The 228,746-nt window shown below is 73.1% G+C and carries 200 protein-coding genes and 5 pseudogenes (1 of these 205 running past the window's edge); 99 read left to right on the forward strand and 106 right to left on the reverse strand.

Going from position 1 to position 228,746, the window contains the following annotated elements:
- Positions 1-241 precede the first annotated feature (241 nt).
- Both QSK20_RS17770 and QSK20_RS17775 read left to right on the forward strand, forming a co-directional pair.
- Positions 242-1,441 carry a low temperature requirement protein A gene (locus QSK20_RS17770; protein WP_285789708.1) on the forward strand — a complete coding sequence of 400 codons (1,200 nt, stop codon included), beginning with the start codon at positions 242-244 and terminating at the stop codon, positions 1,439-1,441.
- A gap of 170 nt (positions 1,442-1,611) precedes the next feature.
- Positions 1,612-1,989, forward strand: a complete 378-nt coding sequence (locus QSK20_RS17775; protein WP_285789709.1) for an Mth938-like domain-containing protein — start codon at positions 1,612-1,614, stop codon at positions 1,987-1,989.
- A 26-nt stretch (positions 1,990-2,015) separates the two neighbouring features.
- Here QSK20_RS17775 and QSK20_RS17780 read toward each other — a convergent pair whose 3' ends face one another.
- From QSK20_RS17780 to QSK20_RS17795, 4 genes are all read right to left on the reverse strand, one after another.
- A complete protein-coding gene (locus QSK20_RS17780; protein ID WP_285789710.1) occupies positions 2,016-2,588 on the reverse strand; it encodes a GNAT family N-acetyltransferase in 573 nt (190 codons plus the stop codon).
- Between the two features lie 358 nt (positions 2,589-2,946).
- Positions 2,947-3,891, reverse strand: coding sequence for a hypothetical protein (locus QSK20_RS17785; protein ID WP_285789711.1), 945 nt, complete (start codon positions 3,889-3,891; stop codon positions 2,947-2,949).
- Positions 3,892-4,125: 234 nt separating this feature from the next.
- Positions 4,126-4,308: a hypothetical protein gene (locus QSK20_RS17790; protein WP_285789712.1), complete on the reverse strand. Its 183-nt coding sequence runs from the start codon at positions 4,306-4,308 to the stop codon at positions 4,126-4,128.
- Positions 4,309-4,601: 293 nt separating this feature from the next.
- Positions 4,602-4,829, reverse strand: a complete 228-nt coding sequence (locus QSK20_RS17795) for a winged helix-turn-helix domain-containing protein (RefSeq protein ID WP_285789713.1) — start codon at positions 4,827-4,829, stop codon at positions 4,602-4,604.
- 197 nt (positions 4,830-5,026) lie between these two features.
- On the opposite strand from QSK20_RS17795, the gene QSK20_RS17800 reads away from it, so the two are divergent.
- The 3 genes from QSK20_RS17800 to QSK20_RS17810 are packed head-to-tail and all read left to right on the forward strand — an operon-like array spanning position 5,027 to position 6,630.
- Positions 5,027-5,224 (forward strand): hypothetical protein, encoded by a 198-nt coding sequence (locus tag QSK20_RS17800; protein WP_285789714.1) that lies wholly within the window; start codon positions 5,027-5,029, stop codon positions 5,222-5,224.
- Between the two features lie 16 nt (positions 5,225-5,240).
- The gene (locus QSK20_RS17805; protein ID WP_285789715.1) at positions 5,241-6,401 is read left to right on the forward strand and encodes a helix-turn-helix domain-containing protein; all 1,161 of its coding nucleotides are present in this window, start codon (positions 5,241-5,243) and stop codon (positions 6,399-6,401) included.
- 55 nt (positions 6,402-6,456) lie between these two features.
- The gene (locus tag QSK20_RS17810; RefSeq protein WP_285789716.1) at positions 6,457-6,630 is read left to right on the forward strand and encodes a hypothetical protein; all 174 of its coding nucleotides are present in this window, start codon (positions 6,457-6,459) and stop codon (positions 6,628-6,630) included.
- Positions 6,631-6,636: 6 nt separating this feature from the next.
- On the opposite strand, the gene glgA is transcribed toward QSK20_RS17810, so the two are convergent.
- Positions 6,637-7,869: a glycogen synthase gene (gene glgA / locus QSK20_RS17815; protein WP_285789717.1), complete on the reverse strand. Its 1,233-nt coding sequence runs from the start codon at positions 7,867-7,869 to the stop codon at positions 6,637-6,639.
- 127 nt (positions 7,870-7,996) lie between these two features.
- Here glgA and glgC point away from each other — a divergent pair, with 127 nt between their 5' ends.
- The 3 genes from glgC (at position 7,997) to wecB (ending at position 12,147) form a co-directional block, all read left to right on the forward strand.
- Positions 7,997-9,229, forward strand: a complete 1,233-nt coding sequence (gene glgC, locus QSK20_RS17820) for a glucose-1-phosphate adenylyltransferase (RefSeq protein WP_285789718.1) — start codon at positions 7,997-7,999, stop codon at positions 9,227-9,229.
- A gap of 59 nt (positions 9,230-9,288) precedes the next feature.
- Complete coding sequence (gene pgm / locus QSK20_RS17825; protein WP_285789719.1) at positions 9,289-10,932, forward strand: phosphoglucomutase (alpha-D-glucose-1,6-bisphosphate-dependent); 1,644 nt, start codon at positions 9,289-9,291, stop codon at positions 10,930-10,932.
- A gap of 90 nt (positions 10,933-11,022) precedes the next feature.
- The gene (gene wecB, locus QSK20_RS17830) at positions 11,023-12,147 is read left to right on the forward strand and encodes a non-hydrolyzing UDP-N-acetylglucosamine 2-epimerase (protein WP_285789720.1); all 1,125 of its coding nucleotides are present in this window, start codon (positions 11,023-11,025) and stop codon (positions 12,145-12,147) included.
- A gap of 250 nt (positions 12,148-12,397) precedes the next feature.
- On the opposite strand, the gene QSK20_RS17835 is transcribed toward wecB, so the two are convergent.
- Positions 12,398-15,508 carry a M14 family metallopeptidase gene (locus tag QSK20_RS17835; protein ID WP_285789721.1) on the reverse strand — a complete coding sequence of 1,037 codons (3,111 nt, stop codon included), beginning with the start codon at positions 15,506-15,508 and terminating at the stop codon, positions 12,398-12,400.
- 141 nt (positions 15,509-15,649) lie between these two features.
- Between QSK20_RS17835 and QSK20_RS17840 the strand changes: the two genes are divergently transcribed.
- From QSK20_RS17840 to QSK20_RS17855, 4 genes are read left to right on the forward strand one after another with little or no spacing between them, the layout of a single operon-like run.
- Positions 15,650-17,071, forward strand: a complete 1,422-nt coding sequence (locus tag QSK20_RS17840) for a hypothetical protein (protein ID WP_285789722.1) — start codon at positions 15,650-15,652, stop codon at positions 17,069-17,071.
- Positions 17,072-17,121: 50 nt separating this feature from the next.
- Positions 17,122-18,489, forward strand: coding sequence for an O-antigen ligase family protein (locus tag QSK20_RS17845; protein WP_285789723.1), 1,368 nt, complete (start codon positions 17,122-17,124; stop codon positions 18,487-18,489).
- The gene (locus QSK20_RS17850; RefSeq protein WP_285789724.1) at positions 18,486-19,877 is read left to right on the forward strand and encodes a lipopolysaccharide biosynthesis protein; all 1,392 of its coding nucleotides are present in this window, start codon (positions 18,486-18,488) and stop codon (positions 19,875-19,877) included. Before QSK20_RS17845 ends, QSK20_RS17850 begins: the two co-directional genes overlap by 4 nt.
- 51 nt (positions 19,878-19,928) lie before the next feature.
- Entirely contained in the window at positions 19,929-21,197 is a 1,269-nt protein-coding gene (locus tag QSK20_RS17855) for a glycosyltransferase (protein WP_285789725.1), read from the forward strand.
- A gap of 33 nt (positions 21,198-21,230) precedes the next feature.
- On the opposite strand, the gene QSK20_RS17860 is transcribed toward QSK20_RS17855, so the two are convergent.
- Positions 21,231-22,619, reverse strand: a complete 1,389-nt coding sequence (locus QSK20_RS17860) for a hypothetical protein (RefSeq protein WP_285789726.1) — start codon at positions 22,617-22,619, stop codon at positions 21,231-21,233.
- Between the two features lie 169 nt (positions 22,620-22,788).
- On the opposite strand from QSK20_RS17860, the gene QSK20_RS17865 reads away from it, so the two are divergent.
- Together QSK20_RS17865 and QSK20_RS17870 are read left to right on the forward strand one after the other, a co-directional pair.
- A complete protein-coding gene (locus QSK20_RS17865; RefSeq protein ID WP_285789727.1) occupies positions 22,789-23,859 on the forward strand; it encodes a polysaccharide biosynthesis protein in 1,071 nt (356 codons plus the stop codon).
- On the forward strand, positions 23,853-24,983 hold the full coding sequence (locus QSK20_RS17870; protein WP_285789728.1) for a polysaccharide biosynthesis C-terminal domain-containing protein: 1,131 nt from the start codon (positions 23,853-23,855) through the stop codon (positions 24,981-24,983). The genes QSK20_RS17865 and QSK20_RS17870 overlap by 7 nt, the downstream gene beginning before the upstream one ends.
- A gap of 174 nt (positions 24,984-25,157) precedes the next feature.
- Here QSK20_RS17870 and QSK20_RS17875 read toward each other — a convergent pair whose 3' ends face one another.
- Together QSK20_RS17875 and QSK20_RS17880 are read right to left on the reverse strand one after the other, a co-directional pair.
- The gene (locus QSK20_RS17875) at positions 25,158-25,745 is read right to left on the reverse strand and encodes a sugar transferase (RefSeq protein WP_285789729.1); all 588 of its coding nucleotides are present in this window, start codon (positions 25,743-25,745) and stop codon (positions 25,158-25,160) included.
- Positions 25,742-26,896, reverse strand: coding sequence for a DegT/DnrJ/EryC1/StrS family aminotransferase (locus tag QSK20_RS17880; protein ID WP_285789730.1), 1,155 nt, complete (start codon positions 26,894-26,896; stop codon positions 25,742-25,744). The genes QSK20_RS17875 and QSK20_RS17880 overlap by 4 nt, the downstream gene beginning before the upstream one ends.
- A gap of 117 nt (positions 26,897-27,013) precedes the next feature.
- Between QSK20_RS17880 and QSK20_RS17885 the strand changes: the two genes are divergently transcribed.
- The 3 genes from QSK20_RS17885 to QSK20_RS17895 are packed head-to-tail and all read left to right on the forward strand — an operon-like array spanning position 27,014 to position 29,928.
- Positions 27,014-28,258: a glycosyltransferase family 4 protein gene (locus QSK20_RS17885; RefSeq protein WP_285789731.1), complete on the forward strand. Its 1,245-nt coding sequence runs from the start codon at positions 27,014-27,016 to the stop codon at positions 28,256-28,258.
- Positions 28,255-28,899 carry a GNAT family N-acetyltransferase gene (locus tag QSK20_RS17890; protein WP_285789732.1) on the forward strand — a complete coding sequence of 215 codons (645 nt, stop codon included), beginning with the start codon at positions 28,255-28,257 and terminating at the stop codon, positions 28,897-28,899. Before QSK20_RS17885 ends, QSK20_RS17890 begins: the two co-directional genes overlap by 4 nt.
- A 57-nt stretch (positions 28,900-28,956) precedes the next feature.
- Positions 28,957-29,928 carry a DUF389 domain-containing protein gene (locus tag QSK20_RS17895; RefSeq protein WP_285789733.1) on the forward strand — a complete coding sequence of 324 codons (972 nt, stop codon included), beginning with the start codon at positions 28,957-28,959 and terminating at the stop codon, positions 29,926-29,928.
- On the opposite strand, the gene QSK20_RS17900 is transcribed toward QSK20_RS17895, so the two are convergent.
- Together QSK20_RS17900 and QSK20_RS17905 are read right to left on the reverse strand one after the other, a co-directional pair.
- Positions 29,891-30,325: a hypothetical protein gene (locus tag QSK20_RS17900; RefSeq protein ID WP_285789734.1), complete on the reverse strand. Its 435-nt coding sequence runs from the start codon at positions 30,323-30,325 to the stop codon at positions 29,891-29,893. The genes QSK20_RS17895 and QSK20_RS17900 overlap by 38 nt on opposite strands.
- A gap of 834 nt (positions 30,326-31,159) precedes the next feature.
- Positions 31,160-33,598: a Tex family protein gene (locus QSK20_RS17905; protein WP_285789735.1), complete on the reverse strand. Its 2,439-nt coding sequence runs from the start codon at positions 33,596-33,598 to the stop codon at positions 31,160-31,162.
- Between the two features lie 115 nt (positions 33,599-33,713).
- On the opposite strand from QSK20_RS17905, the gene QSK20_RS17910 reads away from it, so the two are divergent.
- Positions 33,714-35,225: a deoxyguanosinetriphosphate triphosphohydrolase family protein gene (locus QSK20_RS17910; protein ID WP_285789736.1), complete on the forward strand. Its 1,512-nt coding sequence runs from the start codon at positions 33,714-33,716 to the stop codon at positions 35,223-35,225.
- Between the two features lie 10 nt (positions 35,226-35,235).
- On the opposite strand, the gene QSK20_RS17915 is transcribed toward QSK20_RS17910, so the two are convergent.
- From QSK20_RS17915 to QSK20_RS17935, 5 genes are all read right to left on the reverse strand, one after another.
- Positions 35,236-36,369, reverse strand: coding sequence for an MBL fold metallo-hydrolase (locus QSK20_RS17915; RefSeq protein WP_285789737.1), 1,134 nt, complete (start codon positions 36,367-36,369; stop codon positions 35,236-35,238).
- 56 nt (positions 36,370-36,425) lie between these two features.
- On the reverse strand, positions 36,426-37,427 hold the full coding sequence (locus QSK20_RS17920) for a serine hydrolase (RefSeq protein WP_285789738.1): 1,002 nt from the start codon (positions 37,425-37,427) through the stop codon (positions 36,426-36,428).
- A 113-nt stretch (positions 37,428-37,540) separates the two neighbouring features.
- Positions 37,541-38,725, reverse strand: coding sequence for a zinc-dependent alcohol dehydrogenase (locus tag QSK20_RS17925; protein WP_285789739.1), 1,185 nt, complete (start codon positions 38,723-38,725; stop codon positions 37,541-37,543).
- 76 nt (positions 38,726-38,801) lie between these two features.
- Positions 38,802-39,980, reverse strand: coding sequence for a sensor histidine kinase (locus QSK20_RS17930; RefSeq protein WP_285789740.1), 1,179 nt, complete (start codon positions 39,978-39,980; stop codon positions 38,802-38,804).
- A complete protein-coding gene (locus tag QSK20_RS17935) occupies positions 39,977-40,633 on the reverse strand; it encodes a response regulator transcription factor (protein WP_285789741.1) in 657 nt (218 codons plus the stop codon). Before QSK20_RS17935 ends, QSK20_RS17930 begins: the two co-directional genes overlap by 4 nt.
- Before the next feature lie 140 nt (positions 40,634-40,773).
- On the opposite strand from QSK20_RS17935, the gene QSK20_RS17940 reads away from it, so the two are divergent.
- The 4 genes from QSK20_RS17940 to QSK20_RS17955 are packed head-to-tail and all read left to right on the forward strand — an operon-like array spanning position 40,774 to position 44,408.
- Positions 40,774-41,316 carry a hypothetical protein gene (locus QSK20_RS17940; RefSeq protein ID WP_285789742.1) on the forward strand — a complete coding sequence of 181 codons (543 nt, stop codon included), beginning with the start codon at positions 40,774-40,776 and terminating at the stop codon, positions 41,314-41,316.
- Complete coding sequence (locus QSK20_RS17945; RefSeq protein WP_285789743.1) at positions 41,313-42,467, forward strand: peptidoglycan-binding protein; 1,155 nt, start codon at positions 41,313-41,315, stop codon at positions 42,465-42,467. Before QSK20_RS17940 ends, QSK20_RS17945 begins: the two co-directional genes overlap by 4 nt.
- A gap of 25 nt (positions 42,468-42,492) precedes the next feature.
- Positions 42,493-43,179 carry an ABC transporter ATP-binding protein gene (locus QSK20_RS17950; RefSeq protein WP_285789890.1) on the forward strand — a complete coding sequence of 229 codons (687 nt, stop codon included), beginning with the start codon at positions 42,493-42,495 and terminating at the stop codon, positions 43,177-43,179.
- A gap of 53 nt (positions 43,180-43,232) precedes the next feature.
- Positions 43,233-44,408, forward strand: a complete 1,176-nt coding sequence (locus QSK20_RS17955; protein ID WP_285789891.1) for an ABC transporter permease — start codon at positions 43,233-43,235, stop codon at positions 44,406-44,408.
- Positions 44,409-44,498: 90 nt separating this feature from the next.
- Here the strand turns inward: QSK20_RS17955 and QSK20_RS17960 are convergent, their stop codons facing one another.
- From QSK20_RS17960 to QSK20_RS17975, 4 genes are all read right to left on the reverse strand, one after another.
- Positions 44,499-46,205, reverse strand: a complete 1,707-nt coding sequence (locus QSK20_RS17960; protein ID WP_285789744.1) for a hypothetical protein — start codon at positions 46,203-46,205, stop codon at positions 44,499-44,501.
- A gap of 540 nt (positions 46,206-46,745) precedes the next feature.
- Complete coding sequence (locus tag QSK20_RS17965) at positions 46,746-47,507, reverse strand: succinate dehydrogenase/fumarate reductase iron-sulfur subunit (RefSeq protein ID WP_285789745.1); 762 nt, start codon at positions 47,505-47,507, stop codon at positions 46,746-46,748.
- Entirely contained in the window at positions 47,504-49,441 is a 1,938-nt protein-coding gene (locus tag QSK20_RS17970; protein ID WP_285789746.1) for a fumarate reductase/succinate dehydrogenase flavoprotein subunit, read from the reverse strand. Before QSK20_RS17970 ends, QSK20_RS17965 begins: the two co-directional genes overlap by 4 nt.
- A gap of 2 nt (positions 49,442-49,443) precedes the next feature.
- Positions 49,444-50,133 carry a succinate dehydrogenase cytochrome b subunit gene (locus QSK20_RS17975; protein ID WP_285789747.1) on the reverse strand — a complete coding sequence of 230 codons (690 nt, stop codon included), beginning with the start codon at positions 50,131-50,133 and terminating at the stop codon, positions 49,444-49,446.
- A 78-nt stretch (positions 50,134-50,211) separates the two neighbouring features.
- On the opposite strand from QSK20_RS17975, the gene QSK20_RS17980 reads away from it, so the two are divergent.
- Positions 50,212-51,138, forward strand: a complete 927-nt coding sequence (locus QSK20_RS17980) for a LysR family transcriptional regulator (protein WP_285789748.1) — start codon at positions 50,212-50,214, stop codon at positions 51,136-51,138.
- A 12-nt stretch (positions 51,139-51,150) separates the two neighbouring features.
- On the opposite strand, the gene hrpA is transcribed toward QSK20_RS17980, so the two are convergent.
- Positions 51,151-55,248: an ATP-dependent RNA helicase HrpA gene (hrpA, locus tag QSK20_RS17985; RefSeq protein ID WP_285789749.1), complete on the reverse strand. Its 4,098-nt coding sequence runs from the start codon at positions 55,246-55,248 to the stop codon at positions 51,151-51,153.
- Between the two features lie 169 nt (positions 55,249-55,417).
- Here hrpA and QSK20_RS17990 point away from each other — a divergent pair, with 169 nt between their 5' ends.
- A complete protein-coding gene (locus tag QSK20_RS17990; protein ID WP_285789750.1) occupies positions 55,418-55,801 on the forward strand; it encodes a cytidine/deoxycytidylate deaminase family protein in 384 nt (127 codons plus the stop codon).
- Between the two features lie 51 nt (positions 55,802-55,852).
- On the opposite strand, the gene QSK20_RS17995 is transcribed toward QSK20_RS17990, so the two are convergent.
- A complete protein-coding gene (locus QSK20_RS17995; protein WP_285789751.1) occupies positions 55,853-56,275 on the reverse strand; it encodes a hypothetical protein in 423 nt (140 codons plus the stop codon).
- A gap of 134 nt (positions 56,276-56,409) precedes the next feature.
- On the reverse strand, positions 56,410-56,853 hold the full coding sequence (locus QSK20_RS18000) for a DoxX family protein (RefSeq protein WP_285789752.1): 444 nt from the start codon (positions 56,851-56,853) through the stop codon (positions 56,410-56,412).
- A 360-nt stretch (positions 56,854-57,213) separates the two neighbouring features.
- Here QSK20_RS18000 and QSK20_RS18005 point away from each other — a divergent pair, with 360 nt between their 5' ends.
- Entirely contained in the window at positions 57,214-58,110 is an 897-nt protein-coding gene (locus QSK20_RS18005; RefSeq protein WP_285789753.1) for an MmyB family transcriptional regulator, read from the forward strand.
- A 1-nt stretch (position 58,111) separates the two neighbouring features.
- Here QSK20_RS18005 and QSK20_RS18010 read toward each other — a convergent pair whose 3' ends face one another.
- Positions 58,112-58,546, reverse strand: coding sequence for a hypothetical protein (locus tag QSK20_RS18010; protein WP_285789754.1), 435 nt, complete (start codon positions 58,544-58,546; stop codon positions 58,112-58,114).
- A gap of 587 nt (positions 58,547-59,133) precedes the next feature.
- Here QSK20_RS18010 and QSK20_RS18015 point away from each other — a divergent pair.
- On the forward strand, positions 59,134-59,802 hold the full coding sequence (locus QSK20_RS18015) for a C39 family peptidase (RefSeq protein WP_285789755.1): 669 nt from the start codon (positions 59,134-59,136) through the stop codon (positions 59,800-59,802).
- 104 nt (positions 59,803-59,906) lie between these two features.
- Here the strand turns inward: QSK20_RS18015 and QSK20_RS18020 are convergent, their stop codons facing one another.
- Positions 59,907-60,551 (reverse strand): hypothetical protein, encoded by a 645-nt coding sequence (locus QSK20_RS18020; protein WP_285789756.1) that lies wholly within the window; start codon positions 60,549-60,551, stop codon positions 59,907-59,909.
- A gap of 165 nt (positions 60,552-60,716) precedes the next feature.
- On the opposite strand from QSK20_RS18020, the gene QSK20_RS18025 reads away from it, so the two are divergent.
- On the forward strand, positions 60,717-61,760 hold the full coding sequence (locus QSK20_RS18025; RefSeq protein ID WP_285789757.1) for a P1 family peptidase: 1,044 nt from the start codon (positions 60,717-60,719) through the stop codon (positions 61,758-61,760).
- A gap of 33 nt (positions 61,761-61,793) precedes the next feature.
- On the opposite strand, the gene QSK20_RS18030 is transcribed toward QSK20_RS18025, so the two are convergent.
- Both QSK20_RS18030 and trmB read right to left on the reverse strand, forming a co-directional pair.
- Positions 61,794-64,301 carry a DEAD/DEAH box helicase gene (locus tag QSK20_RS18030; RefSeq protein ID WP_285789758.1) on the reverse strand — a complete coding sequence of 836 codons (2,508 nt, stop codon included), beginning with the start codon at positions 64,299-64,301 and terminating at the stop codon, positions 61,794-61,796.
- Positions 64,302-64,406: 105 nt separating this feature from the next.
- On the reverse strand, positions 64,407-65,129 hold the full coding sequence (trmB, locus tag QSK20_RS18035) for a tRNA (guanosine(46)-N7)-methyltransferase TrmB (protein WP_502888926.1): 723 nt from the start codon (positions 65,127-65,129) through the stop codon (positions 64,407-64,409).
- Between the two features lie 128 nt (positions 65,130-65,257).
- Between trmB and QSK20_RS18040 the strand changes: the two genes are divergently transcribed.
- Both QSK20_RS18040 and QSK20_RS18045 read left to right on the forward strand, forming a co-directional pair.
- On the forward strand, positions 65,258-65,803 hold the full coding sequence (locus tag QSK20_RS18040) for a hypothetical protein (RefSeq protein ID WP_285789759.1): 546 nt from the start codon (positions 65,258-65,260) through the stop codon (positions 65,801-65,803).
- A gap of 9 nt (positions 65,804-65,812) precedes the next feature.
- Positions 65,813-66,490, forward strand: a complete 678-nt coding sequence (locus QSK20_RS18045; RefSeq protein WP_502888927.1) for a class F sortase — start codon at positions 65,813-65,815, stop codon at positions 66,488-66,490.
- A gap of 9 nt (positions 66,491-66,499) precedes the next feature.
- On the opposite strand, the gene QSK20_RS18050 is transcribed toward QSK20_RS18045, so the two are convergent.
- Positions 66,500-67,267, reverse strand: coding sequence for a DUF8817 family protein (locus tag QSK20_RS18050; RefSeq protein WP_285789760.1), 768 nt, complete (start codon positions 67,265-67,267; stop codon positions 66,500-66,502).
- A gap of 487 nt (positions 67,268-67,754) precedes the next feature.
- Here QSK20_RS18050 and QSK20_RS18055 point away from each other — a divergent pair, with 487 nt between their 5' ends.
- Positions 67,755-68,336 carry a hypothetical protein gene (locus QSK20_RS18055; protein WP_285789761.1) on the forward strand — a complete coding sequence of 194 codons (582 nt, stop codon included), beginning with the start codon at positions 67,755-67,757 and terminating at the stop codon, positions 68,334-68,336.
- 285 nt (positions 68,337-68,621) lie between these two features.
- Here QSK20_RS18055 and QSK20_RS18060 read toward each other — a convergent pair whose 3' ends face one another.
- Positions 68,622-68,873: a flavin reductase gene (locus QSK20_RS18060; RefSeq protein WP_285789762.1), complete on the reverse strand. Its 252-nt coding sequence runs from the start codon at positions 68,871-68,873 to the stop codon at positions 68,622-68,624.
- A gap of 514 nt (positions 68,874-69,387) precedes the next feature.
- Here QSK20_RS18060 and QSK20_RS18065 point away from each other — a divergent pair.
- From QSK20_RS18065 to QSK20_RS18080, 4 genes are all read left to right on the forward strand, one after another.
- Complete coding sequence (locus tag QSK20_RS18065; RefSeq protein ID WP_502888931.1) at positions 69,388-70,131, forward strand: DUF5753 domain-containing protein; 744 nt, start codon at positions 69,388-69,390, stop codon at positions 70,129-70,131.
- Positions 70,128-70,313: a DUF397 domain-containing protein gene (locus QSK20_RS18070; RefSeq protein ID WP_285789894.1), complete on the forward strand. Its 186-nt coding sequence runs from the start codon at positions 70,128-70,130 to the stop codon at positions 70,311-70,313. Before QSK20_RS18065 ends, QSK20_RS18070 begins: the two co-directional genes overlap by 4 nt.
- 132 nt (positions 70,314-70,445) lie before the next feature.
- A complete protein-coding gene (locus QSK20_RS18075) occupies positions 70,446-70,898 on the forward strand; it encodes a hypothetical protein (protein ID WP_285789764.1) in 453 nt (150 codons plus the stop codon).
- Positions 70,895-73,783 (forward strand): tetratricopeptide repeat protein, encoded by a 2,889-nt coding sequence (locus QSK20_RS18080; RefSeq protein ID WP_285789765.1) that lies wholly within the window; start codon positions 70,895-70,897, stop codon positions 73,781-73,783. Before QSK20_RS18075 ends, QSK20_RS18080 begins: the two co-directional genes overlap by 4 nt.
- Before the next feature lie 28 nt (positions 73,784-73,811).
- On the opposite strand, the gene QSK20_RS18085 is transcribed toward QSK20_RS18080, so the two are convergent.
- The 3 genes from QSK20_RS18085 to QSK20_RS18095 form a co-directional block, all read right to left on the reverse strand.
- Positions 73,812-74,132 carry an antibiotic biosynthesis monooxygenase family protein gene (locus tag QSK20_RS18085; RefSeq protein WP_285789766.1) on the reverse strand — a complete coding sequence of 107 codons (321 nt, stop codon included), beginning with the start codon at positions 74,130-74,132 and terminating at the stop codon, positions 73,812-73,814.
- A 26-nt stretch (positions 74,133-74,158) separates the two neighbouring features.
- Positions 74,159-74,956 (reverse strand): exodeoxyribonuclease III, encoded by a 798-nt coding sequence (locus QSK20_RS18090; RefSeq protein WP_285789767.1) that lies wholly within the window; start codon positions 74,954-74,956, stop codon positions 74,159-74,161.
- 82 nt (positions 74,957-75,038) lie between these two features.
- Positions 75,039-75,959, reverse strand: coding sequence for a proteasome assembly chaperone family protein (locus QSK20_RS18095; protein ID WP_285789768.1), 921 nt, complete (start codon positions 75,957-75,959; stop codon positions 75,039-75,041).
- Between the two features lie 515 nt (positions 75,960-76,474).
- On the opposite strand from QSK20_RS18095, the gene QSK20_RS18100 reads away from it, so the two are divergent.
- The 3 genes from QSK20_RS18100 (at position 76,475) to QSK20_RS18110 (ending at position 78,287) form a co-directional block, all read left to right on the forward strand.
- Positions 76,475-77,272 carry a peptidase M23 gene (locus QSK20_RS18100; RefSeq protein WP_285789769.1) on the forward strand — a complete coding sequence of 266 codons (798 nt, stop codon included), beginning with the start codon at positions 76,475-76,477 and terminating at the stop codon, positions 77,270-77,272.
- 63 nt (positions 77,273-77,335) lie between these two features.
- Complete coding sequence (locus QSK20_RS18105; protein WP_170107945.1) at positions 77,336-77,482, forward strand: hypothetical protein; 147 nt, start codon at positions 77,336-77,338, stop codon at positions 77,480-77,482.
- A gap of 43 nt (positions 77,483-77,525) precedes the next feature.
- A complete protein-coding gene (locus QSK20_RS18110) occupies positions 77,526-78,287 on the forward strand; it encodes an EcsC family protein (RefSeq protein ID WP_502888928.1) in 762 nt (253 codons plus the stop codon).
- Positions 78,288-78,313: 26 nt separating this feature from the next.
- On the opposite strand, the gene QSK20_RS18115 is transcribed toward QSK20_RS18110, so the two are convergent.
- Entirely contained in the window at positions 78,314-79,180 is an 867-nt protein-coding gene (locus QSK20_RS18115; protein ID WP_285789770.1) for a GDSL-type esterase/lipase family protein, read from the reverse strand.
- A gap of 181 nt (positions 79,181-79,361) precedes the next feature.
- On the opposite strand from QSK20_RS18115, the gene QSK20_RS18120 reads away from it, so the two are divergent.
- From QSK20_RS18120 to QSK20_RS18135, 4 genes are all read left to right on the forward strand, one after another.
- A complete protein-coding gene (locus QSK20_RS18120) occupies positions 79,362-79,625 on the forward strand; it encodes a DUF6343 family protein (protein WP_285789771.1) in 264 nt (87 codons plus the stop codon).
- A 12-nt stretch (positions 79,626-79,637) separates the two neighbouring features.
- Positions 79,638-81,050 carry an NADP-dependent succinic semialdehyde dehydrogenase gene (locus tag QSK20_RS18125; protein ID WP_285789772.1) on the forward strand — a complete coding sequence of 471 codons (1,413 nt, stop codon included), beginning with the start codon at positions 79,638-79,640 and terminating at the stop codon, positions 81,048-81,050.
- Positions 81,051-81,223: 173 nt separating this feature from the next.
- Positions 81,224-82,186 (forward strand): TIGR03885 family FMN-dependent LLM class oxidoreductase, encoded by a 963-nt coding sequence (locus QSK20_RS18130; protein ID WP_285789773.1) that lies wholly within the window; start codon positions 81,224-81,226, stop codon positions 82,184-82,186.
- A 258-nt stretch (positions 82,187-82,444) separates the two neighbouring features.
- Positions 82,445-83,650, forward strand: a complete 1,206-nt coding sequence (locus tag QSK20_RS18135; RefSeq protein WP_285789774.1) for a snapalysin family zinc-dependent metalloprotease — start codon at positions 82,445-82,447, stop codon at positions 83,648-83,650.
- Between the two features lie 143 nt (positions 83,651-83,793).
- Here the strand turns inward: QSK20_RS18135 and QSK20_RS18140 are convergent, their stop codons facing one another.
- From QSK20_RS18140 to QSK20_RS18155, 4 genes and pseudogenes are all read right to left on the reverse strand, one after another.
- Positions 83,794-84,579: a bleomycin resistance protein gene (locus QSK20_RS18140; protein WP_285789775.1), complete on the reverse strand. Its 786-nt coding sequence runs from the start codon at positions 84,577-84,579 to the stop codon at positions 83,794-83,796.
- Between the two features lie 110 nt (positions 84,580-84,689).
- The gene (locus QSK20_RS18145; RefSeq protein ID WP_285789776.1) at positions 84,690-84,884 is read right to left on the reverse strand and encodes a DUF397 domain-containing protein; all 195 of its coding nucleotides are present in this window, start codon (positions 84,882-84,884) and stop codon (positions 84,690-84,692) included.
- Positions 84,872-85,621, reverse strand: a pseudogene (locus tag QSK20_RS18150) (helix-turn-helix domain-containing protein). Before QSK20_RS18150 ends, QSK20_RS18145 begins: the two are co-directional and overlap by 13 nt.
- A gap of 128 nt (positions 85,622-85,749) precedes the next feature.
- A complete protein-coding gene (locus QSK20_RS18155) occupies positions 85,750-88,365 on the reverse strand; it encodes a glycoside hydrolase family 9 protein (RefSeq protein ID WP_285789777.1) in 2,616 nt (871 codons plus the stop codon).
- A gap of 209 nt (positions 88,366-88,574) precedes the next feature.
- Here QSK20_RS18155 and QSK20_RS18160 point away from each other — a divergent pair, with 209 nt between their 5' ends.
- Positions 88,575-89,303: a PP2C family protein-serine/threonine phosphatase gene (locus tag QSK20_RS18160; RefSeq protein ID WP_285789778.1), complete on the forward strand. Its 729-nt coding sequence runs from the start codon at positions 88,575-88,577 to the stop codon at positions 89,301-89,303.
- Positions 89,304-89,397: 94 nt separating this feature from the next.
- Here QSK20_RS18160 and QSK20_RS18165 read toward each other — a convergent pair whose 3' ends face one another.
- From QSK20_RS18165 to QSK20_RS18175, 3 genes are all read right to left on the reverse strand, one after another.
- Positions 89,398-92,013: an ATP-dependent RNA helicase gene (locus QSK20_RS18165; RefSeq protein ID WP_285789779.1), complete on the reverse strand. Its 2,616-nt coding sequence runs from the start codon at positions 92,011-92,013 to the stop codon at positions 89,398-89,400.
- Between the two features lie 160 nt (positions 92,014-92,173).
- Positions 92,174-92,368 carry a DUF397 domain-containing protein gene (locus QSK20_RS18170; protein ID WP_285789780.1) on the reverse strand — a complete coding sequence of 65 codons (195 nt, stop codon included), beginning with the start codon at positions 92,366-92,368 and terminating at the stop codon, positions 92,174-92,176.
- Between the two features lie 38 nt (positions 92,369-92,406).
- Positions 92,407-93,249 carry a helix-turn-helix domain-containing protein gene (locus QSK20_RS18175; protein WP_285789781.1) on the reverse strand — a complete coding sequence of 281 codons (843 nt, stop codon included), beginning with the start codon at positions 93,247-93,249 and terminating at the stop codon, positions 92,407-92,409.
- A 141-nt stretch (positions 93,250-93,390) separates the two neighbouring features.
- Here QSK20_RS18175 and QSK20_RS18180 point away from each other — a divergent pair, with 141 nt between their 5' ends.
- Together QSK20_RS18180 and QSK20_RS18185 are read left to right on the forward strand one after the other, a co-directional pair.
- Positions 93,391-94,011 (forward strand): GOLPH3/VPS74 family protein, encoded by a 621-nt coding sequence (locus tag QSK20_RS18180; protein WP_285789782.1) that lies wholly within the window; start codon positions 93,391-93,393, stop codon positions 94,009-94,011.
- 49 nt (positions 94,012-94,060) lie between these two features.
- Positions 94,061-95,545 carry an APC family permease gene (locus QSK20_RS18185; RefSeq protein ID WP_285789783.1) on the forward strand — a complete coding sequence of 495 codons (1,485 nt, stop codon included), beginning with the start codon at positions 94,061-94,063 and terminating at the stop codon, positions 95,543-95,545.
- Between the two features lie 180 nt (positions 95,546-95,725).
- Here QSK20_RS18185 and QSK20_RS18190 read toward each other — a convergent pair whose 3' ends face one another.
- Together QSK20_RS18190 and QSK20_RS18195 are read right to left on the reverse strand one after the other, a co-directional pair.
- Positions 95,726-96,553 (reverse strand): SigB/SigF/SigG family RNA polymerase sigma factor, encoded by an 828-nt coding sequence (locus QSK20_RS18190; RefSeq protein WP_088979787.1) that lies wholly within the window; start codon positions 96,551-96,553, stop codon positions 95,726-95,728.
- 340 nt (positions 96,554-96,893) lie between these two features.
- Positions 96,894-98,483 carry a phospholipase D family protein gene (locus QSK20_RS18195; protein ID WP_285789784.1) on the reverse strand — a complete coding sequence of 530 codons (1,590 nt, stop codon included), beginning with the start codon at positions 98,481-98,483 and terminating at the stop codon, positions 96,894-96,896.
- A 129-nt stretch (positions 98,484-98,612) separates the two neighbouring features.
- Between QSK20_RS18195 and QSK20_RS18200 the strand changes: the two genes are divergently transcribed.
- Positions 98,613-98,741: a hypothetical protein gene (locus QSK20_RS18200; RefSeq protein ID WP_269148463.1), complete on the forward strand. Its 129-nt coding sequence runs from the start codon at positions 98,613-98,615 to the stop codon at positions 98,739-98,741.
- A gap of 60 nt (positions 98,742-98,801) precedes the next feature.
- Here QSK20_RS18200 and QSK20_RS18205 read toward each other — a convergent pair whose 3' ends face one another.
- Positions 98,802-99,791 (reverse strand): pirin family protein, encoded by a 990-nt coding sequence (locus tag QSK20_RS18205; RefSeq protein WP_285789785.1) that lies wholly within the window; start codon positions 99,789-99,791, stop codon positions 98,802-98,804.
- Positions 99,792-100,013: 222 nt separating this feature from the next.
- Between QSK20_RS18205 and QSK20_RS18210 the strand changes: the two genes are divergently transcribed.
- The gene (locus tag QSK20_RS18210; RefSeq protein ID WP_285789786.1) at positions 100,014-101,612 is read left to right on the forward strand and encodes an FAD-binding oxidoreductase; all 1,599 of its coding nucleotides are present in this window, start codon (positions 100,014-100,016) and stop codon (positions 101,610-101,612) included.
- Between the two features lie 195 nt (positions 101,613-101,807).
- Here the strand turns inward: QSK20_RS18210 and QSK20_RS18215 are convergent, their stop codons facing one another.
- Positions 101,808-103,367 (reverse strand): multicopper oxidase family protein, encoded by a 1,560-nt coding sequence (locus tag QSK20_RS18215; RefSeq protein ID WP_285789787.1) that lies wholly within the window; start codon positions 103,365-103,367, stop codon positions 101,808-101,810.
- A 380-nt stretch (positions 103,368-103,747) separates the two neighbouring features.
- Between QSK20_RS18215 and QSK20_RS18220 the strand changes: the two genes are divergently transcribed.
- The 3 genes and pseudogenes from QSK20_RS18220 to QSK20_RS18230 all read left to right on the forward strand — a co-directional run bounded on the left by QSK20_RS18220 (position 103,748) and on the right by QSK20_RS18230 (position 108,760).
- Positions 103,748-105,931 carry an MMPL family transporter gene (locus QSK20_RS18220; protein WP_285789788.1) on the forward strand — a complete coding sequence of 728 codons (2,184 nt, stop codon included), beginning with the start codon at positions 103,748-103,750 and terminating at the stop codon, positions 105,929-105,931.
- Positions 105,932-106,176: 245 nt separating this feature from the next.
- Positions 106,177-106,464, forward strand: a pseudogene (locus QSK20_RS18225) (transposase); the annotation flags it as partial.
- A 1,471-nt stretch (positions 106,465-107,935) separates the two neighbouring features.
- Entirely contained in the window at positions 107,936-108,760 is an 825-nt protein-coding gene (locus QSK20_RS18230; protein ID WP_285789896.1) for an AfsR/SARP family transcriptional regulator, read from the forward strand.
- 391 nt (positions 108,761-109,151) lie between these two features.
- Here the strand turns inward: QSK20_RS18230 and QSK20_RS18235 are convergent, their stop codons facing one another.
- From QSK20_RS18235 to asnB, 21 genes are all read right to left on the reverse strand, one after another.
- Entirely contained in the window at positions 109,152-109,343 is a 192-nt protein-coding gene (locus QSK20_RS18235) for a hypothetical protein (protein ID WP_285789789.1), read from the reverse strand.
- Positions 109,340-118,690, reverse strand: coding sequence for a type I polyketide synthase (locus QSK20_RS18240; RefSeq protein ID WP_285789790.1), 9,351 nt, complete (start codon positions 118,688-118,690; stop codon positions 109,340-109,342). Before QSK20_RS18240 ends, QSK20_RS18235 begins: the two co-directional genes overlap by 4 nt.
- Positions 118,691-118,926: 236 nt before the next feature.
- Positions 118,927-120,555 (reverse strand): FAD-dependent monooxygenase, encoded by a 1,629-nt coding sequence (locus QSK20_RS18245; protein WP_285789791.1) that lies wholly within the window; start codon positions 120,553-120,555, stop codon positions 118,927-118,929.
- A 157-nt stretch (positions 120,556-120,712) separates the two neighbouring features.
- Positions 120,713-120,916, reverse strand: coding sequence for a DUF5957 family protein (locus QSK20_RS18250; protein ID WP_285789792.1), 204 nt, complete (start codon positions 120,914-120,916; stop codon positions 120,713-120,715).
- Positions 120,917-121,000: 84 nt separating this feature from the next.
- A complete protein-coding gene (locus QSK20_RS18255) occupies positions 121,001-121,249 on the reverse strand; it encodes a DUF5988 family protein (RefSeq protein WP_285789793.1) in 249 nt (82 codons plus the stop codon).
- Between the two features lie 13 nt (positions 121,250-121,262).
- Positions 121,263-122,789, reverse strand: a complete 1,527-nt coding sequence (locus tag QSK20_RS18260; RefSeq protein WP_285789794.1) for a peptide MFS transporter — start codon at positions 122,787-122,789, stop codon at positions 121,263-121,265.
- A gap of 6 nt (positions 122,790-122,795) precedes the next feature.
- Complete coding sequence (locus QSK20_RS18265; protein WP_285789795.1) at positions 122,796-123,872, reverse strand: ketoacyl-ACP synthase III family protein; 1,077 nt, start codon at positions 123,870-123,872, stop codon at positions 122,796-122,798.
- Positions 123,873-124,123: 251 nt separating this feature from the next.
- Positions 124,124-124,438: an antibiotic biosynthesis monooxygenase family protein gene (locus QSK20_RS18270; protein ID WP_285789796.1), complete on the reverse strand. Its 315-nt coding sequence runs from the start codon at positions 124,436-124,438 to the stop codon at positions 124,124-124,126.
- Positions 124,435-124,767, reverse strand: a complete 333-nt coding sequence (locus QSK20_RS18275; protein WP_285789797.1) for an antibiotic biosynthesis monooxygenase family protein — start codon at positions 124,765-124,767, stop codon at positions 124,435-124,437. The genes QSK20_RS18270 and QSK20_RS18275 overlap by 4 nt, the downstream gene beginning before the upstream one ends.
- Positions 124,768-124,769: 2 nt before the next feature.
- Positions 124,770-125,519, reverse strand: coding sequence for an SDR family NAD(P)-dependent oxidoreductase (locus tag QSK20_RS18280; RefSeq protein WP_285789798.1), 750 nt, complete (start codon positions 125,517-125,519; stop codon positions 124,770-124,772).
- A 30-nt stretch (positions 125,520-125,549) separates the two neighbouring features.
- A complete protein-coding gene (locus tag QSK20_RS18285) occupies positions 125,550-126,008 on the reverse strand; it encodes an SRPBCC family protein (protein WP_285789799.1) in 459 nt (152 codons plus the stop codon).
- 2 nt (positions 126,009-126,010) lie between these two features.
- Entirely contained in the window at positions 126,011-126,268 is a 258-nt protein-coding gene (locus tag QSK20_RS18290; protein ID WP_285789800.1) for an acyl carrier protein, read from the reverse strand.
- Between the two features lie 34 nt (positions 126,269-126,302).
- Positions 126,303-127,520 carry a ketosynthase chain-length factor gene (locus tag QSK20_RS18295; protein WP_285789801.1) on the reverse strand — a complete coding sequence of 406 codons (1,218 nt, stop codon included), beginning with the start codon at positions 127,518-127,520 and terminating at the stop codon, positions 126,303-126,305.
- On the reverse strand, positions 127,517-128,749 hold the full coding sequence (locus tag QSK20_RS18300; RefSeq protein WP_377660363.1) for a beta-ketoacyl-[acyl-carrier-protein] synthase family protein: 1,233 nt from the start codon (positions 128,747-128,749) through the stop codon (positions 127,517-127,519). The genes QSK20_RS18295 and QSK20_RS18300 overlap by 4 nt, the downstream gene beginning before the upstream one ends.
- Before the next feature lie 35 nt (positions 128,750-128,784).
- The gene (locus QSK20_RS18305) at positions 128,785-129,219 is read right to left on the reverse strand and encodes a cupin domain-containing protein (RefSeq protein WP_285789803.1); all 435 of its coding nucleotides are present in this window, start codon (positions 129,217-129,219) and stop codon (positions 128,785-128,787) included.
- A gap of 41 nt (positions 129,220-129,260) precedes the next feature.
- Positions 129,261-129,584 (reverse strand): TcmI family type II polyketide cyclase, encoded by a 324-nt coding sequence (locus QSK20_RS18310; protein ID WP_275028338.1) that lies wholly within the window; start codon positions 129,582-129,584, stop codon positions 129,261-129,263.
- Between the two features lie 159 nt (positions 129,585-129,743).
- Positions 129,744-130,619, reverse strand: coding sequence for an NAD(P)-dependent oxidoreductase (locus QSK20_RS18315; protein WP_285789804.1), 876 nt, complete (start codon positions 130,617-130,619; stop codon positions 129,744-129,746).
- On the reverse strand, positions 130,619-131,356 hold the full coding sequence (locus QSK20_RS18320) for an SDR family NAD(P)-dependent oxidoreductase (protein WP_285789805.1): 738 nt from the start codon (positions 131,354-131,356) through the stop codon (positions 130,619-130,621). The genes QSK20_RS18315 and QSK20_RS18320 overlap by 1 nt, the downstream gene beginning before the upstream one ends.
- A gap of 73 nt (positions 131,357-131,429) precedes the next feature.
- Complete coding sequence (locus tag QSK20_RS18325) at positions 131,430-132,347, reverse strand: NADH dehydrogenase [ubiquinone] iron-sulfur protein 5 (protein WP_285789806.1); 918 nt, start codon at positions 132,345-132,347, stop codon at positions 131,430-131,432.
- Between the two features lie 48 nt (positions 132,348-132,395).
- A complete protein-coding gene (locus QSK20_RS18330) occupies positions 132,396-133,400 on the reverse strand; it encodes a methyltransferase (protein ID WP_285789807.1) in 1,005 nt (334 codons plus the stop codon).
- A gap of 109 nt (positions 133,401-133,509) precedes the next feature.
- Complete coding sequence (gene asnB / locus QSK20_RS18335) at positions 133,510-135,372, reverse strand: asparagine synthase (glutamine-hydrolyzing) (protein WP_285789808.1); 1,863 nt, start codon at positions 135,370-135,372, stop codon at positions 133,510-133,512.
- Between the two features lie 281 nt (positions 135,373-135,653).
- On the opposite strand from asnB, the gene QSK20_RS18340 reads away from it, so the two are divergent.
- The gene (locus tag QSK20_RS18340; protein ID WP_285789809.1) at positions 135,654-136,121 is read left to right on the forward strand and encodes an anthrone oxygenase family protein; all 468 of its coding nucleotides are present in this window, start codon (positions 135,654-135,656) and stop codon (positions 136,119-136,121) included.
- On the forward strand, positions 136,118-137,617 hold the full coding sequence (locus tag QSK20_RS18345; protein WP_285789810.1) for an MFS transporter: 1,500 nt from the start codon (positions 136,118-136,120) through the stop codon (positions 137,615-137,617). The genes QSK20_RS18340 and QSK20_RS18345 overlap by 4 nt, the downstream gene beginning before the upstream one ends.
- A 463-nt stretch (positions 137,618-138,080) precedes the next feature.
- Here QSK20_RS18345 and QSK20_RS18350 read toward each other — a convergent pair whose 3' ends face one another.
- Together QSK20_RS18350 and QSK20_RS18355 are read right to left on the reverse strand one after the other, a co-directional pair.
- Positions 138,081-139,019, reverse strand: a complete 939-nt coding sequence (locus tag QSK20_RS18350; protein ID WP_285789811.1) for a DUF6410 domain-containing protein — start codon at positions 139,017-139,019, stop codon at positions 138,081-138,083.
- A gap of 134 nt (positions 139,020-139,153) precedes the next feature.
- The gene (locus QSK20_RS18355; RefSeq protein WP_285789812.1) at positions 139,154-139,621 is read right to left on the reverse strand and encodes an anthrone oxygenase family protein; all 468 of its coding nucleotides are present in this window, start codon (positions 139,619-139,621) and stop codon (positions 139,154-139,156) included.
- Positions 139,622-139,885: 264 nt separating this feature from the next.
- Here QSK20_RS18355 and QSK20_RS18360 point away from each other — a divergent pair, with 264 nt between their 5' ends.
- The 3 genes from QSK20_RS18360 (at position 139,886) to QSK20_RS18370 (ending at position 145,294) form a co-directional block, all read left to right on the forward strand.
- Positions 139,886-141,772 carry an acyltransferase domain-containing protein gene (locus tag QSK20_RS18360; RefSeq protein ID WP_285789813.1) on the forward strand — a complete coding sequence of 629 codons (1,887 nt, stop codon included), beginning with the start codon at positions 139,886-139,888 and terminating at the stop codon, positions 141,770-141,772.
- Positions 141,773-141,814: 42 nt separating this feature from the next.
- On the forward strand, positions 141,815-143,890 hold the full coding sequence (locus QSK20_RS18365) for a multicopper oxidase family protein (RefSeq protein WP_285789814.1): 2,076 nt from the start codon (positions 141,815-141,817) through the stop codon (positions 143,888-143,890).
- Between the two features lie 171 nt (positions 143,891-144,061).
- Positions 144,062-145,294 carry an RCC1 domain-containing protein gene (locus tag QSK20_RS18370; RefSeq protein ID WP_285789815.1) on the forward strand — a complete coding sequence of 411 codons (1,233 nt, stop codon included), beginning with the start codon at positions 144,062-144,064 and terminating at the stop codon, positions 145,292-145,294.
- Positions 145,295-145,426: 132 nt separating this feature from the next.
- On the opposite strand, the gene QSK20_RS18375 is transcribed toward QSK20_RS18370, so the two are convergent.
- On the reverse strand, positions 145,427-147,349 hold the full coding sequence (locus QSK20_RS18375) for an RNA polymerase sigma factor (RefSeq protein WP_285789816.1): 1,923 nt from the start codon (positions 147,347-147,349) through the stop codon (positions 145,427-145,429).
- A gap of 131 nt (positions 147,350-147,480) precedes the next feature.
- Here QSK20_RS18375 and QSK20_RS18380 point away from each other — a divergent pair, with 131 nt between their 5' ends.
- Positions 147,481-149,985, forward strand: a complete 2,505-nt coding sequence (locus QSK20_RS18380; RefSeq protein ID WP_285789817.1) for a S8 family peptidase — start codon at positions 147,481-147,483, stop codon at positions 149,983-149,985.
- Positions 149,986-150,054: 69 nt separating this feature from the next.
- Here the strand turns inward: QSK20_RS18380 and QSK20_RS18385 are convergent, their stop codons facing one another.
- Entirely contained in the window at positions 150,055-150,729 is a 675-nt protein-coding gene (locus QSK20_RS18385; RefSeq protein ID WP_285789818.1) for a hypothetical protein, read from the reverse strand.
- Between the two features lie 281 nt (positions 150,730-151,010).
- Here QSK20_RS18385 and QSK20_RS18390 point away from each other — a divergent pair, with 281 nt between their 5' ends.
- The 3 genes from QSK20_RS18390 (at position 151,011) to QSK20_RS18400 (ending at position 151,973) form a co-directional block, all read left to right on the forward strand.
- A complete protein-coding gene (locus tag QSK20_RS18390) occupies positions 151,011-151,469 on the forward strand; it encodes a DUF2975 domain-containing protein (protein WP_285789819.1) in 459 nt (152 codons plus the stop codon).
- Entirely contained in the window at positions 151,469-151,675 is a 207-nt protein-coding gene (locus QSK20_RS18395) for a helix-turn-helix domain-containing protein (RefSeq protein ID WP_088985077.1), read from the forward strand. Before QSK20_RS18390 ends, QSK20_RS18395 begins: the two co-directional genes overlap by 1 nt.
- Positions 151,676-151,808: 133 nt before the next feature.
- Positions 151,809-151,973, forward strand: coding sequence for a hypothetical protein (locus QSK20_RS18400; protein WP_285789820.1), 165 nt, complete (start codon positions 151,809-151,811; stop codon positions 151,971-151,973).
- Between the two features lie 26 nt (positions 151,974-151,999).
- Here QSK20_RS18400 and QSK20_RS18405 read toward each other — a convergent pair whose 3' ends face one another.
- The 6 genes from QSK20_RS18405 to QSK20_RS18430 form a co-directional block, all read right to left on the reverse strand.
- Positions 152,000-152,428 carry a hypothetical protein gene (locus tag QSK20_RS18405; protein ID WP_285789821.1) on the reverse strand — a complete coding sequence of 143 codons (429 nt, stop codon included), beginning with the start codon at positions 152,426-152,428 and terminating at the stop codon, positions 152,000-152,002.
- Between the two features lie 187 nt (positions 152,429-152,615).
- A complete protein-coding gene (locus QSK20_RS18410) occupies positions 152,616-153,812 on the reverse strand; it encodes a M24 family metallopeptidase (protein ID WP_285789822.1) in 1,197 nt (398 codons plus the stop codon).
- 10 nt (positions 153,813-153,822) lie between these two features.
- Positions 153,823-154,872 carry a PLP-dependent cysteine synthase family protein gene (locus QSK20_RS18415; RefSeq protein ID WP_285789823.1) on the reverse strand — a complete coding sequence of 350 codons (1,050 nt, stop codon included), beginning with the start codon at positions 154,870-154,872 and terminating at the stop codon, positions 153,823-153,825.
- A gap of 93 nt (positions 154,873-154,965) precedes the next feature.
- Positions 154,966-156,801, reverse strand: a complete 1,836-nt coding sequence (locus QSK20_RS18420) for an asparagine synthetase B family protein (protein ID WP_285789824.1) — start codon at positions 156,799-156,801, stop codon at positions 154,966-154,968.
- 87 nt (positions 156,802-156,888) lie between these two features.
- Positions 156,889-157,290, reverse strand: a complete 402-nt coding sequence (locus QSK20_RS18425) for a SchA/CurD-like domain-containing protein (protein ID WP_285789825.1) — start codon at positions 157,288-157,290, stop codon at positions 156,889-156,891.
- A gap of 279 nt (positions 157,291-157,569) precedes the next feature.
- Positions 157,570-159,153 (reverse strand): multicopper oxidase family protein, encoded by a 1,584-nt coding sequence (locus QSK20_RS18430; protein ID WP_285789826.1) that lies wholly within the window; start codon positions 159,151-159,153, stop codon positions 157,570-157,572.
- Between the two features lie 161 nt (positions 159,154-159,314).
- Between QSK20_RS18430 and QSK20_RS18435 the strand changes: the two genes are divergently transcribed.
- Both QSK20_RS18435 and QSK20_RS18440 read left to right on the forward strand, forming a co-directional pair.
- Positions 159,315-160,049 carry a maleate cis-trans isomerase family protein gene (locus tag QSK20_RS18435; RefSeq protein WP_285789827.1) on the forward strand — a complete coding sequence of 245 codons (735 nt, stop codon included), beginning with the start codon at positions 159,315-159,317 and terminating at the stop codon, positions 160,047-160,049.
- A gap of 125 nt (positions 160,050-160,174) precedes the next feature.
- Positions 160,175-161,275, forward strand: a complete 1,101-nt coding sequence (locus QSK20_RS18440) for a threonine synthase (protein ID WP_285789828.1) — start codon at positions 160,175-160,177, stop codon at positions 161,273-161,275.
- 93 nt (positions 161,276-161,368) lie between these two features.
- Here the strand turns inward: QSK20_RS18440 and QSK20_RS18445 are convergent, their stop codons facing one another.
- Entirely contained in the window at positions 161,369-161,779 is a 411-nt protein-coding gene (locus tag QSK20_RS18445; RefSeq protein ID WP_285789829.1) for a DUF6059 family protein, read from the reverse strand.
- A gap of 238 nt (positions 161,780-162,017) precedes the next feature.
- Here QSK20_RS18445 and QSK20_RS18450 point away from each other — a divergent pair, with 238 nt between their 5' ends.
- Positions 162,018-162,356 carry a PadR family transcriptional regulator gene (locus tag QSK20_RS18450; RefSeq protein ID WP_285789830.1) on the forward strand — a complete coding sequence of 113 codons (339 nt, stop codon included), beginning with the start codon at positions 162,018-162,020 and terminating at the stop codon, positions 162,354-162,356.
- A 120-nt stretch (positions 162,357-162,476) separates the two neighbouring features.
- On the opposite strand, the gene QSK20_RS18455 is transcribed toward QSK20_RS18450, so the two are convergent.
- Positions 162,477-163,136: a permease prefix domain 1-containing protein gene (locus QSK20_RS18455; RefSeq protein ID WP_285789831.1), complete on the reverse strand. Its 660-nt coding sequence runs from the start codon at positions 163,134-163,136 to the stop codon at positions 162,477-162,479.
- A gap of 210 nt (positions 163,137-163,346) precedes the next feature.
- Between QSK20_RS18455 and QSK20_RS18460 the strand changes: the two genes are divergently transcribed.
- Entirely contained in the window at positions 163,347-163,877 is a 531-nt protein-coding gene (locus QSK20_RS18460; protein WP_285789832.1) for a GNAT family N-acetyltransferase, read from the forward strand.
- 73 nt (positions 163,878-163,950) lie between these two features.
- On the opposite strand, the gene QSK20_RS18465 is transcribed toward QSK20_RS18460, so the two are convergent.
- Positions 163,951-164,535, reverse strand: coding sequence for a general stress protein (locus QSK20_RS18465; RefSeq protein ID WP_285789833.1), 585 nt, complete (start codon positions 164,533-164,535; stop codon positions 163,951-163,953).
- Positions 164,536-164,669: 134 nt separating this feature from the next.
- Between QSK20_RS18465 and QSK20_RS18470 the strand changes: the two genes are divergently transcribed.
- Both QSK20_RS18470 and QSK20_RS18475 read left to right on the forward strand, forming a co-directional pair.
- Positions 164,670-166,508 carry a glycoside hydrolase family 15 protein gene (locus QSK20_RS18470; RefSeq protein ID WP_285789834.1) on the forward strand — a complete coding sequence of 613 codons (1,839 nt, stop codon included), beginning with the start codon at positions 164,670-164,672 and terminating at the stop codon, positions 166,506-166,508.
- Entirely contained in the window at positions 166,505-167,284 is a 780-nt protein-coding gene (locus tag QSK20_RS18475; protein ID WP_285789835.1) for a glucose 1-dehydrogenase, read from the forward strand. The genes QSK20_RS18470 and QSK20_RS18475 overlap by 4 nt, the downstream gene beginning before the upstream one ends.
- 55 nt (positions 167,285-167,339) lie before the next feature.
- Here QSK20_RS18475 and QSK20_RS18480 read toward each other — a convergent pair whose 3' ends face one another.
- Entirely contained in the window at positions 167,340-168,719 is a 1,380-nt protein-coding gene (locus tag QSK20_RS18480) for a glycoside hydrolase family 6 protein (protein WP_285789836.1), read from the reverse strand.
- 207 nt (positions 168,720-168,926) lie between these two features.
- Between QSK20_RS18480 and QSK20_RS18485 the strand changes: the two genes are divergently transcribed.
- Entirely contained in the window at positions 168,927-169,436 is a 510-nt protein-coding gene (locus QSK20_RS18485) for a metallophosphoesterase family protein (protein ID WP_285789837.1), read from the forward strand.
- Here the strand turns inward: QSK20_RS18485 and QSK20_RS18490 are convergent.
- Positions 169,430-169,645 (reverse strand): DUF3072 domain-containing protein, encoded by a 216-nt coding sequence (locus QSK20_RS18490; RefSeq protein ID WP_285789838.1) that lies wholly within the window; start codon positions 169,643-169,645, stop codon positions 169,430-169,432. The two genes, QSK20_RS18485 and QSK20_RS18490, sit on opposite strands and share 7 nt — an antisense overlap.
- A 111-nt stretch (positions 169,646-169,756) precedes the next feature.
- Here QSK20_RS18490 and QSK20_RS18495 point away from each other — a divergent pair, with 111 nt between their 5' ends.
- Entirely contained in the window at positions 169,757-170,716 is a 960-nt protein-coding gene (locus QSK20_RS18495) for an NAD(P)/FAD-dependent oxidoreductase (protein ID WP_285789839.1), read from the forward strand.
- 129 nt (positions 170,717-170,845) lie between these two features.
- Here QSK20_RS18495 and QSK20_RS18500 read toward each other — a convergent pair whose 3' ends face one another.
- From QSK20_RS18500 to QSK20_RS18510, 3 genes are all read right to left on the reverse strand, one after another.
- Positions 170,846-172,117, reverse strand: coding sequence for a cation:proton antiporter (locus QSK20_RS18500; protein ID WP_285789840.1), 1,272 nt, complete (start codon positions 172,115-172,117; stop codon positions 170,846-170,848).
- Positions 172,118-172,187: 70 nt separating this feature from the next.
- Positions 172,188-172,898, reverse strand: coding sequence for an HAD family hydrolase (locus QSK20_RS18505; RefSeq protein WP_285789841.1), 711 nt, complete (start codon positions 172,896-172,898; stop codon positions 172,188-172,190).
- A 57-nt stretch (positions 172,899-172,955) separates the two neighbouring features.
- A complete protein-coding gene (locus QSK20_RS18510) occupies positions 172,956-175,079 on the reverse strand; it encodes an ATP-binding SpoIIE family protein phosphatase (RefSeq protein ID WP_285789842.1) in 2,124 nt (707 codons plus the stop codon).
- Between the two features lie 186 nt (positions 175,080-175,265).
- On the opposite strand from QSK20_RS18510, the gene QSK20_RS18515 reads away from it, so the two are divergent.
- Positions 175,266-176,114 carry a mechanosensitive ion channel family protein gene (locus QSK20_RS18515; RefSeq protein ID WP_285789897.1) on the forward strand — a complete coding sequence of 283 codons (849 nt, stop codon included), beginning with the start codon at positions 175,266-175,268 and terminating at the stop codon, positions 176,112-176,114.
- A 74-nt stretch (positions 176,115-176,188) separates the two neighbouring features.
- Here QSK20_RS18515 and QSK20_RS18520 read toward each other — a convergent pair whose 3' ends face one another.
- Entirely contained in the window at positions 176,189-176,548 is a 360-nt protein-coding gene (locus tag QSK20_RS18520; protein ID WP_285789843.1) for a DUF6401 family natural product biosynthesis protein, read from the reverse strand.
- 152 nt (positions 176,549-176,700) lie between these two features.
- Between QSK20_RS18520 and QSK20_RS18525 the strand changes: the two genes are divergently transcribed.
- Positions 176,701-177,150, forward strand: a complete 450-nt coding sequence (locus tag QSK20_RS18525) for a hypothetical protein (RefSeq protein ID WP_285789844.1) — start codon at positions 176,701-176,703, stop codon at positions 177,148-177,150.
- A 1-nt stretch (position 177,151) separates the two neighbouring features.
- On the opposite strand, the gene QSK20_RS18530 is transcribed toward QSK20_RS18525, so the two are convergent.
- Positions 177,152-177,370: a hypothetical protein gene (locus tag QSK20_RS18530; RefSeq protein ID WP_285789845.1), complete on the reverse strand. Its 219-nt coding sequence runs from the start codon at positions 177,368-177,370 to the stop codon at positions 177,152-177,154.
- A 157-nt stretch (positions 177,371-177,527) separates the two neighbouring features.
- On the opposite strand from QSK20_RS18530, the gene QSK20_RS18535 reads away from it, so the two are divergent.
- Entirely contained in the window at positions 177,528-178,697 is a 1,170-nt protein-coding gene (locus QSK20_RS18535) for an MFS transporter (RefSeq protein WP_285789846.1), read from the forward strand.
- A 102-nt stretch (positions 178,698-178,799) separates the two neighbouring features.
- On the opposite strand, the gene QSK20_RS18540 is transcribed toward QSK20_RS18535, so the two are convergent.
- The 4 genes from QSK20_RS18540 to QSK20_RS18555 all read right to left on the reverse strand — a co-directional run bounded on the left by QSK20_RS18540 (position 178,800) and on the right by QSK20_RS18555 (position 181,195).
- Positions 178,800-179,063, reverse strand: a complete 264-nt coding sequence (locus QSK20_RS18540; RefSeq protein ID WP_285789847.1) for a hypothetical protein — start codon at positions 179,061-179,063, stop codon at positions 178,800-178,802.
- 114 nt (positions 179,064-179,177) lie between these two features.
- On the reverse strand, positions 179,178-179,639 hold the full coding sequence (locus tag QSK20_RS18545) for an SRPBCC family protein (RefSeq protein WP_285789848.1): 462 nt from the start codon (positions 179,637-179,639) through the stop codon (positions 179,178-179,180).
- A 52-nt stretch (positions 179,640-179,691) separates the two neighbouring features.
- Positions 179,692-180,108: a DUF2795 domain-containing protein gene (locus QSK20_RS18550; RefSeq protein WP_285789849.1), complete on the reverse strand. Its 417-nt coding sequence runs from the start codon at positions 180,106-180,108 to the stop codon at positions 179,692-179,694.
- Positions 180,109-180,208: 100 nt separating this feature from the next.
- Positions 180,209-181,195 carry a YihY/virulence factor BrkB family protein gene (locus QSK20_RS18555; protein WP_285789850.1) on the reverse strand — a complete coding sequence of 329 codons (987 nt, stop codon included), beginning with the start codon at positions 181,193-181,195 and terminating at the stop codon, positions 180,209-180,211.
- 193 nt (positions 181,196-181,388) lie between these two features.
- On the opposite strand from QSK20_RS18555, the gene QSK20_RS18560 reads away from it, so the two are divergent.
- Complete coding sequence (locus tag QSK20_RS18560; RefSeq protein ID WP_285789851.1) at positions 181,389-181,790, forward strand: ChaB family protein; 402 nt, start codon at positions 181,389-181,391, stop codon at positions 181,788-181,790.
- Between the two features lie 24 nt (positions 181,791-181,814).
- On the opposite strand, the gene QSK20_RS18565 is transcribed toward QSK20_RS18560, so the two are convergent.
- Positions 181,815-183,248, reverse strand: a complete 1,434-nt coding sequence (locus QSK20_RS18565; RefSeq protein ID WP_285789852.1) for an aldehyde dehydrogenase family protein — start codon at positions 183,246-183,248, stop codon at positions 181,815-181,817.
- 83 nt (positions 183,249-183,331) lie between these two features.
- Here QSK20_RS18565 and QSK20_RS18570 point away from each other — a divergent pair, with 83 nt between their 5' ends.
- On the forward strand, positions 183,332-184,957 hold the full coding sequence (locus tag QSK20_RS18570; RefSeq protein ID WP_285789853.1) for a phytoene desaturase family protein: 1,626 nt from the start codon (positions 183,332-183,334) through the stop codon (positions 184,955-184,957).
- Between the two features lie 190 nt (positions 184,958-185,147).
- Here the strand turns inward: QSK20_RS18570 and QSK20_RS18575 are convergent.
- The 3 genes and pseudogenes from QSK20_RS18575 to QSK20_RS18585 all read right to left on the reverse strand — a co-directional run.
- A pseudogene (locus QSK20_RS18575) lies at positions 185,148-185,906 on the reverse strand (polyprenol monophosphomannose synthase); the annotation flags it as partial.
- Between the two features lie 140 nt (positions 185,907-186,046).
- Entirely contained in the window at positions 186,047-187,048 is a 1,002-nt protein-coding gene (locus QSK20_RS18580; protein ID WP_285789854.1) for an SDR family oxidoreductase, read from the reverse strand.
- A 3-nt stretch (positions 187,049-187,051) separates the two neighbouring features.
- Entirely contained in the window at positions 187,052-187,474 is a 423-nt protein-coding gene (locus tag QSK20_RS18585) for an SRPBCC family protein (RefSeq protein WP_352232299.1), read from the reverse strand.
- Positions 187,475-187,794: 320 nt separating this feature from the next.
- Here QSK20_RS18585 and QSK20_RS18590 point away from each other — a divergent pair.
- The 8 genes and pseudogenes from QSK20_RS18590 to QSK20_RS18625 all read left to right on the forward strand — a co-directional run.
- Positions 187,795-189,474 (forward strand): annotated as a pseudogene (locus QSK20_RS18590) (HAD-IIIA family hydrolase); the annotation flags it as partial.
- Positions 189,475-189,560: 86 nt separating this feature from the next.
- A complete protein-coding gene (locus QSK20_RS18595) occupies positions 189,561-190,535 on the forward strand; it encodes a glycosyltransferase family protein (protein WP_285789857.1) in 975 nt (324 codons plus the stop codon).
- The gene (locus QSK20_RS18600) at positions 190,520-191,737 is read left to right on the forward strand and encodes a glycosyltransferase (RefSeq protein WP_285789858.1); all 1,218 of its coding nucleotides are present in this window, start codon (positions 190,520-190,522) and stop codon (positions 191,735-191,737) included. Before QSK20_RS18595 ends, QSK20_RS18600 begins: the two co-directional genes overlap by 16 nt.
- Entirely contained in the window at positions 191,737-192,438 is a 702-nt protein-coding gene (locus tag QSK20_RS18605; protein ID WP_502888929.1) for a D-sedoheptulose-7-phosphate isomerase, read from the forward strand. Before QSK20_RS18600 ends, QSK20_RS18605 begins: the two co-directional genes overlap by 1 nt.
- A gap of 11 nt (positions 192,439-192,449) precedes the next feature.
- Positions 192,450-193,961: a PfkB family carbohydrate kinase gene (locus QSK20_RS18610; RefSeq protein ID WP_502888932.1), complete on the forward strand. Its 1,512-nt coding sequence runs from the start codon at positions 192,450-192,452 to the stop codon at positions 193,959-193,961.
- Complete coding sequence (locus QSK20_RS18615; protein WP_285789860.1) at positions 193,958-194,659, forward strand: SDR family oxidoreductase; 702 nt, start codon at positions 193,958-193,960, stop codon at positions 194,657-194,659. Before QSK20_RS18610 ends, QSK20_RS18615 begins: the two co-directional genes overlap by 4 nt.
- Positions 194,656-195,612 carry a glycosyltransferase family 9 protein gene (locus tag QSK20_RS18620; protein ID WP_285789861.1) on the forward strand — a complete coding sequence of 319 codons (957 nt, stop codon included), beginning with the start codon at positions 194,656-194,658 and terminating at the stop codon, positions 195,610-195,612. The genes QSK20_RS18615 and QSK20_RS18620 overlap by 4 nt, the downstream gene beginning before the upstream one ends.
- Positions 195,593-196,576: a DNA topoisomerase IB gene (locus QSK20_RS18625; RefSeq protein WP_285789862.1), complete on the forward strand. Its 984-nt coding sequence runs from the start codon at positions 195,593-195,595 to the stop codon at positions 196,574-196,576. The genes QSK20_RS18620 and QSK20_RS18625 overlap by 20 nt, the downstream gene beginning before the upstream one ends.
- 204 nt (positions 196,577-196,780) lie before the next feature.
- On the opposite strand, the gene QSK20_RS18630 is transcribed toward QSK20_RS18625, so the two are convergent.
- From QSK20_RS18630 to QSK20_RS18650, 5 genes are all read right to left on the reverse strand, one after another.
- Complete coding sequence (locus tag QSK20_RS18630) at positions 196,781-197,824, reverse strand: AraC-like ligand-binding domain-containing protein (RefSeq protein WP_285789863.1); 1,044 nt, start codon at positions 197,822-197,824, stop codon at positions 196,781-196,783.
- 236 nt (positions 197,825-198,060) lie between these two features.
- Positions 198,061-198,564, reverse strand: a complete 504-nt coding sequence (locus QSK20_RS18635; RefSeq protein WP_285789864.1) for a hypothetical protein — start codon at positions 198,562-198,564, stop codon at positions 198,061-198,063.
- A gap of 68 nt (positions 198,565-198,632) precedes the next feature.
- The gene (locus QSK20_RS18640) at positions 198,633-200,270 is read right to left on the reverse strand and encodes a RecQ family ATP-dependent DNA helicase (RefSeq protein WP_285789865.1); all 1,638 of its coding nucleotides are present in this window, start codon (positions 200,268-200,270) and stop codon (positions 198,633-198,635) included.
- A gap of 105 nt (positions 200,271-200,375) precedes the next feature.
- Positions 200,376-201,326 carry a TIGR03557 family F420-dependent LLM class oxidoreductase gene (locus QSK20_RS18645; RefSeq protein ID WP_285789866.1) on the reverse strand — a complete coding sequence of 317 codons (951 nt, stop codon included), beginning with the start codon at positions 201,324-201,326 and terminating at the stop codon, positions 200,376-200,378.
- Between the two features lie 154 nt (positions 201,327-201,480).
- Entirely contained in the window at positions 201,481-201,606 is a 126-nt protein-coding gene (locus QSK20_RS18650) for a hypothetical protein (protein WP_269148516.1), read from the reverse strand.
- Between the two features lie 173 nt (positions 201,607-201,779).
- Here QSK20_RS18650 and QSK20_RS18655 point away from each other — a divergent pair, with 173 nt between their 5' ends.
- Positions 201,780-203,264 (forward strand): glycoside hydrolase family 3 protein, encoded by a 1,485-nt coding sequence (locus QSK20_RS18655; RefSeq protein WP_285789867.1) that lies wholly within the window; start codon positions 201,780-201,782, stop codon positions 203,262-203,264.
- A gap of 20 nt (positions 203,265-203,284) precedes the next feature.
- Here the strand turns inward: QSK20_RS18655 and QSK20_RS18660 are convergent, their stop codons facing one another.
- The 3 genes from QSK20_RS18660 to QSK20_RS18670 are packed head-to-tail and all read right to left on the reverse strand — an operon-like array spanning position 203,285 to position 205,770.
- A complete protein-coding gene (locus QSK20_RS18660; RefSeq protein WP_285789868.1) occupies positions 203,285-204,229 on the reverse strand; it encodes an acyltransferase domain-containing protein in 945 nt (314 codons plus the stop codon).
- Between the two features lie 21 nt (positions 204,230-204,250).
- Positions 204,251-204,547, reverse strand: coding sequence for a GNAT family N-acetyltransferase (locus QSK20_RS18665; RefSeq protein WP_285789869.1), 297 nt, complete (start codon positions 204,545-204,547; stop codon positions 204,251-204,253).
- Positions 204,544-205,770, reverse strand: coding sequence for a cysteine desulfurase-like protein (locus QSK20_RS18670; protein ID WP_285789870.1), 1,227 nt, complete (start codon positions 205,768-205,770; stop codon positions 204,544-204,546). The genes QSK20_RS18665 and QSK20_RS18670 overlap by 4 nt, the downstream gene beginning before the upstream one ends.
- Before the next feature lie 98 nt (positions 205,771-205,868).
- On the opposite strand from QSK20_RS18670, the gene QSK20_RS18675 reads away from it, so the two are divergent.
- From QSK20_RS18675 to QSK20_RS18705, 7 genes and pseudogenes are all read left to right on the forward strand, one after another.
- Positions 205,869-206,234, forward strand: a complete 366-nt coding sequence (locus QSK20_RS18675; protein ID WP_088985037.1) for a hypothetical protein — start codon at positions 205,869-205,871, stop codon at positions 206,232-206,234.
- A gap of 81 nt (positions 206,235-206,315) precedes the next feature.
- On the forward strand, positions 206,316-207,137 hold the full coding sequence (locus tag QSK20_RS18680; protein ID WP_285789871.1) for a DUF1206 domain-containing protein: 822 nt from the start codon (positions 206,316-206,318) through the stop codon (positions 207,135-207,137).
- 81 nt (positions 207,138-207,218) lie between these two features.
- Positions 207,219-208,412, forward strand: a pseudogene (locus tag QSK20_RS18685) (mechanosensitive ion channel family protein); the annotation flags it as partial.
- A gap of 393 nt (positions 208,413-208,805) precedes the next feature.
- Positions 208,806-209,240, forward strand: a complete 435-nt coding sequence (locus QSK20_RS18690; protein WP_285789872.1) for a phage holin family protein — start codon at positions 208,806-208,808, stop codon at positions 209,238-209,240.
- On the forward strand, positions 209,237-209,632 hold the full coding sequence (locus tag QSK20_RS18695) for a DUF3618 domain-containing protein (protein WP_285789873.1): 396 nt from the start codon (positions 209,237-209,239) through the stop codon (positions 209,630-209,632). Before QSK20_RS18690 ends, QSK20_RS18695 begins: the two co-directional genes overlap by 4 nt.
- Positions 209,629-209,901, forward strand: a complete 273-nt coding sequence (locus QSK20_RS18700) for a DUF4235 domain-containing protein (protein WP_285789874.1) — start codon at positions 209,629-209,631, stop codon at positions 209,899-209,901. The genes QSK20_RS18695 and QSK20_RS18700 overlap by 4 nt, the downstream gene beginning before the upstream one ends.
- A gap of 273 nt (positions 209,902-210,174) precedes the next feature.
- The gene (locus QSK20_RS18705; RefSeq protein ID WP_007075740.1) at positions 210,175-210,378 is read left to right on the forward strand and encodes a cold-shock protein; all 204 of its coding nucleotides are present in this window, start codon (positions 210,175-210,177) and stop codon (positions 210,376-210,378) included.
- Positions 210,379-210,744: 366 nt separating this feature from the next.
- On the opposite strand, the gene QSK20_RS18710 is transcribed toward QSK20_RS18705, so the two are convergent.
- Entirely contained in the window at positions 210,745-210,942 is a 198-nt protein-coding gene (locus tag QSK20_RS18710; RefSeq protein ID WP_285789875.1) for a hypothetical protein, read from the reverse strand.
- Between the two features lie 211 nt (positions 210,943-211,153).
- Here QSK20_RS18710 and QSK20_RS18715 point away from each other — a divergent pair, with 211 nt between their 5' ends.
- Both QSK20_RS18715 and QSK20_RS18720 read left to right on the forward strand, forming a co-directional pair.
- Positions 211,154-211,948, forward strand: coding sequence for a trans-aconitate 2-methyltransferase (locus QSK20_RS18715; RefSeq protein ID WP_285789876.1), 795 nt, complete (start codon positions 211,154-211,156; stop codon positions 211,946-211,948).
- Positions 211,945-212,970 (forward strand): adenosine deaminase, encoded by a 1,026-nt coding sequence (locus tag QSK20_RS18720; protein WP_285789877.1) that lies wholly within the window; start codon positions 211,945-211,947, stop codon positions 212,968-212,970. The genes QSK20_RS18715 and QSK20_RS18720 overlap by 4 nt, the downstream gene beginning before the upstream one ends.
- A 249-nt stretch (positions 212,971-213,219) precedes the next feature.
- On the opposite strand, the gene QSK20_RS18725 is transcribed toward QSK20_RS18720, so the two are convergent.
- Both QSK20_RS18725 and QSK20_RS18730 read right to left on the reverse strand, forming a co-directional pair.
- Positions 213,220-214,614 carry a HAMP domain-containing sensor histidine kinase gene (locus QSK20_RS18725; RefSeq protein ID WP_285789899.1) on the reverse strand — a complete coding sequence of 465 codons (1,395 nt, stop codon included), beginning with the start codon at positions 214,612-214,614 and terminating at the stop codon, positions 213,220-213,222.
- A 29-nt stretch (positions 214,615-214,643) separates the two neighbouring features.
- On the reverse strand, positions 214,644-215,333 hold the full coding sequence (locus QSK20_RS18730; RefSeq protein WP_088985028.1) for a response regulator transcription factor: 690 nt from the start codon (positions 215,331-215,333) through the stop codon (positions 214,644-214,646).
- Positions 215,334-215,406: 73 nt separating this feature from the next.
- Between QSK20_RS18730 and QSK20_RS18735 the strand changes: the two genes are divergently transcribed.
- Positions 215,407-216,327, forward strand: a complete 921-nt coding sequence (locus QSK20_RS18735; protein ID WP_285789878.1) for an ADP-ribosylglycohydrolase family protein — start codon at positions 215,407-215,409, stop codon at positions 216,325-216,327.
- A 328-nt stretch (positions 216,328-216,655) separates the two neighbouring features.
- The gene (gene thrS / locus QSK20_RS18740) at positions 216,656-218,656 is read left to right on the forward strand and encodes a threonine--tRNA ligase (protein ID WP_285789879.1); all 2,001 of its coding nucleotides are present in this window, start codon (positions 216,656-216,658) and stop codon (positions 218,654-218,656) included.
- 61 nt (positions 218,657-218,717) lie between these two features.
- Here thrS and QSK20_RS18745 read toward each other — a convergent pair whose 3' ends face one another.
- Entirely contained in the window at positions 218,718-219,470 is a 753-nt protein-coding gene (locus QSK20_RS18745; protein WP_285789880.1) for a D-Ala-D-Ala carboxypeptidase family metallohydrolase, read from the reverse strand.
- Positions 219,471-219,711: 241 nt separating this feature from the next.
- Between QSK20_RS18745 and QSK20_RS18750 the strand changes: the two genes are divergently transcribed.
- Both QSK20_RS18750 and QSK20_RS18755 read left to right on the forward strand, forming a co-directional pair.
- Positions 219,712-220,227, forward strand: a complete 516-nt coding sequence (locus QSK20_RS18750) for an HIT family protein (protein WP_285789900.1) — start codon at positions 219,712-219,714, stop codon at positions 220,225-220,227.
- 87 nt (positions 220,228-220,314) lie between these two features.
- Positions 220,315-221,373 (forward strand): aldo/keto reductase, encoded by a 1,059-nt coding sequence (locus QSK20_RS18755; RefSeq protein ID WP_285789881.1) that lies wholly within the window; start codon positions 220,315-220,317, stop codon positions 221,371-221,373.
- Positions 221,374-221,496: 123 nt separating this feature from the next.
- Here QSK20_RS18755 and QSK20_RS18760 read toward each other — a convergent pair whose 3' ends face one another.
- Entirely contained in the window at positions 221,497-223,653 is a 2,157-nt protein-coding gene (locus tag QSK20_RS18760; RefSeq protein ID WP_285789882.1) for an elongation factor G-like protein EF-G2, read from the reverse strand.
- A gap of 246 nt (positions 223,654-223,899) precedes the next feature.
- Here QSK20_RS18760 and pgsA point away from each other — a divergent pair, with 246 nt between their 5' ends.
- From pgsA to pdxT, 6 genes are all read left to right on the forward strand, one after another.
- Complete coding sequence (gene pgsA, locus QSK20_RS18765) at positions 223,900-224,529, forward strand: phosphatidylinositol phosphate synthase (RefSeq protein WP_285789883.1); 630 nt, start codon at positions 223,900-223,902, stop codon at positions 224,527-224,529.
- Between the two features lie 31 nt (positions 224,530-224,560).
- Positions 224,561-225,514, forward strand: coding sequence for a phosphatidylinositol mannoside acyltransferase (locus tag QSK20_RS18770; protein ID WP_285789884.1), 954 nt, complete (start codon positions 224,561-224,563; stop codon positions 225,512-225,514).
- Between the two features lie 103 nt (positions 225,515-225,617).
- The gene (locus QSK20_RS18775; RefSeq protein ID WP_285789885.1) at positions 225,618-226,778 is read left to right on the forward strand and encodes a glycosyltransferase family 4 protein; all 1,161 of its coding nucleotides are present in this window, start codon (positions 225,618-225,620) and stop codon (positions 226,776-226,778) included.
- An 82-nt stretch (positions 226,779-226,860) separates the two neighbouring features.
- Positions 226,861-227,364, forward strand: a complete 504-nt coding sequence (locus QSK20_RS18780) for a hypothetical protein (RefSeq protein ID WP_285789886.1) — start codon at positions 226,861-226,863, stop codon at positions 227,362-227,364.
- Between the two features lie 149 nt (positions 227,365-227,513).
- Positions 227,514-228,431, forward strand: a complete 918-nt coding sequence (pdxS, locus tag QSK20_RS18785; protein WP_285789887.1) for a pyridoxal 5'-phosphate synthase lyase subunit PdxS — start codon at positions 227,514-227,516, stop codon at positions 228,429-228,431.
- 45 nt (positions 228,432-228,476) lie between these two features.
- Positions 228,477-228,746 carry the beginning of a pyridoxal 5'-phosphate synthase glutaminase subunit PdxT gene (gene pdxT, locus QSK20_RS18790; protein ID WP_285789888.1) on the forward strand. It continues 336 nt past the right edge of the window, so the window shows 270 of its 606 coding nt (coding positions 1-270); the start codon lies at positions 228,477-228,479; its stop codon lies beyond the right edge, outside the window.

Consider the following 228,746-nt stretch of genomic DNA (forward strand, 5'->3'; position numbering starts at 1 on the left):
ATACCCTCCGACCGCCGCAGCCGCCGGATCTCCGCCCAGTCCTCCACGCTCAGCACCTCCCGATGCTTCAGGAGGTGGTCCCGATTCAGCCGGAACCACGTGGTCAGTTTTCAGGCGGAACCGACAGGGTCTACGGCCGGCTGCTGCGGCAGGGCTCGGGTGCGCGGTTCCACCGACCTGACGCTCCCTGCGCGATTGTGTGGAATACTCCCTGAAAGCCGGATAATTAGGGCAGATTCACATGGTCGTGCGGGATGGAGCGCCTGAGTTCCCGGGGAGTCGGGAGCCCCCGCAGCGGGCCGGTTTCGTGGAACTGCTCTTCGACGTGGTGCTCGTCTTCGCCTTCAACCGCCTTGCTGACCGGCTGGCCGCGCAGCTGGACTGGCACGGCTTCTACTCGGCCCTGGTGCTGTTGATGGCCCTCTGGTGGCTCTGGTACCGCATGGCCTGGACCGCGAACCGGTACGACCCCGCCCGGCCGATGATCCAGGTCATGGTCATCGTGACCATGCTCGGTGCCCTGCTGATGGCCGCCGCGTTGCCGGCGGCCTTCGAGGACCGCGCGGTCGTCTTCGCGGGGGTCTTCGTCGCCGTCGACGTGCTTCGACATCTCTGGCTCGTGCTGTTCGGCGGGAAGGGGCACGAGCAACTCGTCAGTGCCCGGATCGTCTTCTGGGCATGCCTCGCCGCAGTGCCGTGGATCGCCGGGATCCACACCGACGAGGACACCCGGCTGGTCTGGTGGAGCGTGGCGGTCCTCGTCTCCTACGCCGGCGGGCTACTCGACTTCCCGACCCCGTGGTTGGGCCGGGCGGGTCTGCGGGGCCAGCCGATCGCGGAGGAGCACCTGACCGAGCGCTACCGACAGGTGCTCATCATTGCCTTCGGTGAATCCATCCTGACCTCGGGCATGGAGTTCAGCCCATACGGCTTCGAACGCGAGCGGACAGCCGCACTGGTGGTGGCGTTCCTGATCACGGTGCTGCTGTGGCAGATCTACTACTACCGGGCAGGAGAGTTGCTCTCCCACGCCATCGCCTCGTCCCGGGCTCCGGCCTACGTCGGTAACCTGGCGGCGGGTGCGCACCTGGTCATGGTCATCGGCATCGCGGTCACCGGCGTGGCGGACAAGCTGATCATCGCGCATCCCTTCGGCGAGACCGAGGGGGCCTGGGTCGTGACCATCTTCGGCGGGCCGGCGTTGTTCCTGGCCGGCCGGGCGATGCTGGACTACGTCGCGTTCAGCCGGGTCTCCTGGTCGCGGCCGATCGGGATAGCGCTGCTCGCGCTCCTGGCCCCGCTGACCCTCGCGCTGCCGCCGTTGCTGGTGGCGCTCAGCGCCGCCGTGGTGCTGGCCGGCATCACCACCGCCAACGTGATCTCCTGGCGGCTGTATCCGAGGGAGACGGCTCCGCCGCCCGGCGTACCGCCCGGGAGGTGAGTCGGCCACCACCGTCCGCGCCGAGCTGCGCGCGTCCACGCCAAGGCCGACGGCCATCACGCCTACTGCGCCACCGGCTCCCAACGCCGGGAAAACTGACCTTCTCCACCTGCATGGAGTGAGGCCGTAGTGTCACCCGTACTGTCGCGTCGTCTGGAACGGAGGCTGCCGTGGCCGAAGCCGTGGAACGCTCCCCGAGAGTGCTCGCAATCTCCTGGGGGCGGATGGAGGTTGAAGGTCTGGGCACGGGCAAGGACTTCAAGCTCTATCCCGGCGGCGGCAGGCCGTGGGACTGGTCCGAGACCGGAACCCGCCACAGTCCCGGGATCCAGCCCGAAGACGTCGAGGAACTCCTCCTCCATGGTGCGACGGCGATCGTTCTGTCGCGCGGCATGCAGCTCCAGCTCCAGGTCGACCCGCGGACACTCAAGCTCCTTGAGGAGCGCGGCATAACTCCGCACATCGCCGAGACAACGCAAGCCGTACAGCGGTACAACGAACTGGCGACGACGCAGCCGGTCGGCGGGCTGTTCCACTCGACCTGCTGATTTCGGGCCCGGCTCGATCAACAAGATCAGCGGGCGGGAACCGGCTCGGACGACGGCGGCCAATCCCGTCTGATCAGCCCGTAGACCCACGAGTCGGAGACCTCGCCGTTCACGATGCAGTCTTCCCGCAACGTCCCTTCACGCACGAATCCGAGCTTCTCCAGGACGCGGGCAGACGCCGCGTTGCGCGTATCGGCCTCGGCCTGGACTCGATTGAGGTCCAGCGTGTCGAACGCCCATCGCAACAGGGCGCGCGCGGCCTCCGTCGCGTAGCCGTGGCCCCATGCCGCATCGTCGAAGCAGTAGCCCAGCGAAGCGCTACGGTAGCCCGGATTCCACCGGTTCAGACTGCACCAGCCGATGAAGGCCCCGTCGGAAATGCGGTCCACGGCCAGCCGCGCCCCGGTGCCTTCCTCTGCCATCTGCCGGCAGGCCGTGATGAACCGCTCGGCGCGCACGCGTTCCGTCCAGGGCGGCGCGTCCCAGTAGCGCAGCACGTAGGCGTTGCTGTGCAGCGCGAAGAGCGCGTCGGCGTCCGTGTCGTCGAAGGGACGCAGTCGCAGGCGGGCGGTGGGCAGCGTGGGGGTGTGCAGGGACATGAGTGCCATGTTGCCTCTCTCGGTGGGCGGACAGAAAGACGTGCCCCCCATCGGCATCAGCGCAGCGCTCTCCGGGGACATCGCGCCAAGGTCGATCTTCGTTCCGGTCTCGGCGTGCAGGAGGTCGGTCGACGATCGCCAGCCTGGGCGCTGAGGCCAGGTCCTGGAGCGTCCGCCGCCCCTGACCACTGACCGTCGTGGGCTGAACAATCCGGTGTCCGTTCTGGTCCGTCCGCGTTACCAGCGGCCGGCCCGTGGCGCTCCAACGCTCAGTGGTAGGCCCCGAGCCCGCAGACGGGCTTGGAACTCGTTGTGGCCCAACCGCTGAGCCACAACGAGTGCACCCGGTCGGGTGTGGCTAGGCCGCGACGTAGCCGTTGAACACGTGGACCCCGTCGTACGCGCCGCTTGAGTTCGCCCGGTTGGTGTTGAAGTACAGCTTGCCTCCGCTGATTCCCACGCCTTCGATCTCGAACTTGGACGAGTATGCCGAGGACGTGATGCGGAAAGAGAGGTCAGTGGCAGCAGGCGCGGTCCCTGTCGTCGTCGGCGACACATTCCGGTAGACAAGCACGATGCTGCGGTTGTCCTTGGTCAGCGGGTAGTAGAGAGCCTTCTTGGGCACGTCGTAGAAGAAGCCCTGGTTGACGAAGGTGTTCAGATCGGGCACGGTGGCGCCGTTGACGAGGGCCCCCTCGACCTGCAAGGTGAACGCCTTCGTCAGATCGATGGTCCCGGAGTTGGCGCGCAGCGGGAGACTGCCGTTGTAGATCGTCCTGCCACTCTTGAACATGAACGTGATCGCGCTGCTGCCGACCGAGACCCGATTGATCCCGGACGGCGTCGCCACGGCCCCGTTAAGACGCACCTGGTACGACCCGGCGTGGTAGTAGGTGGTGCCGTCGTAGCGGAGCTTGACGAGCTGCGCGCCGCTCGACCTCATGGTGACCACGAACAGGTGATGCTGTCCGTCGATGTCGACGATCGTCATGTCGTTCGCGTGCCCGAGCCAGGTGTTGGTCGACGTGTTGTTGGTGCCGTTCGTCATCACCACTCGTGCGCCGGTGTCCTTGTGGACACGGTAGATGACGGAAACGTCGTCGTAGTTGGTGCGTGTCTTGACCGAGTAGAGGTAGGTGGCCCCGGCGGCGAAGCCCTGCACACCAGTGCAGCATCCCGTGTCCGGTGTGCTGGCAATGTCGCTGTACGTGTTGTAGTAGGCGGCCTGGGCCGGCTGCCCAGACAGGACCAGAAGACTGAGCACCATCGCGACCGAAAGCGTCAGTCGTCTAGCGAACCGCATGTCGTCCTCCCCGGACTCCCGACGACCGGAGGCCGGGTGCCTCAGAGATCGCCAAGTGCAGGGTCATTTTGCGGCATCGACGGTCTTGAGATCGACATTTGTCAGGTTGTGCCTGGTGGGTGAGGGTGGCGTGGGCAGCGTGGCCGAGGTCACCGGCTGCGGCGCGGGTCAGGACTCCGGCCTGGCGGGCATCGTCGACATCGGTCGTGCCGAGAGACAGCGCGGTCTTCAACATCAGAGCGTCGGTCTACGCGTGTCCGGCGACGCGCCCTCAAGCTGCTCGCGCGGCAGGTCATCCCGGAGCGCCCCCGCGTGCGCGAGGAACAGGGCGTCCTCAGGTCCGTCAGTGTGGACGGGGGGGATCACCTCCGCACGCGGGGAACAGAAGCCCTTGCCGGCCACGTCGAAGGTGAACACGGGATCACCCCAGCGTGCGCGGGGAACAGCACGGCCGACGCGGTAATGGTGCCCGACTCGCCGGATCACCCCAGCGTGCGCGGGGAACAGCTGATCATGGACGGCGAGATGGACGCCATCGACGGATCACCCCCGCGTGCGCGGGGAACAGATTTCTTGACCTGCGGCTCTAAAGATCAACTACTGCGCTTTCATTCACTTTGGCGATTAAGATCGATCCCCGGCGTGGTGGTGGGTGGGCGCTTGGCTTTTCCAAGACGATCGATCGTACGTTGTTGATGATCAAGCCTGATCTATGCGGGCGGCTCGGCTGCGACAAATGAGCCTTTGCCCTGGTGTACCTCGATCCAGCCGCGCTCATCGAGGAGCCGTAGAGCCAGTCGGATGGGCGTCGGGCTGGCCTTGTACTGTTCGCACAGCTCCGAGATCGACGGCAGTTTGTCGCCCGGTTGGAGCGCGCCGGATTTGATCGACGCGATCACGTCGGCGATGACCTGCTCGTACAAAGGTTGTCTGGGCATGGCAGGGCCACCTCTCGTCAGCCCTTTGAGCATGCCAGCCAGCACTACATTCTGTGCATGGTGTGTTGACTCTGTACTCACTGCACTCTAAGTTGCGAGTGAGGTCCTCTCGTCAGCAGCGGAGTGCCTCGGATCCGGGCGGGGTGGTTCCTCCCCGTGCCACCCCGCCCTCCCTCACCGACCCCGAGGAGGCATGGATGCGTGAGCGTCCGCATGACGGGCCGTTGCCGGCAGCGCGCCCGGTGCCGGGTGCCCGGCCGCCGCACCCCGACGGTGACCGGGTGCCGGCCCCGGCCGGCCCGCTCCGCGCGCCGCTGAGCCGCCGGCAGTACGCCTACGGCGTGACGGTCGCGCTGCTCGTACTGGTGCTGCTCGTGGTCGGGATCCTCCGGTGAGCGGGACAGGCCGGCGGTGAACGAGCTGCCGGTGGGCCGCCGGGTCGCCCAGTGGCGGGTCCGGCGCAACATGACCCAGCAGCAGTTCGCCGACCGCCTCGGCAGGTCGAAGAGCTGGGTGGACAAGGTCGAACGCGGGGTGCGCCGGCTGGAACGGGTGTCCAGTCTGCGCGAGGTCGCCGACGCGCTCCGGATCGACCTGGGCGTGCTGCTGGCCGACCAGCCCGGCCGACCGGACCCCGCCGCCGCAGGCGTGGAGGGGGTACGCACCGCCCTGTCCCGGTACCACGTCGAGCCGCCGGCCGGGCCGGTCGGCCTGACGGAGTTACGGGCCCGGCTGGACCACGCGGAGCAGACCTACCGGCACGCCCGCTACCCGCAACTGCTCGCCCTGCTGCCCGGCCTGCTCGACGCCGCCCGTGTCGCGCGGGCCGTCCGCCCCGACCGGACGACCGCCGCGCTGCTGGTGTCCGGGTACGCCCTCACCGCCCTGGCGCTGGTCAAGGTCGACCAGGGGGAGTTGGCCTGGCTGGCCGCCGACAGGGGAATGGCGCTCGCCCTGGCCACAGGTGATCCGCAGGTCGCCGCCGTGGCCACGGTGTCCCTGGTGCAGGCCCTGCGCCTCGGTGACCGGCGACGGTCGGCGATGGAGGCGGCCGTCGTCGCCGTCCACCGGCTGCGGTCGATGCAGTCCGGTGCCCCGGACCCGTCCCTGCTCGGGACACTGCTGCTCCAGGCCGCGCTTGCTGCCGCCGGCCGGGGCCTGGACCGGGACGCGGGACAGTTGCTCGACCAGGCGGCGGAGGCCGACCGGGAGGCCGGGGCCGGTGACGGCAGGTTCGGTCGGGCGGCGGTCGAGGCCGCGCGGGTGGTGGCGGAGACGGCCCTCGGGGACGCCCCGGCGGCGACGGCCCGGCACGAGCGGCTGACGGCCGGCGGCGGGTGGCGGTGGCTGCCGACCGAGCACCGGGCCGCGTACCTGCTCGACGTGGCCCGCGCGTACGTGCTGGCCGGTGACCTGCGGCGGGCGGGCCGGGCGCTGCTCGACGCGGAGCGCACCGCCCGCGGCGAGGTGCACGACCGCCCGGCGGTCCGCGACCTGGTCGCCGTAGTGGCCCGGTCCGCCGCCGCCCCCGCCGACCTGGCCCGCCTCGCCGCCGCCCTGCACGTCACCTGACCTGCTGGCCGCGTTGTGCGGCCGGCACAATCTGCCCGAGCACGAGGAGGTCGATGTGACTGAAGAAGCAGGCGCATCCAAGGCCAACGCCGCCGAGACCCCTGGGCGACGCCTGGTCCGGCACATGAGCGGACGGGGCAGCGCCCGCGAGACCGAGGGCATGACGACGGACGAACTGATGGACACGCTCCGTGGCCGTGATCCTGACGCCGACCGTCCCGTGGACTGACCCGCGTCAGGTGGTGGCGCCGACCGAGCGGTACACCTCCACGGTGCGTTCGGCGATGGCGTCCCAGGAGAAGTGTTCGACGGCCCGGCGGCGGCCGGCGTGGCCGAACTTCTCCACCCGTTCCGGGTCGGCGAGCAGCGTGTTGATTGCCGCCGCCAGGTCGGCCACGAAGCGCTCCGGGTCCAGCGGGGTGCCGCTGCCGTCGGTCGCCTGCTCGATCGGCACCAGCAGCCCGGTCTCGCCGTCGGCGACCACCTCGGGGATGCCGCCGGTGGCGGTCGCCACCACCGCCGTCTCGCAGGCCATCGCCTCCAGGTTGACGATGCCCATCGGCTCGTAGACGGACGGGCAGACGAAGACGGTGGCGTGGGTGAGCACCTGGATCACCTCGTGCTTGGGCAGCATCTCGGCCACCCAGACCACGCCGGACCGCGTCGCCCGCAGCTCGTCGACGAGCCCCTCCACCTCGGCGGCGATCTCCGGCGTGTCCGGCGCGCCGGCCAACAGCACCAACTGCGCGTCCGCCGGCAGTTCCCGGGCCGCCCGGAGCAGGTACGGCAGGCCCTTCTGCCGGGTGATCCGCCCGACGTAGACGACGCTGGGGCGGGACGGGTCGACGCCGAGCCGGGCCAGCACGTCGGTGCCGTGGTCCGGGGCGTACTGGTCGGTGTCGATGCCGTTGTGCACCACCCGGACCCTTGCCGGGTCGACCGTCGGGTACGCGGCCAGCACGTCCCGCATCATCCCGGCGCTGACCGCGATCACCGCGTCGGCGGCCTCGATCGCGGTCCGCTCGCACCAGGAGGACAGCGCGTACCCGCCGCCGAGCTGTTCGGCCTTCCACGGGCGCAGCGGCTCCAGGCTGTGCACGGTCACCACGTGCGGCACCCCGTGCAACAGCTTCGCGGTGTGCCCGGCCAGGTTGGCGTACCAGGTGTGGCTGTGCACCACGTCCGCCCCGGCGCAGCCGGCGGCCATCGCCAGGTCGACGCCCATGGTGCGCAGCGCGGCGTTCGCCCCGGCCAGCTCGACCGGCTCGGGGTACGCGGTGACACCCGGCTCGGTGCGGGGCGCGCCGAAGCAGTGCACCCGTACGTCGGCCAGTCGGCGCAGCTCACGGGCCAGGTACTCGACGTGCACGCCGGCCCCGCCGTACACCTCCGGCGGGTACTCCCGGGTGAGCAGGTCGACGCGGAGCGGGGTGGTGCCGGCGGCGCGCGGCGACGCGGAGTCGGTCATGCCCGCAATGTAGTGCACGCCGGGCCGCGCCACCCGGTGTGGAAGCAGCCGTGAAGTGTGCCCGTACGAGTGGTGGGATCGCACGCGGGTGGTTAGCGTCTGAACATGGCTGAGAAGGTGCTCGTTCATGGCTGAGAAGGTGCTCGCGATCGTCCTGGCCGGTGGGGAGGGCAAGCGCCTGATGCCGCTCACCGCCGACCGGGCCAAGCCCGCCGTGCCGTTCGGTGGGATGTACCGGATGGTGGATTTCGTCCTGTCCAACCTGGCGAACGCCGGGTATCTGAAGATCGTCGTGCTGACCCAGTACAAGTCCCACTCGCTGGACCGGCACATCACCAAGACCTGGCGGATGTCGACCCTGCTCGGCAACTACGTCACCCCGGTCCCGGCGCAGCAGCGGCGCGGCCCGTGGTGGTTCGCCGGCTCGGCCGACGCGATCTACCAGAGCTTCAACCTCATCCACGACGAGCAGCCCGACTACGTGATCGTCTTCGGCGCGGACCACATCTACCGGATGGACCCCCGGCAGATGGTGGAGGAGCACATCGCCTCCGGGGCCGCGGTGACCGTCGCCGGCATCCGGCAGCCGCTGTCGATGGCCGACCAGTTCGGCGTGATCGAGGTGGCCGAGGACGGCCGGCGCATCCGGGCGTTCCGGGAGAAGCCCACCGACGCGGTCGGGCTGCCGGACGCCCCGGACCAGATCTACGCCTCGATGGGCAACTACGTCTTCACCACGAAGGCGCTCTGCGAGGCCGTCGAGCGGGACGCCGAGGACAAGACCAGCAAGCACGACATGGGTGGCAGCATCATCCCGATGCTGGTCGAGCGGGGCGAGGCGAACGTCTACGACTTCCGCGACAACGAGGTGCCCGGCAGCACCGACCGGGACCGGGGCTACTGGCGTGACGTGGGGACGCTCGACTCGTTCTACGACGCGCACATGGACCTGATCAACGTCCACCCGGTCTTCAACCTCTACAACTTCGACTGGCCGATCTACACCGGGCAGCAGACGTACCCGCCGGCGAAGTTCGTGCACCAGTGGGGCGAGCGGGTCGGCCGGGCGGTCGCCTCGATGGTCTCGCCGGGCGCGGTGATCTCCGGGTCGCTGGTGGAGAACTCGGTCGTCTCGCCGAAGGTCAAGGTGCACTCCTGGGCGCACGTCGACGGCGCGGTGCTGATGGAGGGTGTCGAGATCGGCCGGCACGCGGTCGTCCGCCGGGCCATCCTGGACAAGAACGTGTACGTCCCGGAGGGCGCCGAGATCGGCGTCGACCTGGAGAAGGACCGGCAGCGCTACACCGTCTCGGACAACGGCATCGTCGTGATCGGCAAGGGTCAACGCGTCGAGGTCTGAGGCCGCCGTCCCCGACCCGTCCCTGTCCTGTCCTGTCCTGTCAGCTGGAGGTTGCAGAAGTGGTCCACGCCCGTGCCGGACAGCCCGCCGAGCCCGCCGACCTGGTCGACGTGCCCCGGCTGGTCACCGCCTACTACGCCGCGCACCCCGATCCGGCCGACCCGGCGCAGCAGGTCTCCTTCGGCACGTCCGGGCACCGGGGGTCGAGTCTGCGCAACGCCTTCAACGAGCACCACATCCTCGCCGTCACCCAGGCGCTCTGCGACTACCGGCGGGCCAACGGGGTCGACGGTCCGCTCTTCCTCGCCCGGGACACCCACGCGCTCTCCGCCCCGGCGGCGGTGACCGCGCTGGAGGTGCTCGCCGCCAACGACGTGACGGTGCTGGTCGACAGCCGGGACGGCTACACCCCGACCCCGGCGCTGTCGCACGCGGTGCTCACCCACAACCGGGGTCGCACCGCGGGGCTCGCCGACGGCATCGTCATCACCCCGTCGCACAACCCGCCGGACGACGGCGGGTTCAAGTACAACCCCACCAACGGCGGCCCGGCCGACACCGACGCCACCCGGTGGATCCAGGACCGGGCGAACGCGATCCTCGCCGCCGGGCTCACCGAGGTGAGACGCATCCCGTACGCGCGGGCGCGCGCCGCCGACACCACCGGTGAGTACGACTTCCTCGCCGGCTACGTCGACGACCTGCCCGCCGCGCTGGACATCGCGGCGATCCGGGACGCCGGGGTGCGCATCGGCGCGGACCCGCTCGGCGGGGCGAGCGTGGCGTACTGGGGCGAGATCGCCGAGCGGCACAAGCTCGACCTGACCGTGGTGAACCCGACGGTCGACCCGACCTGGCGGTTCATGACCCTGGACGGGGACGGCAAGATCCGGATGGACTGCTCCTCGCCGAACGCGATGGCCTCGCTGATCGCCGCCCGCGCCGACTACCAGGTCTCCACGGGCAACGACGCGGACGCCGACCGGCACGGCATCGTCACGCCGGACGGCGGTCTGCTCAATCCCAACCACTACCTCGCGGTGGCGATCGCCCACCTGTTCCGTACCCGTACCGAATGGGGGCCGGACGCGGCGGTCGGCAAGACCCTGGTCTCCTCCTCGATGATCGACCGGGTCGCGGCCGACCTCGGGCGACCGCTGCTGGAGGTGCCGGTCGGCTTCAAGTGGTTCGTGCCGGGCCTGCTCGACGGCACGGTCGGCTTCGGCGGCGAGGAGAGCGCCGGAGCGTCGTTCCTGCGCCGGGACGGCAGCACCTGGACCACCGACAAGGACGGCATCCTGCTCTGCCTGCTGGCCGCCGAGATCATCGCCACCACCGGCCGGACACCGAGCCAGCATTACGCGGACCTGACCGAGCGGTTCGGCGCGCCCGCGTACGCCCGGATCGACGCCCCGGCCAACCGGGAGCAGAAGGCGGTGCTCGGGAAGCTCTCCCCGGAGCAGGTCACCGCGACCGAGCTGGCCGGTGAGCCGATCACCGCGACGCTCACCACCGCCCCGGGCAACGGGGCGTCGATCGGCGGCCTGAAGGTGACCACCGCGTCGGGTTGGTTCGCCGCCCGGCCGTCCGGCACCGAGGACGTCTACAAGATCTACGCCGAGTCGTTCCAGGGTCCGGAGCACCTCACCCGGATCCAGGAGGAGGCGCGGGAACTGGTCTCGACGGTGCTCGGGCAGGGCTGACGCCCGGGTCGGTTCCGTCGTCGGCCGGCGTCACCGCACGGGCCGTCCCCTCGTTGGCCCCTCCGTGGCGTCGACGAGGGGAGCACGACCGTGACCAGGGTGATGACCGTGGTCGGCACCCGGCCGGAGATCATCCGGCTGGCCCGGGTGATGGACCGGCTGGACCGGACCGTGGACCACGTCCTGGTGCACACCGGGCAGAACTGGGACCACTCGCTCTCCGAGGTGTTCTTCAGCGAGCTGCGGCTGCGCCGGCCGGACCGGTTCCTCGACGTGGACACGTCGTCGCTGGGGCGCACCCTCGGCGGCGTGCTGGTCGGCATGGAGCAGGTGATCGCCGAGGTGCGCCCGGACGCCCTGCTGGTGCTCGGCGACACGAACAGCTGCATCGCCGCGCTGATGGCCCGCCGGATGCGGGTGCCGGTCTACCACATGGAGGCGGGCAACCGCTGCTACGACCTGAACGTGCCGGAGGAGACCAACCGCCGCCTCGTCGACCACGTCGCCGACTTCAACCTGGTCTACACCGCGCACGCCCGCCGGAACCTGCTCGCCGAGGGGCTGCACCCGCGCCGGATCCTGCACACCGGCTCACCCATGCGGGAGGTGCTGGAGCACTACCGTCCGGACATCGAACGGTCGACCATCCTGGACCAGCTCGGCCTGGCCCCGGGCGGGTACTTCCTGGTCAGCGCGCACCGGGAGGAGAACGTCGACGCGCCCGCCCGGCTCGTCCGGCTGCTCGACTGCCTGCGGGCGGTCCGGGACGAGTGGGGACTGCCGGTGCTGGTCTCCACCCACCCCCGGACCCGCAAGCGGCTGGAGGCGCTCGCCCCGGACGACAGCACCCTGGACGGGATCACGTTCCACGAGCCGTTCGGCCTCTTCGACTACGTCCGGCTCCAGCTCGGGGCCGGGTGCACCCTCTCGGACAGCGGGACGATCAGCGAGGAGGCGGCGATCCTCGGGTTCCCGGCGGTGACGCTGCGCGAGTCGATCGAACGCCCCGAGGCGCTGGACGCCGGGGGCATCATCATGACCGGACTGGACCCGGCCGGCGTGGTCGAGGCGGTCCGGGTGACCGTCGACCAGGTGACCGTCGACGGGGTGCCCTGCCCGGACGACTACCGGGTGCCGGACACCTCCCGTCGGGTGGTCGACTTCGTCCTCTCCACGGTCCGCCGGCACCACGCCTGGGCCGGCGTCCGCCGCTGACACCCCCGCCCCCCGCCGTCCCGCCCGCCGTCAGTCCCGCCCCCCCCGGGTCCCGACCGTCCCGCCTCGCCTCGCCCCCGCCTCGCCTCGATGATCGACTCGTTGTGCGGCATGTCGGGGTGTCCGAGACCTCCGACACCCCGATATGCCGCAAGTTGTGTCGATCATCGACCCGAGGCGCGACGAGGCGCGACGAGGCGCGACGGGGTGGGGCGGGGCGCGGCGCGGGTGGGGCGGGGACCGCGCCGGGTCAGGGGCGGGGGCGGGTGAGCAGGTGGGTGAGGGAGCGGGCGATGAGGTCGTTCCGGGCGGCCGGGGCCAGTCCCTCCAGCCCGAACCCGAGGTAGACGGTGTCGGCGGTGACCACCGCCGCGCCCTCCTCGAAGGCCCGCTGGCTGCGGGACCAGTCGTTCGAGCCGGGCAGCGAACCGGGGGGCGGCCCGGAGACCGTCCAGCCGCCCAGGTCGGCGGTCTCGAACGAGGTCTCCGCGACGGTGGCCCCGTCGACGATCACCCGGGCGTCGTCCAGGAAGACGCCGAGCCCCTGGGTGCCCCAGTCCGAGACGTACGAGATCGACACCTCGACCTGCTTGCCGGCGTACGCCGTCAGGTCGACCGAGAACTCCTTCCACCCGTTGGAGGCGCCGGTGGCGGCGTGCCACTGCCCGGTGGTGCCGGTCGGCGAGCAGTCCGTGCCCTGGTAGTGCAGGAGGAACGGGTGCAGCTCGGTGGCCAGGCCGCTCTCGCAGCTGTCCCCGGTGTCGGTGCCGGTGTGGCCGTTGCGGTCCGGCAGCGTGGTCCAGTTGTCGGTGCCCACCTCGTGCGCCTCGACGATCATGAAGTCCCAGTTCGGCTCGATGTCGTACGAGGCGAAGAAGCGCAGCTCACCGCTGGTGGCCGAGGTCAGGTCGACGGTCCGGCTGAGCCGCTTGTACGCCTCGTCGGCCCGCCCGCTGTAGACGTACCAGTCGCCGGTGCGGGGGTCGAAGGGCGCGCCGCCGGGGCGGACCCAGTCCACCGTCGTGGCGGCGGCGAACTGCGGGAACTGGTCCGGCGGCAGGAAGCTCGACGTGCTGAGCAGGGACGCCGTGTGGTCCTGGTTGCCGGCCGAACCGGGGGCGTTGAGGGTGCCCTGGAAGCCGGCGAACGGTCCCTCGGAGCCCCGCACCGGGTACGGGGTGCCGTCCGCGCTGCCGCCGTCGCTGACGTAGTTGTACGCGCCCAGCCAGTACTGCGGGAAGTCGTTGGAGAGCGGCAGGCAGGTGGGGTCGTCCGGGTCGGTGCACTCGGCGGGCCCGGTCGGCTGGTAGACGTACGCCCCGTCGCCTGCCTGCGCGTACAGCGCGTACTTCCCGCTGACCAGCAGCTTGCCGCCCTCGTTGAGGTAGTCCCGGACGGCCAGTTCGGTCTCGGCCGCGGCGCGGGCCGCCGTGCCGGGCACCTGGCCGGGGGAGCGGGGGATGATGTCGTCGCCGGTCTCCCAGACCACCGCCCGGTAGTGCGAGAGCACGCCCAGGTGGTGCGGGGCCGTCCGGCCCATCCGGTCGATGTCGTAGACGTCGCTGGTGCGGCCGGCGGCGGTCAGGGACGCGGCCACCTCGTCGGCGTACTTCGCGCCGGTGCCGTCCTGCCCGGGGCTGAGGCCGGTGACGTCCTCGGCGGCCAGCACCAGCACCTCGCCGCCGATGTCGGTGTGCACCCGGTAGGCGAAGTGCTCGCTGGCGACCACGCCCCGGCCGCGCTTGGCGCCGGTGAACCAGACCTCCACCCGGTCGCCGGGCCGGGTGCCGGTGACGGTGCCGCGCAGCTCGGCGTAGTAGTCGTCGTGGGTGTCGCCGTACCGTTCGCCGCCGCGCCACTCACGGGCCGCGACGGTCTTCGGCCGGCCGCCGTTGACCGTGTAGTGCATCCGGACGTTTACCAGGGCCCGCCGGGTGATCGCGGCGACCGGCTGGGTGCGGCCGTACGAGGTGTCGAAGGCGTCGACCACGAAGTCCGGGGTGCTCCGGCCGACCACCGAGACCGGGTCGTCCGGGTCGTGGGTGGACTTGGCGACCGCGAGCGCGAACGGCAGGTTCTTGGCGACCTCGGCGGCGATCAGCTTCTCGTCGTCGGGGAAGACGAAACCGCTCACGCAGTCCTCGGGATGCCACTGGTCGTCCGGGTCGGACGCGGCGACCGACTGGCAGGTGGACATCTCCGGGGTGAAGCCGAGCGTGCCGTACCGCACGACGGCGTGGCTGTCGGTGTCGCCGTTGGTGGTGTACAGCTCGGCGGAGAGGTCCGGGTCGTAACCGGGAACGGCCGAGTGGTCGTCGTCGCCGACCATCGCCTGGTAGATCAGGTCGTCCGGGGTGGGCGTGGCGACCTGCCAGCCGAGGCCGTAGAGCAGCAGGTTCGCCGCCGAGTGGTAGTTGACGAAGAACTCGAAGCCGACCCGGCGGAAGAGCCGGTCCAGGGCCTGGGTCTCCGGCTCCGAGTCGGGGCCGGGACCACGGTAGGTGTCGCTGGCCGGGTCGGGGGAGGAGCCCTCGTTGTCGTAGCCCCACCGGAACGCGAAGTTGCGGTTCAGGTCGACCCCGTCGGCGGAGGTGATCTTCCCGTCGCGGTCGTTGTCGCGCAGGTTCTTGCGCCACAACCGGTTGCCGGGGGTGAAGGTGTGGTCGTACCCGTCGGGGTTGGCCACCGGCAGGAACCACAGCTCGGTGGTGTCCACCAGCCGGGTGATCTCCCGGTCGCGGCCGTAGTTGTCCAGCACGTGGTGCATCAGCCGTCGGGTCATCTCCGGGGTGATCCACTCCCGGGCGTGCTGGGTGCTGGCGTAGAGCACCGCCGGCCGTCGGCCGTCCGGCACGGTCCGGGCGTTCTTGGTGACCTTGACGGCGAGGATCGGCTTGCCCTGGTGGGTACGGCCGATGGTCTCCACCTTGGTCAGCTTCGGGTGGCGTGCGGCGGTGGCGGTGATCTCGTCCCGGATACCACCGGGGGCGGAGTAGGGGCGGAACGCCGTCCAGCCCTCGGCGGCCTGTTCGCGCAGCGCCCGGGAGGCGTCCCGGCCGTCGACCCGCTTCACCCGTAGCGGGACGCCGCTGCTGGTCAGCCGGTCGGCCTGCCGCCGGGTCAGCACGGTCTCGACCGTGGTGGCGCCGCCGGGGCCGGTGTCCCGGTGGTCGTGGCCGAGGTCGACGCCGGCCGCCCGCAACTGTTCGCGCTGCTGCGGGTTCACCGTGCCGACGTACACCTCCAGGCCGTCGTCGCGGCCGGCCGCCTCGGACGCGGGCCGCGCGCTCGCCGGAGCGGTCAGCGTCAATGCGCCGACCAGGGTGAACACGCCGACGACCGCCAGTCGTGTACGCCGCATCGCGCGCTCCCTTCGGTGGGGAAGGACCTCTGCTGGCGAGCCTTCCGGAAGCTCTCGACGCATGTCAATGAGTCGATCGGGTCGTCACCCGGCCCGGCCCGGTTCGTTGGCCGAAGCGGAGACATAGGAGCTGATCACGGCATGCGCGCGATCGAGACGTACCACCCGTCACCCCGGCCGAGGTCGCCGGTCGGCCGGGGTGGTGAGCTGGCCCGCCGCCCGCAGCCCGGACGCCGGTGGTCGATCTTCGTCCTGCTGGCCGGCTACGTCGTCCTGCTGCACCACGTGTACCAGCACGAGGTCGCGCCCCTGTTCGAGTACCTGAACCTGGTGTACCGCGCGCCCGACCCGTGGAACTACGGCCTGGTGCTCGGCATGCTCGGACTGGTCGCCCTGGCGATGCCGCAGCGGATCCGCCAGCCGTCGGACTTCGTCCTCTGGATCCTGTTCGTGACGGTGGTGACGCCGAGCCTCGTGGTTCCGCAGTACGCCGACATCCTGTCGGCCGCCGCGTCGCTGGAACTCGCGGCGGTGGTCGCGGCGGTCTTCCTGCTGGTGATCTGGGGCGCGCGGATCGGCCCGTCGTGGACGCTGCGGGTCCGGGGGGTGCACGTTCTCGACGTCTGGTCGATCGTGGTGGTCCTCTCCCTGCTCACCTACGTCTACATGGCGGCGACCGCCGGGCTGAGCTTCCGGCTGGTGGGCCTCGGCGACGTGTGGGAGATCCGGTCGGCGTACCGGGACCAGGTATCCGCCAGCGGCCCCGTGCTGGGTTACCTGGTCCGGCTCCAGGGCAACGTGCTCAATCCGCTGCTCATGGCCCGGGGACTCTACGCGCGGCGCTGGACGATGGTGCTGCTGGGCGGTGTCGGCCAGATCCCGATCTTCGCGGCCACCGGGTTCAAGCTGACCCTGCTCTCGATTCCCGCGATCCTCCTCCTCGCCCTGCTCTTCCGCTGGCGGGCCCGACCCCGGGCGTGGACGATCCTGGCCGGCGTCGTCGCGGTCATCGTGGCCGCGCTGGTGGCCGACGCGCTGCTGGACTCCCTGCTCTACACCCAGGTCTTCGTCAACCGGATGTTCCTCGCGCCGGGGGTGGCCACCGCCGCGCACGTCATGGTCTTCGAGGATCTGCCCAAGGCGCGGTGGGGGTACAGCTTCCTCCGGCCGTTCGTCGACTACCCGTACGACCAGGTGCCCGACCACATGGTCGGCGCGGTGATGTTCGGACGGCCCGAGACCTCGGCGAACGCCAGCCTCTTCGGCGACGGCTACAGCAACCTGGGGTACGGGGGCGTGCTCGTCGAGGCGGTCGTCCTCGTGCTGCTGCTCTGGGCGATCGACGGCGCGGCCCGGCACCTGCCGCTGCGGGTGAGCGCCGCGATCCTGCTGGTGCCCAGCATCGCGCTGGCCAACGTGAGTGTCTTCACCAGCATCCTGTCGAACGGCTTCGCCTACGCGATCGTGCTGATGGCCTGTCTGCCCGCCGTCGGATGGACCCGGGGCGAGTCCGGGTGGGGCAGGCACGCCGCGTCGACTCCTGTCCGATCCGTACCTTATTGAGGCGCTTTGTCGTTGTGGGGGAGTGCGCGCCGGACAGGAGGGGAGGCGCGATGAGCGTCGGGCACGAGAGTTCGCCGCCGTTCGTGCCCGACCGCGCCGGCCGTCGGCCGTCCGTGCGACCGGCCGCCGCCGGGACGCCCGCGCCGCCCGGCGTGCGCGTCGGGGTGCGCGACGTCGCGATGGTGCTGCCGGTCGTCGCCTTCCCCGCCGCCACCGCGTTGGACGCCTCGGGCGTGCTGACCGATCCGGCGGGGCCCCTGGTCGGCGGGGCCGGTCCGCTGCGGCACCTGTTCCTCTACGCCGACCTCGCCGCCGTCGCGGTGCTGATCGTGGTGACCTGGGCGGCCCGGGGCTTCCGGGCGCCGGCGGGAGCGTTGCCGTTCCTCGTGCTGTTCCTGTCCTTCCTGCCCGGCTTCGCGTTGACGTCGATCGGGGGGTACCAGTCCGGCAAGACGGTGCAGATGCTGACCACCACCCCGGCGTTCGTCGTCGCCGCGCTCCTCGTGGTCGACCGGCCGGCCCGGCGGATGGCGCTGCTCTGGGCCAGCGCGGGCATCGGGGTGCTCGTCGCGCTGCTGGCGCTGTTCCGGCCGGATCCGGCCTACCAGGCCCTCGACACGGTCGTTCTGGCCGGCACCGTCTCGATCACCACGGCCCGGCTCATCGGGTACGGCGTGGTCGGCCTGCTCTGTCTGGGTGTCCTGGTGCGCCGGCTGCGGCTGGTGGCGCTGCTCGGTGCGGTGGCGCTCGCCGTGCCGCTGCTGCTGACGGGCTCCCGGGGGCCGCTCGTCGCGTTGGCCCTCGCCGGCCTGGTCCTCGCCGTCACGGTCAGTGGCACCCGGCGCTGGCAGCTGCTGCCGCCGGTGGCCGGTCTGGTCGGCGTCACCGCCCTGACCGTCGCGACGGCCCTGCCGGAGGCGTTGACGTCCCGTTTCGCGGTGCTCTGGGGCGGGCCGCTGGACGCCTCCGCGGAGACCCGGGTGATGCTCTCCCGGCTGGCCGCCGAGGTCTTCCTGGACCGCCCACTCGGACTGGGCTGGGGCGGCTTCGGCTCGGTGGTGCCGGGTGGTTCGCTGATCGTCCTGCCCGGCCTCGAGGACGCCATCTACCCGCACAACCTGCCGCTCGAAGTGGCGGTGGAGGGTGGCCTCGTCGCGCTGGCCGGTCTGGTGCTGCTGCTGGTGTCCGCCGGCCGGGTGCTGTGGCGGTGCCGGACGGATCCCTCCGTGGTCGCCGCCGCCGCCCTGCTGACCTTCGCCTTCGTCAACTCGCTGTTCAGCGCGGACCTCAACGGCAACTACCTGGTGTGGGTGTTCGCCGCCGCCGTACTGGCCGGGGGACGGGCGTCACGGCCGCAACCGCCGGAGGGGGCGCGCCGGCCGGCGGTGGTGGTACCTCCGCAGGTCCGGGCACGATGAGGCATCGCGCCGTGGCGCTGCCCGTGCCGAGCCGGGACCGGGTGCAGACGGCCGCGCTCATGATGGCGGCGCAGGCGGTGAACCTGGCCGGAATCCTGCTGGTCACCCGTCTCTACACCCCCGCCGCGTTCGGTCGTTACGCGGCGGTGGCGGCGGTGGCGGCGGTGGTCGGCGGAGCTGGCGCGCTGCGACTCGACGTGGCCGCCACCACCGCCGCCGAGCGGGACGCCACGCTGCTCCTGCGGATCGCCGCCCGGCTCAACGGCGTCGTCGGCGTCGTCGTGGCGCTCCTCGCGGTGGCCTGGGCGGCGGTCGTCGGTGACCTCGACCGGCCCGCCTTCGCCGAGGCGGTCGCGCTCGGTGCGCTGACCACGGCCCTGGGTCTGTCCGGCACGATGGTCTACGCCCGGGTCCGGGACCGCCGCTACCGTCTGGTCGCGGTGGCGAAGCTGGTCACCACCCTGGTGCAGAGCGTCGCGATGGTGGCCTTCGCGCTGCTCGGTGACCGTTCGGCGACCGTGCTGCTGGCCGCCATGGCCCTGGGCTACGCGACCGGCGCGCTGCTGCTGTTCCGCCCGCGTCCACCGGCCGCCGGGGTCGGCGTCCGGGACGTGCTGCGGCGGCACCGGCCGTTCGTGACCGCCTCCGCCCCGGCGAGTCTGATCAACGGCCTGACCCTCAACGTCCCCCTGTTCTTCGCCGCCGCCGTGAGCAGTGTCGCCGCGGCGGACCTGGCCCTGGCCCTGCGGGTCGGCGCGCTGCCGTCCGCGCTTCTCGGCCAGGCCCTGATGCCCATCCTGTTCGGTGAGATCGCCCACCAGTTGCGCTCCTCTCCCCGCCGTGCCCGCACCAGCTACGACCGGGCGCTGGTCGGACTCTCGGTCGCCGGTGTCGTGCTGTTGACGCTGCTCGCGGTCGGCACGCACGTCGCCGCGCCGCTCGTGTTCGGCGCGGAGTGGGCCGGCGCGGCGACGGTGCTGCTGCTCCTGCTGCCGTTCCTGGTCGGGCAGTTCGCCGTCGTCCCGCTCAGCCAGACGCTCGCCGGCACCGGCGGCAACCGGCAGCAACTGCTCTGGGACGTCGGACGACTGCTGACGACGGGGCTGGTCTTCCTGCCGGCCCTGGCCGGCTGGATCAGCTGGCCGGCGTCCCTGCTGGCGTTCTCCCTCGCGATGGTCGGCTGGTACGGCGGGCACGTCCTGTTGACCCGCGCGGCCCTGGCCCGCACCCGTCCCGTGGAGAACGGGCCGACGGACGGGGAGCGCCTCGCCGAGCGCCCACCGGTCGGGGACCGCGTCGCGGGCCGTCCGGAGGGGGCCGCCCGGCGGGGCGCGGCGGATCCGCTGGCGCCGGTCGGGAGCAACCCGACCGGCGGCGAGCAGGCGTGACGAAACGACGCGGTGTCCCGCACCACCCCGACCAACCCACACGGAGGAGACATGATCGTTGACGCAGACGTGATCACTACCGAGCACTGGCGGCTGCGCGCGCCGACGGTGGCGTCGGCGGGCCGGACGGTGTGCGTGCCCACCGTCCACCCGGTCGGCGACCGGCGCGTGCTCCGGTGCGCGCAGGCGGTGCTGGACGCCGGTTTCGACGTCCACCTGATCTGGCTCGGGGGAGAGCCGGGCGAGTCCCGTCCCCACCCTCGGGTGCGGGAGACCCGGCTGCCCGAACCGACCTCGGCGCGGCAGCGGCTGCGGCTGGTGCCGGCGGTCGCGGCGGTGGCCCGACGGACCCACGCCGACCTGTGGCACATCCACGACTACTACCTGCTGCCGCACGCCCGGCGCTGGTCCCGCCGCACCGGGCGACCGGTGCTGTACGACGTCCACGAGTACTACCCCGAGTACTACTCGCAGCGGTTCGCCGCCCCCGCGCCGGTGCAGCACGCCGCGCGCCGGCTGGTGGCCGGGGCGGAGCGGTGGTACGCCGGCCGGCTCGGGGCCGCCAACGCGGTCAGCGAGCAGTTGGCCGACCGGTTCCGGGCGCTGGGCCTGCCCGCCGTGGCCACGCCGAACTACCCGTCGGCCGACGCCTTCGCCCGACCGGCCCGGCCCCTCACCCCGGACCTGCTGCGCCGGGTCGTCCACACCGGCAGCCTGACCACCGACTACGGGGCGGACGTGCTCGTCGGCCTGGCCGTGGAGTTGGCGCAGCGGGCGCCCGACGTGGAGGTGCTGGCCGTCTCCCGGTTCCCCAGCGAGGCGGCCCGGCGGCGGTTCACCGAGGCGGTGGCGCGGGCGGGCCACCCGCCGAACCTGAGGATGCTGGATCCGGTGCCGGCACACGAGGTGGCCGACCTGCTGGCCACCTGCGGCATCGGCCTGTCCCTGATGCAGGACGTGGGGGAGGCCCGGCTCTCGGTCAACTCCAAGTTCTACGAGTACGCGATCATGGGGCTGGCGGTGGTCACCTCGGACCTGCCCGCGGCCCGTCACTTCGTCGAGGAACACGCGGTGGGGCGCTGCGTGCCACCGGCCCGCCCCGACCGCTTCGCCCAGGCGATCACCGACCTCGTCGCCGACGCCGAGGCGACCTGCGCCGCCGTGGACCGGGCCGCCGCGCGGGCCCGCGACGAGTTGTCCTGGGAACGGACCTGTGCGCCGCGACTGCGGGCGATCGTCCGGCACCTGCTGGACGTGGGCGGTGGGCTGCCCGGTCACGCCGTTCCCCGGCCCGCCCCGGTCGGCGTCGAGCGGGCGTAGCGACCCGGGGCACGGTCGTGGCGGTCGGGGAACTCAGAGGCGTGGCGTGGCGCCGGGGGTGGGACTCACCGCGTACACCAGGTTGTTCCCGGTGTTGCTCCCGACCCCGTCCGCTCCGGCCGCGACGTAGCAGTCGTGCAGGCTGTTGCCGGGAGCCTCCAGGATCCATCCGAAGCGGACCCGGAAGGCGACCCCCGTGATCTCGTTGCCCCGGCAGGGGGCCACCGAGCCGTCGGCGGTGGTGCCCTGTGACCCGTTGGCGAACGAGACGCCGTACCCGGGGCTGGAGATCGTGCCGGTGACGAACCGGTTGTGGCTCCCGCCGACCACCGCCAGGGCGGGAGCCCGGGAGTCGGTGATCCGGACGGTGAAGTCGGTGACCAGGTTGTCGTCGTTCGGGCCGTCCCAGCCCTCCTCGGCCGTCGTGGTCCGGTCGTCCAGGTAGACGGCCGTCCAGGTCGGTCCGGTGACGCAGACGCCACGGACCCGGTTGCGCCGGCAGCCCTGGTACAACCACAGCGCGCTGCCCTTGACCGTCTCCGGGGTGCCGCACGCGTGCAGGTGCAGGTCCACCAGGGTGCAGTCGCTGGCACCCCGGATGAGCGCGAAGCCGTTCTCGGCGTTGCGGACGGTCACGTTCTCCACCCGTCCCCACCGGACCTGGCGCCAGGTGACCGCGAAGAGGGAACGGACCGCGCCGCCCCAGACCTTGTTCCCGTCGACGGTGAGACCGTCGATGGCGGGTCGTACACAGCCGACCGAGACGGCCACCCCGGTGGCGCCGGTCAGGGCGGGTGTGTCGATGGTGACCGTCGTGCCGGTCACCGCGACCACGAGGGCGTACAACCGGCGGGCAACCCCGATGGACGTGGTGCTGGTGTGCGCGGCGGCGGTCGTGCCGTACGCGCCGCGGGTGACGCCGGTCAACGTGGCGCCGTCGAGTCCGGTGTACCTGACGAGTTCGCTGTCCACCTGGAGGGTGCCGGCCACCGGGAACCCGGTGGCGGAGGCCAGCGTGAGGCCGGTGGTCTGCGTCGCGGTGACCGGCTGGACCAGGCGGGTGAACTGGGTGTCCAGGATGCCGCCGACCGCCTGCACGGCGACCACCGCGTCCACCTGGATGCCGGCGGCGGAGACGACGATGAGTTGACGGCCGCCGGCCGCGATCGAGCCGGTGGTGGTGAGGACCCGGGTGGTGAGCACCTCGGGCAACTGTCCGTCCGGGCTGCGCATCGTCACCCCGGGCAGGACGAACCCCACGCCACCGTCCTGGACGACCCCCTTCACCTGGTAGGTGCCCGGCGGTGCGGTGACCTGGCCGCCCCCGGCCTTCCGGGCCGCGTCGTTGGCGGCCTGGAAGGCGTCCCGGTTCACCGTCCAGGTCGCGTCGGGGCTGGCTCCGAAGTCGGCGGCGTCGTACAACGGTCCTCCTCGGGGAAGCGGCGGATGCCCGCCGGTGCCGGGTCCACGCAGGCTATGGAGCGCCGCCCGTCCCCTGAGTCAGCTTTTTGACTTTGTAGTCCGGGTAGAGATGATTTGCCTGGTATGCGTTTCTTCGCGTCTTCGGTGGTCGTTGTTCCGGCGTCATGACATGTGTGAACGACGAAACGGGGGCCTCCGCGTGACCGTGTTGCCTGCCGGATGCCGAGTGTTGATCACCGGTGGTACCGGCTCCTTCGGACAGACGATGGTGCGACGCCTGCTCGACCACGACGTCGCCGAGATCCGGGTGTTCAGCCGCGACGAGGCCAAACAGGACGCCATGCGCCGGGTGCTCGCCGACGACCGGATCCGCTACCACGTCGGCGACGTCCGGGACCTCGACTCGGTCCGGGCCGCCAGCCGGGACGTCGACCACGTCTTCCACGCCGCCGCGCTCAAACAGGTGCCGTCCTGCGAGTTCTTCCCGCTGGAGGCGGTCCGGACCAACGTCCAGGGCAGCGCCAACGTGATCGAGGCGGCGGAACGCCACGGCGTCGGGTCGGTCGTGCTGCTCAGCACGGACAAGGCGGTCCACCCGGTCAACGCCATGGGCATCAGCAAGGCGCTGATGGAGAAGGTCGCCCAGGCGTACGCCCGGAACAACCCGCGCAGCCGGACCACCGTCTCCTGCGTCCGGTACGGCAACGTCATGTACTCCCGGGGCTCGGTGATCCCGCTCTTCGTCGAGCAGATCCGGGCCGGGCGCGCGCCGACGGTCACCGACCCGGCGATGACCCGGTTCCTGATGTCGCTGGACGACTCGGTCGAACTGGTCGAGCACGCCTTCACCCACGCCCGTCCCGGCGACGTCTTCGTCCGCAAGGCGGTGGCCTGCACTATCGGCGACCTCGCCGAGGCCGTCTGCCAGCTCTTCGACGTGCCCGCCAAGATCGAGACGATCGGCGTACGGCACGGCGAGAAGCAGGACGAGACGCTGGCCAGCCGGGAGGAACTCGCCCGCGCCGACGACTTCGGCGACTTCTTCCGGGTGCCGCTGGACGCCCGCGACCTGAACTACGCGCTCTACGTCACCGAGGGCGACCTCGGCGGCTCCCCGGCCGAGGACTTCACCTCGGCCAACGCGCCCCGGCTGGACGTACCCCGGATCGTGGACCTGCTCCGGACGCTGCCCGAGATCCGCGCGGAGCTGGCGCTGCGCGATCCGGTGCTGGCGTGTTGAGGGTCGCGGTCACCGGCGCGGGCGGCTTCCTCGGCTGGCACGTCCGGGTGCTCGCCCGCGCGCTCGGCTGGCCGGAGCCGGTGGTGCTCACCCGCGCCGACCTGACCGACCCGGCGACCGTGGCCGCCCGGATCGCCGGCGTCGACCGGTTGCTGCACCTGGCCGGCGTCAACCGGGGCGACCCGACCGAGGTCGCCGCCGGCAACGTCCGGCTGGCCGCCGCCCTGGCCCGGGGACTGGAACGCTGCCCGCAGCCGCCGGGCGCCGTGGTCTACGCCAACTCGACGCAGGCCGGCAACGGCACCCCGTACGGCGACGCGAAGGCCGTCGCCGCGGCCTCCCTCGCCGCCGTCCGCCCCGACCTGGTCGACCTGCGGCTACCCAACCTGTACGGCGAGCACGGCCTGCCGTACTACAACTCGGTGGTGGCCACCTTCTGCCGGCTGCTCGCCGAGGGCGGCCGACCCGAGGTGCACCACGACCGTGAACTGACCCTGGTGCACGTCACCGACGCGGCGGCCCGGCTGCTCGGCGCGCCCGACGGCCACCCCTGGGACGCCACCATGCCGGGGCTGCGCATCGGCGTGCGGGACCTGGCCACGCTGCTCAGCGGCTTCGCGGCCGGCTACCGCACCGGGGAGATCCCCGACCTGCCGGACCGGCACGCGGTACGGCTGTTCAACACCTACCGGTCGCACTGCTTCCCGGGGCACTACCCGGTGCCGCTGGTCCGTCGCTCCGACGCCCGGGGCGACCTGGTCGAGGCGGTGAAGGCGCACGGCGGCGGCGGACAGACCTTCTGTTCCACCACCCGCCCCGGCGCGGTGCGGGGGGAGCACTTCCACCTGGCCAAGCTGGAGCGGTTCTGCGTGCTCCAGGGCACGGCGGAGATCCGGCTGCGCCGGATCGGCGACGACCGGGTGGTCCGGTTCCCGGTCGGCGGCGACGAGCCGGTGGTGGTGGACATGCCGACGATGTGGACGCACCACATCGTCAACACCGGGCGGGACGACCTGCTCACCCTCTTCTGGACCAACGAGGTCTTCGACCCGGCCCGCCCGGACACCTGGCCCGAGCCGGTCGGGCAGCCCGCCCCCGAGCCGGCCGCCGCCCTGGCCGGCTGACCGCCCACCCGGCCGAACGCCCGGAGCCCCGCCGACCGTCACGGTCGGCGGGGCTCCCGCCTTGCCCTGTGCGCGGGGGGATCAACTCCAGTTGCGGCATGTCGGGGCCTCGGCTCGGCCGGAGACCCCGACCTGCCGCAACTCGCGTGGAACACCGGGTGCGGCCGGGTTGGGTCAGCGGCCGAGGACGGCCTGCACGGTGCGGGCCAGGATCAGCAGGTCGCCGAGGAAGCTGCGGGTCTCGACGTACCGCACGTACAGCTCCACCTTGCGCGGCAGCACCACCGAGACGTAGTAGTCCTCGGGGCGGTCCGCGCGGGCCAGCTCCGCCGACTCGTTGCGGTACGCGATCGACGCCGGGTCGGTGATGCCCGGCCGGACGGACAGGATGCGCCAGCGGGCCACCGACGGCCAGTGGTCGACGTAGCACCGGACCTCGGGACGGGGGCCGACCAGGCTCATCCGGCCGAGCAGCACGTCGTAGAGCTGGGGCAGCTCGTCGAGCTTGCTGGCCCGCAGCAGGCGGCCGACGCGGGTGATCCGGTCGTCGCCGTCCGAGGTGACCTCCGGCCCGGGCGCGGGGCGCATGCTGCGGAACTTGTGGATGTGGAAGGGACGGCCGCGTCGGCCGGTGCGTTCCTGCCGGAACAGCACCGGCCCGCCGTCCTCCCAGCGGATCGCCACGGCGATCACGAGCAGCAGCGGAGCGCAGAGCACCAGCCCCACCGCCGCGCAGACGATGTCGAACAGTCTTTTGATCATTGCAGGACCTTGCTGACGGTACGGATGACGAGATCCACCTGCTCGTCGTCCATGGCCGAGAAGAGCGGCAGGCTGACCACCCGCGCGAACTCCCGGCTGGCGACGGGGAACATGTCGTCGGTCAACGCGAGCCAACGACGCCAGTGGGTGTGCTGGTGCAGTGGGATGAAGTGGACGCTGCACCCGACGCCGAGCCGGGACATCTCCACGATGAACCGGTCCCGGTCGACCGGGGCGTCCGGCCGGAGCCGGACCACGAAGAGGTGCCACGCGTACACGTCCGCCTCCGGCGCGGGGGCCGGCAGGTCCAGCGGCAGACCGGCGAACGCCGCCCGGTACCGGGCGGCGATCTGCTCGCGGCGTCGCCGCATCGACTCGGCGCGGGCGAGCTGCACCAGCCCCATCGCCGCCGCCGGGTCGGTCAGGTTGTGCTTGAACCCGGCGTCGACCACGTCGTACCGCCAGGCGGGCCGGTCGCTGCGGTAGCGGTCGAAGCCGTCCCGGTCGAAGCCGTGCAGCCGCATCACCCGGACCCGGCGGGCGAGGTCGGGATCCCGGGTGACCAGCATGCCCCCCTCGCCGGTGGTGATGGTCTTGGTGGCGTAGAAGCTGAAGACCGTGGCGGCGGTCGGGCCGGCGCCGACCGGCACGCCGCCGCTGGCCGCGGGGAAGGCGTGCGCGGCGTCCTCCACGACGGCCACGCCGTGGCGGCGGGCGAACTCGTGCAGCCGGGTCCCGTCGACCGGCTGACCGGCGAAGTGCACCGGCAGGACGGCGACGGTGCGCCCGGTGACCTTGCGGGCCGCGTCGTCGAGGTCGATGGTGAGGGTCACCGGGTCGACGTCCACCAGCACCGGGACCGCGCCGACGTGCACGACCACCTCGGCGGTGGCGGTGAAGGTCCAGGTCGGGACGAGGACCTCCGTGCCCGGCCCCACCCCCAGCGCCTCCAGCGCGAGGTGCAGGCCGGCGGTTGCCGAACTCAGCGCGACGGCGGTGAGACCCGGCCCGCAGTACGTGGCGAACCGCTCCTCGAACTCGCGCACGAGGGGGCCGCTGGAGAGCCAGCCGGACCGGATCGCCGACGTGACGGCGGCGATCTCCGCCTCCCCGACGTCGGGTAGCGCGAAGGGAAGAGTGCGGTCATCCATGCCGGTCCTCCTGCATATGTGTTTTACGCACCAATTGATGCGGCTGAGGATAAACTGCCGATGTCCGTTAGATGCCTGATTTCACGTATTGCAGTTGTTTGGGAATGAGGTGAGGGTGTGCGGCTCGGCCTGCTCAGCCAGTGGTTCGACCCGGAGCCCGGTCCGGCCGCGCTGCCCGGCGTCCTCGCCCGTGGCCTGGCCGCCCGTGGCCACGACGTACAGGTGCTCACCGGCTTTCCGAACTGGCCCACCGGGCGGCTCGCCCCCGGTTACCGGATGACCCGCCGCGTCGACGAGGTCGCCGACGGCGTCCACGTCCGACGGGTGGCCCTCTATCCCAGTCACGACCGCTCGGCGGCGCGCCGGCTGGCCACGTACGGCTCGTTCGCCGCGTCCGCGCTGGTCTCCGGCACACCCGCGTTGCGCGGCCTCGACGCGCTCTGGGTGAGCAACTCACCGATCACCGTCGCGCTGCCGATGTGGTTCGTCCGGTACGCCCACCGGGTGCCGGTCGTGCTGCACGTGCTGGACCTGTGGCCGGACAGCGTCCGGGCCAGCGGCTTCCTCGACGCCGGACGCGCCGGCCGTCCACTCGCCGAACGGGCGATGCACACCTGGTGCGCGGCGATGTACCGCGCCGCCGCCCGGGTCGCCTACATCTCGCCCGGCGTCGGCGACCTGCTCGCGCGACGGGGTGTGCCGGAGGAGAAACTCGTGCACATTCCGATGTGGGCGGACGAGACCCCGACGCCCCCGCCTTCCGACCTGCGCGCCGAACTCGGCATCACCGCCGACCGGGTCGTGCTGGTCTACGCCGGCACGCTCGGCGAGGCCCAGGGCCTCGACACCCTGGTCGACGCCGCCGCCCAGGTCGACGATCCCCGGCTGCTCTGCCTGGTCGCCGGTTCCGGTACCGCCGAACGGCGACTGCGGGACCGGGCCAGGTCGGTCGGCCTGACCAACCTCCGGTTCCTCGGGCGACTGCCCCGGGAACGGATGCCCGCCCTGATGGCGGCGGGCGACGTCCACTACGTCGGGCTCCGGGCGGGGGGTATGTCGGCGTACACCATGCCGAGCAAGGTGCAGGCCACCCTCGCCGCCGGTCGCGCGCTGCTGGTCGCCGCCGAAGGGGACGCCGCCACGGTCGCGCGGGACAGCGGAGCGGGGATCACCGCCCGACCCGGCGTCCCGGAGTCGGTCGCCGCCGCGATCCGCGAGGCCTGCCAGCTCGGCCGGGAGAAGCTGCACCTGCTCGGCGCGGCCGGTCGGGAGTACTACCGGCGCACCTTCTCCGTCGCCGCCGGGGTCACCCGGATCGAGGCGGCGCTGCGGGAGGCCACGGCGACCGGAGGGCGACGGTGACCGCCGTCGACCTCGCCCCGCTGACCGGCCACGACGTGCCCGCCGCCGCCGACCTGCACCTGCGGGCCTTTCCCCGGTTCTTCCTGTCCCGCTTGGGCGCGCCGTTCCTGCGCGAGTTCTACGCCGGGTTCGTCGACGACCCGGACGCGGTCACCGTCGTGTCGCGGGGCGGGGACGGCCGGCTGCTCGGGGTCGTGGTCGGCACCGTCACGCCGGACGGCTTCTTCGGTCGGCTGCTGCGCCGACGCGGTCACCGGATGGCCGTGGCCGCCGTCCGCCCCGCCCTGCGCGACCCCCGCGCCGTCGGGCGTCTGGTACGCGGCATCGCGTACCGGGGGGACGTCCCGGTCGCGGCGCGCGGGGCGCTGCTCAGCTCGATCTGCGTCGACCCGGCGGCGGCCGGCGGCGGTTACGGCCGGCAGCTGATCGACACGTGGTGGCGGCGGGTGCGGGAACGCGGGGTGTACGACGCCTACCTGAGCACCGACGCCGACGACAACGACCGGGTCAACGCCTTCTACCGGCGGGCCGGGTGGACGCTGGTCGGCGACTACGCCACCCGGGAGGGACGGCGGATGAACTGCTACGCCGTCTCGGTCGGTTCGACCGTCGGATCGGGGACGCGTCGGAACGATCTCTGACGGGTAGAGTGCTGCGGCCGGCGGCAGGTACGCCGCCCGACCGCAGGGAGCCCGTCCGTGCTGCACTTGAGGATCATCACGCCGGCCGACCGGTCCGAGGCGGTGGCCGACCTGCTCGCCGCCGATCCGGGAGTGGCCCACCTGGCCGTCCTCCCGGGCGCCGCCCGCCAGCCGGTCGGTGACCTGATCCTCTGCGACGTGGTCCGGGAGAGCGCCGACCACGTGCTGCACCGCCTCCAGGAACTCGGCGTGGAGGCCCGGGGCGGGGTCAGCGCGGACGACGTCGAGCTGACCCTCTCCTCGGCCGCCGAGCGGGCCGCCCGGGAGGCCCCCGGGCACGCCGACGACGCCGTCGTCTGGGACGAGATCGCCGCCAAGACCGGCGAGCAGACCGAACTGTCCGGCACCTACCTCGTGCTGATCGTCGTCGCCACCATGCTCTCCGGCATCGCGGTGCTGCTGGACCAGCCGATCCTCATCGTCGGCGCGATGGTGGTCGGCCCCGAGTTCGGACCGCTCGCCGCACTCTGCGTCGCCCTGCTGCGCCGCAAGCCCCGGATCATCGTCCGGTCGGTGCAGGCCCTGGTGGTCGGCTTCCTGGCGGCGATCGTGGCCACCATCCTGAGCACCTGGGCGCTGACCGCTGCCGGCCTGGTCGACCGGGGGATGCTGCTCGCCGAACGGCCGGTGACCGACTTCATCTGGCGCCCGGACGCGCTCTCCTGGGTGGTCGGCCTGCTCGCCGGGATCGCCGGCATGCTCTCGCTCACCTCGAAGAAGTCCGGCAGCCTGGTCGGCGTGCTGATCTCGGTGACCACCGTGCCGGCCGCCGCGAACGCGGCGGTCGCCCTGGCCTACGGGGTGTGGCACGAGGCGGGCGGCTCGATGCTCCAACTCCTGATCAACATCTGCGCGATCGTGGTCTCCGGGCTGCTCACCCTGGCCGTGCAGCAACTCTGGTGGTGGCGCGTGGCCCGGCGCACCGGCCCGGTCACGGCCAGTCGTCCCCCGCGTCGAGCCGCCGGGTGAGCAGCTCCCGCAGCGGGACGGAGTCGCCGTCCCGGCCACCCTCCCCGACGATCAGCGGCGCGGGGTGGGGCTGCGGCGTCGCCCCGAACAGCCGGGACCGCAGGCCACCCGGAACGGTCAGCAGGTAGAAGCGCCCCTCGACGTCCACCGCCCGGGTCCCGGCGCGGTCGACGTACCAGCCGGTCAGGCCGGTGCGGTACCGCCCGCTGCCGGAGTAGGAACCGGCCACCAGCGGAGTCGTCCGCAGCCCGCGCCGGGTCGCCTCGTCGACGAACCCGGCGACCAGCTGGGCGGCCTCGGCCTGCTCGACGGCGCGTCGCCGCTCGTCCGCGGCGGCGTGCGCCCGCACCGCGCGCTGCCGCTGATCCCGCCACTCCCGGCCGTCGCCCTCACCCACGCCCCCGACGGTACGCCGCCGCGCGTCCGCCGGCGGCGCGGGCTCCCGGGCCGGTCCCGCCCGGCGGCGTCCTCACCGGCCCGAGCGGGTGATGCGATTCCGCCCCGGTCCAACGTCGGTACGGTCCTCCGGGCCCGCTGTGGTGCTCCCGGCTCCGCCTGAGCCAGCCGTCAGGCGAGGGGCGGGGGAGCAGGGTGGGGGGTAGCGTCCTTTAGAGCTGCCCCGTTCGTGCGCCCGATGTTCGTGCGCCCGATGTTCGTGCGCCTGCTGTTTCTGCGCCTGCTGTTCGTGCGTCCGCTGTTCGTGCGCCACTCCGTGTGCGCCCGCCGTCAGTTGGCTCTGCCGGCCGGGGTGCACTTCCGGCGGCGAGAGGCAGAGGACAGCCTGCCCACCGGCCTGTGCTCTCCCGCCTGTGCCCGTCCGGGTGCAGGACGATGCCCTGATCGGACCACGGGGACCGGCGGGGCCACGGTAGGGGCCGCCCACGGCGCCGTGGTGGTGCGCGAGGTGCCAGACCCTCTGCCCCGTCTGTGCGGGCAGCTCCAAAGGACGTGGTGTGCCACCTCGCCGCCCCCGCCGAGGCAGCCCACGCGGCTCCGCGCCGAGGCAGCCCACGCGGCCCCGCGCGCCGAGGCAGCCCGAGGGTCGCCCTGACCGGCTGGACGGGGCTCCAGCCCCGGCCCGAACGCCGGCTGATCTCCGCTGGCCCAGGGCTGACGCCGGCTGACCCTGGCCCGCCCGCTCAGGTGGCTGCCCCGGCCGAGTTGGACGGGACCCGGTCGTCGGATCCGGATCCGACGACCGGGGTCAGCTCCGAGTTGGTCGGCCGCAGGCTCAGGCCAGGCCGGCGCGGCGGAGGGCGTCAGCCATCGCCCCGGACGGCGGCGGGGTCGAGCTGCCCCGCCCCTGGCGCTGTGGCGCGCCGCCGCTCCGCGAACCCCGGGCGCCACCCCGGTCCGCCGTCGAGGCGTCCCGGTCGCCGCGTCCGCCCTGGTCCCCTCGGGCACCGCGTCCACCCTGGTCGCCCCGGGGGCCGCCGCGTTCCCGCCGGCCACCGTCGGCCGGCCCGCGACCGCCGGGCGTGCCCGGCTCGTCGTCCAGCCGCAGGGTCAGCGAGATCCGCTTGCGCGGCACGTCCACGTCGAGGACCTTGACCCGGACCACGTCACCGGACTTCACCACGTCCCGGGGGTCCTTGACGAAGGTGTGCGACATCGCCGAGACGTGCACCAGGCCGTCCTGGTGTACGCCGACGTCGACGAACGCGCCGAAGGCGGCCACGTTGGTGACCACGCCCTCCAGGACCATGCCCGGGGTGAGGTCGCCGATCTTCTCCACGCCCTCGACGAAGGTGGCCGTCTTGAACTCCGGTCGCGGGTCGCGGCCCGGCTTCTCCAGCTCGGCCAGGATGTCGGTGACCGTGGGCAGGCCGAAGGTGTCGTCGACGAACTCGGTCGCCTTCAGTCCACGCAGGATCGTGCTCTTCCCGATCAGCGAGCGCAGGTCCTGCCCGGTCGAGGCGAGGATGCGCCGCACCACCGGGTACGCCTCCGGGTGCACGCTGGAGGAGTCGAGCGGGTCGTCGCCGCCGGGGATGCGCAGGAAGCCGGCGCACTGCTCGAACGCCTTCGGTCCGAGCCGGGCCACCTTCTTCAGCTCCGCCCGGGTCCGGAACGGCCCGTTGGCGTCCCGGTGCAGGACGATGTTCTCGGCCAGCCCGGCGCCGATGCCGGAGACCCGGGTCAGCAGCGGGGCGGAGGCGGTGTTGACGTCCACGCCGACGGCGTTCACACAGTCCTCGACCACCGCGTCCAGCGAGCGGGAGAGCTTCACCTCGGACAGGTCGTGCTGGTACTGCCCGACCCCGATCGAGCGCGGGTCGATCTTGACCAGTTCGGCGAGCGGGTCCTGGAGCCGGCGGGCGATCGAGACCGCCCCGCGCAGCGAGACGTCCAGGCCGGGCAGCTCCTGCGAGGCGTACGCGGACGCGGAGTAGACCGACGCGCCGGCCTCGGAGACCACCACCTTGGTCAGCTTCAGCTCCGGGTGCCGCTTGATCAGGTCGGCGGCGAGCTTGTCGGTCTCCCGGCTGGCCGTGCCGTTGCCGATGGCGACCAGTTCGACGCCGTGCGCGGCGGCCAGCGTGGCCAGCGTGGCGATCGAGGCGTCCCACTGCCGGCGCGGCTCGTGCGGGTAGATCGTGTCGGTGGCGACCACCTTGCCGGTGGCGTCCACCACGGCCACCTTGACCCCGGTCCGCAGCCCCGGGTCCAGGCCCATCGTCGGGCGGGTGCCGGCCGGCGCGGCGAGCAGCAGGTCCCGCAGGTTGGTGGCGAAGACCCGCACCGCCTCGTCCTCGGCCGCCTGCCACAGCCTCATCCGCAGGTCCGCGCCGAGATGGATGAGGATCCGGGTCCGCCAGGCCCAGCGCACCGTGTCGGCCAGCCAGCGGTCCGCCGGTCGCCCCTGGTCGCTGACACCGAAGCGTCCCGCGATGGCCGCCTCGTAGCGGGTCGGGCCGGTGACCGGGGCGTCGGCGTCGCCGTCGGACTCCGGGTCCATGGTCAGGTCGAGGATCCCCTCCTTCTCGCCCCGCAGCATCGCCAGGATCCGGTGCGAGGGGAGCTTCGGGTACGGCTCGGCGAAGTCGAAGTAGTCGGCGAACTTCGCGCCGGCCGTCTCCTGCCCCTCGCGTACCCGGGCGACCAGCCGGCCCCGCGACCACATCTGCTCGCGGAGCGTACCGATCAGGTCGGCGTCCTCGGCGAACCGCTCGATGAGAATGGCCCGCGCGCCCTCCAACGCGGCGGCCTGGTCGGCGACGCCCTTCTCGGCGTCGACGTAGCCGGCGGCGACGCTCTTCGGGTCCTGCGTCGGATCGCCCAGCAGCGCGTCGGCGAGCGGCTCCAGGCCCGCCTCCCGGGCGATCTGTGCCCGGGTCCGCCGCTTCGGCTTGTACGGCAGGTAGATGTCCTCCAGCCGGGCCTTCGAGTCGGCGGCCATGATCTGTGCTTCCAGGGCCTCGTCGAGCTTGCCCTGGCTGCGGATCGACTCCAGGATGGCGGCGCGCCGCTCGTCCAGCTCGCGCAGGTAGCGCAGCCGCTCCTCGAGGGTGCGCAGCTGCGCGTCGTCGAGCAGGCCGGTGGCCTCCTTGCGGTACCGGGCGATGAACGGCACGGTCGCGCCGCCGTCGAGCAGCTCCACGGCTGCGCGTACCTGACGTTCGGTGACGCCGAGTTCCTCGGCGATCCGCTGATGAACGGACTGGGTCACGATCTGATCCGCCTTCTCGGGTGGGGTACGCCCTGCATTGTGCCGTCCTGCCCCGACAGCACCGTCGTCCGGTACGTGGGCGCGCCGGCGGGACCGCCGCGCTAGCCTTGTGATCATGGAACAACCTGCGGACCCCCGGGCCCGGCGGCTCTTCGGCGGGAGCGCCCGTGCCCTGGGTGACCTCGCGGCGAGTCCGTTCCGCGCCGACCGGGACCGGATCGTGGGCTCACCCTTCTTCACCCGCCTCGGCGGCGTGACCCAGGTGGTCAGCCCCGGCGGCTCCGGGCTGCTGGTGCACAACCGCCTCACCCACAGCCTGAAGGTCGCCCAGGTGGCCCGGGCCATCGCCGAGCGGCTCACCGCCGACGACCGGTACCGGGACCTGCTGGCCGCCCTCGGCGGCTGCGACCCGGACGTGGTGGAGGCCGCCGCGCTCGCCCACGACCTCGGACACCCGCCCTTCGGGCACCTGGGGGAGCGGGTGCTGGACCGGCTGGCCCGCCAGCGCCTCGGCCTGCCCGACGGATTCGAGGGCAACGCGCAGTCGTACCGGATCGTCACCTCGACCGAGATCGGCGGCGCGGCCACCATCGGCCTCGACCTGACCGCGGCGGTCCGGGCCGCGATGCTGAAGTATCCGTGGACGCGGCTGGACCACCCCGACCCGCACCCCCGGCACCTGGACCCGCCGCCCCGGGGGGCCGCCGCCCCGCCCGACGATCCGGCCAGCGGCTCGGCCAAGTTCGGCGCCTACCGCACAGAGCTGGACGACCTGCGCCAGGCCCGGGAGCCGTTCGCGGGTCGGATCGCCGACTGGCAGCAGACCGTCGAGGCATCGGTGATGGACACCGCCGACGACATCGCGTACGCCATCCACGACGTGGAGGACTTCCACCGGGTCGGCGTGCTCCAACAGGGCGCGGTGGCCGCCGAGCTGATCGCCTGGCAGCGGGAGCACGGGCACTACCGGTCGGTCACCGACGCGGCGCTGGCCAGCCCCGCCCGGCGCCCCGGCGCGGCGATCGAGCGGCTGCGCCGGCAGCTGCACCGCAAGGACGACTGGATCGCCGACGACGAGGCGTTCGCCGCCGCCGTCGAGCACGTCCGCCGGGAAGTGGTGGAGGGGCTGCTGGCGCTACCGTTCGACGGCTCGATCGAGGCGGAGCAGTACGTGGCCCGGTTCTCCGCCCGCTGGACGGCCCGGTTCGTCGACGCGATCCGGGTGGTCGAGAAGCCGTCGGTGCGCTCCGGACACGTGCAGCTCGCCGCGCCGCAGTGGCACGAGGTGCAGGTGCTCAAGTTCGTGCACCACCGGTTCGTGCTGGCCCGCCCGGACCTCGCGCTGCACCAACGCGGCCAGGCCCGGCTGCTCGGCTCGCTGGTCGAGGCGCTCTGGGAGTGGCTGCTCGACCCGGAGGAGGAGTCCCGCCTGCCGCGCCGCCTGCACGACCTGGTGGAGTTGGCCGAGGCGGAACTGCACCCGCGTACCCCGGACCGGTCGGCGCGGGCCCGGGGGCGGGCCATCGTCGACTTCGTCGCGCTGCTCACCGACTCGCAGGCGGTGGCGATGCTGGACACGCTCTCCGGTCGCTCCGGCGCGCTCTGGACCGACGCCTTCGTGCTCTGAGCGGCACCGCTCAGGCGACCTGGTCCCACCAGGCGTCCACCGGTGGCGGGGCGTCCACGGTCACCCGCTCGCCGGGGCGCGGCACGGCGAGCCGGACACCCCGGGCCTTCGCCTCCCGCCAGAGCCGGTTCACCGGCTCGGCCCAGTCGTGCAGGGCCAGGTTGAAGGTGCACCAGTGCACCGGCACCAGCAGCCCGCCGCGTACGTCGAGGTGGGCGGCGACCGCCTCCTCCGGGAACATGTGGATGTTCGGCCAGGCCCGGTCGTACGCGCCGATCTGGGTCAGCGTCACGTCGAACGGCCCGTACCTCTCGCCGATCTCGGCGTATCCGGGGAAGTAGCCGGAGTCGCCGGTGTAGAAGACCCGGCGGTGCTCCCCGGCCACCACCCACGAACCCCAGAGCGTGCCGTCGCGGCGTAGGCCCCGGCCGGAGAAGTGCTGGGCGGCGGTGGCGGTGACGGTCAGCCCGGCCACCCGGTGGCTCTCCGCCCAGTCCAGCTCGACGATCCGGTCCGCCGGCACCCCCCACCGGTCCAGGTGCGCGCCGATGCCGAGCGGCACCAGGAACGGGGCGGACTGGGTGTCCCGCAGGCGCATCACCGTCGCCATGTCGAGGTGGTCGTAGTGGTCGTGGGAGATCAGGACCGCGTCCACCGGGGGCAGTTCGTCGAGGCGTACCGGCGGGGCGTGCAGCCGGCGCGGGCCGACCACCTGCGACGGGGAGCAGCGGTCGCTCCACACCGGGTCGACGAGCACCCGCCGTCCCTCGATCTCGACCAGCGCCGACGCGTGGCCGTACCAGACGACGGCGAGTTCCCGTTCGTCACCGCTGCCGGGGCTCGGACGTCTCAGCGGCACCGGCCGCGCGGGCCGGCGGCGCTGCTGCCCGAAGAGCAGTTCCCACACCAGGTTCCGGCCGGGGTCGGCGATCGTGGTGCGGACGTCGGCGGGATTGTGGAACGCGCCGTCGTGGAACTGCGGTGAGCGGCGGACGCGTTCGGCACGGGCACCGGCCAGCCGGCCACCCAGGGCGGCCGGCACGTCCCGGGCGGCCCAGGCCAGGGCGGCCAGCGCGGCCAGTCCCAGCACCCCGGCGACCCCGCCGCCCCGGCCCCGCCGTGTCCGCTGCGCGCGTCCCCCCATGATCGTTTTCCCCTCCGCCCGGTGGATTCCGGGTGCCCACGGTAGCCCCCGGCGCGTCAGCCGCCGTTGCTCGGGCGCTGCCGGGTGACCCGGTGGGCCGTCCCGGTGCCGGTCAGCCCGTCCACCGCGTCGAGGAAGCTCCGTCCCATCTTCGCCCGTGCCGTGACCGCCGGGTGGGTTCCGCCGAAGTTGCCCGGGTCGGCCTGCCCGGCGGCGAAGAGGGCGTACGTCAGCACCGGCGCGCCGGCCCGGTCGAAGATCATGCCGGCCTCGCAGCGGGCGCTGGCGTACCAGCCGCCCTTGCTGGCGATCCGGGCGCGCTCGTCGGAGGACATGGTGCGGCGGACGCCGTCGGTGTGCGCGATCGGGGAGCGCAGCTGCCGCAGCAGGAACGCCGTGGAGGCGGGCGAGAGCAGGGTGCCGGCGACCAGGGCCCGGAGCAGGTCGTGGGTCTCCCGGGGCGTGCTGGTGCCGAGGTAGAACCGGTAGGGGTTGGCCACCGGCTGCACCTGCGTGTTCGGGAAGCCCTTGGCGACCAGGATCGCGTTCAGCTCGGCGGCCGGGCAGACCGAGCCGCAGAGCCGTACCGCGGTGTCGTCGGAGACGGTGAGCAGCGCGGCGAGAGCGTGGCCGAGCGTGACCGAGCTGGGGTACGCCCCGTCCAGGCTGAAGATCCCGTCCCCGCCGGGGACGACGATCGCCTCGGTGACGTCGACCCGCTGGGTGAGGGTGAGCAGTCCCCGGTCGACCTTGTCCAGCACCGCCGTGGCCACGGCGATCTTGTTGACGCTGTACGCCTCCAGCCGCAGGTTCGGCTCGTCGCTGACGGCCGGCAGGGGCGCGCCCGCCGCGTCGGCCACGCTGACGTACGCCTGCCAGCTGCCGCCCGCCTCGGCGATGCGCTGCTGGTACGCGGCGGCGACCAGCGCCGCGGCCTGGGCGGGGGTGCTCGCGGTCGGTGTCACGCCACGCTCCTCGGCCGACGCCGGTGACCCGTTGCCGAACACCGCGCCGGCGGTCGCCGCGGTGCCCAGCCCGAGAGCGGTCCTTCGGTTCATCCTGGCAGTCAAGCGCGTCTCCTCGTCGTGCGGCCGGGTGTCCCCGGTCACCCTAGGCGATGAGACGGTTCCGGTGGGTGCCCTGCCCGGCGGTGGGTGGGGCACCACCGGACTCACGGGGCGAGCACGACCTTGACGCAGCCGTCCTCCTTCTTCTGGAACATCTCGTACGCCTTCGGCGCGTCGCCGAGCGGCAGCCGGTGGGTGCGCAGGTCCTCCACGCCCAGCGGGTCGTCGTCGCCGGCCAGCAGCGGCAGGATCTCGTCGGTCCAGCGGCGGACGTGGCACTGTCCCATCCGCAGCTGCACGCCCCGGTCGAACATCTCCATCAGCGGCAGCGGGTCCACCTCGCCGCCGTACACCCCGGAGACGGAGACGGTGCCGCCCCGACGGACGGCCTTGAGCGCGGCCTTGAGCACCGTGAGCCGGTCCACACCCACCTTGTCGATCATCGGTTGGGCCAGTTTGTCCGGCAGCAGTCCGGCGGCGGCCTGGGCGAGCCGGCCGGCGGTGGAGCCGTGCGACTCCATCCCGACCGCGTCGATGACCGCGTCCGGGCCGCGCCCGTCCACCAGGTCGATCAGCGCGCCCGGGACGTCGTCCAGTTGGGCCACGTCGAGCACCTCGATGCCGTGCCGGCGGGCCATCTCCAGCCGCTCCGGCACCAGGTCCAGCCCGATCACCCGGCCCGCGCCGAGGTGCCGACCGATCCGGGCGCAGAACTGTCCGACCGGACCGAGCCCGAAGACGGCGAGCGTGCCGCCGGGCGGGGTGTCGGCGTACTTCACCGCCTGCCAGGCGGTGGGCAGGATGTCGGAGAGGTAGAGGTAGCGTTCGTCCGCGCCCGTCTCGGGCACCTTGACCGGCCCGAACTGGGCGTGCGGCACCCGCAGGTACTCGGCCTGCCCGCCGGGCACCGAGCCGTAGAGCGAGGTGTAGCCGAACAGGGCCGCGCCCTTGCCCTCGGCGGTGACCTGGGTGGTCTCGCACTGCGCGTAGAGCTGCCGCTGACACATCCAGCAGGACCCGCAGGAGATGTTGAACGGCACCACCACCCGGTCGCCCGGCTTCAGCCGGGTCACCCCGGGGCCGACCTCCTCGACGATCCCCATCGGCTCGTGCCCGAGGACGTCCCCCGGCTTCAGGTACGGCCCGAGCACCTCGTAGAGGTGCAGGTCGGAGCCGCAGATGGCGGTCGAGGTGATCCGGACGATCGCGTCGGTCGGTTCCTCGATCCTCGGGTCGGGCACCTCCTCGACCCGTACGTCCCGCTTCCCGTGCCAGGTCAGTGCGCGCATACCGGTTCCTCCGCCGTGTCGGGTCGTCCTGTCCAGGACTGCTACCCGGGAAGCGACCGGTGAACCGTCCCGCCGTTCATCCCGCCCCGGGGGTGGGCAGCGAGACGGTGACGACCAGGCCGCCGCCCGGCCGGGGCGACGCGTGCACGGTGCCGCCGTGCGCCCGGGTCACCGCCCGGACGATGGACAGGCCCAGCCCGAAGCCCCGGTTGCCGGCTACCCGCTCCCGGTTCAACCGCCGGAACGGCAGGAAGATCGACTCGACCTCGTATCCGGGCACGACCGGCCCGCTGTTGCTGACGGTCAGCACGGCCCGGCCGTCGGCCGTCGTGGTGGTCACGGTCAGCCACCCGTCCTCGCCGACGTTGTGCCGTACCGCGTTCTCCAGCAGGTTCTGGGTCAGCCGTTCCAGCAGCACCGGGTCACCGACCGTCCGGGCCGGGGCCAGCGTCCGGGAGACCGCCAGTGTCGTCCGGGCGGCGGTCTGGTCGGTCAGGTGGGCGGCCACCTCGGCGAGGTCCACCTCGGTGCGCTCGGTCAGCGTGTTCTCCGACTCGGCGAGGGTGAGCAGCCCGTCGATCAGTCGTTCGTGCCGCTCGTTCACCGTGAGCAGCGTCTCCCCGAGCTGGCGCAGCTCCGCCGGGGCGTCCGGCCGGGTGACGGCCAGTTCGACCAGGGACCGGTTGATCGCCAGTGGGGTGCGCAGCTCGTGGGAGGCGTTGGCGACGAACCGCCGCTGGCCGTCGAAGGACCGGTCGAGCTTCTCCAGCATCAGGTCGAAGGTGTCGGCGAGTTCCTTCACCTCGTCGGTCGGACCGTCCAGGGCGATCCGCTCGTGCAGGCCCCGCCCGGCGCCGTCCGCGCCGGCGATCCGGCGGGCGGTCCCGGTGATCTGGTTGAGCGGCTGCAACGCGCGCCCGGCGACCAGCCAGCCGAACGCGACGGCGGCGACCGTCACCACGGCCAGCGCCACCCCGCCCTGGGTCAGCAGGGAGTCCAGCGCGTCCTGCCGGGCGTCCTCCTGTACCTGCCGCACCAGCCCGCGCAGAGTGTCCGCCTGTTCGGCGGTGATCTTCGTGCCGGACTGCGGCAGCGACGCGTTGCCGCTCTCCCGGCTGCGTAGGTCGAACCCGAGACCGCGGGTGAGGCGCTGGTCGACCAGCACGTAGGTCACGGCGAGCAGCACCGTTCCGGCGAACAGGAACAGCCCGCCGTAGACCAGCGTGAGCCGGGCCCGGATGGTCAGCTTCTTCACCGGATCCGGTACCCCGCGCCGGGCACCGTCTCGATGACCGGCGGCTCGCCGAGCTTGCGGCGCAGCTTCATCACGGTCACCCGCAGCACGTTGGTCAGCGGGTCGATGTGCTCGTCCCAGGCCCGTTCCAGGAGTTCCTCGGCGGAGACCACCGCCCCGTCGGCGCGCAGCAGCTCGGCCAGCACCCCGAACTCCTTGCGGGACAGCGGCACGTGCCGCCCGTCCCGGGTCACCTCCAGCCGCGCCGGGTCCAGCACGATGCCGGCCCGGGCGAGCCGGGGCGGCGCGGCCGGCCGGGTGCGCCGGGTCAGGGCGTGCACCCGCGCGCTCAGCTCGATGAACGCGAACGGCTTGGTCAGGTAGTCGTCGGCCCCGATGGCCAGTCCGGCGACCCGTTCCCGCACCGCGGCGGCGGCGGTCAGCATCAGCACCCGGGTGTCCCGCTCGGAGTCGACCACGGCCCGGCACACGTCGTCGCCGTGCACCACCGGCAGGTCCCGGTCGAGCACCACCACGTCGTACCCGTTGACCCCGAGCCGTTCCAGCGCGGCGTCCCCGTCGTACACGACGTCCACCGCGAATGCCTCCCGGCGCAGCCATTCGGCGATCGCGTCCGCCAGGAGTCGTTCGTCCTCGACCACCAGTACCCGCACCGTTCCATCCTCGCCCACCTCGGCATAACCACGCCGTTAACGGCACTCCGACGTTTACGCCCCGGCTACGCCCCGTGACGTTGACTCGACGGTGGACGCCGGCTCTCCCGCCGGCCACGAAAGATGAGGAGCACGAGACGATGCGGAGACGGCTGACGGGCGTACTGCTCGCCCTGCCCCTCGCGGCGGCCATCGGTCTGGCCGGCTGCGGTGGGGCCGACCAGACCGACGACGGGGTGGCCACGGCCGGTGGCGGCGGTGCGAAGCCGACGGTCGACGCCGCCGCGTTGAGCGACGAGGAGCGCCGGATCAAGTTCACGAGTTGCCTGCGCGACCAGGGGCTGGACGTGGCGGATCCGGAGCCGGGCCAGAACGGGCCGCGCTTCCGGCAGGGCTCCGACGTGGACCGCACGAAGGTCCAGGCGGCCCTCCAGGCGTGCCGCGAGTTCGCCCCGAACGGCGGACAGCCTCGGGAGCTCAACGCCGAGCAGGTCGACCAGGTCCGCAAGCTCGCCCGCTGCATGCGGGAGAACGGCGTGCCGAACTTCCCCGACCCGGACGCCGACGGCCGGATCCAGCCCGGAAAGGCCGACATCGACCGGAAGGACCCGGTGGTCCGGGCGGCCTTCGACAAGTGCCGCGAGGTGATGCCCAACCTCGACGAGCGCCTGGGGACGTCGTGAGCGCGCCCGTGGGGGCCGCCGCCGGGGCCGCCCCGGCGGGCGACGGGGACGGCGCGACGGAGACACCGACCCGGCGACGCCGGTGGCGGCCGGTCACCGTACTGGCCGCCGGGGCGGTCGTCGTGCTGGCCGGCGGAGCGGTCGCGGTCGGCGTGGCCTCCGACGGCAGCGCCGGGGAGTCGGCCGGGGCCGACCCGCTTCCGCCGACCAGCACCACCGTCGCCCGGCAGACCCTCGTCGACCGCGAGACCAAGACCGGCGAGCTGGGGTACGGCACCCCGCGCGCCCTGGACACCCGGTACACCGGCACGCTGACCTGGCTGCCCGCCACCGGGAGCACGGTCGCCCGGGGCAAGGCCCTGTACCGGGTCGACGACGACCCGGTGGTGCTGCTGCACGGCAGCCTGCCGGCGTACCGGACGCTCCGGTCCGGGGTCAGCGGCCGGGACGTCAAGCAGTTCGAGCAGAACCTCACCGACCTGGGCTACACCGGGTTCACCGTCGACAACGACTACACCTCCTCCACCGCCGACGCGGTCCGCCGCTGGCAGGAGGACCTGGGGGTGGCCGAGACCGGACAGGTCGAGCCGGGCCGGGTCGTCTACGCCGCCGGCACCGTCCGGGTGGCGAGCCAGGGCGCCGAGGTGGGGGACACCGTCGCCCCGGGGCGGACGCTGCTCTCGATCACCGGCACCACCCGTCTGGTCACCTGCACCCTGGACGTCGACGACCAGCGGCTGGCCCGCAAGGGCGCGGAGGTGACCCTCACGCTGCCGGACGGAAAACGGACCACCGGCCGGGTCGGCGCCGTCGAGACGGTCGTCCAGACGTCGGCCGGCTCGGCCGGACAGGACCCGGTCAGCGAGACGAAGATCGAGGTCTCGGTGACCGGGGACGACCCGGCCGCCCTCACCGGCTTCGACCAGGCGGCGGTCGACGTCGGGTTCGTGGCGGCGGAGCGGGCCGACGTGCTCACCGTGCCGGTGGCCGCGCTGCTCGCCCTCGCCGAGGGCGGGTACGGCCTCCAGGTGGTGGACGACGCCGGCACCCGGATCGTCGCGGTGAAGACCGGCCTCTTCGCCGCCGGCCGGGTGGAGGTCTCCGGCGACGGGGTCGTCGAGGGGCTGACGGTGGGGATGCCCGGTGACTGACCAGATCCGCGCCGGGACCGACCACGTGGTGCGGTTGCGGGACGTGACCCGGCGGTACGGCGACACCGTCGCCGCCCTCGACCGGGTCGACCTGACCATCGGCCGGGGCGAACTGGTCGCCATCGTCGGTCCCTCCGGCTCCGGCAAGTCCACCATGCTCAACGTCATCGGCACCCTGGACCGGCCCACCTCGGGCACCGTGTCCGTCGACGGGTACGACACGTCACGCCTGACCGACCGGGAGCTGTCCGCCCTGCGGGCCAGCCGGATCGGCTTCGTGTTCCAGCAGTTCCACCTCGCGGTGGGCGTACCGCTGGTGGAGAACGTCGCCGACGGGCTGCTCTACGCGGGCGTACCCCGGCGGGAACGGCACCGGCGCGCGGAGGTCGCGTTGCGCCGGGTCGGGCTGGGGCACCGCCTCGACCACCGTCCGCACCAGCTCTCCGGCGGCGAACGGCAGCGGGCGGCGATCGCCCGGGCCGTGGTCGGCGAGCCGCCGCTGCTGCTGGCCGACGAGCCCACCGGCAACCTGGACTCCACCTCGGGGGCCGGGGTGATGGAGCTGCTGCACGGGCTGCACACGGCCGGCACCACGGTCGTCGTGATCACTCACGACCGGGAGATCGCGGCGAGCCTGCCCCGCCAGGTGCGGATGCGGGACGGGCGGATCGTGACCGAGGACGTCCCGCTGGTCGAGGGGGTGTCCCGGTGACCGCGACGACGACCCGGGCCGCCACGCGCCCGGAACGGCTGCGGCCGGCCCGGATGCACCCGCGCGACGTGCTGCGGGTCGGCGGGGTGGGGCTGCGGACCCGTCCGCTGCGGGCCTTCCTCTCCGCGCTGGGCATCGCCATCGGCATCGCGGCGATGATCAGTGTCGTCGGGATCTCCTCGTCGTCCCGGGCCGACCTGGACCGGACCCTGGCGGCGCTCGGCACCAACCTGCTCACCGTCGCGCCGGGCAGCACCCTCTTCGGGGCCGATGCCCAACTGCCGGTCGAGTCGGTGGAGATGATCTCCAGGATCGGGCCGGTGCAGCAGGTGGCGGCGGTCGCCCAGCTCGCCGACACGCCGGTCTACCGGTCGGACCGGATCCCGACGGCGCAGACCGGTGGCCTGGGCACCCAGGCGGTCACCCTGGACGTCCTGGACACCGTCGGCGGCACGGTCGCCCACGGCACCTGGCTCAACGACGCCACCGCCCGGTACCCGGCCACCGTGCTCGGCGCGGTCGCCGCCGAACGGCTCGGGCTCGGCGCGGCCGGACCGGACATCCAGGTCTACATCGACGGCCGGTGGTTCACCGTGATCGGGATCCTCCGGCCGGTGCCGCTCGCCCCGGAGATCGACTCGGCGGCGCTGGTCGGCTGGCCGGCGGCCACCACCTACCTCGGGCTGGACGGGCACCCGACCCGGATCTACACCCGGTCCGCCGAGCAGCACGTCGAGGCGGTACGGGGCGTGCTGGCGGCGACCGCCAACCCGGAGCAGGCCAACGAGATCCAGGTGTCGCGGCCCTCGGACGCGCTGGCCGCCCGGCAGGCCACCGACGAGGCGTTCACCGGTCTGCTGCTGGGCCTGGGCGCGGTGGCCCTGCTGGTGGGCGGCGTCGGGGTGGCCAACACCATGGTCATCTCGGTGCTGGAGCGGCGGGCGGAGGTCGGGTTGCGTCGGGCGCTCGGCGCCACCCGGGGCCAGATCCGGACCCAGTTCCTCGCCGAGTCCCTGCTGCTGTCCGCCCTCGGCGGGCTGGGCGGGGTGCTGCTCGGGGTGCTCGTCACCACCGGTTACGCCTTCTCCCAGGGCTGGCCGACGGTGGTGCCGGCGTGGGTGATGGCGGGTGGCATCGGCGCGACGGTCGTCATCGGCGCGGTGGCCGGGCTGTACCCGGCGATCCGGGCCAGCCGGCTGTCACCCACCGAGGCCCTGGCCACGCCCTGAGGTGATGGACGCCGTCCCCGGCCCGGGGGACGGGTGCGGCGCCCGACGGCCGGTGGGGACACCGGTCGTCGGGCGCCGCGTGGCGTCGGGTCAGCGTCGGGTCACCTTGACGAGTTCCCAACCGCCCAGGTGCGAGTTCGGGTCGGTCCGCAGGTTCATCGGGTTCGCCATGCCGACGTAGAGCGTGGATCCCTCCGCGACCATGGTCCGGACACCCTGGTTGAGCGGGTTACCGAAGCCGGTCTTGTCGACCGCGCGGGCCGGCCGCCCGGGAACGTCGAACGACCACAGGTCGGAGCCGAAGGTGGGCGGGTCGTATCCGGGCTCGGGCTCGGCCGGCATCTCGCCCTCCAGGGCGATGTAGGCGAAGTCCATGGTGCCGACGTAGAGCCGGCCGGCGGCCACGGTCATCTTCCAGGCGTAGAGGTTGTACGGGTCACCGAAACCGGACCTTCCGTGCGCCGGGGTCACCCCGGTCGGGGTGGTCTCCCAGGCGCCGACCCCGTTGTTCGCCGTCGGGTCGAACGCCGGCAGCTCCGACTCGCCGTAGAGCGTCTCGACCGTCTCCTCGGCACCGCCGAAGTCCCGGCCCCGCAGGACGACGAAGGCCCGCTGGGTGTTCTCCACGGTGGCCTGGAGCTGCTGCTGGTTCTTGGGCGGGTAGACCCGGACGTGCAGCGCGGTGGCCTGGAGCGGGACGTGCATGGTGCCCCAGTAGAGGTACCCGCCGTAGGAGGCGAGGCCGCCGAGCGCGTACGTCCGCCGGACCACCGGGTCCGGCTCGTACTCGGCGGGCGACCAGACCTGGGTCCAGCCGGTGGCGTCCGGCGGGGTGAGGCCCGGCTCCCCGTCGGCCAGCGGCGGGCTCATCCAGAGGCTGCCCAGGTCGGCGGTGTTGTCGGCGGTGGCCGCGGCGCCCTCCACGATGGCCTTCGGCCAGGTGGTGACGTAGAGGCGGCCCTTGTGCGCGGCGATGTCGGCGGCCTGGGTCGGCAGGTCGCCGACCACGGCGAAGGCGAACGGGTTGGTCCGGTCACCGGTCCAGCGCAGGACCCGGCCGGCGTCACCGCCGTTGGTGCCCATTCCGACGCCCGCGTAGAGCACCCCGTCGGCGACGGCGAAGTGCCGGATGTTCTCGTAGTCGGCGAGGTTGGTCGAGCCGAGGTAGTTGCCGGTGAGGGTGTCGAAGGCGAACAGGTTGATGCCGGCGACGAGGCTGGGGCCGGCGAGCAGGACCACGCCCCGGTGGGCGGCGCCGCTGCGCAGCCCGGCCGTCGAGCGCAGCAGGGCGGCGTCCGCCGGCGACGCGTCGGTGACGTCCGCGGTCCGTTCGGTGAGCTGCTCGTCCGTCAGGTCGTAGGTGTAGACCTCCGGCGGCCGGTGGTCGCCGAGGTTGGCCGGCAGGGCGGGGTTCTGCCGGGCCGGCTGGCTGTTGGCGAACTCGCAGGCGTAGTCGTCGTTCAGGATCGGTTCCCGGACGTTGTAGCCCTCCGGCTTGAGGCAGAGGACGTTCGCCCCGGTGCCGAACCAGAGCTTGCGCCCGGCCTTGGCCAGACCCCAGACGTACGACTGGTTGACCTTCGCCTGGCCCACCGCGCAGGGCGGCCCGGCCGGGTAGTCGACGCCGACGCCGGCGAAGCACTCGTCGGCGGCGGCCTTGGCCAGCAGCCGTACGCTCTCCGGAGGCCGGGTGCCCCCGGCCTCGACCTCGGCGGCGGCCGGGGCGGCCGAGGTGGTCACGAGACCCAGTGCGACGAGGACGGTCAGTAGTCGACCTGGTGGTTGGAGCCGACGCATCTGTCTTCCTTCCGACACCGTGCGGGAGCGGCGCGGAGCCCGTGACGGGCCACCGGATTCGCCGCCGAGTGGAGGGGTTGCCACACGACTCGCCGGCTGTGCCCGTGCGTCGGGTTACTGCATTCCGGGAGCGTGCGGGAGAGACGTTAACACGCTCATCAATGGCACTCTATCGATTCTCCCCATTAAATAATTTGGAACGACGGGTGGCCCGTCGATCGATCGACGCACCCGTGCGGAACGTGTGCCGGGAGGCGGTCGCGCGCATTGTCGATCAACCGCGAAAGCCGGCCAAAGGTGCACAAGGTGCCGGTCGCCCCAGAGTAGGTGCAGCCAGGGCGGGCGCGCGTGTCCACAGTGCCTCGGCGTGGCGGCGGGTCGGGTTCGCGCGATTGTCGCCGGGGATTCTGGTGCGGCTATTTCCGGCCTGCGTGAAAAGGACCGTTGTTTACTCGGCATAAACCCGCGCCGTGACCGTTGACCGAGTTCACCACAAGTTCTCGATCGTCCGTGGAATTTCCACCGTCATCCGGTGCAATCTCAGGCGCCGGAGGCGTCGCCCCGCTTCGTCGTCGCCTTCAGGTAGTCGCGGTTCAGTCGGCCGATGGTGTTCAGCGGGATGCCCTTCGGGCAGACCACCGTGCACTCGCCGGCGTTGGTGCAGCCGCCGAAGCCGGCCTCGTCGTGCGCGTCGACCATGCCGAGCACCCGGGTGTACCGCTCGGGCTGGCCCTGCGGCAGCAGCGAGAGCTGGGTGACCTTGGCGGCGGTGAAGAGCATCCCGGAGCCGTTCGGGCAGGCGGCCACGCACGCGCCGCAGCCGATGCAGGCCGCCGACTCGAAGGCGGCGTCGGCGTCGGCCTTCGGGACCGGCGTGGCGTGTGCCTCCGGCGCGCTGCCGGTGGGCGCGGTGACGTACCCGCCGGCCGCGATGATCCGGTCGAAGGCGCTCCGGTCGACCACCAGGTCCTTGATCACCGGGAAGGCGCGGGCCCGCCACGGCTCGACGTCGATGGTGTCGCCGTCGGAGAACTGCCGCATGTGCAGCTGGCAGGCGGTGGTGCCGCGCTGCGGCCCGTGCGCGTTGCCGTTGATCATCAGGCCGCACATGCCGCAGATGCCCTCGCGGCAGTCGTGGTCGAAGGCGACCGGCTCCTCACCGGCGAGGATCAGCCGCTCGTTGAGCACGTCGAGCATCTCCAGGAAGGACATGTCCGGGGAGACGTCCTCGACCCGGTAGGTCACCATCCGGCCCTTGTCCCGGGTGCCCTTCTGGCGCCAGATGCGCAGGGTCAGGTTCACTTGTAGCTCCGCTGCGTCGGGTGGACGTATTCGAAGGTCAGGTCTTCCTTGTGCAGCACCGGGGGCTGGTCGCCGTCGGCGAACTCCCACGCCGCGACGTACGCGAACCGCTCGTCGTCGCGCTGCGCCTCGCCGTCCGGGGTCTGGTGCTCGGCCCGGAAGTGGCCGCCGCAGGACTCCTCCCGGTGCAGGGCGTCGACGCACATCAGCTCGGCCAGCTCGAAGAAGTCGGCCACCCGGCCGGCCTTCTCCAGCGACTGGTTGAGCCCCTCGCCGTCGCCGGGCACCCGGACCCGCTGCCAGAACTGCTCGCGCAGCGCGCGGATCTCGTCGATCGCCTTGCGCAGCCCGGCCTCGGAGCGCTCCATGCCGCAGTGCTCCCACATGATCTGGCCCAGTTCGCGGTGGAACGAGTCGACGGTCCGGTCGCCGTCCACCGCCAGCAGGCGCTGGAGCCGGTCCTCCACGCCACGTCGTGCCTCGACCGCCGCCGGGTGGCTCGCCGTCACCGGCGCGAACGGGCCGGCGGCCAGGTAGTTGGCGATGGTGTTCGGCAGCACGAAGTACCCGTCGGCGAGGCCCTGCATCAGCGCGGACGCCCCGAGCCGGTTCGCCCCGTGGTCGGAGAAGTTCGCCTCACCGATGACGAACAGGCCGGGGACGGTGGACTGGAGGTCGTAGTCGACCCAGAGCCCGCCCATCGTGTAGTGCACCGCCGGGTAGATCCGCATCGGCACCTGGTACGGGTCCTCGCCGGTGATCCGCTCGTACATCTCGAAGAGGTTGCCGTACTTCGCCTCGATGGCGTTGCGGCCGAGCCGGCCGATCGCGTCGGCGAAGTCCAGGTAGACGCCGAGCCCGGTCGGCCCGACCCCCCGACCCTCGTCGCAGACGTACTTCGCGGCCCGGGAGGCGATGTCCCGGGGGACCAGGTTGCCGAAGGAGGGGTAGATCCGCTCGAGGTAGTAGTCCCGCTCGTCCTCGGGGATGTCCTTCGGGCCACGTTGGTCGCCCTTGGTCTTCGGCACCCAGACGCGGCCGTCGTTGCGCAGCGACTCGCTCATCAGGGTCAGCTTCGACTGGTGGTCGCCGGAGACCGGGATGCAGGTCGGGTGGATCTGCGTGTAGCAGGGGTTGGCGAAGTACGCGCCCTTGCGGTGGGCCCGCCAGGTGGCGGTGACGTTGCAGCCCTTGGCGTTGGTGGAGAGGTAGAAGACGTTGCCGTACCCGCCGGTGGCGAGCACCACCGCGTCGGCGAACTCGGAGGTGATCTCGCCGGTCACCAGGTCCCGGACCACGATGCCCCGGGCCCGGCCGTCGACCACGATCAGCTCCAGCATCTCGTGCCGGGCGTTCATCTCCACCGTGCCCAGCCCGATCTGCCGTTCCAGAGCCTGGTACGCCCCGAGCAGCAACTGCTGGCCCGTCTGCCCCCGGGCGTAGAAGGTGCGCTGCACCTGCGCGCCGCCGAAGGAGCGGGTGTCGAGCAGGCCGCCGTACTCGCGGGCGAACGGCACGCCCTGCGCCACGCACTGGTCGATGATGTTCACCGACACCTCGGCCAGCCGGTGCACGTTCGACTCCCGGGAGCGGAAGTCGCCGCCCTTGACGGTGTCGTAGAAGAGCCGGTGTACCGAGTCGCCGTCGTTGCGGTAGTTCTTCGCCGCGTTGATGCCACCCTGCGCGGCGATCGAGTGCGCCCGGCGCGGGCTGTCCTGGTAGCAGTAGGTCCGGACCTGGTAGCCCTGCTCGGCGAGGGTGGCGGCGGCCGAACCGCCGGCCAGCCCGGTGCCGACCACGATCACCGTCATCTTGCGGCGGTTGGCCGGGTTGACCAGCTTGGCCTCGAAGCGGCGGCGGTCCCAGCGGGTCTCGATCGGACCGTCGGGTGCCGTGGCGTCGGCGACCGGGTCGCCTTCGACGTAGAGATCCATGATCAGTCCACCAATCCGGTGAGTACGGCGAACGGGACCGCCAGGTAGCCGGCGCAGAGCGCGACGGAGAAGAGCAGGGCGACGAGCCGGGCCCGGCGCTCGCCACGCGGGGTCTGCTGGCCGAGGCTGCGCAGCGCGCTGAAGAGGCCGTGTCGCAGGTGGAATCCGACGGTGACGATTGCCAGGGTGTAGAAGAGCGTGACGTACCACCGCGCGGGGGCGAAGTCGGCGACCACGTTGGCGTACGGGCGGCCCGGGTCGCCGACCGGGTTCAGCGTCCCGGTGGTCAGGTCGAGCAGGTGGTAGACCACGAAGAGCAGGATGATCACGCCGCCCCAGCGCATGGTCCGGGCGGCGTAGCTGCCCTGCACCTTCTTGCGGTGGGCGTAGCGGACCGGGCGGGCGGCGCGGGCCCGCCGGGCGAGCGCGGTCGCCGCCGCGATGTGCCCCAGCACCGCCACGAGCAGGCCGACACGCATGATCCAGAGGAACCAGACACCGGGCAGGATCGGCGCGCCGATCTCCCGGAGCCAGTGGGCGTAGTGGTCGAACGAGGTCTGCCCGGCGAACATCTTCAGGTTGCCGAGCATGTGCGCGACGAGGAACAGCACCAGGACGATGCCCGTCACCGCCATGACGGCCTTGAGGCCGACGCTGGAACGGACGGGCGACCGGGACGACGTGACTACCACGCGATCGACGCTAGGAGGAACTGCAATCAGTCGTCCAATGCATCAAACTCGCAGCTTGTATAGCTATAAGCTATGTAGATGCAGTTCCATCAGCTCCGGTACTTCGTGGCAGTGGCCGAACTACGACATTTCACGCAAGCCGCCGATCTCGTGGGGATCACCCAGCCATCGTTGAGTAAGCAAGTTCACGCCCTGGAGACGTCACTCGGCACCCCGCTCTTCGAACGTGTCCGAGGCAACATCGCCCTCACCGCCGCCGGTGAGGTGCTGCTCCCGTCCGCCAAGCGGATCCTCGCCGACGTGGAGACCGCGCAGCGCGAGGTGCAGGAACTGGTCGGCCTGCGCCGGGGACGCGTCCGCCTCGGCGCCACCCCCAGCCTGGTCACCTCGCTCGCCCCGCCGGTGCTGGCCCGGTTCCGCGAGGCGTACCCGACCGTGGACCTGCGGGTGGAGGAGGGCGGCTCCCAGGACCTCGTCCGGGACCTGCTCCGCGGCGACCTCGACCTGGCGCTGATCATCATGCCGGGCCAGGGCACCGACCCGGGGCTGCGCGTCGACCCGATCCTGCGGGAGAGCCTGGTGGTCGCCTCACTGGACCCGATCCCGGCCGCCGGCGGCGGCGAGCTGCGCATCGCCGACCTGCGGGACCAGCCCCTGGTGATGTTCCGGCAGGGCTACGACATCCGCGACGCCACCCTGGAGGCCTGCCGGGCCGCCGGCTTCGAGCCCTCCTTCGCGGTGGAGGGCGGCGAGATGGACGCCGTGCTCAGCTTCGTCGAGGCCGGGCTCGGGGTGGCCCTGGTGCCGGGCATCGTGGTCGCCCGCCGCCCCCGCATCCGGGTCACCCCGCTCGCCCCGCCCGGGGTGCGCCGGACCATCGCGGTGGCCCGCCGGCGGGACGCCGTACCCACCCACGCCGGCCGGGAGCTGCGCCGGATCCTGCTCGACCACATCCGGGACTCCTCCGCCCGGGGAAACCTGCCGCCCGGCGTCGCACCGCTCTGACCGCCGGCCGGCTCAGCGTCCCTCGGCCACGTCCATCGCCCGGTAGATCCGCTGCTCGGAGACCGGGTACGGGGTGCCGAGCGCCTGGGCGAAGACGTTCACCCGCAGCTCCTCGATCATCCAGCGGATCTGCCGGACCGCCTCGGCGTTCCGCCGGGTCGGCGGCAGGGCGGCCAGCATGTCCTGGTACTCCTTCTGCACCACCGCGATCCGGTCCTGCTGCTGGCGGTCCCGCTGCGGGTTGCCGGGCAGCCGGTCCAGCCGCCGTTCGATCGCCGCGAGGTAGCGCAGCAGGTCGGGCAGGCGGGCGTACCCGGTCTCGGTGACGAAGCCGGCGTGCACCAGCCCGGCGAGCTGGCCCTTGAGGTCGGCCAGCGCGGCCACCAGGGTCAGGTCGGTGGTCCGGGTCAGTCGCTGCTGCACCGCGTGCGCGGCGGCGAGCACCTTCCGGACCCGGTCCATCACCTCGACCACGGTGTCCACCAGATCGGCGCGGACCTTCTCGCGCAGCGCGGCGAAGCCCTCGGCGTCCCAGGCCGGGCCGCCCGCGTCGGCGACCAGCCGGTCGATCGCCGCCCCGGTCGCGTCGGCGATGAGCTGCTGCACCCCGCCGTGCGGGTTGCGGCTCAGCGCCAGCTTCGCCTCGTTGGAGAGCCGCCCCTGGAGGAACTTCGCCGGGTTCGCCACGGTCAGCCGCAGCAGCCGCCGGGTGCCCGCCCACATCGCCGCCGCCTGCTCGGCCTCCGAGTCGAAGACCCGCACCCCGACCGTCTCGCCCTCGTCGACCAGGGCCGGGTACGCGGTCACCCGGTAACCGGCCCGGACCTGCTCGATGGTGCGCGGCAGCGTCCCGATGCCCCACTCGCGCAGCCCGGTACGCGCCACGTCCGGCGCGGCGGCGGCCACCACCTGGCGTACCTCGGCCTTGAGCTGGCGTTGCAGGGCCGGCAGGTCCTTGCCCTCGGCGACCGGCTTGTTCTCGTCGTCGAGCACCCGGAAGGTGACCCGCAGGTGCGCCGGCAGCTTGTCCGGGTCCCAGGCGTCGCGGGGCACGGTCACCCCGGTCATCCGGCGCAGCACCCGGGTCAGCGCGTCCAGCAGCGGCTCCTCGCCGGGGGTGATCGCGGCCAGGGCGGCGCGGGCGAAGTCCGGCACCGGCACGAAGTTGCGCCGCACCGCCTTGGGCAGCGAACGGATCAGCGCGACCACCAGTTCCTCGCGCAGCCCCGGCACCTGCCAGTCGAAGCTCTCCGCCGGCACCTGGTTCAGCAGCGGCAGTGGGATGTCCACGGTCACCCCGTCGGTCGGGGTGCCCGGCTCGAACCGGTACGTCAGCGGCAGCGTGACCCCGTCGGAACGCCACTCGTCCGGGTAGTCCGCCTCGTCCACCCCGCCCCGGCCGGCGTTGACCAGCAGGTCCCGGGTGAAGGTGAGCAGGTCGGGCTGCTCCCGGCGGGTCTTCTTCCACCACGCGTCGAAGTGCCGGCCGGAGACCACGTCGGCGGGGATCCGCTGGTCGTAGAAGGCGAAGATGGTCTCGTCGTCGACCAGGATGTCCCGGCGGCGGGCCCGGTGCTCCAGCTCCTCGATCTCGGTGAGCAGCTTCTGGTTGTCCCGCCAGAACTGGTGGTGGGTGGACCAGTCGCCCTCGACCAGGGCGTGCCGGATGAACAGCTCCCGGCTCAGGCCCGGGTCGATCCGCCCGAAGTTCACCTTCCGGCCGGTGACCAGCGGGACGCCGTAGAGCGTCACCTTCTCGTAGGCGAGGACCGCCGCCTGCTTCTTCTCCCAGTGCGGCTCGCTGTAGCTGCGCTTGACCAGGTGCTGCGCGAGCGGCTCGACCCACTCCGGCTCGACCCGCCCGGCCACCCGCCCCCACAGTCGGGAGGTCTCCACCAGCTCGGCCGCCATCACCCAGCGCGGCGGCTTCCGGAACAGCGCCGACCCGGGGAAGACCGCGAACTTGGCGCCCCGCGCGCCGAGGTACTCGTGTTTCTGCGGGTCGTTCAGCCCGATGTGCGAGAGCAGCCCGACCAGCAGCGACTGGTGCACCTTCGGGGTGTCGATCTCCTCCGGCAGGTCCGCGCCCCGCTCGCGCCGGCCGCCACCGGACTCCGCCGGGTCGCGTCGCCCGCCGTCCGCCGGTCCGCGCCGGCCCCGTCCCCCCTCACCCGGTTCCGGGGTACGCAGCACCTGGCGTACCTGGCTGACGATGTCCTGCCATTCGCGTACCCGCAGGTAGTTGAGGTACTCCGCCTTGCACATCCGCCGGAACGCGCTGGAGGAGAGCGCGCGCTGCTGCTCGCGCAGGTACCGCCAGAGGTTGAGGAACGTGACGAAGTCGGATTCCTTGTCGGTGAACCGCGCGTGTGCCTGGTCGGCCTGGGCCTGCTTCTCCGCCGGCCGTTCGCGTGGGTCCTGGATGGAGAGCGCGGCGGCGATCACGACGACCTCGGTGGCACAGCCGTTACGTTCGCCCTCCACCACCATCCGGGCCAGCCGGGGGTCGACCGGGAGCTGGGCCAGCCGTCGACCCAGCGGGGTGAGCCGCTTCGCCGGGTCGGTCTGGGTCAGGTCGAGCGCGCCCAGCTCGTGCAGCAGGTTCACGCCGTCGGTGATGTTGCGCCGGTCCGGCGGGTCGATGAACGGGAACGCGGCGATGTCCCCGAGCCCGATCGAGGTCATCTGGAGGATGACCGAGGCCAGGTTGGTACGGAGGATCTCCGGGTCGGTGAACTCCGGCCGGGAGAGGAAGTCCTGCTCGTCGTAGAGGCGGATGCAGATGCCGTCCGAGGTACGCCCACAGCGGCCCTTGCGCTGGTTGGCCGAGGCCTGGGAGACCGGCTCGATCGGCAGCCGCTGCACCTTGAGCCGGCTGGAGTAGCGGGAGATGCGGGCGGTTCCCGGGTCGACCACGTACTTGATGCCGGGGACGGTCAGCGAGGTCTCCGCGACGTTGGTGGCGAGTACCACCCGGCGTCCGCTGTGCGGGGCGAAGACCCGGTGCTGTTCGGCAGTGGAGAGTCGGGCGTACAGCGGCAGGATCTCGGTGCCGAGCAGCGACCGTTTCTTCTCCACCAGCTTGCCCAGCGCATCGGCGGTGTCCCGGATCTCCCGCTCGCCGCTGAGGAAGACCAGGATGTCGCCCGGCCCCTCGGCGGCCAGTTCCTCGACCGCGTCGCCGATCGCCTGGATCTGGTCCCGGACGTTCTCCTCGTCGTCGCCCTCGTCGTCCTCGGCCCCGGACACCTCCACCAGCGGCCGGTACCGCACCTCCACCGGATACGTCCGCCCGGAGACCTCCACCACCGGCGCGGGTTTCCCCTCGGCCGCGCCGTCGGCCGGCGGCGCGGCGAAGTGCCGGGCGAACCGGTCGGTCTCGATGGTCGCCGAGGTGATGATCACTTTCAGGTCGGGCCGGCGCGGGAGGAGCTGCCTCAGGTACCCGAGGATGAAGTCGATGTTCAGGCTGCGCTCGTGCGCCTCGTCGATGATCAACGTGTCGTACTGGCGCAGCATGCGGTCGTTCTGGAGTTCGGCCAGCAGGATGCCGTCGGTCATCAGCTTGACCAGGGACCGGTCGCTGACCTGGTCGGTGAAGCGCACCTTGTAACCGACCACGTCACCGAGTTCGGTGCCCAGTTCCTCGGCGATCCGGTCGGCGACCGTACGGGCGGCCAGCCGGCGGGGCTGGGTGTGCCCGATCAGCCCGTGCACGCCCCGCCCCAGCTCAAGGCAGATCTTCGGCAACTGGGTGGTCTTGCCGGAGCCGGTCTCGCCGGCCACGATCACCACCTGGTGGTCACGGATCGCGGCGGCGATGTCGTCCTTGCGCTCGCTGACCGGCAGACCCACCGGATAGGTCACCGTCGGTACGGCGGCCCGACGGGTGGCCAGCCGCGCCTCCGCGCCGGCCACGTCGGCGGCGATCTCGGCCAGCGCGGCGTCCCGCCGTGCGGGGTCGCGCAGCCGGCGTACCCCGTCCAACCGGCGTTGGACGCGGCGCTGGTCGCGGAACATCAGCGCGGCCACCCGGCGGTGCAGCTCACCGAGGGAGACGGAGGGCTCGCGGACGCTGTCGGGCGTGGCGGAGGCGGAAGGAGTCTGCATGTCGTCGCCAAGGATAGGCAGCCCGCCGCCGGACCGCTCCCGGGTTACCGCCGGTCCCGCCTCCGTCGTCCACCCGGAGGGGCCGACCGGTGGGTGCGGGGAGGGTCACCCCCGGGGACGCGGAGGGTCTACAGTTGGTCGCCGATCGAGCGCGGGGGATGCGATGACGATGCGCGACACCGACCGGGCGTTGGTGCAGGCCGCCGGTGCGGTCGCCCGGCTCCGCTGCCGCGGCGCCCGGCACACCGTGGCCGCCGCCGCCCGGACCCCGGAGGGCCGGGTCCTCACCGGGGTCAACGTCCACCACGCCGAGGGCGACACCTGCGCCGAGGTGGTGACCATCGGCACGGCCGCCACCCAGGCCGCCGGTGAGCTGGAGACGATCGTCGCGGTGGGGGAGCGGGGGCGGGAGATCCTGACGCCCTGCCACCGGTGCCGGCGGTTGCTCCTCGACCACTTCCCGGCCATCCGGGTGATCGTCGGCCCGATGGACGAACCCCACGTGCTGCCCCTGGCCGACCTGCCGACGCCCAGCGCGACGCCGCAACGCTGACCGGGGCGGCCGGGCTTACCGCTGCGGCTCCGGGAAACCCGGGCCGGTCTCCTACCGGTGCTGCGCCGACCGGCCGGCGTCGGAGCCCTCGTCGGTCGTGCTGATTCCAGCCGGCTGGTCGCCGTCGTCCGTGCCCGTGCGGGCGGCGACCGCGCCCACGCCGGTGGTGTGCTCCGGGTCGGTGGCGTGGTCAGGGTCGGCGTGGTCGGCGCGTCGGCGTCGCGCCCAGAGCAGGGCCGCGCCGCCCGCGACGACGGCCAGTGCGATCTTGAAGCCGACCTTGCCGAAGGCGAGGTTGCCGAGGCCGATGACGATCACCCCGGCCCACCAGGAGGGATCGAGGTACCGGTCCCGGTCGGTGGAGAACTCCCAGTCGCGGAGCCACCAGCCCAGAGCCACCAGGCCCAGGGCGAGCACCCCGACGAGGACGGCCGCCACGATCAGTCGGGCTGTGCTGTTACGTGCCGCAGGCATGGCCCGAGACTATGCGCCACCCGCCACCACCCCTGTCAGCCGTCCACCACCCGGTGGGGCGGAGGGCGGACGGCTGGCAGTGCCGGTGCAGGTCGGGCAGTGGCGGGTGGCGCGGGTCGGGCGGTGGCGCCGGGTCAGACGCCGGCGGTGACCGGGGTGGCGGCGCGGCGACGGCCGAACAGCACGTGGTCCAGGCTGAACCGGCCGGCGCCGACGGCGGCGAGCAGCAGCGCCGCCGCGCCGAGAGCGAGGACGAGTTCGTAGCCACCCTGGTCCACGAAGATGCCGTTGCCGGCGTGCACGAAGACGTAGGCGCCGAGCATGTTCAGCGCGAGCAGCACCCCGGCGACCGGGACCGCCAGGCCGAGGACCAGCGCCGCGCCGCCGAGCAGCTCCACGGCGGTGGCGAACCAGGCGGCGAGCGTCGGCAGGGGGACGCCGGACTGGTCGAAGAAGGCGGCGGTGCCGTCGACGCCGTTGGTGACCAGCTTCTGCCAGCCGTGGGCGAAGAACACGACGCCGACGCCGATCCGGGCGAGCAGCATCGCGACGTCACGAACGGAAGCAGGCAGGGACATGGGTGTTCTCCTCGGTTGGGCGACGGTGGGACGCCGGCCGTTCGGGGCCGGCGGAGGCGACGGCCCGCGGTGTCACCGCCGGCCGGAGGAGGGCCGAGCGGCGTGAAAACCAGCGGCGTCGGCAGCTGGACCGCCGGTTCGGGCGGTCCTGCCTCGTCGACCACCGTACCGGGAGATTGTTGAAAGCTCAATGATTGAAACCAGAAGCTTCTTTCTGTCCTGCCTCGTCCGGGACCGGATCCGCGTCCCCGAGGACTTCTGACGTCGGCACCGGGGCTCCTTCCCGCCCGCCGTTGGGAAGGAGCCGCAGCGCCGGACCGTAGGTCGGAAAGGTCCAGGCGGCCGGGTATCGTCGGGGAGGTGACGACTGTCGCGCAGCGGGCCGATCAGGGCCCGACCGTGGGGACCCTGCTCAGGGGCTGGCGTGGGCGACGCAGGATCACCCAGCTCGAACTGGCTCTCAGCATCGACACGTCGGCACGCCACGTCAGCTTCATCGAGACCGGCCGCGCCAAGCCCAGCCAGGCCATGGTCCTGCGTCTCGCCGAAGGTCTCGACGTTCCCGTGCGGGAGCGGAACGCGCTGCTGGTGGCGGCCGGCTATGCGCCGGTCTATCCCGAGACCCCGTTGGCCGCCCCGGAGATGAGGGCCCTGCGCTCCGGTCTCGACAGCCTGCTGGCCGCGTACGAGCCGAACCCCGCCCTGGTGATAAACGGCACCTACGATGTCCTGGCCGCCAACCGTGGAGTGCGGGCCCTGCTGCACGGCCTGCCGTCGTTCCTGCTGGCTCCACCGCTGAACGCGATGCGGCTCATCCTGCACCCGCAGGGACTCGCGTCCCGCATCCGCAATCTCGACGAGTGGCGGGCGCATCTCCTGGAGCGGATCGAACGGCAGATCGCGTTACGCGGCTCGGACGAGCTGCGGGAACTGCACGGGGAACTCGTCTCCTATCCGGCACTGCAGCGGCGGGGCGCCGATGCCGATCGCGTCAGCGGCGGCCACCTCCGTGAGAGCCACGTCTTCGCGCTGCCGCTCCAGGTGGAGGTCGACGGCCAGGTGCTCTCGTTCATCTCGACGGCCACGACGTTCAACACACCCATGGACGTGACCGTCTCCGAGTTGGCGGTGGAGGCATTCCTCCCCACCGACCCGGAGACGGCCAAGGCCCTTCAACGGCTCGTCGACGCGGCGGAGTTCCCGGTGTCCGGATCGACCGCTGACGTCGTCGATTCCGCCCGTCCGCGCAGAGCGTGAGTCAACGGCTGGTTCCGGCGCGTACCTGGCGCAGGGCCAGGTACTGCAGGAGGGCGAATCCGCCGACCACGACCGCCTGCATCGGGATCCAGACCGCGCCCGCGACGTGGAGGTCGCCGAGCCAGACGGCCAGCGCGACGACACTGATCACCACCCACAGGGCATTGGTCGCGATCACGGCCTGGACCGCCGGCGCCGCCGGGCGAGAGTGGCCGGCCAGATAGCCCACCCCGGCGCCGTACAGCGTCAGGAAGACGCCGACGCCCAACAGGAGTGTCCCGTCGACGCCGAGCAGCTGCCCCACCGGCCCGGAGGCCAGGAGGTAGGCGAGCCCGTTGACGCCCGTGACAGCGGCATCCAGCGCGAGAAATCGACGCAGCCACACCACGGAGTTCGTTTCTGCCATCGGTGCCACGCGCAGTCCGTTCGTCGACACGACGCCGACTCCCTTCGAGGTGATGTCCGGTTGCCTTTCGGCATCCCTTGCGCCACTGACGATGCCGCGCGGACCAGGAGGTGTCGATTACCGCCGAGGTAATGCGCGGGCCGGGGCTGGGGCTTCCGGCACTTCGTTCCTTCAGCTTCTCGCCGGGCGCGGCCTCCGCGCAGGAGACCGCGGACCGGTCCGGTATGCGCCCCGCTGGGTCCGATCGGGGGGAGGGCGAATGCCGGGTTTGGGGTGTTTGCTGAGGTCGTGGTGAAGGCAGGGTCTCCGCGTCCCGTTCAGCGACCTGGCACGGGGCCCGCCGTCCGGGAATCGGTCCGGGGGTGGAGGCGTTGTGCATGGTTCGCCTCCGGGCCCGTCGAGCCGAGCCCCTCCAGCCGGATGCCCCGCACCCGGAATGCCGGCCGGCCGGATGGCGTTGTACCAGGCTGGCGCACCCGAGTGGGCCGATGCCCCGGAACCCGCGCCCCCCTGAACTTCCCGCGTGGCGCCCCCGCGCCCGCGACCCCCGTTCTTTTCGCGTGTGACGCCCCCGCGCCCACGCATCCCCCGCAAGCAACGGAAAGGCAGGCACCCCCATGACCACGCTGATCCGTAAGGCCACCCTGACCGCCGCCGGCGCCGCCCTCACCGCAGGCGCCCTCGCCGGCCCCGCCACCGCCTTCGCCGCCCCCACCCACACCCCCACGTCGTCGGTCACCACCGACCGCGGCCACGACCGCACCGACAAGCCCGGCAAGGGCCAGCGGGAACTGAACGTGCGTTACGAGGCGCAGCCGAACTTCTACTACTGCGGCCCCGCCGCCGCCCGTAACGCCCTCACCACCCTGAACAAGGACGTCTCCCAGGACGACCTCGCCCGGGAGATGGGCACCACCGAGAACGGCACCGACAGCGCCCACCTCATCACCAAGGCCCTCAACACCAAGAGCGGCAAGAACGACTGGCGCACCATCGAAATCACCACCCCCAACGCCGACGACAAGCAGACCGACACCCTCCGCCACGACGTCCGCACCGCCGTCGACAACGGACGCGCCGTCGTCGCCAACATCGCCGGCACCGCCACCGACACCAACGGCACCACCCACTCCTTCGAAGGCGGCCACTACATCAGCGTCGTCGGCTACCGCGACAACGCCGACACCGTCAAAATCGCCGACTCCGCCAACCCCAACCAGGCCAGCTACTGGATCACCACCGACGCCCTCGCCGACTGGATCGCCACCCGCGGCTACTCCGCCTGACACACACATAGACACACCCACACCGACACACCCGAACGGGCCGGCCCCCACCACAGGGGGCCGGCCCGTTCGGCGTGCAGCGACCGGGACGGTCGCCGGTGTGGTCAGGCGGCGGTGGACCAGATGGCCCGGAAGGCAGCGGCCTCACCGGCGAGCCACTGCTCGATCTGCTCCGGCTTGACTCCCTCGGGCATCCGGTGCGCCTCGCCCCGGCGGACGTCCACCAGGACCGGCTCGGCGTGCGGCAGCACGGCGTCGGAGTGCCGGCGCATCAGGTGCAGGGTGGCGAGAGTGGCCTCCGTGCTCGGCGCGGCCTCGTCGAAGTGCAGCCGGACCACCTCGGCGCGGCCGTCGGCGTACCGTACGCCGAAGTGGGGGTTGATCTTGACGGGCAGGTCGCCGAGCATGGCGAGCGCGTCCCGGGTCTGGGCCAGGTCGACCTGCCCCGGCTCGCCGAGGGAGTGCAGCCAGCGCGTCGCGCCCGGCGTGAGGGCCTCGTAGAGCGGGCGCCAGCGCGGCTTGACCAGGTCGGCCACGCCGGCCAGGTGGGTGCCCCCGGTGTGGAAGGCGATGTCGGCCTTGAGCGCCTTGACGAACTGACCGTGCGGGTTGAAGCCGGAACGGCTCGCCCGCTGCCTGCGCAGCCCGCCGACGAAGGTCGCCTTGGTCGGGCCGGTGCGGTCGACGTAGCGGGTGAAACCGAGCAGGGTGGCGTACGGCGGAAGGGCGGTGGCGAGAGGTGCGGACACGGGGCGTCCTCCCAGGTCAGTGCCGAGATTAGTACATACATTCTAATCGACGGGTACGACATCGAACAGGGTTGGCGGGCACGGAACGTGTCCGCCTCGGAACCGCTGTGACACACTGACCGCCCGGCCGGGACAGGGCAGGTCGGCCCCGACGACAGGAGCACCATGAACGAGCTGGGCCGGCGCGCCCGTGACCTCGGGATCCTGGTCGGGGCGCTGCCCACCGGGCGGCACAACGCGATCACCGACGTGCCCGGGGTCCTGGTCGGGCACACCACCGTCGACGACGGCGCCGACATCCGTACCGGCGTCACCGCGGTCGTGCCGAGCCAGCTCGGCCCCGGGCGCTGGGCCCTGCCGGCCGCCGTCCACTGCGGCAACGGCTACGGCAAGCTCGTCGGCTCGACGCAGGTCGACGAACTCGGCGTCCTTGAGTCACCGATCGTCCTGACCGCCACGCTGTCGGTGTTCCGGGTCGCGGACGCGCTGCTGGGACACCTCATGGGCCAGCGGCCGGACGACGTCTCGTTCAATCCCCTGGTCGGTGAGACCAACGACGGTCATCTCTCGGACATCCGTCGTCGCCCGATCACCGAGGCCCACGTCCTGGCCGCCCTTGCCGGGGCGTCCGCCGATCCGCCGGCGGAGGGCTGCGTCGGGGCGGGCACCGGCACCACGGCCCTGGGCTACAAGGCCGGCATCGGCACCTCGTCGCGGACGGTCCGGGCGGCCGACCGCCCGGCGACGGTCGGCGTCCTCGTCCAGTCGAACTTCGGCGGAGCGCTGACCGTGCTTGGCGTGCCACTACCGGTCGACGAGCTGGTGCCGGAGGCCGACCACGCCACCCCACCGGGCAACTCGTGCATGATCGTGGTGGCCACCGACCTGCCTCTGGACGCCCGGCAGCTCGGCCGGGTGGCCCGGCGGGCGGTCTTCGCGATGGGCCGGGTCGGGGCGTCCTACAGTCACGGCAGCGGCGACTACGCGATCGCGTTCAGCACGGCGGCAGCGTCCGAGCCGCCGATCCGCGACGGGGACATCGACCCGCTCTTCGCCGCCGTCCTGGACGCGGTCGAGGAGGCGTTGCTCAACTCGCTGCTGACCGCCGTGACCACGACCGGCGTGGGCGGCCGTACCAGTCACGCCGTCCCGCACGACGCGGTGGTCCGGCGGTTGTCGGCGGCCGGCCGACTGGCGTCCCGACCCTGACCGGTCGGTGCCGCGCGGCCGGCCGCCTCCCGTTCAGAGCTGGCCGACGTCGGTGATGCGGACGACGGCCGCGCCGACCTCGTCCGAGGCGGCCAGGTCGATCTCGGCGCTGATCCCCCAGTCGTGGTCGCCCTCCGGGTCGTCCAGGATCTGCCGGACCGTCCACCGCTGCGCCGACGTCTGGTCGATCATCAGCAGCGCCGGCCCACGGGCGTCCGGCCCGGTGCCGATCTCCGGGTACGCCTCGAAGTAGGGCTCCAGCGCGTCGGCCCAGGCGTCGGCGTTCCAGCCGTCCGCCGCGTCGAGTTCGCCGAGCAGGTCCCAGCGGCGCAGGGCGGCCAGCTCCACCCGACGGAACAGCGCGTTGCGCACCAGCACCCGGAACGCGCGGGCGTTACGGGTCACCGCCGGCACCCGGTCGTCCAGCGCCTCGGCGGCCTCGGCCGCGTCCGACGGGTTGCGCAGCCGCTCCCACTCGTCGATCAGGCTGGAGTCGACCTGGCGGACCAGCTCGCCCAGCCACTCGATCAGGTCGACCAGCTCCTCGGTCTTGGCGTCCTCGGGGACGGTCTGCCGCAGCGTCTTGTACGCGTCGGCCAGGTAGCGCAGCACCAGCCCCTCCGAGCGGGACAGGCCGTAGAACTGCACGTACTCGGTGAAGGTCATCGCCCGCTCGTACATGTCCCGGACGACGGACTTGGGGGAGAGCTGGTGGTCGGCGACCCACGGATGCCCGCGCCGGTACATCTCGTACGCGGCCTCCAGCAGCTCGGCGAGGGGCTTCGGCCAGGTCACCTCGTCGAGCAGTTCGAGGCGGGCCTCGTACTCGATGCCCTCGGCCTTCATCGCGGCGACCGCCTCGCCGCGCGCCTTGAACTGCTGCGCGGAGAGCACCTGACGCGGGTCGTCCAGGATGGACTCGACGACGCTCAGCACGTCCAGGGCGTACGACGGGGACTCGGCGTCGAGCAGCTCGACGGTGGCCAGGGCGAGCGGTGAGAGCGGCTGGTTGAGCGCGAAGTCGAGCTGGAGGTCGACGGTGAGCCGGACCCGCCGGCCGGTCTCGTCGGGCTCGTCGAGCTGCTCGACCACGCCCCCGGCGAGCAGCGCGCGGTAGATCGCGATGGCCCGGCGGATGTGCCGGCGCTGGGCGGGGCGGTCCTCGTGGTTGTCGGTGAGCAGGTGCCGCATCGCGGCGAACGCGTCCCCGGGGCGGCCGATGACGTTGAGCAGCATCGAGTGGCTGACCTGGAAGCTGGACGTCAACGGCTCCGGCTCGGAGTCGACCAGCCGCTGGAAGGTCGGCTCGCCCCAGCCGATCGAGCCCTCCGGTGGCTTCTTCTTGACCACCTTGCGGCGCTTCTTCGGGTCGTCGCCGGCCTTGGCGAGGGCCTTCTCGTTCTCGATGACGTGCTCGGGGGCCTGCACCACCACCCGGCCGATGGTGTCGAACCCGGCCCGCCCGGCCCGGCCGGCGATCTGGTGGAACTCGCGGGCCTTGAGCAGCCGGGTACGGGTGCCGTCGTACTTGCTCAGGCCGGTGAAGAGCACGGTGCGGATCGGCACGTTGATGCCGACGCCGAGCGTGTCGGTGCCGCAGATGACCTTGAGTAGACCGGCCTGCGCGAGGGTCTCCACCAGCCGGCGGTACTTGGGCAGCATGCCCGCGTGGTGGACGCCGATGCCGTGCCGGACCAGCCTCGACAGGGTCTTGCCGAACCCGGAGGTGAACCGGAACCGGCCGATGGCCTGGGCGATCATGTCCTTCTCGGCGCGGCTGGACACGTTCACGCTCATCAGCGCCTGGGCCCGCTCCAGCGCGGCGGCCTGGGTGAAGTGCACCACGTAGACCGGGGCCTGCTTCGTGGTGAGCAGTTCCTCCAGCGTCTCGTGCAACGGCGTGGTCACGTACGAGAAGAGCAGCGGGACCGGCCGCTCGGCCGAGCGCACGACGGCGGTGGGTCGCCCGGTGCGCCGGGTCAGGTCGTCGACGAAGCGGGTGGTGTCGCCGAGGGTGGCGGACATCAGCACGAACTGTGCCTGCGGCAGCTCGATCAGCGGCACCTGCCAGGCCCAGCCCCGGTCCGGTTCGGCGTAGAAGTGGAACTCGTCCATGATCACCTGGCCGACGTCGGCCTTCGTGCCCTCACGCAGGGCGAGGTTGGCCAGGATCTCGGCGGTGCAGCAGATGATCGGGGCGTCCGCGTTGACGCTCGCGTCGCCGGTCAGCATGCCGACGTTGTCCGCCCCGAAGACCTCGCAGAGCGCGAAGAACTTCTCCGACACCAGGGCCTTGATCGGGGCGGTGTAGAAGGTCGTCCGGTCGTCGGCCAGGGCGGCGAAGTGCGCCGCGATCGCGACCAGGCTCTTGCCCGAGCCGGTCGGGGTGTTCATGATCACGTTGGCCCCGGAGACGATCTCGATGACCGCCTCCTCCTGGTGGGGGTAGAGGTCGAGGCCGCGCTCCTTCGCCCAACCGGCGAACGCGTCGTACAGGGCATCGGGGTCGGCGCTGTCCGGCAGCGCGGCGGTGAGCGTCATAGCCGTTCCATCCTGCCCGCCGTAACGGCTTTGGTGGTAGCAGGGGCCCCCTGCACGGCAGAAACAGGTAACAGGGGTCCCCTGCTACCACCTCGGCGGGGCGGCTCAGCGGGGGCGGCGGTGGTAGAGCAGGTCGGTGACCGGGCGGCCGGCGAGCAGGGCACGGCGCTCGAACTTGGTGACCGGCCGGTGTGCCGGGCGGGAGGTGTCACCCGGCCGGGTGTCGACCAGATCCGGATCGGCGTCCAGCGTCTCGCGCATCGCGGCGGCGTACTCGGCCCAGTCGGTCGCACAGTGCAGCGTGCCCCCCGGCGTCAGCCGGGAGCGCAGCAGCGCCACGTGGGCGGGCTGGATCAGCCGGCGCTTGTGGTGCCGTGCCTTCGGCCAGGGGTCGGGGAAGAAGACGTGCACCGCGTCCAGCGACCCCTCCGGCAGCCGCCGGAGCAGCTCCAACGCGTCCCCGTCGGCGATCCGGACGTTGCCCAGCCCGTGCCGCTCCACCAACGCGAGGAGGTTGGCGATTCCCGGGGTGTGCACCTCGACCGCGAGATAGTCTCGTTCCGGGTCGGCGGCGGCCATCGCGGCGGTCGCGTCGCCCATCCCGGAACCGATCTCCAGCACCACCGGGGCCCGGCGGCCGAACAGGTCGGCGAGGTCGACCGGGGGTCCGGCCCCGTCCGGCACCGCGAGCCCGTACACCGGCCGGAGACGGTCCAACGCGTCGAGGTGGCGGCTGCTGAGTCGGCCCCGACGCGGATGGAAGGTGCGGACGGTGGCGCGTACCCGGGACGGTGCCGGGGCAGCCGGTTCGTGGTCGATGGGGGTCACAGCGACCCGAGCCTACGCGAGGGCCCCCGACGGGCCGGACGCGGCGTACACCGTCCGCAGGACAGCTCATCTCATACGGCAGGCCGGGTGCTCCCTGCCCGGTCCGGGCCGACGGGCCGGGAGGGGTCATGGTGTCAGTCACGCGCGGGGGCGCGGTGGTGCTGATGGGGCTGCTCCTCGCCGCCGTGGCGGTGCTGTCCGTCGCCGGGCCGGCCCGCGCCGCCGACGTCTACGTGCAGGTCACGCCGAGCCGGGCAGGTCCCGGCGAACTGGTCGGCATCCGGGCGAGCTGCCGTTCCACCCGGGAGGCGGCCAGCGTCGAGTCGGAGGCGTTCGGCATCGTCACCGTCCACCCGCAGCACGGGTACCTCTCCGGCACGGCGACCATCCCCACGCACACCAGGCCGGGCACGTACCGGGTCAAGCTGCTCTGCGTGGAGGGCCCGAACGCCTCGACGATGCTGACCGTGACCGCCGGCGGTCACCAACCGCCCCGGCCGGACGGGCCGCCGCAACCGCACCCCAGCCGGGGGCCGGCGACCGGGTTCGGCGGCGCGGACGGCGGCCCCGACCTCGGTGCGCTGGTCGTGCCCGGCGGGCTGGGCATCACCGTCGCCGGGCTGGTCCTGGCGATGCTGGCCGCCCGCCGCCGGGGACCACGGACCCCCCACTGATCCGCCGCCATGTCCCGCCGCCGCACACCGCGCCGACCCGCCGTCGACATCCGGAGGCTGCCCCGTCAGCCGGACGGCCGTCGCTGGCGGATGCCGCTGGCGGTGGTGCTCGTCCTGCTCGGCGTCTTCGTCACCGGGGTCGGGTTCGGCCGGTCGGCGGGTGGACCGTGGGCCGTTCTGGCCGCGGGCGCCGGGGCGGGGCGGGCCGCGACCGATGCGTTGCCGGCGAGCCGCCCGGTGAGCCTGAGTGTGCCGGCGATCCGGGTGACCGCCCCGGTTGCCCCGGTCGGGCTCGCCCCGGACGGGACCATCGCGGTGCCCCCGCTGGAACGGCACCGGGAGACCGGCTGGTACGACGGCGGTCCCACGCCGGGGGAGAACGGGCCGGCGGTCATCGTCGGGCACGCGGACACCACGGCGGGCCCGTCGGTCTTCTACGACCTGCGCCGGCTCCGCCCCGGGGACCGGATCGAGGTGACCCGCCAGGACCGGTCGGTGGCCGTCTTCGAGGTCACCTCGGTGGAGCGGTTCGACAAGAACGCCCTGCCCGGTGAGCGGGTGTACGGCGACCACCGGGGCTCCGGGCTGCGTCTGATCACCTGCGGTGGCCGGTTCGTCGGCGGAAGCATCGGCTACGCCGACAACGTGATCGCCTTCGCCACCCTGGTCGGCTCCCGCGACTCCTGAGCCGCCCCGTTACCTGTTTGATCGTCCCCAGCCGGGGACTCCTCGGTCGCCCGGCCCGGCGGCGAGCGCTGCCGCAAGGTCGGTAGCGGCCTCGTACGCAGCAGCAGCCCGGGTAGCTTCGTCCGCGCTCAGAACGACACGGTCGACACGGGCCAGCATCTCGCCCGCCGTGGCCGGATCGTTCAGGACCATCGCAACCTCAGCGCGGTAGACGAGCACCTCCACCAACGCGACCGGGTCGTCGTCTGCCGCAGGGTTGGCCAACGCACTGTCGAGGATCCGAGCCGCCTGCCGGGCGTCCCCTCTGGAGTCGGACTGCACGACGGCGTTCGCCATCGCCTTACCCAGTCGCCCAGTCGGTGCCGGCGCCGGCGCGGGGGAGGCCGGGGCGTTCTGGAAGACGCGGATCCAGTTGCCGCCTGGATCGATGACGCTGAAGCCGCTCAGCCCGTCGGCGTTCTTCCGCGCCCGTGGCCGGGTCATCCGCGGCGTCCCGGAGACCAGCACCTTGCCGTACGCGGCGCGCATTCCCGCCGCGAAAGCCCGGTACAGCTGCCCCGTGTCCGAGGTCAGCACGAGACACGAACCGTAGGACTGCGCCGGATCGAACCCCGCGATCTCGAAGAACTGCAGATGTAGATCTTCACGTCGCAACCCTGCGGCCGGGTTGGGCTTGCGCTGCTTGTAGGTGGTGTGGAAACCGAGCACCTCGTAGAAGGCGACGATGTCGTCGATGGACGCGCAGGGCAGCAGGGGAACGGTTACCTCGTTGGTCACCCGTACTTCGTAGCCGTCGTGAATGAGCACACGCACATGGAAATGGCCGATCGTCGGCCACGGACGACTGAACGGCCGATACATCCCTGGTTCGCCAGCGGGCCCTGTCGTCGGCTGTCGCCCAGGTCGACAGCCGGGGGCGCGGGGTGGGGTGGTGGCCGGAGGTTGGCCGGTGGGGAATGGCTGGTGGGGGCGGGTGGGTTGTGCCCTGGTGCGGCCTTAGCTCTCCCCGATGGGTGGGCTGGTGGTCGGTTGGCCTCGGGGAATGAGGTCGGCCCGTCGGTCGTTACACCATGTCGACGCCGTTGGAGCAGCCCGTAGCGCGGGCCTGGTAGATCCCCCGATCCCCTTCTCCGGCGCGGTGACGTTCCCCCTGGATCTTTCTCAGAGCGCCCGTACGCGAGGTGCTTGCACACAAATCCCCGTGCCTGCCCACATGGGTGGTGTGTCCGGGTGTGTGCGTCAACCCCCGAATGGAGCTTTGATCATGAACAAGCTTATTCAGCGTGGTGTGCTGTCCATCGCCGGTCTGATCGCCGCAGCCGGAATGGCCGCTGGCCCGGGTCTGTCGCAGGGCATGACCCCCGCGGTGGCGAGCAAGCCGGTGGCGGCGACCCAGCAGGTGTCGGTGGACAAGCTGCTGCCCTATGGTGTGCCGGCCGGGCAGTCGACGGTCCCGCTGTCGGGTGAGCAGAAGGACAACGCCAAGGCCATCATCGAGGCCACCAAGAAGGCCGGCATGGACGAGCGGGCCGCCGTGGTCGCGATCGCCACCAGCCTCCAGGAGTCCAAGCTGGAGAACCTGGGCCACCTCGGTGACCGCAACGACCACGACTCGCAGGGCCTGTTCCAACAGCGCCCGTCCAGCGGATGGGGCACGGTCGAGCAGATCACCGACCCCGCCTACTCCACCACCGCGTTCCTGAAGGGCCTCAAGCAGGTCGACGGCTGGCAGGACATGCCGCTGACCCAGGCCGCCCAGACCGTGCAGGTCTCGGCCTACCCCGACCACTACGCCCAGTGGGAGAAGCAGGCCGCCGACCTGGTCGCCGAGCACTGGAACAGCTGACACACAGAACAGGCTGAGGGCCCCTTCCCGTTCGGGAAGGGGCCCTCACCCCTTTCCACGCCGCCCGCCTTGGCCGACCGGCGGGGGTGTGGCGGTGAGCAGCTGCTCGTGTCGGTCGGTGGCGGCTGAGGCCGGGAGCTGCCGGGGTGGCGTGAGTTCGGGGAGGGCCTTGTAGAGGGTGGAGCCGGAGACGCCGAGGAGTGTGGCGGTGGAGGACCGGGACCGGTCGGGTTCGGCGAGCAGATGGAGTGCGTGGGCGACCTTCTCGGGACGTCCCGGCGTGGCTCAGCCGGTGGGACGGCGCGGCGGGCGGGCCCACCGGACGAAGCGTTCGATGACGTCGGTGCCGTCGTCGGGCAGATCGCGTACCGCCTCGGCCATCGTGACGCCGAGCCGCGCCATCAGGGCGAGCCGGTCGTCCGCGTACGCGCGGAGCAGGCGCAGCTTCGCCGGCTGGCACGGCCACGGCGCGCCGCACGCCCGGCAGCGCCAGGACGGCCGGGCGGCGACGTGGTCACGACCGGTGCGGCGGGGCATCCGGCCCTGCCTCGGGCATGACGGACCGGACGGCCCGGCAGGTGCCCCTCGCCGACCGCGCGCCCGCCGACCGCACGCCGGCTGGCCGGACGATCCGGGTCGTGCCGGCCGCCGGCCGGTGGCGGGCGCACGGCAGCGAGAACGGCCCGATCGGGTACGGCGGGACCGGTGGGCGCGGTTCGGGGTCCGGCTCGGGCCGGCGTGGTGGCTCCGGCTTCCGCTCGGGCTCCCGGCCCGGCCGGTCGGCGGAGCGGGCGAGCGGTCCGGCGGGGGTGGGGGTACGGCGGTCGGGGCAGCGCCGCCAGGACGCCAGTCCACACGAGCAGGCGATCTGCCAGGCGCGTAGGACGGGACGGTGTCGGGGAGCGAACGGAACTGGCTGGTTGCGTCGGGTTCGTGACATGATCCGAGCTTGCCGAGAGTTGTCGGACGATCACACTACGTAGGTGTATGGTGTGCGAACGCCCGGGACGTCCTGAAAGGACGAAGTGTGAATCGTGTGTTCGTGACGGCGATGACCGAGGCCGGGATCACCGCCGAGACCCTCGCGGCCCAGACCGGGGTCGATCCGAAGACGGCGGCCCGCTGGGCGAACCCGGGGCGGATTCCCCAGACCCGCCACCGTGCCCAGGTGGCCGCCCTCCTCGGCAAGGAGATCACCGAGCTGTGGCCGGACGTCGTGCGACGACGCGAGCCGGTCTGGTTCCGGCCGTGGACCGAGATCGAACGCGAGGCGGTCTCCCTGCGTAGCTTCGAACTCGCCTGGGTGCCGGGGTTGCTCCAGACCGAGGCGTACGCGCGGGCCACCCTCGCCGGTGAGGCGCTGACCCCGGCCGAGGTGGACGACCTGGTCGCCGCCCGCCTCGCCCGGCAGGCCATCCTGCACCGGGCCCGCCCGCCCCTGCTCGTCGCGGTCGTCGACGAGATGGTCCTGCGCCGGACGGCTGGCGGGGACCGGGCGATGATGCGCGAGCAGTGCGAGCACCTGGTCCGGTGCGCCGCGCTGCCTGCCGTGCAGATCCATGTGGTGCCGGCCGACGTCGGCATCCATCCCGGTCACGGCGGGCCCTTCACCATCGCCGAACTGCCCGACGGCGGGCGGGTGGCGCATGTGGACGGGCAGATCCGCGCGCAGATCGTCGAGCACCGGCTGGACGTCGCTACCCTCGACCGCCGGTGGGCGCGTATAAATGGGGAGGCACTTCCGCGAGCCCTGTCACTCTCCCTGATCACGGAAGCGGCGAAGACATGGACCTGACCGGCGCGCAGTGGCGTACCAGCACCCGTAGCGGCAACAATGGCGGCAACTGCGTCGAGGTGGCCGACAACCTGCCCGGCGTCGTCCTGGTGCGGGACACCAAGAACCGCGACGGCGGGACGCTCGCCTTCCCGCCGACGGCCTGGCGGGCGTTCGTCGCCACCGTGGCCCGCCACGCCTGACGCGCTCGCCGGGCCTGACGTGCCCGCCAAGACTGACTCGCTCGCCGGACACGAACAGCGTCGGATAGCCGACGGCCCGGCAGGTCGAGCCCGTCGGAAGCGGCAACCGTCCATCATGGAGTGATGTCGGGCGTGCGGAGGACCGTGGTGTGGGCCGGGCTGCTGGCCGTCGGCGTCGGGATGGTCGGGCTGGGCGTGTTCCTGGGCGTGACCCGGCTCGACGACGCGGACAAGTGGGGCAGCGTCGTCGCCGCGACGGTCGCCGTGCTCGGATTACCGCTCACCGCGTACGGGGTGCTGCTGGCCCGCCGGCAGAGCAGCGGCACGGGCGGGCAGTCCGTGAGCGGCTCCGTCGTCGGGGGCGGTGTCGCCCAGGTGCGGGGCGTACGCGGGAACGTGCGGATCGGCACCTCCGCATCGCCGGCACCCGCCGCTGCCGACCCGCCAGCGGCGGCCGCCGGACCGCCCACGTCGGGGGCGACCGACCAGGGCGGGTCCGGGGGCCAGTCGGTCACCGGGTCGTGGACGGCCGGCGGGGTGCGGCAGGTCGACGACGTCGGCGGAGACGTGGACGTGGACCGGTGAGCTGGCGATCCCCGGCGCGGGACGCGCAGACGGTCACGGCCAGCATGGTGTTCGGCCCGGTGATCCAGATTCGTGACGTCGCCGGCAACGTCACCGTCGTGGCGGACCGGCCGCCGTACCAGATCGGTGACTTCCGGCCGGGGGCCGTGCCGTTACCGGTGGGCACGGCGCGGCGGCAGCCGAGCCGACTGTTGCTGGCCCGGCACCAGGTGGTGCCGTTCACCGGCCGCGACGCCGAACTCGACGCGCTGAACGCATGGATGGGCGGCGCGGAGCCGGTCTCGGTGCGGTTGGTCCATGCCGCTGGTGGGCAGGGCAAGACCCGGCTGGCCCGGCACGTCGCCGCCCAGGCCCACGCGACGGGCTGGCTGACGTGGCGGGTACTGCACACTCCGGAACAACAGTCCGCCGGCAGCCTGTGGGAGGCTCCCGGTGGCGGTGGGGCGCTGGCCGTGGTCGACTACGCCGACCGGTGGCCCGCGTCGGACCTGAACCGGCTGATCACCGACCTGAACGCGGTGTCCCTGCGAACGGGCCTGGTGCTGCGGGTGCTGCTGCTGGCCCGCTCGGCCGGCTTCTGGTGGGCCGCGCTGCGCGACCGTCTCGACAGCGAGCACGCCATCATCGCCGAGGCGCACCTCCTGCCACCGCTCGACGAACACACCGACCGGACGGTGCTGTTCGACCAGGCCCGCGAACGGTTCAGCGCCGCGCTCGACGTGCCCGACACCGCCGGCATCGCCGTGCCGGAGCTGACCGGAGCGGCGTTCCGGCAGATCCTCGCGGTGCACATGGCCGCCCTGGTCGCCGTCGACGCCCACCACCACGGGCAGGCCCCGCCGACGCAGCCGCACGCCCTGTCGGCGTACCTGCTGCACCGGGAACGGGCACACTGGCACCACCTGCACGCCCGCGCCGAGGACCGTCGACCCACCAGCCCGGAGGTCATGGGCCGCGCCGTCTACCTGGCCACCCTCACCGGCCCCGTCACCCGCGACGACGCCACCACCATCCTGACCCGCACCCGGGTGACCGAACCCGGCGTCGCCACGATCATCGACGACCACCGGTTCTGCTATCCCCCCGACGACCCGGGCACCGTCCTGCACGGGCTACGGCCCGACCGGCTCGGCGAGGACCTCATCGCCCTCTCCACGCCCGGACACCCGCACACCGGGGCCGACGACTGGCAACCCGACGACTGGGCCGCCACCGCCGCGCACACCCTGCTCACCGGAGAGCCCGCCACCTGGGCCCCCGGCGCGGTCACCGTCCTGGTCGAAACCGCCCACCGCTGGCCCCACGTCGCCGACACCGTGCTGTACCCGCTGGTCCGGCGACACCCCCAGTTGGCCCTGGCCGCGGGCGGCGCCACCATCACCCGCCTCGCCGAGCTCCCCCACGCCGACATCACCGTGCTGCAAGCCGTCGACGCACTGCTGCCCAAGAACCGGCACATCGATCTCGACACCGCAGCCGCAGCCATCAGCACCGCGCTCGTCCACCGTCGCCTCGGTGTCGCCACCGACCCGGCCGAGCAAGCCCGACTGCTCGGAAACCACGCAGCTCGTCTGGCCAACGCCGGCCGCAGCGATGAGGCCGTAACCTCGGCCGAAGAAGCCACCGACAGGTGGCGGCGGTTTGCTGAGGGGAAGCCCGCACATCGGTCCGGCCTCGCCCTGTCGTTGAGCAATCTCGGCGTGTTCCTGTCCAGGGTGGGGCGTCGGGACGAGGCTGTGACCGTGGCTGAGGAAGCGGTCGGCATCCGCCGGCGGTTGGTCGAAGCGGATCCGGCGTATCTGCCCGGTCTCGCGATGTCGCTGGGCAATCTCGGCATTTTCCTGTCGGGGGTGGGGCGTCGTGACGAGGCCTTGTTGGTGGCGGAGGAGGGGGCGGGTGTCTACCGGCGGTTGGTCGAGGTGAATCCGGCCGCGTACCTGCCCGACTTCGCCGCGGCGCTGGACAATCTCGGCATTTTCCTGTCGGGGGTGGGGCGTCGTGACGAGGCCTTGTTGGTGGCGGAGGAGGGGGCGGGCGTCTACCGGCGGTTGGTCGAGGCGGATCCGGCCGCGTACCTGCCCGACCTCGCCGTGTCGTTGAACAACCTCGCCAACTTCCTGTCCGAGTTGGGGCGTCGTGATCAGGCTGTGGCCGTGGCTGAGGAGGCGATCGGTATCCGTCGGCGGTTGGTCGAGGCGAATCCCGCCGCGTACCTGCCTGAACTCGCCCTGTTGTTGAGCAACTTCGGCGCGTTTCTGTCCGGGGTCGGTCGTCGCGACGAGGCGCTGTTAGCCGGGGAGGAGGCGGTGGGCGTCTACCGGCGGTTGGTCGCCGCGAATCCGGCAGCGCATCTACCCGATCTCGCTCGGGCGTTGACAAATCTCGGTTTGTTGCTGTCCCGGGCAGGGCGTCGTGACGAGGCTTTGTTCGTGGCCGAGGAGTCGGCGGGTGTCTACCGGCGGTTGGTCGAGGCGAATCCGATCGCGTATCTACCCGGTCTTGCGGGATCGTTGAGCAATCTCGGCACGCTTCTGTCCGAGTTGGGGCGTCGTCGTGAGGCTCTGTCCGCAGCCGGGGAAGCCGCTGGCATCTATCGGCGGTTGGCTGAGGCGAACCCCGCTGCCCACCTGCCCGATCTCGCCAGGTCGCTGTGGGCGTACTCCGTGGTGTGCGTCAACCTGAAAGCCAACCTGCCGCAGGCATTGGAGACCGTCACCGAATCCATCGGCCTCTACCGGTTACTGGCCGCGCAGCTCCCGCAGATGTTCGGGAGTCACCTGGTCTCGGCATACCGAGCTCTTGCCGAGGTGCTCGAAGCGCTCGGTCGTAGGGACGAAGCAGACGCCCTCCGTCAGCAGGTGGAGGAGGCCGTGGGCGGGACGTGAGCACGAGCTGACGCCGGCGGGCCGGGAGTCACTGCGCTCCCGAGACCTCCTGCACCACCTCGAACTCCAGCAGGTTCGCCCCGCTGGCGACCGGCTTGCGCTGCTCGCCGCCCTCGCCGCCGCCGTGCGCGGCCCGTGCCGGCCCGGACGCCCACGCCTGGTACGCCTCCTCCGACTCCCACTTCGTGTAGACGAAGTAGCGGGTCTCGCCGGCCACCGGGCGGAGCAGCTCGAAGCCGAGGAAGCCGGGGGAGCCCTCCACCGCGCCGGCGCGTGCGGCGAACCGCCGCTCCAGCTCCTCGCCGGCACCGGGTGGGACGTCGATCGCGTTGATCTTCACGACTGCCATGGCACCCACCTTACGGCCGTCACCGGTCAGAGGGGTTCGACGACGGGCTCCAGGTCGACGTCGACCACGATCGGGGCGTGGTCCGACGGGCCCTTGCCCTTGCGGGCCTCCCGGTCGACGTACGCGGCGCGGACGTTCCGGGCGACCTGCGCGGAGGCGTACACCAGGTCGATCCGCATGCCCTTGTTCTGGTGGAACATCCCGGCCCGGTAGTCCCAGTAGGTGAACGGATGCGGACCCTTCATCGGGGTGGGCACCACGTCGGTCAGCCCGAGGTCACGCAGGGCGGCCAGGGCCTCCCGCTCGGCCGGCGTCACGTGGGTCGAGTTCACGAAGAGGGCCGGGTCCCAGACGTCGTCGTCGGTGGGGGCGACGTTGAAGTCGCCGCAGACCGCCACCGGCGAGCCGCTGCTCAGCTCCGTGTCGAGCGCGTCGCGCAGGGCGGCGAACCAGGCCAGCTTGTACGCGTAGTGCGGGTCGTCGGGGGTGCGCCCGTTCGGCACGTAGACCGACCAGACCCGCAGCCCGTCGCAGGTGGCCGAGACGGCGCGCGCCTCCGGCTCGGGAAATCCCGGCTGGCCGGGGAAGCCGACCGTGACGTCGGCCAGGCCCACCCGGGAGAGGATGGCCACCCCGTTCCACCGCCCGTCACTGTGGCTCGCCACGGTGTAGCCCAGCTCGCCCACCTCCGCCACCGGGAACGCGCCGTCGGGGCACTTGGTCTCCTGGAGGCAGACCACGTCCGGCGCGGTGCCGGCGAGCCAGTCGAGCAGCCGGGGCAGCCGGGCCTTCACCGAGTTCACGTTCCAGGTCGCCAGGCGCATGCCCCCAGCCTGCCTGATCCGGGAGCCGCACGCCCCCCGGCCCGCCGTCACCGCCCCGGCCGCCCCCTGACGGGGACCGGGGTCAGCTGCCCGGCTGGTCGCCTGGCCGGCTCTGCTCGGCCAGGAAGCGCTCCAGCTCGGCGCCGAGTTCGTCGGCGGTGGGCAGCGGACCGCTCTCCGCGGCGAGGAGGTTCTTCCCACCCCGTCCCCGGGCGAACGCGTCGTACTGCTCCTCCAGGGCCTGGACCAGGGTGGCGGCGTCCTCGGTCTGGGCGACCTGCCGGTCGATCTCCACCCGGACCACCTCGGCGGCGGAACGGAGCCCGTCGCTGGGCAGCAGCAGCCCGGTGCTGCGGGACACCGAGGCGAGCAGCACCTCGGCGGCGGCCGGGTACTCGGTCTGCGCGACGTAGTGCGGCACGTGGGCGGCGAAGCCGAGGGCGTCCCGTCCCTGCTGGCCGAGCCGGTACTCCAGCAGGTATCCCACGCTGCCGGGCACCTGCACCCGCTGCAACCACGGCTCGTAGCCGGCGATCAGCTCACGCCGGGTGGCGTGCGCGGTCACCCCGGTCGGCCGGGTGTGCGGTACGGCCATCGGGATCGCGTTGATCCCCACGGTGAGCCGGACGTCCAGCCGGGCGGCGAGGTCGCCGACGGCGGCCACGAAGCGTTCCCACTGGAGGTCCGGTTCGGGACCGGTGAGCAACAGGAACGGGGTCTCGTCGTCGTCGTGGAGCAGGTGCAGCTCCAGCTTGGGCTCGTCGTACTGCTCCCAGTGGTCCTCGACGAAGGTCATCACCGGGCGCCGCGAGCGGTAGTCGAAGACCTGGTCGACGTCGAAGGTGGCGACCGTCCGGGCCTCGAGGCTGGAGAGCAGCTGTTCGCGGGCCAGCCGGGTGGCGTTGCCGGCGTCGACGAAGCCGGTCAGCGCCTGGATGAGCACCGGTTGGCCGAGTTCGGGCAGGTCGTCGGTGAGCTGGTACAGCTCCTGTGGGTCGAGCACCGGTCTGGACCTCCCTGAGTGGTGCGGACGGGCGGCCGTGGGGCAACGGCACCCGGTACGGGAAACGCATTCGCCATCTTCGTGCATTCCGTCCTGACGCGGTGGCGGGGGCGGCGCCCTCCCATTCCCGCTCGACCGGTCGCCTTCCGGGGTGCCGTCGGGGAGACTGCGCCCCGCGCCCGTCCCTTCGGCTGGCATGACCTCCACCGGACGGTGGAACCGCTGTCCGCGCCGCCGGACGGCCGGCGGGCGGGGGGTTTCCCACCCGTCGGAGAACGGTCCGGATCGTCCGAGGGAAATGACCATATCGCCGGCTTTGGCAATATAGGAGGCAAGGCATGGTGGTCTAGCTGGTTTGATGGTGAAAAATGTGGGCAGCGCCATAGATCACCATGGGTGGTGAACCCGCCTTCTCTGCCTAGCCTCGGCGGATGCGTGACGATGACAAGATCCACTATCGACCCGCTTCCACCAGCGCAGATGACCGAAAGGCTGATGGTTCATCATCTGACCAGATGATCACCGAGGGTGAACGTCCCGGGCGCCGCCGGAAGCTGCGGCACACCCTCACCCGCCGGCCCGGCCGGGCGACGATCGCCCTCGCCTCTGCCGCCGCCTGCTGCCTCGGCCTGGTCACCGTCGTCGAACTCCGGTCGGCGGACGAGGGATCCCCCACCGGCAGCCCCGCCGCCAACGCCGAACTCCTCCGGCGGGCCGAGCAGGAAAGCGCCTCGCGCGGACTGGCCCGGACGCCGTCCGCCCCGCCCGCGACCCCCACGCCCAGCGCGTCGACCGCCCCCGACCCCACGCCCACCCCCGAGAAGACCACCCCGACGAAGAAGCCCACCCCGCGCAAGCCGGTCGACCCCGCCCCGGTGGCCGGCCTGACCGTCGCCCAGATGAACAACGCCAAGAAGATCGTCCGGACCGGCCACGCCATGGGCGTACCCCGGCGCGCGCTGGTCATCGCGGTGGCCACCGCGATGCAGGAGAGCAACCTCTACAACCTCGCCAGCGGCGTGCTCCCCGAGTCGCAGAACCTCTCGAACCAGGGCCTCGGCTGGGACCACGACTCCGTCGGCCTGTTCCAGCAGCGCGCCAGCATGGGCTGGGGGAGCGTCGAGCAGCTGATGGACCCGGCGTACGCGACCCGCAAGTTCCTCAGCACGCTGCTGACCGTGCCCGGCTGGCAGCAGATGCGGCTGACCGAGGCGGCCCAGGCCGTGCAGGTGTCGGGCTTCCCCGAGGCGTACGCGCAGCACGAGTCCCGGGCGACGGTGATCGTCAACGCGATCGTGGCTCCCGCGACGTAGTCGGGCGTGCCGGTTGCTCCTTCGGGGTACACATGAGTGGTACGGCCACGACAGGAGGACACCATGTCACCGCTCATGCAGAAGATCAGCCGTTTCCTTCGTTCCCCGCAGGGACAGCAGTTGGTCGACCGTGGTCGCCGGGAACTGGCCAAGCCGGCCACCCAGCAGAAGCTGCGGGGCCTGGCGGCCAAGTTCGGCAAGCGGCGCTGACCCCTCCCGTCGTACCTGTCCCGCTGACCCCCGGAGCCATCCCGTGACCGACTCGACCCCCGTCGACGGCCAGCCCGTGCCCGCACCCCGTCCCCCGGCGACCCCCGCCGAGCCCGCCGAGCCGCTGGACGCCCCCGAGGCGCCCCCGGCCCGACTCTGGGACCGGATGCGGGACGACCCGCAGTACGCACCGGAACACCTCGCCCTGGAGGCGGTCCGCCGGCTCGGGCCCGAGGCGGCCCGCTGGGCCGAGCGGGCCCGGGCCGAGCAGCCCGGCATCTCCGCCGAGGCCCTCGCCGACCAGGCGGTACGCCGCTTCGTCAACCGGGCCCGGCTCTCCGGAGCGGTCTCCGGCGCCGCCGGCCTGCCCGGCGCGGTGATCGACGTGGGGGTGCTCGCCTGGACCCAGGCCCGGATGGTGCTGCACATCGCCGCGGCCTACGGGGTCGAGCCGCAGCACACCGACCGGGCGACCGACCTGCTGGTCCTCCAGAAGGTGCACAAGGTGGCCGAGACGGCCCGGCTCGCCCTCGGCGTCGCCGCCGGCCGGGAGCGGGCCGGGGCGCTCTTCGGCGGCGGTTCCCAGCCCGCCCTCGGACGGGTGATGCTCAAGCTCGGGGTGCGGCTGGCCCAGATGGCCGGGGTGCGCGCGGCGAAGCGGATGTTCGCCAAGGTGGTGCCGGGCGCGGCGATCATCCTCGGCACCTGGGCCAACTCCTCGGCCACCAAGGACCTCGCCAACCGGTCCCGGGCGCTCTACGCCCAGCACCGCGCCGGCGTGGTCCCGCCCCCGCGCCACCCCTGACCGGTCGCCGCCGGTCGGGGCCGACCTCAGTCGGCGAAGCCGGCGGCGGACCAGGTCACCTTGGCGAGCCGCTCCTGGCCGGCGTTGTTCGGGTGGAAGTGGTCGATGGTGTTGACGTCGTCGAGGGTGAACCGCACCCGGTGCGCGGCCCCCCGGTCGTGCCGGCAGCGCGACCCGTACGCCCGGCACGCGGCGGCCAACTGGTCGTTGTAGTCGTCGATCCGCTCCTGGAACGTCCGGCGGCGCTCCCGGTCGGCCGCCGCCGTCGAGGTCGGGTTGGCGAGCAGGGCCGGACAGACACCACGCTGCCAGGCCCGCACGGCATCCTTGTCGGTGTGCCCGACCTCCCAGAGCCGGTACAGGTCCGGGATGCTCACCATGAGCACCCGGGCCTTGGGGCGCCCCTCGCGCAGCGTCCGCAGCGCCCGGTCGACCTGCTGGCGGAAGGTCTTGACCGGCGTCATCTGGTCGATGTCGGCGCGGCAGGCGTCGTTCGCGCCGATCAGCACGGTGACGTAGTCCGCCTTGTCGCGTACCGCCCGGGTGGCCTGGTCGGGCAGGGCCGACGCGCGGGCCCCCGCCTTCGCGTGGTTGTAGGCCCGGCCCCGGATCGCCGGATCGCGGTCGAGCAGCCGCCGGTAGTGGCTCTCCACCCGTCGGCCGTCCCCGGTCGACCAGGAGTTGCGCTCGCAGGACGCGAGCACCAGACAGGTGCCGAAGCCGGTGCTGATGGAGTCGCCGAGGGCAGCCATCGCCACCGGAGTGCCGGGGCGCGGGGTGTCCCGGGGCGGACGGGGGGTGCCGTCGTCGCCGCCTCCTCCGCTCCCGCTCTCGCAGGCCAGCGCCACCAGCGCCGACAGGCTGGCCACGGCGGCGACCCAACGTCGAGGCATGACCATCCCGTTCCGGAGCGCGGTGCGACAGCGGGGTCACCTTACGCGTCCGCCGTCCATTCGGGGTCACCCGATGTCGGGCATCCGGCACAACCGTCCGGTACCGGGCATCCATGTGGTATGTAGCGGTCCGCGACCGGTGCGGCAGGTTAAACCGCAGAGCACCGGGTAGTTCGCCGGAATGACGCGATCGCAGCCCCGAGGTGCCCGGGGCACCGTCGGCCACGCCTACAGCGCGTTGAACCTGCGACTGGTCCTGGCCAGCTTCGGGCTCGTCACCATGGTGGTCTTCGCCGTACTGGCCGCCCGCGCCGACCTGCCCTGGCTGGCCGTCATCTGCGGGGTCCTCGCCGCGGTGGCGGTGGTCGACCTGGTCGTCATCCAGCGCCGTCGGGCCGCCCGCCGCCGGGAGGAGCCGGGCGCGCGCCACTCGCTCTTCGAGTGACAGGAGTACGACATGCCCATCGCCACCACCGATCCCGCCACCGGCGAGGTGCTCCGGACGTACGACGAAATGCCGCCCGACCGGATCGACGCCGCCATCGCCGCCGCGCACCGGGCCTTCACGGAGCTGCGCGGCACCTCGGTCGCGCAGCGGGCCCGGTGGCTGACCGCGGCGGCCGACCTGCTCGACGCCGAGCGCGACGACATCGCCCGGGTGATGACCACGGAGATGGGCAAGACGTACGCGGCGGCGAAGGCCGAGGCGGCGAAGTGCGCCGCCGCCTGCCGGTTCTACGCCGACAACGCGGAGCGCTTCCTCGCCGACGAGCCGGCCGACGCTGCGGCGGTGGGAGCGAGACGGGCCGTCGTCCGGTACCAGCCGATCGGGCCGGTGCTCGCGGTGATGCCGTGGAACTTCCCGCTCTGGCAGGTGATCCGGTTCGCCGCGCCGGCCCTGACGGCCGGCAACACCGGGCTGCTCAAGCACGCCTCGAACGTGCCGCAGACCGCGCTCTGGCTGGGGGAGCTGTTCGGCCGGGCCGGGTTCCCGGAGGGGGCCTTCACCGCGTTGCTGGTCGGCTCGTCCGCCGTCGAGCGGGTCCTCACCGACCCCCGGGTCCGCGCGGCGACCCTGACCGGCAGCGAGCCGGCCGGCCGGTCGATCGCCGCGATCGCCGGACGTGAGCTGAAGAAGACCGTGCTCGAACTCGGCGGCAGCGACCCGTTCGTGGTGATGCCCTCGGCCGACCTGGACCGGGCCGCCGAGGTCGCCACCACCGCGCGCTGCCAGAACAACGGCCAGTCCTGCATCGCCGCGAAACGGTTCATCGTGCACACCGACGTCTTCGACGCGTTCACCGAGCGGTTCGTCGAGCGGATGGCGGCGTTGCGCGTCGGCGACCCGATGGACGAGCGGACCGACGTCGGGCCGCTGGCCAGCGAGCGGGGCCGGGACGAGGTGGCCGCCCAGGTCCGCGACGCGGCCGAGCGGGGCGCCCGGGTGCTCTGCGGCGGCGAGGTGCCCGACCGGCCCGGCTGGTGGTACCCGCCGACCGTGGTCACCGACCTGACGCCGCAGATGCGGATGTGGGGCGAGGAGGTCTTCGGTCCGGTCGCCGGGCTCTACCGGGTGTCGTCGTACGACGAGGCGGTCGAGGTGGCCAACGGCACCAGCTTCGGTCTCGGCGCGAACGCCTGGACCCGGGACCCCGAGGAGCAGGAGCGCTTCGCCACCGACCTGGACGCCGGCAGCGTCTTCGTCAACGGGATGACCACGTCCTACCCGCAGTTGCCCTTCGGCGGCGTACGGAACTCCGGCTACGGACGGGAGCTGTCGGCGCTGGGCATGCGCGAGTTCTGCAACGTCAAGACGGTCTGGGTCGGCGAGGGCGGCCCCTCGGCGGGAGCCGGCGCCCACGCCGAGTGAGGGCGACCGGGGCGGTGCCCGGCCGAGGCGGCTGGGGTGGCTGAGGTGGTAGCAGGGGGCTGAGGTGGTAGCAGGGGCCCCTTGCAGGGCGTTTTTGCACTGCAGGGGACCCCTGCTACCACCCGGGGCGGGCGCCGATTGCCGGGCGGCCGTTCTGGGTAGGGGTGCGTGGCATGACGGTGTTCGGCGTGCACGCCTCCCACGAGCAGATCCACCCCACCGCGCTGCTGGAAGCGGTGGTCCACGCGGAACGGGCCGGGTTCGACGCGGCCATGTGCTCGGACCACTTCGCACCGTGGAGCGAGCGTCAGGGGCAGTCCGCGTTCGCCTGGTCCTGGCTCGGTGCCGCCCTCCAGGCCACGAGCCTGCCGTTGGGTGTGGTCAACGCTCCCGGCCAGCGTTACCACCCGGCGATCATCGCGCAGGCGATCGGCACCCTCGGCGCGATGTACCCGGGTCGGTTCTGGGCCGCGCTCGGCACCGGCGAGGCGGCCAACGAGCACATCACCGGTGATCCCTGGCCGCGTAAGGACGTCCGTAACGCGCGGCTGCGGGAGTGCGTGGACGTGATCCGTGCGTTGCTGGCCGGTGAGGAGGTCAGCCACGACGGTCTGGTCCGGGTGGACCGGGCGAAACTGTGGACCCGGCCGGAGCAGCCCCCGGCCCTGGTCGGCGCGGCGGTCAGCGTGGCCACCGCCCGCTGGTGCGCCGAGTGGGCCGACGGCCTGATCACCGTCAACGCTCCGGTGCCGCACCTGCGCGCCATGATCGACGCCTACCGGGACGCCGGTGGCCGGGGGCCGTTGAGTCTCCAGGTGCACCTCAGCTGGGCGGCGGACGAGACGGAGGCCGAGCGGATCGCGTACGACCAGTGGCGTAGCAACGTCTTCGCCCCGCCGGTCTGCTGGGACCTGGAGACGGTGGAGCACTTCGACGTGATCTCCGAGCAGGTGCCGATGGAGCGGCTGCGCCGGGTGGTCAACATCTCCGCCGACCTCGGCCGGCACACCGGATGGCTGGAGGAGTACCTCGACCTCGGCTTCGACCGGATCTTCCTGCACCACGTCGGGCAGGAGTTGAGCCCGTTCGTCGACGCGTTCGGCACCGAGGTGCTGCCGAAGCTGCGGGCCCACTGACTCCCCGGGCCGTCGACCCGTCGAGCCGGGTCGACGGCCTGAGGCGGTGTGGAACCGGTCGAGGCGGGCGTCCGCGCTTCGTGGTCTCCGAGCCGGACACCTACGCCGGGCGCAGCCGCGCCGGGATGGCGACGGACCACATCGGAGTGGTCCGGAACGTATGACCCAACCACTATTCGTGCCGGGCGCGCGACTCCCCGTAAGATTGATTGACTTCGATTGCGGTGGTGACGCCACCGCGGACCAGGGGAGTGGTTGATGTTCCGACGGAAACTGTCCCGCGCGGCTGGTGCCGCGCTCGCACTCGCGCTGTCCCTCGCCGGTGTCCAGGCCGTCGGCGGTGCGCCGGCCTCCGCCGACCCCGGGACCGCGGTGCGCACCGTCCTCTACGACGCCAGCCGGGCCGGTGAGTTCCGCACCAACTTCGACCAGGCTGCCGCGATCTGGAACAGCAGCGTCAGCAACGTCCGGCTCCAGGCCGGCTCGCCGGCCGCCGTCACCATCCGGGTGGACAGCGGCTGGCCCCGCGCCTACGTCACCGGCCTCGGCCGGGGCACCATCTACATGGGATGGCAGGCGGTCGACCAGGGCTACAACCGGACCCGGATCGCCACCCACGAGTTCGGTCACATCCTCGGCCTGCCGGACCGGCGCACCGGCCTCTGCTCGGACCTGATGTCCGGTAGCAGCGCGCCGGTCTCCTGCACCAACGCCTACCCGAACGCCACCGAGGCCGCCCAGGTGAACTCGCTCTTCGCCGGCAGCCGCACCACCGCCGGCGTGGCCGGCACCTACACCTGGCCCGAGGAGGCCCAGGACGAGATCTCGCCGCTGGTCGTCAACGGCCGACCGGCGACCGAGAACTACCCCTGGATGGTCTACACCTCCGGCTGCACCGGCACCCTGATCAAGGCGAACTGGGTGGTCACCGCCAAGCACTGCCCGACGCCGTCCTCGGTGCGGGTGGGCAGCATCAACCGCACCAGCGGCGGGACCGTGGTCGGCGTGAGCCGGGCGGTCAACAACCCGACCATCGACGTGAAGCTGTTCCAGCTCTCCAGCTCGGTCAGCTACGCCCCGGCGGTCATCCCCACCACCTCCGGCGCGGTCGGCACCGCCACCCGGATCATCGGCTGGGGCCAGACCTGCCCGACCCGGGGTTGCGGCTCGGCCCCGACCGTCGCGCACGAGCTGGACACCTCGATCGTCGCGGACACCCGGTGCAGCGGCATCAACGCGGCCTACGAGATCTGCACCAACAACACCAACGGCAACGCGGGCGCCTGCTACGGCGACTCGGGCGGCCCGCAGGTGCGTCAGATCAACGGCGTGTGGAACCTGATCGGCGCGACCAGCCGTGCCGGCAACAACAACCCGACCTGCGCCACCGGTCCGTCCATCTACGGCGACCTGACCGCGATCCGCAGCTGGATCAACACCCAGGTCGGCGGCCTGCCGGTCTGAGGTGGTAGCAGGGGTCCCCTGCTACCGCTTTCTGTCGAACAGGGGGCCCCTGCAACCACACCACCGCCCAGCGCGCACACCGCGCTGGGCGGTGCGGCTGTGGACGGTGTGGGCTGCAGGCGGTGCGACGTGGTGAGCTCGGGCTACGCGGGCGGTAGGCCGGCGTCCAGGTCGGCGGCGTGCCGGAGGGTGTCGGCCGCCCGGCCGTGATGCAGGTCGGACAGGGGAACGCGCCGGGCCCGGTCCAGTGCCGTACGGGCCGTGTCGGGGTCGTCGAGCACGATCGCGATCTCGGCCCGGTAGACCAGCGTCTCCACCGCCAGGACCGGGTCGTCGGCGGCCTCCGGCCGGGCCAACGCGCCGTCGAGGATCTTCGCTGCCTGTCGGTGGTCACTCCGGGAGTCGGCCTGCACGACGGCGTTGCGCAGGGCTTCTGCCAGCCGGCTCCGTGGGGTCGCCGGCTCGGCCGCCAGGGTGTCTGCCAGCTGGCCGTGTGGGGTCGCCGGCTCGGCCGACCGCTCTGCCGACCGCTCGGTGGTCGCCCCCGCCGAAATGCGGATCCAGTTGCCGCCGGGGTCGACCACGCTGAACCCGGTCAGCCCGTCGGCGTTCTTCCGGGGCCGGGGTCGCGTCATCCGGGGAATGCCGGCCACCGGCACCCGGCCGTACGCGGCCCGCATGCCCTCGGCGAAGGCCGCGTGCAGGGCCGCGACGTCGGGGACGAGCACCAGGCAGCTGCCGTACGAGGTCGCCGGGTCGAAGTCCGGCAGGCCGAAGAAGTGCAGGTGCAGGTCCTCCCGCTGAAGGGCGACGTAGGGGTTGGGTCGGCTCTGCCGGTGGGTGACCTGGAATCCGAGGACCTGGTAGAAGTCGGCAACGGTGTCGATGGAGCCGCAGGGCAGCAGCGGCACGGTGAGTTCGTCGGCCATGCGGTCTTTCCAGCCCCGGCGCACGTCCATGCGCACATGACAATGACCGATCGGTGACCACGTTCCGGCCGGTCGGGCGACCGTCCGTATCGGACGGTGGTGGGTGCGGGTCAGCGGTGTGCGCGCAGCGCGCCGACGAAGGCACGCCAGGCGGTGGGGGCGAAGAGGAGCGTCCCGGCGTCGCGGTGCTTGCTGTCCCGGACGGCGACCACGCCGGGCAGGTTGTCGGCGACCTCGACGCAGTTGCCGCCGTTGGAGCTGCTGCGGGTGCTGGTGCGCCAGCGGGCGCCGGTCAGCTCAGCCATTCTCGCGCCTCCAACAGCTCGATCGACTGGTCACGGGGGAGCGCCACCGCCCGCACAGTGTCCCAGGTGCGCAGCAGCGGGGCAACGTCCTCGGTGACCCGCCCGGCGGCCTGGTCGTCGATGTATCCGACGTCGTCCCGGCCGTCGAGACTGGCGATGACGAACGCCCCGGCGAGCCCGGGATGGAACCCGGCCCGGATCGGGACGATGTGGACGATGACCGTGGCGCGGGCCGCCATCGTGACCAGGTGGTCGAGCTGCGGGTGCATGATCTCCGGGTCGCCCCGGCGCAGCGCCGCCTCGTCCATCACGAAGATGGTCAGCGGCGGCCGGGGCCGGTCGAAGACGACCGCCTGCCGGGCCAGCCGGGCCGCCACGTGCCCCTCCACCTCGTCGTCCACCAGCGGGCCGCTGGCGAGCACCGCGTGCGCGTACGCCTCGGTCTGGAGCAGGCCGGGCAGCACCAGCGGCTCGAACGACCGCAGCGCGGTGGCCTCCGTCTCGATCTCGGCCCACGGCCGGAACCAGAGCGGCTGGCGGGGGCGTACCGCGTCCGGCCAGAGGTCGGCGATCTCCCGGCCCAGGGTCTGCGCGACGGCGGCCCGGTGGCGGGGTTAGGGCGTCGCACCCCGGTTGAGCCAGCGGCCGGTGGTCTTCGGATCCACCCCGACCCGGCGGGCCAGCGACTCCATGGTCTCGCCGCGTTCCCGCATCGCCGTCCGCAGCACGTCGTTCATGCCCACCTCCCGGATTGTCGGACCTGAGGTGGAAAACCCTAGTGTGGCGGACGGTGGTGGGGTGGTGACGCGCCGAACAGGGGCCTCCCCTGCGCGAGGAGGCCCCTGCCGGACCGGGGATCGACGGGTCAGGAGAGCGCGCAGGCCACTCCGTTGACCGCGACCAGACCCGGTGCGGGGTTGGCGTCCCCGCCGGTGACCGCGTTGAACCCGAAGGTCACCGTGCCACCCGGCGCGATCCTGGCGTTGTACGACTCGTTCTTCGCGGTGACGGTGGCCCCGGACTGGGTCACCTTGGCCAGCCACCCCTCGCGCACCTTCTGGTCACCGGTGAACGCGAAGCGGGCCGTCCAGCCCTCGATCGGCTTCGGGCTGGTGTTGCGGATCGTCACCTGGGCGGTGAAGCCACCGGACCAGGAGCCGTGGTTGACGTACTGGACCGCGCAGCCCGACGGCGGGATCGCGCCGGCCTCGCCCTGGTCGGCGAGGAAGGACGAGATCCAGGCCAACGCCGAGTTCCAGTTGATGGCCACCTCGTTGGTGGAGTACGACTGGATGTCGTCGACGTAGCAGAACATCGGCTTGCAGCCGGCGAGCAGCTGCTCGACGAACGGGTCCTGGAGGGCGGCGTTCGGTCCGCCCGCGATCGAGCCGGCGGGTGGCTTCGGCAGGGCCGGGTTCAACTGGTTGCCGAAGATCCGGCTGTGCTGGTTCTCCGCCGCGTGGTCACCCCACCCGGTCACGTACGAGATGTTCAGCGCGTTGCGGCCGAGGATGTAGTCCATCGTCTGCACCGCCCCGTCCCGGTACTTCACGTCGCCGGTCAGGTCGAAGGCGGTGGCCAGCACGACCGCGTTGTTGATCAGGTTGCCGTTGCCGCCCCAGAAGTAGCTGTCCGGGTCGCCGGGCATCGGCAGCCCGTACGCCTGCCGGGCGATCTCGGCCAGGTAGCGGTCGGCGGCGGCGGTCACCGAGGCGCGGATCCGGGTGCGCTCGGCGGCCGGCAGCCCGCTCGGCACGGTGGCCAGGTCGAGGCGACCCAGCGCGGCCACCCCCTGCCAGCTGAAGCCGCGCGGCTCGAACACGTCGGCGGTGTGGTGCGGCGAGGCGGTCACGTCGGTCAGGTACGCCTGCTCGCCGGTGGTCAGGTACAGCTCCGCCGCCGCCCAGTAGAACTCGTCGGTGACCCGGGTGTCGTCGTACGCGCCGCCGCCGGTGGCGTCGGTCGGGCTGGCGTACCGCGTGGGGTTGGCCTTGGCCGCCGTGTAGGCGGTCTTCGCGGCGGTGCCGCAGCGGGCGGCGAAGGCCGCGTCGTACGGCGCGAACAGCCGCGCGCACTGGGCGGCGGTGGCGGCCAGGTTCAGCGTGGCCGCGGTGGACGGCGGGTGCAGCTCGCGCTGTTCCGGGTCCTCGTGCGGCAGCAGCGGCAGCCCGGTCCAGTTCCGGTCGTGGATCTTGTGGTGGGCCATGCCGGCGAGCGGCTTGCCGGCCGGCACCTGCATGCGCAGCAGGAACTCCAGCTCCCAGCGGGCCTCGTCGAGGACGTCGGGCACGCCGTTGCCCCGCTCGGGCACCCGCAGCGTGTTGTCGCCCAGTGCCGCGCCGCCGTCGGCGGTGGCCGCGGTCTTGGTCCGCTCGAACGTGTTCAGCAGCTGGTAGGTGGCGAGGCCGCCGTTGACCACGTACTTGCCGTGGTCGCCCGCGTCGTACCACCCGCCGCGTACGTCGAGCGAGTAGTCGCAGACGCCGGGCTGGCAGGGCACGTTCGTGTCGCCCTTGTTCGGCGCCACGTCGAGGTGACCGGCGGGGCGGGCGTACTCGTCGCCGATCAGGTCGCCGTCGATGGCGATGCCGCTGCGCTGGGCGTAGAAGAACTGCAACGAGTCCGACCGGAGCTGGTCGTAGAGGTCGCCGGAGATGCTGAACGGGTGGCTGGTCTCCCCGTCCGCGACCAGGGTCAGTCCGGTGCCCGGCGTACGGTACGACGAGAAGGCGATGGTGTGCGTGTTCTGCCCGGACGCCTCGTCGACGCCGCGCGGGGTGCTGGTGCCGCTGGCCACCACCGTGCCGTCGGCGGACCGCAGTTGCCAGGGCAGCGGCTCGGTGGCGGTGGTGACCACTGTGGCGTTCTTCGGCCCGGCGGGCAGGTAGCCGACCTGGTTGACCCGGACTCGCGGGCCGGTGTCCGGCTCGTACGGCGGGACCGGTTCGCCGCCGCGCAACGATACGTTGTCGAGGCAGAACGTCTGGTCGGCCGCGCTGCCTCCCACCTGGAAGATGATCTGCGACCGGGAGTCGTCGGCCGGTGCGGTGAAGGTGTACTCGGTGCGCTGCGGTGTTCCGCCCGCCGTCGCGTCCACGCTGGCGTACGTGGTGTACGGCGCGCTGCCGAGCTGGAGCACCGCCTTCAGGTTCGCGCCGGGGGTGGCGGTGGCGTCGAAGGCGAGCGTGTACGAGGACCCGGCGATCAGCGGGACGCCGTCCTGCCCGATGCCGGCGTCCCACGGGTTGGCCAGTCCGCCGGCGACGGTGGTGCAGAGCCGCCCGTCGGGGTTGGTGAGGTCCCCGGTGCCGAAGGAGAACCAGGGGGAGGTGCCGGCGCTGAAGTCGCCGTTGCGGATCTGCTCCGGGGGCTCCTCGTCGTCGGCGGCGTGCGCGGCCGGGGACAGGGTGCCGGTCAGGGCGAGGGTGGTCGCCGCGGCGAGCAGCGCGAGGCGGCGTCGACGGCGTGGGGGTGACGTCACGACGGTTCCTTCCGGGGACGGGCGGACCTGGGAGCGCTCCCAAGTATCGCTCGATGTTTCCAGGGTGTGACCGGCCTGTCAATCGACCAAACTGGATGGCCAGGTTCCCGGGTCCCGATCCGGGTGCGGAGAGTGAGATTCGCCGCGCCACGCCCCGCCGACGGTGATCTACTAGAGACAACCCGCCCTCCTCCTGGCAGGCTGCGTCCATGACCCTGAAGCTGCGTTCCACGGGGGCGACCGACCGTGGCCTGATCCGGAGCGGCAATCAGGACGCCTTCCACGCCGGCACCTGGCTCGTCGCCGTCGCCGACGGCATGGGCGGGATGGCGGCCGGCGACCTCGCCAGCTCCATCGCCATGCAGACCGTCGCGCCACTGGACCTGGAGACACCGGAAGACGCGTTGGTGGCGGCGCTGCGCGGCGGCATCGAGCTGGCCAGCGGGCGGATCCGCCAGGCCGTCGAGGAGGACCCGGAGCGGCAGGGCATGGGCACCACACTGACCGCGCTGCTCTTCGCGCGGACCGGAAGCTGCCTGGCCCTGGCCCACGTCGGCGACTCCCGCGCGTACCTGCTCCGCGAGGGGGTGCTCAAGCAGATCACCCGCGACGACACCTTCGTGCAGATGCTCATCGACCAGGGGCTCATCACACCGGAGCAGGCCAGCAGCCACCCGCGCCGGGCGGTGGTGACCCAGGCTCTCCAGGGCGGCGAGGTCTCGCCGGCCTACGCCACCATGGTGCCCTGGGCCGGGGACCGCTGGCTGCTGTGCAGCGACGGGCTCTCCAACGTGGTCCGCGCGGACACCCTCGCCGAGGTGCTCGCCGGACATGCCGACCGGGAGGAGTGCGCCCGACGGCTGATCGACCTGGCCATGCGCGCGGGCGGCCCGGACAACGTCACCGTGGTGGTCGCCGACGTGGTCGCCGAGGACTGACCGCCGCTGCCGCTGCGTGACGAACTCCGGGGCGCGCGTCCTCCGCCCGACGGAGCCCCTCCGTCGGGCGGAGTGTCACCGGCGGCGGGGAGTGTCACCGGCGGCGCGGGGCGGTGTGCCGGGTCGGCGGCGCGGTGGTGGGATCCTCCGGCCAGGGGTGGCGCGGGTAGCGTCCCCGCAGCTCCGCCCGCACCTGCGGGTAACCGACCTGCCAGAACGAGGTCAGGTCCGCGGTGACCGCCACCGGCCGGCCGGCGGGGGAGAGCAGGTGCAGCAGCACCGGCACCCGACCGTCGGCGACCCGGGGCGCACGCTGCCAGCCGAAGGTCTCCTGGAGCTTCACCGCGAGCACCGGGGCGGCCGGGTCGGCGTAGTCGACGCGGGCCCGGGTGCCGCTCGGCACGGTGATCCGTTCGGGAGCCAGCTCGTCCAGGCGGGCCGCCTGTGGCCAGGGGAGCAGCCGACGCAGCGCCCCGGTCACGTCGATCCGGGTCAGGTCGGTGCGGCGTCTCGCCCGGACCAGCTCCGGCCCGAGCCACTCCGGCGCGGCGGTGAGCAGGGCCTCGTCGTCGACCGCCGGCCAGTCCGCGCCGAGCGCGTGCCGGCAGAACGCCAGCCGGTCCCGCAGCGACCGGGCCGCCGGGGTCCAGTCGAGCAGGGCGAGCCCGTCCCGGCGCAGGCCGACCAGGAGCGCCGCGACCACCGCCTCCGGGTCGGGTCGGGGCAGCGGCCGCTCGACCAGCTCGATCGCGCCGAGCCGGGTCACCTCCCGGGCCAGCACGTCCCCGCCGGTCCAGACGACCTGACGTTCCTCGCGCAGCAGCGCCGCGCCGACCTCGCGGGCGGTCGCCTCGTCGAGCGCGGCGGCAGAGCGGATCCGGGCGGTCGGGGCGCCGGGGGAGCGGTCGGCCACCGCCACCGCGAGCCAGTCGCAGCCGGCCAGCGCCGACCCGGGCGCCAGCTCCGCGGCGGTCCCACCGGTCATCAGGTACGCCGGGCCGCCCGGCCGTCGGACCCGGGCCAGCCGCTCGGGGTGGGCCAGTCCGACCAGCAGCCCGACGGCTAGGTCGTCCGGGACCGGCGGCGCGCCGGCCAGGTCGTCCGGGACCGGCAGCCCGATGCCCAGGTCGTCCGGGACCGGCGGCGCGCCGGCCAGATCGCCCCGGACCGGCGGCGCGCCGTGGCGCGTCCCCCGCCGCCCCGGGTGCCGGTCCGGCGGCAGGGCGGTGCGCAGCCGGCGTACCTCGGTCCGCCAGCGCGCGGTGGCGGCGGGGTCGGTGCCGGCGCGCAGTCGCCGCCAGCTCGCCACCAGGTCGTCCCCCGGGCCGGTCTCCTCGCTGAGCAGGGCCACCACCTCGGCGGCGCGGTCCTTTCCGACGCGGGCTGCCCCGTCGAGCAGCGCCCGGCCCAGCCGGGGATGGACGCCGGTCGCCGTGATCGCCCGCCCCCGTCCGGTGATCCGGCCCTCGGCGTCGACGGCGCCGAGGGTGCGGAGGGTCTGCCGGGCCACCGCCATCGCCGCCGCCGGGGGTGGATCGGGCAGCGCGAGGCCGGTGCCGTCCGGCTGCCCCCACGCCGCCAGCTCCAGCGCGAACCCGGTCAGGTCGGCGGTGGCGATCTCCGGTTCCGGCTGGGCGGCGAGCCGTTCGTGGGTGGCCGGGGACCAGCAGCGGTAGACCTGCCCCGGAGCCTCCCGACCGGCCCGGCCGGCCCGCTGGGTCGCGGCGGCGCGGGAGACCGGCACGGTGACCAGCGCGCCCAGCCCTCGGGCCAGGTCGGTCCGGGCGACCCGACTCAGCCCGGCGTCGACCACCGTCCGGACGCCGGGCACGGTGAGGCTGCTCTCCGCGACGGCGGTGGCCAGCACCACCCGCCGACGGTCGGCCGGGCGCAGCGCGGCGTCCTGCTCGGTGCCCCGCTGCCGGCCGTGCAGCGGCACCAGGGCCACCCGGTCGCGCAGGTCCGCCAGCCGGGCGGTGACCCCGGCGATCTCCCCGACGCCGGGCAGGAAGACCAGGACGTCGCCGTCCTGTTCGGACACCGCCCGGCGGACCGTCGCGGCCACGTGGTCCAGCAGCGCCGGGTCGACCCGGTTGCCCCGGTAGCCGGCGACCGGGCGGGGCGGGGGCGCCCAGATCCGGGCGACCGGGTGCAGTGCCGCCTCGGCCCGGACCACCGGCGCGGAGGCGTCCCCACCGAGCAGGTCGGCGAACCGGTCCGCCTCGGCGGTGGCCGACATGGCCACGAGCCACAGGTCGGGGCGGAGCGCGGTCCGGGCCTCCACGGTGAAGGCGAGCGCCAGATCGGCGTCGAGGTGCCGCTCGTGGCACTCGTCGAGCAGCACCGCCGAGACGCCGGGCAGTTCCGGGTCGTGGTGCAGCCGCCGGACCAGCAGCCCGGTGGTGACCACCTCGATCCGGGTGGCCGGGCCGGTGCGCCGGTCGCCCCGCACGGCGTACCCGACGCGGTCGCCCACCCGCTCGCCGAGCAGCGCCGCCATCCGCTGCGCCGCGGCCCGGGCGGCCACCCGGCGCGGCTGGGCGATCAGCACCCGGCCGTCGACCTCGTCGGCGACCGCCAGCGGCGTCAGGGTGGTCTTCCCGGTGCCCGGCGGCGCGACCAGCACGGCGGCGCCCGCAGTGCGCAGGGCCGTGGTCAGCGCGGCCAGGACCGGCCGGACCGGCAGTTCGAGGGGTACGTCGCGGAGCACGCCCCAGTCTCGCACCGGCGGCCGGCGGCACCGGTCGGCGTGTGGTCGGCCCGGCTGGCGTCGCCTGTGCTGCGGTCGGCGGTACCTGTTCTGCGGCCGGTGGCACCGGCGGGCGTCGCCCGGGCTGCGGTCGGCGGCGCCGGGCGGCGTGCCGGGCCGGTCAGGCCAGCGCGTCGATGCCGGCGACGAAGTGCCGCCACGACGTGCGCGGGAAGACCAGCGCCGGGCCGGGCCGGTCCTTGCTGTCCCGGACGGCCACCCGGCCGTCGACGTCGGCGACCTCCACGCAGTTGCCGTTGCCGCTGCTGCGCGTGCTGGTCCGCCACTCCGCACGGGTCAGGTCGAGAACGGTCATGGTGGTGTACCCCTCGTCTGCGCAGGAGCAGGTGGTGATCACTCAAAGTAACGAGAAGCGTCCTCAAGTCGGGTCAGGGAGTCCGCTGGAGTGAGCGCCATCTGGCACAGCCTCTCGTGTACCAGGGTATACCCCCGGACGTGTTCGGTGCCCTCCAGCGCCAGCCCCATCGTGAGATTGTCCAGGTAAACAACGGCGTTGTCGGCGGCGTCGGCGAAGTGCAGCACGACGTACGGCGTGCTCATGGCGGGGTGTCCACCAGCCATGAATGGAAGTATCTGGATGGTTACGTTGGGTAGTTGGGCCACTCGGCTGACGTGGGTCAACTGGTCGGCCATCACGGCCGGGGTGCCGACCGGGCGCAGCAGCACCGCCTCGTTGAGCACCACCGACATCTGCACCGGCGACTCCCGGCGCAGGACGCTCTGCCGGTGCAGCCGGGCGGCGACCTTCCGTTCCAGTCCCTCCTCGCCGGCGGTCAGCCGGTAGATCTCCCGGGCGTACGCCTCGGTCTGGAGCAGGCCGGGCACGGCCTCGGCCTCGTACGTCCGCAGCGTCGCCGCCTCCGCCTCCAGCCCGACGTAGAACTCGAACCACTCCGGCAGCACGTCGCTGTAGTTCTGCCACCACCCGCGCTGCTGCGCCCCACGGGCGATCTCCACCAGCGCCTCGGCGTCCGTCCCGGTCACCTGGTACAGCGCCAGGGCGGCGCGTACGTCGCGGGGCTTGATGCCGATCTGGGCGTTCTCGATCCGGGAGAGGTTGCTCTTGGACATGTCGAGATGCCGCGCGGCGACGTCGAGGGTCATCCCGGCGCGCTCCCGCAGGTGTCGGAGTTCCCGGGCGATGCGACGGCGGCGGACGGTGGGGCTGGCGGTCACGCGGCCGAGTCTGCCACGGGCACTATCCGCAGGTGGTGGGGCCCGCGCGTGCAACAACGTGGATCCGGGAGTTGCATCGGAGCGATCATGAGGGCATCCTTTGTCCCGGTTACGAGCACAGTGGACGACCGGGAGGGTTCGTTGCTCATCGCGGACGAGTTCTTCCTCATCGCCCACGGCGACAGCCGTGGCCGGGCTCGGCTGAACCCGACAGCCACCGGCCTCGGCCTCGCCGCCGCTCTCCTCGGCGAGCTGGTCCTGGGTGGACGGATCACGGTGGCCGACGCCCGGGTGTCCGTCCTGGACGGTCCCCCTCCGGCCGACGCGCTGGCCGGCGGTGTCCTGGCCCACCTGCTCGGCCAGCGGCAGCACCGGTCCGTCCGTACCTGGCTGGGCCTGCTCGCCGGGACCGCTGCGGACGCGGTGGGGGAGCGGCTGAGCCGCTCGGGTGTGGTACGTCGGCAGGAGAAGCGTCGGTTGCTGCGCACCACGGTCGACTACGTGGCCACCGACCTCAACGCGCTGGCCTGGCCGGCCACCCGGCTGCTGGCCCTGCTGGACCGCCCCCACCCGCCGGCCGTCCCGGACGCCCTGCTGTGCGGGCTGGTCTCGGCCACCGGGCTCACCCGCGACGTGCTCTGGCACGCCGACCCCCGCGCCCAGCACCGCTTCGGTGTGCTCCTGCCGGCGCTGCCACTGCCACTGCGGGAACTGGTCGCCCACACCGAGGCCGCGGTCGGCGCGGCCGTGCTCCGCGGCTGACCCGCCTCCGCCTCCCCTCCGACCGGAAGTGGCCATGCCCGTTGCGCCGATGCCCCCGCCCGTGACCCTGGACCGTCCCGGCGGCGTTCCCGTGACGCTGACCCGGGGCGGACGGGGAGTCCCCGGGGTGCTGCTCTTCACGCTCTCCGCGGCAGCCCCGCTGACCGTGGTGGCCGCCGTGGTCCCGACCGCGTACGCGGTGACCGGGGCGGGCCCGCTCGGCGCGGCCGTCCTCGTGGTCGCGGTGGTGCTCGGCCTCTTCTCGGTGGGTTACCTGGCGATGTCCCGGCGGATGACCCACGTCGGCGCGTTCCACGCGTACGTCGCCCGGGGTCTCGGCCGTCCGGCCGGGGTCGGCGCGGCCTGGGTGGCCCTGATCGCGCAGAACGCCGTCCAGGTCGGGCTCTACGGCGTGGTCGGCGCGGCCACCGCCCCCCTGGTCGCCCGCTGGTTCGGCGGCACGCCGACCTGGTGGCTGATGGCGCTGGCCGCGTGGGCGCTGGTCGCCGTGCTGGGCGTGGCCGGGGTGACCGTCGACCGGACGGTCCTGGCCGTCCTGCTGCTGGCCGAGGTCGCGGTGCTGGTCGTGTTCGACCTCGCCCACCTGCGGCACGCCGCCGACGGCGCGGTCGACGTGACCGCCCTCTCCCCGGCCCACCTGCTCACCCCCGGGGCCGGGGCGCTGCTCGTCGTGGCCGCCGTCGGCTTCGTCGGCTTCGAGTCCGCCGTGCTGCTACGGGAGGAGAGTCGCCATCCACGGGCGGTGTCCGTCGCCACGTACCTCGCGGTGGGGCTCGTCGGCGCGGTCCTGGCGTTCTCCGCCTGGACACTGACCGTGGCCACCGGGCCGGAGCGGGTCGCGGCGGCCGCCGGGGAACGGGGGACCGACCTGCTGTTCGCCCTGGCCGGTGACCAGCTCGGGGCGGGCGCGGTCAGCATCGGCCGGGCCTTGCTGGTGACCTCCGTGCTGGCCGCCCTGGTCTCGCTGCACCACACCACCGCCCGGTACGCCTTCGCGCTGGGACGGGAACGGTTGCTTCCCGCGCCGTTCGGTGAGGCCTCGCCGCGCACCGGAGCCCCCCGGCCGGCGTCGGTCGCGCAGAGCGTCCTCGGCCTCCTGGTGATCGTGGCGTGCGCGTCGGCGGGGCTTGAGCCGGTGCGCCACCTCTTCTACGGGGCCACCGTGACCGGCGCGCTGGGGATGCTGCTGCTGATCGCGGCGACCTCGTTCGCGGTGCTCGCCTTCTTCGCCCGCGAGACCACCGGCGAGAACCTCTGGCGGCGGGCGGTCGCCCCCGGCCTGGCCGCCGTCGCCCTGGTGGCGGTGGTCGTGCTGGCGCTGGCCGACGTCGCCGTGCTGCTCGGGGTCGGACCGGACTCGCCGTTGCGCTGGGCGGTCCCGGCGGTCTTCCCGCTGACCGCGTTGGCGGGCACGCTCTGGGCGGTGCTGCTGCGGTCCCGTCGTCCCCGGGCGTACGCGCGGATCGGCCTCGGCCCGGAGAGCGCCGCCGCCGACCTGCCGGGCCGGTGGTAGGAGGGGCCCCTTGTTACCGCTTTTTGATGAGGAGGGGACCCCTGCTACCACCCGGGCCCGGTGGACAGGGCTCGGGCGGGCGGACCGGACCGGGCAGCCGGTGGGGGCGGCGTACACGCGGCGGAGGCCGGACCCCACGGGTCCGGCCTCCGCCGCGTGTACGTGCTGGTGCGGTGTGACTCAGTAGGTGCCGTCGAGCTGGCCGCGCAGCTTGGTCAACGCCCGGGCCAGCAGCCGGGAGACGTGCATCTGCGAGACACCGATCTGCTCGGCGATCTGCGACTGGGTGAGGTTGCCGTAGAACCGGAGGGTGAGGATCTTCTGCTCCCGCTCGTCGAGCGTGGCCAGGGCCGGACCGAGGGCCACCCGCAGCTCGGCCAGCTCGAACTCGTTGTCCTCGCCGCCGAGCATGTCACCCAGCTCGGTGGCGCGGTCGCCGTCGCCGGTCGGCGTGGACAGCGACACCGCGTTGTACGCGCGGGCGCCCTCCAGGCCCTCCAGCACCTCTTCCTCGGTGAGCTTGAGGTGGGCGGCGATGTCCGCGACCGTCGGCGAGCGGCCCAGCGTCTGCAGCAGCGAGCTGTTGGCGTCGGAGATGGCCAGCCGCAGCTCCTGGAGGCGACGCGGTACCCGGATGTCCCAGGTGCGGTCGCGGAAGTGCCGCTTCAGCTCGCCGATGATGGTGGGGATGGCGTAACCGGCGAAGTCGACCCCACGACTGGGGTCGAACTTGTCGATCGCCTTGATCAGGCCGACGGCGGCGGTCTGGGCCAGGTCGTCGGTGGGCTCACCGCGACCGCTGTAGCGGTGGGCGAGGTGGTTGGCGAGCGGGAGCCAGGCCTCGATGGCCCGGTCGCGCAGGGCGGCCCGCGACGGGTGGTCGGCGGGCAACGCGGCCATGGCGTTGAGCAACTCGGCGGCACTGTCGGTGAGGGCGCGCGGGTCGAGCTTCTCGGTGGCGGCGGGCGTGCTGGTGGTCGCCGGCTTCGTGATCGTTGGCGCGGTCATGGGTGGTCCTCCCTGCACCTCGTCCGCAGATAAAGACGTAAGGCTTTTGGTTTAGCTTGAGATAGGCCGTTCGAGAGCTACCTTAACCCGATCGTGCCGGCAAAAGCTAGCCGAAAGTACGATGTACTTAAGCCTCATGTTCACATTAAGAGGTGCAAAACGGTCGGAAGGGTGGCGGCTGTCGGGCGAAGGTGTTATGTCTGTCACGATCTTGTCGCCGTGCGCCGCGCCGAATCCCGCCCTCGGCTACCGAGAGGTCGACGACGGCGACGCTCCGCCACCGCCGGGGACGGTCGGAGGTCGTCCCGAGGGCACCGTGTCCCACGCTGGCGGGCCGGGTTCACCAGGTGCCGGCGAGCCGGGCCCGCAACGGGCGCCCGTCCGGGTCGTAGACCAGCCGGTACGCCGGCAATGCCCAGAGCCGGGTGTACCAGGGCAGCCGCTCCGGCCGGTGCGGGCGGAGGCGGCCCGGTGGCCGGGGGCCGACCCGTCCCGAGTCGTACCACCGCTGGAGCGCGTCGGCGGTGGCGGTGACCGCGGCCACCGCGTCCGCCGGGTCGAGCAGGTCGGCGTCCCCGTTGCCGTCCCCGGGCCGGTCCAGGTGCTCGCGCAACAGGCGCAGCCGCAACTCGCGGGCGAAGTGGCGGGCGCCGTCACCGAGACCGGCCGGGTCGGTCGGGGCGCGTTCGTCCCGGGTCGCGTCCAGCACGGCGCAGGAGAGTTCACTGTCGTGGGTCCAGGAACGGCGGTTGAAGTTGTCGCTGCCCACGCTGGCCCACACGTCGTCGACCACGCACACCTTGGCGTGCACGTACACCGGGTCGCCGTCGTGGTTCTCCACGTCGAAGACGTGCACCCGGTCGGCGGCGGCCTCCTGGCAGAGGGACAGCGCCTGTTCCCGGCCGACCGTGTTGGGCGGCAGCGCGAGCCGTCCGTCCACGTCCGGGAAGCGGGGAACCACCGCGATCAGGTGAAGGTCGGGGTTGTTCCGCAGCGCGTCCGCGAACAGTTCGGCGATCTCCCGCGACCAGAGGTACTGGTCCTCCAGGTAGATCAGCCGCCGGGCCCGGCGTACCGCCTTGGTGTAGCCGCGGGCCACGGTGCGTTCCCCGTCCGGGGCGAAGGAGTAGCGGGGGCGCACCGCCGGATACGTCCGCAGCACCTGCACGTGGTGCGGGCCGCATGGCGCCGGGTCCGGCGGCTGGACGGGCAGCGGATCCGGGCGCAGGTCGGCCCGGCGCAGCCGGTCCCGCAGGTAGGCCAGCGGGTTCTCCGAGTCCAGCGGCATCGGGTCGGTCCAGCGCTCGCGGAAGACGGTGTCCAGCGCGCCGACCACCGGCCCGCGTACCGCGAGCTGCACGTCGTGCCAGGGCGGACGCGGACCGTAGCGGGGGGACATCGCGACCGCCTGCGGATCGCCGTGGTGCGCCGCGTCGTCCCGGCGGCTGTGGCACAGGTCGATCCCGCCGACGAACGCCACGTCCCGCTCGGGTCGGCCCGGGTGGCGCAGCACGACAAGTTTCTGGTGGTGCGATCCGCCCCGGCGGACCCGCTGGTCGAGCAGCACCTCACCGCCGGCGGCGGAGATCGTCTCGCTGAGGCTGCGGTTCTCCTCCTCGCTGTAGGCGAGCACGTCGAGGTGGGAACGCCAGACGAGGCCCTTCACCACCACGCCCCGCTGCGCCGCCTGGGCGAAGAGCTGCGCCACCGTGGGGCCGTCCGGACGCATCCGCTCGTCCGGGTCGCCCCGCCAGTCCGTGAAGAAGAGGTGGTCGCCCTCCTCGAGCGCCTCCACCTCGTCGACAAGCCGATCGAAGTACGTCGCGCCGTGAATCAACGGCTCGGCAAGGTTTCCGCCGGCCCAGACGGGTAACTCTGAGACCTGGTTGGCGCGTTCCCCCGTGGTCAGGAACCACTCCCGCACGGTCACGTTCCAGCCTCCCGAGGTCGACGATGCCCTCACGGTAGGACGAGCACCGTTGGCCCGCACGGCGTGGGCGATCCTCGCCCGCCGCCAGACACGCCCGCGAGCAAACGGACACCGAGGAGGACACGCACCATGCCGGTCGAGACACCGAACGCCCAGCCCGAGCAGAACCCCCAGGCGGTGGAGAGCGAGCGGGGCGCACTGGTCGCGGTGCTGCTCATGGTGATCCTCGGGGTCGCCGGGATCTTCGCCGTCTCCTGACGGCGGACGGGGAGACGACACGGGCGCCACCGGTCACGACCGGTGGCGCCCGTCGTCGGATCAGGGACGGTCCGCCGCCGGGTCGGTGTGCGGCACCCGCTCGGTCGGGATCACCCCGAGACGACCGGCCTGGTAGTCCTCGAACGCCTGGATGAGCTCGTCGCGGCTGTTCATCACGAACGGGCCGTACTGCGCCACCGGCTCCCGGATCGGCTGCCCGCCCATGATGTACAGGTCCATCGCCGGGGTTCGGCTCTCCTGGTGCGGGTCCGCCGCGAACCGCAACGCGTCCCCCGGCCCGTGCACCGCGAGCTGGCCGGTCTGGATCGGCCGACGGTCGGTGCCGACCGTGCCGCGCCCACCGAGCACGTAGACGAGGGCGTTGAAGTCCGGCCGCCACGGCAGGTCCACCTCCGCGCCCGGCTGCACCGTCACGTGGGTGATGGTGATCGGGGTGTGGGTCGAACCGGGGCCCTGGTGCCCGGCGATCTCACCGGCGATGACCCGCAGCAGCGCGCCGCCGTCGGGCGTGGTCAGCAGCGCCGACTCCCGACCCCGGATGTCCTGGTAGCGCGGCGGGCTCATCTTCGCCACCCGGGGCAGGTTTACCCAGAGCTGGAGGCCGTGGAAGAGGCCACCGCTGACCACGAGGTGCTCCGGCGGGGCCTCGATGTGCAACAGCCCGCTGCCGGCGGTCATCCACTGGGTGTCACCGTTGGTGATGGTGCCCCCGCCGCCGTGGGAGTCCTGGTGGTCGAAGACACCGTCGATGATGTAGGTGACCGTCTCGAAGCCGCGGTGGGGATGCCAGGCCGTGCCCTTCGGCTCGCCGGGCGCGTACTCCACCTCGCCCATCTGGTCCAGGTGGAGGAAGGGGTCGAGTTCCGGCACGGGAACTCCGGCGAAGGCCCGGCGGACCGGGAAACCCTCGCCCTCGAAGCCACTGGGAGCAGTGATCATGCGACGGACCGGACGGAACGTGGTCGTCGACTCGTCCAACCGGGGAAGTCGGGGCAGGACGAGCACGTCCTCGACGGAGATGGCGGGCATGGCACCAAATGTAGCCACCGCCGGTGCGGGTCGCCCCTTTCACCGATGTGAGGTGCAGATCATCCGCTCGGTGGAGGCGCGGGATGGCGACGGCAACGGGGTCGCGGTACCTCCTTGTGGTGGTTGTCCACACATCCTCCAGTGACTCGCGATTCCGATCTCTTTCACCTTCTGTCATGATCTGGTGACGCAAGGTGCGGTACACGACGAGGGGTGCGTTCCATGAAGCGACGCAGGACCGGCCGAGTGGGGACGGAACTCGCGTTTCCCTGCGCCCGCGCCATGCGCTCCGGAGCCGGGCGGCGTCCGGTGCTCCCGGAGGACACCGTGCTGTACGACGGCTACCTCCCCGTCCCGATCGTCCCCCGGGGCGAACCCCACCGCCCCCCGACCGGGACCGACCGGTTGCCCGACGCTGCGCCGGACGGCTGTCCCGGGCCGCGCAGCGCGGAGGCCGTGGCCCGACGGCTGCGGCAGCACTTCGACGGCCGTCTCCACCTGCCCGGCGCGATCGGCTACGACGTCGGCCGGTCGGCCTGGCGGCGTGACCTCGACCAGCAGCCCCTCCTGGTCGCCGAGGTGGCCGACGCCGCCGACGTGGCGCGGGCCGTCCTCACCGCGCGCGAGTTCGACGTACCGGTCGGGGTGCAGGCGACCGGACACGGCACCATCCGTCCCACCGACGACGGCGTGCTGCTCAACCTCTCCCGGATGGCGTACGTCGATGTCGACCCGGTCCGGGCGACCGCGCGGGTCGGTGGCGGCGCCCGCTGGGGCGACGTGGTCGCCGCGGCGGCCCGGTTCGGGCTGGCGCCCATCTCCGGCACCTCCTCCGCGCTGGGGGTCGCCGGCTACACCCTGGGCGGCGGGGTGGGCTGGCTGTCCCGCCGGCACGGCTTCGCCGCCGACAGCCTGCTCCGCGCCGAGGTGGTGACCGCCGCCGGCAACCGTCTGGTCGCCGGCCCCGACGACGACGCCGACCTGTGGTGGGCGCTGCGCGGCGGTGGTGGGAACTTCGGCGTCGTCACCGAACTCCTGCTCCGCCTCTACCCGGTCCGGGAGGTCTACGGCGGGGTGGCGTACTTCCCGGGCGAACGGGCCGGCGAGATCCTCGCCTGCCACCGCGACCACGCCGCCGGCCTGCCCGACGAGCTGACCACCGCGCTGACGCTGCTGCGGCTGCCGGACGCGCCGGGCGTCCCGGAACCGCTGCGGGACCGGGCGGTCGTGGCGGTGCGCGTCTGCCACACCGGCCCGACGGCACGCGGCCGGCGGGCGCTGGCCCCCCTGCTGGCCGTCGCCGGGCCGCCCCTGGTCGGCGGGTACGCGCCGATGACCTGGCCGGAGACCGCCGGGCTGGAGGACCCGCAGCCCGGTCCGCAGCTCGTCCGGGAACACACCGACCTGTTCCGGGGGCTGAGCGACGAGTTGATCGAGGTGCTGCTCGCCGAGGTCGGAGGTTCCGGGACGGCCCGTTCGCCGATCTCGGTCGTCGAACTGCGGCACGTGGGCGGAGCGCTGGGCCGGCCGTTGGCCGACGGCGGACCGTCCGGCCACCGGGACGCGACGTACGCGCTGATCGCGGTCGCCCCGCACCTGCGCGCTGCCGACCTCGCCGTCGCGCGGGGGCACATGGCGGCCTTCGCCCGGCGGCTGCGTCCGTACGCGACCGGTGGGGTGCTGCTCAACTTCCTCAGCGACCCGAGCCGGACCATGGCGGCCTACCGCCCGGCGGACCTGGGTCGGCTGGCCGCCCTCAAGCGGGTCTACGACCCGGAGAACATCTTCCACCGCAACCACAACATCCCGCCGGGGCCGTGAGGCCGGTAGCGGCCGACCCACGCGGGCGCGGACCGGCCGACGCGGGGCCGGACCGGCGGCCGACGCGGGGCCGCGACACCCCGGCGGACCTTCCGCGCGACGACCGACGCCCCGGCGACCGTCCGTACGACGGCCGACGCCGACCCTCCGACGGGGGAGGGCCGGCGTCCGGTTCACCTGCCGGCAGCGGGGCGGTCAGCCGTGTCCCTGGTGCCCGCCGCCACCGTGCCCGCCGCCACCGTGCCCGCCGTCGTCGTGGCCGCTGCTCGGCGGCGTGCCGGCCTTCTGCCCCGGCTCGACCACCACGAACTGGCCCATCATCCCCTCGTCCTCGTGGAACAGGATGTGGCAGTGGTACATGTACGGCATGTCCGGATCGGCGTGGTCGGCGAACCGGGCGATGATCCGGTACGTGGTGTTCGGATGCAGGAAGATCGTGTCCTTCCAGCCGCTGAGGTGCGGCGGTGGCGCGGCCCCGCCCACGTCGATCACCTGGAACTGGACGTCGTGGATGTGGAAGTTGTGCTGGAGGGCCTCCCGGCTGGTCACCTCCCACACCTCCGTCGTGCCCTTGGTGACCGTGAGGTCGATCCGGTCCATGTCCATGGCGTCGCCGTTGATCCGGGTGCCGCTCAACGTGAACTCCCGGGTGCGGGCGGCCTCCTCGGGGTTGAGCCGAGGCGTGTCGACCAGCCGGGACGGCAGCTCGGGGCTTTCGTCGAGCCGTTCGGCGGCGCGCAGCTGGAGGACGTCGAAGGTGTCCTCACCGCCGTTGAACCGCTCGCTCCAGGCGTCCGCCCCGAGGTCCGGCGGAAAGCTCCGCAGGACCGGACGCTCACCCGGCCGGACGTCCACCACGATCTCCGCGCGCTCGCCCGGCGAGAGCATGATCCGCTTCATCCGGTACGGCTGGTCGAGCAGGCCGCCGTCCGTGCCGACCAGGGCGAAGTCGCGGTCGTCGGTGAAGCCGAAGTCGAAGACCCGCGCGTTGGAGGCGTTGAGCACCCGGAGCCGCACCCGTTCGGTGGTGACGTCCAGGTACGGCGCGGTCGCGCCGTTGACCACGATCGTGTCGCCGATCAGGCCGACGCCGCTGAACAGCGGCGCGTTCTCGTTCAGGTTCCCGTTCCGGGAGAACCGCTTGTCCTGCACGATGACCGGCACGTCGTCCACCCCGTACCGGTCGGGCAGTCCGCCGACCGAACTCGTCGGGTCGTCCAGGATGAACATCCCGGCGAGCCCCCGGTAGACGTGTCGGGCGGTCTCCCCGTGCGGGTGCGGGTGGTACCAGAGCGTGGCGGCCGGCTGGTCCACCGTCCAGGTGGGATGCCAGCTCGTCCCGGCCGGCACCATCTGGTGCGGTCCACCGTCCATCCGGGCCGGCAGGTGCATGCCGTGCCAGTGCACGGTCGTCTCCTCGTCCAGCCCGTTGTGCACGTTCACCAGCACCTGCTCACCACGGGCGGCCCGCAGGGTCGGCCCCAGGTACGCCCCGTTGAAGCCCCAGGTCTCGGCGGTACGGTCGCCGAAGTCGTGCCGTCCGGTCTGTGCCCGCAGCTCGAAGACCCGCCGTCCCTCACCGTTCACGGTGGAGGGTGCCAGCGGCGGCACCGGCAGCGCGTGGACGAACTCGATCGTGCCAGCAGTGGAGACGGTCCTGGAGTTGAACGTCCAGACCACTCCCGCCACACCGGCCGCGCAGAGGAGCACGACGGCGAGTGTGGCGGCGATCAGCACTCGCCGGAGCGGGCGCATGGGCAATCACCTCTGGGTCTCAAGGGGTCGGTACACACGTAGCCTGGCTGCGCATCCGCGACAGCGTCCACCTGTCGCCGACAACTCCAGGGGAAACGCAGGGTTCACCCTGAGTCGGGGCGGGGAGCGCCGGGCCCGTCAGGTCGGGGCCGGGTGCCGGAACGGATGATTCGGCCCAGGTCAGCGGCGTGAAACGGCGACCCTGAGGGTGGTTCCGAGCCGGTGGCCGGTGACCCCGGGTTCCGGCGCCCGCGACGGCCGGAACGCGGCCCCAGCGCGACCGGAGCTGTAGTCCGGCTACGGATCTCCCTGTTAAGGTGGCGTATCTACAAGTAGACAAGCTATCTATCTGAGCGTGAGTCTCAGGAGGTCGAGCACTGATGACCAGAACAACCGCCGCAGCCCCGCCGACGCGGCGCCCGAGTGTCTTCGAACGGCTGGGCGGCTGGGCGTACCGGCGCCGCTGGATCGCCGTCGTGCTCTGGGTGCTCGTGCTGGCCGGCGTCACCGTCGCGGCCCAGGCCGTGGGCAGTGACTACCGCAACGACTTCTCCCTGCCGGGCACCGACTCGCAGAAGTCGCTGGACCTGCTCGAGGAGCGGGCGCCGGTGCAGTCCGGCGAGTCGATCCAGGTCGTCTTCGAGCGCGAGGCCGGTCTGCGTGACCCCGGCACCCAGGTCCGGGTCGAGTCGATGCTCGCCAAGGTCAAGGAGCTGCCCCACGTCGCCGGCGTGCAGAGCCCGTACGAGGGCTTCGGCATCTCGGAGCAGGGCACCATCGGGTACGCCACCGTCGCGCTCGACGGTCAGTCCGCCGACGTGCCGGCCGACGACGTCCGCAAGATCATGGACACCGCCGACGCGGCCGAGGGCGAGGGACTCCGGGTCGAACTCGGCGGCGCCCCGATCCGCGCGGCGCAGGAGGGCGGTGGCGGCGGCGCCGAGTTCGCCGGCATGCTCGCCGCGCTCGTCATCATGGTGATCCTGTTCGGCTCGATCGTGGCGGCCAGCCTGCCGCTGGTGATCGCCATCTTCGCCGTGGGCTCGGCGATCGGCCTGATCGGGCTGGCCTCGCACGTGGCGACCATCGCCGACTTCACCGCGCCGCTGATGATGCTCGTCGGTCTCGGCGTCGGCATCGACTACGCCCTGTTGATCTTCTCGCGGTACCGCTCCGAGCTGCTCAAGGGCGTCGAACGGCGGCAGGCCGCGATCAACGCGCAGGACACCGCCGGTCGGACGGTCTTCTTCGCCGGCTGCACCGTCATCCTGGCGCTGATCGGCCTGGTCGTGCTGGGTCTCGGCTCCCTCCAGGGGGTCGCGGTGGCCGTCGCGATGACCGTCCTGGTCACCATGCTCTCCTCGCTCACCCTGCTCCCGGCGCTGCTGTCCCTCGTCGGTGGCCGGATCGAGAAGGGCGTGCAGAAGCGGCTCGCCAAGGGCAAGGCCGCCGAGGGGACGCAGTGGCGGCGCTGGGTGACCTGGGTGCAGAAGTACCGCTGGGTGAACGCGCTTGTGCCGCTGGGCGTCCTGGTGGCGCTCATGGTGCCGGTGGTCAACATGAACCTGGGCTTCGCCGACGCCGGCAACGATCCGGAGTCCACCCACAGCCGCCAGGCGTACGACCTGCTGGCCGAGGGCTTCGGCCCGGGCTTCAACGGGCCGCTGATCGTGCTCGCCGACGGCACCCCGGAGGACGCGACCCGCGCCCAGAGCGCCATCGCCGCGACCGAGGGTGTGGCCACCGCCGTACCGCCGAACACGATCGGTGAGAACCTCTCCCTGATCATCGTGCTGCCCGAGTCGAAGCCGCAGGACCAGGCGACCATGGACCTGGTCGACCGGCTCCGGGAGAACGTGCTGCCGCCGGTGGCCGAGGAGACCGGCGCGCGGTACCTGATCGGTGGCAGCACGGCCGCCACGGTCGACTTCTCCGAGGCGGTGGCCGCGAAGATGCCGATCTTCGTGCTCGTCGTGGTCGGTCTCTCCACGCTCCTGCTCATCCTGGTCTTCCGGTCGCTGCTGATCCCGCTCATCGCCTCGGTGCTCAACGTGCTCAGCGTGGGCGTGGCGCTGGGCATCATGACGCTGGTCTTCCAGGACGGACGCCTCGGCGTCGAGCCGGGGCCGATCGAGGCGTACGTACCGGTCATGATCTTCGCGGTGGCCTTCGGTCTCTCCATGGACTACCAGGTCTTCCTCCTCTCCCGGATGCACGAGGAGTGGGAGCGGAGCAAGGACCCGACGGAGGCGGTTCGCGAGGGGATCGCGACGACCGGGAAGGTGGTCACCGCGGCCGGTGCGATCATGGTGGTGGTCTTCGCCGCCTTCATGCTCAGCCCCACCCGCATGCTCCAGCAGTTCGGGCTCGGGCTCGCGGTCGCCATCCTCGCCGACGCCCTGCTCATCGGCTGCCTGATCCTGCCCGCCGTGATGCAGATCTTCGGCAAGAAGGCCTGGTGGCTGCCCCGTTTCCTGCAGCGGGCGTTGCCCAGGGTCGCCCTTGAGCACAGCGGTGCCGTCGAGGAGGCCCGCGAGGAGGAGCGGCAGCCCGTCGGGGTCTGACGACGACGGCCGCCGTGGGCCCGGCCGGGCCCACGGCGGAGCCGGTGGCGGTCGTCGCCGGACCGGTCGGGCCTCCGGGGCACGGCCGGAGTACTCGTACACAGCACATGGTCAGTCAGTCGCACGCGGCTCACCCCGATGATCCGCGTCGCAGGCGGTCCAACCGATGCCGGTTGGACCGCTCACGGGGATCTGCAGGCGGGCGCGGTGCGGAGCCGCGGGAAGCACGAGAGGGAGGGACGCTCATGGCGCCGCCCAAGAAGTATCCGGACGAGCTGCGGATCCGCGCGGTCGAGCAGTGGCGGGGATCCGATCCACGGCCCCCGATCGTGCAGCTCGCCCGGGACCTCGACGTTCACCCGGAGGCGCTGCGGACCTGGATCCGGCAGGACGAGATCGAGCGTGGCGAGCGACCAGACCCCCGCGCCGAGCGCCTGTCGGAGACCGAGGCGGAGGAGTTGCATCGGCTCCGGGCCGAGAACGCCGAACTCCGCCGGGTGAACGAGATACTGACGGCGGCCAGTGCCTTCTTCGCCTCACAACTGGACCAGCAGCGTCGACTCCTGTGATCAACGCGTTGTCGATCCGCGCCACGACCATCCCGTTAGTACCATCCATTTTGGACTATGGTCCGGTGTGGTGGCCCGGATGGTCGTGGCCGCCTGCGCTGTTCGGCGTGTTCGTCGGTTCTATGTTGGACGGCCGGTGTGGAGCCGGCCGTTCTGCTTTTCCCGGCGTCCGTACGGATCCGTGTTCGACCGCTGACGTTCCGCTCACCGTTGCACGTCCAGAAAGTGTCCAGAGGTTTTCCAGGAATGCCCATTCATGGGTTGGGTGCCTGGCCATGCCTGTGCCGGGTGCGGTGCGGCAGAGGGTGCCCCGGTCGGCTGAGTCGGGCCGGTGCCGACGGTGTGTCACTTCGAGCCGGTGGGTCTCCGGTGTCATCCGTCCGGCGGGGTGACTCCGCGGGCGGGAGCGAGGAGGCTGGGGCGGCACTCCGGATCGGTCCCACCTGCTCCGCCTCGTATGTAGTTCGATGTACTTTTTGGACGCTCAGATCCTGCTATCACCAGGTGCTCCCGGGTTTCCGACGTGCCGCGGCCGAGGCTACCGGGCGGTATGTCGTGCCGGGTGGGCAGTGTTCCGATGGGTGGCGACCGCTCCAGTGTCAGCCAGCTGACAGCTTTATCTTCCCGATACATGACCTAAGGGCCCTGACCGTCAGGATCGAACACTACCGATCGTATACGCCCAGGATCGGACCGGTTGCTCGTCGCCGGTGGAGCCGACGGCCCGACCGGGGGTGCCGGGCGCCTCCGGTGCAACTCCCGGCGTGCCCTCATGATCAGCGCAAACGCTCCCTCGGTGACTGATTTCTGATGGTGGCGCCGCCCCGCCGACAGGTGTAATTGAGGTTGCTCCGGCCCGGAGTCGCCGCGCACAATTTCACTACATCCTGTGAAGCCTGACCCAACAATGCACGGTTGCCTCGAAGCCCGCTCGAAAGCTTCTTGGTTTCTGTGCATGCTTGTGCGGCAACCAGCAATGGGGCATAGTGATGAACAGAGGCATGCATCGATTAGTTGATCAGGGTGGGCCGGTGTTGCCGCACCGGGAAATATTTGATTCGACAATCGATGATTCAGTCAATGGTTGACCGTCGGAGCTGGGGGGCTGCTAGTGTCACCTTGAGTTACCTCCATGTCTCACTGAGTAACGATGGCAAGACGCGGCAGCTGGGGGGCGCCCCGTCGCTGCGAATTCCACTGTGCGTATCGGTGCCCAGCGTTACGTGTGGTAACGCACGGCTCACGTATTGTCGCGCCCATAAGCCGTCAGGCGGGTTTGTGTGAGGGGGATTGCCTGACGATGATGTGGTCCTGAATGCGTTCAGGAATTGCGCTGGCACTATTCGGGTCGGGGCCCAAGGGCGTAGAGAAGGATGTGACAGCATTGCAGATCAACGTGCTCGGTCCCTTGTCGGTTCATGTCGGCCAAATGGATATGACGCCAACGGCGCCAAAACCGCGTCGGGTGCTTGCGCTTCTCGCAATTTGTGCCAATCGCGTCGTCCGCAACGAACAGATCATCGAAGAACTGTGGGAGAACAGTCCGCCCACCAGTGTCACCACCACCCTGCAGACCTACGTCTACCAACTCCGTAAACACCTGCAACGGGCGCTCGTCCCGCAGTCGGTCGGCGCGGGTTCCGTGTCCGGGTCGGATCTGCGGACGTTCGCCGGCGGGTACATGCTCTCGCTCGCTCCCGAGGCGCTCGACTCGCTGCGCTTCGAGCAACTCGTCGCCCAGGGCCGCGCCGCGCTCGAGTCCGGCCGGACGGAGACCGCGGCCCGGATCCTCCGGGAGGCGTTGGCGCTCTGGCGGGGGCCGGCGTTGGTGGACGTCACGCCGGGGCCGATCCTCCAGGTGGAGGTGCTGCGGCTGGAGGAGATGAGCAAGAGCGCCCTGGAACTGCGCATCGAGGCGGATCTGCTGCTGGGGCGGCACCACGAACTCCTCAGCGAGCTGGTCGGGCTCTCCGCCCGGCAGCCCACCCACGAGGGGTTCCAGGCCAAGCTGATGCTCGCGCTCTACCGGGCGGGGCGCCGCTCCGAGGCGCTCGGCGTCTACCAGGGGGCACGCAAGGCCCTGGTGGCCGAGCTGGGGGTGGACCCCTCGGGCGACCTGCAACGGTTGCACCGGGCCATCCTCGAGGGCGACCCGAGTCTCAGCGAGGCCGGTCCGCCGCCGATCGGCCTGGAGTCCCTGGCCATGTCCATCCCCCGGCAGCGACGTCTGGAACACCGGCAGGTCGGGGCGGTGCAGTAGTGCAGTAGGACGCTCGGCAGCGGCCGCGCCCCGCCCCGGGTCGCGGCCGCTGCCGGGACCGGACGGTGGGCGGTGACCCACCCCGGGATCCGCAGGCGCCCGGCCGGACCCCCGGTCCGGGCCGCGAACGTCGGACCGTCCGAGTGACCGGTGCCGCGCAGAGCGCGCGGCCAGCCGGCACCCGGGCGGTCCCTTCGTGTCGGTGGCGCGCGGGCGCCAGCCGCACCGGCCGTAGGTCGAGCCGGACGGTCGCGCGGGCGCGGGCCGCCGGTGGCCGCCACCGGACCGGTGTGCCGGGCGGGCCCGGCCGGAGCCGGGCGGGCCGAACCCGACGGCGGGGTCGGCCCGAGACGAACCCAGGGTGCGGAGCCGGCCGGGCGCGGATCGGGGCTCACAACCATCCGTGCCGGGCGGCGTCGGCGCGCCGGCCACCGGGCGTCAGACCGGCGGGCGGGCCACCGGGCACCGGGTCGGCGGGGGCGGGCGGACCTGGAACGGGGCCGCCGGTGACGGTGGCACCACGGGCCGGCGGGACGTACCGGCCCGACGCGGTGCCGCCGCCACCGGCGGCCCCGAGGGTCACGCCTTCCCCGCCTCCAGCACCTGGTCGAGCAGGACCTCCGCCAGCTCGCCCACCCGGGGGTACTCGAAGACCACCCCGGCGGGCAACCTGAGCCCGGTGGCGGTCCGGAGCCGGTTACGCAGCTCCACCGAGGCGAGCGAGTCGAAACCGAGGTCGCGGAACGTCTGGCCGTGGTCGATCCCGCCGCTGCGGCCCAGGACCGACGCGACCTCGGTGCTCAAGAGCCGGACCAGGGCGTCGTGCCGGCGCTCCTCGGGCAGCTGGGCGAGCTGGTCGGCCCAGGAGGAGGACGACGCCGCGCCACGCGTGACCCGCTCGACGACCCGCCGTCCGGGCGGCGGGACGAGGTCACGGAACATCCCGGGGACGGTGTCCCGGTCCGTCCGGCCCCGCAGCGCGGCCCGGTCCAGTCGAACCGGCACCAGGTGGGCCTGGTCGCGGGTGACGGCCAGGTCGAAGAGGGTAAGGCCCTCCTCGTTGGACAGTCCGGCGACTCCGGCCCGGCTCATCCGGGCCAGGTCGGCCTCGGCGAGGTGCCCGGTCATCCCGCTGGACTCGGCCCACAGGCCCCAGGCCAGCGAGGTGGCGGTGCGGCCGGCGGACCGGCGCAGCGCGGCCAGCCCGTCGAGGAACGCGTTCGCGGCGGCGTAGTTGCCCTGACCGGCCAGCCCGATCGTCCCGGCGACCGAGGAGAAGAGCACGAAGGCGTCCAGCGGCAGGTCCCGGGTCAGGTCGTGCAGGTGCCAGGCGCCGTCCACCTTGGGCCGCAGGACCCGCGTCACCTGTTCCGGGGTGAGCGCCTCGACCGTGGCGTCGTCGAGCAGGCCGGCGGTGTGCACGACCGCGGTGAGCGGGTGCGCCACCGGTACCTCGTCGAGCACCTGCGCCAGCGCGTCCCGGTCGGCCACGTCGCAGGCCGCCACGGTCACCTCCGCGCCCAGCCCGGCGAGTTCCTTCTCCAGCTCGGCCACCCCGTCGGCGTCCCGGCCGCGCCGGCCGGTCAGCAGCAGGTGCCGGACGGCGTGCCGGGTGACCAGGTGCCGGGCCAACAGCCGCCCCAGCGTGCCGGTGCCGCCGGTGATCAGGACGGTGCCCTCCGGGTCGAGGCCGCCGGGCAGGGTCAGCACGAGCTTGCCCACGTGCCGGGCCTGCTGGAGGTGGCGGAAGGCCGCCGGGGCCCGGTCGATCGGCCAGGTGGTGACCGGGCTCGGCTCCAGCACGCCGGAGCCGAAGAGGTCCATCAGGGCGGCGAACATCGCCCGGATCCGGTCCGGGTCCACGGTCAGCAGGTCGAAGAACCGGTACGTGACCCCCGGGTGGTCGGTGGCGACCCGCTCGGCCGGACGGATGTCGGTCTTGCCCATCTCGACGAACCGGCCACCCCGGGGCAACAGCCGCAGCGAGGCGTCGGTGAACTCGCCGGCCAGCGAGTTGAGCACCACGTCCACGCCCTCCTGCCCGGTCGCGTCGGCGAACCACTGCTCGAAGTCCAGCGTGCGGGAGTTGGCGATGTGCGCGTCGTCGAAGCCGGCCTCCACCAGCGTGTCCCACTTGGCCGGGCTGGCCGTGGCGAAGACCTCGGCGCCCAGGTGCCGGGCGACCTGCACCGCCGCCATGCCGACCCCACCGGTGGCAGCGTGGATCAGCACCCGCTCGCCAGCCCGCAGGCCGGCCAGGTCGACCAGCCCGTACCAGGCGGTGAGGAAGACCGTCGGCACGCTGGCGGCGAGCGCGAAGGTCCAGCCCGCCGGGATGCGGGTGAGCAGCCGGTGGTCGGCCACCGCGACCGGACCGAAGGCCCCGTCGGGGAAGAGGCCCGTCACCCGGTCGCCGGGGGCCAGGTCGGTCACGCCCGCGCCGACCTCGACGACCACCCCGGCCGCCTCGCAGCCCATCGTCGCCGCGCCCGGATACATGTCGAGGGTGATCAGTACGTCGCGGAAGTTCAGGCCGGCGGCCCGGACCGCGATCCGGACCTCCCTCTCGCCCAGTGGACGGTCCGTCCCGGCGGGTCCGACCAGGGCCAGGTTGTCGATGGTGCCGCGCGGTTCGGCCAGCAGCCGCCAGTCCGACGTCTCCGGCACGACCAGGTCCTGTTCGGTGCCGGCGCGGGCCAGCCGGGGTACCCGCAGCGCGTCCCCCCGGACCGCCACCTGCGGCTCGGCGGTGGCGACCGCGGCGGGAACCCGCAGGTGCGACGGGGTGTCCAGGTCGACCAGCACGAACCGGCCGGGGTGCTCGGTCTGCGCGGAGCGCACGAGCCCCCACACCGCCGTGGTCGTCGGGTCCCGGACCGGCTCGCCCGGATCGGCGGCGACCGCCCGGAACGTGGTCAGCACCAGGCGGGAGGCGTCCAGCCGGTCACTGGCCAGCCACTGCTGGAGCAGGTCCAGCGTGGCGGTGACCGCCGAGTGGGTCGCCGGCACCATCTCCGGCTCCGGGGCCCCGGCGGTCGCCACCACCACGTCCGGCACCGGTGCCCCGGCCTCCACCGAGGCGAGCAGCGCGGCCAGGTCGGGGTGGACCGTCGCGCCGACCGCGTCCAGGTCGCTCTCGCCGAGCGCCGCCAGCCGCGTGGCTACGGCGGCCGGTGGTGCGGTCACCTCGGTCCAGGCCAGCTCCAGCAGCGAGTCCCGGTGCGCCGCCGTGGCGGTGAGCTGACCGGGGGCGGCGGGTTGCAGGGTCAGCGACTCCACCTCGGCGACCGGCGAGCCGGACTCGTCGGTCAGGGTCAGCGCCGCGCTCCGCTCCCCGGTGCGCCGGACGTGCACCCGCAGCGCGGTCGCCTCCACGGCGTGCACCCGCACCCCGCTCCACGCGAACGGCAGGGCGATCCCGGCCCGGGTGTCCCCGTCGAGCAGGACCGACACGAGGGGGTGCAGTGCCGCGTCGAGCAGTGCCGGGTGCACGTGGAAGCCGGTGACCGGCTGGTCGTCGGCGAGCCGTACCTCGGCGTAGAGGTCGTCGCCGTCCCGCCAGGCCCGGTGCAGGCCCCGGAACGTCGGCCCGTACCGGTAGCCGGCGTCGGCCAGCCGGGGGTAGGCGTCCGTCAGGTCCCACGGGGTGGCTCCCGCCGGAGGCCACTCGTCCAGGCGTGGCCCCTCGCCCGATCCGGCCTCGATGAGGGTTCCGGAGGCGTGCCGGACCCAGGTCCGGTCGGTGTCCGCCTCCCCGGTCGCCGGCCGGGAGTGGATGGTCACGGCCCGCCGCTCCGGCTCGTCGCCGGGGGAGACGCTGACCTGGATCTCCACCCCACCGGTGGCCGGCAGCACCAGCGGCGCCTCCAGGACCAGGTCGTCGACCGCGCCGCAGCCGGCCCGGTCGGCGGCGTACGAGGCCAGGTCGACCAGGGCGGTGCCGGGCAGCAGGACGGTGTCGCGTACCGCGTGGTCGGCGAGCCAGGGATGCGCGCGCCGGGACAGCCGGCCGGAGAGCAGCACCCCCGCGTCGCCGGCCAGGTCGATCTCGGCGTCCAGGAACCGGTGCCCCCCGGTCCGGTCCGGTGCCGGCCCGGCGGGCGCGGCGAGCCAGTGCCGGTGCGGTTGGAACGGGTACGTGGGCAGGGCGACCGTGCCGCGCGGCCCGGACGTCGGGTCGGCGACCAGCCGGGGCCGGTGCCCGGTGTGGGTGTGCACGTGGGCCAGGGAGAGCAGCAGTCGGGCGGCGGTGCCCTCGCCGCGCTTCAACGTCCCGGTGGTGGTGCCCGGGTGGTCGGCGGCGTCCAGGGTGTCCTGGACGCCGATGGTGAGCACCGGGTGCGGGCTGGCCTCGACGAAGTGGGTGTGCCCGGCGGCGGCCAGCGCCCGGACGGTCTCGGCGAACCGGACGGTGTTACGCAGGTTCTGGAACCAGTACCCGGTGCCCAACTCGGTGGTGTCGAGCAGCCCGCCGGTGTACGTGGACCAGAACGGGATCCGCGCGGCCCGGGGCCGGATCTCGCCGAGCAGTTCGTGCACCTGCTCGCGGATCGGCTCCACGAACGGGGTGTGCGAGGCGTAGTCGACGTCGATCCGGCGGGCGTTGACGTCCCGGCCCTGGAAGCTCGCGACCAGGTCCTCCAGGGCGGCGGCCTCGCCGGCCACCACCGTGGAGTACGGCCCGTTGATCGCCGCGACGTGGATCCGCCCCGTCCAGGGGGACAGGTCGACCTCCTCCACCGGCAGCGGCACGGAGACCATGCCCCCGGTGCCGGCCAACGCGGTGATCGCCTGCGACCGACGAGCCACGACCCGTGCCGAGTCGTCGAGGGTGAGCGCCCCGGCGACGTACGCGGCGGCGATCTCGCCCTGGCTGTGGCCGATCACCGCGTCCGGTTCGACGCCGTGCGCCCGCCAGGTCTCGGCGAGGGAGATCATCATGGCCCAGAGGACGGGTTGGATGACGTCCACCCGGTCCAGCGGCGGGGTGCCCGGTTCGCCGCGCAGCACGTCGAGGAGGTTCCAGTCGGTGTACGGGGCGAGCGCCTCGGCGCAGCCACGCAACTGCGCGGTGAAGACCGGGTGGGTGTCGAGCAGTCCCAGCGCCATGCCGACCCACTGGGAGCCCTGCCCGGGGAAGACGAAGACGGTCCTGCCCTCGGTCGGGGCGCCGGTGACCAGGTTCGGCGCGGACCGGCCCTCGGCGAGGGCGGCGAGCGCCTCGCGGGTCGCCTCCCGGCCGGCGGCGACCACGACCGCCCGGTGGTCGAACCGGGCCCGGGTGGTGGCCAGGGTGTGCGCGACCGCCGCCGGGTCGAGGTCGGGATGGGCGTCGAGGTGTCGGGCCAGGTTGGCGGCCTGCTCGCGCAGGGCGGCCGGGCCGCGTGCCGACAGCGGTAGGGCGACCACCGCGTCGACCGGGGCGGCCGGGTCGGCGTCGCCGCCCGTCGGGCCGGTGTCGAGGTCGGCCGGGGCCTCCTCCAGGATCACGTGCGCGTTGGTGCCGCTGATGCCGAACGAGGAGACCGCGCCCCGGCGGGGACGCCCGCCGCGCGGCCACGGCACCGCCTCGGTGAGCACGCTGACCGCGCCGGAGGACCAGTCCACGTGCGGCGAGGGCTCGGCCGCGTGCAGGGTGGGCGGGAGCAGGTCGTGCCGGAGCGCCTCGATCATCTTGATCACGCCGCCCACCCCGGCCGCCGCCTGGCTGTGCCCGATGTTCGACTTCAGCGAGCCAAGCCGGACCGGCCGGTCCGCCGGTCGGTCCTGCCCGTACGTGGCGAGCAGCGCGCCGGCCTCGATCGGGTCGCCGAGCTGGGTGCCGGTGCCGTGCGCCTCGACGGCGTCCACCTCGGCGGGGGAGAGGCCGGCGTCGGCCAGCGCGTCCCGGATCAGCCGTTCCTGGGACGGGCCGTTCGGGGCGGTGAGCCCGTTGCTGGCCCCGTCGGAGTTGATCGCGCTGCCCCGGATCACCGCGAGCACCCGGTGGCCGTTGCGGCGGGCGTCGGAAAGCCGCTCCAGCAGCAGCACCCCGGCGCCCTCGGCCCAGCCGGTGCCGTCCGCCCCGGCCCCGAAGGCCTTGCAGCGGCCGTCCGGCGCGAGCCCGCGCTGCCGGCTGAACTCGACGAAGATGCCCGGCGAGGACATCACGCACGCCCCGCCGGCCACCGCCAGGGTGCTCTCGCCCCGGCGCAGCGACTGCACCGCGAGGTGGATCGCCACCAGCGACGACGAGCAGGCGGTGTCCACCGTGAACGTCGGGCCCTCGAAGCCGAACACGTACGAGATCCGCCCGGAGGCGACGCTGGCGGTGCTGCCGGTGAGCCGGTACCCGTCGGAGCCGGCCGACGTCTCGTAGAGCCGTGGCCCGTACTCCTGGGACATCAGCCCCACGAAGACGCCGGTGCGGCTGCCGCGCAGCGTGGTCGGGTCGATGCCGGCCCGCTCGAACGCCTCCCACGAGGTCTCCAGCAGCAACCGCTGCTGCGGGTCCATCGCGGCGGCCTCGCGCGGGCTGATCCCGAAGAACTCCTCGTCGAACTCGTCGGCCCGGTGCAGGAAGCCACCGTGCCGGGCGTACGACTTCCCGGGCGCGCCGGGCTCCGGGTCGAACAGTCCCTCCAGGTCCCAGCCCCGGTTGGCGGGGAACTCGCCGATCGCGTCGACGCCCCCGGCGACCAGCCGCCACAGGTCCTCCGACGACCGGACGTCGCCGGGATAGCGGCAGCCGACGGCGACCACGGCGATCGGCTCGTCCGGGTCCGCGCCCGCCCGGCCGGCCGCCGCGTCGTCGCCCGCGCCGACCAGTTCGTCACGCAGGTGCCCGGCGAGAGCGGTCGGGGTCGGGTGGTTGAACAGCAGCCCGGAGGCGAGCCGCAGCCCGGTGGCCGCCGCGAGCCGGTTGCGCAGCTCCAGCGAGAGCACCGAGTCGAAGCCCAGGTCCCGGAAGGTCACGTCGACGCCGATCGCGGTGTCGGAGGCGTGTCCGAGCACCGCCGCGGCGTTCTTGCGGACCAGGTCGAGCGTCAGCCGGGACCGCTCGGGTCCGGGCAGCAGGACGAGTCGTTCGGCCAGGGTGCCGGTCAGGCCGGGCCGCGCGGCCCGGACGGGCTCCGCGTCCCGGACCGGGTGCGCCGCGCCGGCCGGCGCGGGCCCGGTCCGCGCCGGTCCGGTGGCGATCCAGTACGGCTCCCGCTGGAACGGGTACGTGGGCAGGTCGACCGTGCCGTGCGGAACGGATCCCGGGTCGACGGTGAGGGCCTGCGCCCGCCCGGTGCGGGTGTGCACGGTGGACAGCGAGAGCAGCAGCCGGCGCGGGCCGCCGTCGCCGCGCCGGAGGGTGCCGGTGGTGGTGCCGACGACGTCGGTCGAGTCCAGGCTGTCCTGGATGCCGACGGTCAGCACCGGGTGCGGGCTGGGCTCCACGAAGTGGGTGTGCCCGGTGGCGGCCAGCGCCCGGACGGTCTCGTCGAGGCGGACCGGGTTGCGCAGGTTCCCGTACCAGTAGGCGGCGGTCAGGGCGGTGCCGTCGACCGGGCCGGCGGTCACCGTGGACCAGAACGGGATCCGGGCGACGGTCGGCCGCAGCTCACCGAGCATCTCGTCCCACCGCTCGCGCAGCGGCTCGACATGGTGGGTGTGCGAGGCGTAGTCGATGTTGACGCGGCGGCAGGTGATCCCCCGCTCGGCGTGCGCGGCGGTGATCTCGTCGAGGGCGTCCAGGTCGCCGGAGACCACCGTGGAGTACGGCCCGTTCAGTGCGCCGACGTGCAGCCGTCCCGCCCACGGGGTCAGGTCGACCTGGTCGGGCGGCAGCGGCACGGAGACCATGCCCCCGGTGCCGGAGATCGCGGTGATCGCCTGGGCGCGACGGGCCACGATCCGCGCCGACTCGTCGAGGGTGAGCGCCCCGGCGACGTACGCGGCGGCGATCTCGCCCTGGCTGTGGCCGATCACCGCGTCCGGTTCGACGCCGTGTCCCCGCCACGTCTCCGCCAACGAGATGATCATCGCCCAGAGTGCCGGCTGGAGCACGTCCACGCGGTCCAGCGGCGGGGCGTCCGGTGCGCCGCGCAGCACGTCGAGGAGGTTCCAGTCGGTGTACGGGGCGAGCGCCTCGGCGCAGCCACGCAACTGCGCGGTGAAGACGGGGTGGGTGTCGAGCAGTCCCAGCGCCATGCCGACCCACTGGGAGCCCTGCCCGGGAAACGCGAAGACCACCTTTCCGCCAGTGGCGGCGCCGGCTACCAGCCCACCGTCGGGATGCCCCTCGGCCAGCGCGGTCAGCGCCGTCCGCGCCTCGGCGACGTCCCCGGCGACCACCACGGCGCGGTGGTCGAACCGGGTCCGCGTGGTGGCCAGGCTGTGCGCCACCGCGACCGGATCGAGGTCGGGGTGGGCGTCCAGGTGCCGGACCAGGTTGGCGGCCTGCTCGCGCAGGGCGCCCTCGCTCCGTGCCGAGAGCGGCCAGGCGATCACCTCGGCCGTCGACCCGGTTACCTCCGGGGCGGTCGTCGGTGGTGGAGAGGTGGTTGCAGGGGACCCCTCCTCATCACCAGACGGTAGGAAGGGCCCCCTGCAACCACCGGCCACGCCGCTCGCCGACTCCGCGCCGACCGGCTGGCCCGGGGCGGCGGCGAGCACCAGGTGGCAGTTGGTGCCGCCGATGCCGAACGAGGAGACCCCGGCGAGCAGGGGCGCATCCGGTCGCGGCCAGTCGCCCGCCCGCTGCTGCACCCGTAGCCGCAGCTCGTCCAGCGGGATGGCCGGGTTGGGGGTGGTGAAGTTCAGGCTGGCCGGGAGGAACCGGTGACGCAGGGCGAGCACCGCCTTGAGCAGCCCGACGACGCCGGCCGCTCCCTCCAGGTGACCGACGTTGGTTTTGGCCGAGCCGACCAGCAACGGCGCGTCGGCCGGGCGGCCCGCACCGAGCACGCGGCCCAGCGCGCCCGCCTCGACCGGGTCGCCGACCCGGGTGCCGGTGCCGTGCAACTCGACGTACTGCACGTCGAGCGGGTCGACGCCGGCGTCGGCGTACGCCAGCCGCAGCACCTCCTCCTGCGCCGCGCGGCTGGGTACGGTCAGCCCCTCGGCCACCCCGTCGTTGTTGACCGCGCCCCCGAGGATGACCGCGTGCACCCGGTCGCCGTCGGCCAGTGCCCGAGCCAGGGGCTTGAGCAGCACGGCCGCGCCGCCCTCGCCCCGGACGTAGCCGTTGGCGCGGGCGTCGAAGGTGTGACAGCGGCCGTCGGGCGAGAGCGCCCCGGCCCGCGCCATGCCGGTGGTGCTCTCCGGAGCCATGATCAGGTTCACGCCGGCCGCGATGGCCAGGGTGGACTCGCCCCGGCGCAGGCTCTCGCAGGCCAACTGCACCGACACCAGCGACGACGACTGTCCGGTGTCGACGGTCATGCTCGGCCCGGTCAGGCCGAGGTGGTGGGAGACCCGGTTGGCGAGGATGCTGCGGTGCACCCCGGTCACGGTGTGCGGGGAGACCGCCTCCGGACCGCCCCGGTAGGACAACGTCGCGTAGTCGTCCCAGATCGCGCCGACGAAGACCCCGGTGCGGCTGTCCCGCACCGACGCGGGGACGATCCGGGCCTCCTCCAGCACCTCCCAGCTCAGCTCCAGCATCAGCCGTTGCTGCGGGTCCATCGCCGCGGCCTCGCGGGGACTGACACCGAAGAAGGCCGCGTCGAAGGTGTCGACCCGGTCCAGGAAACCGGCCCGACGTACCTCCACCGGCGGTTCGCCCACGTCCCGCCACCGGTCCGCCGGCGGCTCGCCGACCGCCTCGACCCCGTCACGCAGCAACTCCCAGAAGGCGCCCGGGCCGGGTGCCTTGGGGAGCCGGCAGGCGAGCCCGACGATCGCTATGGGTTCGGTACGCCCCACGGGTGCCTCACCCACGGTGGTCTGCGGTTCGCTCACGGTTCCCTCCCGGGCGCGGTGGTTCTGACAGGCGCGGCGGTGTCGTCTGGGCGGCGCTCCGCGCGGGTGCGCGACGGGCGCCGACGCTGCGCACGCCCGACGCCACGAAGCTCTGCCGGACGGCTGGCTGGCTGGCCGGGCTGAGGTGGTTGCAGGGGACCCTTGCTCATCAAAAAGCGGTAACAAGGGGCCCCTGCTACCACCCCAGCCCGGCTGGGGCGGTGCGGTGCGGTGGGTCAGCGGTGCAGGAGGGCGGTCAGCACGCGTTCGACGGTGGACTCGGTGGGCTCCGCGTCGGCCGGGGAACGCCAGCAGACGAAGCCGTCCGGTCGGACGAGCACCGCACCCTGCGCGGCGACGCCGTACGTGTCGTGCCAGGGGCGGTCGTCCTCGACCAGGTCCGCGCCGATCCGGTGGACGTCGAGGTCGACACCGAGCCGCTTGGCGGCGGCCGTCGCGGCGGCCCGCCACGGTTCGCCGGCCGAGCCGAGCAGCAGCGCCGGCCGGCGGCCGAACAGGTCCAGCGTGGAGATCCGCTGCCCGTCCCGGCGCAGCCAGACGTGCGGCGCGCGGGTGCCGGGCCGGCCGCCGAGCTGGCGTGGGTCGACCAGGGCGGCGGTGCGGACCCCGCCCGGCCCGGGCGGGGCGGCGGGGACGGCGTCGCCCGGCTCGGCGACCACGGCGGACGAGTCGTAGACGTAGCCGAAGGTCACCATCAGGGTGTCCCGGACGGCGGCCTTCTGCTCCGGGGTGGCGAACCCGCCCCGGGTGGCCAGCCGGAGTCCGGCCTGGGTCATCACGGTCACCCCGACCGGGTGGCGCTCGGCGTCGTAGGTGGCCAGCAGCGTGGGGGAGGCCGACCCGGTCAGCACGGCGTGCAGCTTCCAGGCCAGGTTGTGCGCGTCGTGGATGCCGGTGTTCGCGCCGTATCCGCCGACCGGCGGCACCACGTGCGCGGCGTCGCCGACGAGGAGGATCCGTCCGTCGGTGAACCGTTCGGCGACCAGCGCGCCCATCTCCCACGGCATGACGCTGCGCAGCCCGACCTCCAGGTCCGGTACGCCCACCGCCGCCCGGACCAGCTCGACGCAGCGCTCGTCGGTGAAGTCCTCCGGGCGCTCGCCCTTCTCCGGGTGGTAGGTGACGATCAGGGTGCCCTGGCCGAGCGAGTCGTCGTGTCCGAGGATGCCCTCGACCCGGTCGTTCTCCACCTGGCAGATGGCGAACCGGCGACCGGCGAGCGGTCCGGTGAGGTCGGCGCGGAACAGGATGCTCATCTGGTGGCGGACCACGCCGCGGCCGTGCCGCCGGATGCCGAGCCGTTCCCGGATCGGGCTGTGCGTGCCGTCCGCGGCGACCAGGTACTCCGCCCGGACGGTCCGCCGGGTCCCGGTCTTCCGGTCCTGCACGGTGGCGGTGACGCCCTCGTCGTCCTGGACGAGATCGACCAGCTCCACGCCGAAGCGGATGTCGGCGCCCAGCTCGTGGGCCCGGTCCAGGACCAACGGTTCGATCCGGTCCTGCGGGAGCGAGACCAGCCGCTCGATCGGGCTGATGTCGCTGACGTCCTCCTCGTCGGGGATCCGCGACATGTGGATCTCCCGGCCGGTCAGCGACTCGACCTTGCCGTTGAGGACGTGCCCGGCGAAGCCGGCGCTCTCGGCGTAGATCGCGTCGGTGAGCCCGACCGAGCGGTACAGCTCCAGGGTGCGCGGGTACCAGCCCCAGGCGCGGGGGTGGATGGCGGTGCCCGGGTGGCGTTCGACGAGGACCGACCGGACGCCGTGCGCGGACAGGAACAGGGAGGTGGAGAGCCCCACCACCCCACCCCCGACGATCAGTACTGGTGTTGTCTCGTCGTACACGAGTGACTCCTCCCGGATGACGGCCGGCCCAGCCTGGCAGCCCCGCTTGGAGGACGGCTCGAAGCGCGCTTGGAGATCAACGGGGTCGTTTCCGGTACGACGACGGGCGCCTCCCGTCGGTGACGGGAGGCGCCCGAGGCGGGTGTGCCGGTGCGGCTCAGCGGTGGGGTGGGGTGGTCCGCCGCCGGGCGACGAGGACCGCGACGATCGCGCCGAGGACGGCCAGGACGACCGGCAGGAACCGGAAGCCGCCCGGGTCGCCGGAGGTGAGCAGGCCGACGACGCCGATGATCTGGTCGATCACCAGGCCGGCGAAGAACCCGGCCACGAGGCCGATCAGAACTGCCACCAGCGTCCTCATGAGCTGCCTCCCACCCTCGGCGTGTCGGTACCTATAGCGATTCTACCTATGGGTTCCCCGGGGTGGGCCGGGGAAACCCGTCGGTCACTCCGCCACGTAGGTGCGGTGGCTCCAGGTGAACAGCCGCAGGCTGCGCCCCTGCCCGTCGACGATCCGGTCGGGCGCGACCCGGAAGTGGTCGTAGCAGTTGCCGTTGCGGAGCTTCACCGTCGAGGCGGCCTCGTCGGCGCGGCAGTACCGGTCGGCGACCTCGCCGGCGCGGCCCGGTCCGCCCCGTAGCAGGGCGTTGGGTTGGCTCCCGTTCAGGATGCTGGTCGGTTGATCCGTCGGCATGGCGTCACTCCGTTCAGCTCAGGGATGTCACACCCTCGGCCGGCGACGGCGTCGTCGCCGGCTGGTCCGGTACGGGCTCGTCGGCGAGGCGTCGCGTCAGCGAACGGACGGAGAGCGCCAGGGCCGCCGCCACGGCGAGCCCGATGCCGCCGAGCACCAGGTAGAAGGTGGCGTCGGAGACCACCGCGGTGATCCCGGCGAGCTGCCCGCCGGTGGCCGCGCCGACCGCCGCGAAGAGCCAGAACAGGCCGATCATCTGGCTGGAGAAGCCCGGCGGGGCGACCTGGGCGGCCAGGCTGAGCCCGACCGGCGCCACCACCAGCTCACCGCAGACGATGATCAGGTAGACGGTCAGCAGCCAGAGCGGCGAGACCGGTCCGCTCTCGGCGAGCGAGGCGGCGAAAGCCATGATCACGAACGAGACGCCGCCGAGGAGCATGCCGACGACGAACTTCGGCGGCACCGCCACCCGGGAGCCCATCCGCACCCAGAGCGCGGCGAACGCGGGAGCGAGCAGCAGCAGGAACAGCGGCTGCGCCGACTGGAACCAGCTCGCCGGCACCTCGAAGCCGAACACGTCCCGGTCGACCGAGTCCTTGGCGAAGATGTTCATCAGGGCGGGGCCCTGGGCGTAGAGCATCCAGAAGAACGCCGAGGCGATCAGCATCCAGAGGAACGCCCGTAGCCGTACCCGGTACGGCTGGATCTCCGGGCGGCGGTTCAGCCGGACCCAGTAGACCACCGGCACGCCGAGCACCATCAGGCCGAGGAGCATCAGCACCTGCTGGAGGGCGATCACCCCGCTGGCCACGCCGAGCACGGCCAGCAGCGCCGGGACGCCACCGAAGATCGCCGAGCGCCGCCAGACGCGGGACCGTACCTCGGGGGGCGCGGGGTTCGACGGGCGGGAGCCGACGTCGCCGAGGCCGCGCATCCCGACGACGTACTGGATCAGGCCGACGACCATGCCGAACGCGGCGATGCCGAAACCCAGGTGCCAGTTGATCTTCTCGGCGGCGAAGCCGGTGATCAGCGGGGCGAGCAGCGCGCTGACCTGGACGCTCATGTAGAACAGCGAGAAGGCCGCCTCCCGCCGTTCCGGCTGGCCCTGGTACATGTCGCCGACCATCGCCGCCATGCTCGGCTTGACCAGGCCGGTGCCGATGATGATGCAGCCCAGCCCCAGGTAGAGGGTGGGTTCCGCGGGCACCGAGAGGAAGATGTGTCCGGCGGTGATGAAGACGCCGCCCCAGAGGGTGGCGCGTCGGGCGCCGAGGATCCGGTCGGCGAGCCAGCCGCCCGGCAGGGCGGCCATGAACACCAGGGACATGTACATGCCGAAGAGCGCGGCGGCGTCCACCTCGGACATCCCCATGCCGCCGTCCTCCGGGGAGGCGACCAGGAACAGCGCCAGGATGGCGAGCATCCCGTAGAAGCTGAACCGCTCCCACATGTCGACGACGAAGAGGGTGCCGAACCAGCGGGGCTGGCCGAGGAAGGTCTTTTCGGTGGGCGGGAGCGGTGTCGCTGTCGAGGTCATGGCCTCTCATCCCCTTCTGACGGTGCGGGTGAGACCGGCCGTCGTGGCCGGGCGGCTGGCGGTGGGTGGCCGGCGGAGCATCTCGACCACCGCGCACGACCAGGTGAACCCCGCGCCGACACCGGCGAGGAAGCAGCGCTGACCGGGTTGCAGGACGCCCGAGTCGACGATCTGCCCCAGCCCGGCGATCTGGTCGCCGGCGCCGAGGTGGCCGACCTGGCGTCCCCAGGACCAGGTGGTCCGGTCGGGGTCGATGGCGAACTTGTTCAGGAAGTGGGCGTTGAGCCGCCCGCGCCCGAGGTTGGGCAGGACGAACCAGTCGATGTCCGCCAGCTTCACCTCGGCGTCGGCCAGGGCCCGCTCGATCGCCTCGGACTGGCCCCGGTCGATCCGGTCGAGGATGCCGTCGAGCCCGCTGGACCGGACGAAGTCCTGCCGCACCTTCTCCACGTCCACGCATGCCCGGGCGCTGAACGGGACCGGGCCGAACGGGTCCACCCCGCGCTGCATCTGCTCCAGCCCGGCGTCGGCGACCGTGACGATGCTGCGCAGCCGGGCGAACCCGGGTCGGCGGGAGACGACGACGGCGGTGCCGGCGTCGCCGAAGACGGTGCCCGGATCGCTGCGCCACCGGTCGAACCCGGGAGCGCAGAACCGGTCCCCGGTGGTGACCAACGCGCTGGTCCGCGCCGGGTCGCCGAGCAGGTAGCTCACCGCCAGCTCCAGCGCGCAGAGGCCGCCGTTGGACATCTGCCGCACCTCGATGGCCGGGCAGGAGTTCCCCAGCACCTCGCGCTGCACGTACGAGGCCGGGGCCCACATGTCGTGCCCCTGGTACCAGGTGTTGGCGTGCAGGACCAGGTCGATCTCCGCCGGCCGCGCCCCGGCCTGCCGGAGCGCGGTCCGCGCCGCGTGCGCGGCCATCTCCGGGCCGGACTCGCCCTCGCTCACGCAGACCGACTGCACCTCGGTACGCCAGACCTGCCGGCGCTCACAGTGCCCGGCCCGCTCGGCCTCCTCCAGCGTCATCACCGGGGGCAGGCGACGCCCGGTGCCGACGACGTAGAGGTTCTCGACCCTCATGCCGACGGTCCCGTGGTGCTGCCGGCGAGCCGCCGCCGGTGGTGGCGCTCGGTCATGGTGCGGCCTCCAAACTCCGTCGCTGCCCAGTCCTGGGCCGTGTCGTGCGTCCCCGGGTCGCGGGGGCCGGATGCGGGCGGGCGGTGGCCGGAGAGCCCCCGGTCAGGGGTCCTCCGGCCACCGGTGGACCGCCGGGCGTCCCGCCCGGCCCTCGTCCCGGACGGCCCGCCGGCCGCCCGGTGGTACGGCGACGCTCAGAACGCCGCGGACACCTCGAAGACCTCGAAGAAGTTCTCCTGCTCGCGGTCCTGGTACTGGCGCAGCGGAGAGGTGGAGGGGCGGTGCGAGACGCCCTCCTCCCAGACCCGGAAGGCCGCCAGGCTCTCCCACTCGCTGAGCACCACCAGCCGGTGCGGGTCCGTGGTGGACCGCAGCAGCTCGTTGCCGATGAGGCCGGGGGTGCCCTCCAGGTGCCGGCTGATCTGGTCGTACGCCTTCGCGACCGCGTCCGCGTCGTCGGCCGGCGCGCGGTGCCACACCATCACCCGGGCGCGACCGGCGGCGCTCACCGCAGGGCCTTCGCGGCCTCACCGGCCGGCAGCGCGAAGACGACGTTCATGGTGAACATCGCCCCGCCGTGCCGGTACGGGTGCAGCTTCTTGCGGTGCTCCACGTGCTCGTCGCTGTGCTCGAACTCCCGGAACCGCGGCTCGTCCACCCAGTCGCTGATGACGTAGTAGGTCGAGTCCTGCGTGGAGTCCTTCAGCAGCCACTGGCCGAGGTTGGCCGGGTGATCGGTGATGACGCTGCCGATGGAGAGCCAGGTCTGCTCGAAGCCGTCCTCCATCCCCGGGTTGATGTCGAACCGCAGCATGACCCGGAACACGGGGTTGCTCATGATCAGATACCTCCGTCGACGGGGATTTGCGCGCCACTGACGTAGCGGGACTTGTCACTGGCCAGGAAGAGCACGACCTCGGCCACCTCGTCCACGTGGCCGAGCCGGCCGAGCGAGGTGAGCTGCGCGTACCGGGCCTCCATGGCGGCCCGCTGCTCCGGGGTGAGCCGCGCCATCTCCTCGGTGGCGATGACGCCCGGCTCGACCAGGTTCACCCGGATGCCCCGACGGCCCAGCTCCTTGCAGAGCGAACGGGTCAGCCCGACCAGGCCGGCCTTGGCCGCGGTGTAGTGCGCCCGCATCGGGATGCCCACCTTGGCCACCCGGGAGCCGATGTTGACCACCGACGCGCCCTCGCCCATCAGCGGCAGGGCCTTCTGGACGACCAGGAAGGTGCCGGTCAGGTTGGTGTCGACAACCGCGTGCCAGTCGGCCAGCGACAGGTCGTCGTAGCCGATGTGGCTGATCACGCCGGCGTTGTTGACCACCACGTCCAGGCCGCCCAGCCGGACCTTGCACTCGGCCAGCAGCTGGTCGATCTGCTCCGCGTCACCGACGTCGGCGCGGACCAGGTGGTGCTGCCCCGGGGTGTCCTTCAGCTCCCGGGCCAGGCTCTCCACGGCCTCGCCCTCGGAGCGGTAGCAGGTCACCACGTTCGCGCCGGCCTTCGCCAGGGTCAGCACGATCGCCCGGCCGATGCCGCGCGTACCGCCGGTGACCAGGGCGTTCTTGCCGGCAAGTAGCTGTTCCATCAGTCCTCCAGGTAAGGGGTGGCGCCGGCTTCAGGAGCGGGCGACAGCGGCCTTCTCGATCCGTTCCTTGATGGCCGCCATCTGGATGGCCGAGTTCTTGAGCAGGTGCGCGGCCATGGCCGCGTCGTCGAAGGGCATCTCGTCCTTGACGTGGAACTCCTGCTCCCAGCGCATCTCCACGCCGCCGTCGACCTCGCGGTACGCCCAGAAGATGTTCATGAAGTCGAACGGGCCGGTCTCGATCCGGTGCGCCCGGACGGTCCGGGTCGCCGGGTCGGAGGTCCGCTCGGAGACCCAGGTGTTGACCCGGCCGTTCTCGTCCGGGTGCATGGTCAGCCGGAACCGGATGGTGTTCCCGTCCCGCTCCAGCACCTCCGCCGAGGCGTACTCGGTGAAGAGGTCCGGCCAGTTCGGGACGTCGTTGGTCATCTCCCAGACCAGGTCCATCGGCGCGTCGATGACGACGGCGCACTCCGTCTTCTCGGCCATCGTCACGCCGCCGCGGTGAGCTGGGCGTTGACGAACTCGATCAGCTCGCGCGGGGTGCGCAGGTCGCTGATCTTCTCCTCGGGGACCGAGGCCGGGAACTCCTTCTCCAGCCGGCTGACCACCTCGAGCAGGGCCAGCGAGTCGTAGCCGAGGTCGGTGAAGAGGGTGTCGCGGATGTCGGCGCTCAGGTCGACCGAGTCGTCCACGCCCACCGTCGCGCGGATCACGCGCGTCAGGTCGTCCAGGGTCATCTCACGCATGGCAGGAGCCTCCAGTCGGTTGTGTGGTGGATCGTCACGAGGTGGCACGGACGACGACGGCGGAGTTGAACCCGCCGTGCCCGCGGCCGAGCACCAGCGCGGTGCGCACCGGCGCGGTACGGGGACGCTCCCGGACGAGGTCGATGTCGCAGCCGGGGGCGAGGGTGTCGACGTTGATCGTCGGCGGGATGACGCCGTCGCGGATGGAGAGCAGGGCGCTGACCGTGTCGAGGGCGCCCGCGCCGGCGTAGATCCGGCCGGTCATCGTCTTCGGCGCGGTCACCGGCACCCGGTTCGGGCCGAAGATCGCGCTGATCGCCGCCGCCTCGACCCGGTCCAGCTCCGGCACGCCGTACGCGTCGGCGAAGACCACGTCCACGTCGGCGGGCTCGACGCCCGCGTCGGCGAGCGCCAGTCGGGCGGCCTGTTCCAGGGTCGGCTTACGGTCCCCGCCGGGGCGGGGGTCGAAGGTGGCCGCGTACCCGGCGATCTCCCCGTAGACGCGCGGCGCGCCGCGCCGACGGGCGGTCTCGGCGTCCTCGACCACCAGGATCGCGCCGCCCTCACCCGGGACGTAGCCGTTCGCCCGCGTGTCGAACGGGAGGAACGCCGCGTCCGGGTTGTCGCTGTGGCTCAGGTTGCCGGTGGGCATCTGAGCCACCACACCGGCCGGCGACATCGCCGACTCGGTGCCGCCGACCAGGACCAGCTGGTGGTCCTGCCGCAGCACCCGGCGGCCGTGGCCGATCGCGTCCAGGCCGCCGGCCTGCTCGGAGACCACCACCCCGCAGTGCCCGCGCAGCTTGTGCCGGATGGAGAGCTGCCCGGTGGTGGCCGCGTAGAACCAGGCGATCGACATGTACGCGCTGACGTGCTCCGGGCCCTGCGTCCAGAGCTTCTCCAGCTCCCGCTGGCCGACCTCGACGCCGCCGGTGGCGTTCGCCGTGATCACGCCGATCTCGTACTCGGGGAGCTGGGTCAGGTCGACCTCGGCATCCTTGATCGCCATCTCGGCGGCCACGAACGCCAGGTGGCTCATGGCCGAGGTCTCCACCAGCAGGCGGCTCGGCACGTGCTCGCTCGGGTCGAAGGTGGCCAGCTCACCGGCGAGCTTCACCGGGTAGCGCGGGGCGTCGAACCGCTGGATGCGGTTGATGCCGCTCTTCCCGTCCAGGATGGACGACCAGTAGGTCTCGGTGTCCATGCCGTTGGGCGCCATGACGCCCAGGCCGGTCACCACCGCTGTCTTCATGCCGGCACCGCCTCGGGGTCGACGACCAGGATCGCGCTCTGGAAGCCGCCGAAACCGCTGCCCACGCTGAGCGCGGCGTCGGTGCGGTGCTCACGCGCGATCATCGGTACGTAGTCCAGGTCGCACTCGGGGTCCCTGGTGGTCAGGTTGGCCGTGGGGGGCACCACGTTGTGCTTGACGGCCAGCGCGCAGGCGGCCACCTCGATCGAGCCGATCGCGCCCAGCGAGTGACCCACCATCGACTTGATGGAGCTCATCGGGGTGGCGTACGCGTGCTGGCCGAGGCTGGCCTTGACCGCCGCCGTCTCGTGCCGGTCGTTCTGCTTGGTGCCCGACCCGTGCGCGTTGACGTAGTGGATGTCCTCGGGGTTCAGCCGCGCCTGATCCATGCTCAGCCGGATCGCCTCGGCCATCTCCCGTCCGTCCGGCTTGAGGCCGGTCATGTGGAAGCCGTTGGCCCGGGTGGCGTACCCGGCGATCTCGCAGTAGATCGGCGCGCCCCGGCGGCGGGCCGACTCGGCGCTCTCCAGCACGAACATCGCCGCGCCCTCGCCGAGGATCAGCCCGCGCCGGTTGCCGTCGAACGGCCGGCAGGCCGACTCCGGGGTGTCGTTGAAGGTCGACGTGGCCCGGATCGCGTCGAAGCAGGCCACCGTGATCGGCGAGATCGGCGCGTCGGTCGACCCGGCGATCACGATGTCCGCCGTGCCCTCGCGGATCAGGTTGGCCGCGTAGCCGAGCGCGTCGATGCCGGAGGTGCAGCCGGAGGAGACCACCGAGGCGGGACCCTCGGCACCGGTCGCCCAGGCCACCTCGCGCGCCAGCGAGCTGGGCGCGAAGTAGTCGTACATCTCGGGGACCGCGTACTCGTGGTCGACGATCCACTTGCGACCGCCGTCGCTGACCACGGTGTACTCGGTCTCCAGCCCCATCGTGCAGCCGACCGCGTTGCCGACGGTGACCGCCGTACGGGTCGGGTTCAGGTCGGCCAGGGCCAGGCCGCTGTCCTGCACCGCCTCGCGGGTGGCGAGGACGGCCAGCTGGGCGGCCCGGTCCATCCGCCGGACCTCCTGCGGGGTCAGGCCCATCTTCGCCGGGTCGAAGTCGATCTCGGCGGCGACCTGGCAGCGGAAGTCCGACGGGTCGAAGAAGGTGATGCGTCGGGTGGCGGTCCGGCCGGCGGTCAGCATGTCCCAGAACGCCTGGCGACCGACGCCGCCCGGCGCCATCACGCCGATGCCGGTGACCGCGACGCGCGGTGCGCTCACTGGTGCCCTCCGACCTGGGGCGCCGGCTCGTTCTCCCGGCCGGGCAGGAACTCGGTGTCGATGTGACCCAGTTCCGGCCGGGGCGCGAGCGGGCAGAGGTGGAAGATCACCTGGGCCGGCTCCTGGCCGCGGTTCTCCACCCGGTGCTTGACGTTGATCGGCACCAGGCACGCCTCACCCGGGCCGAGGTCGACGTACTCGGTGTCGATCCGCATGGTGATCTGACCGCTCACCACGTAGATGGACTCCTCCGAATACGGGTGGATGTGCTCGCACACGAATTCGCCCGGCTCCAGGGTGAGCATTCCGCCGAATCCGGTGGTGGACTTCACCGTCTTCGGGCTCAGCAGGATACGGACATCACCGCCGCGCCGACGGTTCGGCTGAACGTCGCTCCACGAAACCTTCGTGGCTGCTGACGTGGTGGTCACGGTTTTCTCCTCTCGGCCTGCGGTGCCGGTTCCGATGACGGTCACTTGTCCGGCGTCCAGGTGTAGAACGGCTCGGCCATGGCGTCCTTCGGTTCGGCCCAGGCCGGGTCGTACGGGCTGATGAACTGCGCCAGCTTGTCGTGGATGTCCTGGTAGAGCGGGTGGCTGCGGGCCTTGTACAGGTCGCGGTTGATGGACTGGTCCGCCTCCACGAGGTGGAAGTAGAGGTCGTGGAAACGGAACAGCGTCCGCCGGTCCACCCCGATCATGTGCGGCAGTTCGGTGGCGTCCGATTCGGCGAAAATGTTGGCGACCGACGCGGCATCCGCCGGGTTCATACGGGCCACAATGAGCGTCCGGTGCACAGTCCTCTCCTTTCGGCTGATGCAGGGTTGATCGCCAGGAGTGCCGATCAGGGTCGGCCAGGCATCCCGGTCTCTACTGCGAAATGATTTCGTCGGCGCCTCGAAGGCGCTTAAAGCCCGGATGGAGCATTCGCGAATCCACCGGGGTGGGAACCGCCGTCAGGCGTCGTGCCGGCCGATCATCTCGTGCACCGCGGCGGCGTCCTGGTCGCCGTAGCCCGCGTCGATCGCCTCGGTGAAGGTGACCGCGGACCGCTCGATGACCGGCATGTCCACGCCCACCTTGGCCGCCTCCGCGAGGGCGAGGCGGAGGTCCTTGTTCATCAGCCGGGTCCGGAAGGCCGCCGGCTCGTACCTGCGCTCGCGCATCAGCGCGGCCCGGAACGACATCACCTTGGAGCTGAAGCCGCTGCGCTCCACCGCCATCAGCAGCATGTCCCGGTCCAGGCCGGAGCGTTCGCCGTAGGCGACCGCCTCGGCCATCGAGGCGACCTGCGCGCCGAGCATGGCGTTGAAGACCAGCTTCATGGTGGCGGCCATCCCGGGCGGGCCCAGGTAGACCACCTGCGGACCGAGCAGGGCGAGAATGTCCTCCACCTCGGCCAGGTCGGCCTGCGTGCCGGCGGTCAGCACCCGCAGTTCGCCGTTACGGGCCTGGTGCGGGTTGCCGACCACGCACGCCTCGATCCGCTTCACCCCCGCCCGTGCCGCCCGCTCGCCCGCCTCCCGGGCGTACGTGGGGGAGACCGTGGAGGTGTCGACGATCGGTGTGCCCGGCCGGGCCGCCGCGCACACCGCGCCGAAGAGGACCTGCTCGACGGCCTCCTCGTCGGCGAGGCTGACCAGCACCACGTCCGCCCCGGCGACCGCCTCGGCCGGCGAGTCCGCCTGCCGTGCCCCGGCCGCCACCAGCCCGGCGGCCTTCGCCGCGGTCCGGTTCCACACGGTCAGCTCCACGCCGCTGTCCAACAGCCGGTGGGCCATCCCGCCGCCCATGCCGCCCAGGCCGAGGACGGCCACCTTCCGGCCGGCCATCAGATCCCGCCGTCCACGTGCAGGGTCGCCCCGGTCACGTACGCCGAAAGCGGGCTGGCCAGCAGGAGGACCGCGTTCGCCACGTCCTCGGAGGTGCCGAGGCGGCGCAGCGCGGCGTTGGACTTGATCCGCTCGTACATCTCCGGCGGCAGGCCGGCGCCCGGCTCGGTCTCGATGATGCCGGGGGAGACCTCGTTGATCCGGACGCCGCGCGGGCCGACCTCCTTGCACACCGAGCGCATCCAGCCGTTGATGGCGGCCTTGCTGGCGGTGTAGTGGGCCTTGCCGGCGAGGCCCCGGGTGCTCACCGAGGCGCCCACGACGACGATCGACGCGCCCGCGCCGAGCAGCGGCAGAGCGGCGTGGGTGACCAGGTGGAACGCGGTCAGGTTGGTGTCCAGCACCCGCCGCCACTCGTCGAGGGTCACCTCGGCGGCCGGCGCGTGGCTGTCCACCCCGGCGCTGTTGACCACGATGTCCAGCCCGCCCAGCTCGTTCTTCGCGGACTCGACGAGCCGGGTGACGTCCTCCGGCTTCCGCAGGTCGGCCTGGACGACGTGGTGGTTGCCGTCGGTCGCCTTCAGGTCCCGGGTGAGGCTCTCCGCCGCCTCGTGGTCGTGCCGGTAGCAGGTGACGACCGAGGCGCCGGCCCCGGCCAGGGCGGTGACGATCGCCCGTCCGATGCCGCGGGTGCCACCCGTGACCAGGGCGCGCTTGCCGGCCAGTTGAAGATCCACGATTCCTCCGGTTTCGGGCGGCGCCGCCGGCAGGGCCGACGGCGCCGCGCACTCGATGGTTCTCAGAACTCGGTCAGACGAGCGTGATCAGGCGGTACAGGCCCTCGACGGCACGCGGGTGGCCGGTGGTGGCGTTGGTCGCGTACGAGTAGAGGAGGTACGCGCCCGGCGTCAGCTCGGTGCGGACGATGGCCTGCTTGCCGGCCGAGAGCGGGGCGAGGCCGATCGGCATGGTGGTCACCGGGGACTCGCTCGGCCACTGGCCGTTCTTGATCGCCTCGAAGTACGCCGCCACGTCCTCGGCCGTCGCGCCCGGCGCGAGCCGGGACAGGACCGCCTCGTTGTTGTGCCGGGTGGTGTTGACGACCAGGTGCTCACCGGTGGCCTTCAGCTTCCGGCTCGGCACCAGGAACGACACGGAGTCGTTGCGCTCCCGGTGCAGGACGTAGTCGTCGACGTCCGGGAACCGGGGGACGCCCAGCCCGGTCACCGTCAGCGGCTTCACCTGCGGCACCGCCGTGGCGCTGGTGTAGTCGAAGTTGACCAGGTGGTAGGTGCCCGGCAGCAGGAACTGCGTGAACGACACCCGCGAGTCCGGCGTCACGACCGCGCCGCCGAGGTTCTCGGCGCAGGCCACCAGCTCCCGCTCGGCGGCGGCCCGCTCGGCCGGGTCGTAGGCCGAGGTGGCGGCCAACGCGGTGAGGTACCGGTCCACCGACACCCCCGACCGCAGCCGGATCAGCAGCAGCGACCGGCCACCCGGCTCCGGGGTGCTGACCCGGAAGGTGACCGAGCCGCCGCGCAGCTGGCCCGGCGCGGTGAAGCTGTCGGGGTGGATGACGATGTCCACCGGAGCCGGACCGGTGGCGGGGGCCGGCGCGGCCTTCGCGGGCGCGGCCACGGCCAGGCCCGCCAGGGCGGCCCCGGCGGCACCGCCCAGCAGCAGGCGACGACGCGAGACGGCGCGTCCGGTATCGGGTTTCGCTGTCACAGGAACTTTCTCCTTTGTGGAGGGTTCGGATGGATCCCGGCCGGTGGGTCAGGCGGTCTTGCGCCCGATCACGGCCGAGTCTGCGTCGGTCAACGGCAGGACCGAGGTCTCGGTGAAGCCGGCCTCGCGCATCCAACCCTGGCAGTCCGCCCCGGTGTACTCGCCGCCGCCCGGGGTGACCAGCTGCATGTTGAGGCTGAGCAGCAGGTTCGCCGGCTCACGCCGGTCGTCGTCGATCAGGGCGTCGTACACCATGACCCGGCCGCCGACCGGCAGCGCCTCGTACGCCTTGCGCAGCAGGGCGATCCGCTGCTCGTCGTTCCAGTCGTGCAGCACGTGCCCGAAGATCAGGACGTCGGCGGTGGGGAGGCTGTCGTCGAAGAAGTCACCGGCGTGGAAGGTGACCCGGTCGGTCATGCCCAGCCGGTCCATGTGCTCGTCGAAGAACGGCTTCACCGGCGGCAGGTCGAAGGTGCCGGCGTCCAGCTGCGGGTGGGCCTTGGCGATGACCGCGGCGATGTTGCCCCGGGCCCCACCGACGTCCACGAAGGACGACACCTCGGTCCAGTCGAACTTCTCGGCCAGGGCCGGGCCGACCGCCGAGTTGGCACCGTCCATGGCGGACATGAAGTTCCGCACCGACTCCGGACGCGAGTAGAACTTGTTGAAGTCACGGTCGGTGTGCGCCTGCATGTCGCCGGTCTTCAGCAGGTCGGTCAGCTTGCCCCAGACGCCGTACTGCCAGGCGTGCATGCGGAGGAAGCCGCCCTGGTACGACGGGTGCTTCGGGTCGAGCTGGTTGGCGGCGGCGGCGCTGATCGCGTAACGCCCCTCGGCGTCCCGGTCGAGCACCTTCAGCGCGACCAGCGAGTCGAGGAAGTCGCGGCTGGCCCGGGGGTGCAGCCCGAGCGTCTCGCGGATCTCCGGCTCGGTCCGGCCGCCGTCGGCGAGGACGCCGAACAGGCCCAGCTCGACCGCGCTGAGGAAGGTCTTGGCCGACCAGTAGCCCGCCGCGAGGTCGAGGATCGACAGGTCAGAGTTCTTGGTTCCCATTGCGAAGGCTCCTTCGGAGTGTGGTGCGGGCCGTGGTGGTCGCCACGATGCTCGAAACGCTGGCAGCCGTTCCTCGACGAGGGATCGAAGACGACTGGGACGGTGCCGGTCAGAGGTCGACCCGCACCCGGTACTGGTCGAGCCACATGTTGAGCTGGAACAGCATCTCCACGTGGGTACGCGCCACCCAGGCGCGCGGACCGGAGATCAGGCTCTCCGGGTCGGCGGCGAACGCCTTCGCGGCGGTGGTGTCCACCAGCCCGGCGATCGGGGCGTCGCGGTCGGCGGTCAGCGCCAGGAGCTGGTCGCAGAGCGCCCTGGCGTACGCGGCGTCCTGGGTCACCGGGTACGGCGACTTCTTCCGGTCGACGATGGCCGGCGGCAGCACGTCCTTGACGGCCGCGCGCAGCAGGCTCTTTTCCCGCCCGTCGAAGCTCTTCTGCGCCCACGGCGCGGAGTAGACGTACTGCACCAGGCGGTGGTCGCAGTACGGCAGGCGCAGCGCCAGCCCGACCGAACCGGCGATCGACTCCGAGTGCGGGATCAGCGTCTCCAACCAGTTGGTGACGTTCAGGTACCACATCTCCCGCATGCGCTTCTCCTGGCCGGTCTCGCCCGGCAGCAACGGCACCCGGTCCATCGCCTCCCGGTACCGGCCGCTGGTGTAGCCGCGCATGTCGAGCCGCTCCAGCAGGCCCGCGTCGACCAGGTCGGTGCCCATGCCGTGCCTGCCGCCACCCCAGTGGGCCATCGCGATCCACGGGAAGGTCTGCGCCTCGATCAGCGGCGGCATCGACATCCACATGGTGCCGCCGAAGACACCGTCGGCGGCGTCGCCGAGCAGGGCCAGCGGGGTGTGCTCCTGCACCGCGCGGCAGAGCACGTACAGCGAGGTGTTCATGTTGCCCAGTGGGCTCGGCACGTCCTTGGCCCGCAGGGCATTCGCCGCCACGATCGGGTCGAGCAGGTCGGCGGTGTCCAGCACGATGTCGGTGTGCTCGGCGCCGATCGCGTCGACCAGTTCCTTGACGTACGGCGCGTCCGAGGAGCCCCAGACCTCGTCGGGGGTGAACTCCTCGGCCGAGCCGAACGAGACGGTGAAGGTGTGCAGCGGCCCCTCGCCGCGCTCCTTGAGCGCCCGCGCGGCCAGCGCGGTCACCCCGGAGGAGTCCAGGCCGCCGGAGAGCATCATCCCCAGCGGTACGTCCGCGGTGAGCTGCCCGCCCACCGACTGCTCCAGCAGCTCCCGGACGGTGGCCACGGTGGTGTCCAGGTCGTCGGTGTGCGGCTGCGCCTCCAGCGCCCAGTAGCGCTCCTCCCGGTGCCCGGAACGGGTGACCCGTACGACGTGGCCGGCGCGCACCTGGTGCATGCCCTTGAACACGCCGTGGCCGGGGGTGCCGGCGTAGGAGAGGATCTCGCGCAGGCCGTCGAGGTCCACCACGGCCTCGGCCTGCGGGTGGTCCAGGATCGCCTTGCGCTCGGAGGCGAAGAGCACGCCGTGCGGGGTCGGGTAGTAGAACATCGGCTTGTTGCCGAGCCGGTCCCGGACCAGCAGCAGCTCCTCGCGGCGGACGTCCCAGACCGTGAAGGCGTAGCCGCCCTCCAGCCTCTCGGCCAGCCCGGCGCCCCACTGGAGGTACGCGTACGCCACCACCTCGGCGTCGCCCCGGCTGCGGAACCGGTGCCCGTGCGACTCCAGTTCGGCGCGGAGCGCGGGCGCGTTGTAGACGTCGCCGTCGACGGCGACCACGGCGAGGACCTGGCCGTCCGCCTCGACGACGTACGGCTGCCGACCGCCGTCCAGCTCGACCAGGGCGAGCCGGCGGTGACCGATGGCGGCGCGCGGGGACGTCCAGACGCCCTCCGCGTCCGGCCCCCGGTTGGCCATCGTGGCGCTCATGGCACGGACGGTCGCCTGCGCGCGGGACAGGTCCCGCTCGTAGTCAACCCAGCCAGCGATACCCGACATGGCTCGTCTCCTCACGTTCGCGTCGTTAGGCGTGCAGCGCGGCCCCGGACCGGGGCGATGCGTCACGCCGCCCGGTCGCCTGCTCGCGGTCGATGCTCAGCGGCCCGTCTCGGGTCTGCCTCGGGACTCGGTCGAAGGTCGCGCACGTCGGTGTCGGCCGCCCGCCACCGCCCCGGCCGGGGCGGTGGCCGCGTCGAGCTTTCCTCCACGTCGGCTTGAGGCGACGCCGTGAGCATCGCTGGCGGAGTTCGTTGCCGGACGCGACGGAAGATGGCGAGCCGATGAGAGAGACAATTGCCCAGGCGCTGGCGGTGGTCGCCGTCGGCGGCAGCGGGATCGTGGCGGGGGTGTTCTTCGCCGTGGCGGTGAGCGTGCTGCCGACCCTTTACACCATGCCGGCGGGCAGCTACATCACCCTGCACCGCAAGCTCGGCCAGGGGTACCACCCGTCGATGCCGCTGATCGTCAACTCGACGATGTTCGCCGACATCGCGCTGATCTTCCTGGTCGAGGAGCCGACGACCCGGTGGCTGTTCGTCCTGGCCTCGGTGCTGGCGCTGGGCGTGCAGGGGGTGTCCCACCTCGGCAACGTCCCGATCAACAAGCGGGTGCTGGGGGTCGACCCGGACGCCGTACCGGACGACTGGGACGACCCCCGACCGCAGTGGCGTCGCCTGCACCAGCTGCGTACCGCGCTGGCGCTGGCGGCCCTGACGGTGACCGCGGCGGGCGTGGCGGTGCTGCCGTGACCGCGACCACGCCCGGCCGCGACGTGGCGACCCCGCCCCCGGCCGCACCGCCCGCCGCCCCGCCGCACGACGCCGCCCCGCCGGCCGCGCGGCGGCTCGGTGCCGCGCTCACCGTGGTCCTGCTGGCCACCTTCATGACCAGCTTCGACACCACCGGCGTCAACATCGCGGTGCCGTCCATCCAGGACGGCCTGGGAGCGAGCTACGGCTCGATGCAGTGGGTCCTCGCCGGCTACACCCTGCCGTTCGCCCTGCTGCTGGTCACCGGCGGTCGGATCGGGGACGCCTTCGGCCGCAGGCGGGCGTTCCTGCTCGGCCTCGCCGGCTTCACCGTCGCCTCGGTGCTCGCCGGCGTCGCCGGGGACGTCGGCTGGCTCGTCGCCGCGCGGGTGGTGCAGGGCGTGGCCGCCGCGATCATGGGTCCGCAGGTCCTCGCGGTCTTCCAGGTGCTGGTGCCGCCGGCCCGCCGGGCCCCGCTGCTGGCCGTCTACGGCCTGGTCATCGGCCTGGCCACGGTCTCCGGTCCGATGCTCGGCGGCATCCTGATGGGCGCGGACCTGTTCGGTTGGGGCTGGCGGACCATCTTCCTGATCAACCTGCCGATCGGCCTGGTCGCCTTCCTGGGCGGGCTCGTCTGGCTGCCGGAGTCCCGCGACGAACGGGGGCGCGGCTTCGACCTCGGCGGCGTCTTCCTGGCCGCCGCCGCCCTGCTGCTCCTGCTGCACCCCCTCATGTACGGCCGCGAGCTGGGCTGGCCGTGGTGGTCCTGGGTGTGCCTGGCCGCCGCCGGCCCGGCGTTCGTGGTGCTCGTCCGGTTCGAGCGGCGCAAGGAGCAGGCCGGCGAGTCACCGCTGGTGGCGTTGCACCTGTTCGGGCAGCGGACGTTCACCGCCGGGGTGCTCGCGAACATCATCGTCGCGGCGCTGATGTCCGGCTTCTTCCTGACCTTCGTGGTGTTCCTCCAGAACGGTCTGGGTTTCACCGCCGAGCGCACCGGCTGGACGGTCGCGCCCTGGGCGGTCGGCACCGCGCTCGCCTCGATGGTGGCGATCCCGCTGGCCCGGACCGCCGGGCGGACCGCCCTGGTCGTCGGCGCGGTCCTGATGACACTCGGCATGGCCGGGCTGAACGCGATCGTGGTCGTCTCCGGCGACCGGCTCACCTCGCTGCCGATCGTGGTCAGCCTCTGCGTCGTCGGCGTCGGCATGGGCCTGGTCAGCGCGCCGATCCTCAACGTCACCCTGGCCGGCATCCCGCACGTCGACGCCGGGTCCGCCGCCGGCATCTTCTCCACCGGCAAGCAGACCGGCGGGGTGCTCGGGGTGGCGGTGACCGGCGCGGTCTTCTTCGGCCTCCTCGCCGACCAGGACACCGCCAGCCGGGCCCGCTTCGTCGACGCGATGGGCTGGACCCTCGGCGTGCAGGTGCTCCTCTGCCTCCTGGTCGTCGCCCTGGTCTACGTCCTGCCCCGCAAGGTCGACGCCGCCGCCCGCTGAGCCGCCCGCTCCTGCCACGGCACCGACGGACGCGTCCCGCACCTGTGGACGCGTCCGTCGGTGCGGCAGCGTGGTGCCGACCCGCGACAGACACGTCGCCCTAGCCGTCACGTTCTGACGCTGACGCTGACCCCTGGCTCTGGCGCTGGCCCGGCGAGCCGACCTCCTGGCATGCGCCGTCACCCTGAGTGTTCGGGGCTCCGCCGACGCTGGTTCTCGCTCAGAGTGGCTCTTCGCCCGGCAGCGCCGACCGCCCGTTCCCCTCTGCTCCGCACCCGCATGGGCGTCAGGGCATGGAACAGGGATGTCGGGTGTCCGCGGACGTCGGCGCAGGGGACCCTCCGCTCACGATGAGTGCCTGGTGCGGACAGGGGCGCAGAGCAGAGGACGCGCAGAGATCACGACAGCGAGCGGCCGGGCACCTCGGGGAGGGTGCCCGGCCGACGGGGGACGCGGGGGCGGGTCAGCGCGACGCGGCGACCTCCGGCGCGCGGCGGCCGGTGCCGGCGGACCGGCGGAACGGCAGCCGGACCAGGGTGACCAGGCCGACGACGAGACCGACGAACATGATGATGCCCCACAGCGAGTCCGGCACCTGGCGGCTGCCGAGCATCGGCATCAGCAGCAGCAGGGTCAGCGCGGCCAGCCCCGGCCAGCGCTGGTCGAACGGCACCGACCGCCACCGGTCCCGCCCGCGGGCGGCGAGGACGGCGAACCAGGCCGCCGGCACGACGAGCAGCAGCGCCCAGAAGCCGGGCAGCCGGATGCCCTCGCCGAGCAGGTCCTTCGCCGGCGGGATGCTCAGCGTCAGACCCACCCACCAGTACTCGATGACCACGAAGACGGTCAGCGCGAGCGCGGTCGCCCACAGGACGCCCCGTGACCGTTCCCGGCGGAACGCCTGCTCGACGATGTCGATCGCGTTGAACGGGCTGAACAGCCGGGACCGCCGCCGCAGCAGCAGCATGGGCAGGGCGGCGACCTCGAGGCCGCCGTACCGCATCACACCACAGAGCAACACGCCGATGGTGGTGTAGACGGCGAGCGCCTGGTGCATCGGCGCCGAGCCGATGCCCATCGGGTAGAGCATCATCGGTAGTTGCAGCAGCGCCGACGGGATCCACGGGTTGACCCCCCGGAACCGCTCGATCCGGCCGAAGAACCAGATGACCGCGGTGTAGACGGCGGCCACCACCACGAACCAGACCGCCATCATGGCCAGGCCGGAGGCGTCGAGGGCCTTGTCGATCCGGTACCAGAGGCTGCCGACCGCGATCAGCGCGTACAGGATGCGGAACCAGCTCGCGACCGTGCCGACGTCGCGGCCGATCACGAAGCGGGATTCCCCGGGTGTCTCCGCCCGGTCCACCGCGGCGGCGGTGGCTCGTGTGTCAGGGGTCATCAACAGAATCCTTCCGTGGACACCCCGGCTCGGCCGGGGAGGGAACGGGCCTCGTGCGGGGCCGGACCGGGGGCAGCCGGTCCGCTGCCGGACGGATCGGTGGCCGGCCGGGCGGGACGGGGCCGGCGGGGGGCTTACAACAGTGGGCCGACGGCGATCGCGCTGAGCCCCAGGGCGACGACGACGAAGACCGTCCGGACCGAGTTCCACCTGCCCCAGCGCACCCGCGGGTTGATCTCTTCGAAGTTCTCCGGCAACCGGTCCGGGTCGAGGGTCTTGAGCCACCGGTTGATCGGGACGTTCTTCGTCAGCGAGATGACCATCGCGCCGAGGAGCAGGACGGCGGACATCCCGAAGCCGATCCGGGACACCGGTTCGTCCACCAGGACGGCCAGGAGCAGGTCGGCGACCAGCGACGTGATCATGCAGATCGGCATGAACGGATCGAAGCGGGTCACCAGGAACTGGTGGATCGGCACGTACTGGTCGGTCGGCAGTCGGAGCAGCAGCGGCACCCCGCCGAGCACGGTGATCATCAGCCCGCCGGCCGCCATCCCGGTACCCGTCAGGGTGATCGGGACCAGGAGCTGGGTCCAGGTCATCTTGTTCTCGCTTCCAACCCGAGGGTGGCTCGACCACAGTGGTCGATCCGGCTTCGGGACATCCTCGGACCGCCGTCTCGACGCCAACTCCGAAACGGCTGGAGAACCGGGCGGCCGGGCGTCCTTCCAGGTGCCTTCGAACCGTTTTCGAGAGCCGGCCGCCACTGTCGGTCCGGACTCAGACGACATCGGCGCGACCCGCTCGGACAGCCCTGCACGGTCGACGGCGGTGGTCGGGCCCGGAGCGGGAGAGAGGTGACCGCGATGGCAGCGACTGACGCCGCGATCGTGAGGTGGGCGGTCGGACCGGCGGAGCGGGACGACCCGGGGACCACCGGCCGCGCGGCGACCGTCGCGACCGTGCTCGACCGGCTCGGCCCGACGGTACGGCGGGGCCGGCGTACCTCGCTCGTGCTGACCGGCACGAACCCTCCGGCCGGGTACGAGGGCGGGGTCACCTCGGCGTGCGTGCCGCCGGGCGCCGCCGGGGCGACGGTGTTCGTACCCCGGCTCTGCGCGGCGCTGCACCACGCGGCGACCCGGCTGGCCCGGACCGAGGCCGACCTCGTCCTGGTCGCGGCCGAACTGGAGGACGAACCGGGGCGGTGGCTGGTGGTGGCGCTGCGCCGTCTCGCCGAGTCCTGGTCGCCCGACGAGCCGCCGCTCGCCGTCGTCCGGGCCACCGACGACCTCACCGAGGCCGACCGGTCCCGCTCCGGGGTGCTCCGCCCCGGCGACCTGCGACGCATGCTCACCGACGGCTGCCGTCGCCCGAACCCGGTCGCCGACCAGCGGGCCCCCACCCCGGTCGCGCTGCCGGACATCTCCCGGCGGGGGAGTTCGGTCGTCCTGCTGCCGCCCCCCGGGCCGGTCCGCCCGTCCGGCGATCCGCTGGTGATCCGCTGGTCGGCCGTGGACGAGGCGGCGGACCAGCGGCGACGCCGGGCGATGGGGCGACTCGCCCGCTTCGGGGGCGACCTGTTCGGCGACGACCGGCGGCGGATCGGGACGCTGGCCCGCCAGGCCGCCCGCCGGGCCGGATCCGGCGGGATGCGCGGCGCGGTCGTGGCGGCCGACGCCGCCGAGGTGACCGAGGCGGTGGAGCGGCACCGGGCCACCGCGCCGAAGGGCCGCCCGGTCGCGTTGCTCTTCCCCGGCCAGGGCGCGCAGTACCCGCGCATGGGCGCCGGGCTGTACGGCCACGACCCGGTCTTCACCACCGCGATGGACACCTTCTTCGCGCTCTGGGGTGACGGCGGGGACCGGCTGCGCGAGGAGTGGCTCTCCGACGACCCGAGCATCCCCTTCGACGACGGCTCCCGCGCCCAGCCGCTGCTGTTCGGCGTGGGCTACGCGCTCGGCGCGATGGTCCGCTCCTGGGGGGTCCGGCCGGTCGCCCTGCTCGGGCACAGCGCGGGGGAGATGGTCGCCGCCACCCTGGCCGGGGCGTTCAGCCTGCCCGCCGCCGTCCGGCTGATGCGGGCCCGGGTCACCGAGGTTCTCCGTACCCCGCCCGGTGGCATGCTCGCCGTCGCGGCCACCGCCGACGAACTCCAGCCGTACCTGACGCTGGACCCGACCGGGCAGGTCGCCGTCGCCGCCGTCAACGCGCCCCGGCAGACCATGCTGGCCGGCCCGGACGAGGCGCTGGCCGTGGTCCAGGAGAAGCTGCGCGAGCAGGGGTACGTCTGCCGGCTCGCCAAGGCACGCCAGGCGTTCCACAGCCCGGCGGTGCGCGACGCGTCGCTGGCCACCCGGCACGCGGTCGAGGCGGCCCGGCCCGGCCCGCCGGTCGACCCGGTCTACTCCGCGTACGTCGGCCGGAAGCTCGACGCCGCGACCGCCGGCGACCCGATGTTCTGGACCACCCAGATCGCCGACCCGGTGCTGTTCTGGCCGGCGCTCGACGCGCTGCTCGCCACCGGTGACCTGCTGATCGTGGAGGCCGGAGCGGGTCAGGGGTTGACCAACGTGGCCCGCCAGCACCGCGCGGTGCGGTCGAAGGCCAGTGACGTGGTGGCGTTGCTGCCGGCCTCGCCCGGTGCGCCGGTCGCCGACCGCCGGAGCGTCCTCGCCGCCGCCGCCCGGATCTGGGCCGAGGGCCACGAACTCCGGTGGGAGGCGGTGGACGGCACGTCCACCCGTCCCTGACCGACCACCCCGATCGATGCTGCCCGTTCCCGGAGGTTGCCCATGCTGTTCGAAAGCTATCTGAACTACGACATCGAGGCCGCGCTCTTCCTCACCCTGCTGTGGGGCACGAGCGCGGTCCTGGTGGCCCGCAGACCACGGCACCGCTCCGACCGGCGGGGCCGACGGCGGGCCACCTTCATGCTGGTGCTGGTCGCGCTCGGCTGGCTCGGCGTCGCCGCCCGTGTCGTCACCACCCTGCTGATGGGCAGCTTCGGCTATCTCTTCGTGGCCGACCGGGTCGCCGTGGCGCTACCTCTGGTGATCCTGCCCGCCCTGGCGGTGCTGGTACTGGCGGTTCCCCGCTGGCGTGCCCACCGGCGGAACCCGTCGGCCGAGACCCGGCTGGCGACCTTCGCCCCACAGGCGGTGGTGCCGTTCCAGGCGACCGCGCTGGGCGCGCTGGCCGGCTTCGTCACCGCGATCATGGTCACCATGGGCCCGCCGCAGCTCATCCCGATCCTCACCGTCTACGTGTCCTTCCTGACCATCCTGGTCGGACTCTGGCTGTGGCAGCAGCACCGGTACCTGGTCGCGGAGCGGGGCGGGCCGGTCCAGCGCACCCGGCCGGTCCGGGCGCTGCGCGCGGTCGCCGTCGCCACCGGGTTCGTCCTGCTGCTGGTCGGCGGACTGAGCCTGGCGGCCAACGAGACCGTCCTGCCGGGACGGATGAACATGACCGACCACGCGCACGGCGGCGTCTCCGCGGCCGGCGCGCACGGTCACTCCGCCGGCCGTACGGTCAGCGTGGCCGACCTGACCGGGCCGCGCAGCGAGACGCCGGACCGTCGGTTCACCCTGGTCGCCGAGGCGAAGAAGCTGCGGCTGGCCTCCGGCCGGGAGGTCGACGCGTGGCTGTTCAACGGGCAGAGCCCCGGGCCGGAGCTGCGGGTCAAGCGCGGTGAGCTGATCGAGGTGACGGTGCACAACAAGGTGCCGGACACCAACGTGTCGGTGCACTGGCACGGAGTGGACGTGCCCAACGCCGAGGACGGCGTCGCCGGGGTCACCCAGAACGCCATCCAGCCCGGTGGCACGCACGTCTACCGGTTCCGGCCGGACGAGGTCGGCACCCACTGGTACCACTCCCACCAGCAGTCCTCGGTCCAGGTCAAGAAGGGCCTGTTCGGGCCGCTGATCATCGAGCCGGAGCAGTCGGACCTGGCCCCCGGCACCCAGGATCTGATCATCTCCACGCACACCTGGTACGAGGACGAACTGCCCCTGGAGCCGCCCGCCATCGGCACCGTCGACCAGCTCGACCGGCGCCGGACGACCCCGGGCACCCCGGTCCGGCTCCGTCTGATCAACACCGACGGCGCCACCCACCGGTACTCGCTGACCGGCACCCCGTTCACGGTGGTCGCGATCGACGGCAACCCGATCAACGAGCCGACCGAGGTCGCCGACAGACAGATCGTGATCGGCGGCGGTGGCCGGTACGACCTGGAGTTCACCATGCCCGCCCAGCCGGTACGCCTCACCGAGCTGCGGCGCTTCGGCAAGGAACTGCGGGTCGTCGACGGCGGTCTGCTGCTCAGCGCCGACGGCACCGGCGACGTGCGGCCGGACAAGCCGCAGGAGGCGTTCGACCCGACCACGTACGGCTCGCCGCTGCCCACCCCGTTCGGCCGGGACAGCAAATTCACCAAGACGCATTCGCTGGTCTTCGACAACGAGCTGTGGTTCTACGACGGGAAGTTCACGGTGGTCTGGGCCAGCAACGGCATGGCCTTCCCGAAGGCCCCGTCGCTCACCGTCCGCGAGGGTGACCTGGTGAAGGTGCGCTTCGCCAACCGCAGTCACTTCGACCACCCGATGCACCTGCACGGCCACCACGTGCTGGTGCTCAGCCGCAACGGCAAGCCGGCCACCGGCAGCCCGCTCTGGTTGGACACGGTCAACGTCGAGGTGGGGGAGATCTGGGAGGTGGCCTTCAAGGCCGACAACCCGGGCCTGTGGATGGACCACTGCCACAACCTCGACCACGCCGCGGCCGGCATGATGTCCCACGTCATCTACGAGGGGGTGACGACGCCGTACGAGGTCGGCCACGACACCCCGAACAAGCTGGAGTAGCGGACCGTCGGCGGCGGCCCCCGGCCCGACGGCCGGGGGCCGCCGCCTGAACGCGTGTAAAGGTGATGTGTGTCAATGTAAAGTTCATCGATGTGAAGTGACGGGTCGCTGGGCGACCTGCCGAGGCAACGCCGCCTCCACTTACGGAACCGACGATGCCTGGGAGAACACATGAACGAACATCGGGAGGGCCGGCTACGGACGCGTTGGCGGCGGACGGCCCGGACCGTCGTCGCGGCGGCGGCCGCTGTCGGAATGGGTGTGCTGTCCATCGGGTTCACGGCGGGTGCGGCCAACGCGGGCGTCAGCTCCGCCGACCGGGGCACACCGACCGCCTCGCTCGCCGCCGCGCCGGTGTCCCGGATCGCGACGGGCGATCTGCACACCTGCGTGACCCGTACCGACGGCACACTCTGGTGCTGGGGCAACAACTTCTACGGCCAGCTCGGCGACGGGACGAGGACGAACCAGACCTCTCCGGTCCGGACCGGCGACGCCACCACCTGGGCACGTGTCGACGCCGGCAGCAGCAACACCTGCGCGGTACGCACCGACGGCACGCTCTGGTGCTGGGGCAACAACGTCAACGGGCAACTCGGCGACGGCAGCACCACGAGACGGACCAGCCCGGTCCGGGTCGGCGACGCCACCACCTGGGCCAACGTCAGCACCGGGGCCAACCACACCTGCGCCGTCCAGACCACCGGCACCCTGTGGTGCTGGGGCCTGAACCGGCACGCGCAGCTCGGTATCGGCACGTCTCCCCAGCTGACGACCACCCCGGTGCAGGTCGGCACGGCGACCACCTGGGCGAGCGTCACGACCGGCTACGCGCACACCTGCGCCATCCGCACCGACCGGACCCTGTGGTGCTGGGGCAGCAGCTCGGACGGGCAGCTCGGTCTCGGCATCCGGGACTACCGGGCGACACCGACGCAGGTGGGCACCGCGACCACGTGGACCGGCGTGACGGCCGGGTACGCGCACACCTGCGCGGTCCGCGCCGAGGGGACGCTGTGGTGCTGGGGCGAGAACGGCTACGGCCAGGTGGGCGGGGGCAGCGGCTTCCAGACCACCCCGCTCCAGGTCGGCACCGCCACCACCTGGGTGAGGGTCGAGACGGGCATCGACTCGTCCTGCGCGACGCGCACCGACGGCAGCCTGTGGTGCTGGGGCAACAACACGTCCGGACAGCTCGGCGACGGCACCACCACCCACCGGTCCACCCCGACCCGGGTCGGCACCGCCACCACCTGGGCGGACGGTGCATCCGCCTCCTACCATGCCTGCGGGGCGCGTACCGACGGCAGCCTGTGGTGCTGGGGTGACAACTCGTTCGGGCAGGTCGGCGACGGCACCACCACCCACCGGTCGACCCCGGCGCAGGTGGCCCTGCCGGCCTGACCGCCGCTGCTGGACCTGTGCCGGCCCGCGTCGCCGCCGACACGGCGGCGACGCGGGCGCTCCTCCAGCTGCTTGCAGGTCACGCAGCGCAGTCCCCGGGTGGGGCGGGGCGCAGGATCCGCGAGGCCACCCCTAGCCGGGCCGTACGCACGGGTCGGTGACCTGGTACGTCGGGCTCTGCGCCGTTCGTCCGTCCACGGCGGTCATCCGTACCGACCAGGTCAGGGCCGTCGCACGTAGCCGTCCCACGGTCGCCTGGGCGGACGCCCCGTCCACGGTCATGGCCTGGGTCGACGTGGCGCCCCCGACGGGCGTCCACCGCACCTCCGCCTGGCCGACCGCGGCGCTGCCGGTGGCTCGGACGACCAGGCTGTAGGTGTCCTGACCGCAGCGTACGTGCGCGCTCGCCGACACGGTGAACGCCCGGCGCGGGGGTGGCGTGGTGGTCGGTCGTGCCAGGGCCGGCGCGGTGGTGGGGGCGACTGTCCTGCCCGGAGCGGTGGTCGGCGCGGCGGCCCCCGGCCGGGAGCCGGGCGCGGGGGGCACGGCAGCGGTGCCGGTCGCGCCGGGTCCCGGTGCCGTCGCGGCGGCGGTGCCGGTCGCCGTGGCGGTGACGACAGGAGTGGTCGCCGCCGGGACCGCCGCAGCCGTCGTCGCCGTCGCGGACCTGCCGGTGGTCGCCCCGGACGTGGCCGCCACCTGTTCGGCCCGGCGTCCGGGGGCGAGCGCCCAGGTGCCGGCGAGGGCGAGGAGGACCAGCAACCCGGCGGTCGCCGCCAACCGCCGTCGTCGTCGCCGGTCGTGGGTGGACGCCGAGGTCACCCGGGCGGGGTGGGCCGCCGCACGGGGCGGTGCGACGCCCCCGGCCAGGGTGGCGGCGGACCGGGGGGCCGAGTCGGCTGCCGACCCTGCGGCGGCCCGGTCGCCCGCTTTCCCGGTAAGCCCGTTCCGCGGCTCGGCGGCGGGCGCGTCGTCCTGCCCCGCAGCCGGTCCGGGAGGTGGCGTGCCCTCTGCGGACCCGCTCGGCCCGGTCGTCGCCGACGGCGCGGTGGTCGCACCGGGAGAACTCCCGACGTCGGCGCTGCCGCCGGTCGCGTCGGTCACCCCGCCGGTCGTGTCGGTCCCCTGACCGTCGACCGCGCCGGTCACCCCGTCGTCGGTCAGTCCGCCGTCGGTCGTGTCGGTCATCCCGCCGTCGGCCGCCGGGCCGTCGGCCGCCCCGCCGTCGGCCGCCCCGCCGTCGGCCGCCCCGCCGTCGGCCGCCGGGCCGTCGGCCGGACCGGCCCCGGCCAGCCTCGGCCAGACCGTGTCGGCGACGACGAGGAACCCCGGAGCCGTGTAGGCGGACAGCAGCGCCGCCGGGTTGAGCTGTTCGCGTCGGAGCAGGCCACACGAGGCGCAGTTGTCGATGTGCCGGGCGACCCGCTTGCGCAGGGTCGGGGTCAGCGTGCCCTGCCAGCCGTCGATCGTCTCGGCCAGGGCGGGGCAGTCCCGGGCACCGCTGCGGGCCACGAGCAACGCGCCGAGCGCCCGTTCGAGCTGGGTCCGGGCCCGGGACAGGCGGGCGTGCGCGTGGTTGGCGGGCACCCCGAGGGCCGCGCCGATGTCGGCGGAGGACAGGTCGTGGCGGATCGCCAGGTGGACCACCTCGCGGTCGCCCGGGTTGAGGGCGGCGGCTGCGGTGTGGACGAGGTCCCTTACCTGAGCGGTGTTGACGTCGGTGCCCGGGTCGGCGGTGTCGGCCACCGGCTCGGCCGCCTCGTCCAGGGGCGCGGCGCGGGACCGGTCCCGGATCTGCCGGAGGCACTCGTTGCGCACGATCGCGTACAGCCAGGGGCGCAGCCGGTCGGGGTCACGGAGTTGGTCGATGCGCTGGCTGGCGGTGAGGAACGCGTCGTGGACGGCGTCCGCGGCGGCCTCCGGCTCGCGCACCAACACCCGGGCGTACGTGTAGAGCCGGTCGGCGTACCGCCGGTACAAGCCTTCCAGACCGGCCCGCTCGCCCCGGCGTACCGCCTCGACGAGAGTCCGGTCGTCCTGCGCCGCCGTGTCCATCCGTGACCCCCACTGCTCGTCGACCATTCTCAGTGAAGCGGCCGGAAAAATTCTCCGGGGTTTTCTGTTGGCATCCCGACCCGTCCGGACTCACACCGGTGTCAACCCACTGCGGACACCGAGGAGAACCCGTGACACCCACACTTTCCGCCCGCCGACTGTTCACCGGCTCGCGCCGCGTCCTGGTCACCGCCGTCGTGGCGGCGCTCGTCGGCGGACTCGCCGCGCCCAGCGCGGCGGGAGCCGCCGTGTCGGCACCCGCCGGCCGGACCGACGCGGCCGGCAACACCGCCGAGAGGCTGGACTTCCAGGTCGACCCGAGGTTGCCCGTGCCCCGGCTGCCGGTCGACCCGGTCGGTCGGCTCGGCACCGACCGCCAACTCGGCGTGGTGGCCGGGCCGGACGGTTCGCCGGCCGGCCTGGTGCTCGACGAGGTGATGGTACGGACGTCCGACCAGGCCGAGTTGGACGCCTTCCTGACCCGCTGGGACGGCCAGGTGCTCGACTCGTTCCCGGCGGACGAGCAGGGACAGGACCACCTGGTCCGGGTGGACGTCGACCGCGCCGATCCGACCAGACTGGTCGCCGACCTGCTCGCCGCCGAGCCGGGTCAGTCCGGTGTGTACCGGGTCGGTGACGAGCGGACGCTGCGCCTGATCGCGCTGGCCGCCGCCGAGTGGCGGGCCGGGACCGAGCTGGTCCTCGACTGGCTGGTGGAGCCGACCGGCATCGTCGACGGCAAGGTCTTCGAGTCGCCCACCATCAACAAGAACGTCTTCGACTGGTCGTACATGGGGTCGGGCAACGCGATGGACACCGGGGTCGCCAAGGCCTGGCAACTGCTCCAGGCCAAGGGCAAGCTGACCCGGCAGGTGAAGTACCTGGTGCTCGACGGCGGGTTCCACACCAACCCGGACTTCCCCGCCAAGGTGACGCTGTACACGGCGGAGTGGGGCAAACCCAACCCGAGCAACTGCACGAACGGCACGCCCTGTCCGTGGCACGCCACCGATGTGGTGCTCGCCGGGATGGGTCAGGTCGACAACGGCTACGGCACCGCCGGGCCGGCCGGGCCGGTGGTCGACGAGCTGGTCGCCGTCCGCAACGGCAACGACTACTGGACGAAGCTGCGCCGGCTGGAGAAGGCCGCCGAGGCGACCCGCCCGGACGTGGTGAACCTCAGCTTCGGCCGGGACGTGACCCTGGGCAAGACACACGCCCGTACCTGGACCGACCGGCGGATGAAGCACGTCCGGGACACCGGGGCGCTGATCGTGTCGTCGTCCGGCAACAACGGCAAGAACATCGACGGCAACACGCTCTACGTGCCCTGCGAGAGCGTCCACGTGATGTGCGTCGGCGGTGTGAACACGTGGGACGCGACGGTGTCGGACAAGTCGAACTACGGCACCAGTGACGTGACCACCTCGGTGGAGATCTACGGCCCGATGTGCGTCCAGGTCCTCCTCGACCCGGCCCAGCCGGGCGTCAACGAGACGGAGGCCCGGTGCGGCACCAGTTTCGCCGCGCCCTTCGTGGGCGGGGTCGCCGCCCTGGTCATGGCCGCCAACCCGGAGCTGACCTCCGCCCAGGTCCGCGACATCCTCAACGACACCGCCCACGTCGGCGGGCTCGGCTGGAAGGTGACCGGCAGCCAGCGTCGGATCAACGCGCTGGCGGCGGTCGCCAAGACGCTGGGCGTGAAGCCCTCGGTGAGCATCAGCATGCCGCAGACCAAGCAGCAGTTCAGTGTGGGCCAGTCGGTGGACCTGTGGGGCACGGCGACCGACTTCGCCGGCAAGCAGCTCCCGCTCACCTGGACCAGCAACGTCGACGGACACCTGGGCAACGAGTCCATGACGTTCGTGCCGTCGCTGTCGGCCGGCACCCACGTCATCACGGCCAAGGCCACCGACAGCCTCGGGCAGACCGCCTCGGCGACGGTCACCGTCACGGTGGTGGACAGCCCGGCGACCGCGGCCATCATCTCGCCGCCGGCCGGGCTCAAGCTCCCCGCGGGGCAGGCCGTCAGCCTGGTCGGCACCTCCACCGACCCGGACACGTTCGAACCGGTGCCGGACGCCCAGGCATCCTGGACGGTCCGGCGGGGCAACGAGGTGGTCTTCCAGAAGGGCGGCCACCAGACCACCCTCCCGGCGGGCACGGCCACCCCGGGCACGTACACCGCGACGTTCACGGCGGCGGGGGCGGTCGTGCAGCGCGTCTTCACGGTCACCGCGGTACCCGCCGGGCAGACCCGGCCGACCGCCACGATCACCCAGCCGGCGTCGACCCTGAAGCTGTCGACGATCGACGCCGGGCCGGAGTCGGTGGCCCTCGCCGGCACCGGCACCGACGCGCAGGACGGAGCGGTGCCGGGCACCCGCTACCGGTGGACCGCGTACGGCGACGGCGGGGTCAAGAAGGTGCTCTGCCAGGGCAGCGCGGTGCCCACCGGTGGCCCGATCGACGACGTGGTCCTGCCGAAGAACTGCGCGAGCTTCACCGGTGAGCTGTCCCCACTGGAGAGCGGGACCACCGTCACCACCTGGTCGGTGTGGCTGGAGGTCTTCGACTCGACCGGCCTGGTCGGCGTGGATTCCGTGCTGGTCGAGATCCAGACGGTCGCGCCCTGACCGGTCATCCGTACCACCCGTGGCCCCACACCGCGTCGCCGGTGTGGGGCCACGGGGCGCCGTGCCGGGTCAGCAGCGCTGACGCTGGCCCGAGTAGTGGACGCCGACCTTGCCGATCACGGTCATGTCGGTGAGCGCGGTGTTGGCGGAGCGGGCGACGTAGCACGAGTACCGGTGCTGGTTGATCACCTCAAGGTGGATGTGCGCGCCGCTGTCGCCGTTGACCTGGTAGCAGCTGGAGTACCGGAACCGGCCGGTCTCGCCGAGCTTGGTCCACGGGCCGACCGAGGCGCCCACCACGATGTTGCTGGGCTTGTTGGCGACGTGCATGACGTCGGCCCGGGCGATGATCGCCCCGGTGGCGGTGTCGCGTGCCTCCAGCCCGATCCGGTAGCCGCCGTCGGCGAGGTTCCCGGTCGCGCAGCCCGGCCGTACGGTCACCACCTTCACCGCGATCGCGTGCCCGGCGGCGGACTTGGTGCCGAAGGGGGAGACGACGGTGGCACCCGGGTTGCGGTAGATGTCGACCGACCAGTCGTTCATGTACCCCCAGTTGGAGAAGACGACGTGGTGTCCGCCGGGCCCGGAGAGGCCGAACCGGTCCCAGGTGGACGAGCCCTGGATCGGCGGATAGACGTTGACCGGGTCTGCCGTGGCGTGCGCGCTGGCGGGAGTGGCCGACGCGACGGCGGCGCCCACGGCGAGCACCAGGGCGGCAGCCGCGCGGGCAAGACTGAACTTCACCATTCCTCCAAGGGGTACCGGCGGTCGGGCCGGTGTCGACGTCCGATTCGGGTGGGCCCGAACATCGGCGCGATCCTATATCGAGAAAGATCGTTCACGCGGTGGCCCCGGCGTGCCGCGGGTGGCGGTCCGGGGGCGCGCAGGTGTCGGGTACGCGGGTGTCGGGTGCCGGTCCGGCCCGTCTCCGTGCCCCCGGTCCGGATCGGAGGCGAATCGGCGAACCGATTGACTTTCGATAGGTTACGAGTGATAGTCGATGCATGTTAGCCGAGCATCGAGCGGTGGCCCCGCTCAGAGTCTTCCTCGTGGTGTTGTTCGGGATCCTGGTCCTGTTGCAGACCTTCTCGCTGCCCGGACAGTTCGCGCACATGGCCGAGGAGTCCCCGGACATGGCCTACCTCCGGTGGCCGATGACCGCTGTCGCGGTCTTCTGGGTGCTGTGCGTCCAGGTGGTGATCGTGGCCACCTGGAAACTGCTCACCCTGGTCAAGCACGACCGCATCTTCAGCGACGTCGCCCTGCGCTGGGTGGACGCGATCGTCTGGGCGATCACCGCCGCCTGGGCGGTGCTGGTGGGTGTCTTCCTCTTCGTCGGTTTCAACGCGTCCGATCCCGGACTGCCGCTCCTGCTGTTCCTGATGGTGGTGGGGGTCGCCGCGCTGGGACTGCTGATGGTGGTCATGCGGGCGCTGCTGCGGCAGGCCACCACCCTGCGGACCGACATGGAGGCGGTGATCTGATGCCCATCGTCGTCCGCATCGACGTCGAGCTGGCCAAACGCAAGATGAGCGTCGGTGAGTTCGCCGAGCGGGTCGGGCTCACCCCGGCGAACGTGGCCGTGCTGAAGAACGGGCGGGCCAAGGCGGTCCGGTTCAGCACCCTGGAGGCGATGTGCCGGGTGCTCGGCTGTCAGCCCGGTGACCTGCTCGAGTGGGTCGAGGACTGAGCCACCCCGGCACCCCACTCCACCCCACCGCCGCCGCCGCTGTCCTGCGTCGTGGCGATGCGGAACCACGATCCGGCCGAGCCCGCCCGCCGGCACGTTCGGCGGCGGGCTCGGCCTCTGCGAAGGAGACCTCATGAAGTACGTTCTCGCGGTCGTCGCCCTCCTCGCCGTCGCGCTCGGGCTCGCCGGCGTCGTGTACGGGGAGGCCGACGACTCGCCGGGCCTCCAGCTCCTGGGCGCCCTGCTCGTCGTCGGCGCGGTCGGTTACGGTGTCCGGCTCGCCCGACGCGGCGGATAGCGGTACGCGCGTCGCCGCCGCCCCGCCTACCCGTGGTCCCCGGCGGCCGGGTCGGCGTCGTCGACGTCCCGTGTCGCGAGCGCGAAGTCGTGCGCGAACTCGACCGGCTCCGCCAGGTGCAGGGTGGTCATCGGCGTCTCGGCCAGGGGCGGCGTGTCGAGCGTGATCGAGTAGCGCGTGCGCACCACCGTGTCGTCCGTCCCCTCCTCCTCGATCTCGACCAGGGCGGGCGGTTCGCCGGGCGACCAGTGGCCGGAAGCGGTCCAGACGTACCGGATCTCGATCTCGTCGTCTCTCGGGCAGGACCAGTCCAGGTGGCTGACCGTCCCGCCGCCGACGTTGGCGCAGGCGCTCCAGCCGGTGCCGTCCGGGCGGAGACAGAGCCAGCTCGACTCCATCGCCCCGTAGTCGTACGGGCCGGTGTCCCACCGCCCGACGAGGTTCTCGTCCCGCATGCCCAGCATGATCGCAGGCGCGTCAGGGGGCGAGGCGCCGGCCCGCTGAGGTGGTTGCAGGGGCACCTTCCTACCGTCTGGTGATGAGCAGGGGGCCCCTGCACACACTGCAACCAACGGCGCGCCGGGCACACGACGGCACGCCGGAGCCCGACGGACTCCGGCGTGCCGGTGGTACGGGTGGGAATCAGTCCAGGACGATCAGATCCCGGTCCAGGGTGGTCAGCATGGTGTTGCCGTCGGCGGTCATCAGGAACGGGTCCTCGACCTGGACGGCCCCGAGGCCGAACTCGTAGTACGGCGTCTCGATGTTGACGACGACCCCCTCCTCCAGGGTGTCCTCGTTCTCCGGCGTGATGTTCACCCGGTCGTACAGTTCGACGCCGATGCCGTGGCCGACGTGGTTGCGGCGGTAGTGCGGCACGCCCGCCTCGTGCACCGCGTCGACCACGAGCCGGAACAGCTCGCCGCCGGTCATCCCCGGCTTGGCCTCCTCGAACGCCCGGTCGCAGCCGGCCTTCATGGCGGCGTAGTACGTCACCAGCTTCTCCGGCGGCTCGCCCAGGTTGACCACCCGGGCGATGTCGGCCCAGTAACCGTCCACCACGCAGCCGACGTCGAACCAGATGGCGTCGCCCCGGTGCAGCGCCACGTCGCTGGGGCGGGTCTGGCCCCACACCCCGGCCCGGCCGATCTTGATGTGGCTGAACTTGGCCCGGCCGCCCGCGCCGGCCACCGCCCGTTCGAACTCGCGGACCAGCTCCCGCTCGGTCACCCCGGGCGCGGCCAGCGCGCCGACCGCCTGGATGCCGATCTCGGCCACGTGCGCGGCGGCGGTGACGCTGCGCACCTCCCGCTCGGTCTTGACCTTGCGGGCCCAGCGCAGCGAGTTCGACGCCATCCGCACGTCCAGCCGGGGCAGCTTCTGGCGCAGCGCGTCGACGTAGCCGTGCGCCACCCCGTCCTCGTCGAGGCCGATCCGGGCCTCGGCGAGCCCGGCCCGGCGCAGCGTCTCCACCAGGGCGTCCATCGGGGTCGGCACCACCGGGGCGTCCACCGACGTGGCGACGAGCTTCTTCTCCCGGTCGGTCAGCGCGACGCCGTCGGGCAGCTCCCGGTAGAAGACGCCGTAGCCGATCGCGCCGGCGATCTCGACGGACGCGTCCAGCGCCTGGTCGATGTCGCACCGGGAGGCGACGAAGTGCGGCCGGTCCAGGGCGTCCCGGGTGACCACCGCGTACGCCTGGCCGGTGTGCGGGAAGATCTCCAGACCGACGGCGGCCACGCCGGTCAGGTAGTAGACGTTCTCGATGGTCGTGGCGACCAGTCCGTCCAGGCCCTGCTCGTCCATGAACCGGGCCAGCCGGTCGAGGTTGGCGAACACGTGTCCCTCCTCAGGCACTCGTGACCAGGCGGGACACCTGCTCCAGCGTCATCGACGGCCAGGCCGGGTCCTTGGCGGCGGTGACCAGCAGCTCCGTCGTGGTGAGCGCGGCCACCTGGTCGCCGAGGCCGTGCGCCCGCAGCCACTCGTCGTCGTACGACTCGCCGAGGTAGTTCCCGCCGTCGTCGGGGGCCACCGCGACGATCCGGGAGCCCGGGTTGTGGTGGGCGTGGTGCAGCGCCCCGAAGACCGCCGCCCCGGCCGACTCGCCGACCAGCAGCCCTTCCTTGCGGGCCAGCAGCCGGCTGGTGGCGATCCCCTCGTGGTCGGCGACCAGGTGCACCCGGTCTACCAGTTCGGTGGTGAGGTTCTCCGGCTTCCAGGCGATGCCCAGGCCCCGCATCAGCCACGTCTCGTACGGGAACCCGAACGCGCTCGACCCCTTGGCGTCGACCCCCACCGTGACCACGTCCGGCAGCTTCTTCTTCAGGGTCTCGGCCAGCCCGCTGATGTGCCCACCGGTGCCGACCGCCGCGACGAGCGCGTCGAACTGGCCGACGTCGTCGAGGATCTCGTACGCGGTCTGCTCGGCGTGGATCTTCGGGTTGGCGGGGTTGTCGTACTGGTTGGGCCAGAACGCTCCCGGCGTGGACGCCAACAGCTCGTGCACCCGGTTCAGCCGGGGCCGCTGGTATCCGGTCTCGTCCGGCTCCTTGACGATCTCCAGTTCGGCGCCGAAGGCGGAGACGTACTCCACCATGGACGCCGGGGCCTTCGGGTCGGTGACCAGGATGACCCGGTACCCGCGGGCGGCACCGATCAGCGCGAGTCCCTTGGCGGTGTTGCCGGAGGAGGACTCGATGATGGTGCCGCCGGGCTTGAGCCGCCCGTCGCGCTCCGCCTCCAGCACCATGGAGAGCGCGGTACGGTCCTTGACGCTGCCGGCCGGGTTGCGGGACTCGAGCTTGAGCAGGATCTCCGAGCCGTTGTCGACCCGGAGACGGTTGAGCCGGACCACCGGGGTACGGCCGATTGTGTCCAGAACACTGTCATTGATCATGTCGTACCCCTACGCCGTGAAGTCGCCGATGCGAGCGGATTGGTGACGGTCGTGCGGGGAGCGGTCGACGCGTGTGCCGCTCAGGAGGCGGCGTTACAGCGCCAGCCGTACCCGGTAGTGGTGCAGCCAGAGGTTGAGCTGGAGGGTCAGTTCGGCCGCCGCGCGGGCGAGCCGGTCCTTGGCCAGTCGCGGCGCGTCCTCGGCCAGCGCCTTCGACGCCTCCAGGTCGATCAGCGGACGGACCGGGGCGTCCGGGTCGGCGAGAATCGCCCGGAACTCGTCCTGGAGCCGTTGCGCGTAGCTCGGGTGGTTGCTGACCGGCGTGGCGCTCTGCCGACGCTTCAGCACCTGCTCGGGCAGCAGGTCGGCGACCGCCGCGCGGAGCAGGCTCTTCTCGATGCCACCGTGGTGCTGGTACGCCGCCGGGATGTTGTAGGCGTACTCGACGAGCTTGTAGTAGTTGATCGGGGCGCGGGTCTGGAGCCCGGCGGCGGCGAACACCGACGAGTCCAGCGGACCCCGGGTGAGCACCAGGTACGAGACGCGGCGCATGTTCCGCTGCCACTCGTCCTCGCCCGGCAGGTACTCGATCTCGCCGATCGCCTTCTGGTACTCGTCGGCGTAGTAGTTCCGCAGGTCCAACGCGGCGAGCGTGTCGGCGTTGAGCAGCGCGGTGCCGAAGCCGTTCGCCGCGCCGAAGCGCTGGGCCAGCGCGATCCACGGGAACGTGCCGGACTCCACCAGGCCCTGGTCGGTGGACCAGCGGGCGCCCTGGAAGAGCTGGTCACCCGCGCCGCCGGTGAGGACGATCCTGCCGCCCTGCGCTCCCGCGTGCTGGATGAACAGGTACTGCGACGTCTCCATGTCGTAGATCCGGGTGGGGGCGTCCTTGGCCCGCAGCATGCCCTGCCGGATGATCGGGTGCAGGATGTCGGTCGACTCCAGCTCGACCAGGTTGTGCACCGAGTCGATCATGTCCGCGACGGCCTGCGCGTACGGCGAGTCACGGGTGTCCCGCATGACGTCCGCCTCGAACTCGCTGGACTTGAAGTCCACCGTGTACGTCCGCAGCTTGTCGCCGCCCCGGCGGCGCAGCTCGGCCGCGGCCAGCGCCGCCACCGAGGACGAGTCGATGCCGCCGGAGAGCGTCGCCACCAGCCGGGACGTGTCCGTCGGCAGGGTCTCCCGGATGCTGTCCTCCAGCATCCGGCGGACGGTGGCGGTGGTGCTCTCCAGGTCCTCCTCGTGCGGGCGGGAGGAGAGCTTCCAGTACGTCCGCCTGGTCCAGCCGGTCCGGCCGAAGCGGGCGATCTCGGCGCCCTTGACCGACTCCAGGCCCTTGAAGAGCGGGCCCGGGGGCAGCGCGTGGGAGATCGCCTCGCGCAGCCCGGAGGCGTCCAGGACGGCGTCGACCTCGGGGTGCGCCAGCAGGGCCTTGCGCTCGGTGGCGAAGATCAGCCCGGTGGAGGTGTGGGTGTAGTACAGCGGCTGCTGGGCGAGCTGGTCCCGGGCCAGCACCAGCTCCTCGGTCCGCGCGTCCCAGATGACGATCGCGAACGGGCCGGCCAGCCAGGGGATGAACTCGACCCCCCACTGCGCGTACGCGGCGGCGATCAGTTCGACCGCAGGGGTCTCCGGGGCGAAGCCCCGTCCGGCCGAGCGCAGTCGCTGCCGCAGGTCGTCGAGGTGCAGCGGGGCGCCGGTCACGGCGGCGACCACCGGGGCGCCGTCGACCTCGGTGACGAACGGCTGCCGGCCGCCCGCGCCGTCCGCGTCGAGGGTGCGGTAGCCCAGCGCGGCACGCGGCGAGACCCACACCGCCTCGCCGTCCGGGCCCCGCTGGGCCAGCGTCGCCGTCAGCATCGTGACGACGGGTCGGTCCAGGACCAGGTCCCGGGTGAAGTCGATCCAGCCAAACACGCCAGACATGGAGCTACCTTTCCGCGCTGATCGAGGTGGGGGAGAGGGCGGTTGCCGGTGGCGACGCCACCGGCAACCGGATTCGCCGAGGAGCGGTCAGCCCTGCTGCGCGCCGGCCGGCACCGGGCCGGGGTAGTTCTCCTTGGTGAGCTGCGCGATGCAGCGCATGTTGGCGTTACGGAAGTACTCGGCGAACTTCTCCGGGCTGCTGGTGTCCCGCTGCTTCTTCAGGTACTTGGCGAGCTTGCCCTCGAGGTCGTGCACGCCGGACTGCTGGCCCATGTGCCGGCCGATGGCCCGGAAGTCGCCCTCGTAGTGGATGACCCGGACGACGATCTCGTCGCTGATGAAGACGGCGCTGCCCAGCAGTTGACCGACCTCCTCGCCCTGCTCGTTCTTGAGGACCGGGGTGCTGACCCGGCGGAAGCTCTGGAAGATCTCGGCGATCTCGTCCTCGTGTCCGGGAATGACGTCGTACCTGATCGCGGCGTACGGCATGCTCGCGGTCCTTTCGCGCGTGGTCGTCGGTTTCGGCGGGTGGCCGGACGGGGCGGCCTGGTGATCGCCAACTCCGCCGAGGCGCACGTTTCCATCGCCGGCTCGAAGGCGGATTGGGAAGGGCTCAAGCCAGGCGGAGTGACCGGCGGCCGCGTCCGCTGGTCACCGCGTTGCTTCGTCGCGGTCACCCGCGGCGACGTCCACCCGGGCGCGCGGACGACGACCGGCGCGCACCCGTCTCGGGTACGCGCCGGTCGTCGCAGTGGTCGTGCGGGGGAGTCAGACCACTTCGAGGTTGCTCATCATGACCATGTCCTCGTGTTCGAGGTTGTGGCAGTGGAAGACGTACTTGCCTTTGTAGCCGGTGAACTTGGCCAGCACCTCGACCACCTGACCGGGCAGGATGTCGACGGTGTCCTTCCAGCCGGCGTCCCGGGCCGACGGCGGCCGGCCCTGGCGGCTGAGCACCTGGAAGTGGGCCAGGTGCAGGTGCACCGGGTGGTGGACGTCGGTGACCAGCTTCCAGATCTCCACCGAGCCGAGCTTGGGCTGGGCGTCGATCCGCTTCGGGTCGAACGGCTTGCCGTTGACCGTCCAGATCTGCTTGCCGCCGGAGACCCCCTGGCCGAACAGGAACTGCCGGGTCTGGACGGCCATCGAGCGGTCGAGCTGCTCGAAGTCGGCCAGTCGGCTCGGCACCGTGCTGTCGTCCGAGGCGCTGCGGGCGACGTGGAACTGCATGATCGCGCCGAGCTTGCCGTTGTCCAGCTCGTTGCGGAGGGTGACCCTGGTGCCGACCTTGAACTTCGAGAAGTCGATGACCAGGTCGTACCGCTCGGCCGGGGCGATCTCGATCTTGTCGTGTCCGATCGGCGCGCCGAGCAGGCCCGAGTCACTGCCGATCTGGACGAACGAGCTGCCGTCGCTCGGCTTCGGGTCGAGGCTGAGGCCGTACCGCCGGGCGTTGGAGCCGTTGAGGACCCGGAACCGGTACCGGGTGTTCGTGACGTCCATGATCGGCCAGGGCGCGCCGTTGACCAGGATGACGTCGCCGAGCACCCCGTTGGAGAACTGCCCGGTCACCCCCGGGTCGTGCAGGTTGTGGTCGGCCGAGGGGTAGCGGAACGAGCCGTCCTCGGAGAAGGCCCGGTCGCAGATGAACAGCGGCACCTCCTGCTCCCCCTTGGGCAGCGGCAGGGCGTCCTCCTCGTCGTCCCGGACGATGTGGAAGCCGGCGAGCCCCCGGTAGACCTGGGGACCGGTGAAGTCCATCCGGTGGTCGTGGTACCAGAGCGTGGCGGCGGGCTGGTCGAGCGGGTAGATGTAGTCCTTCGTGCCCTGGCTGGTGTTGCCGGGGGCCATGTCGTGGCCGCCCATGCTGTCGCCCGGTTCCCAGCCGCCGTTGGGCAGGATGTAGTCGATCGGGTAGCCGTCGTGCTCGGGCGGGGTCTTCCCGCCGTGCAGGTGCACCACCACCGGCACGGAGAGTTCGTTGCGGTGCCGGACCACCGTGCGCCGGCCGGCGCGCGACTCGATGGTCGGCCCGGGGAAGGTGCCGTTGTAACCCCAGATCTCGGTCTTGTGCCCGGGAACGATCTCCACCTTGGCCGACCGTTGGGTGAGTTCGTAGAAGTCGGTGGTCCCGTCGGAGTTGGTCGGTTTCAGTACCTGGGGCCGGGGGAGTGGGACCTTGAACTGGTCCGGGACGTCGAGTTCGCTCTCCATCTTGGAACCGGTGCTGGAGCCGGACCGGGTGCCCAGGTTGTCACCGAGCCGGTCGCCGAGTTCCGAACACCCGGCGAGTGGGACGGCAGCGGCTGCGCCGCCCGCCAGCTGGATCAGACGTCGACGGCTCAGGTTCATGACAGCTCCTCACGAGGGAGACCGGCGGTGGGACAACCGGTCACGTGCCAGTACGCTACACGTAGCCACCCTACCTAAGCCGAATGGTGGCAGGCGGGGCTCGCCCACCCGGAGCGCCGGGACTCGTCCGACGCTCGAGCGGATCTCGCTACCGTCCGATCATGGCGGACACCCCGACCCACCGCGATCCCCGGTGGACCCACCGGCTCGGTTTCCTGGTGCCCAGTGTGAACACGGTCATCGAGCGGGACCTGCGACTGAGCCTGCCCGCGACGGTCAGCGCGCACGTCGCCCGGATGTCCATCATCCGGGACACCCCCGAGCAACTCGCCGCGCTCGCCGACCGCGTGCCCGAGGCGGCCACCATGCTCTCCCACGCCGCCGTCGACTCGATCGTCTTCGCCTGCACCAGCGGCAGCCTCTACCACGGTCTCGGCTACGACGCCGAGATCACCGAACGGATCACCGCCGCGTCCGGCGTGCCCGCCTCCACCACGTCCACCGCCGTGGTGGCGGCGCTGCGCTCGCTCGGGCTGAGCCGGGTGGTGCTGGTGACGCCGTACGAGCCCTGGCTCGACGAGCTGGTCGTGACCTTCCTGGGCGCACACGGCATCGAGGTGACCGCCACCGCCGGTCCGGCCCTGCCCGACCCGTTGGACACCGCCTCCGTCCCGCCGGAGGAGATCGCCGCCGCGGTCGTCGACCCGGGTGCCGCCGACGGCATCTTCGTCAGCTGCACCGCGTTCCGGGGACTGGAGGCCGCCCGGGTCCTGCGCGGGCGCTTCGGCCTGCCGGTCGTCTCCAGCAACGAGGCGACCTGCTGGGAGGGGCTGCGGCTGGCCGGTCGCGCACCGGAGGTGTTCCCCCTCGACGGATACGCCGACCTGTGTCGCTGAACCCCCGGACCACGCGGCTCGGTCCCGCGACCGGGAAGATCCGCCCCACCTAGACTGGACGCTTCCGCGGGCGTCCGGCTCGGGTCCGTCCGACCGCCGTCCGTCCACTTTGGCCCGGGAGAAGCATGCCCACGACTCAGAACCCGCGCCTGGCCGGGCTCGCCTGTATCCGCTGCGACCGCCGGTACGAGGTGGCCGACCACTCCACCGGTTGCCCGGCCTGCCTGGCCCAGGGCCGACCGATGAACCTGGAGTGCGTCTACACCCCGGGGGACGCCACCGGGGTCGACCAGCCCTACCTGCGACCGATCACCCTCGGCGAGGGGCGTACCCCGCTGCTGACCGACGTCCCCGGGGCGGTGCCGGGGCTGGACGTCGCCCTCAAGTGGGAGGGCGCCAACCCCACCGGCTCGCACAAGGACCGGTTCAGCGCGGTGGTGGTCAGCCGGGCGGTGCACGCCGGCTACGAGGGCATCGTCGCCGCTTCCTCCGGCAACGCCGGGGTGTCGCTGGCGACCTACTGCGGTCGGGCCGGGCTGCGCTGCGAGATCGCGGTCACCGACGACACCCCCGCCCGGGTGGTGGAGCTGATGCGCGACCTCGGTGCGGAGGTGGTCTCCTTCCCGCACAGCGAACAGCGCTGGAAGCACGTCGCCGCCTACCGCGACTCCCGCACCATGCTGCCGGTCACCAACTTCGTCGTCCCCCCGGTGGGCAGCAGCCCGTTCGGCATCGAGGGGTACAAGCTGGTAGCGGAGGAGATCCTCGCCGACCGGGCCGGCCGGGCGCCGGAGTGGGTGGTGGTGCCGGCGTCCCGGGGCGACCTCGCGTGGGGCGTCCACCTCGGCTTCCGGGAGCTGCTCGGCGCCGACGCGGTGCCCCGGATCTGCCTGGTGGAGCCCTTCCCCCGGGTCGCGGCGGTGCTCGCCGGCGCCGACGAGTACGCGACGTTCCCCGGCGCCACCCACGCGATGCCGTCACTCGGCGGCAACCAGCTCGCCGTCCAGGCCGTGGAGGCGGTCCGGCGGTCCCGGGGGCACGCCGTGGCGGTGGACGACGAGAGCGTCCTCGCCGAGACCCGCCGCCTCTGGCGGGCCGGGTTGCCGCTGGAACCGAGCAGCGCGGCCGGTCTGCTCGCCGTCTCCCGGGCCCTGGCCGCCGGGACGATGACCCCCGAGTCCGACGTCGTCGTGGTGGCCACCGCGCACGGTCTCAAGGGCATGTGACCGCGCCGCCCCGGTGGCGGTCCCCGTGGTCCGGGGTGGTCGACGCCGACCGCCCCGGAACCGTCAGCGGGGCGGCCCGACCGGCGCCCGGGATCAGCGCAGCTGCGACCAGAGCCGACGTTCCGTCGGGGTCGGGGGAACGTGGGGGATCAACCGCTCGGGGTGTCCGGCCGGCGGCGCGCCCGGTTCCGCCCCGGCCCGCAGCCCGCCCGGCCCGATCCGCGACGTCGGTCGCCCCGGCTCGCCGACGGTGGGTCGCCCCGGCTCGCCGATCGTCGACCGCCCGGTTCCGCCGCTCGTCGGCCGGTCGGTGGCCCTGGGACCGGCGACCGGTTCGTCGGGCGACGCGGCCCGAACCGCCGGTGGCGTGGCGGGAGGAAAGGCCTCGGGTGGCAGCGGCGCGCCGATCAGCGCCGCGCCGAACGTCTGCAACCCGGTGAACAGCTCCCGGGCGGCCTGGGTGGCCAGCCGGCCGCACCTGCTGAGAAACCTGTACGCGTCCATCCCGCCGTCCTCGTCCGCACGTCGTGTCGCGGTGACGGGGGCGGGCGTCGGGTGTCGGCGCGGTCCCGCCGTCTCCCGGCGTGGCACCAGGATGGTCGGCACGACTCGACGTGTGGTCGAGGGGCGATGGCGGCGACGGTGCCCGGACCGGATCGGCGAGGGCAACCGCCCTGATCATCCCAAATAGGGTATCTACCTGTAGCTAGGCTACCGAAGTGCCTTCGTGTAGATTGGCTACATGAGGCCAAACGCGTTGCGGGGGCACCTCGACGCCCTGATTCTCTCCGTGCTGGAGCGCGAGTCGCTGCACGGTTACGCGATCATGGAAGCTCTCCAGGCCCGCAGCGGCGGCGCGCTCGACCTGCCGACCGGCACCCTCTACCCGGCCCTGCGCCGGTTGGAGCGGGCGGGCTACGTGCAGAGCGAGTGGAGCACGGTCAGCGGCCGTAAGCGTCGGACGTACCAGCTCACCGCCTCCGGGCGGGGGGCCCTGGCCGACGAGCGCTCCGAGTGGCGGGACTTCGCCGCGGTGGTCGAGGGCGTGCTGCGTCCCGGCACGGCGGCCGGCTTCGCCTGAGTCGACCCGGTGCCGCCCGGTCCCCGGGTGGCACCGCGCGGCGACCGGGGTGACCGTCGCCGCAGAAGCGCGGTGCTCTCCCCGTGTCCCGTCCGACCGGGCGGTCCGTCCGGTCGAGGGTCAGGCGGCGCTCAGACAGTTCCGGCCCGCGACGCCGATTCCCGCCAGCGGGATGCCGAGGAACACCAGCGCGCTCGGCAACCCGGCCAGGCTCAGCGCGTTCGGGGTGAGCACGGTCAGCAGCACCCCGAGCACGGAGAAGACCACGCAGACCGCGAAGGCGAAGACCCCGGTGGCCCGGACGACCCGACGGCGCGCGCCGAAATAGCGCACGCCGTATCCGGCGGCGGTGGCGGCCAGGATCGCGGCGAAGAGGGTCGCCGTGCCCATCCAGCTGACCGCCTCGTCGACCAGCCGGTAGCCGGGGCTGTCGTACCCCACCCCGCCGGCCAGGTGCCGGGTCAGCCGCCACAGTACCGGCTGGGCGGCCAGCACGAAGAAGATCAACAACGCGGTACGGCGGCCCTGGGCCAGCCCCAGTTCGGTCTGGTAGTCGGGCGCGATCTCGGGCACCGCCCCGAACTCGGCGACCGCCCGCCGCTCGGCGTCGCGTCGGTCGAGACCGGCGTCCTCGTAGGCGTCGGCCGCGTCCATGAGACCGTCCCGCGCCTCGGCGAGGAGATCGGCCTTGGTCGCCCGGGGGCCGCGGAGGGCCTTGTCCAACTGGGCGACGTATGCCTCGATCATGTCCATCCGGAGCAGCTCCCTCGCCGGGACCATCGCATGGACGAGTATAGGCAAGTTGCGCCTCGCGTTCTCCTCAGGGAACGCCCCGAGATGACCCTTAGCTTCCCCCTCGGGGATGTCTCCGGCGATCCCGGGTGCCACGTTTCCACCGCTCAGCGCCATCGATGGGCCCGTTTCCCGGCGGAGCGGTGACGACAGAAATCCCGCGCATGGGACCGGCGTGGCGTGCAAGACTCCCGGCCCGTGGAACATGTCGAACTACACGCCCCTGGGCTGCTGTTGCGTCCCTGGCGCGAGGAGGACGCCGCAGACGTCCTGGCCGCGCTGCGCGACCCGGAGACGGCACAGTGGAACCCGTCCGCTCCCGGGCTGGATCTGGCCGGGGCGCAGGACTGGACCCGGGCCCGCGCCGACTGGTCGGCCGGCACCCATGCGTCGTTCGCCGTCACCGACGTGACGAGCGGGGCCCTGGCCGGTTCGGTCTCCCTGCACCGCATCCACGGGGACGAGGCCTCGATCGGCTACTGGACGGTGCCCGGGGCCCGGGGGCGGGGCGTCGCCACCGCCGCCGTCCGGTCGGTCACCGGTTGGGCGTTCGGGTCGCTCGGCCTGCACCGGATCGAGCTCTGCCACGCCGTGGCGAACCCCGCCTCGTGCCGGGTCGCCGCACGTGCCGGCTATCCGTTGGAGGGGACGTTGCGCGAGTCCCACCGCTACGGCGACGGCCGCCGCCACGACGAGCACCTGCACGCCCGGCTCGCCACCGACGGGTGAACGGACGGAGCCGGCGGGACTGTGCCCCACCGGCTCCGTCGGGTGGCCGGCCCGGCGGCCGACCGACGTCCGGTCACCGACCCGTACCCCGGGACGGCGTCAGGTGCATCCGGCCGAGCAGGTCCTGCGCCTGGTCGGCGAACTGGGCGTCGACGGTGACCGCGTACTGGCCGGCCCGCAGCGAACTGGCCGAGGTGAAGTCGCGGCGACCACCGGTCATCGCATGGGCGATCGCCCCGAACACGGCACCCCAGATCGCGCCGACCACCATGCCGACCAGGATGACCGCGGCCCAGGCGCCGGTGGTGAAGATGCCGAACAGCAGGCCGATGAAGAGCCCGAACCAGGCTCCCGTACCGGCGCCGACCAGCGCTGACCGGCCGGTGGTCATCCGGCCGAGCACGGTCTCCACCAGGGTCAGGTTGGTGCCCACGATGGCGGTGTGCTCCACCGGGAACCGGTTGTCCGCCAGGTGGTCCACCATCCGCTGGGCGGACGGATAGTCCGGATACGACCCGATGGTCACGGTGGGGCGGTCACCCTGCGGGCCCCGGCCGTCGTCGAACGGCATCGTCTGGCCGGCGGGACCGGACGGCATCGTGCCAGCGCCTGCCGTCCACGGCTGCCCGGCGGCGGCCGGAGTCGAGGATCTGGTCATGAGCTGCCTCCTTCGCCTCGACCCTCCGCGTTCCCGCCCGCCGCGCCCGGTAACCCGGTCGGCCCGTGGCCACCCCCGGGATGGTCGGCGCGGTCGGGGCGAATGTTCGATGGGCCGGCCGGGTAGGCCGTCGTGTGGAGAACGCACGGATCAGCGAGCACGGTTTCCTCGCCGACGGGTGCACCGCCGTTCTGGTGGACCGGTGGGGCACCGTGGACTGGTGGTGCCCGGCCCGCTTCGACGCGCCCTCGGTGTTCGGGCGGATCCTCGACGAGGACGCCGGACACTGGTCGGTCCACCCGGACGGCCGGTACGAGTGCGAGCGCGCGTACCTGGACGACACGCTCGTGCTGCGGACGGTCTTCACCACCCCGCACGGGGCGGTCGCCGTCACCGACGCCCTCGCGATCGAGCCCGGCGCGCGGGGCCACGAGATCGGCCGCCGTCCGCCACGCATGCTGGCCCGCGTCGTGCACGGCCTCTCCGGCACCGTCGGGATGCGACTGCACTACCGGCCCCGCTTCGAGTACGGCCGGGTGACCGCCTACCTGACCGACCGGGACGGCCTGGTCGAGGCGACCGCGGGCACGGCCACCCTGCGGCTGCGCAGCGACGTCCCGCTGACCTTCGGGGTGGGGGAGGCGAGCTCCCGGTTCGACGTCCGGGCCGGTGAGACGTACCGCTTCACGCTCGCCTGGACGCCCGCCGACGAGGGGCCCGGCGTGTCGGTGCCGGCGGCCGACGAGGTGGTGGCGGAGGCGACGGCCGGCTGGCGTTCCTGGGCGGCGTTGCACGACTACCAGGGCAGCCACCGCCCGGAGGTGCGTCGCAGCGCGATGGTCGTGCAGGGGATGACCTACCAGCCCAGCGGGGCGGTGGTGGCCGCGGCGACCACCTCGCTGCCGGAGGAGCCGGGCGGGGACCGCAACTACGACTACCGCTTCGTCTGGGTACGCGACTTCAGCCTGACCCTGCACGCCCTGTGGCGGGCGGCCTGCCCGGACGAGGCGAACCGTCAGTTCGCCTGGGTCGCCCGGGCGATGGGACGCATCGACGGCCAGCCGGCCCCGATCATGTACGGCGTCGAGGGCGAGCGGGACCTCACCGAGCACCGCCTCGACCACCTGCGCGGATACGCCGACAGCCAGCCGGTCCTGGTCGGCAACGACGCGTGGCGGCAGCGGCAGTCGGACGTGCTCGGCGAGGTGCTCGACGCGGCCTGGCTGATGCGGCACTACCTGGACCCGATGACGCCCGAGGTGCGTACCCTGCTGCGGGCCCTGGCCGACCAGGCGGCCAGCGACTGGCGGCGACCGGACTCCGGCATGTGGGAGGCCCGGGACGCCGAGCGGCACTACCTCTCGTCCAAGGTGCAGTGCTGGACCGCGCTGGACCGGGCGGTGCGCTTCGGCCTCCGGTTGGGCGACGAGGCGGACCTGACCCGCTGGGCGACGGCCCGGGACGAGGTCCGCCGGGCGGTGCTCACCCGGGGATGGAACGAGCGGGTCGGCGCGTACACCGGGGCCTTCGGCTCCGACGAGTTGGACGCCTCGGTGCTCGTCATGCCGTTGGTCGGGTTCCTGCCGGCCGACGACCCGCGGATGCGCGCCACGATGGCGCTCGTCGAACGCCGGCTCGGCCACGACGGGCTGCTGCGGCGCTGGGACGGCGACCCGGCGGGCTTCCTCATCTGCTCGTTCTGGCTGGTGGGCTGCCTGGCCCTGGCCGGCGAGCGGGACCGGGCCGAGCGGCTCTTCGACCGGCTCGTCGGGCGGGTCAACGACCTGGGGTTGTTCGCCGAACAGATCGACCCGGTCACCGGGGAGCAACTCGGGAACTTCCCGCAGGCGTTCTCCCACATCGGACTGATCAACGCGGCCGGCCGGCTGACCGAGGCCGCCGAGCGGGCCCGACCACGGGCGCACCAGCCCGTGCCGAGCGGCACGGGCACGAGGGAGGGAGCAGGATCGTGACCGGACGACTGGCGGGAAAGACGGCACTGATCACCGGTTCGGACTCGGGGATCGGACAGGCGACGGCGATCGAGTTCGGCCGGGAGGGCGCCGACGTGGTGGTGCACTACCTGCACGACCGGGAGGGGGCGGAGCACACCCGGGGCGAGGTCGAGGCGTCCGGCCGGCGGGCGATCGTGGTGCAGGGCGACATCAGCGACGAGCAGCGGGTCGAGTCGATGTTCGACGAGGCGCTGGCCGAGTTCGGCGCACTGGACGTGCTGATGAACAACGCCGGGGTGGACGCCTCCGGCACCCCGGTGGCCGACCTGGACACCGGGACCTGGGACCGGGCGATCCGCACCAACGTGTACGGGGCGTTCTTCTGCTCCCGCCGGTTCGTCCGGCACCGCCGCGAGTCCGGCGGCGGCGGGCGGATCATCAACACCACCTCGATCCACCAGGAGGTGGCCCGGGCCGGGGGCGCGGACTACGACACGAGCAAGGGCGCGTTGCTGGAGTTCGCCAAGACGCTGGCCCTGGAGGGCGCGCCGATGCGGATGAACGTCAACAACATCGCGCCGGGCATGGTGCTCACCCCGTTCAACCAGCAGGCGATCGACGACCCGAAGTACCTCGAGGAGCAGGTGCAGAGCATCCCGTGGAAGCGGGCCGCGGAGCCGCACGAGATCGGCCGGCTGGCGGTCTTCCTGGCCAGCGACGAGGCCGACTACGTCACCGGTTCCACGTACGTGATGGACGGTGGGCTCATGCAGAACCAGGGCCAGGGCGCCTGACCGGCGCGAACGTCCGGTGGGCCCCCGGCCGCGTCGGCCGGGGGCCCGGGGCGGGTCAGGTGGTGCAGGCGACGCCGTTGAGGGTGATTGCCCCGAAGGCGGGCAGGGTGGTGCTGGTGAAGGTGCCCTGGAAGCCGACACTGAGCGTCCCGCCGGTGGGCACGCTGCCGTTCCAGGAGACGTTACGGGCGGTCAGCCGGTTGCCGGACTGGCTCCACTCGCCGTTCCAGCCGTTGGTCAGCCGGACACCGTCGGCGACGGTGAACGAGAGCGTCCATCCGTTCAGCGCGGCGCCACCGTTGGTCACCCGGATCTCGGCGGTGAAGCCGCCCGTCCAACTGTTCGAGACGACCGTGGCGGCGCAGCCACCCCCGACCGGAGGCGTGGTCGGCGGGGGAGTGGTGGGCGGCGGCGTGGTGGCCGGGGGAGTGGTCGGCGGTGCGGTGGTCGCCGGGGGCGTGGTCGGGCCGGCCGCCATGGCCAGCTCGTACGCCCGCTGGGGGACGAACTGACCGGCCCCGGCGATGCAGCCGTCCGCCTCGCCCGGCAGCTTCACCCAGAGGAGCGCGGCGATCGCCGGGTCGCCGGTGTCGGTGGTGCTCGGCGTGCCGATCGCCCGGCCGGACGGATCGCACCACTCCGAGCCGGCCGGCCCGTTGCCGTTGCGGCTGGTGTCGACGACGGCCCGCAGGCCGGTGACCCCGGTGGCGGCGATCACCTGCTTGGCGTACGGGACGGCCTCGGCCGTGGTGCGGTAGTTCGACACGTTGACCGAGATGCCGTCCGCGCTGGTCGCGATCTCCGCGCCGACCAGCCGGGAGGCGATCTCGGCGGGCGCCAGCCAGGCCGAGTGTCCGGCGTCGAAGTAGACCCGGGCCTGCGCCGAGGCCGCCTTGAGCCGCTTGCCGGCGTACGCCATCGACGCCTTCGTCTCGGCCTGCTGGCCGGCGTTCTGGCAGCTCGTCATCAGCGGCAGGACGTCCGGCTCCAGGACGATGGTGGCCGGTCGGCCGGCCAGTCCGGCCGCGACCTGGTCGACCCACTGCCGGTAGGCGGTGTGGTTGGGCGCTCCACCGCCGCTGGCGCCGCTGCAGTCGCGGTTGGGGATGTTGTAGACCACCAGGATCGGGATCTTCCCGGCTGCGGCGGCGGCCCCGACGAAGGCGTCCACCTCTCCGCGTACGGTGGCGGTGTTGGTGGTGGTGAACCAGCGGGCCTGCGGGACGGCGGCGATCCGGTCGCGGATCACCGGCGCGCGCGAGTCGCCCGGGTTGGCGGCGACCCAGCGGGCCGCGGACGTGTGCGGGTCGACGTAGAAGGCGGATTCGGCCGCCGTGGCGGCCGGTGGGCGGAGCGCGCCCACCGCGATCGTTCCTGCGGCGGCGAAGGCGGCCGTCGCGGCGGTCGCCGCGACGAGCCGGGATGTCGTCCTCAATTCCCTCTCCTATCGAACATGCCCTATGGAAGCGCTCCCACGCCCACCTCAACGGTACGGCCCACCCACCCCGAAGTGAAGCCCCCGTCCGGTCCCGTTCCCGAATCGGTGACCATTGGGGCGACGATGCCGGGCAGCCGGACGTCACGACCGCCGCGACGCCGAGGCGGGGTGGACGGGGCACGCCGGCGGAGAGGGAGGTCAGTGGTGCGACTGGTGATCACGGCGGACACGCACGTGCCGAAGCGGGCCCGGGACCTGCCCGAACCGCTCTGGGCGGCGATCGACGCCGCGGACGTGGTGCTGCACGCCGGCGACTGGGTGGAGGAGGCGCTGCTCGACGCCGTCGAGTCCCGGTCCCGCCGGCTGGTCGGGGTGTACGGCAACAACGACGGGCCGTCGCTGCGTGCGCGGCTGCCCGAGGTGGCCCGGGTCGACCTGGCCGGGCTTCGGGTGGCCGTCGTGCACGAGACCGGTCCGCGCGCCGGCCGGGAGGTCCGGTGCGCCGCCCGGTTCCCCGACTGCGACCTCCTCGTCTTCGGACACTCGCACATCCCGTGGGACACCGTCGCGCCGACCGGGCTGCGGTTGCTCAACCCCGGGTCGCCGACCGACCGGCGGGCCCAGCCGTACGCCACGTACCTGACCGCCCGGGTGGCGGCGGGGCGGCTCGACCGGGTCGAACTGCACCGCCTGCCCCGGCGGTCGGATCACTGACCCCGGCCGGTCTCCGCCTGCAACTCGTCGATCCGGCGGGCCGCCGCCGCCTTGGTCAGCCCGTCCGGGACGTCCGTGCCGGCCTCCCGGGAGAGCGTGGCCAGGTACGACTCCTGGGCGGCCGTCGGTGGCTCGTCGCCGGTGACCCACTCGTCCGGGTCCTTGATCGCCCCACGGGGGTCGGCGTGGGCGCTGTCGCGGTCCGTCATGATCTCCACCTTTCCTCGAACAGGTGTGCCATTACCCGCCCGTCGGGTGCTTCATGCCCCCTGCCCGGCGTGCCGGACCGGCCGCCCGCCGCCGGCACATACGATCATGCGATGACTGGGGAACGGGCGCGGGTGATCGTGGTCGGGGCGGGCATCACCGGTGTGGCGTGCGCGCGGGAGCTGGCGGCTGCGGGAGTCCCGGTGCAGATCCGGGAACGGGCCCGGGTGGTCGGTGGCCGGATGGCCAGCAAACGCTTCGACGGCCGTCCCGCCGACATCGGCGCCGCCTACTTCACCGTCAGCGACCCGGACTTCGCCCGCGTCGTCGAGGGCTGGCGCGCCGCCGGACTGGCCCGGGAATGGACCGACACCTTCGTCGCGTACGGGGCGGACGGCCGGCGTGCGGCACCCGGACCGATGCGCTGGGCCGCTCCGGGCGGCCTGCGGTCCCTGGTGACCGAGTTGGCCACCGGACTGCCGGTGACGGTGGACCGGCTGGTGCTCGGCGTCGAGCCGGGACCGAGCGTCGACGGCACCCCGTGCGAGGCGGTGGTGCTCGCCATGCCGGGGCCGCAGGCGGCGCTCCTGCTCGACCCGGCGTTGGCCGACGCCACCCGCGCCGTGCAGGCGCAACAGTGGACGTCCACGCTCTCCGCGGTGCTGCGGTTCCCGCACCGCCGATGGCCCGACTTCGCCGGGGCGTTCGTCAACGACCACCCCGTGCTGACCGTGCTCTGCGACGACGGCGACCGGCGCGGGGACGGCGAACCCGTGCTGGTCGCCCACACCACCGCCGAGTTCGCCGGGCGGCACCTGCTCCAGCCGACCGGCGCCGCGGCGGACGTCGAGGAGGCCGTGCGGGACCTGCTCGCCCTTCCCGACCCGGCCGACCACGTGCACGTGCACCGCTGGACGTACGCGAAGCCGGCAGCCGGGCTGCCCGGGGCGTACCACCTGGACGACGACGGCGTGGGGCTGGCCGGGGACGCCTTCGGCGAGCCCCGGGTGCAGAGCGCCTGGCTCTCCGGGCGCAACCTGGGCCGCGCGCTGGCCCGCAGGCTGACCGCCTGACCCACGGTCGGCTCCGCCGGGTGGTTGCAGGGGGCCCTTGCTCGGCAAAAAGCGGTAGCAGGGGACCCCTGCTACCACCGCAGCGCAGGACCTGCTACCACCGCAGCGCAGGGAAGGACTGTTGCCGCCTCAGGGGAGGGCCGGCTCGGGGCGCACCGGGGAGGGGGTGCGTTCGCCGGCCCGGTCGAGCACCTGCATGACCGGGGTGGCCGCCACCCCGTGCACCACCACCGAGACGATCACCACCAGGCCGGCGGTGGCCCAGACCAGGTCGGCCTGGGGGAAGTCCGCCTTCGTGCTGGCGTACGCCAGGTAGTAGAACGAGCCCACGCCCCGGATGCCGAAGGAGGCGATCACCCAGTGCTCGGCCGGGCGGCCGGGCGCGCCGCGCAGCGACAGCCAGCCGGCGAGCGGCCGGACCACCAAGACCAACGCGAGCCCGACCAGCGCCGCCTGCCAGGTCAGCGGGGCCAGCAGGCCGCCCACCACGGCGCCCCCGAAGAGCAGGAGCAGCAGGACGGTGAGCAGCCGTTCGACCTGTTCGGCGAAGTCGTGCAGGACGGCGTGGAACTCGTGTGTCCGTTCCGCCGAACGGATCGCCCGCGCGGCCATGAAGACGGCGAGGAAGCCGTACCCGCCGATCACCTCGACCAGCCCGTACGCCAGGAAGGTCGCGGCCAGCGCGAGGAAGCCCTCGGCGTGCCGGGCCAGGCGCAACTCGCTCGGCGCGCGGAAGAACAGCTTGCCGAGCAGCCAGCCGACCAACAGCCCGCCGGCCACCCCGGCGGTGATCTTCCAGAGCAGGTCGACGGTGAGCCAGCCGGCCAGCCAGTCCGTCGGGGCGAGGCTGGTCGAGGCGATGGCGATGGCGGCGTAGACGAAAGGGAAGGCCAGCCCGTCGTTCAGGCCCGCCTCGGAGGTGAGGGCGAACCGGACCTCGTCCTCGGAGTCCTCCACGTCGGTCGGCTCGCCCACCTGCACGTCGGCGGCGAGGACCGGGTCGGTCGGCGCGAGCGCCGCCCCGAGCAGCAGCGCGGTCGCCGGCACGAGCCCGGCCCACCACCAGCCGAGCAGCGCCACGGCGGCGATGCAGAGCGGCATCGCGACGGCGAGCAGTCGCCAGGTGGACGACCAGCGTCGCCAGCTGAACGGTCGATCGATCTTGAGACCGGCGCCCATCAGGGCGACGATCACGCCGACCTCGGTGAGGTGGGTGGCGACGGCCGGGTGGGCCAGCGGGTCCGGGACCGGTAGCCCGGTGGGCAACAGGAAGATCAGCATGCCGAGACCGAGGAAGGCGATCGGCATGGAGAGGGGACGCCGCTCCAACATCCGGGGCAGGATCCCGGCCAGCAACGCGCCGACCCCGAGTACCGCGAAAGCGACGTCCACCGGCTCCACGACTCCACCCCTCGCCTCGCCCGTGGGACCCGGGCAGGTGGAGACCAACTGTGCCCCGTGGAACGGTTGTCTATGCCTTCACATTCATGTCGGCGTCGGTGTGGTCGTGCCGTCGACCGAGAACCGGGGAGTCCGCCAGGCTGGCCAGGAGCGCGCCGGGGTCGTCGTAGACCTCGACCGCCCCGGCCCCGGCCAACTCGGCGCGTCCGGTCCCACCGCAGGTCAGGCCGATGCAGGGGATGCCCAGGCGGCCGGCGGCGGCGACGTCCCAGACCGAGTCGCCGACGAAGACCACCCGTTCGGCGGCCAGACCGGACTGCTCCAGCGCGGCGACCAGGATGTCCGGCGCCGGTTTGCCCTGCTGCGCGTCCGCCGACGAGGTGACGGTGTCGACGACGTCGTCGGCGTCGAGCGCGGCGCGCAGCGCCCGTACCTCGTGCTCGGCCGCCGAGGTCGCGAGCACCACCCGCAGCCCTCGTTCGGCGCAGGCCCGCAGCAGGTCGGCGGCGTGGGGCAGCGGCGTCAGCCGGTCCGCGTACCCGAGGAAGAGGGTGTCGTGGGCGGCGCGGAGCCGGTCGTCGGAGGCGCGGTCGCGTTCCGGGCCGAGCAGGTGGTCGAGAAGGCGGTCCGATCCCATGCCGATGGACCGGTGGATCAGCGCCATCGGCACCGCGTGGTCGAACTGGCGCAACGCCTCCCACCAGGCCACCGTGTGCAGGTAGGTGGTGTCGATCAGAGTGCCGTCGACGTCGAACAGGACACCGTCGGAGCGGGCGGCCATCGCGTCCTCCCTCCTGCCGGGGCGGACGCGCCGCCCGGCGACCTCGACCCGGCGACCTCAGCCCGGTGGAACGAGGATCTCGAACCAGACCGTGGAGCCGCGCACCGTCGGATCCGTCCCCCAGGCGTCGCTGAGCTGCTCGATGAGTCCCAGTCCACGGCCCCGACTGCTCAACGTGTCGGTCTGCGCCTTCGTCACGGTGCCCCGGGTCCCGGAGTCGGCGACCGACACCAGCAGCCGCTCGGAGCTGAGGTCGATCTCGACCCGGGCGGCGGTGCCGGCGTGCAGCAGGGCGTTGGTGGTCAGCTCGCTGGTGCACAGGACGGCGGCCCCGATGATCGACTCGGGCACCCGCCAGTCGGAGAGCTGCGCGGTCATCCAGTGCCGGACCCGGCTCGGCGCGGTCGGCTCGGCGGGCACCTCCATGCTCGCCGACCGGCTCGGCATCAGCGCGTGCTCCACCGCGAGGACCGCCACGTCGTCCTCGGTCGCGTCGGGCACCGCCGCGGTCGCCACCGCGCAGAGCGCCCGGGGGTCGCCGCTGGCCGCCCCGGCGACCGCCTCGGCCAGCCCGGCCAGGCCCACCGAGAGGCTCTGCCGGCGTCGCTCGACCACGCCGTCGCTGAACAGCAGCAGCGTGTCGCCGGGGGCGAACCGGACCGTGGTGGTGCTGGGCCGGCAACCCAGACCCAGCGGGGCACCGGTCGGCACGTCGAGGTACTCGGCGGTGGGCTCGGCGTCGGTGGAGGAACACCGGCGCAGCAGCGGGGCGGGGTGCCCGGCGCTGGCCAGGGTGAGCCGTTCCCGCCCGGCGTCGATCACCCCGAAGACGACGGTCACGAAGAGCTCGTGCGTGCCGGCCTCGGCGCCCAGGCTGGCGACCAGACGGTCCAGCCCGGCCAGGACGGCGTCCGGGCGGGATTCGGTCAACGCCAGAGCGCGCAGCGCGGCGCGTACCTGCCCCATCCGGGCCGCCGCCTGCACGTCGTGGCCGGCGACGTCACCGAGGACGACACCCAGCCCGCCGTCGGGCAGGACGAAGGCGTCGTAGAAATCGCCGCCGGCCGCGTTGCCGTCCACTCCGGGGTCGTACCGGGCCGCGATGCGTAGCCGGGGCAGGTCCGGCAGGTGCTCCGGGAGCATGCTGCGTTGCAGCAACTGGGCGGTGCCGTGCTGGGTCTCGAAGCGACGGGCCCGCTCGCCGGCCTGTGCGATCAGCTCGGCCGAGGCCGCCAGGAGCGCCCGCTCGGCGGCCGACCAGGCGTGCGCGCGTTGGTACCCGACGCTGAGCCCGCCGCGCAGCGCCGGCGTCCGCAGCGGCAGCGCCGCCAGCGCCCGGATCTTCTGGTCGTGCCGGTCGGTCGCCGCCGCCGCGAGCGGTTGGCCGTCCGCGGTGAACAGCGGCACCCCGGCACGCGCGGTCACCACCAGCGGCAGCGGCGAGTCGTCCGGGTAGCGCCGCCAGAGTGGGGGCAGCCGCTCGTCGGCCTCGTCGAGCAGTTCGCCCCGGACCCGACGGACGACGCGCCAGCCGCCGCCGTCGTCCACCCCGAAGGCCACCCAGTCGGCGTCGAACGAGTCGAGCGCGTACCGCAGCGCGACCCGGGCCACGTCGTCCAGGGTGAGCGTGCCGGAGAGGGCGGCGGCCAGCTCGCTCAGGCTCTGCAACTGCTCGGTCACCTGGGTGGTCTCGGCCGCCACGGTCAGCACGCCGACCACCCGCCCGTCGCTGTCCCGCACCGGGGAGCAGCCCCGGGTGAAGACGGCCTGTTCCACCCGGCCGGTGCCGTGCCGCACGATCGGCAGGATCGACTCCTTCTCCAGGGTGGGAGTGCCCTCGTGGAAGGTGCGTTCGACCAGGTCGCCGACTCCGGGGAGGGACCAGATCCCGGCGAAGACCTCGGCCGCCGGACGGCCGACCGCCGGGTGGGCGGCACCGACCAGTTCGGCGTACCCGTCGTTGTAGAGCAGCAGGAACTCCGTGCCGAGGGTCAGCGCCATCGGCACCGGCGAGGCGAGAACCAGGTCGACGACGGCCCGGACCGCCGGATCCCACTGCTCGATCGGTCCGAGTGGCGTGCCGGACCACGGATGGCCGAGGACGAGAGCCGCCGTGCCGACGCTGGCGGCCCGCGGGATCGGGGCGGGTGAAGCGGGGACGTGCCCGACCGTGCCTGGCATGTGACGCAGCCTATCCGGCGTGGTCCCGTGGTGTTCCGCCTCGTGCCCCGGCCGCTGGCGACGGCCTCCTGTTCCCGCCGTCCCGACCAGGCCGGACATGTCCGGAAAATGGCCCCTGCTGCTCCGGGTTGGTGCTTCCTCGGCGGGGTATGCGGGCGGCGCAGACCAGGCGACAGGAGGGACATGATGCGGAAAACCCTCGCGGTCAGGCAGGTCGACATCGGCACCGCCCTGACCGACATGTGGAGGTCGGTGCTGCTCTTCGTTCCGAGAGCCATCGCCTTCATCGCGATCCTCGTGGTGGGCTGGATCATCGCCCGCGCGGTGCTCAAGATCGTGGACACGGTGCTCGAACGGGTGGGATTCGACCGGGCGGTCGAGCGGGGCGGGATCAAACGGGCGCTGGAGCGCACCCGGTACGACGCCAGTGACATCCTGGCCCGGCTGGCGTACTACGCCGTGCTGCTGTTCACCCTGCAGTTCGCGTTCGGGGTGTGGGGGCCGAACGCGATCAGCGACCTGATCTCGGGTGTGGTGGCATGGCTGCCCCGGGCCTTCGTCGCGATCGTCATCGTGGTGGTGGCCGCGGCGATCGCCAAGGCCGTCAAGGACCTCGTCACCGGGGCGCTCGGCGGGCTCTCGTACGGCAAGGTCCTCGCCGACCTGACGGCGATCTTCATCCTCGCGCTCGGTGTGATCGCCGCGCTGAACCAGGTCGGTATCGCCACCACCGTGACGACGCCCGTGTTGATCGCGGTGCTCGCCACCGTGGCCGGCATCCTGATCGTCGGTGTCGGCGGTGGTCTGGTGCGGCCGATGCAGGCCCGCTGGGACCGCTGGCTGGACCGGGCCGCGGAGGAGTCACGGGCGGTGCAGATGCAGCGACAGGCCCAGGCGGCCGGACGCAGCGACACCGAGCGGCAGATGGCCGACCGCGGGGGTGCGCCGCGCATGCCGGCGGGGACGGGCTCGGCGGCTCCCTACGGTTCCGGGGCGATGGGCGAGGAGACCCAGCAGATCCGCCGCGCCGAGTGAGCAGACGGTGTGGCACCACCAGGGGAGGACGTCCGGTGCGGGCGTCCTCTCCGCGTGCGGGTCCGCCCGGCCGGTCAGGCGGTCGTGGAGATCGGTCGGGCCAGCGCGCAGACCGCCAGCAGCCGGGTCAGCACCCAGTCCGGGGCCGTCCAGTCGGCCGGCCCGCCGGGTGGGGTCCAACCGTGTTCCGCGGCCGCCGCGCGGACGCCCTCGGCGTACCCGGCCAGGGCGGCCAGGGTGAGCGGCCGGCGGTCCCCGTCCAGGCTGTCCCGGACGGCGGCGGCGTGCTGGTCGACCTGGGCGAGGAGGTCGGGCCGGCGGACGGCGGCGGCCAGCCCCTCGGTGCCGATCGACACGGTCAGGGCGGCGATGGAGGCGCGCGCCACGCCCACCGCCGTGCCGGTGGCCAGACCCCCGCTGAACTGCGCGTACATGGGAAACGAGAGTAATCCCGCCGGGACCGCGTCGACCTCGTCCGGACGGTGGGGGCGGGCTCGGCCACCGGGGGGAGTCTGCCCGGACATGCGTGACCTGCCCCACCTTCGGGCACTACCCGGACGCACCGGAACGGCGAGCGGAGGCACCGATGGCACCACACGGGGACGGACCGGACGAGCGGCACCGCCGCCCCACCGGGGTGGACGACGGGACGATCGCCGCGCTCGGGCGGCTCAGTGAGGCGCTGGAGACCGTCGAGCGGGCCCGGGGGCATCTCTACTCGCTGCACCAGTTGATCGGCCACGCCGACCTGATGCTCGACGACGTCGTCGAACGGTTCCGCGCGGCCGGACACGACGGGATCGCCGACCGGATCGCCGGGGAACTGCTGGGCCGCAACGTCATCGCCGGCCGGTGGACGTTCCAGGTCGTCGAGGACTTCGACGACGGGTACTACGCCCTCTTCCGCGACCTGGACCGGCAGGCCCGCGACGAGCTCGTAGGGGGCCGGCGACACCTGTACGAGGCGGAGATGAAGGAGCGCCGGAGGACCCGGGGACGCCCCGGACACGAGGCCCGCCCGGACGGGACGGGCTGAGTCAGCCCCGCTCGCCGCCGCGTGCGTCGGCCGGCCGGCGTCGCCCGGCGTCGTCGGCGATGATCACGGTTGCGACCAGCATCGCGACACAGAGGCTGAACAGCCAGGAGCCGTCGGTGACCAGCCAGGCGGAGAGCGGCGCCTGCAACGCGGCGAGGAGGAAGCCGAGCCAGGCAAGGCGGCGCTGACGATCGCTGAGGAAGCTTTGGCCCTGTTGCATCCCGACAGTCTTGCGCGTGATGCCCGGATTGCCCTTCCTCCGTTCGGCCGATTCTGGATGACCTGTCCGGATCTCCGGCCGCGTCGCCGTTGCTTCCCCGGGGCGACGTGGTATTTACCACTGCCAACGTCGACGGGATGGGGCAGGATGGCCGGTCGTGCCGACCTCCCCCCGGGCCTCGCTGCTCCTGCTCGCCTACCTCGCCTTCGTCAGCCTCGGCCTGCCGGACGGACTGCTCGGGGTCGGCTGGCCCGCGATGCGGTCGGAGTTCGGGGTGCCGACCGAGGCGGTCGGCGTGGCGCTCACCGCCGGCACCGCCGGTTACCTGACCTCCAGCCTCCTGGCCGGGTTCGGCATCGCCCGGCTCGGGGTCGGCCGGCTGTTGGCCGCGAGCACCCTGCTGGCCAGCCTGGCGCTCACCGGCTACGCCCTCGCGCCCGGCCTGGCCGTGGTGGTGTGCTGCGCGCTGGTGCTCGGCCTCGGCTCCGGGGCGGTCGACTCCGGGCTCAACGCGTACGCCGCCGGGGCGTTCGGCCCCCGGCACATGAACTGGCTGCACGCCTTCTTCGGCCTCGGGGTGGCCCTCGGTCCGCTGATCATGACCGGGGCGATCGGCACCGGCCTCTCCTGGCGCTGGGGGTACGGTCTCGTGGCCGCCGGCCAGCTCGCCCTGGCCGTGGCGTTCGCGCTGACCGTCCGGGCCTGGCGGGACCGGGGCGCGGTGGCCGGACGGCCCGCCCCACCGGCCAGCGTGCCGGTCCGGCAGACCCTGCGGCTGCCGGCGGTCTGGCTGGGCGCGCTCGGCTTCGGCGTCTACGCGGCCATCGAGATCGGTGCCGGGCTCTGGGCCTTCCTGCTGCTGACCGAGGGGCGGGGGCTCGGCGCGGCGGCGGCCGGCATCTGCGTCTCGGGGTACTGGGTGAGCCTCTTCGTGGGCCGGGTCGTCCAGGGGGTGATCGCCGAGCGGTTCGGCAGCGGCCGGGTGCTCTGGGGGAGCCTGGTCGGCCTCGCCGGCGGCGCCGTCCTGGTGGCCCTTCCCGGCCCGGCCTGGCTGGCGGTGGCCGGTCTCGCGGTGATCGGCTTCGCCGCCGCCCCGGTCTTCCCGCTGCTCACCCTGACCACCGCCGACCGGGTCGGCGGGGCGCACGCCGACCGGGCGATCGGGGTGCAGATCGCCGTCGCGGGGCTCGGCGGTGCCCTCGGCCCCACCGCGATCGGGGTGCTGCTCGGCCGGACCTCGGTCGAGGCGCTCGGCCCGGCGCTCGTCGTACTCGCCGTCGCGCTGATCGCCCTGCAACTCGCCGCCACCCGCCGTCGACCCGCCTGAGGTGGTAGCAGGGGACCCCTCCTCCTCGTGAAGCGGTAGCAGGGGTCCCCTGCTACCACCTCAGCGCGCCCAGGGCGGGGTGTGGAGGGGTGGGGCGGGGGATCAGACGTCGGGGCCGGTCCGGCCCGTGGGCGAGGGCCGGTACGCCCGCTGGGCGTCGGTCGCCTCCCGCTCGTGGTCGCCCTCGGCGGCGGTGTGCCCGTCCGCCGGGATCGGCCCGTGGCCGAACGCGGACTCGTAGCCCGCGTCGTTGCCGGTCACGTCGTCGGCCTGCCCGTCGACCGGGGAGGTCGCCACCGCCTTGTCCAGTTCGCTGAGCGGGAGCCGCTGTTCGTCACGCCACACGGCGCCGTCGTTGTCGGTCATGCCCTCGCCGTACCCCCGGCCCCTGTCGGCAAACCGCCCCGGCCAGCCGGCCGGAGGGCGGACACGGCGACGGCCGCCGGGTGGTCCGGCGGCCGTCGGAAGAACGCGTACGGGTCAGGGCTGCGGGCGGTCGACCTTGCCCCGCCAGGCGCCGGTCTCCTGACCGCGCCGCTCGATGAACGACTTGAACCGCTCCAGGTCGCCCTTGGCGCGGCGGTCCACGACGCCGAGCTTGTCGCCGGCCTTCTCGACCAGCCCGTGCGGCTCGAACTCCAGCTGGAGGGTGACCCGGGTGTGTCCCTCGTCGAGCCGGTGGAAGGTGACCACCCCGGCGTGGTCCGTCCCGCCGGTGGAGTTCCAGGCGACCCGCTCGTCCGGGAGCTGCTCGGTGATCTGCGCGTCGAACTCCCGCTTCACCCCGCCGATCTCGACGGTCCAGTGGGTCATCGTGTCGGAGAGCTGCCGGACCTCCTGCACGCCCTCCATGAACTGGGGGAACTCCTCGAACTGGGTCCACTGGTCGTACGCGGTCCGGATCGGGACGTCCACGTCCACGTGCTCCATAACGCCACTCATCAGGGCATCCTCCTCATCCATAAGTCGGTACGGGTCGGGGGTGACCCACCTTTCACCAGCGCTGTGTCTCGTTCTTGTGGCCCAGGGCCGCCCACACCTCGGAGACCGTCTGGTACCGGGTGCCGGCCGGAAGCCGTTCCAGGTCCGCGATCACGTCGTCGGGCGCCTCGTTCTCCCGAGCGCTGCCCAGCAGCGTCTCGCGGTCGCCGGGCAGCGCCGACAGGCCGATGAACCGGCCCAGCCGGCTGCGCTGTTCCACGTCCCGGGAACTCATCCCCTGCGGGGCGCCGGTGCGCAACTCGCCCGCCGGCGCCGTGGTCGCGCCCGGTTGGTCCTCGCCGGCCGGCTCGGGCTCGCGGAACTCGTCGACCCGTGAGCCGGCGGCACCCGGCCCCTGCACCAGGCCACTGACCTCCTGGCTCATCTGCTCGTCGAGCCGGGGTCCGTGCTTGCTGCTGCCTCGTTCCATGCTTACTGCGCTACCCGGGCGGGACCGGGATAAACCGCTCCGCCCGCACCGGCGGCGACCCGTGGGCGACCGTGCGCCGTCCCGGCCGGCCCGGCCGGGGTCACGACTCGGCGGCACGTTTCGGGGTGAGGACCGGCTCCTCGGGCGCGGGGACACCGGCCTGCATCATCCGACCGCGTTGCAGTTCGGCGTTGATCTGCACGCCGAACATCAACGCGCAGTTCGACAGGTACAGCCACACCAGGAACGCGATGACCGCGCCCAGGCTGCCGTACGTGACGTCGTACGAGCCGAAGTTGGCCACGTACAGGCCGAAGCCGAAGGAGACGAGGGTCCAGGCCAGCAGGGCCACCGCGCCACCCACGGTGAGCCAGCGGAACCGGGGCTGCCGCACGTTCGGGGCGATCCAGAACAGCAGGGAGAGCAGCACCATCAGGACCATGGCGAGCACCGGCCACTTCGCCACGCTCCACGCGGTACGCGGCGCGTCGCCCAGGTTGAGCAGGTTGCCGACGGCCTCGGCCACCGGACCGCTGACGATCAGTCCGGTCGCCACCACCGCCAGCAGCACCAGGGTGAGCGCGGCCAGCCCGATCTGCAACGGACGCAGCCGGTAGAACGGCCGGCCCTCCTCGACGCCGTAGATGGCGTTGGAGGCGCGGGTGAACGCGCCGATGAAGCCCGAGGCCGACCAGAGCGCGCCGAGCAGACCGAAGCTGAGCAGCGCCTTCACCCCGGCCCGCTGGTCCACCACCCCCTCGACCACCCCGACCACGCCCTCGTTGGCCACCACCGACCCGGCCCCCACGTCGCGGGCCAGGTCGATCAGGGTGTCCACGGTCCGGTCGCCCTCGGAGACCAGCCCGACCAGGGCCACCACCACCACGATCGAGGGGAAGAGGGCGAGCACGCCGTAGTAGGTCAGGGCCGCCGCCCAGTCCGCGCAGTTGTCCTTGACGAAGTTCCGCCCGCTGCGGACCAGCACGCCCCGCCAGGTGGGCCAGCTCAACTGCCGCAACCCGGGTGGGACCCGCCCGTCGCGCGCTCCGCCGGCCGGTGCGGTCGGCTCCGTCGTCGTCGCTGCCATGACCGCTCCCTGCCGTCGCCGCCGCACCCCGGCCCGCCGTCGCGCCCGCGCCACGGTCGGCGCGCTCCGGTCCCGCCGGGCCGGAACCCGGCGGTACCCGGGCGGGAAGTTCGACAAACCCGGAGGCGCCGTTTGCCGCTGCCGGGGCGGGGAACGGTCAACCCGGGAAGCAACCGACGCGGAGGAGGACGACATGCCAGGGCGTGAGGTACTGCCCAGCACCGTCCGGCGCTCTCCTGAGAAGGCGCAACGGACCTGGGCGAAGACGCACGATTCGGCCGTGGAGACGTACGGCGAGGGGGAGCGGGCGCACCGCACCGCCTTCGCCGCGCTCAAGCACGAGTTCGAGAAGGTCGGCGACCACTGGGAGCCGAAGGGCCGCAAGGGGCCCAGCGACCGGCAGGCCGCGGGCGGCGGGCCGGCCCGGCGGGCACCGACCGCCGGTGGGGTGGACGCCAACGCCACCAAGGACCATCTGATGGAGGTCGCCCGCAAGCTGGACGTCCGGGGGCGGTCCCGGATGACCAAGCCGGAGCTGGTCGACGCCATTCAGAAGGCCAACGACCGGCGGACGCGCACGGCGCGCGGGGACTGAGCCCACCCGGGTGGCGGGCCCGGCTCACCAGTGCCCGCCACCCGGGGCGCCCAGGTGCACCACCTTCGTGGTGGTGAACTCGTCGAGCAGTTCCGGCCCGTACCCGAAGCCGTGGCCGCTGCCCCGGCGCGGTTGCGCGGCACCGCCCGGCGCACCGCCGAACACCGCGTTGACCTTGACCGTACCGACCGGCAGTTCGCGCCATGCCCGCTGCGCGTGGCCCATCGACCCGGTGAGCACGGTGGCGGCCAGCCCGTACGGCGAGCACGCCGCCCGGCCCAGCGCCTCGGTGAACGAGTCCACCACCAGCACCGGCGCGACCGGGCCGAAGGTCTCCTCGCGCACCAGCGCCATCCGGTCGGTGCAGTCGGTGACCACCGTCGGCGGGTAGAACGCCCCCGGCCCGGCGGGCACCGCCCCACCGGTCCGGATCACCGCACCCTCGGCCACCGCCGCCAGCACCTGTCCGTGCACGTGGTCCCGGTGCCGCCGGTCCACCAGCGGGCCGATCTCCGTCTCCCCGTCCTGTCCCGGCCCGATCCGCATCGCCCGCGCCAGGTCGACCAGCGCCGGAACGAAGTCGCCGGCCACCTCCCGGTGGACGTAGATCCGTTCCACCGCCACACAGATCTGCCCGGCGTTGGCGAACGCGCCCATGGCCGCCTGCCCGGCCGCCCAGGCCGGGTCGACGCCGGCGTCGACGATCAGCGGATCGCTGCCCCCGTTCTCCAGCACCGCCTTCGCGCCGGTCCGGGCGCAGGTGGCGGCGATCGCCCGGCCGGCCGTGGAGGAGCCCACGTGCGCCACCACGTCGACCTCCTGCGCGGCCAGCGCCGCGCCGACCCGCGCGTCCCCGGTCAGCAGGGACAGCACGCCGGCCGGCAGTTCGCCGTCGAGCGCCCGGGCCAGCAGCCAGCCGGTGGCCGGGGTGCGCTCGCTCGGCTTGAACACCACCACGTTGCCGGTGACCAGGGCCGCGCCGAGCAGTCCGCAGGCCACCGCCACCGGGTCGTTCCACGGGGTGATCACCGCGACCACGCCGCGCGGTTCGGGGGCCATGAAGTCCACCGCGTTCCAGCCGCCGTGCAGGGTCCGGCCGCCCCGGACCGGTCCCAGTTCGGCGTACTGGCGCAGGGTGCCGATCCCCGCCGCCACGCCGCCCCGGGCGTCGAGCAGCGGCTTGCCCATCTCCGCCGTGGTCGCCTGCGCCAGGTCCTCGGCGACCGCCTCGACCGCGTCGGCGGCCCGGCGCAGCGCCGCCGCCCGCTCCGCCGGGTCGGTCGTCGCCCACGTCGCCGCCACGCCCCGCGCCGCGCCGACCGCCTTGGCCACCTCGTCCTCGCTGGCCACCGGCACGGTACTGACGTCGGTGCCGTCGGCCGGGTCGGTCACGACGAACTCACCCCCCGCGCCGCCCGCGCCCCACACCCCGCCGATGAGTTGTTCCACCCGCCACATGGCGCGCTGCATGCCCGGGGCCGGGCCGGACAAACGCGTTTCGCCGGTTGTCCGAGGGGTAGCGCAACCGGATGATGTCCCCCATGCGACCCACCGTCCACGCGCAGTCCGGAACCGGCACGGAGAGCGCGGACGCCGTGGTCGTCGGCGCCGGCCACAACGGGTTGGTCGCCGCGAACCTGCTCGCCGATGCCGGCTGGGACGTCCTGGTGCTGGAGGCGACCGGCGTGCCCGGCGGCGCGGTCCGCTCCGCCGAGGTCACCGTCCCCGGCTACCTCAGTGACCTCTACAGCTCGTTCTACCCCCTCGGGTACGCCTCCCCGGTGCTGCGCCGGCTCGGCCTCGACGAGCACGGCCTGGCCTGGCGGCACGCGCCCGACGTGCTGGCGCACCTGCTGCCCGACGGGCGGGCGGCGGTGCTCCACCGCGATCTGGAGCGCACCGCGACCTCGATGGAGGCGTTCGCCCCCGGCGACGGGGAACGCTGGCGGGAGTCGTACGCGGACTGGCGGAGGATCTCCCGACCGTTGCTGGACGCCCTGTTCACCCCGTTCCCGCCGGTGCGCGACGGTCTGGAGCTGCTCGCCCGGCTGCGCACGGCCGGCGCCCTGCGCCTGGCCCGTCGACTGGTCCTGCCGGTTCGCCAGCTCGGCGCGGAACTCTTCGACGGCGAGGGCGGCCCGGTGCTGCTGGCCGGCTGCGCCCTGCACACCGACCTGTCGCCCGAGGACGCCGGCTCCGGCATCTACGGCTGGCTGTTGGCGATGCTGGGGCAGGAGGTCGGCTGGCCGGTGCCGGTCGGCGGGGCACAGCGGATCACCGACGCGTTGGTGGCCCGGCTGCGCGCGCGGGGCGGCCGGATCAGCTACGGCACGCAGGTGGACCGGGTGCTGGTCGCCCGGGGGCGGGCGATGGGGGTCCGGACGGTCGGCGGCCGGACCTGGCGGGCCCGCCGGGCGGTGCTGGCCGACGTGCCCGCGCCCGCGCTCTACCTCGACCTGGTCGGCGCGGCCCGGCTGCCGTCCCGACTCGTGACGGACCTGGCCCACTTCCGGTGGGACGGCTCCACCGTCAAGGTCGACTGGGCGCTGGACGGCCCGGTCCCGTGGCGCAACCCGGAGGTGGCCGGGGCCGGGACGGTGCACCTGGCCGCCGACCTCAACGGCCTGACCCGGTACGCGGCGACGTTGGCCTGCGGGGAGATCCCCGAGGACCCGTTCCTGCTGCTGGGGCAGATGACCACCGCCGACCCGAGCCGTTCCCCGGCCGGCACGGAGTCGCTGTGGGCGTACACCCACCTGCCGTTCCGGCGCGACTGGCGGGCCGAGGAGGTGGCCGGGCACGTGGAGCGGATGGAGGCGGTGCTGGAACGGCACGCGCCCGGTTTCCGCGCCCGGGTCCGGGGACGGTACGTGGCCGGCCCGGCGGACCTGGAGGAACGCAACCCGAGCCTGGTCGGCGGTGCGGTCGGCGGCGGTACGGCCGCCGCGTACCAGCAGCTCTTCCTCCGCCCGGTGCCCGGGCTGGGCCGCCCGGACACGCCGATCGACCGGCTCTACCTGGCGAGCGCGTCGGCGAATCCGGGTGGTGGTGTGCACGGCGCTCCCGGCGCGAACGCGGCGCGGGCCGCGCTGGTCCGGGACCGGGCGGTGACCGGTGGTCTCTACGCCCGGGTCGTCGGCGCGGCGCACCGCGCCGTGTACCGCTGAGTCCCTACCGGGGGGCCGCCTGGGGCTCGCCGTCGGTGCCGGCCGACGTGCGGGCGGTCGTCGGCTCGCCGTCGGTGTCGGTCGCCTCGACCGCCGTCGGTGTCTCCCGGTCGTCGCCGTCCGGTTCCGGCGTACGCGGTGCCACCACCTCGACCGGTGTCGCCTCCACCTGCCGGGGGGCCGGGCCGCCGATGTCCCGGTGCCGGCTGCGCAGCCGGAACGGCATCAGCGCGCTTTCGATCTTGGTGGCGGTGGTCATCTTCGACACGCCGTCCCGCCGCTCCTCGAAGCGGATCGGCACCTCCAGGATGGTGTGCCCGAGCTTCGTCGCCAGGTAGTGCATCTCGACCTGGAAGCTGTAGCCGTTGGACTGCACCCGGTCCAGGCCGATGTCGCGCAGCGCGTCCGCCCGCCAGATCTTGAAGCCGGCGGTCAGGTCGCGGATCCGGACCCGGAGCAGGGTGTGCACGTAGAGGTTGGCCCACCCGCTCAGCGCGCGACGGTAGAGCGGCCACGCCTCGTCCAGCTCACCGCCGGGGACGTAGCGGGATCCGATCACCACGCCGGCCCCGGTGGAGAGCAGCGAGCCGAGCATGCCCGGCAGCGCCTCCGGGGGGTGCGACAGGTCGGCGTCCATCTGGGCGACGTACTCGGCGCCGCCGTCCAGCGCCCGGGTCATGCCGTCCACGTACGCCCGGCCGAGCCCCTCCTTGCCGGCGCGGTGCACGACCTCGATCCGGCCGGGATGTTCGATGGCGAGCTTGTCGGCGACCTCGCCGGTGCCGTCCGGGGAGTTGTCGTCGGCGACGAGCACCCGCAGTCCGGGCAGCGGAAGGGCGAGAAGCCGCTCCACCAGCGCCGGGAGGTTCCCCGCCTCGTTGTAGGTCGGCACCACGACCGTCAGGCGCGCGTCCCGCCACGGCAGGGGTAACTGTACGGGTTCGATCATGACGAGCATCCTCAGTTTGCCGGCAAGTGTCCCTGAAAGGGTAGCCATCCGACCGCGTCCCGCTGTCAGGGCTCCCCGGTGAGTATTGGGCGCTTCACCATCGCGTCCCGGAGCACGACGGCTCCGGTACGACGGGCAGCTCAGCGCGGTCGGCGGGCCAGGCCACCCAGGGTGAGCGCGACCGCACCGAGCACGGCGGCGGTGACCGCCGGCTTGTGCGTGCCGACCCAGAGCGCCGCCGACCTGTCCCGCGCGCGGTCGGTGAAGACCCCCTCGGCGCCCCGGTCCCGCTCCGCGTCCCCCGGCCGGTCGAGGTTGTCCCGCCACGTCGCGGGGTCGACCGGGGTGTCGGTCTGCTGGCTGTCGTAGCCGTCCCGGGCGAGCTTGCGGTCGAGCAGACCCGGGAAGAGCGTGTTGCCCAACCGGGCCCGCCAGGTCGGGCCACCCACGTTCAGCTCGCGCGGCCCGCGGTCGGCGGCCCAGACGATGGCCCGCGCGGCCACCTCCGGCGTGAAGATCGGTGGGACCGGCTGCGGGTGCCGGGGCAGTCGGGTCCGTACCCAGGAGAACTGCGGGGTGTTCACCGCCGGGAGCTGCACCATCGACAGCTTCACCCCCGGGCAGTCGTGCAGCAGCTCGGCCCGGAGCGAGTCGTTGAAGCCCTGGACCGCGTGCTTGCTGGCGCAGTACGCCGACTGCAACGGGATGCCCCGGTAGGCCAGCGCCGAGCCGACCTGGACGATCGAGCCCCGGCGGTACGCGCGCATGTGCCGCAACGCGGCCAGCGTGCCGTGCACCGTACCGAGGTAGTTGACCTCGGTGACCCGGCGGTACTCGTCCGCCGGGATCTCCCAGGCCGGGGCGAAGACCGACACCATGGCGTTGTTGATCCACACGTCCAGCGCGCCCCACCGGTGCGCCACCTCGTCGGCGGCCCGCTGCACCGCCCCGGCGTCGGCGACGTCGAGCTGCTGGGTGACCACCTCCGCCGCGCCCCGGTCCCGGCAGTCCTCGGCGGCGGCGGCCAGACCGGCCGCGCCCCGGGCGAGCAGCGCGAGGCGGGCGCCCCGCGCCGCGTACCGCTGGGCCACCGCCCGCCCGACCCCGGCACTGGCTCCGGTGATCACCACGGTCTGGGTCACAGGTCACCCCTTCTGTCGGGTGGCGATGTCCGCCAGCCGGTTGAGCGTCTCCTTGTTGCGCTGCTTGAGCACGAGGTCGTTGAGCTTGTTGCGGATCCAGCGCAGGGGGCCGGCGGTGAAGTCCTCGCCGAGCCGGACGCGGGTGGCGTCCGCACCGACCGGTTCGAGACTGAAGACCACCGTCGCCTCGCCGGCCGGCCAGAGCCCGGCCCGGATGACGAGCCGGTGCGGCGGCTCGCAGACGAGCACGGTGGAGGTGTCGGTGAGGGAGACCGGCCACGGCCCGGCCCGGTGGTGCAGCCGGCTGCCGACCGTGGGCCAGTGGTCGTCGACGTCCCGCATGTGGGTCGTGCCGACCACCCAGTCGCTGTACGTCCAACCGTCGGCGAGCACGTCGAAGACCTGCTGCGGGGGTGCTCCGATCACTTTCTCCACAATCGCCACTGCGCTCCCATACCCCGCCCCGCGGGTGCGTAACCGGTCGGCTCGCCGACGTCGTCGGTCGCTCCGCCACGCCCCGGCGGGCTCCGTCACGCCCCGGTCGGGTTCCCGCGCCGCCGGTTAGCTTCTCCGCGCCGCCGGTTAGCTTCTCCGCGCCGCCGGGTAAGGCCGGACGGCGACCGGGGACCGGGCGGCGTGAGCCGTGCCGGGGGCACCGACGCGGCACGACGGGACGGCCGCGCCGCGACGACGCGTACGCCCCCGGGACGAGGTTTACGCCCCCGGCGGTCGGGAACCCGCCCGCCGTGCGAGGCGGTCATGAGCGGTATCAGCGCAGGTCAACCGGGGTGCACCCGGTACCTGGGCCGGTGCTCGACGGACCTGCCCCGGCGTTGTACGACGCCGTCCTGTTCGACCGGGACGGCACGCTGGTCGAGGACGTGCCGTACAACGGCGACCCGGACAAGGTCCGCCCGGTGCCGGGGGCGCGGGCCGCGCTGGACCGGCTCCGGGCCGCCGGCCTGCGGCTGGGCGTGGTGACCAACCAGTCGGGGCTGGCCCGTGGCCTGTTCACCGAGGCGGACATGCGCCGGGTGCACGCCCGGGTGACGGAACTGCTCGGTCCGTTCGACACCTGGCAGGTGTGCCCGCACGACGACGGCGACGGCTGCGGCTGCCGGAAGCCCGCGCCCGGCCTGGTCCGGGCGGCGGCGCGGGAGCTGGGCACGTCGCCGGGGCGGTGCGTGGTGGTGGGGGACATCGGTCGCGACATGACCGCCGCCCTGGCCGCCGGGGCGACCGGGGTGCTGGTGCCGACCCCGGTCACCCGGGCGGAGGAGGTGGCCGCCGCACCGGCGGTGGCCCGTGACCTGCCGGCCGCCGTGGCGGAGATCCTGCGCCGCCGGGCCGCCGTGGTGCCCGCCGCGCCCCGCCGTGCCGGCACGGTGCTGGTGGCCCGGCCCGACTCGGCCGGCGACCTGCTGGTCACCGGTCCGGCGATCCGGGCGGTGGCGGCGGGAGCACGGCGGGTGGTGCTGCTCTGCGGGCCCCGGGGGCGGGCCGCCGCCGACCTGCTGCCCGGCGTCGACGACGTCGTCGAGTGGCCGCTGCCGTGGATCGACCCGGATCCCGGTCCCGTCGACCGGGCGGGGATGGACGCGCTGCTGGCCCGGCTCGCCGGTGTCGGCGCGGACGAGGCGGTGGTCTTCACCTCGTTCCACCAGTCGCCGTTGCCGCTGGCCCTGCTGCTGCGGATGGCCGGGGTGCGCCGGATCAGCGCGGTCAGCGACGACTACCCGGGCTCGCTGCTGGACGTCCGGCACCGGGTGCCGACGGGGGTCCCGGAACCGGAACGGGCCCTGTCCCTGGCCGCCGCGGCCGGCTTCGCGCTGCCGTCGGGGGACGAACCGGTCCTGCGGCTGCGCCCGGAGGCGCTGCCACCACCGCCCGGACCGCCCGGCTACGTGGTGGTGCACCCCGGCGCCTCGGTGCCGGCCCGGGCCTGCCCGCCCGCGGTGCACGTCGAGGTGGTCGCCGCGCTGACCGCCGCCGGCCACCGCGTGGTGGTCACCGGCGGCCCGGACCAGACCGGGCTGACCGCCCGGGTGGCCGGTGCCGGTGGGGTGGACCTCGGTGGCCGGACCAGCCTGGCCGACCTCGCCGCCGTCATCGCCGCCGCCGGTGCGGTGGTGGTCGGCAACACCGGCCCCGCGCACCTCGCCGCCGCGCTCGGCGTACCGGTGGTGAGCCTCTTCGCGCCGACCGTGCCGTTCGGGCAGTGGGGGCCCTACCGGGTGCCCACCGTCCGGCTCGGGGACGCCGCCGCCCCCTGCCGGGACAGCCGCGCCGCGCAGTGCCCGCTCCCCGGCCACCCCTGCCTGTCCGGGGTCGACCCGGCCGAGGTGGTCGACGCGGTACGCCTGCTCGGCGTCACGGCCGGCGACCGGCTCGACGGCGGGCCCGGCGACCGTCCCGGCGTCACCGCAGGCGACCGTGCCGACGGTGGGACCGGCGACCGTGCCGACGGAGGTCTCGGCCCCGGCGTCGGGGCCGGCTGCGGAGGAGGTGGCCGGTGAACGTCCTGCTCTGGCACGTGCACGGCTCCTGGACCACCTCCTTCGTCCACGGCAAGCACCGCTACCTGGTGCCGGTCACCCCGGACCGGGGCCCGTACGGGTTGGGCCGGGCCCGGACCTACCCCTGGCCGGACAGCGCCGTCGAGGTGGAGCCGGCCGCGCTTCGTCGGGCCGAGGTGGACGTGGTCGTGCTCCAGCGACCCGAGGAGTACGACCTGGCCTGCGACTGGCTGGGGCGTCGGGTCGGCCGGGACGTCCCCGCCGTCTACGTCGAGCACAACACCCCCAAGGGCGACGTGCCGCACACCCGCCACCCGATGGCCGACCGCGACGACCTGCTGATCGCCCACGTCACCGGGTTCAACGAGCTGTTCTGGGACACCGGCGGCACCCGTACCACCGTCGTCGAGCACGGCGTCGTGCCGCCGCGCGCGGCGTACACCGGCGAGTTGGACCGGCTGGCCGTGGTGATCAACGAGCCGGTCCGGCGGTGGCGGGTCACCGGCACCGACCTGCTGCCCCGGTTCGCCGAGATCGCCCCGCTGGACGTCTTCGGCATGGGGGTGGCCGGGCTGGCCGAGCGGCTGGGACTGCCGCCGGACCGGGTGACCGGCCACGACGACGTGCCGCAGGACCGGATGCACGCCGAGCTGGCGCGGCGGCGGGCGTACCTGCACCTGTGCCGGTGGACCTCGCTCGGACTGAGCCTGATCGAGGCGATGGCGATCGGCATGCCGGTGGTCGCCCTGGCCACCACCGAGGCGGTGGTGGCCGTACCGCCCGACGCGGGCGTGCTCTCCACCCGGATCGACACCCTGCTGGAGGCCGCCCACCGGTTCGTGGCCGACCCCGCGACCGCCCGCCGGGTGGGCGCCGAGGCCCGCGCGGCGGCCGGGGCCCGGTACGGCCTGGAGCGATTCCTCGCCGACTGGGACCGGCTGCTGGAGGAGGAAGCATGCGCATCGCGATGATCTCGGAGCACGCCAGTCCGCTCGCCGTGCTCGGCGGCGAGGACGCCGGTGGGCAGAACACCCACGTCGCGGAGCTGGCCGCCGCGCTCGCCGCCGCCGGTCACGACGTCCGCGTCTACACCCGCCGGGACTCCGTCGCGCTGCCGGTGTCCGTGCGGACCGAGGACGGCTACGACGTGGTGCACGTTCCCGCCGGGCCCCCGGAGCCGGTCGGCAAGGACACCCTGCTGCCCTACATGGAGCCGTTCGCCGACTGGCTGGCGCAGCGGTGGAGCTCCGGGGAGTGGACGCCCGAGGTGGCGCACGCGCACTTCTGGATGAGCGGCCTGGCCGCGCTGAGCGCCGGCCGGCGGACCGGGGTACCGGTGGTGCAGACCTACCACGCGCTCGGCACGGTGAAGCGACGCCACCAGGGGGCGCAGGACACCAGCCCGGCCGGGCGGGAGGACTACGAGCGGGTCCTGGGCGTCGCCGTGGACCGGGTCGTCGCGCAGAGCCGCGACGAGGTCCGCGAGCTGGTCGCGATGGGGGTGCCCCGGTCCCGGATGACGGTCGTCCCCTCCGGGGTCAACCTGCGCGCCTTCAGCCCGGTCGGGCCGGTCGCCGAGCGGGTCGACGGTCTGGCCCGGGTGCTGACCGTGGGCCGGCTGGTCGAGCGGAAGGGCTTCGGCGAGGTGATCCGGGCGATGCGGGTCGTGCCGGACGCCGAGTGCGTGGTGGTGGGCGGCCCGCCGGCCGGGGCGATCGACGACGATCCGCACGCCCGCCGCCTGCGGGCGCTCGCCGCGGCGTACGGGCTCGGCGACCGGGTCCGTCTCGTCGGCGCGGTTCCCCGCGAGGAGATGAGCCACTGGTACCGCTCCGCCGACGTCCTCGTCGCCGCCCCCTGGTACGAGCCGTTCGGCCTGACGCCCCTGGAGGGCATGGCGTGCGGGGTGCCGGTGGTCGGCACCGCGGTCGGCGGGATCGTCGACACCGTGGTCGACGGGGTCACCGGCGATCTGGTGCCGCCCCGGGACCCGGACGCGCTCGGCACGGCGGTCCGCCGGCTCCTGGCCGACCGGGAGCGGCGCTTCGCGTACGCCACCGCCGCCCTGGACCGGGCCCGGCACCGGTACTCCTGGTCCCGTACCGCCGCGCACCTCGCCGAGGTCTACGCGGCGGTGACGGCGGCGCGCCGGCCGACCGGGGTGGTCGCCTGATGCCCGCCCCCACGGTGCTGGAGGCGCACCTGGCCGACCTCGCCGTGGCGCTGCGGGAGTACCGCCGCGCGGCGGACCGGCTCGCCGCCTGGGGGGACGCGCTGGCGGCGACGCTGATCTCCGGTGGACGGCTGCTGGTGGCCGGCAACGGGGGCAGCGCGGCCGAGGCCCAGCACCTCACCGCCGAACTCGTCGGCAAGTTGCGCCACGACCGGCAGCCGCTCTCCGCCATCGCGCTGCACGCCGAGACCAGCGCGCTCACCGCGATCGGCAACGACTACGGCTTCGACGAGGTCTTCGCCCGCCAGGTCCGCGCCCACGGTCGCCCCGACGACATCCTCCTGTTGCTCTCCACCAGCGGCAGCAGCGGCAACCTGCTCTCCGCCGCCCGGGCCGGGCGGGAGGCCGGGCTGCGGTGCTGGGCGATGACCGGACCGGCGCCCAACCCCCTCGCCGACGCGTGCCACGACGCGCTGGCCGTCGCCGCCCCGGACAGCCAGATCGTGCAGGAACTGCACCTGGTCTCGGTGCACGTGCTCTGCGAGCACGTCGACCGGGCGCTGCCGCTGCCGCTGGGGGCGGTCACCGGCGGGCAGCCGCAACCGGTCGCGGCCACCCGCGCCGCGCCGCGTACCGGGGTGGAGGTCGTGCTCGACGACGGCGCCGGACCGGGCGTCGGATCGCGAGGGGGGACGGCGTGACGGGACCGCTGGTGGTGCTCGGTGACGTCCTGCTCGACCGGGACGTGGAGGGGGTGGTGAACCGGCTCTGCCCGGACTCCCCGGGGCCGGTGCTGGACGAGACCGCGCACGTCGAACGGCCCGGCGGGGCGGGGCTCGCGGCGCTCTTCGCCGCCGCGCAGACCGCGGAGGTCGCCCTCGTCACGGCACTGGCCGACGACGCCGCCGGGGCCCGGCTCAGCGGTCTGCTGACCGCCGCCGGGGTGCAGGTGTACGCGCTGCCGCTGGCCGGTGCGACCCCGGAGAAGATCCGGCTGCGGGCGCGGGGACGGGTGCTGCTGCGGCACGACCGGGGTGGCGCGTCGGGCACCCCGGGGGAGCCCGGTGAGGCGGTGCTGCGCCTGATCGCCGACGCGTCCGCCGTGCTGGTCAGCGACTACGGTCGGGGCGTGGCCCGGCAACCGGCGCTGCGCGCCGCGCTGGCCGCCACCGCCGCGCCGGTGGTCTGGGACCCGCACCCGCGCGGCCCGGCGGCCGTGCCCGGGGTGCACCTGGCCACGCCGAACGAGGCGGAGGTCCGCGAGTTGGCCGAGTGCCCGCCGGGACCGTCCCGTCTGGCCACCGCCGCCCGGGGCGCGCAGGGGTTGCGCCAGCGGTGGCGGGCCGGGGCGGTCGCGGTGACCCTCGGCGCGGACGGCGCGCTGCTCTGCCACGCCGACGCGACCCCGCTGGTGGTGCCCGCCCCGGGCAGCGCCGAGGGGGACACCTGCGGGGCGGGGGACCGGTTCGCGGCGACCGCCAGCGTCGCCCTCGCCCGGGGCGCGCTGGTCTCCGAGGCGGTGCAGTTGGCGGTCGCCGAGGCGTCGGCGTACGTCGCCGCCGGGGGAGTGGCCGGGCTGCCCGTCCCGGCCGGCGACCCCGTCCCGACGTCGTCGGGCACCGGCGAACGGATCGGCGTGGCGGCGGCCGGCGCGGTGGTCGCCGCGACCCGGGCGGCCGGCGGCACGGTGGTCGCCACCGGCGGCTGCTTCGACCTGCTGCACGCCGGGCACGTCGCCACCCTCCAGGCCGCCCGTCGGCTCGGCGACTGCCTGGTGGTCTGCCTCAACTCCGACACCAGCGTCACCGACCTGAAGGGACCGGACCGACCGGTGGTGCCGCAGGGCGACCGCGGCCGGCTGCTGGCCGCGTTGAACTGTGTCGACGCGGTGCTGGTCTTCGACGAGGCGACGCCGCACGCGGTGCTGTCCTGGCTCCGTCCCGACGTGTGGGTCAAGGGCGGCGACTACGCCACCGGCGTCGGGGACGAACCGGTGCTGCCCGAGGCGGAGCTGCTGCGCCGCTGGGGCGGGCACACGGTGGTCGTGCCGTACCTGCCGGGCCGGTCGACCACCGACCTGATCGCCGCGGCCCGCACGGCCGGCATCGACCGGCTCCGGCCCGCCGCGCCCGGTGGCCCCGCCGACAGCAGCCGGCGTGACCGGACGGAGCCGCCGCGGCGCCCCGGCGTCGTCGAGCGTCAGCCCACGGAAGGAGCGCGATGAGCACCGGTTTCCTCGCCGACGGGTCGACCGTCCTGATCACCGGCGGGGCGAGCGGCCTCGGCGCCGCCGTCGTCACCGCCGTGGCCCGTGCCGGCGCCCGACCGGTGGTGCTGGACCGGAAGCCGCCCGGCGACGGCGTGCCCTGGATCGAGTGCGACCTGGCCGACACCCGGGCCGCCGAGGCCGCCACCCGGGAACTCGCCGAACGCTCCGGCGGCCTGGACGCGGTGGTCACCGCCGCCGGGATCGACGTACCCGGCAAGCTGGCCGACGTGCCCGGGGAGACCTGGGACCGGATCGTCACCGTCGACCTGCTCGCCACCGCCGCGGTGGTCCGCGCCGCCCTGCCCTACCTGCTCGCCTCGCGGGGCACCGTGGTCACCGTCGCCTCGACCCTCGGCGTCAAGGCGGTCAGCGACGCCACCGCGTACTGCGCGGCGAAGTTCGGCGTGGTCGGCTTCACCCGTGCCCTCGCCGCAGAACTCGCCGGGAAGGTCGGCGTCACCCTGCTGATCCCCGGTGGCATGCGCACCCCGTTCTTCGACGACCGGGACGACCAGTACCGGCCGGGGCCGGACGCGGCGCTCAACGAGCCCGCCGACACCGCCGCCGCCGTGCTGTTCGCGCTCTCCCAGCCGGCTGGCTGCGCGGTGCGGGAGCTGGTCGTCTGCGCCCAGGAGGAGTCCTCGTACCCGTGATCCTGGTGCTGCGCGCGCTCGGCGTCGGCGACCTCGCCACCGCCGTGCCCGCGCTGCGTGCCCTGCGCGCCGGGCACCCGGACCGGGAACTGGTGCTGGCCGCCCCGTCCTGGCTGACCCCCCTGGTCGAGCTGGTCGGCGGCGTCGACCGGGTGCTGCCGGTGACCGGGCTGGACCCGGTGGAGTGGTCGGGACCGCCCCCCGAGATCGCGGTCAACCTGCACGGGCGTGGGCCACGGTCGCACGAGCTGCTGCGTACCACCGGTCATGGTCGGCTGCTCGCGTTCCGCTGCCCGCCGGCCGGTCACCCGGACGGCCCGCCGTGGGACGACGCCGAGCACGAGGTACGCCGCTGGTGCCGGCTGCTCGACTGGTACGGCCTGCCGGCCGATCCGGACGACCTGGCCCTGGCCCGACCCGCGCCGGACCGGGTGCCGGTCGGCGTGACCGTGCTGCATCCGGGCACGAAGGTTCCGGCGAAACGCTGGTCGCCCGCGCGGTTCGCCGCTCTCGCCCGGCACCTGACACGGCACGGGCACCGGGTGGTGGTGACCGGCTCGGCCACCGAACTCGGCGTCGCCGAGCAGGTGACGCGCCGGTCCGGGCTGCCGTCCACGGCGGTGCTGGCCGGCCGGACCGGCCTGGCCGACCTGGCCGCCCTGGTCGCCCACGCCCGGCTGGTGGTCAGCGGTGACACCGGCGTCGCCCACCTGGCCACCGCCTACGGCATCCCCTCGGTGGTGCTGTTCGGCCCGGTCCCGCCCTCCCGCTGGGGGCCGCCCCCGGACCGGCCCCGGCACCGGGCGCTTTGGGCGGGGGTGGAGGAGTGCCCGGGGTGGAACGGGGTGGGTGTCCACCCGACGATGGCGGCGCTCCCCGTCGACCAGGTACTGGCCGAGGTGGACGAGGCGGAACGAGCGGTGCGGGACGACGGTGCGGTTGCGGCGCAGTGATCCGGGCCGGCCGGGGTACGGACGCCGACGGGCGGGCCGGGGTTGGCGCTTCGTCGACCCGGCCGGCGTCACCGTGCGGGACCCCGACCAGCTGACCCGGCTGCGGGAACTGGTCATCCCTCCGGCCTGGCGGGACGTGTGGATCTCTCCGTACCCGAACGGGCACATCCAGGCCACCGGGATCGACGCCGCCGGCCGCAAGCAGTACCTCTACCACCCGCAGTGGCGACAGCGACGCGACGAGGCGAAGTTCGACCACGTGCTGGAGGTGGCCCACCGGTTGCCGGTGCTGCGGGAGCGGGTCGAGCGGGACCTGACCGGCCGGGGGCTGCGTCGCGACCGGGTCCTGGCGACGGTGACCCGGTTGCTGGACATGGGCATGTTCCGGGTGGGCAGCGACCAGTACGCGGCCGGCGACGACCCGACCTTCGGCGTGGCCACCCTGCGCCCCGAGCACACCCGGTCCCGGGGCGGCTGCGTGGTCCTCTCCTTCCCGGCCAAGGGCGGCGTCGACCAGGTGCGCCGGATCGACGACCCGGAACTGTGCCAGGTGCTGCGCAACCTGCGTCGGCGTCGGCGCGCGGCCGACCGCCTCTTCGGCTACTGGGACGGCGCCACCTGGCGGGACGTGCGCAGCGACGAGGTCAACGACTACCTGCGCGAGGCCAGTGGCGGGGAGATGACCGCCAAGGACTTCCGGACCTGGCACGCCACCGTGCTGGCCGCGGTCGACCTGGCCACGACGGGCGTCCAGCGCTCGGTCACGGCCCGGCGGCGGACTGTCGTCGCGGTGATGCGGGACGTCGCCGAGCTGCTCGGCAACACCCCCACGGTGGCGCGGGCCTCCTACGTGGACCCGCGCGTGGTGGATCTCTACCACGACGGTGTGGTCGCCCCGGTGGGCCCGGACACGTCCCGACCGGAGGCCGAGCGGGCGGTGCTGGCCCTGCTGGAGGAGGCCTGACCGGCCCCACCCCCGCCCGGGAGCGGCGGCGGGGCCGGAGGTCGGCCCGGCGTCGGTAGCCGGATTGACGGGGGACCGGATGCCGGAGAGGGCCGCCGCGGTTCGAGCCACGTCGCGCACTGTCGAGTGGCCGGCACGACGCTGCCGCAACCCCCGTTGCCCGCGTGGTGCTCTCTCCTCGCAGCCGGTCACCGTACCGGCGCCTCAGCCGGTCAGTGGCCAGTATGCCGGTGGGTCGTTGACCCGGGGTGCCACCGGGTTGACCGTCCGTGCCAACGCCTGGGCCTCCCGGTAGGACTGGGGGCTCATCCCGTAGGCCGCCCGGAACGCCCGGCTGAAGTGCGCCTTGTCGGTGAAGCCCCACCGCCACCCGATCGCCTGCACGGCCCGGCCGCGCAGGCGCGGGTCGGCCAGGTCCTGCCGGCAGCGTTCCAACCGGCGGCGACGGATCACCTGGGCGACGGTCTCCCGCTCGGCGGCGAAGAGCCGGTGCAGGGTCCGGACGGAGATGTGGTGGGCGTCGGCGACGGTCTGCGGGGTGAGCGTGGCGTCGCCGAGGTGGCGGTCGATGAAGGCGAGCACCCGGGTCAGCATCGCCTGCTGCCGTACGTCGACCGGTAGCGTCTCCTCGGCGTCGATCTGCCCGGCCAGCATCGCCGCGACCAGGTCGACGGTGATGCCGGCCAGCCGGGGGGCCTCGGCGGGGCTGAACTGTTCCGGGTGCCGGACGAGCCGGTCGAGGTGCTGGGCGACGAGCGCCCCCATCCCCTCCGATCCGCTGAGCCGGCTGGCGGTGAGCCGGTCCAGCTTGGCCGCCGGAATCGGCAGCATCGCCTTGGGGATCACCACGGTCAGCGCGCCCGCCTCCTGGCGGACTCCGTCCGCCAGGTGGACGAGCTCGTACGGCCGGCCGTAGTCGATGAGGGTGAACGCGCCCTGTCGCATCTCGGTGTGCCGGCGGCGGGCACTGATCCCGCTGGATCCGGCGACGGTCAGGGCGAGCTGGTAGATGCCGGGATCGCCCTGCCGGATGAGCTTCGGGGTGCGCCGCCCGGCGAGGGACTGGTACCGGAAGCGGGTCAGCGAGACGCCGCCGAGGTCCACCAGACGGGCGCTGCCCCGGAAGTCGGCGGCGTGCTCGCTGCTCATGGCGATCGGCGCGGCGGCCCGGCCGGTCAGTTCCAACCAGCACGGCCACCGGTCGGCGGGCGGCAGCCGCGCGGTGTCCACAGTCTCCGTCGGCAGCATCGTCCCCCTTTCGAGCGCCGGCGTCCTCCATTCTCGACGAGGGGACCGACACTCGGGACGCGCGGTGTGCCCAGGGGCACCGGACGGTGGCGGAGAGGTGGGGTCGTCGGTGTCCCCGAGGGTCCGCGAGGGTGCCCCGGGGACGGTGCCCCGGTGGCCCGCGACGGTGACGGTGGGTGGTGCGTCGGCGGGCGCGGGTGGCCGTCCCGGCGGGCGGGACGGCCACGCCCGACGCGTCAGTCGTTGAGCACCTGCGCCAGCCGGTCCCGGAAGCGGCGCTCGGAGTCGCTGACCACGTCCCCGCCGAGGCCGAGGATCCCGCCCGTCGAGGCCGCCGTCACCACATGGTCGGCGATCTCCACCAGCCAGTGCCGGTACGCTCCGGCCTGCCCCTCGTCCACCCGGGCCGCGAGCAGCGCGGCGGCCTGCCCGGCGCGGGCGAGCACATCGTCGATCATGGCCTGCGGGTCGGACGGCGCGAGCACCGGCAGTTCCTCACCGGCCTCCGGGTCGCCCACCCGGGAGACGATCTCCCCGGCCACGGCGGCGACCAGCGGACTCGCCGACTCCCGGCCGGACGCGATGGTCTCCAGCCCGGCGGCGCTCTCCGCCCGGGTGCGCCGGGTGCCGTCGGACTCCGCCGCGCTCGCCGCGGTCAGGACCGACTGGGGCAGGCCGACCAACAACCCCCACTCCTCGTCGGAGAACCCGAACCCGGTGTACGCCGGCTGTTCGATCACGGCAACGCCCCTCTCGCTGTGCACTCACCTCGACGACCCCGCGCCGGAGGCGGCGGGGCGGAAACAGGCTAAACCAGGCTCAGCAACGCCTGCCCACTCACCACGGGCACGGACAGCGTCTTGTACCCGACGTCGTCGAAGAGAACCGTCATCCGGTCCTCCTCGTAGCCGAGCACCATGCCGGATCCCCACTCGGGGTGGCGGACCTGGCTGTGCACCGGGAAGAGCGGATCCCCGGTCTCCTCGACGGCGGCGACGCTGGTGCCGGCGGCGCAGTTGTCGCAGTGCCCGCAGACCTCGGTCATCTGTTCCCCGAAGTACGCCAGCAGCGCCTGCCCCCGGCAGCCGGTGGTCTCGGCGAAGGCCCGCATCATGTCGGTGCGGGACCGGGTCACGGTCTGCTGGCGTTCCGCCTCGGCCAGTGCCGCGCGCGCGGCGTCCACCGGCGCCGGGGCGTAGCGGGGGGCGCCGATGCGCTGCCGGCCCCGGGGAGCGACGGCGCCGACCTGCTCCAGCAGGGAGAGGTACTGGCCGAGCTTGCGGGGCCCGAGGCCGGTCAGCTCCCGCAACTGCTTCCGGTTGACCGGCTTGGCGCGCAGCAGCGCGGCCAACTCGTGCAGCTGCCGTTCGTCCGGCAGGCCGCCGGTGAAGTAGCGTTGCAGGCCGACGTCCTCGGCCTGCCAGAGCAGCAGCACGCGGGCCGGCTGGCCGTCCCGCCCGGCCCGGCCGATCTCCTGGAAGTAGCTGTCCGGCGAGTCCGGCAGCGCCATGTGCACCACCCAGGCGATGTTCGGCTTGTCGATGCCCATGCCGAACGCCGAGGTCGCCACCATGATCGGCACCTGGTCGGCGAGGAAGGCCCGGTGCAGCTCGTCGCGGGCCCCGGCCGGCATGCCGCCGTGGTAGTACTGCGCCGGGAAACCGGCGTCGGTGAGCCGTCCGGCCAGGTCCTCCGCGGACCGTCGGGTCGGGGTGTAGATGATGCCCGGCCGCTCGTCCTCGCGCAGCAACGCGACAAGTCGTCGCCAGCGGTAGTCCTCGGTGGGACAGTGCGCGACCTCCAGGAAGAGGTTCGGCCGGTCCAGCCCGGAGAGCACCAGCTCCGGGTCGCGCAGGCGCAGCCGGGCGACGATGTCGTCGCGGACCGGCGGCGACGCGGTCGCGGTCAGCGCCACCACCGGCGGCCGGCCGATGCCCTCGATCAGGTGCCCCAGCGCCAGGTAGTCGGGGCGGAAGTCGTGACCCCAGGCGGAGATGCAGTGCGCCTCGTCGATCGCCACCAGCGCCGGTTCCAGCGCGCGGACCTCGGCCATCCGGGTCGGGTCGCTGAGCTGCTCGGGGGTGATGAACAGGAACTCCGCCTCCCCGGCTCGGATCGCGGCCAGCGCCTCGGCCTGCTGGGCCGGGGTCTCGGCCGAGCTGACCCGCACCGCCCGCAGCTCCGGCCGACGCCGCTCGTGCAGGGAGGCGATCTGGTCCTGCTGGAGGGCGAGCAGCGGGCTGATCACCACGGTGCAACCCGGGATGAGGCTCGCGGGGATCTGGTAGACGGCGGACTTGCCGGCGCCGGTGGGCAGGACCACCAGCGCGTCGCGTCGCTGCATCACCGCCCGCATGGCGGCGAGCTGGTTGGGTCGCAGCTCGTCCCAGCCGAACAGGTCCCGGGCGGCGCGGTGCAGGGCGGTGGTGTCGCGGGATCGTCTCATCGGTGGCCGGTGGTACCCGGACCGGCCGAGGGCGAAACCGTTCCTCCCCGGCCGGCGACGTGGGTGTTTCCGCCGGTGGCGGCGGGGTTGCCCGGACCGGCGGGCTCACCGGAGCCGGGGCAGGACCTCGTGCTGGTACAGGTCGAACAGGCCCTGCCAGTGCGGGCCGGTGTTGGCCACGTACACCTCGTCGAAGCCGGCCTTGGCGTACTGGTCGATCTTCGCCAGGTGCGCGTCGGCGTCCCGGCCGCAGACGAACGCCTCCCGCACCGTGTCCGGGCCCACCATCTGCGAGGCCTGCTCGAAGTGGCGTGGCGAGGGGAGCACCTGGGACAGTTCGCCCGGCACACCGGCGTTCGGCCAGCGCTCGTACGCGATCCGCGCCCCCTCGTCGACGCTGTCGGCGTACGCGGCCTTGAATCCGGCCTGGCACGGCTTGTCGCCGCCCCCGCCCTCGCGGAACCGCCGGACCAGGTCGGCGTCGGGGGAGGTGTTGACGTAGCCGTCGCCGATCCGGGCGGCCAGGTCGACCGCCTTCGGGCCGAAGCCGGAGACGTAGACCTTCGGCGGCTCCTCCGGCAGCGTGTAGATCCGGGCGTGCTCCACGGTGTAGTGCCGGCCCCGGTGGTCGACGAAGCCGCCGGCCCAGAGCTCGCGCATCACCCCGACCGCCTCCTCCAGCATCTCCAGCCGGACGCCCGCGCCCGGCCACGGGTCGCCGAGGATGTGCTCGTTGAGGGCCTCGCCGGAGCCGACGCCGAGCACGAACCGCCCGGAGTGCAGCACCGCGCTGGTCGCCGCGGCCTGGGCCAGCACCGCCGGGTGGATCCGGACGGTCGGACAGGTCACCGCGGTGGTCACCGGGAGCCGGCAGACCTGGCTGAGCGCGCCGATCACCGACCAGACGAACGGGCTCTGCCCCTGCGCGTCCACCCAGGGGTGGTAGTGGTCGGAGATCCACAGTGCCGCGAAGCCGGCCCGCTCGGCGCCGCGCGCCTGCGCCACGAGCTCGGCCGGGGTGAACTCCTCACTGGACAGGAAGTAACCGATCTTCATCTTTCCCCCTCGCCGCGTCCGGGGCGCCGGACCCTCCGGCCGGACCACCTGCGCGGTACCCCGGGGGCGGCGTGTCACACCGCGCCGGCCGGGCCGGCCGGCGTCGTCGCCGGTCGCGTCCGCCGGGGACGGGGGTGGATCCGGCGCGGTCGGGTCAGCGGAACATGGCCCGGATCGCGGCGATCAGGAGCAGGCCGCCGACGACCAGCCCGAGCAGGCGGACCCCGGGGATGTCGTACCAGTCGACCTCGTCGGCGGCGGTGATCAGCGAGGAGTGCACCCCCGCACTCTTGCACGACCGCGCACGTCGGTGCCACGGCACGGGTCGACCGATCCGCCACTCTCAGTAATAGAAAGGTTTATTGACTATTAGTCGGGCCGGTGTGACCATGGCAGACACCGCAGGCGGCGGGGGAGACCGCCGCCGGGACACCGAGGGGGTACGGGGACCGCATGAGCGCACCGATGGGGAACCTGGCGAGCCTGGCCGCTGCCGTCCTGCAACCCGGCTTCGTCGGCACCACCCCGCCCCCGTGGATCTGTCGGTGGCTCGGCGAGGGGCTCGGCGCGGTGGTCCTGTTCGCCCGCAACGTCGTCGACCCGGCCCAGGTCGCCGCGCTCACCGCCGCGCTGCGGGCGGAACGGCCGGACGTGATCGTCGCCATCGACGAGGAGGGCGGCGACGTGACCCGGATCGAGTCCGGGCCGGGCAGTTCCCGTCCGGGCAACCTCGCCCTCGGCGCGGTCGACGATCCGGCGCTCACCGAGGCGGTGGCCCGGGACCTCGGCCTGGAACTGGCCGCCGCCGGCGTCACCCTGAACTACGCCCCGGACGCCGACGTCAACTCCAACCCGGACAACCCGGTGATCGGCGTGCGCGCGTTCGGCGCGGACCCCGCGCTGGTGGCCCGGCACACCGCGGCCTGGGTGCGCGGCCTCCAGGCCGGCGGGGTCGCCGCCTGCGCCAAGCACTTCCCGGGGCACGGCGACACCCGGGTCGACTCGCACCACGACCTGCCCCGGATCACCGCCGACCGGGTGCGCCTCGACGCCGGCGAGCTGGTGCCGTTCCGGGCCGCGATCGCCGCCGGGGTCCAGGCCGTCATGACCGGGCACCTGCTCGTGCCGGCCCTCGACCCGGTCCTGCCGGCCACCCTGAGCCGGCGCGTCCTGACCGACCTGCTCCGCGACGAACTGGGCTTCCACGGTGTCGTGGTGACCGACGCGATCGAGATGCGCGCGGTCGCCGACACGTACGGCTTCACCGGCGCGGCGGTCCGGGCCCTCGCCGCCGGGGCGGACGCGATCTGCATCGGCGGCGAGCACGCCGACGAGGAGACCGCCCGCCGGCTGCGCGACGGCATCGTGGCCGCCGTCGTCGACGGGGAGCTTCCCGAGGAACGGCTCGCCGAGGCGGCCAAGCGGGTCGGCCAGCTCGCCGCCTGGACCACCACCGCCCGTGCCGACCGTTCCCGGACGGCCGGACCGGACGGCGTCGGGCTGGCCGCCGCGCGCCGGGCGGTGCGGGTGACCACCGGCGACGGTGGGGCGCTGGCACCGCTGACCACCCCGGCACACGTGGTGGAGTTCGCGCCGCCCCGCAACATCGCCATCGGCGCGGAGACCCCGTGGGGGATCGGCGCGCCCCTGGCCGAGCTGCTTCCCGGCACCACCACCGTCCGGTACGCCGAGGCGGACGTCCCCGCCGCCCCGACCGCCGGCCCGCCGGACCGGCCTCTCGTGCTGGTCGTCCGGGACCTGCACCGGCACGGATGGATGCGGACGGCGGTGGAGCACGCGTTGGCCGCCCGCCCGGACGCGGTGGTCGTCGAACTGGGCCTGCCCGTGCTGGTCACCGGACGGGTGCACGTGGCGACCCACGGCGCGAGCATGGCCGGGGCGCGGGCCGCCGCCGAGATCCTCACCGGCGCGGTCTGACCGCGGAACCGGGGGTGTGACTACATCGGGAGGCGACCTCGGCGCCAGTGCCAGTGGCGACCGGCCGTCAGGTGGTCGACGATCGCGCGCTGGAGCACGGTGCGGCGCGGCAGCTGGTCGAGCGGGGTGGTCAGGGTGCGGAACACGAACCGCCGCGCCTCGACGTCGGCGTCCAGCCCCTCCTGCTTCTCGTATGGCTCCAACTCGAACCGCCGCTGGAACCGGACGATGTTGGAGTCCTCGGGCAGGTACTCCCGCAGCTGCGGATCGAGCAGCCAGGAGCCGCAGGAGAACGTCGTGTACCGCTCGTCGGGGAAGTGGCGTGGGAAGAACGCGCGGGCCTCGTCGAGCGACGCCGTGACCGCCTCCGGGGTCAGCGGCCCCGACTCGGGGATGTGCAGGGCGACGGCGTCCTCGCCGCGCTGGTGCTGCAACCGGCCCAGCTCGTAGATGCCGCCGCGCGCGTGCAGCGTCAGCCAGCTCTGCATGACCGGCCAGCCCTCACGACGCATCCGCCGGTCGATCGCGAGGTTGCGGCCCAGGTCCGCGAGGGTCGTCCAGGACACGGTGTCGGGGACGCCGTGGTCGCGGTGGTATCCCGTGACGACGTCGACCAGGGCCAGGTACGCGTACACGTAGAGATGCCGCCAGGCGGGGCCCCGTTCGCGCGGCAGCTCCGGACCGGGCGACAGCCAGCCGTGGCCCCCGAGGTCGGCGCGGACCAGGGCGGTCGAGCGGTCGAGCAGCCAGCGCAGCTCCGGGGTCCACAGCGGCGAGCCGGGGTCGGGCCAGCCCGCCATGATCTCGGCGGCGTCGTCCGGCCGCACCGCGAGCCGGTCGAGGATCGCGGGCGCGTCGGCCCGGGCCGGCAGCGGTGCCGACGGCCGGTCGCCGGCGAGCCGGTGCACGCGGTCGACGTCCTCGACGGGTAACCCGAGCCGGGCGGCGATGTCTCCGGAATCCACGCGGACGACCCTACCGGTCGGTCACTGCTCCTCCGTAGCGGTGACGAGGTCGGCGTACTCGGAATGACGGTCGATGAAGGCGGCCATGAACGGGCAGCGGGGGACCACCCGGGCGCCGCGTCGGCGTACCTCGTCCAGCGTGCCCCGGATCAGTGCCTCGCCGACGCCCCGGCCCCGGAACTCCTGGTCGACCTCGGTGTGCGTGAAGACCAGCACGTCCGCGCCGCGCGGCCGGTACGCGGTGAACCCGGCCAGCGCGTCGTCGACCAGGATCTCGAAGCGGCGGCGGGCCGGGTCGTCCTCGACGAGGTAGCTCACCCGGTCATTCTCCACCCGCCGGCGGCCAGCCGGTCCAGTTCGGCCAGCAACCGGTCGACCTCCTCGACGGTGTTGTAGTGGTAGACGCTGGCCCGGACCGCCCCACCGTGCTCCCGCAGTCCCAGTGCCTGGAAGTACTCGTAGGCGTAGTAGTCGCCGTGGGAGAGGCAGATCCCGGCCGCCCCGAGCGCCGTCGCGGTCTCCGCCGGGGTCGACCCGGCCAACCGGAACGAGACGGTCGGGCAGCGCCCGGCCGGGGCCGGCAGCACGGTCACCCCGGGCAGCGCCGCCAGCCCGGCCAGGAGCCGGTCGAAGACCACCTGCTCGTGCGCCCGCGCGGCGACCAGCCCGGCCCGGACCCGCGCCCGCCGGTCGCCCCGGCCGGTCGGGTCCAGCCCGGCCAGGTGCTCCACCGCGGCGGTCAGGCCGGCCAGCAGAGGGAAGCTCGGCGTGCCGTACTCGAACCGGTCCGGCACCGCGTCGGACGAGGGCCGCAGCTTGTCGGGACGCAGCGCCGCCCAGCGGGCCGGGTCGGCGACCAGCGCGGCCAGGTGCGGCCCGGACCACTTGTAGGCGCTGGTGACGAAGAAGTCCGCGCCGAGGGCGGGCACGTCGGTCGGTCCGTGCGGCACGGCGTGCACCCCGTCCACGCAGACCAGCGCCCCGGCGGCGTGCGCCAGCCGGGCGATCGCCGCGACGTCCGGCATGGTGCCGACGGCGTTGCTGGCGGCGGTCACCGCGACCAGTCGGGTCCGCTCGCCGACCAGGTCGGCGTACTGACCGGTGGGGAGTTCCCCGGTGGCCGGGTCGAACTCCGCCCACCGCACGGTGGCCCCGGCCCGCTCGGCCGCCCGCACCCAGGGGCGGACGTTCGCGTCGTGGTCCAGCCGGGACACCACCACCTCGTCGCCGGGCCGCCAGGTGTCGCCGAGCGTGCGGGCCAGCGTGTACGTCAGGGCGGTCGCGCTCGGCCCGAGCACCACCCCGTCGGGCGCGACGCCGAGCAGGTCCGCCACGGCCGCGCGGGCCGCCGCGACGATCTCCAGCGACCGGCGGCCGGGAGCGAACGCGGCGCTGCGGTTGCCCACCGCGTGGCGCATCGCCCCGGTGACCGCCTCGACGACCCCGGCGGCCGGCTGCGTGCCGGCGGCCCCGTCGAAGTGCAGGTGACCCTCGGCCAGCGCCGGGTAGGCGGCCCGGACCCGCGTGACGTCGAATGACATGCCGGGCACCCTAGCGCGGCGGCCGGCCACCCGCTCCCGCCCGCCCCTGACCTGATCGACAGGTGTCGAGGTGGATCGCGTTGCGTACTCTTGCACCCGTGACGAACCGACGCGCCACCACCGCCCTCACCCCCGCCCGCCGCGCCGCCGGACTGGTCGCCGGCCTCGTGCTGGGCGTCGCCGTGCTCGCCGGGTGCAGCTCGGAGAACGCCTCCACCGACTGTGGACTGGACGCCTGCACCGTCACCTTCGACCGGGGTGTCGACGCCAGCGCCAACATCCTCGGCATCGAGGCCAAGCTGATCGGGGCCCAGGACGACCAGGTCACCGTCGAGGTCGCCGGCGAGCAGCTCACGCTGACCACCGGGCAGCAGGCCACCGAGGTCGGGGGCTTCACGGTGTCGGTCGACAGTGTCACCGACAGCAACGTCACGATCCGGGTGGCGCGCAACCCGGGCAACTGACCGGGTTCGGTCCCGACGACCGACGGAGCGGGCGGCGGCGCCCGACGTTTGAGGACCATGGGGATCGGTGAATCTGCCGCCATGTCTCTCACCCACAGCGCCCAGGCCACCGCCTCCCGCACCGCGAACAGCCGGTGGTTGGAAACCCTCGCCCGGGTCGGCTTCATCGGCTACGGGATCGTCCACCTCCTCTTCGCCTGGTTGGCGTTGCAGATCGCCTTCGGTCAGTCCTCCGACGACGGAGACCAGTCCGGGGCCCTGCGCACCCTCGCCGCCCAGCCGATGGGCAAGTTCCTCGTCGTCGCGATCGCGGTCGGCCTGCTCGCCATGGCGATCTGGCAGGGGCTCGAAGCCGCCGTCGGGCACCGCGCCGAGCGCGGCGGGGAGCGGGTCGCCGAGCGGATCGCCTCCGCCGGCCGCACCGTCGTCTACCTCTACTTCGCCTGGACCGCCTGGAAGGTCTTCTCCGACGCCGGCTCCAACAGCGCCGACAAGCAGGAGGCGCTCACCGGCCAGCTGATGACCTCCTCCGGCGGTCGCTGGCTGGTCGGCCTGGCCGGGCTGGTGCTCGCCGGGATCGGCGTCGGCCTGGTCGTCTACGGCGCGATCAAGCGTTTCGAGAAGCACCTGAAGACCGGCGAGATGGACCCCCGCACCCGGAAGCTGGCCCGTCGCCTCGGCATGTCCGGTTACATCGCCAAGGGCGTCGCGTACGCCATCGCCGGCATCCTGGTCGTCGTCGCCGCGGTCAACTACGACCCGGAGAAGGCCCGTGGCCTGGACGCCGCCCTGCGGACCCTGCGCGAGCAGTCCTACGGCAGCATCCTGCTCACCCTCGTCGCGCTCGGCATCGCCGCCTTCGGCGCGTACTGCTTCCTCCAGTCCCGCTACCGCAAGGTGTGAACCTGGTCGATTCGTCGTTCGGCGGGCAGCATGGTGCCTTCGCCAGCTGACCACCCCGCTCGACCATGAGGGAGAGAAGCAGTGCAGAGCTACCTCGGGACGGTCGTCGCCGCGCTCGCCGCGGCGGCGATCGCCCTTCTGGCGGTCGAGGTGACCCATCGGCTGGTCCGCCGGCTCGGTCGGAACTCGCTGCTGATGGGGGAGTTGGCCGACCACGCGCACCGGCCGCTGAAGGTCGCCACCGCCGTCCTGGCCGTCCAGTTCGGCATCCGGTTCAGCACCGGCTACGCGGTCGGCGACCAGTGGCGGCAGGTGGTGCTGCACCTGCTGGTGCTCTGCGTGATCGCGAGCACCGCCTGGCTGGTGGCCGCGCTGCTGGTGGTCACCGAGGACGTCGCGCTGGCCCGGTTCCGCATCGACGTGCCGGACAACCGGCACGCCCGCCGGGTGCGTACCCAGGTGGTGATGCTGCGCCGGCTCACCATCGCGGTGATCGTGGTGCTCACCGTCGGCGTGATGCTGATGACCTTCCCCAGCGTCCGGGGTATCGGCGCCGGCGTGCTGACCAGCGCCGGTGTGGCCGGCGTGGTGGCCGCCCTGGCCGCGCAGAGCCTGCTCGGCAACGTCTTCGCCGGGCTGCAGCTGGCCTTCAGCGACGCGGTGCGCCTCGACGACGTGGTGGTCGTCGAGGGCGAGTGGGGCCGGATCGAGGAGCTGACCCTCAGCTACGTGGTGGTCCAGATCTGGGACGACCGGCGGCTGATCCTGCCCACCTCGTACTTCACCAGCAAGCCGTTCCAGAATTGGACCCGGACCCAGGCCGCCGTGCTCGGCACCGCCGAGTTCGACCTGGACTGGGCGGTCCCGGTGCAGGCGATGCGCGAGGAACTGCGCCGCCTGGTCGAGAGCACCGAACTCTGGGACGGCCGGGTCTGCGTGCTCCAGGTCACCGACGCCACCGGCGGCAACGTCCGGATCCGTGCCCTGGTCAGCGCCGCCAACGCCGGCAACCTGTTCGACCTGCGGTGCCTGGTCCGCGAGCACCTGGTCGGCTGGGTACGCGAGCAGCGTCCCACCGCCATGCCCCGGACGCGCACCGAGTTGGGCGACGCCACCAGCGACCTGCCCTGGCAGTGGGTGCAGCCGCGTCGCCCGGTCCGTCGCCGACCGGACGGCAACCCCCCGGACGACGCCCGCCTCTTCGGCGGCAGCGACGACGGCGACGCCCGTAGCGAGGCCTTCGTCGGCCCGGACGAGCCGGACGACGGCCACCGTCGCGACGGGGCCGAGCCGGACCCCTCCCGACGCCGGTCGGCCGACGGGCACGGGCGGGTCGACGGTCAGGAACGGGTCGACGCGCACGGCCGGGTCGACGCCGGCCGGGCCGCCGAACCGGCCGACCACCACCGCTGATCGCGGGACGACCTCCCGTTCCATCCCCACGCGCTGCGCCGGACCGGACGTGACCTCGCCGTCCGTCCGGCGTTGCACCTGTCGGGCACCGCTGCGCCCGACCCGCCGTCCGCCGGTCTGCTCCGCTTTTGGGTTTGGGCGGGCGGTTTGTGGGGACGTGCCGCTCGGCGCGGTCCGGTCGACTGGTCGCCCCGCGCAGGATTGATCCCTGGCGACTCAGGGCATACAGCGCGGTGATGAAGAAAGGAGGACAGCATGGCTGATGTCGCGAACCCCAGTACGTCCCGGGCCCGCAACGAGCCGTCCACCGCCGAGCTGGTGCAGCGCGCCACGGAGCAGGTCTCCCGACTCGTCCGGGACGAGCTGGCGCTGGCCCGCGCGGAGTTGACCGAGAAGGGCAAGCACGCCGGCATCGGGGTCGGCCTCTTCGGCGGCGGCGGGGTGCTCGCCATGTACGGGCTCGGCGCGCTGCTCACCGCCGTCGTCCTGCTGCTGGCGCAGGTGCTGCCGGCGTGGGTGGCCGCCCTGATCGTGGCCGTGGTGCTCTTCGTGGTCGCGGGGATCCTCGCCCTGGTCGGCAAGAAGCAGGTCAGCCAGGCGGTCCCGCCGGTGCCGGCGGCGGCGGTCCGCAGCGTCCGCGCGGACGTCGACACGGTCACCGCCGCGGTCCGGGACAGGGGGCGGTCATGACGGGCAACGGCAGCGGGGACCCGGAGGCCCTCCGCGAGGAGATCCGACGGACCCGGATCGAACTGGGTGAGACGGTGGAGGCGTTGGCCGCCAAGGTCGACGTCAAGGCGCGGCTGCGTGAGTCGGCCGAGCAGGCCCGGGGTCGGATGCGCGAGCAGGCCGGGCAGGCGAAGGAGCGGGTGCGCGAGCAGGCGGGACAGGTCCGCAGCCAGGCGGCCCTGACCATGGCCAGGGTGCGCGGACAGGCCGCGCAGACGGCCGGGACGGCCCGCGCCCAGGCGCAGGGGACCGGCACGATGGTGCGCCGCGACCCGGTGCCGTGGGCGGTGGTCGCGGCCGGCGCGCTGGCGACCGTGATGGTGTTGTTGATCGTCCGGGGGAGGCACAGGTGAGCAGGGGAATCAACAAGGCCGCGTACAAGCCGGTGGGTGTGCTTCTCGGTCTGGCCGCCGGTGCGGTCGCCGGTGTGCTGTTCCGGCAGGTGTGGAAGATGACCGCAGGAGACGGCGAGGCGCCCAGCGCCACCGACGAGGACCGCGGCTGGGGCGAGATCCTGGCCGCCGCCGCCCTCCAGGGCGCGATCTTCTCGGCGGTACGGGCGGCGGTCGACCGTGGTGGCGCGGTCGGCGTCCGTCGGCTGACCGGCCACTGGCCGGACTGAACGACGTTTCCCGGCCCCCGTCCGACGTCCGGACGGGGGCCGTGGCATGTCCACCCGGCCCGGTTCCCGGCGTCCTTCAGGTCACATGTAGGAGAATTTCGTCAGGTAGGCTGTGCAGAGTTTTTGCGTACGTGGTTTGCTGTTCCCCGCTGTTGCGAGATGGCGTGGGTTGAGAGAAGTCTCCTGCCAGGGGGCCGCCTCAGGCGCCGCTGCTCGAAAACGGCCAACCGGCCGCACGGCGTGCTCGGCCGCCAGTTTTAGAAGGAGATACACATGGCGCAGGGAACCGTGAAGTGGTTCAACGCAGACAAGGGCTTCGGCTTCATCACCGTCGACGGCGGGGGTGCTGACGTGTTCGTCCACTTCTCGGCCATCCAGACCAGCGGCTACCGCACGCTGGAGGAGAACCAGCGGGTGGAGTTCGAGATCGCCCAGGGCCAGAAGGGCCCGCAGGCGGAGCAGGTCCGTCCCATCTGAGCAGCACCGGTCGGCCCCCGCCGGCCAACCGGCTGACCCGCACCACGTCGGGTCCGCCCCCGTGAAGCCCCGTGTCCGGCCCGGACGCGGGGCTTTCCACATGCACTGCCGACCGCGCGCCTGCCGAGGCGGCACCGCGCGCCCGGCGGAACCAGTGCCACCCGTTCCGCCGGCGCGCCGGTTTCTGTCCTGGTCGGACGCTCGTCCGGCCCGCCGCCATCGCCCTGCCGGCCGGACCGACGCCCCGGCGATCGTGGAGTGGTTGCTGGGGAAGGACGTCGCCGCCGCCCGGCCGGTCCGCGCCGCCTACGGCACCCCGATCCGGACGGTCGGTGCAGGCGGGCGTCGATCAGCCGGCTCCGCTGGTCAGGAACGTGGACGTCGGGCGCGCATCCCGAGCCAGAGCGCCACGGCCCCGCCCAGCGCGAGCAGGGGGCCGAGCACCGCCCAGATCCGCTGGTCGGTCATCACGCTGCCGCTGACGTAGCCCAGCCCCTGCACCGTCCAGACCGTACCGACCACGACGGCCAACAGGCCGAGCGTGAGTGGAAGCCACCCCTTCACCGTCTCCCCTCCCTGCCGTGGCGCGGCTGTCGTGCCGCGCCCTGCCGCGTGCCCGTCGGTGAGGGCCGGGCTCACCACCGGCCGCCTGCCCGGCGGCCCAGCCGGTCGAAGGTACGCTGCTCCATTCGGCTGAGCCTAGTGATCCGGTCGCCGGGAGGCGCGCGGGGTCGTACGGTTCGGCAGGACACACGTACGGTTTGGAGGTTTGCCCGTGTGGGATCCGACCAGCTACCTGCGTTACGCCGACGAGCGGTCCCGGCCCTTCCACGACCTGATGGCCCGCGTCCCGGCGCGCCGCCCCCGGGCCGTGGTCGACCTGGGGTGCGGCCCCGGGCACCTCACCGCGACCCTGGCCGACCGGTGGCCGGAGAGCCGGATCCTCGGCATCGACTCGTCCCCGACCATGATCGAACAGGCCGGCCGGCAGGACACACCGGTCACCTTCGCCGTCGGTGACCTGCACAACTGGCGTCCCGGTCCGGACGTCGACGTGCTGCTCGCCAGCGCGGTGCTCCAGTGGGTGCCCGGCCACCAGCGACTGCTCGCCCGCTGGGCGCGGGAACTGCCGCCCGGCGCCTCGCTGGCGGTGCAGGTGCCCGCCAACTACGACGCCCCCTCGCACCGCACCCTCTGGGCGGTGGCCGACCAGGGGCCGTGGCGGGCCGAACTCCTGCCGCTGCTGCGCGAGGCCCCGGTACGTGACGCCGTGGCGTACGCCGAGCTGATGGCCGACGCCGGGTGCGCGGTGGACGCCTGGGAGACTACCTACGTGCACCTCCTGTCGGCTCCGGCCGACGCGGACCATCCCGTGTTCACCTGGCTGGAGGGGACGGCCCTGCGCCCGGTCCGGGCCGCCCTGGACGACGCCACCTGGGACCGGTTCCGGGTCGCCCTGGGCAACCGGCTCGCCGAGCAGTACCCGGTCCGCCACGGTCAGGTGTACTTCCCGTTCCGCCGCGTCTTCTTCGTGGCCCGTACCCCCGCCCGCGCCGAGGAGAACCTGTGACCGACCTGCCCTCGTTCATCGCCGGACTGCCCAAGGTGGAGCTGCACGTGCACCACGTCGGCTCCGCCTCGCCCCGGATCGTCGCCGAGCTGGCCGCCCGGCACGAGGGGCGCAGCCCGGTGCCGGCCGACCCGGAGGCGCTCGCCGCCTACTTCGAGTTCCGCGACTTCGCCCACTTCATCGAGGTCTACCTCAGCGTGGTCGACCTGGTCCGGGACGACACCGACGTCTGGATCCTCACCCACGAGGTGGCCCGGGAACTTGCCCGCCAGCAGGTCCGCTACGCGGAGCTGACCATCACGCCGTACTCGCACGTGCGTCGGGGCATCCCGGCGCCGGCCTTCTGCGAGGCGATCGAGGACGCCCGCAAACGGGCCGAGGCGGACTTCGGCATCGAGCTGCGCTGGTGCTTCGACATCCCGGGCGAGGCCGGGCTGCCGGCGGCCGAGGAGACCCTGCGGATCGCCCTCGACCAGCGTCCGGACGGGCTTATCTCGTTCGGCCTGGGCGGTCCGGAGATCGGCGTGCCCCGGCCGCAGTTCAAGCCGTACTTCGACCAGGCGCGGGCGGCCGGGCTGCGCTCCGCGCCGCACGCGGGGGAGACCACCGGCCCGCAGACCGTCTGGGACGCGCTACGGGACCTGGGCGCGGAGCGGATCGGGCACGGCATCTCCGCCGCGCAGGACCCGGAGCTGATGGCCCACCTCGCGCAGCACCGGATCGCGTTGGAGGTCTGCCCCACCTCCAACCTGCGGACCAGGGCCGTGGCGAACCTCGACGAGCACCCGCTCGGACGTCTCGTCGAGGCCGGGGTGCTGGTCACCATCAACTCGGACGACCCGCCGATGTTCGGCACCACCCTCAACGACGAGTACGCGGTCGCGGCCCGGCTGTTGGAGCTGGACGCGGCGGGGGTGGCCGGGCTGGCCCGCGACGCGGTGACCGCGGCCTTCCTGCCCGAGGGGGAGAAGCGGCGGCTCACCGCCGAGATCGACACCTACCTGGCGGCGACGGTCCGCTGACGCCGTCGACCGGGAGAGCACGCGCGACGGGGGTTGGTGTGGGGGACCGCGCCCCCGCCGCGCGTGGGCTCCACCGGCCGGTGGGAATGCTTCCCGGGGCGTAGACCGGTGGAGCGGTGGAACTGATGGGTTCGCGTCCCCGAGCCTGCCAGCCGGTGCGCCGGTGTGGTCGTTCGTTAAGCCGGATCTAAGGAAGACCTGAGCCGGCCCAAAGCGAATCCTTCCCGGAAGCGCCGCGTCGTCGGGAGCTCAGTCGTCCGACGGGCGGGGGCGGGGCCAGCGACGACGGCCCCGGGGCTCCCGTTCCCGGGCCATCCGGCCGACCAGCCCGAAGCGGTTGACCGTCCGGGGCGTCGCCTCCGGGTCGGCCAGCAGCATCACCACGCTGGCCCCGCCCAGCCGGGCCCGGTCGATGCTGACCGACCCGCTGGCCTGCAACGCGACCCGTCGGGCGATGTCCAGTCCGAGACCGGTGGAGCCCTGGTCGCTGGCTCCCCGGCGCAGCGCCCGGTCGGGGTCGGCGATCCCCGGGCCGGCGTCGTCGATGCGCAGCGCCACGTAGCCGTCCCGGCGGGAGAGCGCCACCTCGAACGCGGTGCCCTGCGGGGTGTAGCGGAAGACGTTGCCGATCACCGCGTCGAGCGCGGCGGCCAGCTCCGCCCGGGGCACCGGCGCCGGGATGCGCACCTGCGCCCCGGTCACCCGGTGCGGCCGGTTCTGGTCCCCGGCCAGCGCCGACCAGAACACCATCCGGTCCCGGACCACCTCGCTGACGTCGCACATCGCCGGTTCGGTCTCCTGGGTGACCGCCTTGCGGGTGGTCTTGATCAGGACGTCCACCTCGCCCTCGAGGGTGACGATCGCCTGCCGGATCCGCCGGATGCTCCGTCGCCGGTCCAGCTCGTCCTCGCTGAACGTGCCGACGCTGGTGTCGTCGGAGTCGAGCGCCTCGGCGTCCAGCCGCAGCACGGTCAGCGGGGTGCGCAGCCGGTGCGACAGGTCGGCCACCAGTTCCCGCTCGTCGGTGCGGGCGGCGACCAGCCGGTCGGCCATCCGGTTGAAGGCGTAGCCGGCCTCGGCCAGCTCCCGCGGACCGCTGGGCTCGATCCGGGCCGCCAGCTCGCCCTCGCCGATCGCGCCGGCGGCCCGGACGAGGCCACGGGCCGCGTCGGCGGTGCGGGCGGCGAACCGGTCGACCACGACGACCGCGGCGCCCACCAGGGCCACGGCCACCCCGCCGAGCAACAGCCAGGTGCGGGTGCCGCCGCCCGAGGTCGTCGACGCCGGCACGAAGACCTCGACCACCGCGACCTGGTCGCCGAGGACCACCGGGTCCAGCCGGACCAGCCCGCCGGGCACGTCGACGACGAGCGAGTGCCGTTCCAGACCGGCCCGGGCCACGTCCGCCTGGTCGGCCCGGCCGCCGGGATCGCCGCCGAGCCCGTGGACCAGGGGGCGGGTGGCCGGGTCGCCCCCGGTCGCCTCCACCGCGCGGGCGACGTCCTCGGCCTTGGTGCTGACCGCGAGGGTGCCGGTGACCAGGGCGGCGCGACGCGCGGCGTCGGCCAGCGCCTCCTCCCGGGCCCGGTCCTGCATCGTCGTGCCGAGGGGGATCAGGAACGCCAGCGCCACGAGGGCGCCCATCCCGGCGACCAGGGCCGCCAGCGCCACCCTCAGTCCGGTGCCACCAGCCGGAAGCCCACCCCCCGCACGGTGCGCAGGTAGCGCGGCTTCGCCGCGGACTCGCCCATCTTTCGACGTAGCCAATACAGATGAACGTCGATGGTCTGGTCCTCGCCGACCGACGGCTGACGCCATACTTCCTCCAGGAGTTCCCGGCGGGACACTACCCGCCCGGGACGCGCCGCGAGATACGCCAGCAGGTCGAACTCCTTGCGGGTCAGCGCCAGCGGCTCCCCGTCGAGGTGGGCGCTGCGCTCGCCCACGTCGACCCGGAGCCCGCCGACGGTGTGCACCACCGGCTGGATGCTGCGGCTGGCCCGCCCGACGCGGCGCAGCACCGTGGTGATCCGGGCGTCCAGGTGCGCGCCGGTGAACGGCTTGACCATGTAGTCGTCCGCGCCGGCGCGCAGCAGCCGGACCACCGACTGCTCGTCGTCGCGGGCGGTGGCGATGATGATCGGGACGTCGGTGATCCCGCGCAGCATCCGCAGCGCGTCGGAGCCGTCGAGGTCGGGCAGGCCCAGGTCGAGCACGACCAGGTCCGGTGTCTCGGCGGCGACCCGGCGCAGCGCCTCCAGCGCCGTGCCGACCGCGTGCACGGCGTGCCCCCGGTCGGACAGGGAACGCAGCATCGCGCCGCGGACGACATGGTCATCTTCGACCAGGAGCACGGTGGCCACGTCAAGACGGTACTGCCCCTGGCAAGCGAATCGCGTTGCGGCATACCCGCAGGCCGGGCAAGCTGGTGCAGCGATGTCCTTCACGATCTTCACCGACACCCGGATCGCGCTCGCCCGGGACAGCCTCGCGGGGCTCTCGGTCGGCGACGCGCTCGGCTCCCAGTACTTCGTACCCGGAAACTCCCCGGCCGATCTGGCCGCAGGTCGGCTTCCTGCCGCACCCTGGTCGTGGACCGACGACACCGAGATGGCCTGCTCGGTGGTGCGTGCCCTGGACACCGCCGGGCAGATCGACCGGGACGCCCTGGCCCTGGCCTTCGCCGAGCGCGCCGAGCCGTACCGGGGGTACGGGCCGGGCGCGGTGACCGTCCTGCGGCTGATCCGTACCGGCACCCCGTGGCCGGTGGCCGCCGCTGCCGCGTTCGACGGGCAGGGATCCTGCGGCAACGGGGCGGCGATGCGGGTCGCCCCGCTGGGCGCGTACTTCGCCGACTCCACCGCCCGGGCCGCCGCGCAGGCCCGGGCGTCCGCCGAGATCACCCACGCCCATCCCGAGGGGATCGCCGGTGCGGTGGCGGTCGCCGTCGCCGCCGCGCTGGCCGCCCGGGGCCGCCTCGACGGGCAGCGGCCGGACGCCGCCCGGCTGCTCGCCGGGGTCGCCGGGGCCCTCGATCCGGGCGGCGAGGTGCACCGGGGCGTCCGTCGGGCGGCCGACCTGCGGGACCGGTCGTTGCCCGAGGCGGTCGACGCGCTCGGCAACGGGTCCCGGGTCACCGCCCAGGACACGGTGCCGTTCACCCTCTGGGTGGCCGCCCGGCACCTGGCCGACTACCCGGCGGCGATCCGCGCCTGCGTCGAGGCCGGCGGCGACGTGGACACCACGGCGGCGATCGTCGGCGGCGTCGTCGCCGGGTACACCGGGGCCGGCGGGCCCGGCGGGGTGCCCGTCGACTGGCTGGCCGCCCGCGAGCCGCTGCCGGCCTGGCTCGCCTGACGTCGGGCGTCCGCGTCACCGTCCGTGCGCCGGGTGGACCCCGTCCCGCCCTCGCCCCCGTCCTCACTTCCGCTCCGCCCCGCCGCCTGCGCTGCCGGTGCTGTCGGCGCCTGCCGGGCCGGGACGGTCGCCGTGCCGCTCCGTGCCGGGTGGTTGCCGTGCCGTGCCGGGTGGTTGCCGTGCCGGGGTGGTTGCAGGGGGCCCTTGCTCGGCAAAAAGCGGTAACAGGGGTCCCCTCCTTTCCCGGCGGCGGTGGGGGGTGGGGCGACCGATAGCATCGGCGCAGGGCCGTACCTCGGCCGTTCCGTGACCTTCTGGAGGAGCCATCGTGTCCGCACCCCGTACCCCCGCAGTGGCCGACCCCGTCGTCGTCGCCGCCGGGACGACGGCGGCCGACGCGGTGGCGGCGGCCGGGCTGCCCGCGACCGGCCCCAAGGCGATCGTGGTGGTCCGTGACCCGCAGGGGCAGCTGCGTGACCTGGACTGGTCCCCGGCCGAGGAGACCGAGGTCGAGCCGGTGAGCCTGGACTCGCCGGACGGGCTGAACGTGCTGCGCCACTCGACCGCGCACGTGCTCGCCCAGGCCGTGCAGGACGTCTTTCCGGACGCGAAGCTCGGCATCGGCCCGCCGATCGAGAACGGCTTCTACTACGACTTCGACGTCGACAAGCCCTTCCAGCCCGACGACCTGGCGAAGCTCGAGAAGCGGATGCAGGAGATCGTCAAGTCCGGTCAGCGCTTCCGGCGGCGGCGCTTCGCCAGCCTGGACGAGGCGAAGGCGGAGCTGGCCGACGAGCCGTACAAGCTCGAACTGATCGACGTCAAGGGCGAGGGGCTGGACTCCTCCGAGGTGATGGAGGTCGGCGGCGGTGAGCTGACCATCTACGACAACCTCGCCGCCAAGGAGGAGAAGGTCTGCTGGTCGGACCTGTGCCGGGGGCCGCACCTGCCGAACACCCGGTTGATCGGGGCGTTCAAGCTGATGCGTTCGGCCGCCGCGTACTGGCGGGGCAGTGAGAAGAACCCGCAGCTCCAGCGGGTGTACGGCACCGCCTGGCCGACCCGGGACGAGCTGAAGGCGTACCTGAAGCTGCTCGAGGAGGCGGCCCGGCGCGACCACCGCAAGCTCGGGGTGGACCTGGACCTGTTCAGCTTCCCCGACGAGCTGGGGTCGGGGCTGGCGGTCTTCCACCCGAAGGGCGGGATCATCCGCCGGGAGATGGAGAACTACTCCCGGATCAAGCACGAGCAGGCCGGCTACGCGTTCGTGAACACCCCGCACATCACCAAGGGCAACCTGTACGAGGTCTCCGGTCACCTGGACTGGTACGCCGACGGGATGTTCCCGCCCATGGAGGTGGAGGGCGCGAACTACTACCTCAAGCCGATGAACTGCCCGATGCACGACCTGATCTTCCGGTCCCGGGGGCGGTCCTACCGTGAGCTGCCGCTGCGGATGTTCGAGTTCGGCACGGTCTACCGGTACGAGAAGTCCGGCGTGGTGCACGGTCTGACCCGGGTGCGCGGCATGACGCAGGACGACGCGCACATCTTCTGCACCGAGGAGCAGATGGCCGGCGAGCTGAAGTCGCTGCTGGCCTTCGTGCTCGAACTGCTGCGCGACTACGGTCTGGACGACTTCTACCTGGAGCTCTCCACCCGCAATCCGGAGAAGTCGGTCGGCACCGACGAGAACTGGGAGCGGGCCACCGAGGCGCTGCGTTCCGCCGCCGAGGAGTCCGGCCTGAACCTGGTCCCGGACCCGGGCGGCGCGGCCTTCTACGGACCGAAGATCTCGGTGCAGGCCAAGGACGCCATCGGCCGGACCTGGCAGATGTCCACCATCCAGGTCGACTTCAACCTGCCGGAGCGGTTCGGGCTGGAGTACCAGGCGGCCGACGGCACGCGGCAGCGTCCGGTCATGATCCACCGGGCGTTGTTCGGGTCGATCGAGCGGTTCTTCGGGGTGCTCACCGAGCACTACGCGGGCGCGTTCCCGGCCTGGCTGGCCCCGGTGCAGGTGGTCGGCATCCCGATCCGCGACGAGCACACCGACTACCTGCGGCAGTTCGTCGACACGCTGCGCGGGCAGGGGATCCGCGCCCAGGTCGACGCGGGCGACGACCGGATGCAGAAGAAGATCCGGACGGCCCAGCAGCAGAAGATCCCGTTCATGGTGATCGCCGGGGACGACGACGTGGCCGCCGGCACCGTCTCGTTCCGCTACCGGGACGGGTCGCAGCGCAACGGGGTGCCGCTCGACGAGGCGGTGGCGCACGTGACCGAGGTGGTCCGCTCCCGCGTCAACGCCGGACCGTCGGCCGCCTGACCTGCGAACGTACCGAGGCCCCCGCCGCTGGGCGGGGGCCTCGTCGTTCGGGTGGCGCGGATCAGACCCCGCAGCTCGGGGCCGACCAGGAGCGGCTCGGGGTGTTGCCCACGTGGACGTGGTCGTTGTGGCCGGGGTAGCCCGGGCCGAGGATGTTGGTGAAGCCGTGGTTGCGGGCCTGCTGGGAGAAGGCGCAGAACGAGTGGACGCCGACCAGGTCCACGCCGTCGCCGTAGAGGTGCCGGCTGTTGGACGCCCCGCCGACCGCGCTGTTGCAGGAGTAGCTACGGAAGCCGCTGCTGATGTTGATCGGCGCGCTGCCCATCGCCCGTCGCATGGCCTGGAGCTTCCACATCGAGACCAGCGCGTTGAACTTGGCGGTGCTCGCCGAGACCGCGCCGCCGGACCAGTTGCTGTTGCACCGGTTCCACTCGGCGTAGGTGAAGTTGACCGGGGTGCAGTCGTTGTCCTGGAGTTCGTAGAGCTTGGCCTGGGTCGCCGGGCCGGCGATACCGTCGGCGGCCAGCCCGTAGGCCTGCTGGAAGCGGATCACCGCAGACCGGGTGGCCGGGCCGAAGGCGCCGTCGAGGGCGAGCACCGCGCCGTAGCCGGGGTAGCCGGAGACGCGGATCTGGAGCTGGCGGACGTCCTCACCGGTCATGCCGGAGGAGAGGGCGCGACCCCAGGTGTAGCAGCCGTCGGCCTGCGCCGCGCTGCTCGTCACGGTCACACCGACCAGGCTGGCGACGGCGGCCAGCGCGCAGGCCGTCAGGGCGCGCCCGAGCCGGCGGAGAACGGCGGTACGTCGGTTCACGACACACACTCCCATCGACGATCATCACAATAGATAGGGATGGAAGTTTCATCGACCTTGGGCCGTGCGTCAATATCCTTCACACATTCTTAATCTGGCGCGGGGTGATGATGAGGGCATAGATGGCCATATGTCGTTGGTGCGCCCCGCTCCGGAGGTGCCGCCGGGTCGCCCGGGACCGCCCGACCGGGAACGTAGGATCGGGGACGTGACAGGGGCGGAACGGCACACGGACAACGGCATGGCCGACGGCCTGGAGCGGCTCTGGACCCCGCACCGGATGACCTACATCACCGGCGGGGACCGACCCGACGGCGGGTACGAGAAGCCCGCCGGCTGCCCCTTCTGCCGCGCCCCGGGGCTGGCCCCGGAGGGGAGCCTGGTGGTGGCCCGGGGCGAGCACGTCTTCGCGGTGCTCAACCTCTACCCGTACAACCCGGGGCACCTGCTGGTCTGCCCGTACCGGCACGTCGCCGACTACACCGACCTCGACCTGGCCGAGACCGCCGAACTGGCCGCCTTCACGCAGACGGCGATGCGGGTGGTACGCCAGGTCAGCAACGCCCACGGTTTCAACCTCGGCATGAACCAGGGCGGGGTGGCCGGGGCCGGTATCGCGGCGCACCTGCACCAGCACGTGGTGCCCCGCTGGGGCGGGGACGCCAACTTCATGCCGGTGATCGGGCAGACGAAGGTTCTGCCGCAGTTGCTCACCGACACCCGTGACCTGCTCGCCAAGGCCTGGCCGGCGGCCTGACCGACTGTCCGCTCTGTCGCATGTGTCCTGTCTTCGGGGTGTAAGGACATGCCGCGCGCCGTCCCACCCGGGTGACAGGATCGACCGGTGGCAGTGACGACGCGGCGACTTGGCCGCAGTGGCATCGAGGTCAGCGCTCTCGGCATGGGGTGCTGGGCGATCGGCGGTCCCTGGGCCGACGGGAGCCGGCCACTGGGCTGGGGGCCGGTCGACGACACCGAGTCTGTCCGGGCGATCCGCCGTGCCCTCGACCTCGGTGTCACGCTCTTCGACACCGCCGACACGTACGGCGCGGGGCACGGCGAGCGGATCCTCGGCCGGGCGCTGGCCGGGCGGCGGGACGAGGCGCTCGTCGCCACCAAGTGGGGCTGGACCTTCGACGAGGCCACCCGGCGGGTCACCGGGCGGGACGCGTCACCGGCGTACCTGCGCCGGGCGGTGGTCGACTCGCTGCGCCGGCTCGGCACCGACCGGATCGACCTCTACCACCTGCACCTCGCCGACCTGCCGGTCCCACGCGCCGAGGCGCTGGTCGGCACCCTGGAGGACCTGGTCGCCGAGGGCCTCGTCCGGGCGTACGGGTGGAGCACCGACCACCCCGACCGGGCCGCCGCCTACGCCCGGACCGGCACGCACCACACCGCCGTCCAGCACAACCTGTCGGTGCTGCGTGACGCCCCGGCCATGCTCGCCGTCTGCGACAAGTACGACCTGGCCGGAATCTGCCGGGGCCCGCTCGGCATGGGCCTGCTCACCGGCAAGTACACCGCCGGCTCCACGCTGCCGCCCGACGACGTCCGGGGCGTCACCTCCGGCTGGCTGGACTGGTTCCGGGGCGGCCGTCCCGCCCCGGAGTGGCTGCGCCGGGTGGCCACGGTCCGGGCCGCCCTCACCGCCGACGGGCGGACCCTCGCCCAGGGGGCGCTGGGCTGGATCTGGGCCCGCAGCGACCGGACCGTCCCCATCCCGGGCTGCCGGACCGTGGCCCAGGTGGAGGAGAACGCCGGCGCGCTGCACCGGGGGCCGCTGCCACCGGACCAGTTCGCCGAGGTGGAACGACAGCTCGCCGCCCTGCGCACCGCCGCCCTCCGGGACGCCGACCGCCCCTACTGGCCGGTTCCCACACTTCCCGGGGCGCGCCCCTGACCCGGCCCGCCGCCTCGCCGCCTCGCGTCACCGACCCGGCGCCGCCCTGGCCCGCCGGCCCGGTGCCACCGGCCCGGTGCCGCCTGCCCCGGCGTCGTCCGTGACCCGCCGACCGGGTCGGGGTCAGGGGGTGTGCGCGGCGCGGACCTCGTCGGCCAGGTGGGCGGGGAGCTGCTCGTAGCGGGCGAAGGACCGCCGGAACGTGCCGGTGCCGGAGGTCGTGGCGCGCAGCTCCACCGCGTACCGCAGCAGCCCGGTGGCGGGCACCTCGGCGCGGACGACGGTGCGCTCCACCCCGGAGGCGTCCGGCTCGGTGCCGAGCACCCGGCCCCGCCGGCCGGACAGGTCACCCAGCACCGCGCCGACGTACCGGTCCGGGATACGGACCTCGACCTCGTCCACCGGCTCCAGCAGCGCCACCCCACCCCGGCCGGCGGCGTCGCGCAGGGCGAGCGCCCCGGCGGTCTGGAACGCCGCGTCGGAGGAGTCGACGCTGTGGGCCTTGCCGTCCACCAGCGTCACCCGCAGGTCGACCACCGGGTTCCCGGCGACCAGACCCCGCTCCATCTGGGCCCGGACACCCTTCTCCACCGAGGGGACGTAGGTGTGCGGCACCGCTCCGCCGACCACCCGGTCGACGAACTCGAACCCGGCGCCCCGGGGCAGCGGCTCCACCTCGATGTCGCAGACGGCGTACTGGCCGTGCCCGCCGGACTGCTTGACGTGCCGGCCGTGGCCGGTGGCGGCGGCGCCGAACGTCTCCCGCAGCGGCACCCGCACCGGCTCGGTCTCCAGGTCGACGCCGCCGGCACGCAGCCGGTCCAGCACCACGTCGGCGTGTGCCTCGCCCATGCACCAGAGCACCAGCTGGTGGGTCTCCGGGTTGCGCTCCAGGCGCAGGGTCGGATCCCCGGCGACCAGCCGGGCCAGGTTCCGGGCCAGCGCGTCCTCGTCGGCCCGGCTGCGCGCCACCACCGCCACCGGCAGCAGCGGCTCGGGCATCTCCCACGGGGCGACCAGCAGCGGGTCGTCCTTCGCCGAGACGGTGTCACCGGTCTCCGCGCTGCCCGACTTGGTGATCGCGCAGAGGTCACCGGCCACGCAGTACGGCACCTCGCGCAGCGTCGCGCCGAGCGGGCTGTAGACGTGGCCGACGCGCTCGTCCGCGTCGTGGTCCGGATGCCCCCGGTCGGCCAGGCCGTGTCCGGACACGTGGATGGTCTGCTCCGGCCGCAGGGTGCCGGAGAAGACCCGGACCAGGCTGATCCGGCCGACGTGCCGGTCGACGGTGGTCCGGACCACCTCGGCGACCAGCGGCCCGTCCGGGTCGCAGGTCAGCGGCGGACGCGGCGAGCCGTCCACCCCGGTCACCGCCGGCAGGGTGTGCTCCGGGGGCGACGGGAACGCCGCGGTCAGCACCTCCAGCAGGACGTCCAGCCCCACCCCGGTCTGCGCGCAGACCGGCACCACCGGATGGAAGTGGCCCCGGGCGACCGCCTTCTCCAGGTCCTCGACGAGGATGTCGGTGCCGATCTCCTCGTCGTCGAGGTAGCGGTCCATCAGGGTCTCGTCCTCGCTCTCGGCGATGACCCCCTCGATCAGCTCGTCCCGGGCCTCGACGATGGCCGGCAGGTGCTCCGGGTCGGGCTGCCGGATGGCGGCCGGCAGCCCTTCGGTGTAGTCGAAGACCCGACGGGTGATCAACCCCATCAGGCCGACCACCGAGATTCCGTCGTCGCCCAGCATCGGCAGGTAGAGCGGGAGCACGTTGTCGCCGAAGACCCGCTGGCACAGCGCCACCGCCTCGTCGAAGTCGGCGCGCGGGTGGTCCAGCCGGGAGACGGCCACCGCCCGGGGCATGTCGACGGCGGCGCACTCCTCCCAGAGCGCGGCGGTGGCCGCGTCCATGCCGTCGACGGCGGAGACCACGAACAGGGCCGCGTCGGCGGCCCGCAACCCGGCGCGCAGCTCACCGACGAAGTCGGCGTAACCGGGGGTGTCCAGGAGGTTGACCTTGACGTCGTTGTGCCACAGCGGCGCGCAGGCCAGGCTCACCGAGCGCTGCTGGCGTACCGCGGCGGGGTCGTGGTCGCAGACCGTGGTGCCGTCGCCGACCGTGCCGGGCCGGGTGATCGTGCCGCTGGCCGCGAGGAGCCCCTCGACCAGGGTCGTCTTGCCGGCCCCGGAGTGGCCCACCAGCACCACGTTGCGGACGCGACGCGGTTCGTCCGCCACCGGGACGCCTCCGGTGGAACCCCTGTCGTGACTCCTCTGCGCCATGGGCGCACCTCCCTGTGCCGTGGTGTGGTGGCGACCGCCGCGTGACGGGGGAAGCGGCCCGGGCGTGCGCGGCGATATCCTCCGGTGGACTGCTGCGGACCGGGAACGTGACGGGCGGGTGGGTGAGCTGACTCACGTCCCCTTGCCCCGATCTCACACCCGTTACCGATCCGACACAAGCCCGTCGGCGGGTCGGCACGACCGGCCGTACCGTCCGTACCGGCGGACCGTTATCGTGGGACCGCCATGGCGAAGATCTTCCAAGTGTCGGCCCGAGCGGGGATGACCCGTGTCGTGGAGCCGGTCGCACGTGCCCTGCTCCGCGCGGGCGTCACCCCCAACATGGTCACCGTCGCCGGCACCGTCGGGGTGCTCGTCGGCGCGCTCGGCTTCGGTGCGCGCGGGCACCTGGTCGCCGGTGCCCTCATCGTCACCGTCTTCGCGCTGACCGACCTGCTCGACGGCACGATGGCCCGGATGAGCGGTGGCTCCACCACGTTCGGCGCGTTCCTCGACTCCAGCATGGACCGGGTGGCCGACAGCGCGGTCTTCGGCGCGGTCGCCTACTACCTCGCCACGCAGGGCGACCGGGGCGGGGTCGCCGCGGCGCTGGTCTGCCTCGCCGCCGGGGGCCTGGTCTCCTATGTCAAGGCCCGGGCCGAGGGGCTCGGCATGACCTGCAACGTGGGCATCGCCGAGCGGACCGAGCGGCTGCTCATCGTCGGCGTCGGCGGGCTGCTCACCGGGTTCGGGATCGACCGGGCCCTGGTCGTGGCGCTCTGGCTGCTCGCCGCCGTGTCCATCTTCACCGTCGGCCAGCGGATGATCCACGTGTACCGGCAGGCCCAGCGGGCCCGGGCGGGCGTGCCGGGGTGACCGGCCCGACCGGCGACGGGGGAGGAGCGGGGTGAACCTCGCCGAACTGGGCTACGTCGCCGGCTGGCGGCTGGTCCGCGCGCTGCCCGGCCCGGTCGCCGCCACCATCTTCCGCGCCGGCGCGGACCGCGCCCACCGGGCCGGCGGCGCGGGTACGGCCCGACTCGCCGCGAACCTGCGCCGCGTGGTCGGGCCCGACCTGCCCGAGGCGGAGCTGGACGAGCTGGTCCGTCAGGGGCTGCGCTCGTACGCCCGGTACTGGCTGGAGGCGTTCCGGCTGCCCTCGCGCAGCCACGAGCAGCTCCTCGCCGGTTTCCGGCTGGTCCACGGCCACGACCTGCTCGCCGCCGACGTGGCGGCCGGTCGGGGCGCGGTGGTGGCGCTGCCGCACGCCGGCAACTGGGACGCCGCCGGGGCCTGGGTCGCCGCCCAGGGCTGGCCGATCACCACGGTCGCCGAGCGGCTCCGCCCCGAGGCGGTCTACGAGCGTTTCCTCGCCTTCCGACGGGGCCTCGGCATGGAGATCCTGCCCACCCACGGTGGCGAGCGTCCTCCCTTCGAGATCCTGGTCGAGCGGCTGGGCGCCGGACACGTCGTGCCGCTGCTGGCCGACCGGGACCTCTCCGCCCGGGGCGTGGAGGTCACCTTCTTCGGCGGACGGACCCGGATGCCGGCCGGCCCGGCCCTGCTCGCCCTGCGCACCGGGGCGCCCCTCTACGTCGCCACGATGTGGTACGAACCGGATGCGCCGTGCGCCTCCATCGAGGGACCGCTGGAACTGCCCGACCCGGACAGCGGCCCCCTCGACCAGCGGGCCCGGCTGTTGACCCAGCGGATTGCCGACGGTCTGGCGGCGGGCATCGCCCGCCATCCGGAAGACTGGCACATGTTGCAGCGGATGTGGCTGGACCAGGACGGCCCGGGCAACCCGTCGTCACGGCCCCGGCGGGAGAGCCGGCCACCGGCGGCCTCCGGGCCGGTCTGACGGTACGCCGCGAGGACGTGAGGAGCGAGGCGGCAGGTGAGCGGGCCGGAGTGCGAGGAGCAGCGGAGCGGAGCCCCGCGGCAGTGAACGAAAGGCGCCAGCTGTGCGTATCGGCATCGTCTGCCCGTACTCCTTCGACGTGCCCGGAGGCGTGCAGAATCACGTCGTCGACCTCGCGGAGGCGCTGATCGGCCTCGGGCACGAGGTGAGTGTGCTCGCGCCCGCCGACGAGGACTCGCCGCTGCCGCCGTACGTCGTGCCGGCCGGGCGGGCGGTCCCGCTGCCGTACAACGGCTCGGTGGCCCGGATCGCCTTCGGTCCGGTCTCCACCGCCCGGGTCCGCCGCTGGATCACCCGGGGCGACTTCGACGTCCTGCACGTGCACGAGCCGCTGACGCTGAGCCTGTCCCTGCTGGCCGTGCTCTCCGCGCGAGGGCCGGTGGTGGCGACCTTCCACACCGCGATGACCCGGTCCCGGGCGCTCGCCGCCGCGCAGGGCGTGCTCCAGATCGTGCTGGAACGGATCACCGCCCGGATCGCGGTCAGCGCGCTCGCCCGGAAGGTGCAGGTCGAGCACATGGGCGGCGGCGCGGTGGAGATCCCCAACGGGGTGACCGTGGCCCGGTTCACCGGCGCGGAGCCGCTGCCCGGCTGGCCCGGGGAGTGCGGCGCGGGCACCGGCGGCACGGTCGGCTTCCTCGGCCGGTTCACCGAACCCCGCAAGGGCTTCCCGGTGCTGCGGGACGCCTTCGTCGAGCTGGCCCCGCACCGTCCCGGCCTGCGGCTGCTGGTCGCCGGGCCGGGCGAGGCCGACGACCTCTACGCCCGGTTCCCGGCCGACCTGCGGGAGCGGGTCACCTTCCTCGGCCTGGTCTCCGAGGCGGACAAACCGCGCATGCTGCGCAGCGTGCACCTCTACGTCGCGCCGAACACCGGCGGCGAGTCGTTCGGCATGATCCTCACCGAGGCGCTCGCCGCCGGGACCACGGTGGTCGCCAGCGACCTGGACGCGTTCCGCCGGGTGCTCGACGGGGGACGGGCCGGACACCTCTTCCCCACCGGGGACGCGGGCGCGCTACGGGACGCGCTGGCCGGCCTGCTCGACGACCCGGCGCGGCGGGCGGAGCTGACCGCCTGCGGCGACCAGGTGGTGACCGCCTTCGACTGGCCGGTGGTCGCCCGCCGGGTCCTGGAGGTCTACGCGGCGGCGATCGAGGCCACCGACGGGCGGGTGATCGACCAGGAGTGGGTGGGGCTGGGCTGAGCTGTGGTGACGGTGGTGCGGGGGTGGCCGGACGGACGGCGACCGGCGCACCCGGGCGGACGGGAACAGGAGCAGCACTACGATGCCGGGCATGTGGTGGGTGGTGGGCGCGGTCGCGGCCGTCGTGCTGGTGGCGGCGTACCTGATCTGGACGGCGTCCCGGGTCGAGCGGCTGCACCTGCGCGCGGAGTCGGCCGCCCGGGCCCTCGACGCCCACCTGCTGCGTCGTGCGGCGGCCGCGGCGGTCCTGGCCGAGCAGCGTTACGGCGTGGAGCTCTACGCCGCCGCGCGGATCGCCCTCGACGCCGCCCCCGAGGAGCGGGAGGTCGCCGAGAACGACCTCACCCGGCAGTTGCGCGCGGTGCGGCTCGACCCGGCGGACCCGGCCTGCGAGGCGGTGATCGCGGCGAGCCGGCGTCTGGCGCTGGCCCGGCAGGTCCACACCGACCTGGTCCGGGACGCGCTCACGGCCCGTCGCCGGGTGCTGGTGCGCCTGCTGCGGATGGCCCGCCGGCACGACCGTCCGCGCTACTTCGACGTGGACGAGCCCACCCTGGCCCTGCCGGCGGACGTCCCGGCCGGCTGAGCCGCCCGCTGTCCCAGTGTCGGGATTCCCGGTGACGGTCGTCACAGAGCAGGCCACCCGGGGCGTGATTGGCTGTCGGCCGGGTGTTGACCCGGACGTAGCATTTCCGTGACCTGAGCACCCCCCGACACGCCGAGGAGCGATCACCCGTGTCCGAATCCACCTCCCAGCCCGCCACCGCCACGCCCGTCGTCGGCACCGCGCGCGTCAAGCGCGGCATGGCCGAGATGCTCAAGGGCGGCGTGATCATGGACGTGGTCAACGCCGAGCAGGCCAAGATCGCCGAGGACGCCGGTGCGGTCGCGGTGATGGCCCTGGAGCGGGTTCCGGCCGACATCCGCGCCCAGGGCGGAGTGTCCCGGATGAGCGACCCCGACATGATCGACGGCATCATCAACGCGGTCTCCATCCCGGTCATGGCGAAGGCCCGGATCGGGCACTTCGTGGAGGCCCAGATCCTCCAGTCCCTCGGCGTCGACTACGTCGACGAGTCCGAGGTGCTCACCCCGGCCGACTACGCCAACCACATCGACAAGTGGGCGTTCACCGTCCCCTTCGTCTGCGGCGCGACCAACCTCGGCGAGGCGCTGCGCCGGATCACCGAGGGCGCGGCCATGATCCGCTCCAAGGGCGAGGCCGGCACCGGTGACGTCTCCAACGCCACCACCCACATGCGCAAGATCCGCCAGGAGATCCGCCGCCTCCAGGGGCTGCCGACCGACGAGCTGTTCGTCGCGGCCAAGGAGCTCCAGGCTCCGTACGAGCTGGTCAAGGAGATCGCCGAGACCGGCAAGCTGCCCGTGGTGCTCTTCACCGCCGGTGGCATCGCCACCCCGGCCGACGCCGCGATGATGATGCAGCTCGGAGCCGAGGGCGTCTTCGTCGGCTCCGGCATCTTCAAGTCGGGCAACCCGGCGCAGCGGGCCGCCGCGATCGTCAAGGCCACCACCTTCCACGACGACCCGGACGTGCTGGCCAAGGTCTCCCGGGGCCTGGGCGAGGCCATGGTCGGCATCAACGTCGACGAGATCCCGCAGCCGCACCGCCTGGCCGAGCGGGGTTGGTGAGCGCGGGAATCCCACGGTCCGGCACACGGGAAGGTTGGTGAGCAGGTGACGGCACCCACGATCGGGGTGCTCGCGCTCCAGGGCGACGTCCGCGAGCACGTGCACGCCCTCGCCGGCTGCGGCGCCCAGGCCCGTCCGGTCCGCCGTCCCGAGGAACTGGACGCGGTCGACGGGCTGGTCATCCCCGGCGGGGAGTCCACCACGATCAGCAAGCTCGCCGACATCTTCGAGATGCGCGAGCCGATCGACAAGCGGATCGCCGCCGGCATGCCGGTCTACGGCTCCTGTGCCGGCATGATCATGCTGGCCCGGGAG

The sequence above is a fragment of the Micromonospora sp. NBRC 101691 genome, from assembly GCF_030269285.1.
Taxonomy (GTDB): Bacteria; Actinomycetota; Actinomycetes; order Mycobacteriales; family Micromonosporaceae; genus Micromonospora; species Micromonospora echinospora.

What these genes read in the sequence shown, in the direction of transcription:
- QSK20_RS18160 (WP_285789778.1), top strand. Translation starts at nt 88,575, where the DNA reads ATGACCCTGAAGCTGCGTTCCACGGGGGCGACCGACCGTGGCCTGATC.
- QSK20_RS18040 (WP_285789759.1), top strand. Translation starts at nt 65,258, where the DNA reads ATGGTGTCAGTCACGCGCGGGGGCGCGGTGGTGCTGATGGGGCTGCTC.
- QSK20_RS18640 (WP_285789865.1), bottom strand. Translation starts at nt 200,270, where the DNA reads ATGAGACGATCCCGCGACACCACCGCCCTGCACCGCGCCGCCCGGGAC.
- QSK20_RS18405 (WP_285789821.1), bottom strand. Translation starts at nt 152,428, where the DNA reads ATGCGGGACGAGAACCTCGTCGGGCGGTGGGACACCGGCCCGTACGAC.
- QSK20_RS18750 (WP_285789900.1), top strand. Translation starts at nt 219,712, where the DNA reads ATGGCCGACGGCCTGGAGCGGCTCTGGACCCCGCACCGGATGACCTAC.
- QSK20_RS18055 (WP_285789761.1), top strand. Translation starts at nt 67,755, where the DNA reads ATGAACAAGCTTATTCAGCGTGGTGTGCTGTCCATCGCCGGTCTGATC.
- QSK20_RS17780 (WP_285789710.1), bottom strand. Translation starts at nt 2,588, where the DNA reads ATGTCCCTGCACACCCCCACGCTGCCCACCGCCCGCCTGCGACTGCGT.
- QSK20_RS17995 (WP_285789751.1), bottom strand. Translation starts at nt 56,275, where the DNA reads ATGCCTGCGGCACGTAACAGCACAGCCCGACTGATCGTGGCGGCCGTC.
- QSK20_RS18760 (WP_285789882.1), bottom strand. Translation starts at nt 223,653, where the DNA reads ATGGCGCAGAGGAGTCACGACAGGGGTTCCACCGGAGGCGTCCCGGTG.
- QSK20_RS18420 (WP_285789824.1), bottom strand. Translation starts at nt 156,801, where the DNA reads ATGTCTGGCGTGTTTGGCTGGATCGACTTCACCCGGGACCTGGTCCTG.
- QSK20_RS18115 (WP_285789770.1), bottom strand. Translation starts at nt 79,180, where the DNA reads ATGCCTCGACGTTGGGTCGCCGCCGTGGCCAGCCTGTCGGCGCTGGTG.
- QSK20_RS18445 (WP_285789829.1), bottom strand. Translation starts at nt 161,779, where the DNA reads ATGGACGCGTACAGGTTTCTCAGCAGGTGCGGCCGGCTGGCCACCCAG.
- QSK20_RS17785 (WP_285789711.1), bottom strand. Translation starts at nt 3,891, where the DNA reads ATGCGGTTCGCTAGACGACTGACGCTTTCGGTCGCGATGGTGCTCAGT.
- QSK20_RS17980 (WP_285789748.1), top strand. Translation starts at nt 50,212, where the DNA reads ATGCAGTTCCATCAGCTCCGGTACTTCGTGGCAGTGGCCGAACTACGA.
- QSK20_RS18230 (WP_285789896.1), top strand. Translation starts at nt 107,936, where the DNA reads ATGACGCCAACGGCGCCAAAACCGCGTCGGGTGCTTGCGCTTCTCGCA.
- QSK20_RS18565 (WP_285789852.1), bottom strand. Translation starts at nt 183,248, where the DNA reads ATGTGGCGGGTGGAACAACTCATCGGCGGGGTGTGGGGCGCGGGCGGC.
- QSK20_RS18000 (WP_285789752.1), bottom strand. Translation starts at nt 56,853, where the DNA reads ATGTCCCTGCCTGCTTCCGTTCGTGACGTCGCGATGCTGCTCGCCCGG.
- QSK20_RS18510 (WP_285789842.1), bottom strand. Translation starts at nt 175,079, where the DNA reads ATGCCAGGCACGGTCGGGCACGTCCCCGCTTCACCCGCCCCGATCCCG.
- QSK20_RS17955 (WP_285789891.1), top strand. Translation starts at nt 43,233, where the DNA reads ATGCACCCGCGCGACGTGCTGCGGGTCGGCGGGGTGGGGCTGCGGACC.
- QSK20_RS18290 (WP_285789800.1), bottom strand. Translation starts at nt 126,268, where the DNA reads ATGCGTGAGATGACCCTGGACGACCTGACGCGCGTGATCCGCGCGACG.
- QSK20_RS18570 (WP_285789853.1), top strand. Translation starts at nt 183,332, where the DNA reads ATGCGACCCACCGTCCACGCGCAGTCCGGAACCGGCACGGAGAGCGCG.
- QSK20_RS18015 (WP_285789755.1), top strand. Translation starts at nt 59,134, where the DNA reads ATGACCACGCTGATCCGTAAGGCCACCCTGACCGCCGCCGGCGCCGCC.
- QSK20_RS17880 (WP_285789730.1), bottom strand. Translation starts at nt 26,896, where the DNA reads ATGGATGACCGCACTCTTCCCTTCGCGCTACCCGACGTCGGGGAGGCG.
- QSK20_RS18370 (WP_285789815.1), top strand. Translation starts at nt 144,062, where the DNA reads ATGAACGAACATCGGGAGGGCCGGCTACGGACGCGTTGGCGGCGGACG.
- QSK20_RS18515 (WP_285789897.1), top strand. Translation starts at nt 175,266, where the DNA reads ATGCGGAAAACCCTCGCGGTCAGGCAGGTCGACATCGGCACCGCCCTG.
- QSK20_RS18220 (WP_285789788.1), top strand. Translation starts at nt 103,748, where the DNA reads ATGACCAGAACAACCGCCGCAGCCCCGCCGACGCGGCGCCCGAGTGTC.
- QSK20_RS18695 (WP_285789873.1), top strand. Translation starts at nt 209,237, where the DNA reads ATGACGGGCAACGGCAGCGGGGACCCGGAGGCCCTCCGCGAGGAGATC.
- QSK20_RS18045 (WP_502888927.1), top strand. Translation starts at nt 65,813, where the DNA reads ATGTCCCGCCGCCGCACACCGCGCCGACCCGCCGTCGACATCCGGAGG.
- QSK20_RS18430 (WP_285789826.1), bottom strand. Translation starts at nt 159,153, where the DNA reads ATGAACCTGAGCCGTCGACGTCTGATCCAGCTGGCGGGCGGCGCAGCC.
- QSK20_RS18295 (WP_285789801.1), bottom strand. Translation starts at nt 127,520, where the DNA reads ATGAAGACAGCGGTGGTGACCGGCCTGGGCGTCATGGCGCCCAACGGC.
- QSK20_RS17835 (WP_285789721.1), bottom strand. Translation starts at nt 15,508, where the DNA reads ATGCGGCGTACACGACTGGCGGTCGTCGGCGTGTTCACCCTGGTCGGC.
- QSK20_RS18780 (WP_285789886.1), top strand. Translation starts at nt 226,861, where the DNA reads ATGCCGGGCATGTGGTGGGTGGTGGGCGCGGTCGCGGCCGTCGTGCTG.
- QSK20_RS18135 (WP_285789774.1), top strand. Translation starts at nt 82,445, where the DNA reads ATGTTCCGACGGAAACTGTCCCGCGCGGCTGGTGCCGCGCTCGCACTC.
- asnB (WP_285789808.1), bottom strand. Translation starts at nt 135,372, where the DNA reads ATGTCGGGTATCGCTGGCTGGGTTGACTACGAGCGGGACCTGTCCCGC.
- QSK20_RS18550 (WP_285789849.1), bottom strand. Translation starts at nt 180,108, where the DNA reads ATGGAACGAGGCAGCAGCAAGCACGGACCCCGGCTCGACGAGCAGATG.
- QSK20_RS17800 (WP_285789714.1), top strand. Translation starts at nt 5,027, where the DNA reads ATGCGTGAGCGTCCGCATGACGGGCCGTTGCCGGCAGCGCGCCCGGTG.
- QSK20_RS18355 (WP_285789812.1), bottom strand. Translation starts at nt 139,621, where the DNA reads ATGACCTGGACCCAGCTCCTGGTCCCGATCACCCTGACGGGTACCGGG.
- QSK20_RS18465 (WP_285789833.1), bottom strand. Translation starts at nt 164,535, where the DNA reads ATGACCAGATCCTCGACTCCGGCCGCCGCCGGGCAGCCGTGGACGGCA.
- QSK20_RS17855 (WP_285789725.1), top strand. Translation starts at nt 19,929, where the DNA reads ATGATCGTTGACGCAGACGTGATCACTACCGAGCACTGGCGGCTGCGC.
- QSK20_RS18060 (WP_285789762.1), bottom strand. Translation starts at nt 68,873, where the DNA reads ATGCCCCGCCGCACCGGTCGTGACCACGTCGCCGCCCGGCCGTCCTGG.
- QSK20_RS18185 (WP_285789783.1), top strand. Translation starts at nt 94,061, where the DNA reads ATGCCCCCGCCCGTGACCCTGGACCGTCCCGGCGGCGTTCCCGTGACG.
- glgA (WP_285789717.1), bottom strand. Translation starts at nt 7,869, where the DNA reads ATGACCGACTCCGCGTCGCCGCGCGCCGCCGGCACCACCCCGCTCCGC.
- QSK20_RS18545 (WP_285789848.1), bottom strand. Translation starts at nt 179,639, where the DNA reads ATGAGTGGCGTTATGGAGCACGTGGACGTGGACGTCCCGATCCGGACC.
- QSK20_RS18065 (WP_502888931.1), top strand. Translation starts at nt 69,388, where the DNA reads ATGACCGAGGCCGGGATCACCGCCGAGACCCTCGCGGCCCAGACCGGG.
- QSK20_RS18630 (WP_285789863.1), bottom strand. Translation starts at nt 197,824, where the DNA reads ATGCTGCCGACGGAGACTGTGGACACCGCGCGGCTGCCGCCCGCCGAC.
- QSK20_RS17875 (WP_285789729.1), bottom strand. Translation starts at nt 25,745, where the DNA reads ATGATCAAAAGACTGTTCGACATCGTCTGCGCGGCGGTGGGGCTGGTG.
- QSK20_RS17920 (WP_285789738.1), bottom strand. Translation starts at nt 37,427, where the DNA reads ATGAACCGAAGGACCGCTCTCGGGCTGGGCACCGCGGCGACCGCCGGC.
- QSK20_RS18645 (WP_285789866.1), bottom strand. Translation starts at nt 201,326, where the DNA reads ATGAAGATCGGTTACTTCCTGTCCAGTGAGGAGTTCACCCCGGCCGAG.
- QSK20_RS18415 (WP_285789823.1), bottom strand. Translation starts at nt 154,872, where the DNA reads ATGATCAATGACAGTGTTCTGGACACAATCGGCCGTACCCCGGTGGTC.
- QSK20_RS18525 (WP_285789844.1), top strand. Translation starts at nt 176,701, where the DNA reads ATGGCACCACACGGGGACGGACCGGACGAGCGGCACCGCCGCCCCACC.
- QSK20_RS18360 (WP_285789813.1), top strand. Translation starts at nt 139,886, where the DNA reads ATGGCAGCGACTGACGCCGCGATCGTGAGGTGGGCGGTCGGACCGGCG.
- glgC (WP_285789718.1), top strand. Translation starts at nt 7,997, where the DNA reads ATGGCTGAGAAGGTGCTCGCGATCGTCCTGGCCGGTGGGGAGGGCAAG.
- QSK20_RS18170 (WP_285789780.1), bottom strand. Translation starts at nt 92,368, where the DNA reads ATGACCGTTCTCGACCTGACCCGTGCGGAGTGGCGGACCAGCACGCGC.
- QSK20_RS18690 (WP_285789872.1), top strand. Translation starts at nt 208,806, where the DNA reads ATGGCTGATGTCGCGAACCCCAGTACGTCCCGGGCCCGCAACGAGCCG.
- QSK20_RS18100 (WP_285789769.1), top strand. Translation starts at nt 76,475, where the DNA reads ATGATCACCGAGGGTGAACGTCCCGGGCGCCGCCGGAAGCTGCGGCAC.
- QSK20_RS18130 (WP_285789773.1), top strand. Translation starts at nt 81,224, where the DNA reads ATGACGGTGTTCGGCGTGCACGCCTCCCACGAGCAGATCCACCCCACC.
- QSK20_RS18200 (WP_269148463.1), top strand. Translation starts at nt 98,613, where the DNA reads ATGCCGGTCGAGACACCGAACGCCCAGCCCGAGCAGAACCCCCAGGCG.
- QSK20_RS18120 (WP_285789771.1), top strand. Translation starts at nt 79,362, where the DNA reads ATGACGCGATCGCAGCCCCGAGGTGCCCGGGGCACCGTCGGCCACGCC.
- QSK20_RS17910 (WP_285789736.1), top strand. Translation starts at nt 33,714, where the DNA reads ATGGAACAACCTGCGGACCCCCGGGCCCGGCGGCTCTTCGGCGGGAGC.
- QSK20_RS18655 (WP_285789867.1), top strand. Translation starts at nt 201,780, where the DNA reads ATGAGCGCACCGATGGGGAACCTGGCGAGCCTGGCCGCTGCCGTCCTG.
- QSK20_RS17925 (WP_285789739.1), bottom strand. Translation starts at nt 38,725, where the DNA reads ATGCGCGCACTGACCTGGCACGGGAAGCGGGACGTACGGGTCGAGGAG.
- QSK20_RS17970 (WP_285789746.1), bottom strand. Translation starts at nt 49,441, where the DNA reads ATGGATCTCTACGTCGAAGGCGACCCGGTCGCCGACGCCACGGCACCC.
- QSK20_RS18265 (WP_285789795.1), bottom strand. Translation starts at nt 123,872, where the DNA reads ATGAGGGTCGAGAACCTCTACGTCGTCGGCACCGGGCGTCGCCTGCCC.
- QSK20_RS18725 (WP_285789899.1), bottom strand. Translation starts at nt 214,614, where the DNA reads ATGGGCGCCCTCGTGGCGCTGGCGTTCCTGATCCCCCTCGGCACGACG.
- QSK20_RS18490 (WP_285789838.1), bottom strand. Translation starts at nt 169,645, where the DNA reads ATGACGGACCGCGACAGCGCCCACGCCGACCCCCGTGGGGCGATCAAG.
- QSK20_RS18530 (WP_285789845.1), bottom strand. Translation starts at nt 177,370, where the DNA reads ATGCAACAGGGCCAAAGCTTCCTCAGCGATCGTCAGCGCCGCCTTGCC.
- QSK20_RS18735 (WP_285789878.1), top strand. Translation starts at nt 215,407, where the DNA reads ATGTCCTTCACGATCTTCACCGACACCCGGATCGCGCTCGCCCGGGAC.
- QSK20_RS18495 (WP_285789839.1), top strand. Translation starts at nt 169,757, where the DNA reads ATGACTGGGGAACGGGCGCGGGTGATCGTGGTCGGGGCGGGCATCACC.
- QSK20_RS18140 (WP_285789775.1), bottom strand. Translation starts at nt 84,579, where the DNA reads ATGGCCGACGAACTCACCGTGCCGCTGCTGCCCTGCGGCTCCATCGAC.
- QSK20_RS18255 (WP_285789793.1), bottom strand. Translation starts at nt 121,249, where the DNA reads ATGCCGACGGATCAACCGACCAGCATCCTGAACGGGAGCCAACCCAAC.
- QSK20_RS18425 (WP_285789825.1), bottom strand. Translation starts at nt 157,290, where the DNA reads ATGCCGTACGCCGCGATCAGGTACGACGTCATTCCCGGACACGAGGAC.
- QSK20_RS18435 (WP_285789827.1), top strand. Translation starts at nt 159,315, where the DNA reads ATGGCGGACACCCCGACCCACCGCGATCCCCGGTGGACCCACCGGCTC.
- QSK20_RS18085 (WP_285789766.1), bottom strand. Translation starts at nt 74,132, where the DNA reads ATGGCAGTCGTGAAGATCAACGCGATCGACGTCCCACCCGGTGCCGGC.
- QSK20_RS18375 (WP_285789816.1), bottom strand. Translation starts at nt 147,349, where the DNA reads ATGGACACGGCGGCGCAGGACGACCGGACTCTCGTCGAGGCGGTACGC.
- QSK20_RS18395 (WP_088985077.1), top strand. Translation starts at nt 151,469, where the DNA reads ATGCCCATCGTCGTCCGCATCGACGTCGAGCTGGCCAAACGCAAGATG.
- QSK20_RS18365 (WP_285789814.1), top strand. Translation starts at nt 141,815, where the DNA reads ATGCTGTTCGAAAGCTATCTGAACTACGACATCGAGGCCGCGCTCTTC.
- QSK20_RS18105 (WP_170107945.1), top strand. Translation starts at nt 77,336, where the DNA reads ATGTCACCGCTCATGCAGAAGATCAGCCGTTTCCTTCGTTCCCCGCAG.
- QSK20_RS18600 (WP_285789858.1), top strand. Translation starts at nt 190,520, where the DNA reads ATGCGCATCGCGATGATCTCGGAGCACGCCAGTCCGCTCGCCGTGCTC.
- QSK20_RS18605 (WP_502888929.1), top strand. Translation starts at nt 191,737, where the DNA reads ATGCCCGCCCCCACGGTGCTGGAGGCGCACCTGGCCGACCTCGCCGTG.
- QSK20_RS18340 (WP_285789809.1), top strand. Translation starts at nt 135,654, where the DNA reads ATGAGAGAGACAATTGCCCAGGCGCTGGCGGTGGTCGCCGTCGGCGGC.
- QSK20_RS18260 (WP_285789794.1), bottom strand. Translation starts at nt 122,789, where the DNA reads ATGACCTCGACAGCGACACCGCTCCCGCCCACCGAAAAGACCTTCCTC.
- QSK20_RS18540 (WP_285789847.1), bottom strand. Translation starts at nt 179,063, where the DNA reads ATGACCGACAACGACGGCGCCGTGTGGCGTGACGAACAGCGGCTCCCG.
- QSK20_RS18670 (WP_285789870.1), bottom strand. Translation starts at nt 205,770, where the DNA reads ATGTCATTCGACGTCACGCGGGTCCGGGCCGCCTACCCGGCGCTGGCC.
- QSK20_RS18330 (WP_285789807.1), bottom strand. Translation starts at nt 133,400, where the DNA reads ATGGGAACCAAGAACTCTGACCTGTCGATCCTCGACCTCGCGGCGGGC.
- QSK20_RS18560 (WP_285789851.1), top strand. Translation starts at nt 181,389, where the DNA reads ATGCCAGGGCGTGAGGTACTGCCCAGCACCGTCCGGCGCTCTCCTGAG.
- QSK20_RS18250 (WP_285789792.1), bottom strand. Translation starts at nt 120,916, where the DNA reads ATGAGGACGCTGGTGGCAGTTCTGATCGGCCTCGTGGCCGGGTTCTTC.
- QSK20_RS18555 (WP_285789850.1), bottom strand. Translation starts at nt 181,195, where the DNA reads ATGGCAGCGACGACGACGGAGCCGACCGCACCGGCCGGCGGAGCGCGC.
- QSK20_RS17865 (WP_285789727.1), top strand. Translation starts at nt 22,789, where the DNA reads ATGTGTGAACGACGAAACGGGGGCCTCCGCGTGACCGTGTTGCCTGCC.
- QSK20_RS18190 (WP_088979787.1), bottom strand. Translation starts at nt 96,553, where the DNA reads ATGACCGCGCCAACGATCACGAAGCCGGCGACCACCAGCACGCCCGCC.
- QSK20_RS17940 (WP_285789742.1), top strand. Translation starts at nt 40,774, where the DNA reads ATGCGGAGACGGCTGACGGGCGTACTGCTCGCCCTGCCCCTCGCGGCG.
- QSK20_RS18300 (WP_377660363.1), bottom strand. Translation starts at nt 128,749, where the DNA reads ATGGCGCCGGGCGGCGTCGGTCGCCAGGCGTTCTGGGACATGCTGACC.
- QSK20_RS18025 (WP_285789757.1), top strand. Translation starts at nt 60,717, where the DNA reads ATGAACGAGCTGGGCCGGCGCGCCCGTGACCTCGGGATCCTGGTCGGG.
- QSK20_RS18680 (WP_285789871.1), top strand. Translation starts at nt 206,316, where the DNA reads ATGTCTCTCACCCACAGCGCCCAGGCCACCGCCTCCCGCACCGCGAAC.
- QSK20_RS18450 (WP_285789830.1), top strand. Translation starts at nt 162,018, where the DNA reads ATGAGGCCAAACGCGTTGCGGGGGCACCTCGACGCCCTGATTCTCTCC.
- QSK20_RS18400 (WP_285789820.1), top strand. Translation starts at nt 151,809, where the DNA reads ATGAAGTACGTTCTCGCGGTCGTCGCCCTCCTCGCCGTCGCGCTCGGG.
- QSK20_RS17770 (WP_285789708.1), top strand. Translation starts at nt 242, where the DNA reads ATGGTCGTGCGGGATGGAGCGCCTGAGTTCCCGGGGAGTCGGGAGCCC.
- QSK20_RS18615 (WP_285789860.1), top strand. Translation starts at nt 193,958, where the DNA reads ATGAGCACCGGTTTCCTCGCCGACGGGTCGACCGTCCTGATCACCGGC.
- QSK20_RS17960 (WP_285789744.1), bottom strand. Translation starts at nt 46,205, where the DNA reads ATGCGTCGGCTCCAACCACCAGGTCGACTACTGACCGTCCTCGTCGCA.
- QSK20_RS17990 (WP_285789750.1), top strand. Translation starts at nt 55,418, where the DNA reads ATGCGCGACACCGACCGGGCGTTGGTGCAGGCCGCCGGTGCGGTCGCC.
- QSK20_RS18125 (WP_285789772.1), top strand. Translation starts at nt 79,638, where the DNA reads ATGCCCATCGCCACCACCGATCCCGCCACCGGCGAGGTGCTCCGGACG.
- QSK20_RS17915 (WP_285789737.1), bottom strand. Translation starts at nt 36,369, where the DNA reads ATGGGGGGACGCGCGCAGCGGACACGGCGGGGCCGGGGCGGCGGGGTC.
- QSK20_RS18520 (WP_285789843.1), bottom strand. Translation starts at nt 176,548, where the DNA reads ATGTACGCGCAGTTCAGCGGGGGTCTGGCCACCGGCACGGCGGTGGGC.
- QSK20_RS18210 (WP_285789786.1), top strand. Translation starts at nt 100,014, where the DNA reads ATGAAGCGACGCAGGACCGGCCGAGTGGGGACGGAACTCGCGTTTCCC.
- hrpA (WP_285789749.1), bottom strand. Translation starts at nt 55,248, where the DNA reads ATGCAGACTCCTTCCGCCTCCGCCACGCCCGACAGCGTCCGCGAGCCC.
- QSK20_RS18455 (WP_285789831.1), bottom strand. Translation starts at nt 163,136, where the DNA reads ATGGTCCCGGCGAGGGAGCTGCTCCGGATGGACATGATCGAGGCATAC.
- QSK20_RS18145 (WP_285789776.1), bottom strand. Translation starts at nt 84,884, where the DNA reads ATGGCTGAGCTGACCGGCGCCCGCTGGCGCACCAGCACCCGCAGCAGC.
- QSK20_RS17795 (WP_285789713.1), bottom strand. Translation starts at nt 4,829, where the DNA reads ATGCCCAGACAACCTTTGTACGAGCAGGTCATCGCCGACGTGATCGCG.
- QSK20_RS18350 (WP_285789811.1), bottom strand. Translation starts at nt 139,019, where the DNA reads ATGACCCCTGACACACGAGCCACCGCCGCCGCGGTGGACCGGGCGGAG.
- QSK20_RS18205 (WP_285789785.1), bottom strand. Translation starts at nt 99,791, where the DNA reads ATGCCCGCCATCTCCGTCGAGGACGTGCTCGTCCTGCCCCGACTTCCC.
- QSK20_RS17850 (WP_285789724.1), top strand. Translation starts at nt 18,486, where the DNA reads ATGAGGCATCGCGCCGTGGCGCTGCCCGTGCCGAGCCGGGACCGGGTG.
- pgsA (WP_285789883.1), top strand. Translation starts at nt 223,900, where the DNA reads ATGGCGAAGATCTTCCAAGTGTCGGCCCGAGCGGGGATGACCCGTGTC.
- QSK20_RS18090 (WP_285789767.1), bottom strand. Translation starts at nt 74,956, where the DNA reads ATGCGCCTGGCGACCTGGAACGTGAACTCGGTGAAGGCCCGGCTGCCC.
- QSK20_RS18315 (WP_285789804.1), bottom strand. Translation starts at nt 130,619, where the DNA reads ATGGCCGGCCGGAAGGTGGCCGTCCTCGGCCTGGGCGGCATGGGCGGC.
- QSK20_RS18285 (WP_285789799.1), bottom strand. Translation starts at nt 126,008, where the DNA reads ATGGCCGAGAAGACGGAGTGCGCCGTCGTCATCGACGCGCCGATGGAC.
- QSK20_RS17840 (WP_285789722.1), top strand. Translation starts at nt 15,650, where the DNA reads ATGCGCGCGATCGAGACGTACCACCCGTCACCCCGGCCGAGGTCGCCG.
- QSK20_RS18275 (WP_285789797.1), bottom strand. Translation starts at nt 124,767, where the DNA reads ATGAGCAACCCCGTGTTCCGGGTCATGCTGCGGTTCGACATCAACCCG.
- QSK20_RS18705 (WP_007075740.1), top strand. Translation starts at nt 210,175, where the DNA reads ATGGCGCAGGGAACCGTGAAGTGGTTCAACGCAGACAAGGGCTTCGGC.
- QSK20_RS17845 (WP_285789723.1), top strand. Translation starts at nt 17,122, where the DNA reads ATGAGCGTCGGGCACGAGAGTTCGCCGCCGTTCGTGCCCGACCGCGCC.
- QSK20_RS18440 (WP_285789828.1), top strand. Translation starts at nt 160,175, where the DNA reads ATGCCCACGACTCAGAACCCGCGCCTGGCCGGGCTCGCCTGTATCCGC.
- QSK20_RS18505 (WP_285789841.1), bottom strand. Translation starts at nt 172,898, where the DNA reads ATGGCCGCCCGCTCCGACGGTGTCCTGTTCGACGTCGACGGCACTCTG.
- QSK20_RS18030 (WP_285789758.1), bottom strand. Translation starts at nt 64,301, where the DNA reads ATGACGCTCACCGCCGCGCTGCCGGACAGCGCCGACCCCGATGCCCTG.
- QSK20_RS18280 (WP_285789798.1), bottom strand. Translation starts at nt 125,519, where the DNA reads ATGGAACAGCTACTTGCCGGCAAGAACGCCCTGGTCACCGGCGGTACG.
- QSK20_RS18215 (WP_285789787.1), bottom strand. Translation starts at nt 103,367, where the DNA reads ATGCGCCCGCTCCGGCGAGTGCTGATCGCCGCCACACTCGCCGTCGTG.